Genomic DNA, 230686 nt, shown 5'->3' on the forward strand with positions numbered 1-230686 from the left:
GCGGGGAGCCACGTGCGGCCGGCAGCGCTCGCGGCGGGCAGTCGCCGTCCGGCTGGGGTGTCGGACGCGGTCTCGCGGTCACCCGGGACGGGAGCAGTGTGCGGGCGCAGGAACCGTCGACCGGAGCCGGAGGGGATGGCAGGCCCGATGCGCTACGAAGAGTTCACCGGCCAGGTGCAGGCGCGCGCGGACCTGGGGAGCAGGCAGGCCGCCGAGCAGGCCGTGCGGGCGACGCTCGAGACCGTCGCCGAGCGGGTGCCGGACGGCGTCGCCGACCACCTCGCCGCGCAGCTTCCGCACGAGGCCGCCGAGTCGCTGCGCCGGGTCGTCGCCGTGCACGAGACCGCTCCCCACGAGCGGGCCGAGTGCCGGGTGAGCGGAGAGCGTTTCGACCTGCCGGTCTTCGCCGGCCGCGTGGCATGGCGCGGGGAGACGTCCGAGGACGAGGCACTCCGGCGGGCCAGCGCAGTGCTCGAGGTGCTGGACGCCGCCGTCGCACCGGAGCTGATGATCAAGCTGGCCGACGTGCTGCCGCCGGGCATCCGCGAGGTGCTGCCCTCGGAGCGGGCACGCGGCTGAGCGCGACGCCGGCGAGGACGTACAGCCCAGCGGCCGGGCCCCACAGGGAGCGGGCGACGGCAGAAGAACTCGGAACAGGCCGAACAGCGGAGCGGCAGAACAGGCCGAACAGCAGAAAGGCAGAACAGCAGAACAGCAGAAAGGCAGAACAACAGAAAGGCAGAACAGCAGAACAGGCCGAACAGCGGAAACGGGCAGCACTGCCAGGAACTGCCAAGCGCCGACGAGAAGCGGCAGCACTGGCGTGTCAGGAACTGCCGGCGACTGCCGGAAACCGGTAAGAACGCGCAAGAGCACACGCGAACCAGGAGGGGCCATGACGACCTCGGAACCTGACATCTCCCCCGAGGGGGCGGGCGGCGCCGGCCTGCGTGTCGTCGTCGTGGGTGCGACGGGCAACGTCGGCACGAGCGTGGTGCGCGCCCTCGCGGACGACCCGCAGGTCGGCTCGGTGCTCGGCATCGCGCGCCGCCTTCCGGCGTGGTCGCCGCCGAAGACGGAGTGGGCCTCCGCCGACATCGCGCGCGAGGATGCCCAGGGGGACGGTCAGCGCGACGGACTGGTGCGGCTCTTCCGCGGCGCGGACGCGGTCGTCCACCTCGCGTGGCTGTTCCAGCCCACGCACCGCCCCGCCAGGACGTGGCGCACGAACGTGCTCGGCGGTCTCCGCGTCTTCGACGCGGTCGCGGAGGCCGGGGTGCCCGCGCTGGTGCACGCGTCGTCCGTCGGCGCGTATTCGCCGGGGCCCAAGGACCGTCAGGTGGACGAGAGTTGGCCCACGCACGGCTGGCCGGAGGCCGCCTACTGCCGGGAGAAGGCCTATCTGGAGCGGGCGTTGGACAGCTTCGAGCGCGAGCGTCCAGGCATCCGCGTGGTGCGCATGCGTCCCGGCTTCCTCTTCAAGGAGGAGGCGGCGAGCGAGCAACGACGGCTGTTCGCGGGTCCCTTCCTGCCGCAGCGGCTCGTGCGGCCGGGACTGGTGCCGCTCGTGCCCGACCTGCCCGGCCTGCGCATGCAGACGCTGCACACGGACGACGCGGCCGAAGCCTTCCGTGCCGCCGCCACCGGAACCGCACGGGGTGCGTTCAACCTCGCGGCCGACCCGGTGATCGATGCCGAAGTGCTTGCCGGACTGCTCGGGGCCCGTGTTGTACGGATGCCGCTGCGCCCGGTCCGCACGGCGCTCGCGGCGAGCTGGCACTCCCATCTCCTGCCCGCGTCGCCGCAGCTCTTCGACGCGGTGCTGCGGCTGCCGCTGATGGACTCGGGACGGGCGAGGCGGGAGCTGGGCTGGTCGCCGCGGTGGACGGCCGACGAGGCGGTGGGCGCCTTCCTCACCGGGCTGCGGAACGTCTCCGGCGCGGCCACGCCCACGCTGACGCGGCGGCTGCCGGGCGGCCGGCTCCGGGAGCTTCGTACGGGCGTGGGCGAACGCCCCTAGCCGACGCGGACGCCGACGCCACGCCGCGCCTCACGTCAAGAGACCGAAAGCCCCAGCTCACTCCCCGGCCGGGGTCCCTCCCCGGCCGGCCCTCCGGCGGCGGGTGGCCGCGCCCGTCCGGTCACGTCAGCGCCGGACCGGCGGCGGAAGGGACGCTTCCCGCCGGTGCGTCGTTGAGGTACGCCAGGTGGTTGCGGACGCCGACGACGCCGTCCACACCCCGCGTCAGCCGGTCCACGACCGGCAGCAGCGCCCGGCGCTCGACGATGCCCTGGAGTGTCACCCGGCCATCGGCCACCGTGACCGTGACCTGGGTGGGACCGATGCCGAGCGTGCGGTCGAGCACGTCCCGCGCGATCTCCTGCCGCACGGCGCGGTCCGTACGGACGAAGACCCGCAGGAGGTCGCCCCTGCTGAGGAAGCCGACGAGCCGGTCCGTGGCCTCGTCGACGACGGGCAGTCGCTTGACGCGGCGGCGGTCCATGGTGCGGGCGGCCTGCGAGACCGTCCAGCCGGGGCAGGCTGTGACCGCGGGGCTCGTCATCACGGCGTCCGCGGTGACGGCGCCGTGAGGGTCTCCGAGGCCGCGCGAGGAGTACGGAGCGGACCCGCGGGCCGCCCGTGCGCGGTCGAGGCGTTCGCGCAGGTCCTTGCGCGAGACGACGCCGACCGGGCAGCCGTTGTCGTCGACGACCGGGACGGCGGAGAGGGTGTGCTCGTCCAGCAGCCGGGCCACCTCGTCGGCGGCGGTGCTCCGGTGCACCCCGAACCCCGGGCTCGTCATCAGCTCGCCCACGCTGCGGTACGGCATCTCCCCACCTCCCAAGCCCCGCACCGTTCAGTGTCGGACCGGGGCCGGTGGACGGGGAGGGGCGGAGGAACCGGCGTGTGCCGCCGGTCGTCCCGTCCGCGACGGGCCGCCCGGCCGCGGGGAGCGGCCACTCCGGTGCCGTTCGGCCCCTTCGGAGCTACTGTTTGGACTAGAGAAACGGACAAATCCTACCTATCCGTCCGGAGGGGGTATGAGCGGCACCGTGCATCACGCGGACGGCGACGGCCCCGGCCATCTGCCCCGCATGCAGCTCGACGACCTGCTGGAGGAACTGCAGGTCCGGATCGACGCCGTGCGCGGCACGCGGGACCGCATGCACGGCCTGCTCGACGCCGTGCTCTCCGTGGGCGGAGAACTCGAACTCTCGCAGGTGCTGCGACGCATCACCGAGGCCGCCGTGCTGCTCGTCGACGCCGAGTACGGGGCACTCGGAGTGATCGGGGAGGACGGAAATTTCTCCCAGTTCATACCCGTGGGTGTGACCGAGCAGCAGGCGGAAGCCGTCGGGGCGCTCCCGTCGGGGCGCGGACTGCTGGGCGAACTGATCCGGAACCCGGCACCGCTGCGGCTGCCCCAACTGAGCCGGCATCCCTCGTCGGAGGGCTTTCCCCTGGACCATCCGCCGCTGCGTTCCCTGCTGGCCGTCCCGATCCGGGTGCGGGACGAGGTGTTCGGCAACCTCTACCTGGCCGAGAAGCGGGAGGGCAAGGAGTTCGACAGCGAGGACGAAACCGTGCTGTCGACGCTGGCCGCCTCGGCGGGCGTCGCCGTCGAGAACGCCCGGCTCTACGAGGAGGCGCGCTACCGCCAGCGGTGGATGGAAGCGAACGCCGAGGTCACGCGGGCACTGCTCTCCGGTGTCGAGGAACGGCGCGTGCTCGGTCTGATAGTTGAACTGGCGCGCACGATCCTCTCCGCCGACCTCGGTGTCCTGGCGCTGCCGGAGGGCGGCGACTCCTTCCGGGTCGCGGTCGCGGCGGGCACCGACGCCGAGCACCACCGGGGGTTGCTGCTGCCGCGCGAAGGCTCCTTCGTCGGAGCCGCCGTGAAGGCGGGGGAGGTAACCACGAGCGCCGACGTCGAGCACGATCCGCGCATCACCGCCGGACCGCCGCGCTGGGCGGGTCTCGGGCCCGCCGTCGTGGTGCCCATGATCGCCGACGACGTGCCACGGGGGGTGCTGCTGCTCGCCCGGGCCAAGCCCCGGCAGCCCTTCGCCGAGCCGCAGATCGCACCGCTGAGCGCCTTCGCGGGACAGGCGGCGGTCGTGATGGAGCTCGCCGAGCGCCGCCGCGACGCCGAGCAGATCACGCTCCTCGAGGAACGCGACCGCATCGCCCGCGACCTGCACGACCTGGCGATCCAGCGGCTGTTCGCGACGGGCATGACCCTGCAGAGCGCCACGCGTTTCGTGGACCACCCCAAGGCACGCGAGCGGCTGGTCAGAGCCGTCGACGACCTCGACGCCACCATCAAGATCATCCGCTCGACGATCTTCGGCCTGCGTGCGCACGACAACGACTCGGACGGTGACGGACTGCGCAGCCGCGTCACCCAGGCGGTGCAGGACGTGGCGTCCGCCCTCGGCTTCACACCGGCTCTCCGCATGGGCGGACTGCTCGACACGGACGTGCCCGTACCCGTCGCGGACGAGGCCGTGGCGGTGCTGCGGGAGGCACTGTCGAACGTCGCACGGCACGCCGGGGCGAGCACCGTGGAGGTCGCGGCGGAGACGGAGGGGGAGGCGTTCACGCTGAGCGTCGTCGACGACGGCTGCGGCATACCGGAGGGCGGTCACCACAGCGGGCTGCAGAACCTCTCGGAGCGGGCCGAGCGGCTCGGCGGGGAGCTGCGGCTCGTCACACCCTCCGGCGGCGGTACGGGACTGACCTGGCGTGTCCCCCTGAACGGTGCGGGCACCGGGAACTGAGCCCGCCCTTGCCGGCCGGACGCCGGTCCCTGTGGCTCGGGGCGGGGCGTGCGGCCGGTCTGTTCGGCTTGTCCGCTCTGCTCGTCATGATCGGTCGGACCGTCCTGCTCGCCGTTCCCGTCCCGGTCGGCCCGGCCCGGGACGACGTCCCGGTCGTCCCGATCGTCGCTGCCGTCCCGGTCGCGGGAGCTCAGTGACGGCGGTGCCTCTCCTTCTCCTCCGCCCGCGCCTGCGTCGCCATCACGGCCGCCTGCACACGCCGCTCCACACCGAGCTTCGCCAGAAGCCGCGAGATGTGGTTCTTCACCGTCTTCTCGGACAGGAACAGACGCTTGCCGATCTCCTGGTTGGTCATCCCCTCGCCGATCAGGTCCAGGATGTCCCTCTCCCGGGGCGAGAGATCCGCGAACGCGTCCCCCGCGTGCTCCTCGTCGCGGGTGCCGGGACCGCGCAGACTGCCCATGAGCCGGGCCGTGGTCGCCGGGTCCAGCATGGACTGGCCCGCCGCGACCGTACGTACGGCCGAGACGAGGTCCGAGCCGTTGATCTGCTTGAGTACGTAGCCCGCCGCGCCCGCCATGATCGCGTCCAGCAGGGCGTCGTCGTCGTCGAAGGACGTCAGCATCAGGCACGCCAGCTCGGGCATGCGGGAGCGCAGCTCACGGCAGACGGTCACGCCGTCGCCGTCCGGCAGCCGCACATCGAGCACGGCCACGTGCGGGCGGAGCGCCGGGCCGCGGGCCAGGGCCTGCTCCGCGGTGGCGGCCTCGCCGACGACCTCGATGTCGGCCTCCGCCTCCAGCAGGTCGTGCACGCCTCGCCGTACCACTTCGTGATCGTCGAGCAGCAGGACCCTGATGGGGTTCTGCTCGGAGTACGTCCGCAGTTCGCTCATGTCGCACCCCTTCCCCTGGCGGCCGCCGTTCTTCGCATCGTCGCCCTGCCGGGCATCGGCCGGATAGGGCCGAACGGACCCGTGCCGGCGGAGGAGGGGGCCACTCGTACCGGCCCGGTGGACCTTCCGGCCCCCCTTAGAGAACGCGCGTCGGATCACCTCGCTCCCGTGTGCGCTTTGCCGCCGCGAGGGGAGTCGGCACATGAGGACGAGGAGATGGCTGTGGCGCTGGCGGAGGAATCCGCTCAGGCGCCGCTCGGACCGTGCCGAGGCATGGGCGGGCGTCGCAGCCGGAGTGATCATGGCGGTGAGCGCCCCCCTCACCGGCGCCCTGGCCTCGGACGCGGTCGCCGGCAACCTCGCCGAGCAGCCGGGCCTGTACCGTACGTCGGCCGTGCTCCGCGAGGACGCGCCCTCGACGGACGGCATCGCCACCGTCTCCGACGCCCCGACCGTGCTCACGAAGGTCCAGTGGAAGACCGCGGACGGTGACACCCGCACAGGCCGGGCCCCGGTGGAGACCGGGACGCAGAAGGGCACGCACGTACCGCTGTGGCTGGACCGCAATGGCATGCCGCACCAGCCGCCGCCCGGTCCCGCCGAGGCGGCCGTCCAGGGCGGGGCCGCCGGCGGCGCCGCGGCCGTGGCCACGTGCTTCTTCGTGGGAGGCGGCTGCTGGGTGGTGCGCAGACGCCTGGACGCAGCCCGGGCCAAGGCATGGGAACGCGAGTGGGCCACGGTCGGCCCCAGGTGGAGCCGCCGGGACTGAGGGTCCGGGGCCCACCTCAGCGGCCGGCGGGTGCGACGATCACCCACCGGGTTCTCACTCCACGATGTCGAGCACCTCACGCACCGGGCGGCGCGGCGTTGCCCGCCCGGGTGGTCCGTATCCCAGGCGGATCACCATCTGCACCGGGCCGGCTCCCCACACCGGGTCACGCAGCAGCCAGCGCAGCTCGGAACGCTCCAGAGCCTGCGTGGAGAACGAGGTGGCCAGGCCCTCCCGCGTCGCCGCCAGCACCGTCCGCTCCATGGCCTGTCCCGCGGCCAGCCAGTCGTACGGATGGTCGTGCTCGGTGCACAGCAGCCCCAGCAGCGGCATGTGCTCGAACGAGGCCGTGCCCGGCTCGGCGTCACCGGCCGGGCTCCTGCCCCGGGTGAAGTCGCGCACCGGCGCCCTGCCGTCCCTCTTGCGGGGGCCGAAGGAGGCCTCCGGGATGCCGTCCGGGACCGCGTCCGAGAGCTGCACGCCCGTACGCACCCATCGCTGCTCGTCGGGGTCGCCGGAGTGCTGCGAGTCCAGTTCGGCCTCCTCGATGACGTCGAGGACGAGGGAGAGGTGCCAGCCGGAGAGGAAGGCGAGCTGTGCGCCCTCCGCGCGCGCCTGCGCGACCAGGCGGTTCGTCAGCTCGTCCGGTATCGGGCGCTCGTCGAAGGGCTGACGGCTCGTGCGCCGCTGAGCGATCGCCGGGTAGAGCGCGGCCAGACCGGTGTCGATGGTCCCCGCGGACTCCCGCAGCGACACATGTGCCAGGGTCTGCCAGTCGTCCGGGTCGGGAAGCGACGTCACGACGGGCCGGAACCCCGCGTGCTGTGCCGACACCCGCAGATTGAACAGCGCCGCCCCGCAGCCCAGATGCAATGCCCGCAACTGCGGATCGGCGTGTGGCATGGCCCGGCCCGGGTCCGCGCGCAGGGTGATCGAGTCCCCGCCCCGGCTGTAGCGGAAGCGCCATGGCTGCGCGTTGTGCATGGACGGTGCCATGGAGGCATCGCGGACGAGACTTTCGACCACCTCGGTTCGGGCGAATGAGGTGGGGGTCATGAACACTCCCTCGGTCCGACTGCGGCGGCCGCCTTCGACGGGGCCGTCGTGGGCGGACTCCACGTGCCCGGTCGCTGCCGGAAGGTCACTGCGCGACGCGGCCGCGGTGTCCGTCTACTGGCAAGACTCCCGCCGGCGTCACACTCCGCCGAGGTCCGGAAGGGCCCGATGACGGGCCGAACGTCCCGTTGTCCCGAACGTCCTCGCGTGCGCACGGGCCCCGCACACGGTGCAGCGCCCCGTCCGTGCGCCGGACGGGGCGCTGCACCAGGGGCCCCTGCGCCGAGGGGCCCGCGCCGGGGCAAGCCCCCGGCCGTTGCGCGGAACGCGGGCGGCCGGGCCCGCGCCCGGCCGCCCGCGTCAGTGACCGTGATCAGTAGCCGAGGCCGTGCCCGAACTCGTAGAGAGTCCCGCCGCCCTCGCCGAGCGCGGGGATGCTCACCGGGAGCCTGCCCGCCGGGTCGATGTCGCCGTACAGGGCCTGCACGAGGGACGTCAGCGACGGCTTCGTGTACGAGAACGTGGCCAGGTAGGCGGGCACGTCCGGGAAGCGGCGGATGTCGTAGGGGTTGCGCACCGCGACCGCGATCACCGGCTTGCCCGTCTTCACCAGGGCCTTGACCAGGTCCGCCTGCGCGACGCCCTTGTCCGCGGCGGACGCCGCGGCGTTGGTGAGGACGACGGTCACGTCGTGCTGCCCTGCCGCGGTGACGGCCTCCTCGATCTTCGCCGCTCCGGGGGCCGCGCCGGTCGCCAGCGCGGTGGCCGCCTGACCGGAGCGCTTGCCGACCGTGCCGGCGACGGTCCCGACCTGGCTCGCGTCCCAGCCGGTGACGAGGACGGTGCGCTTGGCGGCCGAGAGGGGCAACGTGCCGCCTTCGTTGCGTACCAGCGTGATCGTGCGACCCGTGATGCGGGTGCAGTCCGCGGTGTGGCGGCGGTTGCCGACGACGCCGACGGCGCGCTTCTCGTCGACGTACGGACGCGGGAAGAGGCCGTTGCGCAGCTTGTGTTCCAGGATGCGCAGCACGGACGCGTCGAGCCGGGTCTCCGTGACGTCACCGCTCTCGACGGCCTTGAGGACGGCGGCGTGAGCGACGTCGGTCTTCGGCGCGAGCACGAGCTGGTCGCAGCCGGCCTTCAGCGCCCGCACGGGAGCGACGTCCGGCGGGAAGTCCTCGGTGGCTCCGCCCATGTCGAGGGCGTCGGTCACGATGAGGCCGGTGAAGCCGAGCTCCTCGCGGAGCAGCCCCGTCACGATGGGCTTCGACATGGTCGCCGGAACGCCGCTGGAGTCCAGGGCGGGGACGACGATGTGGGCCGTCATGATCGTGTCGACGCCGCGTGCGATGGCGGCGCGGAAGGGCGGCAGGTCGATGTCCTCCAGCTGCCGGCGCGTGTGGTTGATGACGGGCAGGCCGGTGTGGCTGTCGGTGTCGGTGTCGCCGTGGCCGGGGAAGTGCTTGGCCGCGCTGGCCACTTCGCCGCGGTGGTAGCCGCGTACGGACTCGGCGACCAGCTGCGAGCACAGCGAGGGGTCGGAGCCGAAGGAGCGGACGCCGATGATCGGGTTCTCCGGGTTGATGTTGACGTCGGCGACGGGCGCGTAGTTCTGGTTGATACCCATCGCGGCCAGCTCGGTCCCGATGATCTCGGAGGAGCGGCGGACGTCGCCCGGTGAACGGCCCGCCGCCAGCGCCATGTTGCCCGGCAGCTGGGTGGCCGGCTCCAGCATGCGGTAGACGACGCTGCCGCCTTCCTGGTCGATGGAGACCAGCAGCGGGACGCGTGCGCCGGTGCGCAGGGACGCGCGCTGCAGGCCGTTGGAGAGGCCGGCGATCTGGCGCGGGTCCTTGAGGTTGTCCGGTCCGCGACGCGCGTCGAAGTAGATGACGCCGCCCGGACGGTACTTGGCGATGACCTCCGCCGGCGTCGAAACCCCGTACAGATCCTTGTTCTTGGCGTGCTCGGTGTCCGCCGACTTCCCGTAGACCTCGACGACGAAGAGCTGTCCGATCTTCTCCTTCAGCGACATGCGCTTGAGCAGGGCGCGCGCCGTGCGCCTGGTGCGTTCCTCGTCCGGGGTGGCTGCCAGTGCCGTACCGCCGGGAAGGGCGAGGGCCGCCGCGATGCCGGCTGCTCCGGCTCCGGCGAGGATCTGTCTACGGGAGGTGGACTGCGGTGGCGGCGTCTGGTGCATATGGGTGCTCCTCACACGGGCCATGGAGCCGGGCATACGGGAGCGCACATAGTTGCAGCAGGGCGTTTGGAGGGCCAGACGCCGCGCTGAAGTTCATCGGTCCAGTCCACTGGCGGCGGGGCCCGCCGGAGTGCTGGTGGGTTCCGTGGGGTTGTTGTTGCCGTGGGGGCGGGGTGCCGGTATCCGGAATCCCGAGGGCAGGCACTGGCAGCGTGCCCGGCCCGCAGGTGTGCGGGCCGGGCACGCTGCCGGACTGCCGGACTGCCGGACTGCCGGACTGCCAGGTCTGCCGAGTTGATGGTCTGCCAGGTCTCCCCTGCCTACCGGACTGACACGACGTCAGGCCGCAGGCCGGCAGGCTGTCAGGCCGCCAGACCGGCCTTGACCCCGCGGGCGATCCGGACCACGCGCTCGGCCTGGACCCGCGCAGCTGTGCGTGCGGTCTCGTCGACCGGGTTGGCGCCCTGGGCGTCGGTGTGCGACGTGCCGTAGGGGTTGCCGTCGGCGAACTTCGACGGGTCGGTGTACCCCGGGGCGGCGATGAGCCCTCCGAAGTGGTGGATGGTGGTGTACAGGGCGAGCAGCGTCGATTCCTGACCGCCGTGCAGGGAGGCGGAAGAAGTGAATCCGCTGTAGACCTTGTCGGCCAGCTTGCCCTCGGCCCAGAGGCCGCCGAGCTGGTCGAGAACCTGCTTGAGCTGCGATGAGACGTTCCCGAAGCGGGTCGGCGTGCCGAAGAGCACGGCGTCCGCCCACTCCACGTCCTCGGGGGAGGCCTCGGGGATGTCGGCGGTCGCGCGCTGGTTCTCCGCCCAGGCGGGGTTGGAGTCGATCGCGGACTGGGGGGCCAACTCGGGTGCGCGGCGCAGACGTACCTCTGCGCCCGCCTTCTCCGCGGTCTCGCTGATCTCCTTGGCGAGGGCGGCGATGGTTCCGGTGGAGGAGTAGTAGATGACGGCGACCTTGAGCTGGGCGGAGCCGGCGTCGGCCGTTGTCGGGGTGCTCATGGAACTCCTGTCCAAGTGACGTGCGGTTTCTGTGCGTTGGGTGCCACGGGCACGCCTCCGCACACGCCCTCCGGCAGGGAGGTCGTTGAAGCGGCAACTACCCCTTCTTCCGGTTGTCATTCACCGTGACGCGAGGGATCGGAGGTCGCGCGAGGAGCGCAGGCGTGACAGGCGGACGTGAGAGGCGAGGGGCGAGCATGAATCCGGCGCCGCGGCCGGGGTCAGCCCGTCCGGGCCCGGACCGTGGAGTCGGGGGCGGGGCTGAGCCGGACGGGGCTGCGGGAGTGGTGAACGGGAATCACGTCCGGCGCACGAGCCGGACCGGAGGAGTCCGGAGAACGGCCGGAAGGCCCCGTAGCCGGTCGGTGGCCCCGAGTGAGATTGGCCGGATGCGGTCCCGCTGGGCCAGGTCCGGGATGCGCGTCGGCGGTTCCCGACTTCGCTCGCTGTCCGGGCGGGGGCGACTTTTCCGTAAGACGGGGCGTTCCGGTGCAACTATCCGCCTCGTCGAGTCGTCTCTACGGGGAGAGCGCTCGTCGCCCCGCTCCTCAGCAGGCGTGACGAACAGTGCCGAAGACGTCGGAGGGCTCGCGCGCACACCGCGAATACCGCGCAGCGCCTTCAGGTCCTTCCGCCGGTACCCGCTCCGACCAGCACCGCAAGGTGCTCGTCGGCCCGTCGCGGCCCGAACGTGGCCGCACAGGGTACTGCATGATCAGGAAAACGACGCGCTGGTTGGGAATTAAGTCCGGTTTCCGCTCGTTGTTTCCTACGGATGGGGGCACTCGGGGGGTGTCCGACCCAAGCCACCGACCAGATTGACAGAGTCCACTCGCAAGGGAGCACGCATGGCAACCCGTGCCGTCGCCCGTCGTCAGGCCACCGCTACCGGTGCCACTGACGCGGCAAGCAGTGTTCGCGCCGCAGGCAGCGAAGTCGCGGACCGCGACCTGGTCGGCATGTATCTCGACGAGATCGCGCGTACACCGCTGCTCGACGCGGCAAAGGAAGTCGAGCTGTCGCTCGCCATCGAAGCCGGGGTCTACGCCCGGCGAATACTGAACAAGGACGAGGAGCCGCTGAGCACCGACTCCGCCAGCGCGACAGCCGCCCGCGAGGAGCTGGAAGCGATCGTCGCCGAGGGCGAGCGCGCGAAGGACGTCTTCATCCGCTCCAACCTCCGTCTCGTGGTGGCCGTGGCCCGGCGGTATCCGCGCAGCGGGCTGCCCCTGCTGGACCTGATCCAGGAGGGCAACGCGGGCCTGGTCCGCGCGGTCGAGAAGTTCGACTACCGCAAGGGCTTCAAGTTCTCCACGTACGCGACGTGGTGGATCAGGCAGGCCATCACGCGCTCCATCGCCGACCAGTCCCGGACGATCCGGCTTCCCGTTCACCTCGTGGAGGAGCTGGGCCGCATCCGGCGCGTCCAGCGGGAGTTCAACCGTGAGCACGGGCGTGAGCCGGAGCCCGAGGAAGTAGCCGCGGAGCTGAGTTCCACGCCGGAGCGCGTCATCGACGTCCTGGACTGGGCACGCGACCCGGTCAGCCTGAACATGTCCGTGGACGAAGAGGGTGAGACGCAGTTCGGCGACCTGCTGGAGGACACCTCCGCCGCCTCGCCCGAGCAGTCGGTGATGACGCTGCTGCGCCGGGAGGAGCTGGACGGGCTCATCGGCCGCCTCGACTCGCGTACCGCCTCCATCATCAAGGCGCGCTACGGCATGGTCGACGGCCGGGAGCGCACGCTCACAGAGGTCGGCAAGCAGCACGGCCTGACGCGTGAGCGCATCCGGCAGATCGAGAAGCACGCCCTGCTGGAGCTGAAGAAGCTCGCCTCGGACACCGGGTTCGACGCGGCCGCCTGACGGCCCAGGCGTGGCCGAAACCGGTCGGCCGGCCCGTGGCGTGACCGCGCAGACGGACCGCGGAAAAACCGCACAGCGAGCGGCGGCAACCATTCGCCGCCCCCAGGGCGAGTCCCGGTGCCTTCCCCCGAGCGCCGGGACTCTTCCCTGCCCCGGGCGTGGGCGGGCTGTGCGCCCCGCCTGCCGCGGCCCGGAGACCGGCTGTCCCGCGACGGCACCCTTCAGCACCCGCCGTGACCGGCGGGCCCGACGGTGACCTCAGCACCCTCCGTGAGCGGCGGGCCTCTTGCGGTCAGCCCTGGCGGCCGGCTCCGTAAAGGTCCCGGTAGGACGGGAAGACGCCTCCCGGCCCGTCCACTCCCTCCGCCGCGAGCACGGCCCTGACCACGGCCCTCGTCAGCACATCCGCCGCGGCGCCGAGAAGTTCGTTCAACTCGCCGTCCGCCAGGGACCGTTCGCAGGTCGCCAGGGTGAACACCGTGTCGCCGTCGTGCATGAGGTGCAGAGGCCGCACCGCGCGCGCCAGTCCGTCGTGGGAGTTGCCGGCCATCTTCTGGGCCTGTGCGCGGGTGAGCGTGGCATCGGTCGCGACCACCGCCAGCGTCGTGTTGAGCGGGGGCCGCAGCGTGCCCGCGGAACGCCTGCTCGTCTCGTCGCGGACCTCTGCGAGGCGCCTTTGAGCCTCCGCGTGTGTGCTGCCGTCCGGCACGTGGGGCAGCCCATCCCACATCTCTCCGTAGAGGACGCCCGTGGCCGGGTCCACCGCCGAACCGACCGCGTTGACCGCCGTGACGGCACCGACGGTCGCCCCCGAGGGAAGCACCGCGCTCGCCGTACCGATGCCGCCCTTGAGGCCGCCGACCACCGCTCCCGTGCCGGCACCGGCATTGCCCTGCGCAACCGGCGACCCCGGCTCCGCCGCTGCCGCGGCCTCCACCGCCTCGCGGCCCAGCGCCGCGTCCGGGCGGCCCCGCCAATGGCCGCCACGGCCGAGATCGAAGAGGACGGCCGCAGGGACGACGGGCACGACCTGCGCCGGGTCGGGTCCCACACGCACGCCCCGGCCCTCCTCCTCCAGCCAGCTCATCACCCCCGAGACCGAGTCGAGCCCGAAGGCGCTGCCACCGGTCAGCACCACCGCGTGAATGCGCTCCACCACGTTCCGGGGGTCCAGCGCGTCCGTCTCCCGGGTGCCCGGGGCGCCGCCACGGGAGTCGACACCGGCCACGGCGCCGCCCTCCGGGGCCAGCACGACGGTCGTGCCGGTCAGCCAGCCGGGCCCGTCCGCGGCCGTCCGCTGTGCATGGCCGACCCGCACACCCGGCACGTCCGTCAGAGCGTCCTGAGTAGTCATGCGGCATGGATACCAGGCAGGCCGGGACGCCGTACGCTTCATGCATGACAACCGGTTCGCAACAGCCCGCCGACCCGGCTGCCCGGCTCCAGTTCGAGGACCCGCTCAGCCTGCCCTCGGCGGACGACACCGACAGCGGCTGGGGCGAAGGCCAGGCGGGCGGACGCGGTGGGGGCAGCGGAGCCCGCGGCGGACAGCCGGGGGACGCTGCCGCGGACCTCGCCCGCTTCCTGGAGGAGAAGCCGCCGCACCACCTGTGAGGCCCGTCTACTGCTTCTCCGTGCTCACCGGCCCGTCCCGGCCTTCGCGCTGCCGGCCGAGCGATCCCTCCGGATCCGCACGCTGCGCGGCGAGCAGATCGCGGATCTCCGTCAGCAGATCGACCTCGTTCACCTCCGGAGGCGGCTCCGGGGTGGTCTTCCTCGCCGCCAGCCGCTCCTTGTACCTGGTCATCGGCAGGATCATGAGGAAGTAGACGACGGCCGCGGTGATCAGGAAGGTCAGCGAGGCGCTGAGGACCGGGCCCCAGTTGATCGGTACGCCCTGCGTCACCTCGCCCGTCGCCTCGTTGATCTTGCATGGGTCCTTCAGGCAGGACCTGTACTTCTCCAGGTCCTTCGTCCCTATCGCTCCCACAAGCGGGTTGATCAGGCCCTTGACGACGGAATCGACGATCTTGCTGAAGGCCGTGCCGACGACGACGGCGACGGCCAGCTCGACCACGTTGCCGCGCATCAGGAATTCCTTGAATCCCGCCAGCAGGCCCTTCTTCTCGCTCTCCACAGCTGTCACGTTCTTCGACCCGTCTCCTGTCGGCTCCTGTGCGGTACGGACAGCGGCGCACGGGGCGGGACGATCGCAGGCTCAGCACAGCGTCACCGCCAGCCTGCCGGCGGCCCCCGCGCCCGCGAGCGCGGTGGCCGTCCCGCGCGGCACTCTGAGCACGACAAGTGCTCCGTCGTCCGCTGCGCCGACCGGGTCAGTCTCCACCGGCCTGGGAACCCGATCCACCCGCACCCCCCTGGCCACGACCCGTGCCCTCCCGGCCCCGTCCGGTCCGGCGATCACATCGACCCGGTCTCCCCGGCGGAGCAGCCGCACCGATGCGGCGTCCGCGATGCGCACCGGAGCGGAGACCGCGGGCCCCGGGCTCCGTCCACCCGGGGAATGCCCGTGCGACGGTGACTCGGCCGCGGCCGGACCGGGCCGGGCCTCCCGTCCCGCTCCGGCAGGGGCGGAACCGGAATGTTCGCCCCGGGGGATCCAGGCTGCGAACGCCGCCGCCGCGACGGCGAGCCCGGCTGCCGTCACGCGTGGTCTCCCGCGCACGAGCCGGCGCATGCGGTGCCCGCCGTGGAAGGCGGGACGCACAGGTGTCAGATCAGGCACCGCACGCGGGCCCGGAACGTGGCGGGAGCCGTGGCGGCCGGGCAGCCGCGCGTCGCGGCCCTCACCACAGCCGCCCACGCCGCCACCGTGGAACGGGTGTTGGGAATCCCGGGGCATCACGATCACCGCCTGCACTCGGAGCGTCGGAGAATCCGTCCTGCGCTGCCAGAGTGCACTCTTCGCTCTGTCTCAGGAGAAAACCGCTGAGTTCTGTGGATAACCAGTCAGTTGTGGACAGTTCGGCTGCGCGCAGGGATTTCGGTACGGGCCTTGGGCGAACGAGAGCCGGTCCAATCCGTGTTGCGCACCGCCGAGGACCGCCGAGGACCGCCGCGGACCGCTGCGAACCGCGAACCGTCACGAACCACCGTGAACCAGCCGCCTCCGGCCACTGCGGCGCCCAGCCGGCAGCCCGGCGCCACGCTTCAGGCCCGCGCCACGCTCCAGCCCCGGGTCACGCTCCAGCCCGGCGCCACGCTCCAGTCCCGGGCCCCTACTCCTGCGGAGCGCCCGGGAGTTCGATGCCGGGGTCCAGCCCGCCGAGGGCCTGCGGGCAGTGGCACTCGCGCTTCTTGGGCAGCTTCCCGACCGCGTCGAAGAGCACCTCCCGCAGCCGTCCGACGTTCTCTCCGAACACGCGCAGCACTTCCTCGTGCGAGACCCCTTCACCGGTCTCCGCCCCCGCGTCCAGGTCCGTCACGAGGTTCAACGAGGAGTAGCAGAGCCGCAGTTCGCGGGCGAGCACGGCCTCCGGGTGGCCGGTCATGCCGACGACGGACCAGCCCTGCGCGGCGTGCCACCGGGACTCGGCGCGGGTGGAGAAGCGGGGCCCCTCGACCACGCACAGTGTGCCGCCGTCCACCGGTACCCAGCCCTGCTCCCGCGCGGCGGCCAGCGAGGCCTGCCGCCCGGCTTCGCAGTACGGGTCGGCGAAGGCCAGGTGCACGACGTTGGGCACGGACCCGTCGGGCAGCGGTTCTCCGTCGAAGTACGTCTGCGCACGGGACTTGGTGCGGTCCACGAGCTGGTCGGGGACGACCAGCGTTCCGGGTCCGTACTCGGGGCGCAGGCCGCCCACCGCGCACGGGCCCAGCACCTGCCGCGCCCCCACGGAGGCCAGTGCCCATATGTTGGCGCGGTAGTTGATGCGGTGCGGAGGCAGATGGTGTTTGCGGCCGTGCCGCGGCAGGAAGGCGACGCGACGGCCGGCCAGCTCACCGATGAACAGCGAGTCGCTCGGTTCGCCGTACGGGGTGTCGACCGTGACTTCGGTCACGTCGTCGAGGAAGGAGTAGAAGCCCGAACCGCCGATGACGCCGATCTCTGCCTGTTCGCTCATGCGGCCACCCTAAGGGGAGCATGCGCACGCGCGCCGGTGGGCCGTGAAGCCCGCCGCTACAGTTCCGGGGCGGACTTCCGCGCGGGGATGCGGCCGGGAAACCCGGCCGCATCCCGGCCGGTGCGGCCGTGGCCTCAGGCCGCCGAACTGCCCGCCTTGCTCGTGCTCTTGGAGCCACTGCCGTTCGACGAGCCCGACGAGCCCGACGAGCCCGACGAGCCCGACGAGGAGCCGGCCTTCGCCGAGTCCGAGGAGCCCGATCCGGAGCCGGAATCCGAGGACGAGGACGAGGACGAGGAGTCGCCGTTGCTCTTGGACGACGACTCGGAGGAGCCGGGCGACGACTTACCCGAGTTCCCCGAACTGCGGCTGTCGTTCCGGTAGAAGCCCGACCCCTTGAAGACGATGCCGACGGCCGAGAACACCTTCTTCAGGCGGCCCTCACAGCTGGGGCACTCGGTCAGCGAGTCATCGGTGAACTTCTGCACCACCTCGAGGCCCTCGCCGCACTCGGTGCACTGGTACTGGTACGTCGGCACGTTCTCCTCCTGGCACTCTTACTCGGTGAGTGCTAACGACGCTCCATATTGCAGTATTCCCGCGCGTCAGTCCACCGGGACAGGTGGACGGTGACCGAGCCCACCTCCGGACGAGCGATCTCCCGGGCGTATCGCCAGCCGACGGCGGAAGACGACCAGTGCGGCCAGCGCCAGCCCAGTACCCGCGAGCGGGGCGAGGAAGCCCGCTCCCGCACCGGCCGCGTCCGTCAGCTGGCCCGCCGCCATCGAGCCGGACGCCTGCCCCAGCGCCACCGCGCCGGTCAGCCAGGTGAACGCCTCCGTACGGAAGGCCGCCGGGACCAGCAGCTCCACCAGCGTGAAGCCCGCGATCATGGAGGGTGCGACCCACAGCCCCAGCACCAGCCCGAGCCCGCCCAGCAGCGGCAGCCACGGCGACAGTTGGGCCGTCACGGCAAGCGCGAGGGCCGCGAGCACGAGCACCGGATAGGCGGTCAGCAGCCGCACATCGGCGCTGCGCCTCCACTGCACCGTTCCGACCGCGAGAGCGGCCGACATGTTGCCCGCGGCGAAGATCCCGTACAGCACGCCGTTGAGCTCCGGTGACCCCGCGGACTCCGTGAACGCCGCGACCGAGACCTGCATGCCGCCGAAGACGGTGCCTATGCCCAGCAGCGCGGTGATGAGAACTCGCACGCCCCGGACGCCGAGCGCCGACCGGGCGCCGACCTCGCCGCCCGCGGACGCGGCATTCATGGAGGCGCCGTCCGTGGAGCGACCGTCACGGCGCGGGACCTCCGTGCGGACTCCCGAGCGGACCTTCGAGCGGACTCCCGAGCGGACCTTCGTGCGGACCTTCGTGCGGACCTCGGGCTGAGTGCCGCGCTGCGCCGCGAAGAGCAGGCCGCTGCCCAGCATCAGCGCGACCTCCGCGGCGAGGCCGGCCGCCGGGTGAACCCCTGTGCACAGCGCCGTCGCGAGCAGCGGGCCGACGACGAAGCTGAATTCGTCCGTGACCGATTCGAAGGCCGCCGCGGTGCTCAGGAGCGACGGCGCGCCGGGCCCGTCCGTGCCGGTGTCACCGTCCGCCCGGCTGCCGCTGCCCTCGCCGCCCGTGCCGTCCGTGTCTCCCTTGCCGCCCTGGTCGTTCCGGTGGCCGTTCCCGTCCTCCGTGTCCTCGCCACCGCCCAGGGACGCCGACCAGCGTGCCCGCACCATCGGGCTGATCTGCGGAATGGTGGCGCCCGCCGGTACGGCGGCGGCGAAGAGCGTCCACACCGGCGCGTCGTGCAGCGCCAGCACGATCAGCGCCGAGACCGACAACGCGTGCAGCAGTACGAGCGGCACCAGCACGGCACCCTGCCCGAACCGGTCGGTGAGCTTGCCCCCCTGCGGCGCGAGCAGCGCCATCGAGACCCCTGAGACGGCGATGACGATGCCCGCCGCACCGTAGGAGCCGGTGGTGTGCTCGACGAGCAGCACAGTGCCGACGCCGAGCATCGCGATGGGCTGCCGGGCCAGGAAGCCGGGTATCAGGAAGCGCCATGCGCCGGGTGTGCGCAGCAGTGCGCCGTACCCGGTCCGGCGGGCGCCGGTCGCTGTGGCCGGGGTTGCCACGGCCGAGCCTCTCTGCCGCCTGGTAGCGCGCTGTCGCGCCGAAGGCTGTCCTCTCGCGCGGTGCCGTCCGGCCGCGCCAGCCCTGCGTCAGGCAGGAACGGTGAATTCTCTTGCCTTCAGCAGGATAACGGCCTTGTCGGTACCGGGAAGCCCGTGAACCAGCCCCGTGAACCAGCCCCGTGCCCCGCCCCGTGCGCGCCCGTATTCAGCCCCCGGCCAAGCCACTCGGCGTGAACCCGACCCGCGCCCGGCGAGCGGGCCCCGTGCCCGTTCAGTCCCGCGCGGACCCATGGAGCCAGCCCGCGAGCTTGCCGCCGCGGCCGACGTCCAGCAGCCGCTTCTCCGCCGCGTCCCGCACCGGGTCGGTCGCCACGACGAGCAGTTCGTCGCCGTGGCGCAGCATCGTCGTCGGCAGCGGTACGAAGCTCTTGCCGTCCCGTACGACCAGGGTGACCGCGGCGCCCGGCGGCAGGCGCAGCTCGCCCACCTCGACGCCGTGCATCTTCGAGTACGCGGGGATGGCCACCGACAACAGGTGGCCCCGCAGCCGTTCCAGCGGCGCGGACTCGATGTCGATGTCCATCGGTTCATCGCCGTCGCTGAGGTTCAGTTTGCGTGCCACCCAGGGCAGTGTCGGCCCCTGCACCGCCGTGAAGATGATCACGAGCATGAACACGATGTTGAAGATGCGTTCGCTGCCCGGGACGTCGGCGACGAGCGGGATCGTCGCGAGCACGATCGGCACCGCTCCGCGCAGCCCCGCCCACGAGAGCAGCGCCTGGTCGCGCCAGCGCTGGTCGAAGGGGAGCATGCTGCAGATCACCGACAACGGCCGCGCCACGACGGTCAGTACGAGCCCGACGCCGATGGCCGGCCAGATGTCGTCGATCAGGTCGTGCGGTGTGACCAACAGGCCCAGCAGTACGAAGAGCCCGATCTGCGCGATCCACGCCAGCCCGTCGGCGAAGCCCCTCACCGCGGGCCGGTGGGGCAGCTTCGCGTTTCCCAGGATCAGCGCCGTGACGTAGACGGCGAGGAACCCGGAGCCGTGCAGCATCGCGCCGCTCGCGTACGACAGCACGCACAGCGCCATCACGGCGATCGGGTAGAGGCCGGAGGCGGGCAGCGCGACCCTGCCGAGGCCCAGTGCGCCCAGCCTGCCCACCACGAGCCCGATGACCAGTCCGATGGCCAGCTCCAGCAGGATCTCGCCGACGAGCACATACCAGTTGCCGGGCGAGTAGTGCACCGAGAAGGAGACGACGAGGATGACGACAGGTGCGTCGTTGAAGCCGGACTCCGCCTCCAGCACGCCCGCCAGCCGTTTGGGAAGCGGCACCTTGCGCAGCACGGAGAAGACGGCCGCCGCGTCGGTCGAGGAGACGACGGCGCCCACGAGCAGCGCCGTCTGCCAGGTGAGCCCGATGAGGTAGTGGGCGGCGGAGGCCGTGACCAGCACGCTGACGGCCACGCCGACCGTCGAGAGGACACCGGCGGCCGGCACCGACGGGCGGATCTCGCGCCACTTGGTGCTCAGTCCGCCCTCGGTGAGGATCACCACCAGGGCCGCGTAGCCGAGTGTGCGGGTCAGTTCGGCGTTCTCGAACTGCACGCCCAGGCCGTCCTGCCCGAGCGCGATGCCGATTCCGAGATAGACCAGCAGGCTGGGCAGCCCGCTGCGCGATGAGAGTCTTACCGCGGCGACCGCGAACAGCAGGACGAGGGTGCTGAGGAGAAGCAGTTGGTTGAGGCGGTCGACACTCAGGGGCGGATCCTCTCTCTCGCTCGAACCGCGAATCTCTCGCTCGAACCGCGAAGTCCCGTCCAAGTTCGCGAGTTCGTTCGCGTGGCTAACAATTTACCATCGCTTGAATCTTGCGGACGGCCGGGTGGTGACTCCCTGTGTAGCCCTGCTCCGGCTCCGCCTATGGTTGGTCCGGTGTGGGCTCCGCGGGTTCCGCTCCGGTCCTCACAACCCAAGGTCCACCCTGCCCTCGAAGGACAGCGATGCCTGCCAAGAAGACCTCGCGACGCGCCCGTGTGATCGTGATCGCCGTCGTGCTGCTGCTCGTGGCCGGTGTCGGCGGCGGGACCTTCTGGACGATCAGCACCGTCCGCGACTCCTTTCCCCAGACCAGCGGCTCGCTGAAGCTGAAGGGCCTGGAGGATCCGGTGACCGTCCAGCGCGACCGCCAGGGCATTCCGCAGGTGTACGCGGACAGTTCGAGCGACCTGTTCACCGCGCAGGGATACGTCCAGGCACAGGACCGCTTCTGGGAGATGGACGTACGGCGGCACATGACGTCCGGGCGGCTGTCGGAGATGTTCGGTCCGGGCCAGGTGAAGACGGACGCGTTCCTGCGCACGCTCGGCTGGCGCAAGGTCGCCGAACGCGAGTACGCGGGGCTCTCGAAGGAGACCAGGGCCAACCTCAAGTCCTACACCGCGGGCGTCAACGCCTACCTCAAGGACCACAAGGGGTCCTCCGCCTCACTCGAGTACGCCGCCCTCGACATGGAGCACAGCTACACAGCGGAGAAGTGGGACCCGGTCGACTCCGTGGCCTGGCTCAAGGCGATGGCCTGGGACCTGCGCGCCAACATGTCCTCCGAGATCGACCGCGCGCTGATGGCCGGACGCCTCTCCAGCGAGCAGATCGCCGAGCTGTACCCGGACTACCCGGCCGAGCGGAACAAGCCGGTCACCGAGGGTGCGATAGACCCCGGCAGCAAGGAGTTCGACCCCAAGGGCGGGGCCGCGCTCTCACCGGACGACGTCGCCGGCGCCCAGCAGGCCGTGCGCAGCGCGGGCTCGCAGCTCAGCTCCCTCGCCACGCGCCTCGACAAGATCCCCGCACTGCTCGGCCCCAGCAACAGCGGAATCGGCTCCAACTCCTGGGTGGTCTCCGGGAAGCACACGACGACCGGCAAGCCGCTCCTGGCCAACGACCCGCATCTGTCGCCGCAGTTGCCGTCCATCTGGTACCAGATGGGGCTGCACTGCAGGAACGTCTCCAAGTCCTGCCCGTACGACGTCTCCGGGTTCACCTTCGCGGGGCTGCCGGGCGTCGTCATCGGCCACAACCAGGACATCTCCTGGGGCATGACGAACCTCGGCGCGGACGTGACCGACCTGTACCTGGAGAAGTTCAAGGACGGCGGGTACCTGTACGACGGCAGGCGCCGCGAGTACAGGACCCGCAAGGAGACCATCAAGGTCGCCGGCGGTTCGAACCGGGAGATAACGGTCCGCGAGACCAACAACGGCCCTGTCCTCTCCGACCGGGACAGCGAGCTGCGCAAGGTGGGCGAGACGTCCCCCGTGGACAACGCGGCACCCGACCGCGGCGACGGCTACGGGATCTCGCTGCGGTGGACTGCGCTGAGCCCCACGAAGACCATGGACGCCGTCTTCAAGCTCAACAAGGCTTCGGACTTCAAGGAGTTCCGCGCGGCGGCACGCGACTTCGCGGTGCCCTCGCAGAACCTGATCTACGCCGACACCGAGGGCAACATCGGCTACCAGGCACCGGGGCGCATCCCGGTGCGCGGCGCGGGCGACGGACGCTACCCGGCGCCCGGCTGGGACCCGCGCTACCGGTGGAAGGGCTACGTACCGCAGAAGGCGCTGCCCTGGGAGTACAACCCCAGCCGTGGATACATAGTCACCGCCAACCAGGCCGTCGTCGACGAGAAGAAGTACCCCTACCTGCTGACCAAGGACTGGGGCTACGGCACACGCAGTCAGCGCATCAACGACCTGATCAGCTCGAAGATCGCCGATGGCGGCAAGATCTCCATGGGCGACATGCAGACCATGCAGATGGACAACAGCAGCGAGATCGCGAAGCTGCTCGTGCCCTACCTGCTGAAGATCAACATCGAGGACAAGTACGTGCGCGAGGCCCAGCGGCTCCTCGAAGGCTGGGACTACACCCAGGACCGCGACTCGGCGCCCGCCGCGTACTTCAACGCCGTCTGGCGCAACATGCTGCTGCTCGCCTTCGGCAACAAACTCCCCAAGGAGCTGAGGGTCAAGGGCGACTGCCTCAACGTGCGCCCCTCCGACGAGTCCGGCCCCGTCGACGACCTCCAGGGCAACACCCGCCTGGTGCGCGAGTGCGGCGTGCGGGACACCGCCTCGGCACAACCGGACGGCGGGGACCGCTGGTACGAGGTCGTGCGCAAGCTCATCAAGGACGAGGACAGCGAGTGGTGGAAGACGCCCGGCACCGACCGCCGCCGGGGCGACGCCAACCGCGACGAACTCCTCGCCCACGCCATGAAGAACGCCCGCTGGGAGCTGACGTCCAAACTCGGCAAGGACATAGACACCTGGAGCTGGGGCCGTCTGCACCACCTGATGCTGAAGAACCAGACCATAGGGACCGACGGTCCGGGCTTCATGCAGTTCCTGCTCAACCGCGGCCCGTGGGACCTCGGCGGCGGCAAGGACGCGGTCAACGCGACGGGCTGGAACGCCGCGGGCGGCTACGACGTGATCTGGGCGCCGTCGATGCGGATGGTCGTCAACCTCGACAACTTCGACAAGTCGCGCTGGATCAACCTCACCGGCGCCTCGGGGCACGCCTACAACCCGCACTACGTGGACCAGATGGACAAGTGGTCCGAAGGGAAGCTGCTGCCCTGGGCGTTCAGCCAGCGGGCGGTGGAGAAGGGCACCGAGGAGAAGATGGCGCTGACGCCGTAGAGGGGCCCGGCCGCACCGGTTCACGGCCCGCACCTGCCCGGCCCGCACCGGTTCACGGCCGGTACCGGCGCGGCGGGCCGGCGCGGCGGGCGGGGGCCCTCGGCAGCCGTCTCGGCCCGGCTCCCCGGCCCGGCAGCGCTCAGGCGTGGTGCGGCGGCGGCGCCTGGAAGCGGTGGACGGCCGAAGGCGTCACCGCCGCCGCCACGGGCAGGTCGTGCGGCTCCGCCGGTACGGCGCCGACGAGTTCGGCGTCGTACAGCAGCACCGCCAGCGCCGGCCGCGCACCGGCGGCCCCGATCCTCGCCAGCACCCGGTCGTACGATCCGCCGCCGCGGCCCAGCCGGAGGCCCTGCCCGTCGACGGCCAGTCCGGGAAGCAGCACCGCGTCCGCTTCCGTGACCGCCTCGGGTCCGAGGCGCGGTCCTTCCGGTTCCAGCAGGCCTCGCCGGGCCTTCACGAGCCGGCCTGCACCCTCGTACACGCCCCAGTCCAGGTCGTTGTCCGGCAGCAGTACCGGAAGCAGCACCCGAACCCCCCGCGCGCGCAGCGCCTCCAGCAGCGGCCCCGTGCCGGGTTCCCGCCCTATCGAGACGTAGGCCGCGACAGTGCGTGCCTCGGCCAGTTCCGGGAGCTCCAGCGCGCGTTCGGCGAGGACGGTGGCCGTCGCCTCCGCGTCCCGCGCAGTCAACCGGGCCCTCACCGCAAGGATGCTCTCCCGCAACGCGTGCTTACTAGCGTCGATTTCGCCCACTGGCGCCTCGGATCCCTTCCGTCTCGCGCGTTGTTGCTCATAGCGCTACATATCCGCGCGAAGCGTTGTCATCTGCACAAAGCCACCGGTTATCGTGCGGGACATGACTACTTCCCGAGCACAGATCAGCAAGGCTGTCATCCCGGCAGCGGGTCTGGGCACCCGCTTCCTGCCCGCCACCAAGGCAACTCCGAAGGAGATGCTTCCGGTCGTCGACAAGCCGGCGATCCAGTATGTGGTCGAGGAAGCGGTCACGGCCGGGCTGCCGGATGTTCTGATGGTCACAGGCCGCAACAAGCGCCCTCTCGAGGACCACTTCGACCGCAACTACGAACTCGAGCAGGTCCTGCGCGACAAGGGCGACGACACCAAGCTGAGCAGGGTCGAGGAGTCGAGCGACCTCGCCACCATGCACTACGTCCGCCAGGGCGACCCGCGGGGCCTGGGCCACGCCGTGCTGTGCGCCGCCCCCCACGTGGGCGACCAGGCCTTCGCCGTGCTCCTGGGCGACGACCTCATCGACCCGCGCGACCCGCTGCTGACCCGCATGATCCAGGTCCGGGAGGAGCACGGCGGCAGCGTCATCGCGCTCATGGAGGTCCCACCGGAGAGCATCCACCTCTACGGCTGCGCCGCCGCCGCACCCACAAGGGAGACGGACGTCGTGCAGGTCTCCGACCTCGTGGAGAAGCCCGCGGCCGCGCAGGCCCCGTCCAATCTCGCGATCATCGGACGCTACGTCCTCGACCCGGCGGTCTTCGAGGTGCTGCGCAAGACCGAGCCGGGCCGCGGCGGCGAGATCCAGCTCACCGACGCCCTCCAGACGCTCGCCGCCGACCCCTCCCTGGGCGGCCCGGTGCACGGCGTCGTCTTCCGCGGCCGCCGCTACGACACCGGTGACCGTGGCGACTATCTGCGGGCCATTGTCAGACTGGCATGCGAACGTGAGGACCTGGGCCCGGACTTCCGGGACTGGCTGCGCGGCTTCGTCACCGAGGAGATGTGAGGCTTGAGCGAGACCTGGTCGGTCGAGGAGCACCTGGACGACATCCTCAGCAGCGTCCGCCCCCTTGAGCCCATCGAGCTGCAACTGCTCGACGCGCAGGGGTGCGTGCTCGTCGAGGACGTCACGGTGCCCGTCTCCCTGCCCCCCTTCGACAACAGCTCGATGGACGGATACGCGGTGCGCACGGCCGACGTCCGGGGCGCCACGGAGGAGTTCCCCGCGGTGCTCACCGTCATAGGGGATGTGGCGGCCGGCGAGGGTGATCTGCCAGTGGTCGAGCGCGGCCAGGCGGCCCGCATCATGACGGGCGCGGCGCTTCCCCCGGGAGCCGAGGCGGTCGTCCCCGTGGAGTGGACGGACGGCGGCCTGGGCGGCGGCCCCGTGGAGACGATGAGCGCGCGCAGCCTCGACCCGCGTGGAGCGGCCGGCGAGGTCCGCGTCCACCGTCCCGTCGAGGACGGGCAGCACGTGCGCCCGCGCGGCAGCGACGTGCGGGCCGGGGCGGTGGCTCTCAGCGCGGGCACGCTTCTCGGCCCGCCCCAGGTGGGCCTGCTCGCGGCGATCGGCCGGGGCACGGTCACAGTGCGCCCGCGTCCGCGGGTGGTCGTCGTCTCCACAGGCAGTGAACTCGTGCAGCCCGGCGAGCAGTTGGGCTCGGGCCAGATCTACGACTCCAACAGTTTCGTGCTGACCGCCGCCGCCCGCGACGCCGGCGCGATCGCCTACCGGGTGGGCGCCGTCGCAGACGACGCGGACACCCTGCGCGCCACGATCGAGGACCAGTTGATCCGCGCGGACCTCGTCGTCACCAGCGGCGGTGTGAGCGTGGGCGCGTACGACGTGGTCAAGGAGGTGCTCTCGAGGATCGACGGCGGCAGCGGCGACGTCGAGTTCCGCCGGCTCGCGATGCAGCCCGGCAAGCCGCAGGGCTTCGGCCTGATCGGCCCGGACCGCACCCCCGTCCTCGCCCTTCCGGGCAACCCGGTGAGTTCGTACGTCTCCTTCGAGCTCTTCGTCCGGCCCGCCGTACGGGCGTTGATGGGCCGCGCGTCCGTGCGGCGCGAGACGGCCAGGGCCCGGCTGGAGTCCGAGGAGGCCCTGACGTCGCCCGACGGCAAGCGCCAGTTCCTGCGCGGTGGTTACCTTCCGCCGCAGGCGGGGGAGGCCATCGGGACGGTCCGTCCGGTCGGCGGCGCGGGTTCCCATCTGATCGGTGCTCTGGCACAGGCGAATTCCTTGATCGACGTCCCTGAGAAGACGACACGCGTCACCCCGGGGGAGGAAGTGACCGTCGTCCCGCTCGACCAGTAGCGACGAGGCGGAGCCTCCCCGCCGCAGGCCCGGTACCGTATCCGGACACAGGGACGGTTCCGGGAGCACGATGAGCAGCGCAGAACAGCAGCACCTCACCCACATCGACGAGGGCGGGGCGGCACGCATGGTCGACGTCTCCGCGAAGGACGTCACCGCGCGCACGGCCCGCGCGGCCGGGCGTGTGCTGGTCTCTCCCCGCGTGGTGGAGCTGCTGCGCGGCGAGGACGGTCAGGGCCTGCCGAAGGGAGACGCGCTGGCCACGGCCCGTATCGCGGGCATCATGGGCGCCAAGCGGACGCCCGACCTCATTCCGCTGTGCCATCCGCTCGCGGTCTCCGGCGTGAAGGTGGATCTGTCGGTCACCGACGAGGCCGTCGAGATCACCGCGCAGGTGAGGACGACGGACCGCACGGGCGTCGAGATGGAGGCGCTGACGGCCGTGACGGTCGCGGCCCTGACTGTGGTCGACATGGTGAAAGCCGTGGACAAGGCGGCGGTCATATCCGACATTCGCGTCGAGGAGAAAAGCGGCGGCCGCTCCGGTAACTGGACGCGCGCCGGGGCGAGTTCGTCCCGCGTCCGGCGAGGGGGCAATGGCCGGCCCGGCGAGTCCAGCGAAGAGGAGTCCGACGTATGAGTCCAGCCCTGCATCCCTACCGAGCCCTTGCGGTGACGGCGTCGAACCGCGCGGCCGAAGGCGTCTACGAGGACACCGGCGGTCCGTTGATCGTCGAGGCCCTGTCGGCCATGGGTTTCGAAGTGGACGGGCCCAGCGTCGTGCACGACGGCGAACCCGTCGCGGAAGTGCTCGGCGCTGCGGTCGCGGCCCGCTACGACGTCATCGTCACGACCGGCGGCACCGGCGTCTCACCCACCGACTGCACCCCCGAGATGACGCGCCGCGTCCTCGACTACGAGATCCCGGGCATCGCGGAGGCGATCCGCGCCCGGGGCGCGGAGAAGGTCCCCACGGCCGTCCTGTCCCGCGGCGTCGCGGGCGTCGCGAACAGCACTCTGATCGTCAACCTTCCGGGTTCGTCGGGCGGCGTACGCGACGGACTCGTGGTGCTGGAACGGTTGTTGAGGCATGCCGTCGACCAGATCCACGGCGGTGACCATTCCAGAGGGGACCTCAACTGAACGCTTCCTGGCCGATCGTGCTGACGGACGGTAAGACCACCCTCCGTCCCATAAAGCTGCGCGATCAGCGTGCCTGGCGCGAGGTGAACCAGCGCAACCGTGAATGGCTGCGACCCTGGGAAGCCACCATTCCGCCGGCACCGTCCGGGCTCACGCCGCCGAGCCGCCCCTCGTACCGGCAGATGGTCCGTCATCTGCGCGCCGAGGCGCAGGCGGGCCGGATGCTGCCGTTCGTGGTGGAGCATCAAGGGCGTCTCGCGGGCCAGTTGACAGTCGCGGGGATCACCTGGGGGTCGATGTGCTCCGGCCATATCGGCTACTGGGTGGACCGCGCGGTCGCGGGCCGCGGGGTGATGCCGACGGCCGTCGCGCTCGCCACGGACCACTGTTTCCGCACCGTCGGACTGCACCGCGTCGAGATCTGCATCCGGCCGGAGAACACGGCGAGCCGGCGCGTGGTGGAGAAACTCGGCTTCCGCGAGGAGGGGTTGAGGCCGCGTTATCTGCATATCGACGGTGCCTGGCGCGACCATCTCGTATTCGCCCTGACCGTCGAAGAAGTACCGGAAGGACTCCTCGCACGCTGGCATCGGACAGCTCCGGGCACCTCCAGAAAATAAAATAGACGTTCGATATTGAGGATGTTCCCACTGAACAACCGGTACGCGCACAGGAATTGAACACGCGAAGTTCCGTGCCCAACGCCGGTGAAAAACATGGAGAGATCAGCCGGATCATGCGACACACCGCCGCATTTGGCAGATGGGTGCGGCTCAACCCCTCTACCGTGTGAGGGTGAACAGCAGTGGCCTCATCTACGCAGTCATCGTCGGGGCCTGGGCTGCCTACTTGGTGCCGATGTGGCTCCGCAGGCAGGACGAGCTGAACGAATCCCGCCCGACGGAACGCTTCAGCACCGCCATCCGCCTGCTGTCCGGCAAGGCGGCGATGGAAAGGCGCTACGCGAAGGAGAACGAGCGCCGCGACGGTGAAGTCCCCGGGGAACACGGGGATCTCCCGGCCCCCGACAACTGCACCCCCGAAGGCGCGCACGGCGTGCACGGCGCGGACGATCCGGCCGACGTCGACGAATCGGTCGACGTACGTGCCTACGCCGACCCCAAGACCATGGTGGGCGAAGGCGGTACGGGGGTTCCCACCGAAGCGTTCGCCGCCTCCGGCTCCCCGGACGGTGCGAACTCCGGCAGCCGGCACGGTAACAGCAGCAACACCCCGGAGCGGGACGGCGCCGAACGCGGGAAGGCCGAACGCGACAAGGCGGAGCGTGACAAGGCCAGGAGCAAGCGCGCCAAGGTGCTCGCCCGGCGTCGCCGCACCACGATGGTTCTCTTCCTCGCCTTCACCGCGGGCACGATCGTCGCCGCCGTCGGCGGGCTCGCCTTCCTGTGGGCACCGGGGGTGCCGGGGCTGCTGCTGAGCGCCTACATCGTTCATCTGCGCGTCCAGGAACGCCGCCGCTTCGCCGCCGTCATGGACAAGCGCCGCGCCGAGGCCGCGGGGCAGGGCGGGCGAGCACAGCAGTCCGGGGACGACGCGAGCGCCCCGACGGCCGCGCACACCCAGGCTCACCCCCGCCCCTCCGGGAAGGCAGCGGCGGCCGAGTCCGGCGCGGCGGCGCACGCGGAAGAGCCCGCCGCGGTCGACCGGCGCGCGCTCGTCGAGCAGACGGACCACGCGGAGTGGGTCGACCAGCAGCGCGACGACGGCCGCGAGCCCACCGAGGGCTGGGAGCCGGTGCCGGTTCCGCTTCCGACGTACGTCAGCGCGCCGGTCGCCCCGCGCAGCGCCCGCGGCGTCGACCTGGAGGCCCCCGGCACCTGGAGCTCCGCGCGCTCCAGCGCTGCCGGTGAGCCCTCGGCCGCCGCCTCCGGCACCGGCCAGGAGCAGGACGAGGAGCACGGCAGCGGGTCGCGGCGCGGACGCGAGCGGCGCCAGACGCCGCTCTTCGACCAGTACGAGGAAGAGCACCGCCCGCGCGCAGCCAACGAGTGACGCCCGGTGACCGGCCCCGGCGCCCCCGCCGGGACGGGGACCGGGCGCTCGGCCCGGTGACGGTGCCGGGAAGCGGCCGGGAAGCGCGGTGACCAGGGCCGGAACCGATTAACGCCCGGCGCGGCGAGGATGCTAAGGTTTCACCCGTCGCAAGGGCCTGTGGCGCAGTCCGGTAGCGCATCTCGTTCGCAACGAGAGGGTCAGGGGTTCAAATCCCCTCAGGTCCACCGCAACTCAAGCCCCCGTCGGAGAGATTCCGCGGGGGCTTTGGCGTGCCGTACAGCAGCGAAGCACAGCAACTACGGTGACCGCCTCTGACCGCTGACCCGTCTGCCGAGGTACTTCCCGGGGCTTCTCCAGGGTACGCATCTGCCTGAGCTCCGATCGATCTGCAGCGACCGCCCTCGAATGAGAGCGGCTACGCCGGAGCCTGGGGTGCTGAGCGCGCCGGCCGGCCGCTGAGATTGATCGGCTCGACTGTCAGCCAGGCAATTGCCCTACACGCCTCCGCCAAAATGGCTGGCCCTCCCGTCGCACCTCTGTCACCTGGCCGACTCAACCTAGAGTGACGTAGTCCTCGATGAACTTCTCCCTGTGTGAGCTCCTGTGCCGATGAGAAGAACGCGCGACGGCGGTCTGGTCCTGTTCCTGCTGCCGTACATCGCCATCGGGCTCGCCGCGGCCGCGGATCTGGCCGCCGGGCCGGCTCTCGGGCTGCTCCCGCTGGTCGCGCTCGGCCCGGCGTTCGCCAGCTTGAAGGGCGGGCTGCGCCACGTAGTGAGCGTCGGGCTGCTGTCGTTGGTCCTCTCCGTACTGCTCAGCCTGTACGACGGCCTGTTCGGGACGGAGCGCGGCGTGACTGCGCTGGTCGCAGTGCTGGGAACCAGCATCGCGAGTCTGGTGGCCACGCACTTGCGGCGGCGTCAGCAACAGAAGTTGGTCCGGGCCCGCGCAGTCGCCAAGGTCGCGCATCGGATCCTGTTGCGCGAGGTGCCCGAGACGCTGGACGGCCTTCAGATTGCCGTTTCCTACAGCTCGGCGACCCGGGATGCCCCGGTCGGAGGGGATTTCTACGAAGCGGTCCGGTGTCTTGGCGGCGTGCGAGTGGTCGTGGGTGACGTTCAAGGCAAGGGGCTGAATGCGGTCGAGCGGGCTTTGGTGGTGCTCGGCGCCTACCGGGTGGCCGCCTGCGACGAAGCCACGTTGCCCGACGTGGGCAGGTGCCTGGAACGTGCTGCGGGACGGCAGTTCTCGGAGGACGCCTTCGCGACGGTGGTCCTCGCCGAAGTGAGCAGCGACGGGACGGTGATTCTCGTCAACTACGGCCATCCGCCGCCGCTGATCTTGCGGGGCGACGGTACCTGCTGCTTGGCGGAACCCGCCGAACCGGCCCTGCCGCTCGGCCTCGGCGACCTCGGAGGGGACCATCCCACGCCGTACCGTGCCGTACTCGATCCCGGTGACCAGATGCTGCTCTACACCGACGGGACGACAGAAGCACGCAACGCCGCCGGGCAGTTCTACCCGCTCGCGGAGCGCGCCTCACTGCTGAGGGCAACCGACGCCTGGGCCGCCCTCGAAGCCCTGCGCAGCGACGTCGTCGCACACACCGGCGGCCCTCTCACCGACGACGCCGCCATGCTCCTGCTGCGTCGCTGACAAGCGCCACAAGGGCAGGCGGCGGCCCGTTGTGGCAGCCAGTGGGTACCAGCCCATCTGCCATGCGTGGCCGCGACTTCCCGAGCGAACCCGCATACGAAAACGCCCGGTGATCTCGCAGGGTTGCTGTACGGCAAGGAGGACAGCAACCACTCTGACCGCTGCTGGACGTTGACGACCTCAAGCAGCCGGCCGACCGCCCGGGGAGACCTCAGCTCATCTCGGGGGCGACGGTCCGCCTCGGTCTCGCCGATGCGCCGGTGGGCGTGTGCGGACGGGGCGCGGCCCTCCGCTGCCGGAAGCCCTGGTGCGCGCCTTCTTCTTGAGGCAGGTCGTCGCTGCCGGCAGGCGCACCCCGCGCACCTGGGGTTCTCAGCAGAATCACAGGAAATCCAAAGGAAGCTCTCAGGAAAGGTGCGCAGTCTGAGTGCATGAACGACACGGATGCTTCTCGGCCCCGGCCCTCGCGCGTCCTCGTGGTCGACGACGAGGACGCGCTGAGCGACCTGCTGTCGATGGCGCTGCGCTACGAAGGGTGGGAGACGCGAGCTGAGGGTGACGGCGCCTCGGCGTTGCGTACCGCACGTGAGTGGCGGCCGGACGCGGTCGTGCTGGACGTGATGCTGCCGGACATGGACGGGCTGGCTGTGCTGGGCGGACTGCGGCGGGAGTTGCCCGAGGTCCCGGTGCTGTTCCTGACGGCCAAGGATGCGGTGGAGGACCGTATCGCGGGCCTGACCGCCGGTGGTGACGACTACGTCACCAAGCCGTTCTCCCTCGAAGAGCTCGTGGCGCGCCTGCGCGGGCTGTTGCGCAGGTCGGGTGTGCTGACCTTGCGACCTGACTCGGTGCTCGTCGTGGGTGACCTCACGCTCGATGAGGAGAGTCACGAGGTCGCGCGGGGCGGCAGCGAGATCGAGCTGACCGCCACGGAATTCGAGCTGTTGCGCTTTCTGATGCGGAATCCGCGCAGGGTCCTGAGCAAGACGCAGATACTGGACCGGGTGTGGAGTTACGACTTCGGGGGCCGGGCCAACGTCGTCGAGCTCTACATCTCGTATCTGCGCCGGAAGGTCGACGCCGGACGTGCACCGATGATCCACACACGCCGGGGTGCCGGATATCTGATCAAGGCGGCGTCCGACAAGTCGTCGCCGGGCACGGCTCCGGTCGGTTCCGCTGATCGATCCGGCCACGTGCCCTGCGCGTCCGCGCGGACAGCCGGCGACTCGACCGGGGAAGGCGAGCGGTGAGGCTGCGGCAGGGGCCGAGGTTGTTTCGCCGGCGCTGGTCGCTGCGTACTCAGCTCGTCGTCTCGGCGGTCGCACTGATCGCTGTCGTCTGCGCCGTGATCGGCACCGTCACCGCGATAGCGGTGAATTCCTCACTGGAGTCGCGTCTCGACGACGAATTGCGCACCTCGGTGCAGCGTTCGTACGGGCCTCCCGGCGCTCCCGAACCGCGCCCGGACGATCTGCGCTTTGTCGCCATACCGGGACAGCCGATCGGCACCGTCGGGGCTCGGACCGACGGCAGCGGCGAGCTGACCGGGGCAGCCCGCAGCACGGACTCGGACCGCGGACCCGGCATGGACCTGTCCGACCGGATGACCGGGCTGACGACCGCCCAGACCGAGGCGCTCGGCGGAGTGCCGCCGGACGGCCGTCCTCACACGGTGTCGCTACCGGGACTGGGCGACTACCGCGTCCAGTCCGGCGCGCTTCCAGGAGACGCGGACGGTCTCCTGGTCGGGTTGCCGATGAGCGGTGTGCAGTCCACCCTCAAGACCCTCGTTGTGGTGGAGGTCTGCGTCTCGGCCGCCGGTCTGGTCGCCGCGGGTATCGCGGGGACGGCGATGGTACGGATCGCGCTGCGGCCCCTGCGCCGCGTCGCCGCGACCGCGACGAAGGTCACGCAACTGCCCCTGCACAGCGGCGATGTGGTGCTTCCGCACCGCGTCTCGGAGCGTGACACGGATCAGCGCACCGAGGTCGGTCAGGTCGGCGCCGCCCTGAACAGGATGCTGGGCCACGTCGGCGCCGCGCTGGAGGCCCGGCAGGAGAGCGAGACGCGGGTACGGCAGTTCGTGGCGGACGCCAGCCATGAGCTGCGCACTCCGCTGGCTTCGATCCGCGGTTACGCGGAACTGAGCCGGCGGGTCTCCCGTGGCCCCGATCACGTGGAGAAGGGCACCGGGCCGCCCGCGGACAGCGCGCCGGACCGGGGCACCGCGTGGCACCCGGACGCCTTGCACGCCTTGGACCGGATCGAGGCGGAGGCGGCCCGGATGACAGGGCTCGTGGAGGATCTTCTGCTGCTGGCCAGGCTGGATGCCGGACGGCCGCTGGAGCGCGGAGAGGTGAGTCTTTCGTCGCTCGTCGTGGACGCGGTGAGCGACGCCCGTGCGGCCGGCCCGGGCCATGCGTGGCGACTCGAGCTGCCTGCCGAGCCTGTCGAAGTGCGGGGGGACGGCACGCGGTTGCAGCAGGTGCTGGTGAACCTGCTGGCGAACGCCCGTACGCACACGCCGCCAGGCTCCACCGTCACGGCACGCCTGCGGCCTCAGCCCGACGCCGGCGAAGTCGTCATCGAGGTCGAGGACGACGGCCCCGGCATTCCGGCGGAGGTACTGCCGCACATCTTCGAGCGGTTCGCCCGCGGGGACGCCACGCGGTCGCGCTCCCACGGCAGCACCGGGCTGGGCCTCGCCATCGTGGAAGCCGTGGTCGCCGCGCACCACGGAGGGGTGACTGTTCGCAGCGTGCCGGGCCGTACGGTCTTCGCGGTTCGGCTCCCGGGTGCGGCCCGCACGGCCGGCACGGTGCACCTGGGCCGGAGTGAACCGGCGGAACGGGCGAATCAGGCGTCGCAGAGCGATTCACAGGTCACGCACAGCCTCAGCAGAGGCTCCTGACAGAGCAGTTGACGACGGTTCGGGGTATGCGAACAGACACCCCGCCGACGGACCCGCCAACGGAGTCCCTGCCCGCTCGCCGTCCGCTGCCGCTGCCCGTGCGGACCGCGACGGCTCCGGGCGCTCAGCCCGTGCTCGACATCGTCGTGCCCGTGTACAACGAGGAGAACACGCTTGAGGCCTCCGTACATCGCCTGCACAGCTACCTGACCGGGCACCTTCCGTACGCATTCCGCGTCACCATCGCGGACAACGCCAGTACGGACGGAACGCCGCGGATCGCCGCCCGGCTGGCCGCCGAACTGAGCGATGTCGAGTTCGTACGTCTGGAGAAAAAGGGGCGCGGTCGTGCACTGCACGCCGTGTGGAGCCACTCCGACGCCCCCGTACGGGCCTACCTGGATGTGGACCTCTCCACCGACCTCAACGCCCTGCTGCCCCTGGTGGCGCCTCTTGTCTCCGGGCACTCCGACATCGCCATCGGGACGCGACTGGCGAGAGGTTCACGGGTCGTACGGGGCCCGAAGAGGGAACTGATCTCCCGTGCGTACAACTTGATCCTTCGCGGCTCGCTCTCCACCGGCTTCTCCGACGCGCAATGCGGATTCAAGGCGATCCGGGGGGAGGTGGCCGAGCGGCTGCTGCCGCTGGTGGAGGACACCGGTTGGTTCTTCGACACGGAGCTGCTGGTGCTCGCTGAGCGTGCCGGTCTGCGCATTCACGAGGTGCCGGTGGACTGGGTGGACGACCCCGACAGCCGGGTCGATCTCGTACGGACGGCGCTGGCCGACCTGCGCGGCGTCTGGCGGGTGGGGCGCGCGCTGGCGACGGGCGCTCTGCCCCTCGCTCGATTGCGCCGACCCTTCGGTGACGACCCGCGCGACCGCCAGGTGGAAGGAGTGCCGAACGGGCTGGCGCGCCAGCTGGCGGGCTTCTGCGTGATCGGCGCACTCAGCACGCTCGCCTACCTGGTTCTCTACTCACTGCTGCGGCAGGGAGTGGGCCCGCAGTACGCCAACGTGCTGGCGCTGCTGATCACTGCGATAGGCAACACGGCTGCCAACCGCCGTCACACGTTCCGTGTCCGCGGGCGTGCGCGCCTTGTGCGGCACCAGGCGCAGGGCCTGCTCGTCTTCGCCATCGGGCTGGCGCTGACGAGCGGATCGCTCGGCGCGCTCGAAATCGCCGACCCACACCCTTCGCACAGCACCGAACTGGCCGTGCTCGTCGTCGCCAACCTGGCCGCGACACTCCTGCGCTTCCTGCTCTTCCGTACCTGGGTCTTCGCGGGAGAGAGCGACGACGCGGTTCCGAACGCGGAAGCTCAACCGCGACACATCAGCGTCCCGCCGGGTCACGAGGGAGCAGCCGGGAGCCGCTGCCGGGATGACTCCCAGGACGACACCGCCTCCACCGAACGGACCTCCGCATGACCGCACTTGCCCGCTCAAAGCCATTCACCCTCCTCACTCGGCGAGCATCGCCCGGCATTCACCCTGATCGTCCCCGCTGGGAACGGCCGTCCTACTGGGCGCTGCTGGTTCTGACGGCGGTCGTCCTCCTGTACGGGCTGGGCGCTTCGGGGTATGCCAACTCCTTCTACTCCGCGGCTGCGCAGGCAGGGAGCGAGAGCTGGAAGGCATTCCTCTTCGGCTCCCTCGACTCGGGCAACGTGATCACAGTCGACAAGCCGCCCGCGGCCCTTTGGCCGATGGCGCTGTCCGTCCGGCTGTTCGGGCTGGGCAGTTGGCAGATTCTGGTGCCGCAGGCGCTGATGGGTGTCGCCACCGTCGCCGTGCTGTATGCGTCCGTACGGCGCTGGTTCGGGCCTGCTGCGGGACTGCTCGCAGGCGGGCTGATGGCAGTGACGCCGGTGGCAGCGCTGATGTTCCGCTTCAACAATCCGGACGCCCTGCTGTGCCTGCTGTGCGTGTGCGCGGTGTACTGCCTGCTGCGCGCCGTCGAGGACAGCCGGAGCAGGTGGTTGCTGCTGTGCGGCGTCTGCCTCGGATTCGCCTTTCTTGTCAAGACACTTCAGGCCTGGCTGATCGTGCCACCGCTGGCGCTTGTCTATCTCGTCTGCGCACAGCCGTCGCTGCCGCGCCGTATCGGCCGGTTGCTGCTGGCCGGACTGGCGATGGTGGCGAGTGCCGGCTGGTGGGTCGCGCTCGCCGAGCTGTGGCCGGCCGGTTCGCGGCCGTACATCGGCGGCTCGCAGAACAACAGCTTTCTTGAACTGACGCTCGGCTACAACGGATTGGGCCGCATCACGGGGAACGAACCCGGCAGCGTCGGTCCGGGGGCCGGCCGTGGCGGAGGCTTCGGCGGTCGGGGTGGTCCGGGTGGTGGTGCCGGTGGCGGGCCGTTCGGAGAGAGCGGCATCGGCCGGATGTTCAACCAGGCGATCGGCGGCCAGATCTCCTGGCTGCTGCCTGCCGCTCTGCTCCTGCTCGTCGCGGGTCTGGTGCTCACGCGCAGGGCCGCTCGTACGGACGCACAGCGCGCGGCACTGCTGGCGTGGGGCGGCTCGCTGCTGATCACCGTCGCTGTCTTCAGCCTGATGTCGGGGATCTTCCACGAGTACTACACCGTCGCGCTCGCGCCCTACATCGCCGCGGTCGTCGCCATCGGGGCGGTGCTGCTGTGGCGGCGGCGTACACACCGTGCCGCGTCGGCTGCGCTTGCGGGTGTCGTGGCGGTGACGGCGGTGTGGTCGTACGTACTGCTGGGGCGGGCAGTGGACTGGCTGCCGTGGCTCAAGTGGGTCGTTCTCGCCGTGGGGTTGACGGCGGCCGCAGGAATTCTGGTGACGGTGGTACTGCCCCGCAAGGTGGCTGCCGGGATGGCTGCGGTGGGTCTCGCTGCCTCGGTGGCGGGGCCGGTGGCATACACGCTGAGCACAGTGCACACCCCGCACACCGGTGCGATCGTGACGGCAGGCCCCGCAGTGGCACGCTTCGGCCAGGGTGGGCCAGGCGGTGCGGCAGGCTTCGGCGGTGCCGCCCGCCCTGAGATTCCTGCGGGTGCCGATGGAACTCAAGGGCGCCCGGACGGCCAGGGCCAACAGGCAGGGGAACCGGGGCAGTTCCCGCCAGGTCTTCCCGGCGGGCAGGGACAGGGGCAGGACGGTATGCCCGGCAATGGCCAACCCGGTCGGGGCTCCGACGGCGAACGCGCGGGCCGAATGTCCCCCGGCGGACCCATGGGCGGCCTCCTCAACGGCCAACAGGTCAGCAAGAAGGTCAAGGCGAAGCTCACCGAGAACGCCGACGACTACACCTGGACAGCGGCCACCATCGGCGCGATGAACGGCGCAAGCTACCAACTCGCCACGGAACGGCCGGTGATGTCCATCGGCGGCTTCAACGGCAGCGATCCCGCTCCCACTTTGGCCAAGTTCAAGGAGTACGTACGCGACGGCAAGATCCACTACTTCATCGGCGGCGACGGACCAGGGGGAGGGGACCGAAGGGGAGGCACGGCCGGCATCACGGACTGGGTGGAGAAGCACTGCACCAAGGTGAAGATCGGCGAGACCACCCTTTACGACCTGACGAAGAAGAAGCAGTAGCGACGAACCGCCACAGGGCGACGCTCGGAACCTCCAGCACGTCCCATCGCCACTGAGGTGGCAGCCCCCCAGTTGCAGGGGCTGCCACCTCCCGCCCCGCGAACAGGCCGGAGCGCTCCGGAGACCGGCCCGCAGGCTTCAGTCCAGGCAGAACTCGTTGCCCTCGGGGTCGGCCATCACGATGAAGCCGGCGCTCAGCGGGGGAGCGGGCTCGTCGCGGCGCAGCCGCGTCGCCCCGAGTGCGACGAGTCGGTCGCACTCGGCTTCGAGCGCCGCCATCCTCTCCTCCCCCTCCAGACCGGGAGCCGCGCGGACGTCGAGGTGGAGGCGGTTCTTGGCGACCTTGTCCTCCGGTACCTGCTGGAAGAACAGCCGTGGGCCGTGCCCGTCCGGGTCCTCGACGGCGGATCTCGTGTTGCCCTGCTCCTCGGGGACGCCCATCCGCGCGAGGAAGTCGTCCCACGCGGCCAGCACGTCGGCGTCCTCGGGCAGGTCGGTTCCGGGCGGGGCGGGATGGACGTAGCCCAGCGCGTCGCGCCAGAAGGTCGAGAGTGCCCGCGGGTCGTGGGCGTCGAAGGTGACTTGGACTTGACGGCTCATCGGGTCACTCCGTCCGAAGTGGGTTCGTGTGCAGGTAGAGGTCGCGCAGGAGGCATACCTCGGAAAGGTGGTGGATCAGCTCACGGTGGATGTGCAGCACCAGATCGGCCATGGTCAGTTCGGGGTAGGGCTCCTTCGCGCCGACCGGCGTCCGGAGCCCGGACTCGCCGAGCGCCCGCACCCCGGCCAGCCAGACATCGAGCTGGGTCCTGAGCTGGTCCAGCGCCGTGGCCGCGCTGCCGGCGTACTCCCAGGTCTCGTACGAGGCGGCGGGCGCCCCGAAGTGCGAGGCGTTGCGTGCGGCGAGCACGCCGACGACGACGTGACCGAGCCGCCAGGCGATCGTGGTGAACGGCGTCGGGACCGGTTCGGGGTATGCGTAGTCGATGGTGAATTCCCCGGCACCGGCGGTCACGGGCGCCTTCGAGGTGCCGCGCAGCCGCACGCTCCAGGCGTCCGGCACCGGCGACCAGAAGTACTCGTCGTCGGAGAGGCCTTCGAGCCGCGCCCGGAGCTGATGGTTCCAGTGGAACTGCCACTGCTCGCGCAGGGTCCGGTTCCAGCCTGATTCGTCTGCGTTCATGGCGGCACCCTGACATCACTTGCGGACAGGTACTGTCCGCCTTCACGGTCCGCCTCCCCGGTCCCGTTCAGGCACCGTCGCCGATTCATGACCGCGGGCCAGGGGACGTGAGGCGCTCGGGTGCTCCCGGACCGGCCACCCGCCCCCGGGGACCGGCGCGGTGTCAGCGCACGAGGCTGGGGCGTTTGCCGTCGAACGTCCAGCCGGGGATGAGGTATTGCATGGCGGCGGCGTCGTCGCGCGAGCCCAGTGCCTTTTCCTGGTGGAGCTCGTGGGCGGCGAGGAGCCGGTCCATGTCGATTCCGACCCCGAGACCCGCAGCGCCGGGCACGGCGATCTCGCCGTCGGCGATGCGGGGCGGGTCGGTGGTCAGCCGCTCCAGTCCTTCCTGCCAGATCCAGTGCGTGTCCAGCGCGTTGTACTCGCCGGGGGCCGCCGCTCCGCAGTGGGTCACCATGGCGAGGGAGATGTCGAAGTGGTTGTTGGAGTGGCATCCCCAGGTGAGGCCCATCGCGTTGCACAGCTGAGCCACCCGTACCGACCCCTGCATGGTCCAGAAGTGGGGGTCGGCGAGGGGGATGGAGACCGACTGGAGGGCCAGGGCGTGGGTCAGCTGCCGCCAGTCCGTCGCGATCATGTTGGTCGCCGTGGGCAGCCCGGTGGCGCGTCGGAATTCGGCCAGGATCTCCCGCCCCGAGTAGCCGTCCTCCGCTCCGCAGGGGTCCTCGGCGTAGGTGAGGGTGCCCACCAGCGGCCGGCACAGCTCGGTGGCCTCGCGCAGCGACCACGCGCCGTTGGGGTCGAGCGTGATGCGGGCTTCGGGGAAGCGCTCCTTGAGCGCGCGGACTGCTCCGATCTCCTCGGGGCCTTCCAGTACGCCGCCCTTGAGCTTGAAGTCGCGGAAGCCGTACAGGTCGTGGGCGGCCTCGGCCTGACGCACGATCGCGGCGGGCGTGAGGGCCTCCTCGTGCCGGATGCGGTACCAGTCCACCGGCGATTCGGGTTCGCGGACGTACTCCAGATCGGTGCGGCCCGGGTCGCCGACGTAGAAGAGGTAGCCCAGGACGCGCACGGAGGCCCGCTGCTGCCCGTCGCCGAGGAGAGCGGCGACGGGGACGTCGAGGTGCTGTCCGAGGAGGTCCAGCAGGGCCGACTCGACGGCGGTGACGGCGTGGACGGTCGTACGCAGGTCGAAGGTCTGCCTGCCCCGCCCTCCCGCGTCGCGTCCCGCGAACCGGTCGCCGATCTCCCGCAGCACCCGCTTGTAGTCGCCGGTCCTGGCCCCGACGACGAGGGGCCGGGCGTCCCGCAGGGTCTGCGTGATCTTCTCGCCGCCCGGCACCTCACCGAGTCCCGTGCGTCCTTCGGAGTCCTCGAGGACCACCACGTTGCGGGTGAAGTACGGGCCGTGCGCGCCGGAGAGGTTCAGCTCCATGCAGTCCCGGCCGGCGACCGGGTAGACGGAGAAGCCGGTGACGGTCGGCTGCTTCATGGCGGTGAACCTCCAGGTGTGCGGCGGCAGTTGGCTGCGGTGGGGGCGTGGGCGTCGTCGGGGCGGGGTCGGGGGCGTCCGCCGATCATCCGGGGTCCTTCCGTCCGCGCGCCGTCCGTGCTGTTCGCGCGGCGTGGTGGCGTCAGAGGTGGAGGCCGCCGACGGCCCACTCGAGTGCCAGGACTCCGCCGAGACCGAGGACGGCGAGGACGGTCGTGTAGGTGGTGCGGGCCTTGATGGCGTCGATGACCGAGAGGTTGAAGTACTCCTTGAACATCCAGAATCCGGGGTCGTTGACGTGCGAGAACGCGATCGAACCGCAGGAGACGGCCAGCACCATCAGCTCGGGCTGGATTCCGCTGCCGGAGAGCAGCGGCAGCACGACACCCGACGCCGTGACGACGGCGACGGTCGCCGACCCCAGTGCGATACGGAGGATGACGGCGATGAGCCACGCGAGAATGATCGGCGAGATGGGCCACCCATGGGTGAGGTCCTTGATGTAGTCGGAGATGCCGCCGTCGACGAGGACCTGCTTGAAGGCGCCGCCGGCACCGATCACGAGCAGGATCATCGCCATCGCCCTGGCCGCCGAGGAGCAGGAGGCGCTCACGTCCGAAAGGCTGCGTCCGATCCGGGGCCCGAAGGCCCATATCGCCAGAACCAGCGTGAGCAGGAGCGCGATCGGGGCTGATCCGATGAACAGGACGAAGTGCAGCAGCGGCCCCGAACCGGAGACGGCCATGTCCGTGACGGCGGAGCCCGCGATCAGCACGACGGGGAAGAGGGCAACGGACAGGGACCAGCCCAGGCCGGGCATCTCCTCCTCCTCGAAGACGCGTTCGCTGACGAGGCCTTCGGGGATGGAGGGGTTCATCGCCTTGATGAACGGGAGGCGGGGCCACACCAGGGCGATGAGCGCACCGGCGGGCACGGCGATGAACAGCCCGTAGAACAGCGTCAGACCGACGGACGCGTGGAACGTCGCGGCCACGGCGACGGGGCCCGGGTGGGGCGGGAGGAAGCTGTGCATGGTGGAGAGCGCGATCGACATCGGAAGCCCGACCCACAGCAGGTTCTTCCCCGTGACCCGCACGATCGTGAACGCGATGGGCACGATGATGACGAAGGCGACCTCGTAGAACATCGTGACGCCGATGAGCATGGCCGTCACCACCATGGCCACCTGCACCCAGCGGGGGCCGAATGCTCCGAGGAGCTTGTCGGCTATTCGCTGTGCGGCGCCGGAGTCCCCCATGACGCGGCCGACCATGGCGCCCAGGCCGATGGTGAGCATCGTGTCACCGATCTGGTCGCCGATGCCGCCGGCGAGGACCTCCGGGATCTTCGCCGTCGGAATTCCCTGGACGAGCGCGACGCCCACCGCCACCAGCAGGAGTGCGGCGAAGCCGTTCAGGCGCAGCTTGGTCATGAGGAAGAGCAGGGTCAGAACGCTGATCCCGACTACGAGGAGAGGCATGTCGGTTCCCCTTTGAACTGTCTGTCCCGGTCCGTGGGCCGCGCCGGGGAGCGGGTTGGGTGCGGGGCGTCAGGTGGTGCGGGAAGGCGGTCATGGCAGCGGCGGTGCCGGCCGGGCGGCACCGCGCATCGTTCAGAATGCTGAACTCCTCTGCTCCGCGGGCGGGGAGCCGGTGCCCGGTCCGGTGGCCGGCCGGGTCGTCGGACACGTGCGCTGCGGCGCCGGATCGGAGCTGCCGCCGTCAGGGAAGCGGAAGCTCGTGACGGGGGAGGGGCACGTCTCCTTTGATGTGGCCGCGGAGGCGTCCGGCGCCCCCCCCACTTCCGCGTTGATCTGAGCCATGAACCCTCGCTCCGTACATGGACGGCGTTTATATATGAGAATGAAGGCTAAGATCGTGAACTTGCGTGGGTCAATGGGCGCGGGGCCTCGGATTCCGTGGTGTGCGCGGGAGGCGGGAGGAGGTCCGAGGCGGTCCGGCAGCAGGCCCGCACCCTCCAATGCGCCGCCGTCGTCCGGCGGTTGAGGCACAGGTGGAGCACGTCGCGCGGCGGACCTCGCCGGGTGGACGCGCGGTGAGGGCGGTCGACGGCAAGGGGTGCGATGGCCGGGCCGGAATGCGCTGGACGGCGCTGCGAGTCAAGGCGGTCGTGGCGGTTCTGCGCCGTCGCGGCCGTCGGACAGCCCTGGTCCTGACGTCACAACTGCCCGTTCCGCGACATCACTTGATGCCGGAGTCAGGGCCCCGGGGCCGGTCGGTCAGGCCGTGCCCACGAGGGTGTGCCGAGCGTGCGGTCGCGGTTCCTGCGCGATCACGAGTGGCCGACGCAGGCGGTAACGGGACGGCGGTGAAACGGAGTTCGGGGTTGTCGGTGTCCAGGGGCTGTCCGCTGGACAGGCCCTCTAGGAGCGGCCGTGGCCGCCGTGGGACCTGCCGCGTTCGATGGTGCCGCCGTACTTCGCCTGGATCGGTGCCAGCTTCGACGGTTTCACCGTCACCACGAGCCAGCGGGAGCCGACGAGGTAGGTGCCGCCGTAGTCCTTCGAGTAGTCCAGCCAGCCGCGCTTGGCGCGGTTGTCCTTGAACGTGACGAAGGTGTAAGTGGTCTTGCCGGACTTGCAGACGCCCAGGCGGTAGTCCTCGACCTTCTTCTGGATGTCGGCCTTGCACTTGAGCGCCGACGCGAGCTTCTCCACCGTCGGAGGCTTGGAGGACTTCGATACCGCGGCGGTGCCCGAGTCCCCGCTGCACCCGCCGAGCAGCGCGACGGCCGAGGCCGCCGCGAGTGCCGGGAGGGCGAGCCTGCCCAGCCGCCTCGGCCGGGCTCCCAGTGGCGCCCCCTCGTCGCGCCGCTGGGTGCTGCCGGCCTCGGCTGGTGACAACTGGTCTCTCATCAGCGCTCCCTGGGACTGAGAAGGCCCCACGACTCTAGATCGCGTCCGCGGCGCGCGGCCGTATTTGTCACCGGTGTGAAGGGTTACCGGCGCTGCTCGGGAGCAGTGCGTTCGGTATGCCGGCCAGAGGGGTGTTTGGGGGTTTTTGTTCGTCGGCTGCACCATGGAGTCAGCGGGACCGTAACTGCGACCGCCGGAGGTAGAGCACTGTGCCGAAGTTCATGGACGTCACGCGCGGGATGACCGGCATCACGGCGGAGCAGCTCGACAAGGCCCACCGGGCGGATCTGGCCGCCGAGCATTCCGAGGGCGTGCACTTCGAGCATGTCTGGGCCGACCCGGGGAGCGGGACCGTCTTCTGCCTGTCGGAGGCGCCTTCCGAGGATGCGGTGCGGCGCGTGCACGAACTGGCCGGGCACCCCGTGGACGAGATTCATCCGGTGCCGCTCAGGGTGTGAGTGAAGGGGGTGGTCCACGTTGACGGAGGTCAGGAGCCCGGGCGGGACGGGCCGGCCGGCGGCTGGTCGGGTGCAGTGCCCTGACAGAGGTGACAGGAAACTGACAGAGAACTGACAGGAGGCAGTGTCATGACGTTCGTTCAGCTCATCGAGTACGAGACGGACAAGCCGGAGGAACTCGACAAGATCTTCGATCAGTGGATGAAGGACACCGAGGGCAAGCGGACCGTGACGCACGAGCTGCACGGTCAGGACCGTGACAAGCCCGCCCACTTCGTCGACATCGTCGAATTCCCCTCGTACGAGGCGGCGATGGAGAACAGCAAGCTCCCCGGGACGCAGAAGAACGCGGAACGGGTTCGCGCGCTGTGCACGTCGGAGCCCCGCTTCGTGAATCTGGAGGTCAAGCGCGAGGACATAAAGCAGAAGTGACCTGAGAGTTGCAAGCGGCTGCCCGCTACAGGACGTGGCGGGCGGCAGCCGCGTCGGACCGGTGCTCGAACGCCGCCGCGCGGGGCTGGTGGCTGAGCAGTGCTTCGGTGAGGCCGTGCTCGTTCGGGTAGTCCATGGGGACGATTCCCAGCCCCTGCCAGGCCGCGTTCTCGGGCGAGCCCAGCAGATCCCGGACGCGCGGGTTGAGGCGGTCGGCGTTGGAGCGGGGCGGGAGGAGGGCCGCCGTGCTGACGTAGTTGACGTAGAGCTTGCCCGGGCGGCTGGCCGCCTTGCGGAACTGCTCCTCGACCAGCGGGTACTTGGCGCCGGGCTCCTCCATGTACGCGTCCTGGATGTCGAAGAGCCGCTCGTCCCCGTAGCGCACGCCGGGCAGCCCCTCGGAGTCGCCGAGCAGGACGACGCCGCCTCGCGCGGTGCCCAAGTCGGGCAGTTCCGGGCCGAGTCGGAACAGTGAGCGCCAGCCCCGGTTGTCCAGATAGTCGTCGAAGACGAGCCGGAACCGCTCGGCGCTCTCCTCCGAGTACTCCTGTTTCACGCGCATCAGGACCGTCTCGGACGGGTGGGAGGCGAGGAAGTCGCGGCAACTGCCCAGCACGTCATCGAAGTTGAGCTGCTGGTAGGAGGGCCCGTGGTGAATCGTGAACGAGCCTTCGAAGAGGCGGCAGCGGATGTCGAGGAAGCGGATGCCGGACGAGAGCTGTTCCGCGAGGGGCGTGTTCTGGCACTCGGTCCACGGACCGCCGTGGCGGGCACCGGAGTTGTGGGTGCCGGGGATGGTCAGCTCACGCAGGAGAGCGCCGTCGGGGAGCTGTGACATCCACGCGTCCGGTCCGGCGCGTCCGCCGGTCCCGGTGGCTGCCGCGTGCGCCTCGCCCGCCGTCGTCGCACCGGCCAGTGCGGTGAGGGTGAGTGCCGATGTGCCCCGCAGAAACGTACGGCGGTTCATGGTCATGACAATGATGGAAGCACCGGACACCGGCTTTGCACAGGGCGCGATCACGCCTTCGTGCCGCCCCGCTGTCCCGGGCTACCCGCCGAGTCTCGCGGCGCACGCCCGGCGCAGCTGCTCCGCGAGCGCCGCCGACTCCTCGGAGGACATGGACAGCACGCCGTTCTCCGTCATCAGTGCGTGGAACTGCTGGTCCCGGTACGGCACTCCCTCCGGCAGCCCCGCGACGTGCCAGTGCAGATGCGCGTTGCCCTGTCGGCTGCCGAGCGACAGCAGATACGTCCGCTCCGGCGCGAGCACGTCCTCCACGCCCAGGGCCACGCCGCGCAGCACACGCATCAGGCGCAGATACGCGGGCTCGTCCAGATCGCGTACGACGTGCTCGACGTGCCGCTTCGGCGCGACGAGGACCTTGCCGGGCAGCGTCGGCCAGCGGTCGAGGAACGCGATGTGCTCCTCGTCCTCGTAGACCGTCGCGTGGGCGAACTCCGGGTCACCGGCCACGAATGCGCAAACGAAGCAGGGCCCGGAGCGGGTGCGGACCTCGTACGCGTCGAGGTCCATGGGGTGCCGGTCCGTGCTCATGGGGTCGCTCCGTTTCCTTCCGCCTCGGTGATTCTCGCGCCGATCGAGGTGTCCAGTTCGTCCATCGTGCGATGGAACGCCTCCTCGAGCGGGACGCCGTAGCGGTGGGTGAGGATCAGCACGGACCAGAGGCAGTCGGCGAGCTCATGCTCCAACGCGGCCCGCTCGCCGGGGACTTCGCGCGCGCCCTCCTCGGCCATGACGAGTTTCGCGAGGTCGCCGACATCGCCGGTGAAGCCCAGCATGAACTCCTCGCGGCTCCAGACGCGGCCGCGCTCCAGGGAGTTGAGCCGGTCGTAGAGGTCGTGGATGCGAAGCGCCCTGCGGCTCAGCTCAGTCAGATCCGCACCCGGGCCCGGCCTTGCACGTCCCACGCGGCAGGGGCGGATCACGGATTCGCTCGCCACCGGCGTGAAGCCCGCCGCGAGGAAGGCGCGGAGCGACCGGGCGTTGCCGGGGGAGACGGCGGCGAAAACGGGCTCGCCGGCGGGCACGAGGCAGAGGGCGTCCCGGACCAGGGAGTGGCCGAGACCGCGGCCCGCGTTTCCTGCCGGGTCGTGGAGTTCGACGCTCATCTCGCGGCGTCCCGCCAGGCCCTCGGCGAGGGTGACCAGTCCCCGCTCGTCGCCGAACGTCCTTACATCCGCGCGCAGTTCACGGGCGTGCAGGACGCGTGGGTGGTCCTCCATGCCGATGCGTTCAGGCAGCCGGGGGGTGCCGCCGGTGCCGCGGGCGGCCAGCGTGGCGTCGACGCAGCCGATCGTGCCGCCCGGCCCGGCGAGGGCGCGCAGGACGTCAGGGGAGAGGGAACCTCCGAAACCGTCGGGCCTCATGGCCTCCACCTCTTCCGCCGGGAGGGATGTGGCGATGACGGCGTGCCCGGTGAAGGCGACGGAGCACTCCAGGCCGCGTGGGAGGGGGCCGAGCACGGTCACGCCGCCGTCGGCGGGCGGGAAGCGTCCTCCGGCTGCCGCGAGGAAGAGGCCGAACAGGGGGTGCGGGTCAGCCGGGTCGGCCGGGTCAGCCGTCATGGGGGCCACCGCCCGGCGGGGCGCACACCGGCCGTGCCGTCCGCGCGGCGGCGGCAACGACCGCGGGCCCGCCACGTCGGCTGCGCCGTCCGTAACCGTCGGGCCGTCCACGCCGCAGCGTCCGCCCCGACGTGCGCCTCACGGTTTGCGCCCCACGCCGCATACGGCGTCCACCGGCCCGGCCGCTCCGGCCGCTCCGGCCGCCCCGGCCGCCCGCGCGGCCCCCGCCGCCTCGTGCGCGTCGGCCGCGTCGGGGCGCCACTCGGACGTGCTGACGATGCCGGGCTCCACCGGTTCCAGGCCGTCGAAGAAGCTCGCGATGTGGTCCGCGCTGCGCAGGTGGTATGAGCTCGCGGAGTTCTCGTTGTAGGCGGCGATGGCGTCGTTGAGAACCTCGTTGGTGTCCGTCCCGTCGCTGAGGGCGAGATGGCTCCCGGGCGGAAGCGGGTCCATGAGCCGCGCCACGAGGGAGGCGGGATCGTCGGAGTCGGGGATCTGCCCCATGGTGCCCAGCAGCGTGAGGGCGACCGGTTCGCCGAAGTCCAGCGTCCTGCTTGCCGCTTCGAGAATCGCGGCGGGGTCGCGGACATCGGCGTCGACGTAGTCGCAGGCGCCCTCCTTGGTGCTGGTGAGGAGTGCCTGCGCGTGGACCAGTACGAGCGGGTCGTTGTCGACGTAGACGATCCTGCTCCCGGGCGCGATGCGCTGTGCGACCTCGTGCGTATTGTCCGCGGTCGGCAATCCCGTGCCCACGTCGAGGAATTGACGTATTCCGGCCTCGGCCGCCAGGTGGTGCACGGCGCGCACGAGGAAGCGGCGCTGGAGGCGGGCGATGCGCGCTATCCCGGGGAACAGCTTGAGGATCATGTCTCCCACGTCGCGGTCCGGGCGGTAGTTGTCGCGTCCGCCCAGCAGGTAGTTCCACACGCGCGCCGAGTGCGCGGTGTCGGCCTGGATCTTCTCTGCCAGCCGGGGGTCCTCGGGAGACTGCATGGAGTCAGCCTCACACGGACGAGTGAGGAGCTGAACCGTGTTCCGCCGCTTTCCGAGCGGCTCACCGGGGCCCCGGCTCCGGGCGGGGACGTGAACCGGCTCCTCTCCCGGCCCTGTGGGCAAGGCAGTTCGACGGGCCTTCGCGGACGGCCCGATTGGCGCCCCGGGCGCACCGCGGGCCAGTCTGACCCCATGAGCATCGCGTTCCTCTTCCCCGGCCGGGGTTCGCAGCGTCCCGGCATGCTGCACCGGCTGCCCGACACCGAGGCGTCCGCGACCGTACTGGCCGAGGCGGACTGGGCGTTGAGGAAGCTCGCCTCCCGCACCGGCGGTGCGGGAGGCGCCGGTTCCGGGCCCGGCCGTGAGTACGCGGACGGCATCGTCGAGCTGGACTCCCGGGAGGCGCTGGAGCGTTCACCGGTCGCCTGCCACCTGGCGCTGCTGATCGCCGGTGTCGCGGGGGCGCGTGCGCTGACGGAGGACGAGGAGGTGCGTCCCGTCTGCGTCGCCGGGCACGGCATCGGCGGATACGCGGCGGCCGTGCTCGCGGACGTGCTCACCTTCGAGGAGGCCCTGCGGGCCGTCCGGCTGCGCGGCGAGCTGCTGCACGCCGCCGAGAGCACGAACGAGCCGGAGAGCGATGTCGCGATCCGGCTCGCGCAGCATCTGGCGACGGTCAAACGGCGTCCGCAGTCGGTTCCTTACATGGGCGGAGTGCAGGGCCGGTCCCTGCTCGGCGACACGAACGCCGTCTTCGACGACCTGGCCTGGTCGGTCGCGCGGCCCGTGCGCTGGAGGGACGTGACGTCGGCGCTGGCCGCGAAGAACGTCGCCTGCTGCGTCGAGTTGCCGCCGGGCCGGGTGCTCACGGCACAGTTGGCGGCCGAACTGCCGGGCATGCGGGCGGTGTCGGTGGAGGAGCACGGCATCGCGGCGGCAGCGGAGCTGGCACGGTCGGCCGCCGGCGGGGCGCCGCCCGCCCCGCCTCCCGGGCAGGGCGGCGGACCGGACGGACCGGACGGACCGGACGGACCGGGTGGGCCTGCTGGTCGGCATCCGGGCATGCCCGCCGGGCCCACCGGGCCCGCCGCGCCCGGCGGACCGCATCCCGGCCGGAGCGGTTCGGCGTAGCCCGTCGGAGCGGCTCGGTTCAGCCGGTCAAAGTGCCTTGGCGTAGCAGCGGCTCGCCGGCTCGAAGCGGTAGAGGCCGAACTTCTCCGTGAGTTCGTAGCCCGAGGACGAGTACAGACCGATCGCCTCGGGCTGCTTCGTTCCCGTCTCCAGCACCATGCGGGTGCGCCCCGCGGCACGCGCGTCGTCCTCCAGGGCGGCCAGAACCAGCCGGGCGAGGCCGCGCCCGCGCGCCTCGGGCACCACGTACATCCTCTTGATCTCCGCGTCGCCGTCCGCGTATCCCTCGTCGTTGCGGTTCTGCGTGCGCCATCCCCCGGTCGCGACGGGGCGTCCGTCGTCCTCGTACGCGATCAGGTAGATCCCCTTCGGGGGCTCGAACATGGCGGGGTCGAGCGGCGTGATGTCGCCTTCGTCGCCGTAGCGCTCGGCGTACTCCAGCTGCACGGCGTCGTTGAGTTTCATCGCGTCGGGGTGGTCGTAGGGCACACGATCGAGGCGCATGCACGCATCGTAGGGTGACCGGAATGCCGAAGGTGACGACGATCAACGTGAACGGGCTGCGAGCCGCGGCCCGGAAGGGCTACCGCGAGTGGCTGGCGGCCACCGACGCGGACGTCGTGTGCCTCCAGGAGGTGCGCGCCGAGCCGCACCAGCTGCCGGACGACGTGCGTGCGCCCGAGGGCTGGCACACGGTGTACGCGCCCGCAGCGGCCAAGGGACGGGCGGGAGTGGCGGTGCTCACGCGGCGTGAACCGGACCAGGTGCGGATCGGTTTCGGCGCGGAGGAGTTCGAGGACTCCGGCCGTTACGCGGAGGTGGACCTGCCCGGCATGACGGTGGCCAGCCTCTATCTGCCGTCGGGTGACGTCGGCACCGAGCGGCAGGCGCAGAAGGAACGCTTCATGTCCGCCTTCCTTCCGTACCTGCGCGACCTGCGCGAACGCGCCGCGGGGGACGGGCGTGAGGTGCTGGTGTGCGGCGACTGGAACATCGCGCACCAGGAGGCGGACCTGAAGAACTGGCGCGGCAACCGCCGCAACTCCGGCTTCCTGCCGGAGGAGCGGGAATGGCTCTCGCGGGTCTTCGACCCGTCGGACGGCGGTTACGAGGACGTCGTACGGGCGCTGCACCCGGACGTCGCGGGCCCGTACTCGTGGTGGTCATACCGGGGGCGGGCCTTCGACAACGACTCGGGGTGGCGCATCGACTACGTGGTCGCGACGCCGGGACTTGCGGGCCGCGCCGTCAAGGCGGTCGTGGAGCGGGCCGCCAGTCATGAGGAGCGCTGGAGCGATCACGCCCCGGTGAGCGTGGACTTCGTCGCGTAGCGGCCCTGCCGCCCTGTTGCCCCGCCGACCTGCCGCCCTGCCAGGCGCCCGTCGCCCTCCCGCAGGCGGTTGAACTCCCCGCCCCTCTCGTAGTACTCGGTGATCTCTTCGGCGAGCACCGGGGCGTTGGCGTCCGAGGTGCGGTCGGAGTGAGTCATGGCCGGACCCTGGCCGAGAGCAGGGGGACCGGCAACCGGTTTTCCCGCCGGGCCGCGGAGTCAGCCGGCAGCGGTGCCCTCGTCCGAGGGCTTTCCCGTGGCGCCGTCGGCCCGCGCCTCGTTCCCCCGGGCCATCCACTGATCGATCTCCGCCCGCACGCGGCGGTCCATGGCCAGCCCGAGCTCCGCCTCGACGACCTGCTTCGCGAGCGGACGCAGCTGGGTCAGCAAGTCGTTGAGGGACTCGGCGTCGAGGCCGCCGGGGGCCGCGGCCTGTTCCTTCGGCAGCAGGTGGGTGCGGAAGAGTTCCGTGAAGACCTCCGCGACCGCCTCCGCGTGCGTCCGCAGCTCGCGGCCCGCCGCGAGCACCGCGGCGAGCGGGATGCCCTTCTTCACCAGCTCCGAGGAGGCATCCAGCAGACGGCGGCTGACGTGGACGAACTCGTCGCCGTCGACGGCTATGTAGCCGATGTCGAGGGAGGCGGCGAGGTTCTCGACGTTGACCTCTCCCTGGTAGTGGTCGGCCAGCTCCTCGGGCGTGAGCCGGATCGGGGTCTCCTCCGCGAACAGGGCGGTGATCATTGAGGATTCGAGCCCGAGCAGCTCGGCGGTGCCGTGCGAGTCGCGTCCGCTCTCGAAGGCCCCCAGCAGATCGGCGATGCCGCCCAGGGTGTGACCGCGGGCGAGAAGTCCGGAGATGGTCCGAAGCCGGGCCAGATGGTGCTCGTCGTACCAGGCGATGCGGCCGTCGCGGCGGGGCGGCGGCAGCAGCTTGCGCTCGCGGTAGAAGCGCAGGGTGCGGGTGGTGATGCCGGCGAGCTCGGCCAGCTCCGCCGCACGGAACTCCCGCGCGTCGGTCGTCCGGGCCCCGGTGTCCGTGTGCGCGTCGGTCGTCCGGGCCCCGGTGTCCGTGTGCGCGTCGGTCGTCCGGGCCCCGGTGTCCGCACCCGCGTCGGTCGTCCCGGCCCCCGAGTCCGCGTCCGCCGCGGCGTCGCCGGGCGGTACTTGTGCGGCCACGCCGTCCGCATGTCTCCGGTCCCCGTCGCCGTCCTGGTTCCGCACGGCGTGACCGGCGCCGCCCGGGACGGCCCGGTCCGTGTCGGGCGCTCGATCGCTGTCGTCGGTCATCGTGGCAGCTTAACCAGCGGGATCGCCGGTATGTACCGGTCCCTTCCAGGACTCCGCCCGCGACCCGCGTCGCCCGGCGCTCGGTGCAACCTGCGGTAACTTCCCTTGCGCGACCCCTACCCATCGGTATCCGTCTGGCTTACGCTCCCAACCGTGCCAGTGATTACTGGCACGTTGTAGGCGGCGAATCAGTCAGACCCTCGGGAGGCGGCGGCATGGCGGCCGAGCGCGAACACGAGCACGTAAGGGTGGCGGTGATCGGATCCGGATTCGGCGGCCTGGGGGCCGCCGTACGGCTGCGCCGCGCCGGAGTCACCGACTTCGTCGTCCTCGAACGCCGGGAGGCGGTCGGAGGCACCTGGCACGACAACACCTATCCGGGATGCGCGTGCGACGTGCCCTCCCACCTGTACTCCTTCTCGTTCGCGCCCCACCCGGAGTGGCCGCGGACCTTCTCGGGCCAGGAGCACATCCGCGCGTACCTGGAGAACGTGGCCGACACCTTCGGGCTGCGGCAGCACATCCGGTTCAACTCCGAGGTCGAGCTGATGAGCTGGGACCCGGAGGAGCTCCACTGGAGCATCACCACCGGGCAGGGAACCCGGCTGACCGCGGACTTCGTGGTCAGCGCCACCGGCCCGCTCTCCGAGGCCAGGATCCCGGACATCCCCGGCCTGGAGAGCTTCGGAGGCAAGGTCTTCCACACCTCGCAGTGGGACCACGACTACGACCTGCGCGGCAAGCGCGTCGCCGTCATCGGCACGGGCGCCTCCGCGATCCAGGTCGTGCCCGCTATCCAGCCCGAGGTCGAACGGCTCACCCTCTTCCAGCGCACCCCGGCGTGGGTGATGCCCAGGGCCGACCGGGAGATCACCGCCCTGGAGCGCAAGCTGCACGCCAAGGTGCCGGCCACGCACTTCCTGCGGCGTCAAATCCTCTGGGGAATACGCGAGTTGCAGGTCTCGGCCTTCGCCAAGCACCCGAGGATGCTCGGCCTCATCGAGGGGCTCGCCACCCGTCACATGAAGCGCGCGATCAAGGACCCGGACATGCGGCGCAAGCTCACGCCGGAGTACCGCATCGGGTGCAAGCGCATCCTCCTGTCCAACAGCTACTATCCGGCGCTCGCCCGGCCCAACACCGAACTGGTCGCCTCCGGTCTGAAGGAGGTGCGCGGGAACACCCTCGTCGCCGCGGACGGCACCGAGGCCGAAGTGGACGCGATCATCTTCGGCACCGGATTCCACGTGACGGACATGCCGATCGCGCACCGCGTCAAGGGCGCCGACGGCACGACGCTCGCCGAGTCCTGGTCGGAGGGCATGGAGGCGCTGCGCGGTTGCTCCGCCGGCGGCTTCCCCAACCTGCTGACGGTCATCGGGCCCAACACGGGCCTCGGCAACAGCTCGATGATCCTCATCATCGAGTCGCAGCTGAACTACATGGTCGACTACGTCAAGAAGCTGGAGACCCTGGGCGGGGAGTCCGGGAAGGTCGCCTTCGACGCCCGGCCCGAGGCCGTGAACGCGTGGAACAGGCACGTCCAGGACCGCATGCGGCGCAGCGTGTGGAACACCGGCTGCGACAGCTGGTACCTCGACGCCAACGGCCGCAACACGACCGTGTGGCCGGGCACGACCTCCGAGTTCAACAAGGTGACGAGCGAAGTCCGGCTGGAGGAGTACGTGGTGCACCGCCGGCCCTCGCAGAACTCCTCAACCGGCGCTCGCGCCACCGCCACCGCCACCGGCGCGACCGTGCCCGGCTCGGCCGGCCGCGGCGCGAAGACGGCGGCCTTCCACGCGGCGGAGGAGGGCTGATGGCGCGCCTGACCTCGACGCTGGGCAGGACGCCCGGCCCCTACGACCCGCCGCCCGCCGCACGGGAGTTGACGGCCACGTCCGCCGACGGCGCCCGGCTGCACGTCGAGATCCACGGGGAGGAGACGGACCCGGCCGTGGTGCTGATCCACGGCTGGACCTGCTCCACCCGCTTCTGGGGCGCCGTCATGCGGGAGTTGACGCAGACCGGCCACCGGGTGATCGCGTACGACCAGCGCGGCCACGGCCGTACGCCGGGCACGGACCCGCACGCCTACAGCCCCGCCACGCTCGCGGACGACCTGTGCGCCGTGCTGGACGCGGCGCTGAAGCCGGGCGAACGGGCCGTGCTGGGCGGTCACTCCATGGGGGCCATGACCCTCATAGCCGCCGCGGGCCGCCCGGTCCTCGAGCAGCGGGCCGCCGCCCTGATGCTGTGCAACACGGGTGCGCACCGGCTGGTCGCGTCCGCGCGGGTCATACCTCTGCGTTCGGAGCGTGCCCGTGGGCGTGCGCAACGGTTCCTGCTGCACTCCGGGCTGCCGCTCGGTCCCGTGTCGCCGCTGACGAAGAGGGCGATGAAGTACGGGACGATGGGCCCCGAGGCGACACCCGAACAGGTCGCCGTGGTGGCCCGCATCGTGCACGCGTGCCGGCCGCGCGAGCGCGGCGCCTGGGGCCGCGTGCTCTCGACGCTCGACATCGCGGCGAAGGCCCGCGAGCTCGGCATTCCGACGGCCGTGATCAGCGGCGCCGCCGACCGGCTGACACCGCCCGCGCTGGCCCGCGAGATCGCCGACGCTCTCCCGCAGTGCACCGGTCTGCACGAGCTGCCGCGCCGCGGGCACATGACGCCGATCGAGACGCCGTCGGTCGTGAGCGGGGTGCTGCGTGAACTCGTACGCGACCACCTCACCGACACCGCCCCGGAGTCGGCCGGAATCCCTGCGCAGCAGGGAACCGGCAAGCAGGGGGCGGCCGACAAGCCCAAGACCGGGACAAAGAAGACCGAGCCCGAGACCGAGACCGAGCCCGAGACCGAGCCCGAGACCGAGCCCGGGACCAAGACCGAGACCAAGCCCAAGGCCGGGACCAAGGCCGGGACCAAGGCCAAGACCGAGTCGCAGCAGCCGAAGTCGAGGACCGAGAAGAAGAAGGAGGAGACGCCGTGAGCCGTCGTCGGAGCCTGGAGGGGCAGGTCGCGGTCGTCACCGGAGCCGCCCGCGGCGTAGGGGAGCTGCTGGCGCGGAAGCTTTCCGCGCGCGGTGCGAAGGTCGCGTTGATCGGCCTGGAGCCTGACGAGTTGAAGCGGGTCAGCGAGTCCCTGCGCACGGACTCCGCGCACTGGCACGGCGACGTCACCGACCATGACGCGATGACCCGGATCGCCGGTGAGGTCAATGACCGGTTCGGCAAGGTCGACCTGGTGGTCGCCAACGCGGGCGTCGCGAGCGGCGGCCCGTTCGTCGACTCCGATCCGGTCTCGTGGCGCCGCGTCATCGAGGTCAACCTCATCGGCGGCGCCGTGACGGGGCGGGCGTTCCTGCCCCAACTCATCGCCTCACGCGGTTACTTCCTCCAGATAGCCTCGCTCGCCGCGATCACGCCCGCTCCGATGATGAGCGCGTACTGCTCCTCGAAGTCGGGCGTGGAGGCCTTCGCGCACTGCCTGGGCGCGGAGGTCGGCCACAAGGGAGTACGGGTGGGTGTCGGCTATCTGTCCTGGACGGACACCGACATGGTGCGCGGCGCCGACGAGGACGAGGTCATGCGCGACCTGCGGAAGCGGCTCCCGTGGCCGGCGAACCGCACGTACCCGCTGGGTCCTGCCGTCGACCGCATCGTGGCCGGCATCGAACGCCGGTCCCGCCATGTGTACGGGCAGTGGTGGCTGCGGGGGATGCAGGGCATACGCGGCTATCTGCCGTCCGTCATCGGAACGGTGGGGCAGCGGGAGATGCGCCGCATCGAACCGCGGCTCGCCGAAGCGGGAACCCGCACCGGGCTCGTGGGCGCGGGTGGAGCGGCGGACGAGGGGGAGCGCGCCGTCAGGCAGTGATCTGCCCGCCGTGAAGTCGTGGCGCGCCGACGGGGCTTGGGCGCCACGGAGACGTGAGGCCGCCTTGGACGTGACGCGCCCCGGAACGTTGCGCGCCACGGGGCGGCGACTCGCCATGGAGACGTGACGCGAGCACGGCGCGGCACGCGGGGAGGGCGCACCGACCCTGCCGGGGGTGCGCCCTCCCTGAGCCCCCGCGCCGTCCGACGGCCGGCCCCTGGGCTGCCGTTGAGATCGAGGGCCCTGCTGAGGCGCGGTCGGAGCGGGTACGGCACGGGTGCGGCGCGTGGCGCTGTGGGGGGAGTGGGTGCGTCGTCGGTCCGACGGCCCGGCCGCCGCCGCCAGGGTGCGTCGAGGGCTGTCCCGGTCCGTCTCCCTGGCCCTCTGCCGGGGCCTTCTGCCGGTCCGTCTCCCGGGCTCTCTCCCGGTCCCTCTTGGTTCGTCTCGGCCGGTCTCCCGGGTCCTCCGCCGGTCCGTCTACCGGCCGGTCTCCCGGGTCCTGCGCCGGTCCGTTTACCGGTTCTTCGTGGGCGTCACCGCAGGGGGGTCACACCGTGCGGCTCCCGTGGACGGAGGCGGCGAACGGTGAGGCACAACCGTCGGCGCGATGGTTCGAGCGGGTACCGGAGCAGCTTCGCGGTGCGGCAACTCGTAGGCGGCGGCTGTCTGTTGAGGAACAAGGTTCCTGAGCCGCACCGCCCGGAGCTCACGGGCGCATACGGCAGGTCGAGCGCGAGGTCGGAAGACCTCGGACCTCCGGTCAGACGCCGCGCAGCAGTGCGGCCAGGCCCGACTCCACGTCCGTCTCGCCGTGTTCCTGACCCGCGGCGACGACGTCGTACGAGCGCAGGAGGAAGTAGCGCAGATCCGCGCTGTCGAACTCCACGACGGCGACGCCCTCGTGGGAGAGCAGTTCGATCACCGTGCTGGTGCCGTTCCGCGGCCACACGTGCACGTCGCCCTCGCCGGCGGGCTCGTGGAGCCCGGCGTCGAGCAGTTCGCGTCCGAAGGCCCAGGCGACTTCCCCGCCGTCGAGGGACGCGTCGGCGGGGAAGACGATGCGGACCGCGAGCGGGTCGGTGGTGTCGTAGCGGAGTGCTGCTCTGAGGTCCCTGCTCGTGTGCGGATCGGCGATGAGACGGGCCTGCACGGCGTGGTCGAAGACTGCGGACATCCTCTGCTCCTATGTCGTCGGGGCGGCCCCGGCCGTCCCTCCCGTGTAGCCCTATCCCCATGAGAGACGCACGAGATGGGCGGGAGTCACCGGAAAAAGCGGGTGAGGTGTGCCACAGGCTGCCCGCAACCGGTCTTCTGTGAACACCGATGCACCCCCAGGTATTTCGAGCAATGGACCCGCTCTTGCAATCTATTTGCAGGAAGGCCCTATCATCGAAGGGACGTGTACTGGCCGCGGGAGCGGGCCGACCTAGAAGCGGAGTGGCGTCATGCATGTGCCGGACGGATTCATCAACGCCCCCGTGTCCGTCGCCGCGGGTGCGGTCGCGGCGGGCGCGGTCGCGGTCTCGCTTCGCGGCGCGCGGCGCGAACTGGGCGCGGTGGCAGGCCGTTCCGCGGGCGACGCGGCAGGAGACCCGGCCGGGAACGCGGCGGTGGCCGGTGACCGCACCGCGCCGCTGGCGGGCCTCGTCGCGGCGTTCATCTTCGCCGTGCAGATGCTCAACTTCCCCGTGGCGGCAGGCACCAGCGGCCATCTGCTGGGCGGAGCGCTGGCGGCGATACTCGTCGGCCCGTACACCGGGGTGCTCTGCGTCTCCGTCGTTCTTCTCATGCAGGGCGTGCTGTTCGCGGACGGCGGTCTGACCGCGCTCGGTGTGAACATCGTGGTCATGGGCGTCGTGACGGTCCTCGTCGCCTACGGAATCTTCCGGGTGCTGCTGCGGCTGCTGCCGCGCGGCCGGGGAGCCGTCACGGTCGCCTCGTTCGTGGCGGCGCTGTTCTCGGTGCCCGCGGCGGCGATCGCCTTCACGGGGATCTACGCCGCCGGAGGCACCGCGGACGTCGCGCTAGGCAAGGTCTTCGCGGCCATGACGGGTGTGCATGTGCTGATCGGTATCGGCGAGGCGGCGATCACCGCCGCCACGGTCGGCGCCGTCGTCGCGGTGCGGCCCGATCTGGTCCACGGGGCACGGGACTTCGCCTCGCGGCCGCTGGAGCTGCGTACGGCTGCGGTGGCGGTTCCGGGTGGCGGCACGGTGCCACCGCGTGCCCGTCCCGGCGCCGACTCCGACGCCGGCTCGGCGGGCGGCTCCTCTGCCGACTCCCCCGCCGGCACCACGACTTCACCCGGGCCCGAGCCCGGGGCCGGTCCCGAGGCCGAGCCCGTCCCCGCTCACACAGTCCCCGCCCGCCCGGCCCGCACCAACCGCGGCCTGTGGATCGGAGGCCTGGCGGCGACCGCGATCTGCGCGGGAGTCGTCAGCTTCTACGCGTCTGCCAGCCCCGACGGCCTGGAGAAGGTCGCCGCCGACAACGGCATCGACAAGCAGGCCGAGGACCATGCGGCGAAGGACTCTCCGCTCGCCGACTACGGCGTCGAGAGCATCGCCGACGCCCGCCTCTCCGGCGGACTCGCGGGCGTCATCGGCGCGGGTGCGACCCTCGCCGTGGGCAGCAGCGTCTTCGTCGCCGTGCGCCGCCGTCGTGGGGGGCGGCCGGAGCAGCCGGGGCAGCCGGAGGAGGCCGTCGGCGCCGCGACTTCGCAGGGCGGGAGCTCCGGCCGGAGCGGAAACGAGACGAACTGACATGGGTGCGGGCCACGCCCACAAGCTCTATCTGCACGGGCGGTCGCCGGTGCACGCGCTGCCGCCCCACTGCAAGCTCGCCGCGGTCTTCTGCTTCGTGCTCGTGGTCGTCTCGACCCCGCGCGAAGCGATGTGGGCGTTCGTGCTGTACGCGGTGCTGCTCGCCGCGGTGGCCCGCGCCGGGCATGTGCCGTACGGGCATCTGCTGAAGCGGATGGTCATCGAAGTGCCGTTCGTGGCCTTCGCGGTGCTGATGCCCTTCGTCGCGCGGGGCCCGTACGTCGACGTGCTGGGCGTGCAGTTGTCGTCCTCCGGGCTGTGGGGCGCCTGGAACGTCCTCGCCAAGGGCACGCTCGGTGTCGCCGCCTCGGTGCTGCTCGCCTCGACGACGGAGCTGCGCGAACTCCTGCTGGGGCTCCAGCGGTTGAGGCTGCCGCCGCTGCTCGTGCAGATCGCGTCCTTCATGATCCGCTACGGCGACGTCGTCACGGACGAGATGCGCCGGATGCGGATCGCGCGCCTGTCCCGCGGCTTCCGTGCGCGCGGCGTGCGGCAGTGGGGCGTCCTGGCCAAGTCGGCGGGTGCGCTGTTCATCCGCTCCTTCGAGCGCGGCGAGCGCGTCCATCTCGCCATGGTCAGCCGTGGTTACACCGGCACGATGCCCGTCATCGACGAGGTGAACGCCACGCGCGCGCAGTGGACGGGCGCCGCGGCCCTCCCGCTCGCGGCGCTGGCGGTCTGCCTGATGGGATGGGCGCTGTGACCGGCGACAGCAAGAGCGAGAGCACGCACGACGTCGATGGCGGACGTCCCGGACGCCCCGCGGGGGGCGCCGGCGACGCCGCGGGCCGTGCTGCGGCGGGAGCGGTGCCGCCGCCTTCCCTGGACGTGGCGGGGGTCGCCTACGCCTACCCCGACGGCCACCAGGCCCTGTTCGGCGTCGACCTCACCGTCCCGCGCGGCGAGCGGGTCGCGCTGCTCGGCCCGAACGGGGCGGGCAAGACGACTCTGGTGCTGCACCTCAACGGCATCCTCACCGCCGGCGCCGGTTCCGTGACGGTCGCGGGGCTGCCCGTGGCGCCGGGGAACCTCCCGGAGATCCGGCGGCGGGTCGGCATCGTCTTCCAGGACCCCGACGACCAGCTCTTCATGCCGACGGTGCGGGAGGACGTCGCTTTCGGCCCGGCCACCGCCGGGCTGCGCGGCGCGGAGCTCGCCTCGCGCGTGCACGACGCCCTCGCCCAGGTCGGGATGGAGGCGCACGCCGACCGTCCCCCGCACCACCTCTCCTTCGGGCAGCGCCGCCGCGTCGCGGTGGCCACCGTGCTCGCCATGCAGCCGGAGATCCTGGTACTGGACGAGCCGTCCTCGAACCTCGACCCGGCCTCGCGCCGCGAACTGGCGGACATCCTCCAGCAGCTGGACGTGACGGTGCTGATGGTCACGCACGACCTGCCGTACGCGCTCCAGCTCTGCCCGCGTTCGGTGGTGCTGAGCGACGGCGTGATCGTCGCGGACGGCGCGACGCAGGAACTCCTGTGTGACGAAGGGCTGTTGGCCGCGCACCGCCTGGAACTGCCGTTCGGCTTCGACCCCGGCTCGGTGAAAGTCCCACAGCGATAGCACCATGGACGGTGCACGGACGCACGGACAACGGCTCGAGTGGGACGGACAGTGGCGTGAAGGCTCAAGACGCTGAGAACGCGGTGGACGTCCACGGCACCGTGGCGGAGGGCTACGAGCCCCTGAGGGACGCGTTCGCCGCCAACTTCGCCGACCGCGGCGAGACCGGAGCGGCCCTGACCGTGCACCGGAACGGGCTCGTCGTCGCCGACCTGTGGGGAGGGCGCAAGAACGCCGGGCCCGGGCAGGAGGACGATGCCCTGTGGCAGGAGGAGACCGCCGCAGTCATCCGCTCCGCTTCGAAGGGCCCGGCCGCCGCGGTGCTCCATATGCTCCACCAGCGGGGCCAGTTGGACTTGGACGCGCCTGTCGCCACGTACTGGCCGGAGTTCAAGTCGAACGGCAAGGAACGTCTGCTGGTGCGGCACGTGCTCGCGCACCGTGCCGGTCTGCCCACGCTCGACTCCCCGCTCACGCCCGGGCAGGCCGTCGACGGCGTGAGCGGCCCGTCCGCGCTCGCCGCGCAGGCACCGCTGTGGGAGCCGGGCACAGACCACGGCTACCACCCGCACACCTACGGCTGGCTCATCGGCGAGCTCGTGCAGCGGGCGACGGGACGCACCCTGGGGCGCTGGTTCGCGGAGGAGGTCGCGGGACCGCTCGGGCTGCGCATGTGGTTCGGACTGCCCGCGACCGCGGAAGTCCCGCACGGAGGCGTGGACTTGGCACTTCTGGCCGAGGTGCCCACCCCGGAGCAGCGAGCCGCCACGGGACTTCGCACACGTCCGAAGGCGTCGGTGACCCGGGCCTACGGCGACCCGGACTCGCTGACGAGGCGGGCGTTCGACGCGGTCGCCCCGCGCCCCGACGAAGGCGATCCGGCGTGGCTCGCGGCCGGGCTCCCCGGTTCCGGCGGCGTCGCCACGGCCCGTTCCCTCTCGCGCTTCTACGCGGCGCTGATCGGCCCGGTCGAGGCGCGGTCCGGGTCCGGGACGCACGGGGCGGCGGGCCGGGGCGTGGGCGGCCGGCCCTACGGGCGGGGCACGGGCATCGCGGGCGGCCGGCTGTTCACGCCGGCGACCCTGACTCAGGCGCGCTCCCAGGAGTCGAGCGGGCCGGACCGCGTGCTGGTGGTCAACTCCCGTTTCGGGCTGGGCTTCATGCTCCACGGACCGGGGGCGCCGATGCTCGCGCACGGCTCCTTCGGCCACCCGGGCCGCGGCGGCTCCCTGGCCTTCGCCGACCCCGAGTCCGGCACCGCCTTCGCGTACGTGACCGCCGCCATGCAGCGGTCGGTCACCTCGGACCCGCGTGCCCACGCCCTCGTGGCGGCGCTGCGCGCCTGCCTCTGACGGCCGGTGGTGGCGATGCTGGCGGGTCAGCCCGCGCCGCCGTCGAGGAGGCGGCTGTAGCGGAGGCGCAGGGCGCGTCCGGTGCCGGCCGCCAGGGTGCCCCTCCTGTTCCCGTTCCCGACTCCTGCCGCTTCCACTGCAGTCCCCCGTTACGCGCCCGGCTGCCCGCTCGACTGCCCGCTCGGCTGCCCGCTGGCCTGCTCCGCGGGGCAGGCCAGGTCCTGGGCCGGGCGCTTCCCGGTGGTCAGGTACGTGGTCACCGCGTCGTTCGCGCAGGTGTTGGCGGCGTTCGGGTAGAGGCCGTGGCCGCCCTGGTCGGCGGTGACCATCGTGGCCCGCTTGCCGAACGCCTCCCGCAGCTTCTTCGCGCCGGCCAGCGGCGTGCCCGGGTCGCGCTCGTTCTGCACCATGAGGACGTTCGACGGGCCCCGGTCACCGATCTGCACCTGCGGTTCGGTGCGCTCGTCCGGCCAGAAGGCGCACGGTCCGATGTTGGCGGTGGCCCCGCCCACCAGCGGGTACCTCTCGCGGTCCACCGCGGTGTTGCGCCGGTAGACGCCGATCGCGCTCGGCCAGCGGCTGTCGTTGCAGGTCACGTAGTAACGGGAGGACGTGGCGTTCTCCGACTCCTGTGCCGGCGGGCTCGGCGCCAGCGGCCGGCCCGTGTCCAGGGCCTGCCAGGTCTTCGCCACCAGGGGCATGTTGGAGTCGAGGTACAGCTTGCTGAACGTCTCCGTGCGGAAGCGCGCCCCGTCGTATCCCTGAGCCGGCTTCTTCTCCAGCCGCTCCGCCAACTCGTAGAACTTCTCCTTCACTTGCTCCTGCGTGCCGCCCAGTCCGTACTCCGGGTGCGCGGCGGCGTACTTCGCGAAGTCCGGGAACCGGTCCTCCATGCCTCGGCCGAACAGCCGCGTGGCGCTGAGGTCGTACCCCTTCGGGCCGAGGTTGCTGTCCAGCACGATCCGGTCGCTCTTCCCCGGGAAGAGAGTCGTGAAGACCGAACCGAGGGAGGTGCCGTAGGAGCCGCCGAAGTACGAGATCTTCGACTCGTCGAGGGCGGCCCTGATCCGGTCCATGTCGCGGGCGGTGTTCGCGGTGCTGACGTGCGGCAGCATCCACGACGTCTTCGAGTCGGCGCACTGCCGGGCGATGTCCCGCGCGTGGACCGCCTCCTTCGTGACATCGGCCGCGGTCCGCGCGTACACCGGCCGGTGCTCCAGCTGCTCGGGCGTGAGGTCGCAGGTCACCGGCGTACTGCGGCCGACGCCGCGCGGGTCGAAGCCGATCAGGTCGTACGAGTCCTGCACGTCCTGCGGCAGCCCCGAGACGGCGAGCGCGGCTGGGTAGCCGAGGCCCGCCAGTCCCGGGCCGCCCGGGTTCACCAGCAGCGCGCCGCGGCGCTTCGAGGGGTTCTCGCTCGTCAGCCGGGAGACGGCGATGTCGATCTTGCGGCCGTCCGGGTCCTGGTAGTCCAGGGGGACTTCGAGTGTCGCGCACTCCAGCCGGGAGGCGGGGTCCTTGCCGGACTTCTCCGGCGTCTTCGACTCCCCGGTGTCCCCGGACTTGTGCTCCGTGTCCTTGCACGAGCCCCACCGCAGGGTGCCGGCCGTCGCCCCGGCGGTGTCCGAGACCGTCGCCAGGGACACCCCCGCGAGGGCGGTCGCCGCCACAGCGGAGGCGGCGATGCCGAGGGACATGCCGAGGGACAGGGTCTTCTTCCGGCGCATGTGATGTCTCCTCAGGTGTCAGGTGTCAGGTGTCAGGTGTCAGGTGTCAGGTGTCTGTCGGACGTCAGCCGGAGGCCGGCTGTCAGATGCCACGCGCCAGGTACGTGGTGGCCACGGGATCAGGCGCTCGGTGCGCCCCGCCCGGTGCCGGGCTGGAGCCGGAGGTGGGCCCGGCCGCCGTACGCGATGCCGAGGACCGCGACCAGCCCGAGCAGGACCGTCCGCCCGGCGAGGCCACCGGGCACCTGGTCGAGGAGCCCCCACCACTGCTCGGACTCCCGGTCCAGCACCCCGTGGATCGCCGTGGGGGCTGCCAGGGCTGCGAGCACCATCCCGAGGGTCTCCAGCGCCAGGTAGCCGCCTCTGCCCATCACTTGCTCCGTTCCGTGTCCGGCCGTTTCGGCACGTGAACGAGTCTGTTCAGCGGGCGTCGCGGACACATCGGACCGGCGTCCCGAACCGTCCTCGACCGCGGTCGAGGGGGTGGTACGACCGAGGTCGGGGGTGAGACAGACCCCGGTCCGACGCGCGGGCCCATACGCCTCGCGAGAATGACGGCCATGAACACGGAGGAGATGCCCCGGCTCGGCGGGTGGCAGCAGACCTGGCGGCTGGGGGCAGCCGCGGCGGCGGGCGTCCCGGTGTGGCTCTCCGCCGGAGTGCTGCTGCCGGACGGGCAGGCGGCTCAGACGGGCTCCTGGTTCGCCACCGGCGATCCGCTGGTGGCGCTCGGCTGCCTGATGCTGCTGCTGTGGCGGCGGCGGTTCCCGCTCGCCGTCGCCATGACGGTCGCGATCGCCTCGACCGTGTCGACGCTGGCCACCGGCGCGGCGCTCCTGGCGCTGACCTCGATCTCCACGCGCCGCCGCCCGGTGGAGATCGCCGAGATCGTCCTGGCGTACGTGGTCGCGTCCTCGCTCGCCCTCGGGCTCTATCCCGTCGAGGACGGCGACGGTGCGACCTGGCTGGAGCGGGCGGTCGTCCCCGCGCTGACCGCGGGCATCGCGGTCGCCCTCGGTACGGCGGTCGGGGCGCGGCGCGTGGAGGTACGGTCGCTGCGCGAGCGCGCGGAGAGCGCGGAGCGGGAACAGACGGCGCGGGCGGAGCAGGCGCGCGCCCTGGAACGGAACCGGATCGCGCGGGAGATGCACGACGTGCTGGCGCACCGTATCTCCCTGGTCGCCATGCAGGCCGGGGTCCTCGGCCACCGCTCCGACCTCACGCCCGAGGAGAGCAGCACGCTGCTCCGCGGCATCGCCGACGGCTCCCAGCAGGCACTGGAGGAACTGCGCGACGTCCTCGGGGTGCTCCGGGCCGACCCGGACCGCCCGGAACCGCCGCAGCCCTCCCTCGGCCTCGTTCCCGAACTGGTCGACGACGCCCGTACGTCGGGGCTGGACGCGACGTTCACCAGCACGGTGGCGGGAACGCCGTCCGACGCCCTCGGGCGGACCTGCTACCGGGTCGTCCAGGAGGGCCTGACCAACGCGGCCAAGCACGCCCCGGGCGCGGGCGTGAGCGTCACCCTGGAGGGAGCGGCCGGCGGCGAGCTGCGTGTCACCGTCCGCAACTCCCGTGCCGACGCCCGTACGGTCCGGCCGCTGTCCTCCGGTTTCGGCTTGCCCGGCCTCGGCGAACGCGTCACCCTCGCCGGCGGGACGCTCGACCACGGCCCCGCACCCGACGGCGAATACGTCCTCACCGCGCGGCTACCCTGGCCGCACCAGCCCCGGGAGAGATGAAAGACGTGGACAGCGAGCGAGAGCCGGTGCGGGTCGTCATCGTCGACGACGACCAGCTGGTACGGATGGCGCTGCGCCTGATCATCGACGGCGAACCGGATCTGGCGGTCGTCGCGGAGGCGACGGACGGGAACGCCGCGATCGGCGCCGTGGACGAACACCGGCCGGACGTCGTCCTGATGGACGTGCGGATGCCCGGCCGCGACGGCCTCAGCGCGACCCGGGAGCTGCTCGGCCGGCCCGCTCCGCCGCGCGTGCTCATGCTCACCACCTTCGACTCCGACGACCTGGTGCTCGGCGCGCTGCGCTCCGGGGCCCTCGGCTTCGTGCTCAAGGACACCCCGCCCGCGCGGATCGTCGACGCCGTACGGACGGTCGCCGGCGGCAACCCCGTACTCTCCCCCGAGGCCACCGCGCACGTGATCGCCGCAGCCACCGGGCCGCGGTCCTCCGGATCCGCCACCCGCGCCGCGTCCCGCGAAGCGGCGCGGAAGCGCCTGGCCGCACTGACCGAACGCGAACTCGACACCGCCCGCGCCATCGCGGACGGCCTGGGCAACCCGGAGATCGCCGGGCGCCTGCACATCAGCGTCGCCACCGTGAAGGCACACACCAGCAGCCTGTTCGCCAAGCTGGCGGTCGAGAACAGGGTTCAGATCGCCCTGGTGGTGCGCGACGCGGCGGAATGACCTCCGCCCCCGGCCCCCCGGTCCACCGGTCCGTTCAGCGACGACGGGCGTGGCGAACGGCCTCCTCGCTGATCCTCCGGTGGAGGAACACGACGGCGGCGACCGCCTGCTCCGCCCCGCAGACGCCGACGGCGGCCGACGCCGGCAGGCTCCCGACGGCCGGTCCCACGCCGCCCCGCATCGAACACATCGACATCCCCGGCAGATGATCCTTGCGGATTGCCGTGTGCGGCTCGACCTTTGACTGCGAGTTACCCATCAGGGCGCCCAGCGGCAGAAGCACACCCCACAGTCCCACCGCAAGCCCCGACTGACGTCAGAGCAAACCGACATCGCACCGTCGGTCAGAACGCGACACCCGCATTCATCGCGAAACGACTCCCCAACCGACGCTCACAGCCAACCGGGGGCCTGAGGACCTTTCAAGGCAGTGCGCGGCCCCTCACGCGCAGCCCTGTACGACGACCGCCGGACGTCACGCCGGACGTCAGCCGAACGGCACGCGTCCGGCGGTCGGTTGAAAGCCGCACGCGGTCAGGCCGCTCCGGCCGCTCCGGACGGACCGGGCAGGACCGCGGGTGGCGTTCAGCCCAGCAGCTGCGCCCAGACGGCGCTGCCGCGCGTGACCGGGGAGACCGCAACGCCCCAGCACTCGGCCAGCGATTCGACGATGTACAGCCCGCGCCCCGACTCCTTCTCGGCCGTCGGCGCGGCCGGCTGCGGTGCGCGGCTGCTGGTGTCGTCGTCGTGCACCTCCACGCGCACCCCGTCGTAGGGGGAGTAGGACGTGGCGCACACGATCCACACGCTGTCGGTGTGCGTGACCGCGTTGGTGATCAACTCCGAGAGCACCAGGGCGGCTTGCTCGCGTAAATCGGGGGAGGCGCCTCGGCGGGTGAGCCAGCGGTCCATCGCGTGCCGGGCCCGGGGGACGCTGACGTCCTCGGCCGGGAGCCGGAGCGCGTGTGAATCCGTACCGGGGCCGGACGGGGGGCGCGGTGGGCGGCGGTCGTGCGTGGGGGGCACGCTCATGGGGAGCACGGGCTCACTATGAGCGCTGCGGTCTTCAACTCGCAAGCTTCCTTCTGATAATTTCAGAGTGAAGGCGCAATGAGGTAGCTCGAGTTGGCGCATTTTGATGCGTCTCCCGATCGGTTGCGGCCGTACTGTACGGTCCTGCTCAGCGCCGGCCGGCCCGCCGCGCGACCTCGGGAGGTGAGGGCGTGACCGATGCACTGCCGAGCGGATCGAGTGCTCCGACGGTGCTGCGCATCATCCTCGGGAAGCGGCTCAAGGAGCTGCGCGAGAGCCAGGGGGTCAAGCTCGACGCCGCCGCCAGGGCGCTGGGCGTGAACCATCTGACGATCAGGCGCATGGAGAACGCGCAGGTCGGTCTCAAAGTCCCGTACGTCAAGGAGCTGTTGAGGCTCTACGGCGTGGCCGGCGCCGAGATCGACGAGTTCACCGCCATGGCCGAGCGGGCCAACGCTCCCGGCTGGTGGTACCCGTTCCGCGACGCCCTGCCCGACTGGTTCCGCGGCTACGTGAGCCTGGAGACGGACGCTGAGGTCATCCGGGTCTACGAACCCCACTACGTGACGGGACTGTTGCAGACACGGGAGTACGCCCGAGCCGTCATCAGCGCCGGATTCCCCAACGAGGCCGCGGAGTCGCTGGAGCACCGCGTCGAACTGCGCCTGAGACGCCAGGAGTTGCTGGAGCGGGACGACGCGCCGACGTTGTGGGTCGTACTGGAGGAGGCGGCTCTGCGCCGCGAGGTCGGCGGTCCGGAGATCATGAGGGGACAGCTGGACCGGCTGGTCGAGGCGGCCGGGATGCCGAACATCACGCTGCGGATCGTGCCGCTCGCCGCGGGCCCGCACCCGGGGACCGGCGGTCACGTGACGTACTTCCGTTTCGGAGAACGGGAGTTGCAGGACATCGTCTACACCGAGGTCGGGCTGACCAGCGCGGTCTATCTGGACCAGCGGCCCGACGTGGTCACGCATCTGGAGGCGCTCACCCGCGTCTCGCTGCTGGCCGTGGAGCATGTGCCGGACCCCCGTACGTATCTGGCCAATCTGCGTAAGGAGTTCGACAAATGACCCTTGAGAACAGCTGAACACTCTCGACCGCACCGACCGCACCGACCGCACCGACCGCACCGACCGCACCGACCGCACCGACCGCACTCGCCGACGGCCTCATGGCCGCGGCGTTCGGCCTCACCACGCACCAGCGCGCACCGACCGGCACCACCGCAGCACCACGCACCACCCCCAGCACCGTCCCCACAGTTGGACCGACCACCGCCGGGCCGGCCGACGGGGGAAGCACTTCGCCGTGTGCCTTCCTCCCGGCCCCGTACGGCAGAAATGGGATGACCGATGACCACGTCCGGCAAGCCGGAGATCGACACCAGCCGGCCCCACTCGGCCCGGATGTACGACTACTACCTGGGCGGCAAGGACTGGTATCCCGTCGACGAGCAGGCGGCCGAGAAGGTCCTCCAGGCCTGCCCGCAGATCCGTCTCACCGCGGAGACCAACCGCTCGTTCATGCACCGGGCGACGCGGACCCTCGCCGCCGAGTACGGCGTCCGCCAGTTCGTCGACATCGGCACGGGCATTCCGACATCCCCGAACCTCCACCAGATAGCCCAGGAGGTGGCGCCCGAGTCCTGCGTCGTCTACGCGGACCACGACGCCACCGTGCTGGAGTACGCGCACGTGCTGATGCGCAGCACCCCCGAGGGCCGCACCGCCTACATCAACGCCGACGTACGCGACGACGACATCCTGGGCTCGCCGCGGTTGCGCGAGGTCATCGATCTGGACAAGCCGGTCGCTCTGTCCCTCGTCGCGCTGCTCCACTTCGTCCCCGACGACCGCAAGCCGTACGAGATCGTCCGCGGACTGCTCGACCAGCTCGCCTCCGGCAGCTTCCTGGTGCTCAGTCACGTCACCGCCGACTTCGACGCCGCGGCCTGGCAGGGCGTGAAGAAGGTCTACGACGCGGGCGGCACGACCGTGGCGCTGCGCGACCAGCAGGAGGTGGAGCGCTTCTTCGACGGACTGGAGATGATCGACCCCGGAGTGACGGTCGCACACGAGTGGCGTCCCGGGGGTTCCTCCGAAGTCGCCGGTGAGGACCCCGAGTTGCTCCGCAGCGCCGCTCTCTACGCGGGGGTCGGGAGGAAGCCGTGAGTGCCACTCTCGGAGAGCCGTCGGGGCGCGGCGGCGCCCCGAGGCCGACCGAGCACCAGCTGGCGATGGCGCGCGTGCGTGCCCGCACGACGGGGGAGTCCCTCTCGCACGTGCTGTCCGTCTTCATGGGCGCCGGCCGGCACGGGAAGGAGCCCGGCGCACCGTCGACGGGCCCCGAGGCTCCGCTGGCCGACGGTGGCACGTGCCCGTCCGGGACGGGCCACGAGGAGGAGGACGCCGCCCGACTCGCCCCGGTGATCCCGCTGTTGCGGGCTCGCGGCTCCCGCGGCGACGCTGCCTCCGGTGACCGGTCGGACGACTGACACCGACACGGGCGCTTCGTCGACGCCGGGCCGGACCGCACCCGGCCCCGCCGGGTTCAGCCGGCCGGGTCAGCCGGCCGGGGTCGCGGACGGTTCCGCTCCGCCGGTAGGCGGCATCGCCTGTTCGGCCCAGATGACCTTGCCGTCCTTGGTGTAGCGGGTGCCCCAGCGTTCGGTCAGCTGGGCGACGAGGAAGAGGCCGCGTCCGCCTTCGTCGGTGGTGGCCGCGTAGCGCAGGTGCGGTGAGGTGCTGCTGTGGTCGGAGACCTCGCAGATGAGCGCGCGGTTGCGGAGCAGCCGCACCTTGATCGGTCCGATGCCGTGCCGCATGGCGTTCGTGGTCAGTTCACTGACGATCAGCTCAGTGGTTTCCACCAGCTCCTCCAGCCCCCACTCCGCGAGCCGCCCGGGAACGGCGGCACGCAGTCGGGCGACCTCCGCGGGATCGTCCCCGAGGTCCCATTCGGCGACCTGCCCGCCCTCCACCACCCGCGTACGGGCGACGAGCAGCGCGATGTCGTCCCTCTGGGGTTCCGGCAGCATGGCGTCGAGGACCGCGTCGCAGGTTTCCTCGGGTGACAGGGGCGCGTGCGCCAGGCTCTCGCGGAGCAGCTGGAGCCCGGTGTCGATGTCCTCGCCGCGGCGCTCGACGAGGCCGTCGGTGTAGAGGACGAGCCGGCTGCCCTCGGGGAGCTGCAACTCGGTGCTCTCGAAGGGCAGTCCGCCGATGCCGAGGGGCAGACCGGCGGGCACCTCGGGGAACTCGACGCTCCCGTCGGGATACGCCAGCGCCGGGGAGGGGTGGCCGGCCCTGGCGACGACGCAGTTCCGGGAGACGGGATCGTAGATCGCGTACAGGCAGGTGGCGCCGGTGATGGCGGTCTCATCGCCCGCGTCAACGGCGTCCTGGTCGATGCGGGTGACCAACTCGTCGAGGTGGCTGAGGATTTCGTCGGGCGGCAGGTCGAGGGAGGAGAAGTTGTGGACGGCCGTGCGCAGGCGTCCCATCGTGGCAGCGGCATGCAGTCCGTGCCCGACGACGTCGCCCATGATCAGTGCGACGCGGATTCCCGGCAGCGGGATGACGTCGAACCAGTCGCCGCCGACCCCCTCCTGCGCGGGCAGATAGCGCGAGGCCACCTCGACGGCGTCCGGCTCGGGCAGGGCGCGCGGCAGCAGGCTCCGCTGCAGCGCCACCGCCATGCTGTGCTCGCGGGTGTAGCGGCGCGCGTTGTCGAGGGAGACGGCGGCACGGGCGGCCAGTTCGGCGGCGAGGGTGAGGTCGTCGTCCTCGAACGGCTCGGGCTTCTCGGAGCGCCAGAAGTTGACGACGCCCAGCAGCACGCCGCGGGCGGCCAGCGGCGCCGCGATCAGCGAGTGGATGCCGTAGTCGACGACTTGGGCGGCCCGCTCGGGATCCACCGCCTGCCATCCCGGGGCCTCGGCCAGGGAAGGCACCAGGACTGCCCGCCCGCTCGCGAAGCTGCGTGCCTGCGGCGAGGACGGCACGAAAGTGATCAGGTCCCCGACGGAGAAGAGGGGAGCGTCGTCGTGGATGCCGCTGCGGGCCGTGCGCCGCATCCGGATGCTGGAGTCGCGGGCGGTGATGCCGGCGCCGTTCACTCCCGGTTCTTCGCCGCGCAGCACGGGCTCGGCCAGGTCGACGGTGATGTAGTCGGCGAGACGCGGTACCGCGACCTGCGCGAGCTCCTCGGCCGTATGAATCACATCGAGGGTCGTGCCGACGCGGCCGGTCGCGTCGTAGAGCAATCTCAGCCGCCGCCGGACCAGCTCGACCCTCTGTGACGCCTCGCCGATCATCTCGATGACCTCGGCGCGGCCGACCTGCTCCTCCCGCGTCACCGTGTCGAGGGCGAGCCGCGCGGACGCGGCGCCGACGGAGCCGGCGAGCTGGGATTCCGCGTGATGGACCAGGTCGGGGGCCGCTTCGGCCGACGGTGAGTCGGGCATGTCTCCCGAGTAGGAGCGCAACACCCGCTCGGCACCGTCCTTCCCGAGGAAGCGCTCCAGCAGGGTCCGCAGTTCGCCGACGGTGGTACGGGCGTGCCAGCGCCGCTCCCCGGCGGGCTCCGCGAGGATGTCCACGAACTGCACCGCCTGGGCCCTTTCCCCGGCGCTCGGACGGTCGGCGAGTGAGACCAGGACGTAGAGGCCGAGGTTCAGCAGTGCACTCCAGAACATCGCGTGGCTGATCGGCTCCAGCCCCGTCAGCCCCAGCAGGTGCTGCGGCCGGAGCCACCCGATGCCGAACGGCCCCTCACGCAGGAACGAGTCGGGCAGCAGCCCGGCAGCGGCGAAGTTCGGCAGAAGCAGGGTGTACGCCCACACGGCGAACCCCGCGACGAGGCCGGTCAGCGCGCCCCGCCGGGTGCCGCCCTTCCAGAACAGGCCGCCCAGGACGGCGGGCGCGAACTGTGCCACCGCCGCGAACGACACCGTGCCGATCGCCCCCAGCGTCGGCCCTTCGCCGGCGAGCCGGAAGTACGCGTATCCGAGCAGCAGGAGCAGCACGATGGTCGCCCGTCGGATGCCCAGCATCAGCCCCGCGAGGTCGTCCCGCTGCACCAGGCGGGACCTTGCGTGCAGCAGCAGCGGCATCACCAGTGAGTTCGACACCATGGTGCTGAGTGCGATCGACTCGACGATGATCATGCTGGTGCCCGCGCTGATGCCGCCGATGAAGATCAGCAGTGCGAGTACCTGGGGGCCTTCGGCCATCGGCAGGGTCAGCATGTAGGTGTCGGCGTCGACGGACTTTCCGAACGTCAGCAGCCCGCCGGCCGCGATCGGAAGCACGAAGAAGGTGAACGCGAGCAGATACAGCGGGAAGAGCCACATCGCCCGTTTGAGGTGCCGCTCGTCGACGTTCTCGACGACGATCATCTGCCACTGCCTGGGCAGCAGCACGATCGCGAACACGGCCAGCAGGTTCAGCCAGATCCAGGTGCCGTAACTCGTCTGCTTCCCCAGCGAGAAGAGCTGCGAGAAGTCGGCGTCCGCTGCCCGGGAGAACAGGTCACCGAATCCCCCGAACAACCAGAACACCACGAAGATCCCGGCCAGGAGGAACATCATGAGCTTGACGGCCGATTCGAACGCGATCGCGGCGACCACGCCCTCGTGGCGCTCGGTGGTGTCCAGGTGGCGGGTGCCGAAGAGGATGGTGAACGCGGCGAGCAGCAGCGCCACGTAGAACGCCGAGTCCTGGAACGGTGAAATCTGGCCCAGCTCCGCGGTGGAGGTGATCTCAGGGTGCCGCCGGAGGATCTCGAAGGCGTTGGAGACCGCCTTGAGCTGGAGCGAGATGTAGGGGACGATCCCGATCACGGCGATGACCGTCACCAGGCCGCCCAGCGCGGCGCTCTTGCCGTAGCGGGCGGAGACGAAGTCGGCAAGCGAGGTGATGCGGTGCCGGCGGCTGATCCGGATGATTCTGCGCAGCACGAGCCAGCCCAGCGCGAACAGGAGCGTCGGGCCCAGATAGACCGACAGGAAGCCGATTCCGTCCTCGGCGGCCGTGCCGACGTTGCCGTAGAAGGCCCATGCGGTCTCGTACACCGCGAGGGACAGCGCGTAGACAGTCGCGCTCTTGATCACGCTCCGGCCGGTGTCCGCCCGCCGGTCCGCCCAGAAGGCCACACCGAAGAGCAGCCCGAGGTACACCAACGAAACCGTGACGATGACCCAGGTCTGAAGCAGCACGGCGCTACCTCGATCTGCCGCAGATGATCGCGACCAGAGCGATCACAACCGCCCAGGCGACGTAGATGTACACCCAGATCACCGGGACGCCGAAGATCCGGTCGCCGCGGTCGAACTGCGCCAGCAGCGGCGGAACGAACAGCACGACCCCCAGCGCTGCCACGGCCACGAGGCGCCCGTTGAGCTGCTCGTCGTCTCGCGGCTCCGTCACGGGTTGCCTCCGCTTCCTCGCTGTCACGCCTGGCGACCGCCCAGGTGTGTCCGGTGCCGTACCAGCTCCCGCCACGGGCGGCACCCCGACCAGTTCAACACGTGGTAGTCGTCCATGCACTCTGCGCAACTTCTTCCGCAGCACCTTCCGTCCGCTCGGGTGCGGCCTCTGCGCGGGCGGGGGCGGGCTTCCGCGACAGCGGGCCCGATCGTGCTGAGAAGGCGAAGGGTCGGTCCCGTCACCCGAGCTCGCCCCTGTGGCACCGGTCGGTACTACGGCCGCAGAACATGATCGCGGCTGATCGGGACGCCGCATCCACGCCGTCGACGAGCTCCCCTGCTACTGCTGCGGCTCCGCGCCGGGCGTCCTCAGCCGTGGGTCCGCAGTGTGAGGAGCTCCGGGGCGAGGACGGCGATCGTGCGGCGGTCGAACTCGATCAGGCCGTCCCGGCGGAGCCGGGAGAGTGCACGGTTGACCGTCACCCTGGTGACGCCCAGCAGGTCGGCCAGGACCTGCTGCGTACCCGGCAATGCGATGTTTCCCCCGGCGTCCGCTGCGGCCTCGTTCAGCAGCCAGGCCGCCAGCCGGGCCTCCGCGGGCATCGTCGCCGTGGCGGTGAGCTTTTCCTGGTGACTTCGGGCCTGGCCGGCGAGAACGCGCAGGACGTGCCTGCGCACGGAAGGCACATCGTCGATCGCGGTCAGGAAGCGGTCGCGCGGCAGGGTCCGTATCGAACACGGGGTGAGGGCGGTGAAGGTGGCGGTGTGTCCGTGACCGTCGATCACGGCGACCTTGTCGAGCGCGCAAGGACCGGCCCACTCGCCGAAGCGGACGACGCGGCCCGAGCGCGTGGTGGCGGTTGCAGCCACCCGGCCACCCAGCAGCAGCACAAGATGCGACGCCGGGTCACCTGCATTGCGCAGCGCATGTCCGGCCGGGCACGCGTGTGCGAGCGAGTCCGCCCAGAGGGTGCGCAACCGGTGGTCCGGCAACCCGGCCAGCAGCGGAATCCCGCTCAGTGAGCGCCACCGCGCTTCGGTATCAGCTGATACAGACCCCGGCATCCTCAGAACCTACCTTCGGGCGCATGCTGATCGTCGAACTCGCATTCACCGCCACCCCGGAACGCCTCGCGGTACGTCCCGCACATCGTGCACTCCTCCAGCGCCTGTATGAAGAGGGCCGTCTCGTCGCCGCGGGTCCGTGGGCGGACGACGCAGGTGCGCTGCTCGTCTTCGACACGGAACGCGCGGAGCTGGACCGGCTGCTCGAAACCGATCCCTACTACCGCACACCCGGAGTCGAAGTGCTCGGCGTCCGCGAGTGGGCGCCGGTGGTCGGCCGGGAACGGATGACTCGCGACCAGGCCTGAGCGGGCGGCTTGTCCGCGTGAACCGGCCCCGCCTGGTACGGGGCGCCTGCGTACCAGTACGACTCCGTGGACGCGCTCGTTCACTGTCTGTGACCATTGTGGAGCTGCAACAGGTCAGGGCGGGCGGTACCGGAGGGGGCCGGAAATGGCACAGAGCGCGGGCAGGTCTTGGGCGAGCGAGCCGGACACGTCGGACAGCCTCAAGTCCTTCGGCGCGATCGTGAAGGTCTTCCGGGAACGGGCGGGGCTCACTCAGGACGCGCTGGCCACGCTGGTGCGGTACTCGCACCCGATGATCTCCTCGATCGAGCAGGGCCGCCGTCTGCCGCCGCCCGACTTCGTCGAGAAGGCGGAGGAGGCGCTGGACGCGTTCGGGGTGCTGCGCGCGGCGGCTCAACACGTGGGCCGGCAGCCGGGGTTGGCGACGTGGTTCCGGGAATGGGCGCGGCTGGAGAAGGAGGCCGTCAACCTGTGCACGTACGAGTGCCGCCTGGTGCCGGGGCTGCTCCAGACCGAGACGTATGCTCGCGCCGTCTTCGACAACAGCCTGCCGCCGCTCACCGATTCCCAGCTCGAATCGCAGGTCGCCGCGCGGGCGGAGCGGCAGCGGCTGCTGGCCGAGCATCCCGGGACGCCGTTCAGCTTCATCGTCGAGGAGTCCGTCCTGATGCGGCGGCTGGGCGGCAGGGAGATCACCCGCGAACAGCTCCAACATCTCCTGGAGTGCGGCCGGTTGCGGAACGTGGAGATCCAGGTGGTGCCCGCCGACCGGGAAGAACACGCCTGCCTGTCCGGTCCCATGCGACTGCTGGAGACTCCCGAACACCGCTGGCTGGGCTACAGCGAGGGGCAGAAGAACGGCCGGCTGATCTGCGACGCGAAAGAGGTCAGCGTGCTCCAGATGCGGTATGCCAAGATGCGCTCACAGGCTCTCTCCCACACCGAGTCGGCGAGCCTGCTTCAGCGGATGCGAGGAGCGCCATGAGCACCGGACTGACCTGGTTCAAGTCGAGCTACAGCAGCCCTGACGGCGACGACTGCGTCGAAGTCGCCCTCTCCTGGAGCAAGTCCAGCTACAGCAGCCCCCAGGGTGACGACTGCGTCGAGGTCGCCGCCTGCCCCGGCACCGTCCACGTACGGGACTCCAAGGACACGGAGGGCCCGCAGCTCGCCCTCGCCCCCGGCGCCTGGACGGCCTTCGTCTCCTACGCCGCTTCCCACGCCGCACACGCGTAACTCCCGCTCACCATGCGGCGGTTCGAGGGGTACGCGGCGCTGGTCACCGGCGCGGGCCAGGGGATCGGCGCCGCCGTCTCCCGGCGCCTCGCCGCCGAGGGCGCCCGGGTGACGGTGACCGATCTGGACGGTGAGCGGGCCGCCCGTACCGCCGAAGAGGTCCGCGAACACGGGGGAGAGGCCGGGAGCACGGCCTGCGACGTGGGCGACCGGCAGGCGGTGGAGGCCGCGGTCGCGCAGGTCGTGGCGGACTTCGGCCGCCTGGACGTCCTCGTCAACAACGCCTACTCCTGCACCCCGGACGCGGAGCTGCTGGAGGACGAGCCCGACGAGGTCTGGGAACGCGACCTGGGCATCACCCTCACCGGCGCGTTCCGCTGCGCCCGCGCCGCGATGCCGCACCTGGCTGCGGCCGGAGGACGCGGCGCCATCGTCAACGTCGGTTCCGTGAACGGCATTCAGGACTTCGGTAACCACGCCTACAGCGCCGCCAAGGCCGGCCTCGCGGGTCTGACCCGCACCCTCGCGGGCAGCGGCGCGGCGCGTGGCGTACGAGTCAACCTCGTCGCCCCCGGCACGGTGCACACCGGTGCCTGGGCCGGACGGGAAGCCGCCCTGGACCGCGCCGCGACGCTCTACCCGCTGGGCCGGGTCGGCCGCCCCGAGGACATCGCCGCCGCCGTCGCCTTCCTGGCGTCGGCCGACGCCGAGTGGATCACCGGCGTCACCCTCCCCGTGGACGGCGGCCTCACGGCGGTCAACACCGGCTTCCGGGACGCGATGAGCGTGCCGGACGGGCCGCCACGACCGTCCTAGACCGTCTCCCACGTTGGGAGGCTCGTCGGTCTCGGTACGGGGTGCGTGGAGTCGGGTTGTTCCGGAGTCTGCCGCCGGCCTGATGGCCCGGCCTCACTTCAGGTGTCGGGCGAAGAACCGGGCCCCGTCCTCCAGCTCGAACCACGGTGTGCCGGTGTGCCCGCCCAGATTGGCGTGCAGCGTCTTCTCCTTGGTGCCGAAGGCGTCGAACAGGTCCAGGGCCCGCTGCCGGGGTTCCCTTCGTCGTCCCACTGCAGCAGGAACAGCAGCGGAACGACGACCTGCCGGGCCTCCTCGCGCTGGGCGCGGGGCACGTAACCCCCGGCGAAGAAGCAGGCGGCCGCGATGCGCGGCTCGACCACCGCCAGCCGGATACCGATCGGCGGTCCACCCCGAGTACCCGACCGGGCCGCCGGTCTCGGGCAGTGAAAGGAGGGCGTCCAGGGTGGTCCGCCATTCCGGGACCGCCTTTTCCACCAGAGGGCCGACGGAGGACTCGAAGATCTCATCGACCGGCTCGCCGGACTGCATCGCCCGGCGGATGTCAGCGCGGGCCTGCTCGTCGGCGGCGGAACGGGGCCGGCCACCGCACCCGGGCGCGTCGATGCCGGCCACCGCGCTCCGCACAGGAGTCGGCCGGAGAGGGCCCATCCGCTTGACCGTTCGCCGCGCGACGGCAGCACAAGCAGGTGGTTCCCGGCGACCGCACGGGTGGCCGGTCGCCTGCTTCGGCTTGGTCGGATCGCCCCACGGAAACACCGTGGCTGCGCATAGCCATCGGAACCCCCGACCGCTGCCGACCGCATGAGAAAGGAATTCCTCTTGCGACTTCCCCGTCCTCCAAAACGCATCCTCTTCACGGTTCTCCGCCGCCCGCATCGGCGAGCAACCCGCCCGGGAGTGCCGTTGCTGGTCGGCGTCCTGGCCATGGCGTCGGTCTTCGGCGCACTGACGCCGACTGCCGCGTCGGCCGCCGCCGAAAAGCCGGGCCCGGTGGTCACCGTCGACCAGGGCAGACTCCAAGGTGTCGAACGCCGTGGCGTGCACCAGTTCCTGGGCATTCCCTACGCGGCCCCTCCGGTGGGACCGCTGCGGTGGAAGCCCCCGAGAGCCGCCCGCGGCTGGCAGGGGACCAAACAGGCAACCGAGGTGGGTCCGGCGTGCCCCCAGCCCGCGGGCGGATTTCCCTCCAGCCCCACCCGGAAGGCCGAGGACTGCCTCTCCCTGAACGTCTACAGACCTGCCGTCCGCAGCTCGAAACCCCTGCCGGTGATGGTGTGGGTGCACGGTGGCAGCTACGTCTACGGGGCCGGCGGAGCGTATGACCCCAGCCGCATGACGGCCAAGGGTGTCGTCGTGGTCACGGTGAACTATCGGCTGGGCGCCCTCGGTTACCTCGGCTTGCCTTCCCTGGCGGCCGAGTCGACCGATCACGCTTCGGGCGACTACGGGTTGATGGACCAGCAGGCAGCGCTGCGCTGGGTGCGGAAGAACGCGGCCGCCTTCGGCGGCGACCGCGGCAACGTCACCCTCTTCGGCGAGTCCGCCGGCGGCGGCAGCGTCTGTCAGCACATGGTCTCGCCCCCCGCCGCGGGACTGTTCCAGAGGGTCATTCCGCAGAGCGGCTGCGACAGCCAGGTGCCGGACCAGCACCAGGCCGACCGCACCGGCACCACGTTCGCCACCCGGCTCGGCTGCACGGACGCCGCTACGGCCGCCGACTGCCTGCGGGAGAAACCGGTGCGGGACATCGTCCGGAAAGCAGGGGACCTCCCCTGGTCGCCCGTGGTCGGAAGGACCGTCCTTCCCCGGCAGGTACGTGACGCCTTCGCAGCAGACAGGTACCACCACGTGCCGGCCCTCATCGGAACGACCCGGGACGAGGGCAACTACTTCGCTGCCGACGACCACCCGGGATCGCTCCCGGCCGCGCAGTATCCGAAGGCCGTCACCGAGCACTTCGGGCCGGAGGCAGCCGCGAGGATCGCCGACGAATACCCGGCGTCCGCCTATTCGTCACCCTTGCGTGCCCTGGGCGCGGCGATGACGGACGGCCTCTTCGCCTGCGTCACCCACGAGGCCGCAGGAATGCTGGCCTCCGCCTCCCCGACGTACGCCTACGAGTTCGCCGACCCGGCGCCGGGCGGCTACGATCCGTCGATCCCGGGCGCCGGTCACGGATCTGAGCTCCCTTACCTCTTCGACTTCGAAGAGACGAAGGGGCGGCCTTTCACCCCCGCTCAGCGCGCCCTCGCCGACACCATGGTCGGGTACTGGACCCGCTTCGCGAAGACCGGGAAGCCGAACGGCCACGGCGCTCCCTCCTGGCCGGCGTTCACCTCGCGCAAGCCCTCGGTGCTCTCGCTGGCACCGAAACGCATCGCGCCGAAGACCGACTTCGCAGCCCGCCACCGGTGCAGCTTCTGGATGCCGTTGATCAGCACCGGAATGATCGACTGGAAGCTCTGACCTCCGGTCCTTCCGTCGGCGGCCGCCGGCCCAGCGCCCCGGTGTCGAAGTCGTCCTTCCGCGACCGAGTCCGTTCTTCGCGGAAGGCGCCGCGTCACCGGGGCAGCTTTGGCCGTCCGGGCCGCGGGATCGGTGGCGCCGGCGACGCATCTCCGGGTCGGGTCACCAGGACCCGACCGGCGTCGCGCCCGGCGCGGGTGCGGTGGTGACGCGGGCGGCACGGCACTGCCCGGACTCCTCCAGCGCGGCGGCGATCTCCGAGGCCGACGCCGCGTCCTCGGCGAGGAACGCGCACGTCGGACCCGAGCCGGAGACCAGCGCGGCCAGGGCGCCCGCCGCGGTGCCGGTCTTGAGGGTGTCGGCCAGCGACGGGCGCAGCGAAAGCGCCGCCGCCTGAAGGTCGTTGGAGACGGACGCGGCAAGCTCCGCGGCGTCACCCGTGCGGAGCGCGTCGAGCAGCCGCTCCGAAGGCCGCGGCTCCGGAACGGAGTCGATGCCCGCGCCGGTGCCGGAGGTCTCGCGCAGCCTGTCGCACTCCCGGTAGACGGCGGGTGTCGAGAGGCCCCCGTCGGCGAGGGCGAAGACCCAGTGGAAGGTGCCGCCGGTCTCCAGGGGCGTCAGCAGCTCGCCCCGTCCCTGACCGAGCGCGGCGCCGCCGACGAGCGCGAACGGCACGTCGGACCCCAACTCGGCGCACAGCGCGAGCAGTTCGTCCCGCGGCGTCCTCGCACCCCACAGCGCGTCGCACGCCAGCAGCGCGCCCGCGGCGTCGGCGCTGCCGCCCGCCATGCCGCCCGCGACGGGGATGTCCTTCGCGATGTGCAGACCCACCTGCGGCTCGCGCCCGTGCCGTTCGGCGAGAAGCCGGGCGGCACGGGCCGCCAGGTTGCTGTCGTCGAGCGGCACCTGCAGCGCGTCCGCGCCCGAGACCGTCACCCGCAGGTCGTCGGCGGGGCTCGCGGTGACCTCGTCGTACAGGCCGACCGCGAGGAAGACGTTGGCCAGCCCGTGGAAGCCGTCCGGGCGCAGACCGCCCACCGCCAGCTGGACGTTGACCTTCGCGGGGACCCGCACCGTCAACCCGTCGGCAGCGCCCTCCGGGCCGGTGCCGTGTTCGTCTCTCAAGCGGCGTTCTCCTTGTGCTTCGTGCCCTGCTCCGCGATCGCGGCGAACTCCTCGACCGTCAGCTGCTCCCCGCGCGCACGCGGCGAGACACCCGCCCCGGTCAGCGCCTCCTCGGCCGCCGCGGCCGAACCCGCCCACCGCGCGAGCGCCGACCGCAGCGTCTTGCGGCGCTGTGCGAACGCCGCGTCCACCACGGCGAACACCTCCTCGCGGGTGGCGCTGGTGCGCGGCGGATCACGCCGTACGAGCGAGACCAGACCCGAGTCCACGTTCGGCGCGGGCCAGAAGACGTTCCGGCCGATGGCGCCCGCCCGCTTCACCTCGCAGTACCAGGCGGCCTTCACCGACGGCACGCCGTACACCCGCGAACCGGGCGTCGCCGCAAGCCTGTCGGCGACCTCCGACTGGACCATGACCAGGCAGCGCCGCAGCGTCGGGAAGGACGCCAGCATGTTCAGCAGCACCGGAACGGCCACGTTGTAGGGGAGGTTGGCGACCAGCGCGGTCGGCGGCGGCCCCGGCAGCCTCGTCACGTCCATCGCGTCCGCGTGCACGAGCGTGAAGTTCGCCGCGCGGTGCGGCAGTCGGGCCTCGACCGTGGCCGGCAGGCCCGCCGCGAGCGCGTCGTCCACCTCGACGGCGACGACGCGGTCCGCGCTCTGCAGGAGCGCGAGGGTCAGCGAGCCCAGGCCGGGCCCGACTTCGAGCACCACGTCGTCGGGGTGGATGTCCGCGGTGCGCACGATCCTGCGCACCGTGTTCGCGTCGATGACGAAGTTCTGGCCGCGCTGCTTCGTGGGGCGCACACCCAGCGCGCCCGCCAGCTCCCGGATGTCCGCGGCGCCCATGAGGGGGCCCGGGCCGTGCTCCTGCTCGCGCGCGGCGTCGGGCTCGTGGACGTGGTCGTGGTCGGGCCCCTGACCGGGGTCGTGATCAGGGTGATGATCAGGGTCGTGGGCTGCGGTCACCGCGACAGTTTACGGCCGCAGTACGGCCACGGACTCGCCCCCTGCGAGACGTACAGCTTCTTCGCGCGGTAGGTCTGCTCCTGCTCCGGGGCGTGCTGCGGACGGCCGCGGCCTCCCAGGGCGTGCCAGGTGGGGGTGTCGAACTGGTAGAGGCCTCCGTGGTGCCCGGAGGCGTCCACCGCGCCCGGCCGTCCGCCCGACTCGCACTGCGCCAGCGCCGCCCAGTTGAGGTGGTCCGCGCCCGGCACGGACTGCGGCAGCGGGAGGGTGCCGACGTGGATGATCTGCTTGCGCGGATGCCGCAGTACCTCGACGGCGACGCGGCGCGGCTTCTTCCGCACACCGTTGACGGTGCGCAGCCGGTAGGTGACGCGGCGGAGGCCCGGTCTGCCCGCGCGTGCCACGACCTCTGTGCCCTGCGGCAGTTGAGGGTCCGCCTGCCGCACGGTCTTGAAGGGGATCCGCTCCTCCTTGACCTTCTCGCTGCCGATGATCCTCATCACGGTGATGGTCTGCCCGTCGCGCGGGAGGCTGTCCAACGGCGCGGACGTGGTGTCGAGACCGTCCAGTTCGATGCCGGCCTCCGTGAGCGCTTCGAGGACCGTGCCGGCGTTCGTGCGCACGGACTTCTCGTGGCCGTCGGCGAGGAAGGTGACGGTGCGCTCCGTGAACACCTCCAGCCGCAGGCCGCTTCTGGGGATCTCGGCGCTCGGCGCGAGCGACAGAGCCGCACCCCGGGTGCGTACGCCCATGCGCCGCAGCGCGTCGTCGACCGTGCGGGAGGTGGTCCACACGCGGTGGCGCGTGCCGTCGAGAGTGAGATCCAGGGGGCGGCCGTGGCTGAACGCGACCTCGTCCCCGTCGGCCAGCGTCCGGTCCGGGGACGGGCCCACGCTGTCGTGCTCGCCCAGCTCCACGCCTTCGTCGGCGAGGAGTTCACCGACGTCGTCGGCGAAGGTGTGCAGCGTGCGGGGCGTGCCGTCGACGCTCAGCCGCACCTCCTTGTCGTGTGCGACGAAGGCCGAGGTGCCGCCCGCCAGGAACGCCACGACGAGCGCCTGCGGCACCAACCGGCGCAGAGTCTCCGGCCGTTGGGCGGCCTTGCGCTCCCGAGCCGCGCGGCGCAGGGCGGCGCGCCCGCCCTCGGGCCGCGCGGCGGCGGCCTGTTCGTAGGACGGCCGGTAGGTGTCGGGCGGGTAGGTGTCGGGCGAGTAGGTGTCTCGGGGGCGGGTGGCGTGCTTGTGGGTGCCGGACTGGTTGGTGTCGTCGGGAACGCGGCCCTGACGTGACGGCGCCGCGGCCGGCGCGGCGTGCCGGCCGGTCGTTGCCGGGGCGGGCGGTGAGGCGTGCCGTGCGGCGGGTGCCTGGACGGGTGCCTGGACGGGTGCCGGTCCGGGCTGACCGTCCGGCTTCCGGGGCGCCGGACGGGGGACGCGCGGCGGGTACGGGGAGTGCTGCGGGGGCTGCGCGTACGGGGCGCGCTGCACGGGTTGCGCGTACGGGGACTGCTGCGGGTACTGCGCAGCCGGGCTGTGCGGCTGCGCGTGCGCCCGGTGCCGTCCGGCAGGCGGGGCGGGGGCGTACACCGGCGGCACGTACGCGGTGGGGAGACCCGGGCGGACCATGAGGCCCCGGTATTCCTCGTACCTCTGCTCCGGCACACGCGGCGACGGTTTCGCCTGCTCCCCGCGCGCACTTCGCCCCCCACGGCGCTCCGCGCGATGACTTCCCTGCGTCTGGCTCAACAAGCGCTCCAAAGTCCGGCGGGATGTCGCGCGGACTGTAACCGGAGAACCGATCACTCTCCAAAGTCGATTGACTACAAAGAGTGGTTGGGAACGGTGTCGAGGCTTCGCCGGAGGCCGCTTCTCAATAGCCGAAGGCGCGCGCGGTGTTGGCGGCCACGTGCTTTGCCAGCGAGTCTTCCGGCATCCCCTTCGTCTCGGCCATCGCGCGCAGCGTGACCGGAACGAGGTACGGCGCGTTCGGCCTTCCGCGGTACGGGGCCGGTGTGAGGAAGGGCGCGTCGGTCTCGACGAGAACCAGCTCGGGGGGCGCGGCGGCGAGCGCGTCACGCAGCGGCTGTGCGTTCTTGAACGTGACGTTCCCCGCGAACGACATGAACCAGCCCCGTGAGGCGCAGTGCCGGGCCATGTCCGCGTCGCCGGAGAAGCAGTGGAAGACGGTGCGTTCGGGCGCGCCCTCCTCGTCGAGGATGCGCAGCACGTCGGCGTGGGCGTCCCTGTCGTGGATGACCAGCGCGCGCTCCTGCCGCTTGGCGATGGCGATGTGCTCGCGGAACGAGAACTGCTGCGAGGAGATGCCCTCCTCGCCCGTGCGGAAATAGTCCAGCCCGGTCTCCCCGACGGCGAGCACCTGCGGCAGCGCCGCCAGCTTCTCGATCTCCGCGAGGGACGAGTCCAGTTCGCCGCGCTCGGCGGCGCGCGGCGCCTCGTTGGGGTGCAGGGCGACGGTCGCGTGCACCGCGGCGTGAGCCGCGGCGGTCTCCGCCGCCCAGCGCGAGCGCTCCAGATCGCACCCGACCTGGACGAGCGTGGTGACCCCGACCGATGCCGCGGCGGCCACCGCCTCCTCCACGGAGGGCTCCTGCATGTCGAGATGCGTGTGCGAATCGGCCACCGGCACGCGGAGCGGTTCGGGCAGCGGCGGCGCCGGCTGCGGCTTCTGCTGCTGCGTGGAAGTCGGCATGGCGCGATCCTAGGTCGTACGGCGCGGGCCACGGCGGGCGGCGGGTGCGAGGGCCGGCTCGCGCCCGGCGGTCACCGGCTGCCGGTCTGCCCGGCCGTTCGGCGCCCGGCGGCCGGCGTTGCGGCCGCTGGGCGGGCGGTCACCCGCGCCCGGCCGCCCGGCCGCCCAGCCGCGCGGTCACGCGGTCACGCACGCCCCGCCCGCGCCGTCACGCGCGCTCCGCGTTCTTCGCCGCCACCACCGCGTCGAAGACCTCCCGCTTGGGCACGCTCACCTGCCGCGCCACCGCCGCGATCGCCTCCTTCCGGCGCTCCCCGGCCTCCTCGCGCACCGCGACCCTGCGGGCCAGCTCCGCAGCGTCCAGCTCCTCGCCGGCGCCCTCGGCCGCACCGCCGACCACGACGGTGATCTCGCCCCGTACGCCTTCGGACGCCCAGTCGGCCAGCTCGTCCAACGGGCCGCGCCTGACCTCCTCGTACGTCTTGGTCAGCTCACGGCACACCGCGGCGGGCCGCTCGCCGCCGAAGGTCTCCGCCATGGCCCGCAGCGTCTCCTCCAGCCGTCGCGGCGACTCGAAGTACACGAGGGTGCGGCGCTCGTCCGCGGCCTCGCGCAGCCGGGTCCGTCTCTCGCCCGCCTTGCGCGGCAGGAAACCCTCGAAGCAGAACCTGTCGACGGGAAGCCCGGAGACCGCCAGCGCCGTCAGCACTGCGGACGGCCCCGGCACCGCCGTGACGCCCACGCCCCGTTCCACCGCGGCCGCCACCAGCCGGTAGCCGGGGTCGGACACGGACGGCATGCCCGCGTCTGTCACCAGCAGCACCCGCGAACCCGCCTCCAGCGCCTCGGCCAACTCGGCCGTGCGGGCGGCCTCGTTGCCCTCGAAGTACGACACGACCCGTCCCCGGGGATGGACGTCCAGCGCCTGCGTGAGGCGCCGCAGCCGCCGGGTGTCCTCGGCGGCGACGACGTCGGCCGCCTCGAGTTCGCGTGCGAGGCGCGGCGGTGCGTCCGCGACGTCCCCGATGGGTGTTCCGGCCAGTACGAGCGTCCCTGTCACGGCCCCATCCTCGCAGGGGCGACGGAAGCAGCGGCATCCCCGGCCCGGCTCCCTGCGGCCCCGCGGCCTCCGTCGCCTCCGCTGCCCCCGCGGCCTTCGAGGCCTTCGCGGAACGCTCCCGGCACAGTGGTGCACAGCGGTACACACCGGCGCCACGGGGCCCTTGGCGGTTGCGCGGAGTTCCCGTGGCGGCACTCACGCACGTACCGGTTCCCTACGATGGGCCGGTGACCACCAGCGAGACCGCCGCGGAGAGCCGGCCCGCGCAGACCCAGGACGCTCAGCCCACGTGGCAGGCCCGCCTGCGCCGCTTCGGCTACTCCGGACGTCCCCGGGTCGGCACCCGCGAGCGCCTGGTGCAGCCGTTCCCGAAGCCGGACCTGCGCTTCGGCGCCGCCTTCGGACTCTCGCCGCTCGCCGCCGCCCGCCTCGCGCGCTGGTCCGCCTGGGGTGCGCCCCTCCTGGTCGCGCTCGTCGCCGGGGTGCTCCGCTTCTGGCAGCTGGGCTCGCCGCACGCCGTGATATTCGACGAGACGTACTACGCGAAGGACGCCTGGTCCCTCCTCCAGTACGGCTACGAGGGCAGCTGGCCGGACAAGGCCAACGACCGGATCCTCGCCCCGGACCAGAAGATCCCGCTCTCGCCCGAGGGCGCCTATGTCGTGCACCCGCCCGCCGGGAAGTGGATCATCGCGCTCGGCGAGGCGATGTTCCAGCTGAACCCCTTCGGGTGGCGTTTCATGACGGCGGTGCTCGGCACGCTGTCGGTGCTGATGCTGTGCCGCATCGGCAGGCGCCTGTTCCGTTCCACCGCGCTGGGCTGCCTCGCCGGGGCGCTGATGGCCGTGGACGGGCTGCACTTCGTCATGAGCCGTACGGCGCTGCTCGACCTGGTGCTGATGTTCTGGGTGCTGGCCGCGTTCGGCTGCCTGCTGCTGGACCGGGACAGAACCCGGGCGAAGCTCGCGGACGCCCTGCCGTCGGCGGCGTCCGCGGACGTGCCCGTGGGAGCCCGGCCCGGAAACGGCCACGCGGGCTCCACGCCGGCGGCGCCGCACCCCGAAAGCCCCGACGTGCGCCCCGACCCGGAGACCGGTGCGCGGCTGCGCTTCGGCCCGCGTCCCTGGCGGCTGGCGGCCGGGCTCTGCCTCGGTCTCGCTTTCGCCACCAAGTGGAACGGGCTGTACATCCTCGCGGCCTTCGGCCTGCTCACCGTCCTGTGGGACATGGGCGCCCGCCGCACGGCAGGAGCCCCGCGGCCCTTCTTCGCGGTGCTCCGCCGCGACGCGCTCCCGGCGTTCGCCTCCACGGTCGCCGTCGCGTTCGTCACCTACGTCGCGTCCTGGGCGGGCTGGTTCGCCACCTCCGGCGGCTACTTCCGCGACTGGGCGGAGAAGGACGGCGCCGGCGGCCCGTGGGGGTGGCTGCCCGGGCCGCTGCGCAGCCTGTGGCACTACGAGGCGGAGGTCTACGACTTCCACGTCGGCCTGACCTCCGGTCACACGTACGAGTCGAATCCGTGGAGCTGGCTGATCCTCGGCCGTCCCGTCTCGTACTTCTACGAGTCGCCGAAGGCGGGCCGCGACGGCTGCACCGCTCAGGGCGAGGGCTGCGCCCGCGAAGTGCTCGCGCTGGGCACACCGTTGCTGTGGTGGGCGGCCTGTTTCGCGGTGCTGTACGCGGTCTACCGCTGGCTGCTGCGGCGCGACTGGCGCGCGGGCGCCGTGCTGTGCGGCATCGCCGCGGGCTACCTGCCGTGGTTCATGTACCAGGAGCGGACGATCTTCCTCTTCTACGCGGTCGTCTTCGTGCCGTTCCTCTGCCTCGCGCTGTCCATGATGATCGGCGCGCTGGCGGGCCCGCCGGGCGTGAGCGAGCGCAGACGCACCGGCGGCATCGTCGCCTCGGGCGTGCTCGTCCTGCTCATCGTGTGGAACTTCGTGTACTTCTGGCCGATCTACACGGGGCAGACGATCCCGATGGACGCCTGGCGCGACCGGATGTGGTTCGAGACCTGGATCTGACGGACGCTCGGGCGGCGGCGCGGCAGCGGGCCATCGAGGCTGAGCCCTGACGGGGGTACGGCGCGTGGAGACGGGCCCCGTGCCTCTCCCGAGGCCAGGTCGGTAGAGGTTACGGGGCCCGTCTCCGGTGATCGCTGACTACTGATCAGTGATCAGCGGTGGCCGTCCGGTGGCTCAGTTGCAGCCGGGTCCGGTGAGGGGGTTGCTGCAGGCGTTGCGGCCGGGTCCGCCGTCGTTGGTGTTGGTGCCGGCGCCTCCGTCGAGGGCGTCGTTGCCACCTTCGCCGAACAGCATGTCGTTGCCGTTTCCGCCGGTGAGGACGTCCCTGCCGTCTCCGCCCTCGATCCGGTCGTCGCCGCTTCCGCCGTTGAGGGCGTCGTTGCCGGCGGCGCCGCAGATGAGGTCGTTGCCGCCGCGGCCGTCGACGACGTCGTTGCCGGCGAGGGCGAAGATCACGTCATTGCCCGGGGTGCCATTGAGGATGTCGGGGCCGTTGGTGCCGGTGATGGTGGGCGTCGCGGTCGCGCAGGCCGTCGTCCCTCCGGACTCGTAGGTGATCTTCACCTGGGCCGAACCGGTAGCAGGTCCGGAGGTACCGCCCGACGGCACGAGGTTCGACCCGCCACCGCCACCACCGGGGCCCTGGGTGCTGACGCCGATCCCGTCGCAGCCGCCTCCTCCGCCGCCGCCGAACCAGCCACCGCCCCCGCCGCCGGCCCCGATCAGGCCCCCGCCGTCGCCGCCGGCTCCGCCTGTGCCCGGGGTTCCGGCTGTGCCGCCGGCGGCGCATGCGGCTCCGGCCGTGCCGCCGGCTGCCTGGGTTCCGCCGCCCCCGCCCTGACCGCTCAGCGATCTGGAGCCGCCGGCATCCCCGGTGTTTCCGGCGTCTCCGCCGGTGGCCTCGGGGTTGGTGAAGAGGGCGCTGAAGCCGGCGCCGCCTCCTCCGCCGCCGCCCGCGACGATGAGGCGGGGGTCGGTGGCCGGGATGCCGGTCAGGACGCAGCCGACGCTGGCCGAACTGCAGGTGCTGACGTCGCTGGAACCGCCGCCGTCTCCACCGCCGCCGCTCGGCAACGGGCCGCCGCCGTCGCCGCCACCCGTGTCGACGTTGACGTAGAGGGTCGAGCCGGCCGTCGCGGGAACGGTGCTCGTGACGGTGGCGGCCTCCCCGCCCTGCCCGCCGAAGGGCCCGTCCTCGCCGTCGGAGCCGGTGGCGCTGATGGTCAGTTGGGTGACGCCGGCCGGGACGGTGAAGGGCTGGTTGGCGCCGGGGCCGAAGGTGACGCTCGTCGGCGCCGCCGCCGAGGCGGGCGTGGCCGCGGGCAGCACCAGCAGCGCCGCAGGCAGGACTGTGGTGGCGATCAGGGTGGCAGTTCGCCGGACTGGGCGCCGCAGCCGCACATCGGCGGCACTGTGATCACGTGGTGGGAGTACTGCTTGGCGCAGGTTCGGTCTCATGATCGGGGGCCTCCTCGGTCAGAGGGCGTGGCCGCGGGACAGGCCACGGACGTGGGTTGCTCCGGCCCCTGTTGGGGGCCGCGCCCGTTGATCAACCCACACCCTCCTGTGCGGCCCCCCATAGGCACACCGCCATAGGCACCGGTGTCCGCCGGACAGCAGTTACCGGTCCGTGAACTGCGACGTGAGGCAGGTCATCCGGCCGCACGCCTGTCCTCACCCATCCCGGCCCGCAACCGCTCCGTACGGCGGCTCGCGGAGGAGAACCCCGGACGGGGCGTGGTTCGGGACCTGAATCGAGGGGTCGCGAGACCGGGCCCTCGGCCGGGCCGGAGGATGACCCCTCGAAGAAACCCGCGTGAATCCTGGGTGAAGCCAAGTGAAGGTAAGTTGAGGCGGATTGGACACGACGGAGGCCCCCGTAAGGTTCCGCTACGGCTCCCGCCCCTCGATCCGGTGATTATTCGAAACCGCATCCCGTCCATATGCTCCCGAACAGGGATACCGGGGGCACGTGATGTTGCGCGCGTGCTCTAGGGTGCCTCGGACAGGTCCTCGGCCGCATGGCTGAGGCGGGGTGGAGGGGCAGATTCTCAGATGCGTGACACTCAGAAGATGGCGCTGATCGGAGGCGCCGCGGCAGTCGTCGTCGCCGCGACCGGCTTCGGCGTCTACGCACTCGTCGGAGGTGACGGCAAGGAAGGCGGCGGAAGTGTCGCCTCGTCCGATGGCGGCAACGAGGACAAGGTCGAGAAGGGCCCGCCGAGCGCCGCCGAGGTCCGTACGACCGCGAAGCGCTTCCTCACCGCCTGGTCCTCCGGCGACGCGAAGACCGCGGCCGGGCTCACCGACGACAAGGCGGAGGCGGCCCAGGCCCTGAAGGGCTTCCAGGAAGGCGCCCGCGTCGGCAAGGTCAAGGTGTCGCCGGGTTCCGCTTCCGGCGCGAAGGTGCCGTTCGACGTGACGGCGCAGATCTCCTACCTGCAGCAGAGCTCCACGTGGTCCTACGCCTCCTCGCTGGAGGTCGTGCGGGACAAGAAGTCCGGCGACCCGGTCGTCGCGTGGAAGCCGTCGGTGCTGAACCCCAAGCTGAAGCAGGGCCAGTCCATAAAGACCGGCAAGGCGGGCACCCCGCCGATCAAGGCCGTCGACCGCAACGGCGCCGCCCTCACCAAGCAGGAGCACCCCATGCTGGGGAGCATCCTCGACGACCTGCGCAGGCGGTACGGCGACAAGACCGACGGCAAGCCCGGCGTCGAGACCCGCATCGTCGACGCCAAGGGCAAGGACACGGGTACCACCCTGCGCGTCCTCTCCAAGGGCACACCCGGCACGCTGAAGACGACCCTCGACAAGGACATGCAGGTCGCCGCCGAGCAGTCCGTGAAGGGCAAGCCGAAGGCGGCCGCCGTGGCGGTCCAGCCGAGCACCGGTGAGGTGCGCGCCGTCGCCAACTCCCCTGCGGACAGCTACAACAACGCGATCCGCGGCTCCCTGGCGCCCGGCTCCACCATGAAGGTGATCACCTCGGCGATGCTGCTCGACAAGGGGCTCGCGTCCCCCGGCAAGCAGCACCCGTGTCCCAAGTACATGGAGTACGGCGGCTGGAAGTTCCAGAACGACGACAAGTTCGAGATCAAGAACGGGACTTTCGCCGAGAGCTTCGCCCGCTCCTGCAACACCGCCTTCATCAGCCAGGCCAAGGAAATCGAGGACGGCGACCTGAGCAAGGAGGCCCGCGACGTCTTCGGCATCGGCCAGAACTGGCAGGTGGGCACCGGCACTTTCGACGGCAGCGTGCCCGTCCAGTCGGACGCGCAGATGGCCGCGTCGCTGATCGGTCAGGGCGGAGTGCGCATGAACCCGCTCAACATGGCGTCCGTCGCGGCGACGGTGCAGAGCGGCACGTTCAAGCAGCCGGTGATCGTCTCCCCGAGCCTGGACGACCGCACGATCGCGAAGGCCGGGCGCAGCATGAAGCCGCAGGTTCACAACGACCTCAAGGGCCTGATGAAGCTGACGGCCAGCAGCGGCACCGCCGCTGAGCCGATGGCTGGGCTCGGCGGTGACGTCGGCGCCAAGACGGGCTCGGCGGAGGTCGACGGGCAGAAGAAGCCGAACGCCTGGTTCACCGCGTACAACGGCGACATGGCGGCGGCCGCCGTGGTTCCCGCGTCCGGACACGGAAACGAGAACGCCGGCCCGGTCGTACGCAAGATCCTGGACGCCGCGGCGGGCTGATCCCGCTCGGGCGGCGCGGACAGCGCACAGGCACAGGCACAGGCACAGGCACATACGCGGCAACGGCGAGCGGTGCTCTCCTGGTTTCCCAGGGGGCACCGCTCGGTGTGTGTGCGGGCCGTCCGTGCGTGGACGCATGCGTTGCGGGGAGCGCGGGGGAGTGGGCGCGGGGAGGTGCGCGGGCCGGATTCGCGCCGAGGCCGGAACCAGCAGGGTGCGGGAAAACCGTGTCGCGTCCGACGTGCCCCGACGGGTAGCGTCCGTCCCATGAGCAAGGCGCCAACCGCCCACCCCCGCTTCTCCGAGGCCCTGTCCGCGCTCGGCCTGGACGACGTCGAGATCCGTGCCTTCCCGGACGCCACCCGCACCGCGGCGCAGGCGGCCGAGGCGGTCGGATGCGAGCTGAGCCAGATCGTCAAGTCGCTGGTCTTCGAGGTCGACGGCGAACCCGTCCTCGTCCTGATGGACGGCGCGTCACGCGTCGATGTCGCCCTCGTACGGGCGGAGTTGGACGCCCGGACGGTGAGCCGCGCCGGAGCGGACCTCGTGCGGAGGGCGACCGGATACGCGATCGGCGGCGTGCCGCCCTTCGGCCACGTCAGCACGATGCGGGTGCTCGCCGACCGGGGCCTGCTCGCGCACGGCACCGTCTGGGCCGCAGCGGGCACCCCGCACACCGTCTTCGCGCTCGCCCCCGGGGAGTTGATCGCGCACGCCCGCGGCTCGGTCGTGGACGTACGCGAGCAGACCGCCGGCGTTCCGTGACGCCCCTCGTCGTCGGGGCGGTGCTGGCCGCCGCGGTCACGCACGCCTCCTGGAACGCGCTCGCGCACAACATCAAGGACCAGCTCCTCGCGTTCACCCTCGTCGGCTTCGGCGGCGCTCTGTGCGGGCTCGTCCTCGCGTTCTTCGCGCCGGTGCCGGCGAAGGAGGCATGGCCCGCTCTGGGCTTCTCCGCGGCGCTGCACGTCGTCTACCAGCTGCTGCTGATGCGCTCGTTCCGGCTCGGCGACTTCGGCCAGATGTACCCGATCGCGAGGGGCACGGCACCGCTCGTCGTCACGCTCCTCGCCGCCGTCTTCCTCCAGGAGCTGCCGGACGCCTGGCAGTTGACGGGTGTGGCCGTCGCTTCGGCCGGGCTGCTCGCCGTCGCGCTGTGGGGGATACGGGGAAGGAGCGGCCGGGCGGGGGCCGCCGGCCGTGAGGCCTCCGCCCCGCGGGAGTCCCCCGAGCCCCGGGCCTGCTCCGGGTCCCCCGAGCCCCCGGCCTGCTCCGGGCCGTCCGAGCCCCGGGCCTGCTCCGGGCCGTCCGAGCCCCGGGCCTGCTCCGGGTCCCCCGAGCCCCCGGCCCGCTCCGGGCCGTCCGCGCCCACCGCCTCCTCGCGGCTGCCCGCGCTGTTCGCCGCCGTCGCGACCGGCCTGGCCATCGCCTCGTACACCGTCGTCGACGGGGCGGGGGTGCGCGCCTCCGGCTCCGCGCTCGGATACGTGGCCTGGCTGATGATGCTCCAGAGCCTCGTCATCCCCGCGTACGCCGCGGCCAGCCGCCGGGGCGTGCTCCTCGCCCAGCTGCGGCCCCTCGCGCTGCGCGGCATCACGGCCGGCGTGCTGTCGCTGTCGGCCTACGGCCTCGTGCTGTGGGCCCAGACCCGCGCACCCCTCGCGCCGGTCGCCGCCTTGCGCGAGTCCTCGATCATCGCGGGTGCCGCCATAGGCGCGTTGTTCTTCAAGGAGCGCTTCGGCGCTCCGCGCGTGGCCGCATCCGCGCTGATGGTGGGCGGCATCGCCCTGATGCTGCACGGGGGTTGAGGCCGGGGGTTGAGGCCGGGAGAGCGTTCCTCTGCCCGCCCGCGGCTCACTCGGCGGCGTCGTCCCAGTCGTCCTTGAAGCGGCCGGAGTGGCTGCTCATCAGCGCGACGAGCGCGGCGAGGACCGCCGGATCCCACCCGTCGGAGAGGACGTTCAAGCCGTCGTGCCTCCAGTCGAGGACGCGTTGCCCGTCCCGCCTGAAGCGCGTACGGACCGGCGTCCGGGGCACGTCGGGGGAGCCGAACGCGATGAAGACCCAGAAGGGGAAGAAGAGCCACCACACGCCGTACCAGAACACCCTGCCCTTGACGCCGACGGCCGCCCGCTGTCCGGCCTGCTGAACGCTCCACCGGGCTCTGATCCGCCGCTGCGTGAACGGCTTTCGCCGCGTGACGAGGGCCAGTTGCCCACCCGCGGCGCCGTAGACCTCGTACGTCGCCACACGTCCGACTCCCGGCTGGGTCACGACCCGTGCGAGGTGCTGCCCACGGTGCGGGTCGGCCCACAGGTCGAAGGCGCGATCGCCGTCGCGCCGGGCCATGCGGTACTCCTCGGCGCCGCCGGGCGGGAGCCTGCGCTCGGCATACGCGACGGTCCACGCCTTGCCCTCCGCGAGGGCACCGGGTGACTCACTGCCCCTGCGTATCTCCCGGAAGACCCGCCCGTCGGCGGGCGGCTCCCACTTCGCCTTGTGGTCCGAGCCGCCCGCGGATGGATCGAACAGCCACAGCCTGTCCATGCTTCCCCGTCCCCGTGATCTCGCGTGCACGTACGTGCGCCCGGTGCGTCACGGCGGGCGCCCGGCGGACCCTACCCCCGCGGGGATCAGGCGGCCACAGGCACGTGCGTACCCTGGAGGGCTGATGCCGGGCCGACCGTCCGGAGCCAGGGTGGGGCCCCACGCCGAATGCCGGGTGGGTTCCCCCATGCCGAAGGCCAGGTGGGGTCCCCCATGCCGAAGGCCGGGGGAGAGACAGGAGTGAGATGGCCGTAAACCTCGTCAATCTGGAAGCCGTGGGCAAGGTCTACGGCACCCGGGCGCTGCTCGACGGCGTCTCGCTCGGTGTGAGCGAGGGCGACCGCATCGGCGTCGTGGGGAGGAACGGGGACGGCAAGACCACGCTGATCCGGCTGCTGTCGAAGCTGGAGCCCGCCGACGACGGACGCGTGACGCACTCGGGCGGCCTGCGTCTGGGCGTGCTGTCCCAGCACGACTCGCTCGACCCGGCCGCGACCGTACGGCACGAGGTCGTCGGAGACATGGCCGACCACGAGTGGGCCGGAAACGCCCGGATCCGCGACGTGCTGACCGGGCTGTTCGGCGGTCTGGGTCTGCCCGGCTTCCCGCAGGGCCTCGACACCGTCATCGGACCGCTCTCCGGAGGCGAGCGGCGCCGCATCGCACTCGCCCAACTGCTCATCGCCGAGCAGGACTTGATCGTCCTGGACGAGCCCACCAACCACCTGGACGTCGAAGGCATCGCGTGGCTCGCCCGCCATCTGCGCGCGCGCCGCTCCGCGCTGGTGTGCGTGACGCACGACCGCTGGTTCCTCGACCAGGTCTGCACCCGGATGTGGGACGTGCAGCGCGGCTCGGTGCACGAGTACGAAGGGGGCTACTCCGACTACGTCTTCGCCCGCGCCGAGCGCGAACGCATCGCGGCGCAGGAGGAGACCAAGCGCAAGAACCTGATGCGCAAGGAACTCGCCTGGCTGCGCCGCGGTGCACCCGCCCGCACCAGCAAGCCCCGCTTCCGTGTCGAGGCCGCCAACGCGCTCATCTCCGACGAACCGCCGCCGCGGAACGAGGCGGAGCTGATGCGGTTCGCCAACTCCCGCCTGGGCAAGACCGTCTTCGACCTGGAGGACGTCACCGTGCAGGCCGGGCCCAAGGTGCTGCTCAAGCACCAGACGTGGCAGCTGGGGCCCGGCGACCGGATCGGCCTCGTCGGCGTCAACGGCTCCGGCAAGACGTCGCTGCTGAAGGCGCTCGCGGCGGCCGCGCGCAGCGGTGGCGAGCAGCAGTCGGAGCTGGTGACGGGCGGCCGCGTCAAGGTGGGCAGGACGGTGAAGCTGGCGTATCTCTCGCAGGAGGTCGCCGAGTTGGACCCCGCGCTCCGCGTGCTGGAGGCCGTCGAGCAGGTCCGCTCGCGCGTGGACCTCGGCAAGGGCCGGGAGATGACGGCGTCGCAGCTGTGCGAGCGCTTCGGCTTCGTCAAGGAGAAGCAGTGGACGCCGGTCGCCGACCTCTCCGGTGGTGAGCGCCGCCGGCTTCAGATCCTGCGTCTGCTGATGGACGAGCCCAATGTGCTCTTCCTGGACGAGCCGACCAACGACCTGGACATCGAGACCCTTTCGCAGCTGGAGGACCTGCTGGACGGCTGGCCGGGCTCGCTGGTGGTCATCTCCCACGACAGGTTCTTCATCGAGCGCACGACGGACCAGGTGTACGCGCTGCTGGGGGACGGCGCCCTGCGGATGCTGCCGCGCGGCATCGACGAGTACCTCGAACGGCGCGCACGGCAGAGCGAGGCGGCGCAGCCGAACGTGAACACGCCTGCGCGCTCCGGCGCTTCGGGCCGGTCCTCCCAGTCCTCCCACTCCTCGGCCAAGTCGTCGCCGTCGGCGGCGGCTTCGTCCCGGCCCGCGCCCTCGTCCGCGTCGTCGGCGGGCGCACAGGCGCGCAAGCCGGCGGCGGTTGCGCGCGCGGGGCAGAAGGAGATGCAGCGCATCGAGCGTCAGCTGGAGCGCGTCGAGAAGAAGCAGTCCGAGCTGCACCAGGCGCTCGCCGAGCACGCGACGGACTTCGAGCGCGTCGCCGGGCTCGACGCCGAACTGCGTGAACTGGACTCGCAGCGCGAGGAGTTGGAGTCGCGCTGGCTGGAGCTGGCCGAGGACGGCTGACGCGGGCGGGCGCCGGACGGGCGCGGGCAGGCCCTCCGGCGCGGCGGCGCTCAGGCACGGGCAGGCGCTCAGGCACGGCCGGCCCTCACACGCGGGCCGGCCCTCACACGCGGCGGCCGCGCGGGGGCACGGCCGCCGTCCCGGCGCCGTGCGGCCGGGACGCGTTCCGGGAGCGACCTGGGGTCGCGTCCGGACGAGCAGCCGGGGCGTGCCACGGAGAGCAAGCCGGTGGCGGCCGCCCCGTTCCGCATACCGGGAAGTACTCCGGGTTCGCTAACGGCCGCGCAACGTAAGCGTTTCGGGGCCGTCTCTTCCGCTGCCTCGGGGTGGGAACCGGACCGCCGGTTCGCAGTGTCCGGTGATAGAAAGACATCCGCGCACAAGCCAGCCGAAGGCGGACCTGATGTCCGAATCGCTCCGCCCTACGGGGGTTTGAGGGGTGGACGTCCGGTCTGATCGTCCAACGAGGGAATCGCTCATGTCGCAGCCGCCTCCGCCCCCCGGTCAGCCCCCCAGAGGGGACTCACCCGACCCCGAGAAGTCCGAAGAGTCCCCCGGTCTGGAGAAGAAGGACTCCGGAGCCGGGCAGTCGTCCCCGTCCCAGGGTGAGACGCCTCAGCAGCCCGCTCAGCCTCCGTCGGGCGGATTCGGCGCACCGCCGCAGCCACCGGCAGGCGGCTACGGCTATCCGCAGCAGCCGCCCGGAGGCGGGGGCGGCTACGGCTACCCACAGCAGCCGCCGCAGGGCGCGGGTTACGGCTACCCGCAACAGCCGCCGCAGGGCGCCGGTTACGGCTACCCCCAGCAGCCGGGTCAGCCCTACGGCCAGGGCCCGGGCACGTACCCGACGGCGGCGCCTTACGGACCCGGCGGCCCCGGAACCCCGGGGGGCGGCGGCAACGGCAAGGTCATCGCCATCGTCGCGGCCGCCGTCGCGGTGGTCGTCGCGGTCGTCACCGTCGGCATCTTGCTGGTGAACAAGGACGACGGCACGGAGGCCGGGGGCGAGAAGAAGACCGGCACGAACGACGGCGGCGGCAAGCCGGCATCCACCGAGGGCAGGGAGCTGTTCAAGATCCCCTCGCCGAAGCTCACGGAGGAGGACACCGCGAGCGTCACCGGTGCCTGGGCCACCGACAAGATCTTCGCCAAGAGCACCCTCGGCGGCATCATCGGCATGGACGCGGCCAGCGGGAAGCAGGCCTGGAAGATCTCCCTCGACGGCCAGATCTGCGCCGCGTCCCGGCAGTCGACGGACGACGGGAAGGCGGCGGTGGTCGTCGCCGAGACCAAGTCCTCGCGCGCCAAGTGCAATCAGCTGGCCGTCGTCGACCTGGACGAGGGCAAGAAGGTCTGGCAGGAGACGATGCCCAACAGCGAGCGCGCCACTTCGCTGGGCATGAGTATGTCCATCGGCAAGGACGTCGTCGCGGCCAAGTGGATCGGCGGCTCGGTGGCGTACAAGATGTCGGGCGGCGCCCCGCTGTGGAAGACCGAGGGGATCGGCGGCACCGGCGGCTGCGACCACGAAGGCTTCGCGGGTGGCGAAGAGCTGATGGCGGTCGTGCAGTGCGGCAGCTACGGCGACCCGGACCTGAAGGTGCAGAAGCTCGACCCGAAGACGGGCGAGGCGAAGTGGGAGTTCGACGTTCCCAAGGGCGTGCAGACGGCCCGGATCGTCTCCGCCGACCCCGTCGTCATCGCGGTCGGAGCCGGCTCCAGCTCGGCAACCGACGTCATGACGGTCGGCGACGACGAGAAGCTCAAGGCCAAGATCTCCCTGGGCGACAACAAGTACGAGCCGGGGTGCAGCACAGGCGTCGAGTCGTGCACGTCCGTCGTCGTGGACCAGGACTACGTCTATCTCCCGTCGGCGAGGCACCAGGGCGACACGGCCTCCACCAACGAGATCATCGCCTTCGACATCGACACCGGCAGCCCCAAGTGGAAGTCGGACGCCGGTGAGAGGCGCACCATCATCCCCGTCAGCATTCAGGACGGCAAGCTGATCGCGTACAAGAAGCCGACCTACGGCGCGGGCGGACAGGTCGTCGCGGTGGACCCGGGCGCGCAGGGCAAGCAGGAGCTCTACATGCGCAACCCCGACGACAGCGCCGAGGACGAGAACAACATCGCCGGCATCACCATGCGGGAACCGCCCATCTACAAGAACGGGCGTTTCTTCATCCACCAGACCCTCATCTCGAAGCGGAGCAGCAGCAGTTACGGCAAGTACCTGGGAATCGGCTTCGGAGCCGAATGACCCTGACGACCCCGGCGAAGGCAGCTCTCAGGCCGAAGGCCGGGAAGGACTGATCACAGTTCGTCCGCCGTTCCTCCCACTTCTCCCCCCGAAGCGGCCCGGAACGGCGGACGAACGTGTAGCTTCCGGGAGCACAGGAGGGGCAGTTCCCTTGCGCCCCCGGGCCACCCGGGCCCGAGGGGGCCCTGAGGGGCGCCCGCAGGGTGCGGCGTGGGGGGTTGTTGCGCATGAGCGTCCGGCTCATGGTGGTTGACGATCACAGACTGCTCGCCGAGGCACTCGCCTCGGCGCTGAAACTGCGCGGCCACCGGGTGCTGGCGGCCGCCGCTCCCAGCGCGGGTGCGGCGGACCTCGTGCTGAGCCGGGCACCAGACGTCTGTCTTCTGGGTACGGCCGCTCCCGCGGAGCCAGGCGTCTACGACCCGGTGGTGCGGATCAAGCGCGAGAAGCCGCAGATCGCGGTCGTGGTGCTGGGCCCGGTTCCCAGCCCGCGCGGGGTGGCTTGCGCCTTCGCGGCCGGCGCGTCCGGCTACGTACGCCACGACGAGCGCATCGAAGGCGTCGAGCGCGCCATGATGAAGGCGCGGGCGGGGGACGCAGCGGTCTCGCCGCAACTGCTCCAGGAGTCCTTCGCGGACCTGCTCAACCCGGCACCGGAACCCGACGACGAGGGTGCCCGGCTCCTCCAGCTCCTCACGCGCCGCGAGGTGGAGGTGCTGATGCGGGTGGCCGAGGGGGAGGACACCCGGCTGATCGCCACAGGTATGCGGATAGCGCCGAGCACCGCACGTACGCACGTGCAGCGGGTGCTGATGAAGCTGGGCGTCGGGTCCCGCCTGGAGGCGGCGGCGCTGGCGGCCCGCACGGGGCTGCTGGAGAGGGCGTACGAGCCGGCCTCCGGCGAGGAGTGACCGGCCCGCTCCCTGACTGCGGCCGAGCGAACCGCACCCGCTCCGGGCGAACGGCGCCCGTACCTGAGTGAGCCGCGCCCGTACCTGATCGGAGGGTTTTCGTACCGGACGGCGCCCGTGACCGGGCGAACCGCGCCCGCACACCGGGGAGTTCCGCGGGTGTCGCGGCGTCGGGGCGTCGCGGCGGCGCGTGCTGAGTCCTCGATCCTCGATGCCGCATATGTACCGTATGCGCCTGCACGCGAACGACCGTTGCCGTTCAGCTCTGTTGGTCTCTGATTTCTTGTGTGTGATTATGTTGGCGATGAGGGTGGCCGGACGGTGAGGAGCGGACCCTTGAAGAAGACCTCGAACCGGCTCGCCGACGGCCGGGAGATCATCTACTACGACCTGCGTGACGACGCGGTGCGCGACGCCGTGGACCGGCGTCCGCTCGGAGCGACGTCGACGGCTTCCGAGATCCGCTACGACCCGCTGCTCGCGGAGTGGACCGCCGTCACCGCACACCGGCAGGAACGCACGTACCATCCGCCCGTCGACGCCTGCCCGCTGTGCCCCAGCCGCGACGGCCGGCTCAGCGAGATCCCCGAACCCGCCTACGACGTCGCCGTGTTCGAGAACCGGTTCCCCTCCTTCACCGGAGGCCCCGGCCCGGAAACCGCCGCGGGGCCGCACGGCCTGGCAGCGCAGCGGCCCGGCGCCGGGCGCTGCGAGGTCGTCTGCTTCACCCCCGACCACCACGCCTCGTTCGCGTCCCTCACCGACGAACAGGCACGGCTGGTGCTGGAGGTGTGGACGGACCGCACCGCCGAGCTCTCCCAGCGTCCCGGTGTCGAGCAGGTCTTCTGCTTCGAGAACCGGGGCGAGGAGATCGGCGTGACGCTCCAGCATCCGCACGGCCAGATCTACGCCTACCCCTTCACCACGCCCCGCACCGAGCGCATGCTCCGCTCCCTCGCCCGGCACGCCGGCAGCACCGGGGGACGCAACCTCTTCGACGACGTGGTCGCCGCCGAACTGGCCGACGCCCGGCGCGTGGTGTGCGAGAGCGAGCACTGGGTCGCCTTCGTGCCGCACGCCGCCCACTGGCCGTACGAGGTGCACCTGTACCCGCGGGAGCGGGTGCCGGACCTGCTCGCGCTGAGCGAGGAGGCGAGGGCCGACTTCCCGGCCCTGTATCTGGAGGTGTTGCGGCGCTTCGACCGCCTCTTCGGCCCGGACGAGCCGCCCACCCCCTACATAGCCGCCTGGCACCAGGCGCCGTTCACGCTGCCCGCGAGGGGGCGGCCGCAGGGCGGTGGGGCAGACGGTGCGGAGGCGTCCGTGGCCCGCGAGGACTTCGCCCTCCACCTTGAGCTTTTCACCATCCGACGGACTTCCGGCAAACTTAAGTTCCTCGCCGGTTCCGAATCCGGGATGAACGTGTTCATCAACGATGTGCCGCCCGAGAGCGCGGCCGAGCGACTGCGAGAGGTAGCCAGTGACCGCCAGCCCACGGGGAGCGACCCCCGCACAGCACACCGGTAAGTACCTGGTCACAGGCGGAGCCGGATACGTCGGAAGCGTCGTCGCCGCGCACCTGCTGGAGGCCGGGCACTCCGTCACCGTGCTAGACGACCTCTCCACCGGTTTCCGCGAGGCCGTCCCGGAGGGCGCCGAGTTCGTCGAGGGGCGCGTGCAGCAAGCCGGCCGTGTGCTCGACGCCACGTACGACGGTGTGCTGCACTTCGCGGCCCACTCGCAGGTCGGCGAGTCCGTGCAGGACCCCGGCAAGTACTGGCGGAACAACGTCGGCGGCAGCATCGAACTGCTGGAGACCATGCGCGAGGCGGGCGTGCGCCGTCTCGTCTTCTCCTCGACGGCGGCCACCTACGGCGAACCGCTGCGGACGCCGATCCACGAGGACGCGTTCGAGGCGCCGACGAATCCCTACGGCGCCTCGAAGCTGGCCGTCGACCACATGATCAGCGGTGAATGCCGTGCTCACGGCCTGGCCGCCGTGTCGCTGCGCTACTTCAACGTCGCGGGCGCGTACGGGCGTTACGGCGAGCGCCACGACCCCGAGTCGCACCTCATCCCGATCGTGCTCCAGGTGGCCCAGGGCCGCCGTGAAGCCGTCTCCGTGTTCGGCGAGGACTACCCGACGCCCGACGGAACCTGCGTCCGCGACTACATCCACGTCGCCGACCTCGCCGAGGCGCACCTCCTCGCCATGACCGCGATGACCGCAGGCGGCGAGGAGTCCGGGCCCGGGAACGTCCCCGCCGGCACGCATCTGATCTGCAACCTGGGCAACGGCAACGGATTCTCCGTGCGCGAGGTCATCGAGACCGTCCGCAAGGTCACCGGTCACCCCCTGCCCGAGAAGGCCGCGCCGCGCCGTGAGGGCGACCCGGCGGTGCTCGTGGCGTCCGCAGGGCGGGCCGTGAACACCCTCGGCTGGCACCCCTCACGCACGGACCTCGCCGACATCGTGCGGGACGCCTGGGACTTCACCCAGCGGCACACCGGGCAGGACGGCCATGAGGGGCGGGCAGGCACTCCATGACGGCAGGCTTCCGCGAGGTGTACGGGGCGACGCCCCAAGGCGTGTGGGCGGCGCCCGGCCGGGTCAACCTGATCGGCGAACACACCGACTACAACGACGGCCTGGTCATGCCGCTCGCCCTCCCGCACACCTGCCGCGTGGAGGCCTCCCGCCGCGACGACGGCGTCCTCCGGCTCCACTCGGCCGACGCGCCCGGCGGGGTCACCGAGCTGCATGTGGACGGCCTCGCCCCGCAGGGCCCCACGGGCGGCGACCGAGGCGGCTGGGCCGCCTACCCGGCGGGAGTGGTGTGGGCGCTGCGCGCCGCCGGGCACCGGGTCGGCGGCGCGGACCTGCACGTCGAGAGCAGCGTGCCCACCGGGGCCGGGCTGTCCTCCTCCGCCGCCCTCGAGGTCGCCACGGCCCTGGCCCTGAGCGACCTGTACGGAGTGGAACTTCCGGCGCCCCGGCTGGCCGAGCTGTGCCGGCACGCGGAGAACGACTTCGTCGGCGTCCCGTGCGGCGTGATGGACCAGATGGCGTCCGCCTGCTGCACGTCCGGGCACGCGATGTACCTGGACACCCGTGACCTGACCAGGCGGCAGGTCCCCTTCGACCTCGCCGCGCGGGGGCTGCGGCTGCTGGTGGTCGACACCCGCGTCAAGCACGCGCTGGGCGACGGCGCCTACGCCGAGCGCCGGGCCGGCTGCGAGGCGGGCGCCGCGGCGCTGGGCGTGGGAAGTCTGCGCGAGGTCCCGTACGGGGAGCTGCCGGCCGCGCTCGAACGCATCGAGGACGAGTCGCTGCGCCCGCTGGTGCGGCACGTCGTCACCGAGAACGAGCGCGTCGAGCGCACCCTCCGCCTCCTCGACGCCGGTGAGACGCACGCCGTCGGGCCCGTACTGACCGACGGACACGCCTCGCTGCGCGACGACTTCGCAGTCTCCTGCGCCGAACTCGACCTGGTCGTCGACGCGTCGAACGCGAACGGCGCACTCGGCGCCCGCATGACCGGCGGAGGCTTCGGCGGTTCGGCGATCGTGCTCGTACGGGCCGGGGACGCGGATGCCGTCGCCAAAGCCGTCGGTGAGGCCTTCGCGGAGGCAGGCCACCGAGAGCCGCGGGTCTTCGAGGCGGTGCCGGGCCCCGGCGCGCGGCGGATCACAGACGTCTGACGACGAGATGATCCGGGGCACCGCCCCGGCGGTAGCAGGTGGATGCCGAGTTCGTCGAGGGCCCGGCGCTCGGCGTCGGCGACGATCCGCGAACCCGGGCCCGAGCCCGAGCCCGAGCCCGGACCGCGCAACTGCTCGTCCACTCACGGCAGTTGAATGTGCAGCCAGTGAGCTGACGCCCTGCCGCCGAGGCCGCCCGCGAGACGTTCGCCCAAACGCGCAGACCTCGACGGGCACTTCGGAATCCGCAGGTGTTCCGCGCGGTCCGCGCATCACCGGCGATCCGCGGGCGTTGGTTCCGCGGCGGCGTTCGTGAACCTTACGGCGTCTTCGCTCGTCGGCGTGTGTCCCGATACGGAACATGCCTGTCAGTTCACGCCATGCGCAACCAGTTTCGCCAATCGGTTTCCGTTGTCATCGCCCGGCCTTACCCTGAGTCGTACGCATCGCACCGGTGGGGGCCGGTGTCAGTCAGGGGGCGGGCGGCCGGGCAGGCCACGCCGGGCAGGGATGCCGGGTTGGCAGGCAAGGGCGCGGCGGTGCCCTCTCCACGCCTGCGGTGTGGGAGGGGGCCCAGCGGGGCGAGGAGATTCCCCCAGCACACCCATCTCTTGCCTTCGCCACGGGGTGACGGAACCCGCACTGCCAGGGGGCGACATGCAACGTATACGGGTGCTGGTGGTCGACGACCACCGGATCTTCGCAGAGTCCCTGGCCGCTGCGCTCGCGGCCGAGCAGGACGTGGAGGTCGCCGCCGCCGGCAGCGTCCGGGCCGCGATGCGCTGCCTCGAACGGGGCGCCGCCGACGGACGGCGCTTCGACGTGATGCTGGTCGACGCGGACCTGTCGGCACCGGCCGGCACCGCGGTCGCGGGTACGGGCCCCGGGGCGGGCGGTGCGGCTGCTCAAGGGCAGGCTCACGGTGCGGCGGCCGTCACGCCGGCTCAGCATGCGGCGGCCGTCACGCCGGCTCACCATGCGGCGGCCGCCGCAGCGAACGGCGCCGACCGCTCCCCGCCCGCCGTCGTCCCGCGTGACGGCACCCCCAACGGGTCCGCCGTGAAGGACAGTTCGGGCCCGGGCGGCGGTGCCCGTCCCTCCGCCGGCGCGGCGTCGACCTCCGAGGCGGGGCCCGGCGGCATACCGCTCGTCGGCCGCGTGCGCAGCGAACACCCCGAGGTGCGCACCGTCGTGCTCGCCGAACGGGACGACCCCGGGCAGGCGGCCGCCGCGCTTCAGGCCGGTGCCGGCGGCTGGGTCGCCAAGGACTGTTCGCTCTCCCGGCTGCTCCAGGTCATCCGCGGAGTGCTGAAGGACGAGACGCATCTGCCGCCCGCGCTTCTGACGGGCGTGCTCAAGGAGTTGACGGCTTCGCGCAAGCACCGCACCGAGAGCGAGCGCCTCGTGGAGTCGCTGACGCCGAGGGAGCGCGAGGTGCTGCGCTGCATGGTCGCCGGGCTCGGCCGCAAGGCCGTCGCGGAGCGGCTGTATCTCTCGCCTCACACCGTCCGTACGCACATGCAGAACGTCCTCGGGAAGCTCGGTGTCCACTCGACGCTCGCCGCGGTCGCGCTGGCCCGCAGGGCGGGAGTCGGCCCGGTCGAGGTGGAGTCGAGCGCCGCCCGCTGAGCCCGCCGGGGGTGCGGGCGCCGAGGCTGCCGGCGCGTCCGGGCGGCCCGCCCGCCGCGCACGGATCAGAGCGAGGTCTTGTACACGCTCCACCCGCCGTCCACGACGAGGCTCGTGCCCGTCACGTACGAGGCGTCGTCGGAGAGCAGGAAGGCGATGACGGCGGCCACTTCTTCAGGGTGCCCGTAGCGGCCGGCGACGGTCTGCGCGGCCGTCCGCAGGGCGTCCTCCTCGCTCGTGCCCTCCCACGCGCCGGTCACGATCGGGCCCGGCAGCACGCTGTTGACGCGAATCTCCGGCCCGTAGTCGACGGCCAGTTGCCGCCCGAGCCCCGTCAGCCCCGCCTTCGCGGCCGCGTACGCCGGCCGCTCCCGCAGACCCACGAGTGCCTGCACGGACGAGGTCAGTACGACGGCTCCGCGCCGTGCGCGCAGGTCATCGAGGCAGGCGCGTAATCCGAGGAAGGCACCGGTGAGGTTGACGCCCAACTGCCACTGCCAGTCGGAGAGGGAGAGCTCACCGGCCGGGCCCGGCAGCATCAGCCCGGCGTTGCTGACCAGTCCGTCGACGGGGCCGAAGCCCTCGTGCGCCGTGCGCAGCGCCCGGGCCCAGGCGGGTTCGTCGGTGACGTCTCCGAGTACGAACGCGGCGCGTGCCCCGGAGGCGGTGATCTCGCGTGCCGTGCGGTGGCCGTCGTCCTCGTCGCGGTCGAGGATGACCACCGCGGCGCCCTCGTCGGCCAGCCTGTGAGCCGTCGCGGCTCCGATGCCCGCGCCACCGCCGGTGATCAGGACGGTGCGTCCCGCGAATCGATCCGAATGACGTCCGCCCATGCACGGATGCTACGGGCTGCGCGGCGCGCGACGCAGCGGGGGAACCCGCCACCCGGCGAGGCATCGGCATCAACCGCCTTGCGAGTGCGGGGAGTTCGCCGTGAAGTGACGCGCGGTCAGCCGGGAATGTTGTCGAAGGGGGCCGTCAACCTGCGCAGCAGCGAACCGAGTTCGGCCCGCTGCGCGGAGGACAGCTCGGCGAGGATGGCGCGCTCCTGGTCGAGGAGGCCCGCCAGCGCGCTGTCGGTGCGGTCGCGTCCGTCCACGGTGAGCCGCACCAGGACGCCCCGCCGGTCACTGGGGTCGGGCAGGCGCTCCACGAGGCCCTTCTTGGCGAGCCGGTCGATGCGGTTCGTCATCGTCCCCGAGGTCACGAGGGTCTGGGTGAGCAGCTGACCGGGCGAGAGCTGGTACGGCGTGCCCGCTCGCCGCAGGGCGGTCAGGACGTCGAACTCCCAGGGCTCCAGGTTGTGTTCGGAGAAGGCGATCCTGCGCGCACGGTCGAGGTGCCGTGCGAGTCTGCTGACCCGGCTCAGGACCTCCAACGGTTCCACGTCGAGGTCCGGGCGCTCTCGGCGCCAGGCTGCCACCAGTCGGTCGACCTCGTCCTCCATGCGATCAGTGTAGTAGTTGTGTCGACATGAAGTCTCTTGACATCGAGATACTTCGGATGGAGGCTGCCCCCATGACGTCACCTGTGTGGGATCCGCATCAGTACACACGGCACTCCGGGCACCGCAACCGGCCGATCACCGACCTGCTCACCCGCGTGCCCGCACTGCCGCACGACGAGGCCCCCCGCATCGCCGACCTGGGCTGCGGGCCCGGCGGCCCGTCCGCGATGCTCGCCGACCGCTGGCCCCGCGCGCACATCACCGGCTACGACGACTCCCCGGCGATGCTGCGCGAAGCCCGCGCCCACGCCGGGAGGACGGCCGCCGGCGGAAGCCTCGAATTCTCCCGGGCCGACCTCACCACATGGCGTCCCGCACGCGACGAACGCTTCGACCTCATCTTCTCCAACGCGGCGCTGCAATGGGTTCTTGCCGGTTCCGGGAAGAACAGGGTGCTCCCCGTCAGGGAGGAGGGGCGAAGCCTCCCGGAACGGGACGGATCCGGGGACGCCCCCGGCGACAACGGCCAGGACGGCGCCCTCACCGACGCCGGCTTCTTCAGGACCTGGATCGACGCCCTGCCGCCCGGCGGTGTGTTCGCCTTCCAGGTCCCCGGCAACTTCGACGCCCCCAGCCACACCCTGCTGCTGGAACTGCGCAACTCGGCGCGCTGGAGGGCCCGTCTGGGCGCCGAGGCCCGCGGCGGCTCCGTCCGCGCCCCCGCGGAATACCTTGCCGAACTTGAACCGCTGGGCTGCGACGTCGACGCGTGGGAGACCACGTACGCGCAGCTCCTGCACGGTGAAGATCCCGTCCTGGACTGGGTCAAGGGCACGGCGCTGCGTCCCGTCCTCACGCTGCTCGCCGACGACCCCGACGCGCAGTCGGCGTTCCTCGCCGAGTACGCGGAGCTGCTGCGCGAGGCCTATCCGCCGCTGGGCGGGGACCCCGCGCGCGGGACCGCCTTCCCGTTCCGGCGCATCTTCGTCGTCGCGGTGAAGCGATGACGGGCCCCGAAGCGGAACGTCCCGGCGCCTCGCGGGCAGCAGCGGTGATCGACTCCCTGGACCATGTTCAGCTCGCCGCACCACCGGGCTCGGAGGACGCGCTGCGTGCGTACTACGCGGGCGTGCTCGGGATGACGGAGATCCCCAAGCCCCCGGTGCTCGCCGCGCGGGGCGGCTGCTGGTTCTCGGCCGGCTCCGTCGTACTGCACCTCGGCATCGAGGAGGATTTCCGCCCAGCACGGAAGGCCCATCCCGGCATCCGCGTGCGCGGCCTCGCCGCCCGCCTCGCCGACGCCGGAGCGCCCGTCGTCCGGGACGACGACCTCCCCGGCCACCGCCGTTTCTACTCGGAGGACCCGGTCGGCAACAGGCTGGAGTTCCTGGAGCCGACGTTCACGGCCTGATGTCCAGGGTGCGCAGACCCGGATAGTGCTCGGGCCGGGTTGTCACCACCGTCCCCCCTTCGGGCGAGACGGGGGAGAGCGGGCCGGGGGTGGCGGCGTGCACGACGTGGGACTCCGACCACGCCTCAGGAGGTGACTTGCTCATGGTCAGGGCTGCCGGCAGATCCAGCTCCAGGAATGCCACGCCGGGCAGAGCGGCGAAGTGCTCGGCGATGCCCTTCCGGTCCCATTCGGCCTGCACCAGCGCGCACAGCGGCACGTACAACGACCACTCGGGCTTGAGGTTGGCGTGATGAATCAGGGTCGACGCCAGTTGGTTGCCGGAGCCGGCTGCGAGCAGTGCGGACGCGTCGAAGACGAATCGCTCCCGGTTCACCGAAGAGACTCGATGCGTCGTTCGAGTTCGGCGAGAGAGGCTCGCTCTTCTTCTTCGCTCGCCCTGTACCCCGACAGTTCGTAAAGGATCTGCCGTGCTTCGGCGGCCTTGGCGGCCATCTCCTGCTCGGTCGGAGTGGATCGGGCGTACTCGCCGACTATGGCGCCGATGGAGGATCCGCGGTCCTTCGCGAGTTCGGCAAGCCGGTCGCGCACCTCGGAGGGCACGCGGATCATCGAGTCAGCCATGGCGCAAGTATACGTGTCCGTATACACGTTGCTGCGGCTTCCTGGAACCGGCATCGTGCGGCTCCTTCCGACATCGGAGAGGTGACCGGCCATGTCCACGCTCCACCCGCCGTTCGAACCGTACGGACAAGGGATGCTCGACGTCGGCGACGGTCAGCGCATCCACTGGGAGGTGTCCGGAAACCCGGACGGCAAACCCGCCCTCGTCGTCCACGGAGGCCCCGGGTCGGGCTGCGGCACCGTCGCCCAGCGCCGCTTCGACCCGGACCGGTACCGCGTGGTCGCCTTCGACCAGCGTGGATGCGGACGCAGCACCCCGCACGCCTCGGACCCGTCCACGGACATGAGCCACAACACCACCGCCCACCTGATCGCCGACATGGAGCTGCTGCGCGAACACCTCGGCATCGAGCGGTGGTTGCTCTTCGGCGGCTCCTGGGGATCCACGCTGATCCTCGCGTACGCTCAGCGGCACCCGGACCGCGTCTCCGAGATCGTCATTCCCGCCGTCACCACCACCCGCCGCTCAGAGATCGACTGGCTCTACCGCGGGGCCGGCCGGTTCTTCCCGGAGGAGTGGCACCGCTTCCGCGAGCACGTGCCGGAAGCCGACCCCGAAGCGGACCTGCCGGGCGTCCTCGCGGCGTACGCGCGCCGCATGGAGCATCCCGACCCCGCGGTCCGCGCGGAGGCCGCAGACGAATGGTGCCGCTGGGAGGACACGGTGCTCTCCACGGAGACCCAGGACGGCGCCCCCAGAACGTACGGTGACCGGCCGCCCGAGGCCCGGCACGCGCTCGTCCGCATCGCAGCGCACTACTTCTCGCACGGCGCCTGGCTGGCGGAGGGAGCGCTCATACGCGACGCGGGTCGCCTCGCCGGCATCCCCGGCGTGCTCATCCACGGCCGCTTCGACCTGGGCGGCCCCCTCGGCACCGCGTGGGAACTGACACGCGCCTGGCCGGGCTCCCGCCTCGTCGTCGTCGAGGACGCCGGTCATCTGGGCAGCGACGCGATGAGCGGCGAGATCCGCAGCGCCCTCGACGAGTTCGCCCCGAACTGACCTGACCTCGTCGCCGCGACGGTCGGGGACCGCTCGACGACGAGCGGACTCATCCGCTCTGCTTGCGGCTGCGCCCTTCGGTTCCGCCCTCATCGGGTACATGGTCCCCCTCGGCGAGGCCGGCGAGGATCTCCTCCATGCGTTCGGCGATGTCCGTGCGGCCGCTGTCGCCCGACCCGGCAGACCGGAAACTGCGACGGATCCGGCTGTGCCCCCCTTCGTTCGGCAAGTGCGCCGCGATCGCTCCGGGCGTCCCGTCGGAGGCCGTGAGGTCACAACGACTGGCTTCCTGCCGAATCCCGGCGCCGAGGACGTCCCCGGGCTTGCCGGTGTGTCGCTTCATGCGGTCAGTATCCAACCGTGCCGCGAGCCGGGCAGCGGGTCCTGCCGGCCTTCAGCTGCGCCTGTGACCTATCAGACGCGGCTTCGCCTCCAGCCCGTCCAGGCCGTGCCAGGCCAGATTCACCAGGTGCGCGGCGACCTCGGCCTTCTTCGGCCTGCGGACGTTCAGCCACCACTGCCCCGTCAGCGCGACCATCCCGACCAGCGCCTGCGCGTACAGCGGCGAGAGCTTCGGATCGAAGCCGCGGGACTTGAACTCGCGGCCGAGGATGTCCTCGACCTGAGTGGCGATGTCGCTGATCAGCGACGCGAAATTGCCCGTCGACTGTGCGACGGGCGAATCGCGGACGAGGATGCGGAAACCGTCCGTGTAGACGTCGATGTAGTCGAGCAGCGCGAACGCCGCCTGCTCCAGCAGCTCCCTCGGGTGCCCCCCTGTGAGGGCACCCGTCACCATGTCCAGGAGCTGCCGCATCTCGCGGTCGATGACGACGGCGTAGAGACCTTCCTTGCCGCCGAAATGCTCGTACACCACGGGCTTGGAGACGCCCGCCTTCGCGGCGATCTCCTCCACGGACGTGCCCTCGAAGCCACGTTCGGCGAAGAGGGCACGTCCGATGTCGAGGAGCTGTTCGCGGCGCTCCTTGCCGCTCATCCTGCGACGGGCGGCGCGCTTCTCCTTCTTGGCTGCCCTGTTCGCCTTTGCGGGACTGGCGGAGCTGTCATCGGTCGGCACGGGCCCCATCATGCCGCTTGACGGGACGGCTCCTTGCGGCGGGAGTCGATACGGGACTGCGCCGGCCAGCGCACGTCGTACGCCCAACCCGCCAGCTCCAGCCAGCGGATGATGCGGGCACTCGAGTCGAGCTGGCCCTTCTCCACACCGTGCCTGGCGCTCGTCGGGTCCGCGTGGTGCAGGTTGTGCCACGACTCACCGCAGGAGAGGATCGCCAGCCACCACACGTTGCCGGACTTGTCGCGGGACTTGAAGGGCCGCTTGCCGACCGCGTGGCAGATGGAGTTGATGGACCACGTGACGTGGTGCAGCAGCGCCACACGCACTAGCGAGCCCCAGAAGAACGCCGTCAGCGCACCCTGCCAGGACATCGTCACCAGGCCGCCGATCGCGGCCGGGATCAGCAGCGACACCGTCGTCCACAGCACGAACTGCCGGGAGATGGCGCGGATCGCCGGGTCCTTGACCAGATCGGGTGCGTACTTCTGCTGTGACGTCTGCTCCTCGTCGAACATCCAGCCGACGTGCGCCCACCACAGGCCCTTCATCAGGGCGGGAACCGTCTCGCCGTAACGCCACGGCGAATGCGGGTCGCCCTCGGCGTCGGAGAACTTGTGGTGCTTGCGGTGATCGGCGACCCACCGCACCACCGGGCCCTCCACGGCCAGGGAACCCAGGACCGCGAGCGCGATGCGCAGCGGCCGCTTCGCCTTGAACGAGCCGTGCGTGAAGTAACGGTGGAAGCCGATGGTGATGCCGTGGCAGCCGATGAAGTACATGGCCGTCATCAGCCCCAGATCCAGCCAGCTCACCCCCCAGCCCCACGTCAGCGGCACCGCTGCGAGCAGCGCCAGGAATGGGACCACGATGAAGGCCAGCAGGGCGACCTGCTCCGCCGAGCGGCGCTTCTCGCCGCCCAGCGTCGCGGTGGCGACGGGGGAGTCCGGGGCGTCGGAGGCGGGCTTCTTCTGGGCGTCGGGGGCGCTGTCGAGAACGTCCGGGGGGCTTGTCGTCATAGATGTCCCTTGTCAGAGCGGTAAGGGGCTTCTGCGTTGTGCACTTCTGCGTCTTGTGCCCACGCAAGTCCTACGGAACCGTAACCTACGGCGTCGTAAGTATGGCAGCCCTCACAGGCGTAGCAAGTGGTGGCATGGGGGAGACGAGAGCTTGCTCACCCATCGGACGGCACCAGGGGCGGAAGACCGCCCCGCATATCCTGGGGAGCGTCGGACAGCGCGGTCCGTGACCTGCCCGAAGCAAATGCTGCAAGGAGCCTCACCTGTGAGCAGTGCCGAAGTGAGCCGTGCCGAGACCCTCCGCCGGGAGGGCGGAAACGGGTCGGCGGCCGGCAACGGGACCGACGCCGCCGAAACCGAGGCGAACAGCGCCCTTCGCGCCGACATCCGCCGCCTCGGAGACCTTCTGGGCGAGACCCTCGTGCGCCAGGAGGGAGCGGAACTGCTCGACCTCGTCGAACGCGTACGGGCGTTGACGCGCAGCGACGGAGAGGCCGCCGCCGCCCTCCTCGGCAGGACCGACCTGGAGACCGCCACCAAGCTCGTACGGGCCTTCTCCACGTACTTCCACCTGGCCAACGTCACCGAGCAGGTCCACCGCGGCCGGGAACTGCGCGCCCGCCGCGCCACCGAAGGCGGCAACCTCTCCCGCACCGCCGACATGCTCAAGGACGCCGACCCCGCCCACCTCGCGCAGACCGTGCGCAACCTCGGCGTCCGGCCCGTCTTCACCGCGCACCCCACCGAGGCCGCGCGCCGCTCCGTCCTCACCAAGCTCCGCAAGATCGCCGAACTGCTGGAACACCCCGACCACGACGGCAGCGGCCGCACCGACCGGCGCCTCGCCGAGAACGTCGACCTCGTCTGGCAGACGGACGAGCTGCGCGTCGCCCGCCCCGAACCGGCCGACGAGGCCCGCAACGCCGTCTACTACCTGGACGAACTGCACCGCGGCGCCGTCGGGGACGTACTGGAGGACCTCGCCGACGAACTCCAGCGGGCCGGAGCCCCACTGCCCGCCGGCACCCGCCCGCTGACCTTCGGCACCTGGATCGGCGGGGACCGCGACGGCAACCCCAACGTCACCCCCGACGTGACGTGGGAAGTGCTGCTCCTCCAGCACGAACACGGCATCACCGACGCCCTCGAACACATCGACGACCTCCGTGGCGCCCTGTCCAACTCCATCCGCAACAGCGGCGCCACCGAGGAACTCCTCGACTCCCTCAGCCGCGACCTGGACCGGCTGCCCGAGATCAGCCCCCGCTACAAGCGCCTCAACGCCGAGGAGCCCTACCGCCTCAAGGCCACCTGCATCCGGCAGAAGCTCCTCAACACCCGCGACCGGCTCGCCTCCGGCGCACCCCACGCCGCCGGGCGCGACTACCTCGGCACCACCGGGCTCGTCGACGACCTGGTGCTGCTGCAGACGTCCCTGCGCGCACACCGCGGCGAACTCATCGCCGACGGCCGCCTGGACCGGGTGCTGCGCACCATCGCCGCGTTCGGCCTGCAGCTGGCCACCATGGACGTACGGGAGCACGCCGACGCCCACCACCACGCCCTCGGTCAGCTCTTCGACCGGCTCGGTGAGGAGTCCTGGCGCTACATCGACATGCCCCGCGACTACCGGCAGCGGCTCCTGGCCAAGGAGCTGCGCTCCCGCCGTCCCCTCTCGCCCTCGCCGGCGCCCCTGGACGCGGCGGGCGAGAAGACCCTCGGCGTCTTCACCACCGTTCGCAAGGCGATGGAGACCTTCGGGCCCGAAGTCATCGAGTCCTACATCATCTCCATGTGCCAGGGAGCCGACGACGTCTTCGCCGCCGCCGTGCTCGCACGCGAGGCCGGACTGATCGACCTGCACGCCGGCTGGGCCCACATCGGCATCGTCCCGCTGCTGGAGACCACCGACGAGCTGAAGATCGCCGACGAACTCCTCGACGCGATGCTCTCCGACCCCTCCTACCGCAAGCTCGTCTCGCTCCGCGGCGACCTCCAGGAGGTCATGCTCGGCTACTCCGACTCCTCCAAGTTCGGCGGCATCACCACCTCGCAGTGGGAGATCCACCGCGCACAGCGGAGGCTCCGCGACGTAGCGCACCGGCACGGCGTGCGGCTGCGGCTCTTCCACGGCCGCGGCGGAACCGTCGGCCGCGGCGGCGGCCCCACCCACGACGCGATCCTCGCCCAGCCCTGGGGCACCCTCGATGGCGAGATCAAGGTCACCGAGCAGGGCGAAGTCATCTCCGACAAGTACCTCGTGCCGTCCCTGGCGAGGGAGAACCTCGAACTGACCGTCGCCGCGACCCTCCAGGCGTCCGCGCTGCACACCGCGCCCCGCCAGTCCGACGAGGCCCTCGCCCGCTGGGACGCCGCCATGGACACCGTCTCCGACGCCGCGCACGGCGCCTACCGGAAGCTGGTCGACGACCCGGACCTGCCCGCCTACTTCTTCGCCTCCACGCCCGTCGACCAGCTCGCCGAACTGCACCTCGGTTCACGGCCCTCGCGGCGCCCCGACAGCGGCGCCGGCCTCGACGGACTGCGGGCCATTCCCTGGGTGTTCGGCTGGACCCAGTCCCGGCAGATCGTGCCCGGATGGTTCGGAGTCGGCACAGGACTGAAGGCGGCACGCGAGGCCGGACTCGACGGTGTGCTCCAAGAGGCACAGGAGCACTGGCACTTCTTCCAGAACTTCCTCGCCAACGTCGAGATGACCCTCGCCAAGACCGACCTGCGCATCGCGCAGCACTACGTCGACACCCTCGTACCCGACGAGCTCAAGCACGTCTTCGAGACCATCCGCGCCGAACACGACCTGACCGTGCGGGAAGTTCTGCGCATCACCGGGGAACGCGAACTGCTCGACGCGAGCCCCGTCCTGAAGCAGACGTTCGCCATCCGCGACGCCTACCTCGACCCGCTCTCCTACCTTCAGGTCACGCTGCTGCACCGGCAGCGCGCCGCCGCGGAGCGCGGCGAAGAGCCCGACCAGATGCTCAGCCGCGCACTGCTGCTGACCGTCAACGGCGTAGCCGCCGGGCTGCGCAACACCGGCTGACGGCGGCACCGCCGCCGGCGGCGGACACGCGACGCGAACGGCGCCGCCGCGACGGGGAATTCACCCGACGCGGCGGCGCCGCACGGCCGCAATGCCCAGACGTGAAACGTGAGAGGCCGCAAAGCCCAGACGCGAAATGTGAGGATGGGACGGGAGCGCGCCGCCGGCGGGCGAAGCCGGAGCTGCCCCGGATTCTGCTGCTCCCGGCGTCCTGGTGCGCGCCCCGTGAGGCGCGTCAGAACGTCAGCAACGCCCAGGACGCGCTCATCAGCCCGACGCCGAGCACCCCCAGCACCAGCGCCGTCCGCTTCATCCGCATGCCCAGCACGAAGACGACCCCCGCCAGCACCAGCGAACCCCCGAACGGCACCGCACCGTAGAGGACACCCGAAGGCCCCGTACGCACGGCCTCGTCGGTACCGGGGCGCAACGCCACCTGGAGCCGCTCACCGACCTTGCCCGACGCGGTCTTGTCGACCGTCACCTTCCGCACCTGTGAACTGCCCTCGGCGGTGGGGACGAACGTTCCGGCACACTTCTCCTCGGTGCACTTCGCGATCCGCACCGTGCCCTTCACGTCGCCCGTCAGCGCGGGCCCCGCCGTCTGCCACGACGTCCAGCCTCCGGCGACGAGCAGCAGCAACGACCCCAGAATCAGGACGATGTTGCGCGTCAGCAGCAGCATCCCGAACATGCTCTCCCCGGCGCGGCGAGTGCGGCTGCGTTTGACGCGGACGGTTCCCGTCGCTGAGGTCGTCGAGGAGGACATGGCCGAGATCCTTGGGCAAACCGCCCGGAGGGTCAACCTCCGCATCCCGCTTGGGCGGTAAAAGGCGGATGCGTCCGGCTTCTCCCCGGCCCCCGGGCCGGTTACGGCCACGACCGGGAAGCCGATACCAACTCTCGTGCTCCGCCTACGAGTTGTAGGTGCTCTGCGCCCGCTCCAGACCGTCCAGCACCAGCGACTCCACCGCGTCCGCGGCCCGGTCCGTGAAGTAGTCCAGCTCCTTGCGCTCCGGAGCGGAGAAATCCCTCAGCACATAGTCCGCGACGGGCATCCGCCCCGGCGGCCGGCCGACACCGAACCGCACACGGAAATAACCCGGCCCCAGCGACTTCGTCAGCGACTTCAGCCCGTTGTGGCCGTTGTCGCCGCCGCCCTTCTTCAGCCGGAGCATCCCGAAGTCGATGTCCAGCTCGTCGTGGACCACCACGATCCGCTCCACCGGCACCTTGTAGAAGTCCCGCAGCGCGGTGACCGGACCACCCGAGAGATTCATGTACGACATCGGCTGAGCGACCACCACACGGCAGCCCGACGCCGACCCCGGAGCCCCGAACCGGCCCTCCAGCACCCGCGCACGCGACTTGTGCGCCTTGAACTTCCCCCCGATACGGGACGCCAGCAGATCCGTGACCGCGAACCCGATGTTGTGCCGGTTGCCGGCATACCCCGGACCCGGATTGCCCAGGCCCACCACCAGCCACGGCCCCGACGGGCCCCCCGAACCACCGGCGGCACCGGAACCACCGGCGCCGCCCGCACCACCCGTACCGGCAACAGTCGTCATGAGAGCGGTCCTTCAAGAGTCGAGGATCGAGGAAGGGCGAATCGGCGATCGAGGAACGGCGAAGGGTGAATCGGCGATCGAGGAACGGCGAAGGGTGAATCGGCGACCTGCGGGCGCCGGAGACCGGCGGCGGAACGACCGCCGCCGCGCTCCACCCGGCCGTGCAGCCAGGGAACGCGGCGGCAGTCGGAAAGAGACCCGGAAGACCGGATCACTCAGGGGCGACCTCGCTCGGGGCCTCCACCTGGCCCTCGGTCTCCTCCTCGGCAGCCGGCTCCTCGGCCTGAGCCGCCAGGACCTGGATGACGACGTCGTCCTCCTCGACGGCCAGCGACGTGCCCTTCGGCAGCTTGATCTGACCGGCAGTGACCGAGTCGCCCGCGTCCAGACCCTCGACGGACACGGTGACCGACTCCGGAATGTGCGTGGCCTCCGCCTCGACCGGCAGCGCGTTCAGCACGTGCTCCAGCAGGTTCTGCCCGGGAGCCAGCTCACCCTCGACGTGGATCGGGATGTCGACGTTGACCTTCTCGCCGCGGCGCACGATCAGCAGGTCCGCGTGGACCAGGAAGCCACGGATCGCCTCACGCTGCACGGCCTTCGGGATCACAAGCTGCTTCTTGCCCTCGACGTCCAGGTGGATGAGGACGTTCGGCGTCTTCAGCGCCATCATCATGTCGTAGCTGGGCAGCGCCACGTGGACCGGGTCCTCACCGTGGCCGTAGATCACCGCGGGAATCTTCTCCTCGCGGCGCAGACGACGAGCAGCGCCCTTGCCGAATTCGGAACGGATGCTCGCGGAAAGTTTGACGTCAGCCATGCTGCGCTCCTCGCACTCGAAACGGATACCGCGTCTGTGGTGTCACTCGGTCCGTCCACGACAGACCGGCCACGCCGCAGAGCCGGCCACGGAAGAGACCACCGTGGAAACCCTGGCGAAGAGCGCGCGTCGATAACGGATGAGCCGGACCGTGCGACCAGCGCACGAACACGGCCTCCCTCGCCGAGCGACGTCAGGAGTCTACGCGGCGAGGAAGGCCGTGCGGAAATCGATCACGATCACAGGTCCGGGCGCCCGCGGACGACGGGACGACTCCGAGTACGCCGGGAGCGGAGCAGGTGCGGACCGGGAGACCCCGGAGCGGCGAACCGGGGGGCCGGAGCGGCGGGTCCGAGCGCACGACGCCCGGACCCGCCCCCTCACGCCTGCTCGTCGAAAAGGCTGGTCACCGAGCCGTCCTCGAAGACCTCACGCACCGCACGAGCGATCGTCGGCGCCATCGAAAGCACCGTGATCTTGTCCAGATCCTGCTCACCCGGCGTCGGCAGCGTATTCGTGAAGACGAACTCACTGACCTTCGAATTCTTCAGCCGGTCCGCCGCGGGACCCGACAGCACACCGTGCGTCGCCGTGACGATGACATCCTCCGCACCGTTCGCGAACAGCGCGTCCGCCGCGGCGCAGATCGTGCCACCCGTGTCGATCATGTCGTCCACCAGGACACACACCCGGCCCTCGACGTCACCGACCACCTCGTGCACCGTCACCTGATTCGCGACCTCCGGGTCACGGCGCTTGTGCACGATCGCCAGCGGCGCACCCAACCGGTCCGCCCACCGGTCCGCCACCCGCACACGCCCCGCGTCCGGGGAGACGACCGTCAGCTTGCTCCGGTCCACCTGCCCGCCCACATAGTCGGCGAGCACCGGCAACGCGAAAAGGTGATCCACCGGACCGTCGAAGAAACCCTGAATCTGATCCGTGTGCAGATCCACCGTGAGAATCCGGTCCGCACCCGCGGTCTGCAGCAGATCCGCCATCAACCGCGCCGAAATGGGCTCCCGCCCACGGTGCTTCTTGTCCTGACGCGCATAGCCGTAGAACGGCACAATCACCGTGATACTGCGCGCCGAAGCACGCTTCAAAGCATCGATCATGATCAGCTGCTCCATGATCGACTTGTTGATCGGGGCCGTGTGGCTCTGCATCAGAAAGCAGTCGGCGCCACGCGCGGACTCCCGGAAGCGGACATAGATCTCGCCGTTCGCGAAGTCGAAAGTCTTGGTCGGGACCACGCCGATACCCAGCTGATCCGCGACCTCCTCCGCAAGCTCGGGGTGGGCGCGGCCGGAGAAGAGCATCAACTTCTTCTCGCCGGTCGTTTTGATCCCGGTCACTGCACCGTCTCCTTGAGTTCCGCGGGGCGTGCGTGCGTCCTAACCGTACGCCCCGGCCCACGGCCCCGCGTACCCGACAGGAGCCGTCCGCGCTCGTCAGCCACCCTTCGGGCCCTCGCCGCCCTGCGCGCCCGCCGCACCATCCGAGCCCTCGGCATCACTCCGCGCGGCACTCTCCGCCGCCCGGGCCGCCGCACTCCCGGGCCTCTTACGCGCCACCCACCCCGCGATATTGCGCTGTTGGCCACGCGCCACAGCGAGCGAACCCGGAGGCACATCCTTCGTGATCACCGAACCCGCCGCCGTATAAGCACCGTCCCCGACAGTGACAGGCGCCACAAACATGTTGTCCGCACCCGTCTTGCAGTGCGAACCGATCTCCGTGCGGTGCTTGTTCTCACCGTCGTAATTCACGAACACCGTCGCCGCCCCGATGTTGCTGTGCTCGCCCACCGAAGCGTCACCGACATACGAAAGATGCGGCACCTTCGAACCCTCGCCGATCTCCGCGTTCTTGAGCTCGACGAAACTCCCCACCTTCGCCTTCACACCCAGGCTCGAACCCGGACGCAAATACGCGAACGGCCCCACCTTCACGCCGTCGCCGATCCGGGCACCTTGCGCCACCGTGTTGCTCACCGACGCACCCGCACCCACCGACGTGTCCGCCAACTGGGAATTCGGCCCCACCTCGCAACCCGCCGCCAAGTGCGTCGAACCCGTCAACTGCGTGCCCGGCAGCACCATCACGTCCTGCTCGTACGACACCGACACATCCACCCACGTCGACGCCGGATCCACCACCGTCACACCCGCAAGCATCGCCCGCTCCAGCAGACGGCCGTTCAGCAGCCGGCGCGCCTCGGAAAGCTGCACACGGTTGTTGATCCCGAGGATCTCCTGGTGATCGCCCGCCACCGACGCACCCACGCGATGCCCCGCACTGCGCAGAATGCCGAGCACATCCGTCAGGTACTCCTCGCCCTGGCTGTTGTCCGTACGCACCTTCCCGAGCGCGTCCGTCAGCAGCTGCGCGTCGAAGGCGAACACACCCGAGTTGATCTCCGTGATGGCCAGCTGCGCGGGCGTCGCGTCCTTGTGCTCGACGATCGCGGTCACGGCGCCGCTGTCAACGTCGCGCACGATGCGGCCGTAGCCCGTCGAGTCCGGCACCTCGGCCGTCAGCACCGTCACGGCGTTGCCGTCGGCGGAGTGGGTGTCGGCCAGCGACTGCAGCGTCTCCCCCGTCAACAGCGGGGTGTCCCCGCAGGTCACGACAACCGTGCCGTCAAGGACGACACCGCTGCGCGACAGCTCCTCGAGAGCCATGCGTACCGCGTGCCCGGTGCCGTTCTGCTCGTGCTGCACCGCCGTACGCACCCCGGCGTCGGTCCCGGCGAGATGCGCGGTCACCTGCTCACGGGCGTGGCCCACCACCACGACGAGGTTCTCGGGGGAGAGGCTGCGTGAGGCGGCGACGACATGGCCGAGAAGGGAGCGGCCGCAGATCTCGTGCAGGACCTTGGGCGTCGCCGACTTCATTCGGGTGCCCTCGCCTGCTGCGAGTACGACGACGGCTGCCGGGCGGTTGGCGCTCACGGGTGTGCCCTTCGGCTACGGGGTCAGGGGGAACACCCGCAGGATACCGGTGGGTTGCGAGGGTGCCCGGATCCGGACACGAGAGCGGGCCCCGACCTCGCAACGGTCGGGGCCCGGTATTCGAACCTTGAGCTCCCCTGCCAGGACTCGAACCTGGAATGGTCGGACCAAAACCGACAGTGTTGCCAATTACACCACAGGGGATAGCGAAGCACTCAAAGCGGACATTAAGTCAGCTCGGCTGCCGCGCCCTCTACTATGCCCGACCACCAGCCTTCGATGCGACGGTACAGATCAGCACCTTGAAGGACACGGACCACAAGGCAGCCCCGGTAGCCGGCTCCCACATTCTTGCGCACCGTCTTCGGGTTGTGCCGCTTGAGGGTGGTCTTGCCGAGGTCGCTGACGTCCCGGCCGGCGAGTTCGGCCCAGTACTGCTCGGCGGCTTCGACATCGGCGGACTCGTGAATCATCACCGAGAAGCGCAGGCGTTCGGGCGCGACCCCGAGTAGCTCCAGCCACGCCAGGTAGACCCTGATCACGCCCGGGTCGCTGTTGACGAACGTGACGGCTTCGCTGAGCCGGTACGGCTTGCTCTTCGTTCCCTCCGCCCAATACAGGCCCACGCCGAGCAAGAACAGGTCCCGCTCGCTCATGGGGCCGATGTCCTGTTTTGCCCTCTCGATCGCCTGCCTGCGGGCCAGGTCCCGCTCCTGCCGGAACGGGCTCCATCTGGCCTCGGCCATTCTTCGTGCGCGCTCGACGGAGCGTCGCGGCGTCGGCAGGTCCCGCACCCACAGCGACACCGAGCTCTTCGAGACTCCCAGCTCGGCCACGATCTCGTCGTACGTCCTGCCCGCTCGTCGCAGTTCCCGTGCGCGGGACTTCAGTTCGGTCTTTGCGTGCGCCATGTCGGAAGTTTCCGCCCGGACCGTGACGGAGTGCGGCGTAATGCGAGACTATTCACCAGTTCGAGTAGGGAACGGGCGTTTCCTTTGCACGTCGGGACGGTGGTTGCTGTTAACCGGAACATGCAGGTCCCGCTACGGAGTCGTCGGTTCCGTCACGAGCCGGAAAACTGGTTGGCGCCCGGTCGTACGCTGGTCCGTATGACCGAGACGGGGGAGAGGCGGACCGTCGGCGGGCCATGGTGGTGGAAGCGCCGGCGGAGCGCCGCGCTGGACATCTCGCTCGGCATGGTGTCCGCCGTGGAGTGCGCGGTCCAGGGTGTCGACTTCGCAGGTGAGGCCGGGTTGCCCGCGGCGTCCGGCGTGGTTCTGGGGCTGGTGGCGGGGGCGACGCTGGTGCTCCGGCGGCGCTGGCCGATCGCCGTGGTGCTGGTGGCCATCGCGCTGACGCCGGCGGAGATGGGTTTTCTGCTCGGCTTCGTCGGGCTCTACAGCCTGGCGGTCGCCGCGGACGTGCCGCGCCGGGTCACGGTGCTGCTCACGGGGATGCAGGCGGCCGCCGTCGTGATCATCACGATCGTGCGGATGCACCAGAGCATCGGCCAGGACCCCGGGTTCGACCCTCCGGCGTGGTTCATCCCGCTGATGTCCGTCCTGGTGGCGATCGGGCTGACGACGCCGCCGGTGCTGACGGGTCTGTACGTGGGCGCTCGTCGCCGTCTCGTGGAGTCGCTGCGGGAGCGCGCGGACGGCCTGGAGCGGGAGTTGGCGCTGCTCGCGGACCGGGCGGAGGAGCGCGCGGAGTGGGCGCGCAGCGAGGAGCGCACGCGCATTGCCCGGGAGATGCACGACGTGGTGGCGCATCGGGTGAGTCTGATGGTGGTGCATGCGGCGGCGTTGCAGGCGGTGGCGCTGAAGGATCCGGAGAAGGCGTCGAAGAACGCGGCGCTGGTGGGCGACATGGGCCGGCAGGCGCTGACGGAGCTGCGGACGATGCTCGGGGTGCTGCGCTCGCCGGAGCGTGCGCGGGAGGCCGGTGCGCGGGATGCGGGTGCCGGCGGCGCGTCGGTGCGGCTGGCCGAGTTCGCGGCGGCTGCCGCGGGGTCGGCGAAGGACGGTTCGGGTGAGCGGGGGCGTGAGGGCGTGCCGCGGCAGGCCTCGGGTGAAGGCGCCGCGGGTGCGGGTCTTTCGGGGGCGGGCGCGGTCGCGGTTGCGGGGGGTGCTTCCGGTGCGGGAGGCGTCGCGGCTGAGGGGCGGTCTGCCGGCGGGGGTCCTTGCCTGTCGGAGCTGGATGCCCTGGTGGGGCAGTCGCGGGAGACGGGGATGTCCGTGGATTTCTCGGTTGACGGTTCGCCGCGTGGTTACGGGGCGGGTGTGGAGCAGACGGCGTTCCGTGTGGTGCAGGAGGCGCTGACGAACGTGCACAAGCATGCGCCGGGTGCTCGTACGAGGGTGCGGGTGGCGCATCGCGAGGGCGAGGTCGCGGTTCAGGTGGAGAACGAGAAGCCGGCGGACGGTGCCGGTGCGGCCGGTGCGGAGTTGCCGAGCGGTGGCAACGGGCTCGTGGGGATGAAGGAGCGGGTGACGGCGCTCGGCGGGGGTTTCGTGTCGGGGCCGACGGATTTGGGGGGTTTCCGGGTGTCGGCCGTGATTCCGGCCGGAAGGCCGCAGGCCGTGGGGCCGGACGGGGCGGCTTCGCGGTAGAGGCCTGCGGATGCCCGCGCTGGAGCTGCCGCGGAGGGGGTCCCCGGTGGGGCTCTCCCTGTGCGGGGGCGTGGCGGCGCGTGGGGTGTTTGCGGTCGGCGTCGGGCGGTGTCCCGGGCCGGGAGGTCAGCGGGGTCCGCGTGGACGGGCGGTGTGAACCGTGCCGGAGATGGTGGGCGACGACGGGTCCGGGCCGGGGCCGGCCGGGGGGCCGGTGCGTGTGCGTGTGGCGGTGGCCGGGCCCGTACCGGGGTCCGCGGCGGTGCCCGTGCCTGTCGCGGCGTCGAGCGGTCTGGTGAGGCGTTCGGGGCGGGTGCCGGTGAGCAGCGCGGCGAGTGCGGTGTCGAAGTCCTTGCCGAGGTACCAGTCGCCGGTGTGGTCGAGGCTGTAGACGCGTGCCTCGGTGTCGATGGCGAGGAGGGCGGCGTCGGCTCCGTCGGTGCCGAGGGGGCAGATCCGGGTGCGCAGGGCGCGGCCGAGGTCGGCGAGGGTGCGGGCGGCGTGGAGGGCGTGCATGGGGTCGATGTGCACGCCGGCCGGGGCGATGTTGCGGCCTGGTCCGGTGGGGGCGATGGGCAGGTTGCCGAATTCGGCCCAGACTTCGACGGCGGCGGGGACGACGGTGTGCCGGTGGCCGCCGGGTGAGATGTGGCCGCGGAGGGCGTCGGCCCATTCCTCGGCCTGGCGGATGTCCCATCGTCCGGGTTTCCAGCCTGCGTTGCGCAGGGCGTCGTCCACTGCGACGGGGAAGCGGGTGGTGGAGGTGCGCTGGTGCGGGGGGCGGTTCACCGGGGTGCCTTTTCGCCGGTGGTTCCGGGGTCGACGGGGCGTACGCCGAAGTGGGTGAGGAGTGCGCTGCATGCCCGGCAAGGGGGTGCGTAGGTGCCGTGCAGAGGGTCGCCGTCCTCGCGGATGTGGCGGGCGGTGAGTTTGGCGTGCTTGAGGGCGCGTTTGGCTTCGCTGTGGGTGAGGGGGCGGGGTTTGGCGTTGCCTGTGCGGCGGTTGCCGCGTTTGGCGGCGCGGGCGTTCTCGGTGGTCGTGAGGTAGCGGGAGAGCAGGACGGTTTCGGGGCAGCGGCCGGTGTGGCGTGCGCGGTGTTCGGTGGTGAGGGTGTCGAGGAAGTCCTGCACGAGGGGGTGGGGTGCGGGGGGCTGGTCGCCTTTGTTGCCTGTGGAGGTGAGGGTGCGGCCGCGTACGGAGAGGGCCGCGGCGACTGCGGGGAGGATGCCGTCGCGGCGTTCGTGGAGCGGGGGTGTGGTGTTGTCGGGTGCGGTGGTCCAGCCGACGCGGGGGTCGTCGGCGGCGTGGCTCGTGGCCGGTGCGGTGGGCGTGGCCGCTCCGGCGGCCGCTCCGGCGCCTGTTGCCGGGGGCGCGGGCGTTGCCGACGTGGGTGGTGTTGCCGGTGTTGCCGGTGTGGACGCCGGGGAATTCAGCGACGCGGTGTTCATGTGGTGGTTCCTCCCCGCACGGACCCTTCTGCCGTTTGTGTCGTGGTGTGTGCTGTGTGCCGGGCCAAGTATGCAGTGTGGGGGGAGAGTCGATCATGCCAGTGGGCATGTCAGGGGGATGTGATGGTTTCCGAAGTGGGGTGAATCAGGGCTGGTTGACCGGGGATAGTGGGGCGGGCATCTGGCGTGCGTCGTTTTTCCGAGGCAGGAGTTCCGTGATGGGCCGCACCTCTCTTCGTTGTCGCAGTGATGGTGACCGACACAGTCGCACGTGTGGTCGCAGGGGGAGTCACGTCGGTGTGCGTGTCCGCCGTGCGCTGGGGGTGGTGGTGGTTGTGCCGGTGCTCGCTGTGACGGCTGTGGCCTGCAGTGGCGGAGGTGACGAGGGTGGCGGTGCGGCGAAGAAGGAGGACAACCAGGGTCGGCAGTCCGGGGGTTCCGGCGGCGGGGGAGCGGAGGAGGGTGACGGGGGTGACGGTGCCGGCAGTGGTGTGCCGCCGCTGGACGAGAAGCAGTTGAACGAGGCGCTGCTCAAGTCCGGTGATGTGAAGGGGTACCGGGCGCAGCGCAACAAGGAGGACGCGCTCGAGGGCCAGGGGTCGATCGAGTCGGAGGATCCCCGGTGTTCCCCGATCACCGATGTGGTGGATGCCGAGCCGGAGCGTGAGCGCAAGGCGTTCGCCAGTGGTGTGCTGATGAAAGGTTCACTCAGTACGGGCGGTGCGGTTCAGCAGGTGCTGCTCTCCTCGTACGGCGACGGCGGTGCCGTGAAGTGGTTCGGGGATCTGAAGAAGGCCCTGAGCGCCTGCGATTCGTTCGCGGGGAAGATCGGTACGGGGGAGAGGACGCAGCTGCGGATCAAGCGGGACGGGTCGGTCGGCGTCGGTGACGATTCGGTCCGTTTCACGATGGAGGACGTGAAGGGGAAGGACTCTCCGACGGTCTTCACCATCGTCCGTACGGGCGGCAACACGGCGTCGTTCATGTCGGTCTCGCTGTCGGACGAGCCGCAGGCGGTGGCCAAGTCGCTGGTGAAGAAGCAGCACGAGAAGCTGACGGAGGCGGCCGGGAACTAGCAGGTTCCCGCGCGCGGGAACCGTCCGGAAGCAGTCCGGAAGCAGTCCGGAAGCAGTCCGGAAGTCAGCAGGGAACCAGTCGGGAAGCGGCCCGGAAACAGGCGGTCCGGCGACCGGGAGCGGCGCCGAGTGACCGGCGCCGCCCGCCCCGCGCACCCGGCGGGCCCGGTCGGTTCCGCCGGGTGCGCGGGGTGATCCCGGTACCGGCGCCGGTGCCCCGCAGTTGGGGTACCGCATAGGCTGTCCCACGTCAGCCAGATGTGCAGCAGGGGGCTTCCGCGATGACGACAGGCCGGTCCGGGGCGGGCGCACCGCCCCACGCTCCTCCTCCTGGCTCCTCCCCCTCGCTTCGCCGGGGGGACCCCCAGGGAATCCCCGTGGGAGGTCCACCAGGGGCCGGGGCCGGGGGGAGTGCCGCGCCGCCGAACCGGGCCTACGCCGGCCAGGTCGTGAACTTTCCCGATCCGGTGCGGGCCGCCCGGCATCCGGCCGGGGTCCGCGTCGATGAGAACGGCCTTCCCGTCTTCTCCCCGTACGCGCGTGCCGCGGCCGAGATCGCGGAGCCTCCGGAGGGTTTCGGCGGTGACGAACTGCGGCTCACGGACTACGTGTCGGCGAACGCCGCGCTGCACGCCGCGGGTCACGAGCTGTGGGCTGACCTGTCTCCGGTGGCGACTCCGCACGGCTGGACGTGGCACCACGTGGCGTACGGCCGCCGCATGGAGCTGGTCCCCGTCGAGGTGAAGGTGCTGCTGCGGCATCACGGTGGGCTGGCGACCGCGAACGTCGACCACGCCAAGAGCGGTACGCGTCCGTTGCAGGACACCAGGCCTGTGCACTTCGAGGTGCCGCATTCGGTCGCGGTGACCGAGGCGCAGGTGCTGGATGCGGAGGAGCGTCTGGGGTACCGGCTGCCGGGCGCCTACCGGGCGTTCCTGAAGGCGGCGGGCGGCTGCGCGCCGCGCGGTGTCGGGCTGGACGCCGAGTTGGGGCTGCTGGTCGACCAGCCGTTCTTCACGGTGCGGGAGGACGCGGCGGTCAATGACCTCGTGTACGTCAACAAGTGTCTGCGCGACCACTTCACGAAGGATTTCCTCGGGGTGGGGTTCGTGCAGGGTGGTCTGATCGCCGTGAAGGTCAAGGGCGAGGCCGTCGGTTCGGTGTGGTTCTGCGCCTTCGACGACGCGCGTGACCAGGACGGGTTCGACGTGCAGACGCGTTCGGAGCGGCTTCTGCGGCCGTGCGGCGCCGACTTCGACGAGTTCCTGCTGCGGCTCGCGGGCAGCCCGCCGGAGTTGGAGACCGTCGCGAACCTGATGGTGGACGGCGGTTTCGCACGTGCGGTCCAGGTGTGAGGACCTCGTTGAGAGTCGGGGGAGTTGGGAAGTGAGCGCGCGATGGTGACCTTCGCACAGGCTCAGGAGCGCGCGGAGCGCTGGGTCAACGGCGACGTGCCCGCCGACCGGCACCGGGAGGTGCGGGTGCGGGAGTTCGACCTGGGCTTCGTGGCGTGGGCGGAGTCCCCCGCCGGGTCCGGCTTCGGGTCCGGGGACGAAGTGACGCGTGCGCGGCTGGTGATTGCGCGGGACAGCGGGGAGACGACGCTGTGGCCGGCGCTGCCGGTGGGTGAGGTCATCCGCCGCTACGAGGAGGAGTACGGCTCTCCCGGCGTGCCCGCGGCCTCTCAGCGCGGTGCGTCGGCCCCGCAGCGTCTGGATCTGGAGGCGACGTCCTTCCTGCTGACGCCGCCGGACTGGCTTCAGCAGGCAGCCGACGAGATGGGCATCCCGGACCGGCGGGGCGCCGGCACGGGGGCGGCGTCCGGAACGGGAGCCGCGGCCGGCACGGGCGGCGCCGCGGCTGCCGCGGGTGCGTCGCCGCCCGCAGGCGTCAGCCCGTGGGACGCGGCGGACACCAGCAGCTCCGGCGGCGGTGCGGCCCAGCTGCCTCCCGCAACGGTCTTCGCCCCGCCCCTCTCCGGCGGAGAGGGGGCCGCGGACGCCAAGACGGAGATGATTCCCGAGGGCGCTCCTCTTCCGAGGACGGCGGTCTCCCCGGCCGTGGACGGCACGGACCGGCAGGGGCACGAACAGAGCCGGCCGCCCGGCTCGGCTCCGGGCCCGGGACAGGGCCCCGCGGTGCCGCCGCGACCGCCCCTTCCGCCCAACACGCCGCCGCCACCCCCCGGTTCGGGCCCCGTCGGCGGCGATGCCGGTTCCGGGGGCGGTGTGCACGATGCGTCGACGATGCTGGTGGGCCCCTCGCTGGGCGGCTCCTCCGGCGTCGGCGCCCCTCCGCCGCCCCCCGGTCCTCCCGGGGCGGTCGGCGCGTCGGGCGGCGCCGACGCCGACACGGGCAGGGCGGCCGCCGACGAGTCCGGTCCCTCGCGGGGGAGCGGCCCGTCCGTACCGCCGCCGCCCGGTGCGCCCGGCACGCCGGGAGCCAGGCCTCCCGGCGCGGGTGGAGACGCACCCGGAGGAGCCGGCGGGGGCTACGTACCGACGCAGATGGTCTCCGCGGACGAGGTGGCTCGCCTGCGGGACGGTGCCGATGCCGCGCCGGGGCAGCCCGGGGGTGCGGGTCCCGGCGGTGGTGACGCCGGTTCCGGGGGAGGTGTGCACCATGCGGCGACGATGCTCGCGGGGCCCGCGCAGGGCGGTCCCGGCACGCCTCCGCCGCCCGGGGTCCCCGGCACGCCTCCGCCTCCCGGTGCTCCCGGCACGCCTCCGCCTCCGCCGGCCGCGCCGGGGCAGCCCGGGGGTGCGGGTCCCGGCGGTGGTGACGCCGGTTCCGGGGGAGGTGTGCACCATGCGGCAACGATGCTCGCGGGGCCCGCGCAGGGCGGCCCCGGCGCCCCTCCGCCGCCCGCGCCTCCGCCCCCGCCGCCGGCCGCTCCCGCGGCTCCCGGAGGTCCGCCGCAGGGTTACGGCTTCCCGCAGCAGGGGCCGCCCGCCGGTCCGCCGCCCGGGGCCCCCGGCATGCCCGGCGCCGCGCCGCCCGCGTACGCCCATCAGCAGCAGCCCTCCGGCGTGCCCACCGTCGGCCCCGGTTACATGGCGGTGCTGCGCTACCGCGCGCCCGACGGCTCGGAGCAGCAGCTGATCAGGCGCTCCGCGCCCGGAACCCCGCATCCGGAGTGGCAGATCCTGCACGAGCTGCGCAACATGAACGTGCCGCCGCAGCAAGTGGTGGAGCTGCACACGGAGTTGGAGTCCTGCGAGCTGCCGGGCGGCTACTGCGCCCGCATGATCCGCGAGACCTGGCCGCAGGTCCGTGTGACGCACACCGCGCCGTACGGACGTGACCACGCCTCACGTCAGCAGGGCATGCGCCATCTGCTGGAGCACCAGGGCGAGTTGCACCAGGTGGCGGACGGCCCGTCGCGTCCCGCGCCGTTCCGCGTGCCGCTGCCGCCGCAGCACCAGATCCCGCCCGTGCCGCCGCTGCCGCCGGACGCCATAGGGCAGGAGCTGTTGCAGGCGTTCGGTCCGCAGGCCGTCTTCCGCTTCGACCAGCACGCCGTCTCCCGGCAGGGTGTTCCGGACATCGTGGGGCAGACGCTGGTGCGGGCCGGCCTGCCGGTGGACGTCGGCCCGTTCTTCTGGGGCCAGGCCCAGCCGGGCCGTCCGGTGCCGACGCTGGCCGAGCTGGCGCAGGAGAGGGGTGTGCAGCCCGGCGCCGACGCGGGTTCGTATCTGGTCGTGGGCAACGACTTCGGCAGGCAGATGTGCGTCCAGTACGGCACCGCGAACATCGTGGCGGTACCGCTGGAAGGCGGCCCCGAAGGGCAGCCCGCGCAGCCGCAGTTCGTCAGTACCGGGCTGCCGGAGTTCGTGCGCGCGCTCGCCCTGCTCGGCCGCATGTGGCCGCTGCGGTACGGGCTGACGCAGGAGCAGGCGGGGCGGTGGACGGTCGACTTCCAGGCACAGCTCGCGGCGCTGGATCCGGCCGCGCTTTCCTCCCCGGAGAACTGGTGGGCGGTGCTGCTGGAACAGATGTGGGACGGGCTCTTCTAGCCCGTCCCGCCGGGTGTGCCGGCGGCCCGGGCTCGAAGAGGGCCCGGGCCGTGCCGCCCGTTCCGAACGGCCCGCTGCGTGTCCCGTCCGCGGCCTGCTCCGTCCTCCGCGGCCCGCTCCGTCCTCCGCGGCCTGTGGCGTCCGCCCAGGGACGGCCCGTCCCCTCGGGCCCGTACACGGCTGATGCTCCACCCCGTGGATCGGATCCGCCGTGGTCCAGGGGCAGTCGGCCGCCGGGGAAATTCAGGCGGCCTCGGCGCACCGTCCCGGTACAGTCGCGCCGTGCCCGAGCTGGAGCGGCTGCGTGCCGGACATGCCCCGGCGGTCCTGGCCTTCGAGCTGGCGAATCGCGCCTACTTCGCTGCCTCGGTCCCCGACCGCGGCGATGAGTTCTACGACCGGTTCGCCGACCGGTACAGCGCTTTGCTGGCTGAGCAGGAGTCCGGTGTCTGCGCCTTCTACGTGCTCGTTGCCGAGGACGGAGCGGTCCTGGGCCGGTTCAACCTGTACGACCTCGAGGACGGTACCGCCGAAGTCGGCTACCGGGTCGCGCAGCACGTCGCCGGCCGCGGTGTGGCGACCGCGACCGTCCTGGAGCTGTGCCGGCTGGCGGCGGCGCGCCATGGGCTGTGCACGCTTCGGGCGGCCACCGCCCACGACAACACCGCTTCGCAGAAGGTGCTGACCAAGGCCGGGTTCGTCCCTGTCGGCCCGGCCGGCCCGGCCGACCTCGGCGGTAAGTCAGGCACCTGGCATCAGCGTGACCTCGTCCCCCGGCGGTAGACCGCGATCTTGTCGGCGGGGCGGCTGGGAGGCGGGTGCGGCCACCGCTGATCATCTGGCTGTGAATACCCCCGGGGTGAGCTGATCCCGCTCACCTGCGACGAGTCCCGGCGACTGGTCACGACATCCGTCGTGCGGTCCGTGCACGGTGCGGCCCGCCGGCTCCGCTGGTCCGCCTGGCGACGCCGACACCAGCCGGGCCTCAGGGCACCAGGAGCGGTGCGCCGGCCGACCGTCGCCGCCGGCACGCCGCCATCCGGAGATGAAGATCACCATCTACGGCTGGGGCACCGACGCATGGCCGGCCGGTGTGGCCAACGCGCCCGTACACCCGCTCCGTTCACTCTTCGCGGCGGCCTCCCGTCCCGCTGCCCGTCACCCGCACGGATGGTCCGCGTCGTCCGTGAGGTGACGGGCGGCGGGATTCGTGCCGTGCGGGCATCGCCGCTGGTGCCGCGCACGATTCCGGCCGCAACGGGCCCGTCTCGTGCCCTCTCCGGGTGACACGGCGCCACGTTCGCGGTGCGCTCGTATGGAGTGTCGCGTTATGACCGCTTCGCTCGGATCGAGAAAGATGTGCGTCCGCCGTTGAGTGTGTTGCTGAGGTAAGGGGCTCGCTATGGGTGCGTCGCCGCATGCGTTCACCGTTGTAAGGGGCCGTGGATACCGGCCCGAGCAGGTCGACAAGGCGGTCGCCGGGCTGATCGGGCAGCGCGAGGAGGACCGGAGACGCATCGCCGGACTCGCCGCGCGGGAGCGCGAACTTGCCGCGGAGGCCGAGCGGTTGAGGGGCCTTGCCGAATCGCTGCCGCCGCAGACGTACGAGTCGCTCGGCGGCCGGGCCCGCCGGCTGCTGTCGATGGCCGAGGCGGAGGCGGCCGATGTGAGGGCGGCGGCGCAGGCGGAAGCGGAACAAACCGCGGAGGAGGCCGAGTCGTACGTTCGCGCGGTCCGCGAGGCCGCGGAGGAAGAGGCGGAGCTGCTGCGGAGGGAAGCGGCCGCCGCCGCGGCCCGCAGCCTCGCGGCGGCGCGCAGTGAGGCGGAAGCCGTGGAGGCGGCCGCGCGCGAGGCTGCGGCGGAGACGCACCGGGCGGCGGAGGAGGTGCTGCGGGAGACAAAGGCGCACTGTGCCGCGACCCTGGCCGGACAGGAGCGGGACCAGGCTGCCGAGTCGGAGGAGGCGGAACGCGAACTCGCGGAGCGGAAGCGGGCCGTCGAGGCGTACGTCGGTGAACTAACCGACCGGGGCGAGCAGTTGATGGAGGCTGTGCGGCGCGAACGCGAGGAGGCGGAGGAGGACGCACGGCGCTGGCAGGAAGAGGCTCAGGCCCGGGGTGCGAAGCTCCACGCGGGTGCGCGGGTGCGCGAGGAGGCCGTCGAGCGGGAGACGGAGCGTGCGCTGTGGGAGCACGCCGAGCGCGCGGCGGAGATGAGGCGGCACATGGCGCGCGTGCGCAGCACGTTGGCGTCGCTGACGGGACGGACGTTCGCACACGGCGGCGAGCAGCAGGAGCGTCCGGAGCAGGAGGCGGGGGACGCGGGGCCCGGCGGGGGCAACGGGCCGGGTGCGGCGTCGGGTGAGGAGTCCGCCCCGTCCGAGGTGGTCACCGTTCCGGGGCAGGTCCGGGGCCGCGGACGCTGAACGTCCGCCGTAGGGTTGCGGGTTGCGGGCGGGCAGCGAGCCGCGGGTGCGGATTGCCGTGACCCCCCCCCGGTCCCTCGCCCCGGACCGCACTCATTCAAGCAGCACGGCACGGGACTCCGAGCCCCGCTCCGAACCGCGAATTCCCGCCCCGCGGAACTCACTTCGGCGGAACTTGCGGTGGCGCGCTCATCGGCGCGCCCTCAGCGGCGCCTCGCCCCGGCGAGCAGCCGCGCCTCTGCGGCCAGGTACTCGGCGCGTGCGCGCTGCCGTGCGCGCCGGCCGCCGGTGAAGGTGACCGCCCAGCCCAGGAAGAAGCCCACGGGGATGCTGATCATGCCGCTGGTGATGAGCGGGAAGACGTCGAAGTCCCTCTCGGGGAAGAGGGACTGGGACGTGCCCGAGACGGTCGTGGAGAAGGCCGTCACCACGATCGCCGTGGCGGTGCCGCCGATGAGCGTCGCCACCAGCCCGGCGCGGGTGAAGCGCCGCCAGAAGAGGCTGTAGACGAGTGCCGGTGCGATGGCGGACCCGGCGATGCTGAAGGACAGGATGATCAGCGCCCGCAGCCCCCTGTCCTGGACGAGTACCGCCAGCGCGATGGCGGGTGCGCCGACGGCGAAGGCGGCGACCCTGGCGACGAGCAGCTCGCGCCGCTGCGGGGGTTCACCGCCGCGGGCCAGCACGTGCGCGTACAGGTCGTGTGCGAGCGAGTTGCCACAGGCGAGGATCATCCCGGCGACGGACGAGAGCAGCGTGAGGAAGACCGCCGTCGAGACGGTGGTGAAGACGAACGTGGAGAGGGCGGCCGAGTCCGCGAGGATCGCGCGGGCCAGCTGGAGGATCGCCGTACTGCCCTCCGGGCCGCCCGCCGCGAGGACTTCGCGGCCGAGGAGTGCCGTGGCCCCGGCGCCGATGACCGCGATGAGCAGCGCGAAGACCGCCATGATCATGACGGCGTACGACATCGCGCGCCGGATCTCGGGTGCGTTCCGGGCGGTGTACATGCGCATCGTCACATGGGGCAGACAGGCGGCGCCGAAGACGACGGTCAGCGAACTGGCGACCAGATCGGCCTTGCCGATGGTGGTGGGTTCGATCAGCAGCCCGGAGCGTGCGTACGCGGATCCGCCTCCGCTGCCGGCGTTGGCGAGGGTGACGAGCCGTGAGGGGTCCCAGCCGACCTTGTCCATGACGAGCAGCGCGAGCATCAGCGAGGCGCCGAAGAGCACCACCAGCTTGATGATGTGGATGAGTGCGGTGCCCTTCATCCCGCCGATCGCCGCGTAGCCGATCATGAGTCCGCCGAGGGCGACGATCGTCGCCGTACGGACGGAGGAGCCCTCGAAGCCCAGCACGAGCGTGACGAGATGGCCGGCGCCGGAGAGCTGGAAGACCATCAGGGGCAGCAGCGAGGCCAGGGTGACGGCACTCGCGGCGAGGCGCACCGGGCGGCTGGAGCCGCGGTGGGTGAGAGCGTCGCCCATGGTGAACCGCCCGGCGTTGCGCAGGGGTTCGGCCAGCAGAACCATCAGAAGCAGCAGCGACAGGGCGGTGCCCAGCGCGAGCAGCAGCCCGTCGAAACCCGCGAGCGCGATGATGCCGATCGTGGACAGGACGGTGGCGGCGGAGATGTAGTCGCCCGCGATGGCGAGGCCGTTGCGCAGCGGGGCCAGGGTGCGGAAACCCGTGTAGAACTCGTCGAGGTCGTCGCGTTCGGCGCTCGTCATGATGCACAGCAGCAGCGTGACGCTGACCAGAGCGGCGAAGATCGCGAAGGAGAGGGACTGCGAACCGGCGTCTACGGAGCCCGGGTTCACCCGCTTTCCTCCTCGCTCTCGCGCCGTTCCTCGTCGGCGATGCGCACTCTGTGCGACATGGGGTCGACGGTGACGCGGGCGAAGAGCTCGTAGGTGAGGACCGTCAGCAGGGTGATGGGGAGCAGCAGCAGTCCGAGGAGGACGCCGAGGTTCACGGCGCCGAACACGGAGTGTGCCATGAGGCCGGGCAGGTATGCGGTCATGGCGAGGTAGACGGTGAAGTAGCCGAGGACGGCCACGGTCATGCTGCGGCGCAGCCACTTGTAGGCGCCGCGCAGCCGGCGAAGTTCGGTGTCGGCGCGGGCCGGGACGGTCGGGGGGTGGGCCGGCGGCGGGCCGTACGAGGGGCGTGGGGGGTGGGCCGGCCGGGGTGGATGTGAGGGTGAGGACGGATACGCTCCGTAGTCGTCGAAGAACCCGCGTTGTTCGCCGCGGCTGAAGGCCATGCACGCCTCCCCTCCCGTACGGGGCCGAAACGCCCGAGGTTGACCGCACGTTACTGGCGAGTGTCGGTTCGTAGGAAGGGTCGTACGGAAATCTGTCACATTTCCAGCATCGTCACTGAAGGTCATGGCTCCGTCGCGGTGCCGCCGGAACACCCCTAGGGGTCGCTCCACCTGTACCCGGCCCTGCGGAATCGTCCTGGAGCAGGACGAGGGCGCCGCTTGCGGTGCCTAGGCTCCGTTCACGGAGTCGGCGGGGCCTGCCCGGCCCGGCCGGTCGGGGAGCCGGCTTCGGCGGCATCCGTCGCCGGGCAGGGTGGGGCAGACCCCCGCTCCGGAAGAGGTACGGGCACCATCGCGGCGCGCGTCCGCGCACCGGGACACTCCAGGAGAACTTCACTGACGTGCGCGGCGGCAGGGGCCGCCGCGCGGTCGCACGACGGCGGGAACCGCCGGGAGCACCGGACGGGGAGAGGAACACACACCATGACAACGGCTGTAGCGGACCCCAGGAGCGGGGGCAGCGGGACGCATGCGGCCGTTGCGGCCTCCGCCCGCGGGCTGGTCAAGGCGTACGGGTCGGGCGAGACGCGGGTCGTCGCGCTCGACCACGTCGACGTGGACATCGCGCGTGGCGCGTTCACCGCGATCATGGGGCCTTCGGGTTCCGGCAAGTCGACTCTGATGCACTGCCTGGCCGGCCTGGACTCGGTCACCGAGGGGCGCATCCGGATCGGCGAGCAGGAGATCACGGGTCTGAAGGACAAGAAGCTGACGAAGCTGCGGCGGGACCGGATCGGCTTCATCTTCCAGGCGTACAACCTGCTTCCGACACTCAACGCCCTGGAGAACATCACCCTTCCCATGGACATCGCGGGCCGCAAGCCCGACAAGGAGTGGCTGGAGACGGTCATCGCGACCGTCGGGCTGGAGGAGCGCCTCAAGCACAGGCCGACCCAGCTCTCCGGCGGACAGCAGCAGCGGGTCGCCGTCGCACGTGCGCTGGCGGCACGCCCCGAGATCATCTTCGGCGACGAGCCGACCGGCAACCTCGACTCCCGTGCGGGCGCCGAGATGCTGGGATTCCTGCGCCGTTCCGTCGACGAGCTGGGGCAGACCATCGTGATGGTCACGCACGACCCGGTGGCCGCCGCGTACGCGGACCGCGTGCTGTATCTCGCCGACGGGCGCATCGTCGACGAGATGTACCGGCCGACCGCCGAGGCCGTGCTGGACAAGATGCTGCGCCTCGCGGAGAGCACCGACCCGGAGGCGGTCGCACAGCCGGGTGCGGCCCCCGCCGCGGGCCCGGCCGGGCACCGCACCCCTGACGGGCCGGCAGCGTCCGGCGACTTCGACGACGTTTTCGAGGTCCGGCCGGACGGCAGTGGACGCCGCGCCGGCTTCGGCTCCTTCGGCGCCAACGGGAGTCGGCCGTGACCGTGTTCAAGGCATCGCTGCGCAACTTCTTCGCGCACAAGGGGCGGATGGCGCTCAGCGCCGTCGCCGTTCTGCTGTCCGTGGCGTTCGTGTGCGGCACGCTCGTCTTCACCGACACCATGAACACCACCTTCGACCGGCTCTTCGCCTCCACCGCGGCCGACGTGACCGTCAGTCCGAAGAAGGCCGGCGAGGGCGGCGGAGGCGGCGGGGGCGGTCAGGGCCCCCGCTCGGCCACGCCGCGCACCCTGCCGGCGTCGGCGCTGGCGAAGGCGCGGGAGGCCGAGGGCGCCGCGTCCGCGGAAGGCGTGGTCTCCAGCGAGCAGGTCACGGTCGTCGACGGCGACGACAAGAACATCGGCTCCACCACCGGCGCGCCCACCATCGCCGCCAACTGGACCTCGGACGACCGCAGGACGATGGAGGTCACCTCGGGGCACGCCCCGCGCGGTGCGTCCGAGGTCATGGTCGACGCGGACACCGCTGAGAAGCGTGGGCTGAAGATCGGCGACGAGCTGCGGACCATCGCCGCCACCGGCGACTTCTCCGCTCGGATCTCCGGCATCGCCACGTTCCAGGTCACCAACCCCGGTGCCGCGATCGTCTACTTCGACACCGGGACCGCCCAGCGGCAACTGCTCGGCGGCACCGGCTCGTACACGGGCATCGCGGTCACCGCCGAACAGGGCGTCACGCATGCCCTGTTGAAGAAGAACGTGACCGCGGAGCTGGGGCGGGCGAGTACAAGTACCAGACCCAGAAGGAGGCCGCGGACTCCGGCCGGGAGGAGGTCGCCTCCTTCCTGGACGTGATGAAGTACGCCCTGCTCGGCTTCGCGGGCATCGCGCTGCTGGTGGGCATCTTCCTCATCGTCAACACCTTCTCGATGCTGGTCGCGCAGCGCACTCGTGAGATCGGCCTGATGAGGGCGATCGGGTCGAGCCGCCGGCAGGTCAACAGGTCCGTGCTGATCGAGGCGTTGCTGCTGGGCGTCGTGGGTTCCGTGCTGGGCGTCGCAGCCGGAGTGGGACTGGCGGTCGGGCTGATGGAACTCATGGGCCTGCTCGGCATGAACCTGAGCACGTCCGAGCTGACCATCGCGTGGACCACGCCCGTAACCGGACTCGTCCTGGGCGTCCTGGTCACACTGCTCGCGGCGTATCTCCCGGCCCGCCGCGCCGGCCGGGTCTCCCCGATGGCGGCGCTGCGGGACGCGGGCACTCCCGCGGACGGCAGGGCGGGGGCGGTGCGTGCGGTCCTCGGCATCCTGCTCACGGGCGGCGGCGGTGCCTGCCTGTACGCCGCGACGCAGGCGGAGAAGGCGGACCAGGGGTCGGTGTACCTCGGAGCGGGCGTCGTTCTCACGCTGGTCGGGTTGGTCGTCTTCGGGCCGGTCCTCGCGGGCGCGCTGGTGCGTGTGCTGTCGGTCGTGACGCTGCGGCCGTTCGGCGGCCGGGTGGGGCGTCTGGCCGAGCGGAACGCGCTGCGCAACCCCCGCCGTACGGGCGCCACCGCCGCGGCTCTGATGATCGGGCTGGCGCTCGTCGCGTCGCTGTCGGTCGTGGGGTCCTCGATGGTCGCGTCGGCGACGAGGGAGCTGGACCGCTCCGTCGGCGCGGACTTCATCGTCCAGTCCGACAACGGCCAGCCGATCACTCCCGCCGTGGAGGAGAAGCTGAAGGCTTCGGAGTCCCTGAAGACGGTGACGTCCTACAAGATGGTCGCCGCCCGCATCACCACTCCGGACGGCAAGTCGGGCAACGAGGAGCTCGTCGCGACGGACCCCTCGTACATGAAGGACCTGCGCCGTGAGGTGCAGTCCGGGGACCTGAGCGCGGCGTACGGCCGCGACTCCATGTCGGTCGGCGCGGCCTACGCGAAGGAACACGGCGTCAGGACGGGCGACAAGCTGAAGGTCGCGTTCGCGGACGGCCGCACGGTGAAGCTCACCGTCGCCGCGGTGACCAATGAGGAGACCGGCGTCGACAGGGGCGCGATGTACACCGGCATCGACACCGCGCGCCGCCATCTCCCCGAGGCCCAGGTGCCGCCCACCGTGATGATGTTCGGGTCGGCGCAGAACGGCGAGGAGGACGCCGCGTACGCGGCGCTGAAGAAGGAGCTGAAGCCCTACCCGCAGTATCAGGTGCGCGACCAGGCCGACTTCAAGGAGACCCTGCAGGACCAGGTGGGGCAGATGCTCAACATGGTCTACGGGCTGCTGGCGCTGGCGATCATCGTGGCGGTTCTGGGAGTGGTGAACACGCTCGCGCTCTCCGTCGTCGAACGGACCCGCGAGATCGGCCTGATGAGGGCCATCGGCCTCGCAAGGCGTCAGCTGCGGCGCATGATCCGCCTGGAGTCGGTCGTCATCGCGCTCTTCGGCGCCATGCTCGGGCTGGGCCTGGGAATGTGCTGGGGCGCGGCCGCGCAGAAGCTGCTGGCGCTGGAGGGGCTGAACGTTCTGGAGATTCCCTGGCCGACGATCGGTGCCGTCTTCGTCGGCTCGGCCCTGGTGGGTCTGGTGGCGGCGCTGGTCCCGGCGTTCCGGGCGGGCCGGATGAACGTACTGAACGCGATCGCGACGGAATGACGCGGACGGCAGGGGCGGGGCCGGCTTCGGTTCCGCGCCGGTTCCGCGCCGGTTCCGCGCCGGTTCCGCGCCGGTTCCGCGCCGGTTCCGCGCCGGTTCCGCGTCTGCTCCGCGCCGGTTCCGCGTCTGCTCCGCCCCGGCTCGTCACCGGCCCTCCGGGCACCGGCTCCTTCCGTTCCCGGCCGGCGCCGGGGGTGTCGTCGTCACCGGTCCCTTCCCGGCACCGTCACCTCGTCACCGGTCGGCACCGGAGCCGTTCTGCCCCGGGGACAGGGGGAGGGGCGCTGCTACGGCGATGGCGCGACGCTGAGCGGCTTGCCCGTGTTTCACGCCTTTCTTTCCATATGACCGCTCAATACTGAGTCGGCCCGGCACTCGCCGGGCCCGAATCGGAAAGAGAGGGACGAATGGCAAAGAACCGGATTCTCGGCGTAGGTGCGCTGACACTGGCCCTTGTGGCCGGAGGCGGCTGGGCCGCGCAGGCCGAGACGGCGCCCGCCCACAAGCCGGCGGGTCACGACAAGATCCACGGCTATGAGGTCGTACGGCTGGCCAACCAGAACGTGCCCAACTTCCAGCGCAGGACCGTGATGTGCCCCAAGGGCAAGAAGGTCCTCGGCGGCGGTGCCGAGGCCCGCGGCAACGAGGCGATCCTGGTCGGCAGCTTCCCCACCGACGACAACAGGGGCTGGATCGGCCTCGGGCGGCAGTCGAACAACTCCACGGTCGGCATCAGCGTCTTCGCGATCTGCGCCTACCCCCGCTGAACGCCGGCCGCTGCTGACCGCCGCTGATCAGGATCGAGCGGCGAGTGCACGCGCTGTGACCGAACGTTTGCGCCGGCACCGGCCGCCCGGCCGGACCCACCAGGTCACCGGGCCGCCGGTGCCTGCTGCTGCGGGGCACCGCGGGCCCCGCGCCCCGGGCCGTGAGCAGGCCGGAGGGATATCGCGGCCACGTCCGTCGGCGGGCCGCCGTAGGCTTGGAATCCCCCGGAACGTCCGCGCCGCGCCGTTGCGGGGCGTTCGCGTTGCCCACCCCCCGACGGGAAGCCACCCCAGATGAGTCTCACCGGACTGCTCGACGCTCTCTCGCGCGACCCCGCGCTGACGGAGGCCGTCGAGGCCGCCGCCGACGGCAACCGGCACCACGTCGACCTCGTCGGCCCCGCCGCTGCCCGGCCCTTCGCGGTGGCCGCGCTCGCCAGGTCGGCCGGCCGTCCGGTGCTGGCCGTGACCGCCACGGGCCGCGAGGCGGAGGACCTGACGCAGTCCCTGCGTTCCCTGCTGCCGCCCGAGACCGTCGTGGAGTACCCGTCGTGGGAGACGCTGCCGCACGAGCGGCTCTCGCCCCGCTCCGACACCGTCGGGCGCCGCCTCGCCGTGCTGCGCCGCCTGGCCCACCCCGACGAAGCGGGCGACGCGGGCACGGGTCCGGTCAGCGTGGTCGTGGCGCCCGTACGGGCGGTGCTCCAGCCGCAGGTCAAGGGCCTGGGGGACCTGGAGCCGGTCGCCCTGCGGCAGGGGCAGAGCTGCGACATGGGCGAGGTCGTGGACGCGCTGGCCGCGGCCGCCTACTCCCGCGTGGAGCTGGTCGAGAAGCGCGGTGAGTTCGCCGTTCGGGGCGGCATCCTCGACGTCTTCCCGCCCACCGAGGAGCATCCGCTGCGCGTGGAGTTCTGGGGCGACGAGGTCGAGGAGATCCGCTACTTCCGCGTCGCCGACCAGCGTTCGCTGGAGGCCGCCGAGCACGGGCTGTGGGCGCCGCCGTGCCGCGAGCTGCTCCTGACGGACGACGTGCGGCAGCGGGCCGCCGCCCTCGCCGAGAAGCACCCCGAGCTCGGCGAGCTGCTGGGGAAGATCACCGAGGGCATCGCCGTCGAGGGCATGGAGTCCCTCGCGCCCGTCCTCGTCGACGACATGGAGCTCCTGCTCGACGTCGTACCCAAGGGGACGATGGCGCTGGTGTGCGACCCGGAGCGGGTGCGCACGCGGGCGGCGGACCTGGTGGCCACCTCGCAGGAGTTCCTCCAGGCGTCCTGGAGCGCCACCGCGATGTCCGACCGCGCGGAGGCTCCCGTGGACCTCGGTGCGGCGTCGCTGTGGGGCATCGCCGACCTGCGCGAGCACGCCCGCGAGCTGGGGATGATGTGGTGGTCCGTCAGCCCCTTCAGCTCCGGAGCGGCCTCCGGGAGCGACCTCCCCGAGGGCCGGGCGGCGGAGGACGACGACGGCGCCGACGTCCTGCGGCTGGGCATGCGTGCCCCCGAGAGCTACCGCGGGGACACCGCACGCGCCCTCGCCGACACCAAGGAGTGGCTGTCGGCGGGCTGGCGGTGCGTGTACGTCACCGAGGCCCACGGCCCCGCGGTCCGCACGGTCGAGGTCCTCAGCGGCGAGGGCGTCGCCGCCCGCCAGGAGGCCGACCTGGGAGAGATCGCCCCCTCCGTGGTGCACGTGGCGCGCGGCAGCCTCGACAACGGCTTCATCGCGCCGGATCTGAAGCTCGCGGTGCTCACCGAGACCGACCTGTCGGGGCAGCGGGCCGCGGGCCGCGAGGCCGCCCGCATGCCGGTGCGGCGCCGAAAGCAGATCGACCCGCTCACGCTCGTCCCCGGCGACTACATCGTCCACGAGCAGCACGGCGTGGGCCGCTACGTCGAGATGGTCCAGCGCACCGTGCAGGGCGCCACACGCGAATATCTGCTGGTGGAGTACGCGCCCGCCAAGCGCGGCCAGCCCGGCGACCGCCTCTTCGTGCCCACGGACCAGCTGGAGCAGGTCACCAAGTACGTCGGGGGCGAGCAGCCCTCGCTGCACCGTCTCGGCGGTGCCGACTGGACGAAGACGAAGGCCCGGGCGAAGAAGGCCGTCAAGGAGATCGCGGCCGACCTGATCAGGCTGTACTCGGCACGCATGGCGGCCCCCGGCCACAGCTTCGGAGCGGACTCGCCCTGGCAGCGCGAACTGGAGGACGCCTTTCCGTACGCCGAGACGCCGGACCAGCTGACCACCATCGGAGAGGTCAAGGAGGACATGGAGAAGTCCGTCCCGATGGACCGGCTCATCTGCGGCGACGTCGGCTACGGCAAGACGGAGATCGCGGTGCGGGCGGCGTTCAAGGCCGTGCAGGACGGCAAGCAGGTCGCGGTGCTCGTGCCCACGACGCTCCTGGTCCAGCAGCACTTCTCCACTTTCACCGAGCGCTACGGGCAGTTCCCCGTCAACGTGCGGGCGCTGTCCCGCTTCCAGACGGAGTCGGAGGCGCGGGCGGTCGTCGACGGCCTGCGGGAGGGCACGGTCGACGTCGTCATCGGCACGCACCGCCTCTTCTCCTCGGACACCAAGTTCAAGGACCTGGGCCTGCTCATCGTCGACGAGGAGCAGCGCTTCGGCGTCGAGCACAAGGAGCAGCTGAAGAAGCTGCGGGCGAACGTCGACGTGCTGAGCATGTCCGCCACCCCCATCCCGCGCACCCTGGAGATGGCCGTGACCGGCATCCGCGAGATGTCGACGATCACGACTCCGCCCGAGGAACGGCATCCGGTGCTGACGTTCGTCGGCCCGTACGAGGAGAAGCAGATCGGCGCCGCCATCCGCCGTGAACTGCTGCGCGAGGGCCAGGTCTTCTACATCCACAACCGTGTGGAGTCCATCGAGCGTGCCGCGGCGAGGCTCCGCCAGATCGTGCCCGAGGCGCGGATCGCCACCGCACACGGGCAGATGTCGGAGCAGACGCTGGAGCAGGTCGTCGTGGACTTCTGGGAGAAGAAGTTCGATGTGCTGGTGGCCACGACCATCGTCGAGAACGGCATCGACATCTCCAACGCCAACACCCTCGTCGTCGAGCGCGGCGACAACTTCGGCCTCTCACAGCTCCATCAGCTGCGCGGCCGCGTCGGCCGCGGACGTGAGAGGGGCTACGCCTACTTCCTGTACCCGCCCGAGAAGCCGCTGACGGAGACGGCGCACGAGCGCCTCGCCACGATCGCCCAGCACACCGAGATGGGCGCTGGCATGTACGTCGCGATGAAGGACCTGGAGATCCGCGGAGCCGGCAACCTCCTCGGCGGCGAGCAGTCCGGCCACATCGCGGGCGTCGGCTTCGACCTGTACGTCCGCATGGTGGGCGAGGCCGTCGCCGACTACCGCAACGCGCTGGAGCAGGGCGGCGAGGTGGAGGAGGCGCCGCTGGAGGTCAAGATCGAGCTGCCGGTCGACGCCCATGTGCCGCACGACTACGCACCTGGCGAGCGGCTGCGCCTTCAGGCGTACCGGGCCATCGCCTCCGCCAACTCCGAGGAGGACATCGCCGCCGTGCGGGAGGAACTGGCCGACCGCTACGGACCGTTGCCGGAGCCGGTGGAGAACCTGCTGCTGGTGGCGGGGCTGCGCATGCTGGCGCGCTCCTGCGGCGTCACCGACATCACGCTTCAGGGCAACAACGTGCGCTTCACGCCCGTCGAGTTGCGCGAGTCGCAGGAGCTGCGCCTCAAGCGGGTCTACCCGGGGTCGGTCATCAAGAAGGCGACGCGTCAGGTACTGGTGCCGCGGCCCAAGCCGGGCGGCATCGGCGGCAAGCCCCAGGTGGGGCGCGAACTGCTGGCGTGGGTGGGGGAGTTCCTCACCACTGTTCCGGGGGCGTGACTCGGGGGCGCCGGACCGTCCGTCCGCGCGTCAGGGGTGTTCGAAGCCGACCTCGGGGTTGGCCGCTGAGGGACCGTTCAGCAGCGGCTGCGGGATGCCGCGCAACTGCCGGTCGAAGAAGGCGCCGACGTAGTCGCGGGCCTGCCCGAGCCCTCCGGCAGCCCCCTGACCCGATGTAGGGGCAGCCGGGGGCGACCGGGGCGTTTGACCCGGGGCGCTTGCCGGGAGTGCGCGCGGCGCTCGCCAGGAGTAAGTCGTCGCCACGAGTGGGAACATGAGAGCGAACGGGCGGCCGGCCGGCTCCCCGTGCCAATGAGCCGCCCTCCGACGGGAGTTCCGCCGTGCCAGGTCGCCCGCCCGCCCGCGCCGTTCCCGCCGTCGGGCTCTCCCTCCTCGTGTGCCTGCTGGGCGCCGCGTGCCAGGGTGCCGTCGGCGGCGGCGCGGACCCGGGGAAGTCCGCCGGCCCCACGGCACGTGGTTCGTCCACGCCCACCGACGGCGGACCCGGCCCCTCGGACGGCTCCGGTTCCGGCTCCCACGCCGTCAGCCCGTTCGCCAATCCGGACGGCAGCAAGCGGGGCCTCGCACCGGTCACTTCGGACGCCGAACGCAAACGCGCACGCGCCCTGATCGACACCCTCCACACCAAGGGCCGCGGCCCCAGGACCGGTTACGAGCGCGAGGCGTTCGGCTACGCATGGAAGGACACCGTCGACGGCGTCCCGCTGGGGCGCAACGGCTGTGACACCCGGAACGACGTCCTGGCCAGGGACGGGCTGAAGCTGGTGCGCGAGCAGGGCTCGGACTGCGTCGTCGTCTCCATGACCCTGCACGACCCGTACACCGGCAGGACCGTCGAGTGGCGCAAGGAGCGCGCCATGGAGGTCCAGATCGACCACGTCATGCCCCTCTCCTACGACTGGCAGATGGGAGCCGCCCGCTGGAGCGAGGACGAACGGGAGCGCATAGCCAACGATCCGCTCAATCTCCTCCCGGTGGACGGCTCGTCCAACAGCGCCAAAGGCGACTCGGGACCGGCGTCCTGGCTGCCTCCCGACAAGCGCATCCGCTGCGCCTACTCGGTGCGCTTCGCCCAGGTCGCCATCGAGTACGAGCTGCCCGTCACCGCGCCGGACAAGCGGACGATGCTGAGGCAGTGCGGGGGTTGAGGAGGCCGGCGGCGCCGGCCGCGGCACGTCTCGTCGCCCGAATCGTTGTCCGGATGAAAGCCGAAGCGGTGGTCTCCACCACTTCCACTACTTAACATCGATCAACGCCGAGGTCGTGCACCACCGTCGCACGCCCCTAGCCGCCGTCCGGGAGACTCGATGCACAGCAGCACTGAAGGAAGCCGTCGCCGCAGGTCCGCGCTCACCGTCTCCGGTGCCGCCGCGCTGCTCGTCGCAGCGCCGCTGCTCACCGGGTGCGGCGACGACGCGCACCCCGGTGCCGCTGCCGTGGCGGGCGGTGAACGCATCAGCATGGCGCAGCTCCAGGCGAAGGTGGAGGCGGTACGGAACGCGCAGCGCGCGGCCCCCCAGGGCGCGGAGATGATCAAGGGCAGTGGCCAGCTGACGCGGGCGGCGCTCGACGGCCTGATCCGCGAGCGCATCGTCGAACGCGCCGCGAAGGACGCCGGGGTGTCCGTGACGCGCCGCGAAGTGGGCGAGTACCAGGCCCAGTTGCGGAAGCAGGCCGGCGGGGAGAAGAGGCTGAAGGACGCGCTGCTCCAGCAGCAGGCCGTCGCTCCCTCGCAGATCGACGGCTGGATGCGCATCCAGGTCTCCGTGGACAAGATCGCGAAGGCCGGCGGCATCGATCCGCGTACGCCGCAGGGCAACGAGGCGCTGCGGAAGAAGTTCTCCGAGACCTCCGAGAAGCTCCACATCAGCGTCAACCCCCGCTACGGGAAGTGGGACGTGCAGGCCGCCACGCTCGGCAACCAGACGGAGCCGTGGCTTCGGGACCTGACCGGCAGGCAGCAGGACCGGCAGCAGCAACAGCAGCAGCCGCAGATGTGACGAACCGCCCCGGCGCCGGGGCGGTTCGGGCGGGGCGGCGGCCGGGAGCGGTGCTCTCCGGCCGCTGCGTTACGTTCGACGCGTGAACGCCTCCGCATCCGCCGGTCCCCCTGCCGGCCGCATCGTCCTCCTCACCACCAGCCACCGGGTGGCACCCGGACTGCTGTCCTGGCCCGCCTGGGAGGCGCTGCGCACCGCCGACCGGGTCCTGTGCCAGGACCCGGGCCACCCGCAGCTGCCGTACGTGCGCGAGGCCGGGATCCACGTCGCCACCGGGGCCCTGCCCAGCGCCCGCGAACTGGTCGAGTCGTCCGCGGAGGGCCGCACGGCCGTCGTGATCGCCGCCGCCGAGGGCGAGCCGCAGCTGACGGACGGACTGGCGGCGCTGGCCGGTTCGGGACGCGCGACGATGCCCGAGCTGGAGCTGCTGCCCGGTTCGTACGACCTGCCCGGCGCCCGGCTCCTGGACCTCGTCCAGGTCATGGACAGCATCCGCGCGGCCTGCCCGTGGAGCGGGGCCCGGACTCACGAGGGACTGGTCAAGTACGGCATCGAGGAGATGTACGAGCTCGTCGAAGCCATCGAGGAGGGCGACCGCGGTGCCCTGTGCGAGGAGCTGGGGGACGTGCTGCTCCAGGTCGTCTTCCACGCGCGCATCGCGCAGGAGGACCCGGAGGAGCCCTTCTCCATCGACGACGTGGCCGCCGGCATCGTGGAGAAGCTGATCCACCGCCACCCCCACGTGTTCGGGGAGGAGCAGGCCAGGACGGCGGAGGACGTCCGGGAGCACTGGCTCCGCACGAAGGCTGCCGAGAAGCGCCGGGACTCGGTCACGGAGGGGATTCCTCTGGGACAGCCCGCGCTGGCGCTGGCCGCGAAGCTGGCGCAGCGGGTGCGGCTCGGGGGGCTGGAAGTGCCCGCCGTCACGGCTCCCGGGGCCGGCGGCATCGGCTACGAGCTGCTGGCGCTGGCCGTCCGCGCCGAGGCGGAGGGGGTCGATCCGGAGACGGCGCTGCGGGTTGCGGCCCGTACCTACCGTGACGAGATCCGCGCGGCGGAGGGCCTGGACGCGGAGGACGCGAGTCTGGACGGGCACGACGCGAGCCTGGATGCGGGGGACGCGAGCCTGGGCGGGCACGACGCGAGCCTGGACGCGGGGGACGCGAGCCTGGGCGGGCACGACTCGGGCCGGGACGCGGGGGACGCGAGCACCGGCACCGAGTGACGAGTGAGAAGCCGGCCCGGGGTGAATGGGACCAGTGCCGAGTGAGACACCTGGCACCGGGCGAGAAGGCGGGCACAGAGTGAGAGCGGCATCACGTTCCGCGCGCAGGTCCGGTGCTCGCGGGACGTGCGCCGAGCTCGGGGGGACGCACCGGCATAGCGGCCGTGGCAGGGGTACTCGCCCTCCATGTACGCAGTGCTGCACGCCGCAAACCAGCCGCTATCGGTCCTCGCCGCCGAGCACGACCTGCTCGTGGGCATCGCCCCGCTCGCCCTGGGGCTCCTGATCGTCGTCGGCCTGATCGCCGCCGTCGCCTACGGCATCCGCATCCGGGCCCGGGGCGACCAGCGCCCCTCCAGCCCGGGGGAGCAGGGCCCCGAGGAACCCCTGGAGTACGAGACGAGGCACCGGGTTCCCGACGAGGTGCCGCACGACGGCGAGCGGCGCATGCCCTACGACCTGAAGGACTACGACTCCGACAGCCACCCCGGCGAGCACGAGAGGCCGCCGCAGAAGTGGGACCCGGGCAGCAGCGGCTCGTTCGGCAGCGGCGGCCCCGGGCACACCTGACGGACAGGCCCAGCCCGCCCGGTACCACGGCGGAACCGCGGCCGCCCGGCACCACGGCGGAACCGCCCCCGCCCGGCAGGCCGACGGACAGGCAGCCCGAGAGCCCCGGCCCCGGCCCCGCGGTCCGCGGATTCCGAACCGGACCCGGGGCCGGGGTCTTCCCATGCCCCGCACCGCGAGCCGGACAGCACCCGTTAGCGTCGACGCGTGCAAGACGAGACCAACTCCCACGCTCCGCCCGTGCCCCCGCTCTTCGACTGGGAGTTCGCCGCCGACCCGTACCCGGCCTACGCGTGGCTGCGCGAACACGCGCCCGTACGCAGGACCGAACTGCCCAGCGGCGTCGAGGCATGGCTGGTCACCCGCTACGCCGACGCCCGGCAGGCACTGGCCGACCAGCGGCTGAGCAAGAACCCCGTGCACCATCACGAACGTTCCGCGCACGGCAAGGGCAAGGTCGGCATTCCCGGCGAACGCAGCGCCAACCTGATGACGCACCTGCTCAACATCGATCCGCCGGACCACACCCGGCTGCGGCGCCTGGTGTCGAAGGCGTTCACGCCCGCCCGCGTCTCCGAGTTCGAGCCGCGCGTAAGGGAGTTGACGGACCGGCTCATCGACGGTTTCGCGGCACGCGGCGAGGCGGACCTCATCCACGAGTTCGCCTTCCCCCTGCCCATCTACGCCATCTGCGACATGCTCGGCGTACCGGCGGAGGACCAGGACGACTTCCGCGACTGGGCGGGGATGATGCTGCGCCACCACAAGCCCGGCGAGCCGGGCCCTCCGCGCGGCGGCGTGGGCCGCGCCGTGAAGAAGATGCGCAACTACCTCGCCGAACTCATCCACCGCAAAAGGGAGAAGCCGGGCGACGACCTCATCTCGGGGCTCATCCGCGCCAGCGACCACGGTGAACATCTCACCGAGAACGAGGCCGCCGCGATGGCCTTCATCCTGCTCTTCGCCGGCTTCGAGACGACGGTCAACCTCATCGGCAACGGCACGTACGCGCTGCTCGGCCACCCCCGGCAGCGCTCCCTGCTGTGCGACGCCGTGGCCGCCGGCGACGACCGGCTGCTGACCACGGCGGTGGAGGAACTGCTGCGCTACGACGGCCCCGTGGAGATGGCGACCTGGCGCTTCGCGACCGAGGCGCTCGAGATCGGAGGCGTGCGGATCGCCGAGGGAGAGCCGGTACTCGTCGTACTCGCGGCAGCCGACCGCGACCCGGCGAAGTTCGCCGATCCGGACGTCCTGGACCTGGAACGTCGCGACAACCAGCACTTGGGGTACGGGCACGGCATTCACTACTGCCTCGGAGCGCCGCTGGCGCGGCTGGAGGGCCGTCTCGCCCTGAGTGCGCTGCTGCGGCGGCTGCCGGATGTGAGGCTCGCCGTTCCGCCGTCCGCCCTGCGGTGGCGCGGTGGCCTCATCATGCGCGGACTGCGCACCCTCCCCGTCGAGTTCACGCCCGAGCCGGGCGACGGGTGACGATGTGCGACAGGCGTGACGGGACATCACGGGTGTGACTTTCACGTGATGTACGCGACACCACCTTGTGATGATGAACGCCCGGCAGCTACCTTCGGGCCGCGGCCGCGCGACCCGCCACTGAGCGAATCGGCATTGCGCGGCCCGCGGCAAGCAAAGGCGCACCACGCCCCGAACCACCCCCGCACCACGCCGGCTTCACCACCCGCCAGGTCCGTGCCCCACGAGAGGTCACCCCGTATGCCGCCCTTGTTGTCCGGGAACGGACGCCACCGCCGCCCGCGTCAGGCCCCCAACTTCGTGGTCGCGGCAGGGGTGACGGGAGCCGGCCTCGCCCTGCCCCTTCTCGGCGCGACAGCGGCGAGCGCGGCGGACAACTCCACCTGGGACGCCGTCGCCGAGTGCGAGAGCGGCGGCCTGTGGAGTGCCGACGAGGACAACGGCTACTACGGCGGGCTCCAGTTGGATCAGGAGACCTGGGAGGAGCACGGCGGCACCGAGTACGCCGAGCGGCCCGACCTGGCGAGCCGTGACCAGCAGATCACCGTGGCGGAGAGCGTCCTCGACGAGGAGGGCACGGACTCCTTCGGCGACTGCGCGCAGAGCGCCGGGCTGTCCCAGGATTCGCCGGACTCGCCCGACGTCGACCCGGACGGTTCCGGCGATGTCGTGGACGGGCCCGTCGCCGAACGCCCGTATCCCACCGTCCCGTCGACGGAGGAGCCGGAGGACGGGAGCGCCGCACCGGACCCGGACGCCTCCGCCGGACCGTCCGAACCCTCCGGCTCCGCCGGCCCGTCGGAGTCCGGTGACCCGTCCGAAGAGTCCTCCGGTTCGTCCGGCCCGTCCGGTTCCGGGGGCGACTCCTCGTACGAGCCGGGCGGTTCCGCCGGTTCGGGGGTGGGTGGCGACGCGGACGAGCGCCCCTCCCGTGACGGGACCGACGGCCGCGACGGAGCCGACAGCGGCGATGCCGGCGAGGGTGACACGGGCGGCCAGGACGGCAGGGACACCGAATACCGCGTCTCCCAGGGCGATTCGCTCTACACCATCGCGGACGAGCAGGACGTGGACGGCGGTTGGCGCGAGCTGTACGAACGCAACCGCGACGTCGTCGGCTCCGACCCCGGCCTCATCCTGCCCGGCCAGGAGTTGCGTCTCTGACGGCGTCCGCTGCGCCGGCTGCACCGAGTGCGCCGCGCTGAGGAGTCCCGCCTCCCACCGTGGCGGTTCCGGTCTGTTCTCCGGGCGGACGGTCCCGCAGGGCCGCCCGCCCGCCTTTTCTTCCCCTGCCAAACAAATTACGGGGAGGGCCGGAGCACCCCTGAGCAGGGCTCCCTCGCTCCCTGTCACCGGCTGTTCCCCAGCCCGACACGACGGGCCGACTTGGGCACCACCCCATGCCCGTTAGGCTCTGGGCAGTAAGCCAGACACTTCACGAAGGAGATCCTCGTGCCGTCCATCGACGTCGTCGTAGCCCGCGAGATCCTCGACTCGCGAGGCAACCCCACGGTCGAGGTAGAGGTCGGCCTCGACGACGGCAGCACCGGTCGTGCTGCCGTTCCGTCGGGCGCCTCGACCGGAGCCTTCGAGGCACTGGAGCTGCGCGACGGTGACACGGGCCGCTACGGCGGCAAGGGCGTGGAGAAGGCCGTGCTCGCGGTCATCGAGCAGATCGGCCCGGAGCTGGTGGGCTACGACGCGACCGAGCAGCGCCTCATCGACCAGGCGATGTTCGACCTGGACGCCACGGCGGACAAGTCCTCGCTCGGCGCCAACGCCATCCTCGGTGTCTCGCTCGCCGTCGCGCACGCCGCCTCCGAGGCGTCCGACCTGCCGCTCTTCCGCTACCTCGGCGGTCCGAACGCGCACATGCTGCCCGTGCCGATGATGAACATCCTCAACGGCGGCTCCCACGCCGACTCCAACGTGGACATCCAGGAGTTCATGATCGCGCCCATCGGCGCGGAGTCCTTCTCCGAGGCGCTGCGCTGGGGTGCCGAGACGTACCACGCGCTCAAGGGCGTGCTGAAGGAGCGGGGCCTGGCCACCGGCCTGGGCGACGAGGGCGGCTTCGCCCCCAACCTGGGCTCCAACCGCGAGGCGCTCGACCTGATCGTCGAGGCCGTGCAGAAGGCCGGCTACACCATCGGCCAGGACATCGCGCTCGCGCTCGACGTCGCCGCGTCCGAGTTCTACAAGGACGGTGTCTACTCCTTCGAGGGCAAGGACCGCACCGCCGCCGAGATGACGGACTACTACGCGGAACTCGTGGACGCCTACCCGCTCGTCTCCATCGAGGACCCGCTGTACGAGGACGACTGGGCCGGCTGGCAGACCATCACCGAGAAGCTCGGCACCAAGGTGCAGCTCGTCGGCGACGACCTGTTCGTCACCAACCCCGAGCGGCTCTCCCGCGGCATCGAGGACGGCGCCGCGAACGCCCTGCTGGTGAAGGTCAACCAGATCGGTTCGCTCACCGAGACCCTGGACGCGGTGGAGCTCGCCCAGCGCAACGGCTTCAAGTGCATGATGTCCCACCGCTCCGGCGAGACCGAGGACGTCACCATCGCCGACCTGGCAGTGGCCACCAACTGCGGCCAGATCAAGACGGGGGCGCCCGCCCGCTCCGAGCGTGTCGCCAAGTACAACCAGCTGCTGCGCATCGAGGAGATCCTCGACGACGCGGCCGTGTACGCCGGGCGCAGCGCCTTCCCCCGCTACAAGGGCTGACCGCAGCTCCGCGGCCGGCAGTGCCCAAGTCGCGGTGCCCGACCGGCCGTCGCTGCGCCCGTCCCCGCCGCCGTTCCCGTACGGTGGCGGGGGCCGCCCGGCCGCCGGGAGCAGCACGCGCACAGACGGTGTGCGGGCGTGAGCCGGGGCGCGGCGGCGCACGGACAGCTGAGAAGGGGACAGGGGAGGAACGTGCCCGCGGATCGCTTCTCCACCGCGACCAGACTCAGGGCGCTCGGCACCCGGGCCGCCGAGCGCGTCTACCGCGCCCGCGGCCGGAGCGTGCGTGCTCCGCGCCGCAGCCGCCTCACGGGCAGAGCCGCGGTGCTCGCCCTGGTGGTCTGCTCGCTGGTCGTCGCCCTGGCCTACCCCATGCGCCAGTACGTCTCGCAGCGCACCGAGATCGCCGAGCAGCAGCGCCAGGCGGAGCACGCCCGCAAGCAGGTCAAGCGCCTGCGCGAGGAGCGTGCGCGCTGGCGGGACCCTGCGTACGTCGAGCAACAGGCCCGCAAGCACCTGCACTTCGTCCGCCCCGGCGAGACGGGTTTCACCTTGCCGGACGGGACCGGCGCCGCGCACAGGCCCTCCGACCGCGGCTCCGACCGCGCCTGGTACCAGAACCTCTGGGACGGCGTGGACAAGGCCGACAGGGCGCAGCGGGGCGGGCGGGCCGGGCAGAACGCCGGGGGAAGCGGCCTGTCCGGCGAGGGCAGCTGAGCCCCGCCGAGCCCCGCTGAACTTCCTTCCGCGCGCGGGCCGTTCGGCGCCTCCGGCGTGAACGCCGCCTCGAAGACCATCCGTAACGTCACCCGAGAGAGTCCCGCACCGATGGAAGAACCTCCGCCGCAGACCGAGCCCACGCCGCCCACGGATGCCGATGTGGCGGCGTTCAAGGCGCAGTTGGGCCGTCCGCCCCGCGGCCTGCGCGCGATCGCGCACCGCTGTCCGTGCGGCCTGCCCGACGTCGTGGAGACGGCACCGCGGCTGGAGGACGGTACGCCCTTCCCCACCACGTACTACCTGACGTGCCCGCGGGCCGCCTCCGCCATCGGCACGCTGGAGGCCGAGGGCGTCATGCGCGAGATGACGGCACGCCTGGCAGAGGACGAGGAACTGGCCGCGGCCTACCGCGCGGCCCACGAGGACTACCTCGCCCGTCGTGACGCCATCGACGTGCTGCCCGGCTTCCCCAGCGCCGGCGGCATGCCGGACCGCGTGAAGTGCCTGCACGTGCTCGTCGCCCACTCCCTCGTCGCCGGCCCGGGAGTCAACCCCCTCGGCGACGAGGCGCTGGCGATGCTGCCGGAGTGGTGGGCCAAGGGCCCCTGCGTTTTCGTCCCCGGTGACGGGGAGCACGACGTGAACGAGGGCACGGACGACAACCCGCACGAGGACGCAGAGCGGCAGGACGACGCCGCGCGCGGCTGACCGTCCGGCAAGCACCGGCTCGGACGCGGACCTCCCGGTGCGGATCCGCCCGGTGGTGGCCGTCCAGGTGCGGTTCCCGGCGGCGGTCCCGGCGGGCGCCCGCCCGTACGCGCATACGCTGGGGGCGACCCGTCGTGTGAGGAGCTGAGGAGAGCGCATGCCCCGTGTCGCCGCTGTGGACTGCGGTACCAACTCGATCCGGCTGCTGGTCGCGGACACCGACTCCGCGCAGGGTGAACTGAAGGACCTCGAAAGGCGGATGGAGATCGTCCGCCTCGGTCAGGGTGTCGACCGCACGGGACGTCTCGCGCCGGAGGCGCTGGAGCGCACGTTCGCCGCCTGCCGCGACTACGCGCGGGCCATCGAGCAGCACGGCGCCCGGCACGTGCGTTTCGTCGCCACCTCCGCGTCCCGCGATGCGGAGAACCGGGACGAGTTCGTGCGGGGCGTCGTGGACATCCTCGGGGCGCAGCCGGAGGTGATCACCGGCGACGAGGAGGCACAGCTCTCCTTCACCGGCGCCACCAGGGAACTGACCGGGCGCCCGGACCTGGACAAGCCGTATCTCGTCGTGGACATCGGCGGAGGCTCCACGGAGTTCGTCGTCGGCGACGACTCGGTGCGGGCCGCCAGGTCCGTCGACGTCGGCTGTGTGCGGCTCACCGAGCGCCACGGCATCTCCGGCCCCGTCACTGCCGGCCTGCGCGCGGCGATGCGGGCCGACGTGTCGGCGGCCCTGGACGAGGTGGAGCGGAGCGTGCCGCTGGCGCAGGCCCGCACCCTCGTCGGCCTCGCGGGCACCGTCACGACCGTCGCGGGTATCGCGCTGGGTCTGGACGCCTACGATTCCGCCGCCATCCACCACTCCCGCATCCCGCGCGAGCAGATCGCGGAGATCGTGGAACGCCTGCTGACCTCGACGCACGAGGAGCGGGCGGCGATCCCGGTCATGCATCCCGGGCGCGTGGACGTGATCGCGGCCGGCGCCCTCATACTGCTTGTGATCATGGAACGTACGGGGGCGGCGGAGGTCGTCGTCAGCGAACACGACATCCTCGACGGCATTGCGTGGAGCGTCAGTTGAGGCCCGGCGGCCCTCACTTGAGCGACGCCGGACTCCTTTGAAAGGGTGTCCCGGGACCTCTCGGAAGTCCTCCGGGAGAAGTCTCGTGAAATAATTCACGTGGAAAACCGCCTCGTCGGACGCACATCACACCCGTAGGGGCCCGGTAAAGAGCTCCGGGGCGGGCGGGCGGCTGTGAACGCCGTATTCCAGCCACGTGAAGGGTGGGGTGCCGCTTCGGGGCCGTTCTCGTGGCGCGGACGATAAGCGCAGCTCACGGCGGGGATGACCGCTTCACGGTCCCAGCCGGAGGATCAGGCGTCGCAGAGGCTCCGGCACGAGGCCGCGGAGTGTAGCAGGGGGTGCGGCCATGCTTGTGAAGCCCCTCACGAGGTCACCCCCCGGGGCGGGTGGATACTCGATGGCATGAGCACCACGGAGCGTCCTCGAATCCTCGTAGTGGGTGGCGGGTACGTCGGCTTGTACGCCGCACGGCGCATCCTGAAGAAGATGCGCTACGCCGAGGCGACGGTGACCGTCGTCGACCCGCGTTCGTACATGACGTACCAGCCGTTCCTCCCGGAAGCCGCTGCCGGCAGCATCTCACCGCGCCACGTCGTGGTTCCGCTGCGGCGTGTGCTGCCCAAGGCCGAGGTCCTCACCGGCCGTGTGACGACGATCGACCAGGAGAGCAAGGTCGCCACGATCGCGCCGCTCGTCGGAGAGGCGTACGACCTGCCCTTCGACTACCTGGTCATCGCCATGGGCGCGGTCTCACGGACCTTCCCGATCCCCGGACTCGCCGAGAACGGCATCGGCATGAAGGGCGTCGAGGAGGCCATCGGGCTGCGCAACCACGTGCTGGAGCAGCTGGACAAGGCCGACTCGACCAACGACGAGGACGTTCGGCGCCGCGCGCTGACCTTCGTCTTCGTCGGCGGGGGCTTCGCGGGCGCCGAGACCGTCGGCGAGGTCGAGGACATGGCGCGCGACGCGGCGAAGTACTACCCGAACGTCCGGCGCGAGGACATGCGCTTCATCCTCGTCGACGTCGCCCCCGGCATCCTGCCGGAGGTCGGTCCGAAGCTGGGCGAGTGGGGACTCGAGCACCTCAAGAGCCGCGGTGTCGAGTGCTACTTGGGCACCTCGATGAAGTCCTGCGTCGGCGGTCACGTCGAGCTCAGCAACGGCCTCGAGGTCGACTCCAGCACCATCGTGTGGACGGCGGGCGTCAAGCCCAACCCGGCGCTGGCCCGCTTCGGACTGCCGCTGGGCCCCAAGGGGCACGTGGACGTCGACGCGACCATGCAGGTCCGCGGCTCCGGCCACATCTGGGCCGCCGGGGACAACGCCCAGGTTCCGGACCTGGCCGCGGGCAAGGACGGTGCCTACTGCCCGCCGAACGCGCAGCACGCTCTGCGGCAGGCGAAGGTGCTGGGCGACAACATCATCTCGGCGCTTCGCGGCTTCCCGCAGCGCGCCTACAAGCACGGCAACAAGGGAGCTGTCGCCGGACTCGGGCTGCACAAGGGCGTCGCGATGATCGTCGTCGGCAAGACCCGGATCAAACTCAAGGGGCGCCTCGCCTGGTACATGCACCGCACGTACCACGGCCTCGCCGTTCCCACCTGGAACCGCAAGATCCGCGTCTTCGCGGACTGGACGCTCGCGATGTTCCTCAAGCGTGAGGTCGTCTCCCTCGGCGCGATGGAACACCCCCGCGAGGAGTTCTACGAGGCCGCCTCGCCCGTGACCGCCGCCGCGGCGGAGGAGGCCGCGGCCGAGCGCAAGACCCGGGTCAAGGAGAGCCGTGCCGTGAACCACCGGGAAGAGGCCAAGGCTTCCTGAGCCTGCCCGTGAGGTGATCCGCGAAGGACACCGAAGACCTCCGCGAAGGGGGCGTCCGCCATCCGTGGGGCGGGCGCCCCCTTCGCGGTTCCCGCACGGACCTCGCACTCTTTCCGCGAGGTGACGCGGCGACAAACCGGTGTGTGAGTCGGCATGGTTCGCACGACAATCGTGTTGCATATACGGGGTTCCACCCCTTCCGTATGGAGGTGTGTGCAATGACCGATGTCGCGTCACGACTCAGCGCCCTCATCGAACGGCTCCTCGGCGCGCCTCTCCCCGTCCGCATCCGCGCCTGGGACGGCAGTGAGGCCGGACCGGCCGGCGCTCCCGTTCTCCGCGTACGCCACCGGCGCGCGCTGCGCCGCGTCCTGTGGCGGCCGGGCGAACTGGGCCTGGCCCGCGCCTGGGTGGCCGGGGAGCTCGACACCGACGGGGACGGTGAGCTGTACGGGCTGCTCGACCGGCTGGCGGGCCTGATGTGGGAGAAGAACGAGAGCGAGCGGGAGCCCTCGCCGAGCCGGCTGCGCGCCGCTCTCGACCGCGTACGCGACCCGGGTGTACGCGCCGCCGTCCGTGAACTGCTCGTGCTCGGAGGCACGTTGCCGCCGCCGTCACCGCCCGCGGAGGAGCGGCGCAGGCGGTTGGGTGTCCGGCACACCCGCAGCCGCGACCGCCGGGCCATCAGCCACCACTACGACGTGGGCAACGACTTCTACCGGCTCGTCCTCGGCCCGAGCATGGTCTACTCGTGCGCCTACTGGAAGCCCGCGGCGGCGGGGCAGACCTTCACGCTCGAGGACGCCCAGCGCGCCAAACTCGACCTGGTCTGCCGCAAGCTGGCGCTGCGTGAGGGGCAGCGGCTGCTGGACGTCGGATGCGGATGGGGCTCGCTGGTGCTGCACGCGGCGCGCGAGTACGGGGTGCGTGCCGTCGGCATCACGCTCTCGCAGGAGCAGGCCACGTACGCCCGCAAGCGCGTGGCGGAGGAGGGGCTGACGGACCGTGTGGAGGTCCGCGTGCAGGACTACCGCGAGGTGCGCGACGGACCGTACGACGCGATCTCCTCGATCGGTATGGCGGAACACGTCGGCCGGGAGCGCTACCGCGAATACGCCGGCGACCTGTACGAGCTGCTGCGGGCGGGCGGGCGCCTGCTCAACCACCAGATCGGGCGCCGCCCCGTGAGCGACGAATCCGCCTACGAGGTCGACGAGTTCATCGACGCGTACGTCTTCCCGGACGGAGAGCTCGCTCCCGTCGGGCAGACGGCCTCCGTGCTGGAGGAGGCGGGGTTCGAGGTGCGCGACCTCGAATCGCTGCGCGAGCACTACGCGCTGACGCTGCGCGCCTGGGTCGCCAACCTGGAGGCGGCCTTCAGCGAGGCCGCACGTCTCAGCTCGTACGGACGTGCGCGGGTGTGGCGGCTGTACATGGCCGCTTCGGCGCTCGCCTTCGAGCACAACCGGATCGGCATCAACCAGATCCTCGCGGTCCGCACCCCGCCCGGCGGCGCGTCGGGGCTGCCGCTGCGCACCAGGGAGTGGCGCGCGGTGTGACGGTCGTGAGGCGTGACCGGAGGGGGTGCACCGCCACCGGTGTACCCCCTCCGGTCACTCGGCGGTCTCGTCGCCGAGCACGAGCACCTGGATCGCGAGCACCGCGGCGCCGCGTGCCCAGTCGTGGAAGTCGGAGACCTTCGTCTCCAGGTTCACCGGGTCGGCGTGCGGATTCGTGTGCGCTTGGATGGCGTCGAAGACCGCGTCCCCGGCCACGTCCATCAGCCCCACACCCTCGCCCGCGAGCAGGATCTTCTCCGGCAGGGCGAAGTTCGCGATGTGCGAGATGAGGATGCCCAGTGCGCGGGCGGCCTCGCCGATGACGCGCGAGGCCGCCGGGTCCTTCTCGCGGGCGTGCCGCAGGATCTCCTCGTAGCCGAGGGAGTGGCCGGTGGCGGCGCGGACCTGGTGCTCGATGCTCTGGACGGTGAGCAGCGAGGCGGCGCTGCCGCGTTCACCTTCGGGGGTCAGCGGGCCGGACGGGTCGAGGATCCAGCGCTCCGCCGTGCCGTGGTAGTCGTCGGAGGGGCGGACGGCCTCCCCGTTGATGACGAGCGTGTAGCCGATGCCCGCGCCGATGGTCAGGACGGCGAAGCGGTCGAAGCCGCGCCCGGCGCCGAACCATGTCTCCGCCTCGACCAGCGCCGCGACGTCGTTCTCCACCACCACCGGCAGTCCGGTCCGCTCCTCGAGAAGGCCGGCGAAAGCCACCTCGTGCCAGCCCAGGTACGGGGAGTCGACGGCCACGGACCGTCCACGGACCGGGCCTGCGAGGCCGACGCCGATGCCCGCGAGATGCGGGAACTCCTCGGCGAAGGACCGCACGATCGAGTGAGCGACATCGGCGACGGCATCGGGCTCGGAGGAGCCCAGCTTGCGGTCCTCCCGTCGGACCACGGTGCTCTTCAGAGTGGTGACCACCCCGTAGACCATGTCGCCGGTGATCTTCAGACCCACGAAGTGCCAGGGCTCGGTGACGATGTCCAGCGGACGCCCCGGGCGGCCCTGCCCCGCTGTGGTCGCCGGCGTGAGCCCCTCCAGCAGCAGGCCGGAGTCGATCAGCGGCTTCGCGAGACGCGTGAGGCTGCCGCCGGACATGCCCAGCTGCCGGGCGATCTCACTGCGGGAGGTCGGGCCGTTCTTGAGCACCTCGATGGCGACCGCGCGCTCCGTGGGAGTCAGCGGCCTCCAGCTCGGGGCCGACCCACCCGAACTGCCCGGACTCTTCGAACCGTTCAATCACAGCCTCCGCGACGGTACTTGGACGTGGGGAATCTCAGCCTATGCGAGCCCCGGTTAAGTTCCGTGCAGAACTATACGTGCTCGATTTCGGCACGGAATCTTCCGTGTGAGACGCCTTGACACTCACAATAACTTCCACGTAGAAGTAAATCCATCGAGATGAACCCCTGAGGCGGTGCGGACGAGGAGGTCTGCCGGTGGCCGTGATCAAACCGACGACTGCGAGCCCGGCCCCGGGACGTGCTCCCGGAGAAGCCCGTACGGCTCTCCTCTTCGTCGCCCCGGCGATGATCGGGTACCTGGCCTTCCTGGTGTGGCCGACGCTGCGCGGCGTCTATCTGAGCTTCACCAGCTTCGACCTGCTCTCCCCGGAGAAGTGGGTGGGCCTCGACAACTACCGGCGCCTCGTCAACGACCCGGTCTTCTGGGACTCGCTGGGGGTGACCCTGCACTACGTCGTGGTCAACATCGGCGTGCAGACCGTCGTCGCGCTCCTGATAGCCGTGCTGATGCACAGGCTCACCAGCTCGACGGTTCTCCGGGGGGTCGTCCTGGCTCCCTACCTGGTCTCGAACGTCGTCGCCGGCATCGTGTGGCTGTGGATCCTGGACACGCAGCTCGGAGTCGGCAACGAGATCATCGAATGGCTCGGCTTCGAGCGGATCGCCTTCTTCGGCGACGCCTCATGGGCCATACCGACGATCGCTCTCGTCAACGTGTGGCGGCACGTGGGCTACACGGCGCTGTTGATCTTCGCCGGACTGCAGTCCATACCGCCGACGGTCTATGAGGCGGGCCGCGTCGACGGCGCGAGCGAGTGGCGCATGTTCCGCTCCATCACCCTTCCGCTGCTGCGGCCGATCCTGTCGCTCGTCCTGATCATCACGGTCATCGGCTCGTTCCAGGTGTTCGACACCGTCTCGGTCACCACCGACGGCAAGCCCGCCAACGCCACCAACGTGCTGCAGCTGTACGTGTACGACCTGGCGTTCGACCGCCTGCAGTTCGGCTACGCCTCGGCGATATCTGTGGCCCTGATGCTCGTACTGACCGCCATCACCGTCTTCCAGTACCGGCTGATGCGCGCCGGCCGCTCGGACCTCGGCTGAGAAGGGAAGGTCCGAAGTGACGGCAACGATGACGCATGCGGGGACCGGCAGCGAACCGGAGACCCGCGGGGAGCCGGCCGGCCCGAAGCGAGAGCGGCGTCCGCTCTCGTGGGGGCGTGTGCTGGCCTGGGCGGCGATGGCCGGGGTCACCCTGATCACGCTGTTCCCGTTCTACTGGATGCTGAGGACGGCCCTGTCCACGAACACGGCCCTGGCGCAGGCGCCTGCCTCGCCGCTCCCCGTCGACTTCAGTCCTGGCGGCTTCCTCAGGGTCTTCGGGCTGCAGAGCACCGAGGAGGCGCTCGCCGAGGGAGGGTCAGGCGGCTCGCTCGACTTCTGGCGCTACCTGGCGAACTCGGTCGTGGTCGCCACGCTCGTCACCTTCTTCCAGGTGTTCTTCGCCGCGATGGCCGCGTACGCCTTCGCCCGGCTGCGCTGGCGCGGGCGGGACGCGGTGTTCGGCTTCGTGCTGGGCGGCCTGATGATCCCCGCCGTCTTCACGCTGCTGCCGAACTTCGTACTGATCAAGCAAACCGGCCTGGTGGACAGCCTGTTCGGCATCGCGACGCCGATGGTGTTCATGACGATGCCGTTCGCCGTCTTCTTCCTGCGTCAGTTCTTCCTCGGCATATCCCGCGAGGTGGAGGAGGCCGCGCTCATCGACGGGGCCGGGCGGGTCCGCGTCTTCTTCCGGCTGATCCTGCCGATGTCCACGGCTCCCGTCGCGACACTGAGCATCCTCACCTACATCACTGCCTGGAACGAGTACTTCTGGCCGCTGATGGTCTCCTACAGCGGCAGTTCGCGGGTGCTGACCGTCGCGCTCAGCGTCTTCCGTTCGCAGACCCCGCAGACGGGCACCGACTGGGCCGGCCTGATGGCGGCGACCTTCGTCGCCGCGCTGCCCATGGTGCTGATCTTCGCCTTGCTGGCGAAACGCATCGTGAACTCCATCGGCTTCAGCGGCATCAAGTGAAGGAGAGTGGGATGAGCACCGCATCACGCGGCGACCGGCGCCGCATGTCCGCCCGCGCCCGCGCGGCCCCCTTCGTGGCGCTGGCGCTGGCCCTCCCCGTCGCCGGCTGTGCACCGCAGGCAGCCTCCTCCGCAGGGGACGGGCACACGGTCTCGTACTGGATGTGGGACGCCGCGCAGAAGCCCGCGTACGAGGCGTGCGCGAAGGCGTTCCACAAGAAGAACCCAGGTCTGAGCGTCGACATCACCCAGATCGGGTGGGACTCGTACTGGACGAAGCTCACGTCGAGCTTCATCGCCGGCACCCAGCCGGACGTCTTCACCAACCACGTCGCGAAGTACCCGCAGTACGAGGGGCTCGGCGCGCTCAGCCCGCTGGACGAGCTGGGCCCGACCCGCGGCATCGAGGACTCGGACTTCGAACCGGGCCTCGGGAAACCGTGGATCGGCCGGGACGGCCACCGTTACGGCGCCCCGAAGGACTGGGACACGGTCGGCGTCTTCTACAACAAGAAGATCACCAGGGCGGCCGGCGTCAGCGACGCCGAACTGCGCGACCTGGCCTGGAATCCGCGCGACGGCGGCAGCTTCGAGAAGACCCTCGCCCGGCTGACGGTCGACGCGAACGGCAAGCGCGGGGACGAGCCCGGTTTCGACAAGGACAACGTCGTGCGCTACGGACTGGCCACCAACGACGCCGGGGGAGACAACAGCGGCCAGACACAGTGGAGTTCCTTCGCGGCCTCGGCCGGCTGGCATTACATGGACAAGAACCCGTGGGGCGAGCACTACAACTACGACCAGAAGACCTTGCAGAAGACCCTCGGCTGGTACTTCGGCCTCGCCGAGAAGGGCTACATGGCGCCCCTGGAGGACTACTCGGACACCAACCACCCCGAGACCCAGCTCGGTTCGGGCAAGGCGGCCCTCGCCATGCACGGCTCCTGGATGCTCAGCACGTTCGCCGGTCTCAAGGGCGTCGACCTGGGCATAGCGCCGACGCCGAAGGGCCCGACGGGCAAGCGTGCCTCGATGCTCGGCGGTCTCGCCGACTCCATACCGAAGGGAGCGAAGAACAAGCGGGGCGCGGCGAAGTGGGTCGCCTTCCTGGCCTCGGACGAGTGCCAGAAGCTGGTGGGCAAGGACGCGACGGTCTTCCCCGCCACTCCCGGGGGAACGAAGAGGGCCATAGCCGCCCACCGCGAGAACGGGCTTGACGTCTCGCCCTTCACCCGCCACATCGAGGAAGGGACGACCTTCTCCTTCCCGGTCAGCGATCACGCCGCCGACATCAACGCGATGCTGATCCCCGCCATGCAGGAGATCTACGCGGGCGACTCCCCGGCCGGCTCCCTCACGGAGACGAACAAACAGATCAACTTCCTTTTTGAGCAAGACAATTGAGTCAGCAGAACAATTGAGTACCGAGTAATCACGGCACGCACAGGAAAGGCTTTCGCTCGTGCCCTTCTCCATCGGAATCGTCGGCGCCGGCCAGTTCGCCGGATCGTTCGCCAAGCTCTTCCGCCTGCACCCCGGCGTCGGCGCGATACATGTCACGGACCTCCTGCCCGAGCGCGCCGAACGGCTCGTCGCCGCGGAAGGGCTGGCGGGAACCGCGGCCTCGTTCGACGACATGCTCGAATCCGACGTCGACGCTGTCGCCCTCTTCACCCAGCGCTGGACCCACGGTCCGCTGGCGGTGCGGGCGTTGCGCGCGGGCAAGCACGTCTACTCCGCCGTGCCCATGGCGGTGTCGGAGGAGGAGACGGCAGCCATCATCGAGGCCGTCAAGGAGACCGGCCTGACGTACATGATGGGCGAGACCAGCCACTACAACCCGGCAACCGTCTACGCGCGCGAGAAGATCGCCGACGGCGGCTTCGGGCGGCTGTTCTACGCCGAGGGAGACTACGTCCACGACATGGACCTCGGCTTCTACGACGCCTACCGCTACAGCGGGGGCGAGCGGTGGAAGGAGACGGCCAGCTACCCGCCGCTGCTCTACCCCACGCACAGCATCGGCGGCGTGCTGGGCGCCTGGCAGACGTACGCGACGAGCGTCAGCGCGGTCGGTGTCCGGGACGAGCGGGGCGACGGCGTCTTCGACCGGGAGATCAGCCAGTTCGGCAACGACTTCTCCAACGCGACGGCGCTCTTCGAGGTCGCAGGCGGGGGATCGTTCCGCACGAACGAGTTCCGCCGCGTCGGGTACCCCTCACACATCCGGGAGTCCCGCTTCCGCTTCTTCGGCACCGAGGGCAGCTTCGAGCAGCTGGCGACCGTGAGTTTCTGGCAGGACAAGACCGGCGTGCGGGACGTCTCGGAGCATCTTCAGGCCGTCCCGACCCTCTCCGCGGACGACCCGTCGCTCGCCGACGTCTCGCCCGCGCTGCGTGACGCCTTCATCTCCGGTACGGCTCCGGTGCACGACCGCGCCCGGCTGCCCGCGGAGTTCGCCCACGCGCCCAACGGCCACGAGGGAAGCCACCACTTCCTCGTCGACGACTTCGTCAACGCCGTGAACGACAGCACGCTGCCCTCGGTCAACGCCTGGGTCGCGGCCCGCTACACGCTGCCCGGCGTCGTCGCGCACGACTCGGCGCTGCGGGACGGCGAGCGGCTCCCCGTCCCCGACTTCGGTGACGCGCCCGGCTGAGCAGCCGCACAGGAGCCGCTGCGCAACACCGCGGCCCGGTCCCCCGGGGGTGAGGGGACCGGGCCGCGGTTGTGCCCGTGCCAGGCCGTCGCCGTGCCCGCGGCGGACCCGTGGGCACGGCAACGGCAGCGGGACTACTCGGTCTTGATCGCGGTAAGCATGTTGAGCTTGGCGGCCCGCCGCGCCGGCCACAGCGCGGCCAGCATGCCCACGACCGCTGCCAGCCCGAGGAAGATCCCGATCCGTTCCCACGGCAGCACCAGTGAGTACGTCGACAGCGACAGTCCGACGACCTTGCCCGCGGCCCACCCGAAGAACACGCCGAGTCCGATGCCGAGCACCCCGCCGAAGAGCGAGATGACGAGCGACTCCAGCCGCACCATCCGCTTGATGCCCCTCCGGTCCAGGCCGATGGCGCGCAGCATCCCGATCTCCTGCGAGCGTTCGAAGACGGACATCGCCAGGGTGTTGACCACACCCAGTACGGCCACGACCACCGCCATGGCGAGCAGCCCGTAGAGCATGTTGAGCATCAGCGTGAAGATCTTGGCGATGGACTCCGTGACGTCCTTCTCGTCCTGGACGAGCACCGCCGGATTGTTGCCCAGGGCCTTCTCCAGAGACGCCTTGACCGAACTACTCGCGCCGTCCTTCGTCTTCACCATCACCTGCATGCTCGATGGCTGCTTGAGGTGCGGGTCGAGTGTTCCGGTGTCGAGCATGATGCCCCGCACCATCTCGTTGCCCTCGTAGACCCCCGAGACGGTCATCCGGGTCTTCTTCCCGTCCTCGAAGGTGACGGGGAAGGTGGAACCGGTCTTCCAGTTCTTCTTCTTGGCGGTGTCCTTGTCCACCACGGCCTTGTTGCCGGACAGACCGTCCCAGCCGCCGGAGACGAACGGCAGGTCGGTGAGGTCGCTGATCGTCCCGCCGTCGACGCCCGTCAGGTACTCGGTGGAACTGCCCACCCGGGCGGGGGAGTTGCGCATCGGGCTCACCGACTCGACCTGGTCCTCGCGGGCCAGATTCCGCTCGACGTCCGGTGAGAGCGGCGTCTGGTTGGCCATGCTGACGGTGTAGTCCGCCCTGAGAGAGTCGGTCGCCATCTTCTCGACGGCCTGCTGCACACTCCCGGCGACCACGGTCAGACCGGTGATCAGGGTGAGCCCGATCATCAGCGCGGACGCCGTCGCGGCGGTCCGGCGCGGATTGCGCACCGAGTTCTGCCGGGCCAGCTTCCCCGAGACGCCGAAGATCCGCATGAACGGCGCGGCCGCGGCGATCAGCGGCCGCGACAGCAGCGGCGTCAGGACGAAGACGCCGATGAGGAGGGTGGCGGCGCCCGCCGAAAGCGGAATCTTGGCCGTGTCCCGGTCGTCCATCCCGGCCCCGTACAGCACCAGTGCCGTGCCCGCGCCGGCCAGAAGCGCGCCGATCGTGTTGCGGATGACCAGCGAACGTGTCGTCGCCGCCGCGTGCACGCTGCTCATCGCCGCCACCGGCGGGATCTTCGCGGCCTTGCGGGCGGGAAGCCAGGCGGCGAGCACCGTCACCACGATGCCCGTGGCGAGCGAGGCCCCGATGGCCGTTCCGTCCACGACGAGCGGCCCGTCCGGCACGGTCGCGCCGAACCTGCCCATGAGCGAACGCAGGGCCGCCCCGATGCCGACGCCTGCCCCCAGCCCCGCCACCGCGGCGACGGAGCCCACGACCAGAGCCTCGATGAGCACCGAGCGCGTCACCTGACGGCGGCCGGCGCCCACTGCGCGCAGCAAGGCGAGCTCCTTGGTGCGCTGTGCGACGAGCATGGTGAAGGTGTTGGCGATGATGAAGATGCCGACGAACAGCGAGATGCCGGCGAAGACCAGCATCGCCGTCTGCATGCCGCTCATGCCCTCCTTGATCCTCTCGGACTGGTCGGCGGCGAGCTTCTTGCCGGTGACCGCGTCCGCGCCCTTGGGAAGGATCTTCTCCGCCTGGGACTTCAGCTGGGCCTGCGACGTGCCGTCCGCGGCCTTCAGCGTGATCTGGTCGTACTGTCCCGGCAGGGCGTAGAGCCGCTGCGCGGTGGGGGTGTCGAAGAGTACGAGCGTGCCGCCCGCGGCCACATTTCCGTCGTCGGTGGTGAAGATGCCGACCACGCGCTGCTTGAGGACCGGGCCGTTGACCGACATGCGGGCGGTGTCGCCGACCTCGAAGCCGACGCGCTTCGCCGTCGCGGAGTCGATGGCCACCTCGTCGGAGTTCTGCGGTGCCCGGCCGTTCTTCATCGGGTAACGGGCGTCCTCGCCCTTGCCGTTGCGGCCGGAGTCGTAGTTGCCGCCGGTGGTCTGCCAGCCCTCGCCGACGAGTTTGCCGTGCTTGTCGGCGAGCGCGGTGAAGCCGGTGACGGAGCCGCTGGCGCTCTCGGCGCCGGGCAGCCCGCGCGCCTTGTCGAGAGTGGCCTGGGTCAGCCGCTTCTGGTCACCCGGCGGCCGGCCGGGCGGTCCGGGATCGCCGCCCGCCGCCGGTTCGATGGCGAGGTCGACGTTGCTGTAGCCCTTCTCCGAACTCTTCTGGTACGCGTCGGAGATGGTCGAGGTGAAGACCAGGGTGCCGGAGACGAATGCCACGCCGAGCATCACGGCGAGCACGGTCATCAGCAGCCGGGCCTTGTGCGCGAAGACGTTGCGCAAGGCTGTACGGAGCATCGGTGAGTCCTGGGTTCGGGGTTCCGGGGTCGTGGGGTTCCGGGAACGCGGGGTTCTGGGGACCGCGGAGTCCGGCGGCCCGGCTGTCCTGGGCCGGCTCCGGCGCCGGGTCCTGCTGTTGATCGCCTCGGCGGGAGTGGCGCGGTCGTGGGTCCCGCGGGGTGCCCGCCCGGGCGCGGCTCAGTTCGTACGCACCCTGGCGTCGAGGTTCTTCATGCGCTCGAGCACCGACTCGGCGGTCGGCCCGAACATGTCGTCGACGATGCGACCGTCCGCGAGGAAGACGACGCGGTCCGCGTAGGAGGCGGCCACCGGGTCGTGGGTGACCATGACGATCGTCTGGCCCAACTCCCGTACGGAGTTGCGCAGGAAGCCGAGCACCTCCGCTCCGGCGCGGGAGTCGAGGTTGCCCGTCGGCTCGTCGCCGAAGATGATCTCCGGCCTGCTCGCGAGCGCGCGGGCCACGGCGACGCGCTGCTGCTGACCGCCGGAGAGCTGGCTGGGGCGGTGCTTGAGCCGTCCGGAGAGCCCCACCGTCTCGATGACGCGGTCCAGCCAGGCCTGTTCCGTCCTGCGGCCCGCGATGTCGAGGGGGAGCGTGATGTTCTCCAGGGCGTTGAGCGTCGGAAGCAGGTTGTACGCCTGGAAGATGAAGCCGATGCGGTCGCGGCGCAGCTTCGTCAGTTTCTTGTCCTTGAGCTTGGTCAGTTCGGTGTCACCGATGACGGCGCTGCCGCTGGAGACCGAGTCGAGGCCGGCCATGCAGTGCATCAGGGTCGACTTGCCGGACCCCGACGGCCCCATGATCGCGGTGAATTCGGCCTTGCGGAATTCGACGGAGACCCGGTCGAGCGCGACCACCTTGGTCTCGCCCTGCCCGTAGACCTTCGAGAGGTCCGTGGCGCGCGCTGCGGCGATGCCGGCGGGCGCTGCGGCGGCCGGTACGCGGGAGGAGTAGGTGGTTGTCACGGGAGTGCGCTCCTGTCGGACGGTGTACGGATCTCGGGACCACACCATGTTGTCCTCCTGTGCGCCCCCGGCGGATCACCCCCCATGCCGGTATCGGGGCACGCCTTGCGAGGTACCTCCCGGTCGCGCGGTCATCCCTGGGTATGACGGCGTCCCCGAGACGGCGGGCGGGCATCTCACATGGGGGCGGGCGGGAGGCGCGAGGCGGTCGGCGGAAGGCGGATTCCGGTGTCCGGACGGCGACTTTCCGTCATTTCCCCGCGCCAGGGACGTGATCCGGACGCGCTCCGAAGTGGGAGACGCGGTACTGACGCCTCGTCAGTTGCCCATAAAATAAGACAACATCGGGCTGACGCCCCGCAGTTGGGGGTCTGACGCTGGATAGGCTCTTCCTGCACCCTGGGGTATAGGAGCCCGCGCGCTGAGTAACCGATCGCGGGTCCGGAGCCGGTGCCCGGATGGTGGAATGTAGACACGACGAGCTTAAACCTCGTTGGCCCTGAGGGCCGTGCCGGTTCAAGTCCGGCTCCGGGCACCACCCATTGCGCATCAGCCGTACCGGTCCGGCACCTCTTGCATGAGCCGGGTCCATGGCCGCGGCCACCCCGCCCGTCCAACTCGTCGAAGGCTCAGGGCAGTGCCTGCTCCGTCCAGATGGTCTTGCCCGACGTCGTGTACCGGGTGCCCCAGCGCTGCACCATCTGCGCCACGATGAACAGACCGCGCCCGCCCTCGTCGTCGGTCGCGCTGTGCCGCAGGTTGGGCGAGGTGTGTCCCTTGTCGGAGACCTCGCAGTGCAGGCTGCGGTCCCGGATGAGGCGCAGGTACACCGGGCCGATCGCGTGCCGGATGGCGTTGGTGACGAGTTCGCTGACGACGAGTTCGGTGGTGAACGCCAGCTCGTCCAGGCCCCATTGGTCCAGCTGGTCCATGACCACGGCCCGTGCGTGGGAGACCGCGCTGGGCTCGGCGTCCAGCTCCCAGCCGATGACCTGGTCCGCGCCCAACTCGTGCGTACGGGCGAGCAGGAGTGCGGCGTCGTCGGTGGCCGGACCGTCGGGCTGGAGCTCGTTCAGGGTCCGGTCGCACAGCTCCTCGAGTGTGGCCCGGCGGTCGCTCAGGACGCCTTCGAGCTTCGCGACGCCGGTGTCGATGTCGCGGTCGCGGTCCTGGACGAGGCCCCCGGTGAAGAGAGCGAGGAGGCTGCCCTCCGGCAGTTCGGTCTCCATCGACTCGAAGGGCAGCCCGCCGACGCCCAGCGGAGGGCCGGGCGGGATGTCGAGCAGGGTGAAGTTGCCCTCCGGATCGACGCTGGCGGCGGGAGGATGGCCCGCCCGGGCGGCGGTGCACACACGGGAGACCGGGTCGTACACGACGTAGAGGCAAGCGACGCCGAGCCCCTCGTCCGTGCCGGGGACGGCGTCCGGCTCCTGGTCCTCGGCGCCCTGAAGCACGAGGTCGTCCAGCCGGGAGAGCAGCTCGTCGGGAGCGAGATCCAGCCGCGCCAGAGCCCGGAGCGTGGTGCGCAGACGCCCCATGGTGGCGGCGGCGTTCACGCCGTGGCCGACCACGTCGCCCACGACCATTCCCACCCGCGTCCCGGACAGAGCGATCACGTCGAACCAGTCGCCGCCGACGCCCAGTCCCACGTCGGACGGCAGATAGCGGTGCGCCACGTCGACGGCCGACAGCTCGGGCAGCCTCCTGGGCAGGAGGTTGCGCTGAAGCGTCAGCGCGGAGGCGCGCTCACGTGTGTAGCGGCGGGCGTTGTCGACGGACAGAGCGGTCCGGGTCGCCAGCTCGTTGGCGAGGGCGAGCTCGTCGTTGTCGAAGTGCGCCGGGTTCCCGCTGCGCATGAAGGTGACCAGGCCCATCGTGGTGCCCCTGGCGCGCAACGGCACGGCGAGCGTGGAGTGGACGCCGCTCTCGCCCTCGGGTGTTTCCGCCCCGCGTTCGCTGTGGACCGTGACGGCCTTTCGGGACGCGAGCGAGATCAGCTGCGGCGAACCGGGCTCGTAGCCGACGGGGAAGGGCCCCGTGGAGGGCGCGTCCTCGCTCACGGCGCCCGCGTACGGGCTGCCCACGCGCTCCACCACTCTGATCATGGACGGTGCATCTCCGTACGGCCGGGGCTCCTCGCCCTCCAGCACCCCCTCCGCCAGGTCCACGGTGACGTTGTCGGCGAAGGCGGGGATGGCCACCTCGGCGATCTCCCGGGCGGTGGTGATCATGTCGAGGGTGGTGCCGATGCGCACCCCGGCGCGCACCGTCAGCGCGAGCCGCTGCTGGGCACGGTAGCGCTCGGTGATGTCGAGCGCGTCCTCGCAGACGCCGAGCACGTGCCCGTCGGGGTCCTTGAGCTGGTAGTACGCGCACGACCAGACGTGGTCGTGCTCCGGGTCGACGGGCGGCCGGGCCTCATAGAGCAGACCGAAGACCGGCTTGCCGGTGTCGATCACGTTCTGCATGACGTCTTCCAGCGAGCTCGGATAACCCTCGGAGATCACCTCGCCGCCGTCGTACAGCTCGTCGACGCGCTTGCCTGCGAACTCGCTGAACCTGCGGTCTATCTCGCTCTGGTACTTCGCGTTTATCCACGTCAGGCGCAGATCGGTGTCGTAGATGCCCAGGCCGATGGGTGACTGCGTGGCGAGCCCGCGGAGCATGGCCTGGTGCGCCTCCCAGCCCCGCAGCGGTTCCAGCGCCGCCGCGACCATGATCTGCGGGGAGTCGTCCTTCCCGGCGAGTGAGCAGACCGTCGTCGCCACGTCGATGCTGTGGCCGTCCCGGTGACGGGCGATGCCGGCCTCGCTGCGGCATGCGGGCCCGGCGGACCGGTCGAGGAGCTCGATGAACGGCTGTTCCTGGGATGTTCTCCCCACTATCAGCGTCTCGAGCGGCCGGCCCAGGATCTCGAGCGGTTCATATCCGAAGAGGGCCTTTGCGGCCGCGCTCCACCCGGTGATCACGTTCTCGTGGTCGAGCAGTACGGTGGCGCCGCTCGCCACGTCGAGTGGCCCACGGAAGTCGGTGGTCTCCGCCTCGCTCCACGCATTCATGGCACCAGTCCAGCCGGATACGTTTCTTACAGGGTCGATCCATACGGGAGCAGATACAACCGCAGCAGGCAGAGCGGGCAGAGCGGACCCCTGGGGGAAAGCTGAACATAGGTGCCCCGCCGCCGCACGGGGCGGGAGTCCGGGAACGGCTTGAATTCACGGGCGCACGCGGTTGCCGGAGGGGCGCACGGGCGCATGGCTGGGCTCGGGTGTTCTGTCAGGCGGGTCACGGAGCGTGGAAGGCTGTGCCGCTTCCGTGTGCGGAGCGTCGCGGCGCCTACTGCGGGCCGCGCGGGTCGCGTCGCTGACGGCGCGGGGGCTGGCGCCGTCCGGGCCTGGGCGGAGCGGGGCGTTCGGACCGGGGCGTGGAACAGGTCGGACACCAGTAGCCGACCCCCTGCGTGAAGGTCCAGCCCTGCTCCTCGATGTAGGGGGCAGCGCGGGCGCTGCTGTGCAGGATGTGCCCGAAGAGGTCGTCCTCGATCGGCGGCGGAGGCTCGTCGATCACGAGGTCGAAGACGGCGCGGGACGGACAGCCGACATCGTCACAGGCCAGGTAGAAGCGGACCGGCCCTGGTGCTTCCCCCTCGGTCATCAGACTCATGTCTCAACGCTATTCAGCGCAGGGCGGGCGCGGTGGGGCTGTTGCGGAAGCGAGGCCGGAGGCTCCGCCCTTGGTGGTCATTCCGGCCACCGCCACCCGCACGACGGCGGTGTCATTGCCCGCGATCCGTGTTCGGCCCCGCTCGTACCGTCCGCGCGCGGGCGGACCGTGAGCGTGCCGGGGCCTTTGGTCCGCTCCGTGGGCAATCACCTGTGTCGCGGCCTCGCAGCCTCCGGGGCCGGGACATTTGGGAGATGCTGAGAGTCATCAGACGGATACGCCGGATCCGGACGGCCCGCAGTGCGCCGCGGGGCCCGCTCAAGCGCCGTGGAGTGGCATGTCGATCATGGTCTACGTGTACGGCCTGGTCGGGGCCTGCTTTCTGGGTCTCGGGTTCGTACTCCAGCAGGAGGCCGCGGCCCGCGCCCCGCTGGCCGACATCCTCTCCTTCCGGCTGCTTCTGGACCTGATGAAGGTGCCGCGCTGGCTTTGCGGCATCGGCTTCATGGTGATCGGCCAGCTCCTCAGCGCCGCCGCACTGGCACAAGGGGACGTCTCCCGGGTCGCGCCTCTGCTGGCCACCAATCTTCTCTTCGCGATGGCGCTGGCACGGCGGATCAGCGGCCAGCGGCTCGGCGGCAGCGGCTGGGCGGGAGTGGTGCTGCTCAGCGGAGGCGTGGCCGTATTCGTGGCCGCGGGGTCCCCGCAGGGCAACGACGACGCCCAGATCGGTGCTTTCCGGCGCTGGTTGGTGCTGGGGTCGGTGGTGGCGGTGGCCCTGGTGATGGTCGTGATCGCCCGTAATCTGCGTCTTGTCGAGGAGCCTCCCCTCCTGGCCGGCGCGGCGGGAGTGCTCTACGGAGTTCAGGACGCCCTGACCCGGGAGGCGAGCACGGTGTTCAGCGAATCCGGCCTCGTCGGACTGGTCACGAGCTGGCAGCCGTACGCCATCGTCACGTCGGCCGTCGTCGGACTGGTGCTGGTGCAGAGCGCCTTCGAGGCCGGGGCACTGCGACAGTCCCTGCCCGCGCTGACCGCCGCGGAGCCGCTCTCCGGGATCGCCTGCAGCATCGGGTTCCTCGGCGACACGGTCCGTTTGACGCCGCTGGCGGTCACCGCGGAAGTCCTCGGGCTGGGTGCCGCCGTCGGAGGGGTTTTCATCCTGGGCCGGCATCCCGCGATGCCCACCGGAGGGTCCGGCCCGGCCGGCCCCTCGGACGAGAAGCCCGCCTTCGACGACAGCGGCCGCCCGCGGTAGCGGCCTTCGCACCGGACACGTCCGCCGGGCCGGGCCCATGTCCGCCGGGCCGGGCCCGCGTCCGCCGAGGCGAGTCCGTGTCCGTGTCCGCCGAGGTCCTGCGTACTCCGTACCGATCCTGCGTCAGCCGCAACGGGCCCGCGCTCCCGCCGCACCCGCCGTGCCGCCCCCTACCGGGGGCCGCGGGTGATCTCGCTCCGTGCACCGAGGCTGCTGGCTCTCCGCGCCCCCCGGACGTGGCTCGCGGGGCTGCTGCTGTTCGCCGGCGCCCCGCACATCAGGCGCCGCATGAGCGGAGCCGACGTACGGGACGCCGGGCGCGCAGAGCCGGGCGCGGACGCCGGCGCTACTTCTTCAGCAGCACCCGCATCTCCTTGATCTCAGCCGTCTGTGAGCGCCGGATGTCGCGGGCCATGGCCTTCGCCGGCTTGTACGAACCGTCGGACTCCTCCGTGCGGGCCATGTCGACGGCTCCCTCGTGATGTGCCGTCATCATCCGCAGGAACTCCCGGTCGAACTTCTCACCGGACAGCTTCTTCAGTTTCTCCATGTCCTCGGGCGTCATCATCCCGGCCATGGAGTGGCCCGAGTGACCCTGGCCCGACGCGGGGACCTTCTCGCCCCACGACTTCAGCCATCCGGACATCTTCTCGATCTCGGGCTCCTGGGCCTTGCTGATCCGCTCGGAGAGCGACTTCACCTTTGCCGACTCCGCGCGGGACGAGGCCAGTTCGGACATCTCCACGGCCTGGCGGTGGTGGGGGATCATGCCCTGCGCGAAGGAGACGTCGGCCGCGGCCGCGTTCTTCGCGGGCTTCTTCCCGCTGTCGTGGCCCGAGCCGTGGCCGTCGCCGGCCGACTTGTCGTCGCTGCTGCCGCAGGCCGCGAGAGCCAGCGCGAGCGCGGCGGAGGCGGCGGCGGTCGCCGCGCGGCCGAGGGTGGAACGCTGTGTGGTCATGGTTGTACTGCTCCTGCGTGTCGAAGAGTTACTTGTTCCAGGTGCGCCTGATGCGGCGCCGGCCCCGGGAGGCCGCGCCGTGAGGCGCCCCTATATGCGCAGGAGTTGAAGCCGGTGCAGTGAGGGCGGGTCCCGCTCGGTGCCGGTGTCCGGCCGGCACCGTCCGCCGGGGGCCGTCTCGGGCCCCGGGCCCGTGGCCGTGGTCGAGGCGGGGCCGTCCATGCTGGGGGAGCCGCTGGTGCCGGTCGCCGAACATGCCGCGTCGGCGTGGGCGACGTGCCCGTCCGTGCCGTCGCACTCGCACTGGTCCGCGTGCTGACCACCGGGCCGGTGGCGCGAGCCGTCATCGTGGACGCCGGCGTCGTGACCGCCTGCCGCAGCGGCCTCCGGTGCGGCAGGCGCCTCCGGTGCGGAGTGCGCCGCCCGGTGCGGGTGAGCTTCGTCCGGGGGTACCGCGCCGAGGCCGTGCATCGTGAGCAGCCCGCACAGGACCGCCGTGATCAGCAACGGCAGCGCCCAGGCACGCCCCTGGAGGGCGGAGGCGGGAGCCGGCGGGCGGTTGCTGATCACGGATGCATCGTACGGTGACGGCTCCGGGCGCATGCCGAGTTGTGTCCGACGGCAGAAGTTCCGGCGGGTGCCGCCTTGCCGGCCGGGGCGGACCGAGCCGGGGGCAGCCGGCCCCGGCGGAAGCGCCCCGGAGCCCTGCCGAGCCCTTCAAGCCCGTCGAGCCCGTCGAGCCCGTCATGGTGTGCGCGCGCTGAACCGGCGGCGACGGGCGACGGGCGATGGGGGAGGGGCCGCACGGCGCCGCAACCGGGCGCGCGGACTGGCCTCCGTGCCGAGCCCGCCGGCCCGGCGTACCGCGTCCAGCACCGCGCTTCCCGGACGCACTTCCGGGTCCGGACGGTCGGGCACGATGACGGTGTCCGCCTCGCCGCCGCGCTCGGGTCCGCCACCCCGGAGAGCGCCAACATCCTGAGCTGCATGGGACTTCGCGGGTCGCGGGGCACACCGTGAACTCGTACCAGGGCGTTCGCAGGTCAGGGCGGCGCAGCCCGAACAGCTCGGTGGCCACGCCCGGCCCGAACGGGTTGGAGCCCTCACGCAGCCGGGTGCTGTGTCCGGCCCCGCGGTCCGGACGGGACTTCGCGGAACGCCCCGGCACTCCCGCGTCCGGCCCATCAGCGTGACGATGGCCTCATGAGAGACGAACCGATCGATCTGCACACCGCCCTCGCCGCCTTCGACCAGCTGTGGAGCCCGCGCATCGTCACCCGGGTCAACGACTACGACGTCCGGATCGCCAAGGTGGCGGGGGAGCACCTGTGGCACGCCCACGAGGACACCGACGAGTTCTTCCTCGTGCTCGACGGAGAGCTGAGCATCGCGCTGCGCGACGGTGACGGCGCAGCCGGTACCGGTGCGCGGACGGTGGTGCTCGGCAAGGGGGCCGTCTTCGTCGTCCCGCGCGGTGTCGAGCACAAGCCGTCCTCGGCCGACGGCGCCTCGGTGCTCCTCTTCGAACCCGCCGGCACCTCGTCCGTCGGCGACAGGCACGAGCCCGTCCCCGGACACGTCGACGCCACCACCGGGCACGTCCTCGACTGACGGGGTGCCCACCCCGATCGCCCCGTCGCTGTACGCACTGGCGCACGGAGGCGTCGACGCGGCACCCGCGGGGTGCGCCGGCACCCCTCCGCCGCCACGCCTTCGCCGGCGAGTACGAGTTGCAGTGCACCTGCACCCGAACTGCCCTCCACCGGCGCTGTGTTCGTTGTCCGTCGTCAGGCGGGCCCGCGTGTGCGGCGTACCCGGTACGGGCACCTCGCCGGCAAGGCGGTGGCAGGGGTGAGGCCGCGGGGGCGCAAGGGACTGGCTCATCGCCGCGCCGGGTGTGCGGCGGCGTCCGCACCAAGGGCTCGGGGAGCGGCTCTTGGCGCCCTGCGCCGCCTCCGGCCGGGGCTCATCGGCGGTTGCGCGGCCCGGACGGCCGTGGACCCCGCACCGGTGACACTCCTCACCGTCCCGGGCGCGCACGTGCTTCCGCGACAGCCGTACAGCCGCGCGGGACCCACCGGGCCCCGGACCGGGGGCCTTTCAGCCTTTCGGGGCAACGCCCCGGGTCCCGGAGCGGCGCGTTTGGGAGGCCCGGAGAGCCGGTACAAGAACGGAACCAAGCCGGAACCACGCCCCACTTTTCTTCGTTCTTGACACTGGAGTAGCGTGCTGTTTTTGCTAACGCATTACTCTGAAGGCTAGTGCCGTGCCGTACGGCCATGGAGGAGTGAGATGAGGAGCAGCAACCCGGTCTTCTCGCGACGGGGGTTCAGCCGCTCAGGCGGCTATGCCGGTTTCGACGCCGGCCAGCAGCCGCAGGCCGGGAACCCGTACGCGACGAACAACCCCTACGCGAACAACCCTTACGCCCAGCAGCAGACGCAGGCAGTCGGTCAGCCCCACGGGGCTCCGCCCGCCGCCCCGCCGCAGACCGGCGTCATGACGATGGACGACGTCGTCGCCCGCACCGGTATGACGGTGGGCCTCGTCGTCGTCATGGCCGCAGTGGCCTGGATCACCGATCTGGCCCTGCCGCTCGCCATCGGTGCCGGCCTCGTCGCGATGGTGCTGGCCCTCGTCCAGTCCTTCAAGCGCAAGGCCGTGCCCGCGCTGATCCTGGCGTACGCGGCGCTGGAAGGTCTCTTCCTCGGCGCGATCAGCAACTTCGTCGACAGCTACATCGCGAACGGCGCGGCGATGCAGGCCGTGCTGGGGACCATGGCGGTCTTCACCGCGGTGCTGGTGATGTACAAGACCCGGATCATCCGGGTCAACAGGCGCTTCTACCGCTTCGCGATGGCCGCCGCCATCGGCTTCGTGATGCTGATGATGGTGAACCTGCTGTTCGCGGTCTTCGGCGGCGGTGACGGTCTCGGCTTCCGCAGCGGCGCGATGGGCGTCCTGTTCGGAGTCGTCGGCATCCTGATCGGCGCTCTGTTCCTGGCGCTCGACTTCAAGCAGGTCGAGGACGGCATCTCCTACGGCGCTCCCCGCGAGGAGTCCTGGCTGGCCGCCTTCGGCCTGACGCTGACCCTCGTGTGGATCTACCTGGAGTTCCTGCGACTGATCGCGATCCTTCAGGGCAACGACTGACGGACGCGGCGAAGGGGCCCGGAGGCGGTGACGCCTCGCGGGCCCCTTCGTATGTGTGGATTCGTATGTACGAAGCCGCAGGTGCGGATCCGGATGGGCTCCGGAAGAGATCCGGTGGGTTCTGGAAAGCCGGTTACAGGTGGCGTGCTGCGCGCCGCAGGTCGTACTCGTGAATGATCGCTTTCGCGTGGCCGTAAGCGAGGTTGTGCTCGCCGCGCAGCCAGCTCACCTTCTCCTCGAAGCGGAAGAGGGAAGGGCCTTCATCGACGGTCCGCAGCCATTCGGATACTTCACGGCCGGTGCAGTGAGGGATGCGGGTGAGCATGTTCCGGTGGGTCTCTTCGGAGAAGATCTGGGACATCGGCGCCTCCGGACGCTGCCTTATGGAGTCCTTCCCGCCAAGGTGCCTGAGTGTGAGGACGATGGCAACAGTCCCGCGGGGGCGCATACGCTTGCGAGGTGCTCGATACAGCCCCTTTGATCTCCGCGGTCCAGCCGGCCGCGGACCGTCTCAGAACGCTTCCGGAGAGCGCTCTGCGCAGGGGCGCGGCGGCCGAAGGACTGGCCCTGGCACGCGAGTTGGCGGTCAGGGCGCAGCGTCTGGAGTTCCCGGGCCGGCCCCCGTCGGAGCTCCCCGACGTGGGGGTTTTCGCTGTCGGCGACCAGCTGTTGGTGGCGGCACACGATCTGGCGGAAATTGTTTGCGAAGTTGACGCCGATCATGAACTGGCCGACGCCGTCGGCCTTGTTCAGCTCGCCACGGTGCGTATCGCCGCGGCTGCTACCGGGAAGCGATGACGCGGTCCGCGAGGAGATAGGCGGTGCGGCCTTCCCCGTAGGCGAAGGTGAGGGCGTACGCGCCGGAGACGGTGGAGCCCCCCATCAGCACCGGGACGTCACCTTCCCGCAGCGCCGCGCACAGGGCCTCGGCCGTCTCGCGGTGGCCGGGGGAGAGGCACACCGTGGTGCCGTCCTGGAAGAGGTAGACGTCCAGCGTGCCCAGCGGGCCCTGCCGCACGTCCGAGAGCGGCGTACGGGCGTCCGCCAGCTCCGCCAGCCGCCCCACGGTGCGCTCGTGACCGGCGGTGTTCCCGGAGCGCAGGGGCGTCTGTGCGGGGACGGCGGGTTCGCCGCGGAGCGTGAAGTCCGGCTCCGAAGGGTGACGCCGGCGGGCGGCGGCCACATCGGGGGTCTCCTGCCCGTGGTCCGCGCCGTGCTGCTCAAGGGATTCCACCGGTTCGAGACCGTTCTCGCCCGCGCCGCGCTCCATCTGCCGGGGTACGAAGATTCCCGGCTCGGGCATGGTGTGGTCGCGCATTCCGCGCAGGCTCTCCAGCACCTCGTCGTCGAAGGGGCCCCTGAGCAGCGCGTCCAGGACGGGAGCGATCTCGTACTCCGTGCCGCGTCCGGCCAGCGTCGTGTCCTCGTCCTCGCCGTGCGTGCCCGAGTCCTGCGCCGCCCACAGGGCGCGGGCCTCCGCAAGCTCACGTTCGCGTTCCTCCGCGATCGCCTCGACGACGATGCTGCGGATCTCCTCGGCGGAACGCGCGCGCGGAACCCTGGCCCCGTGGACACCCTGCTGGCACTCCTCGAGGCGCCGGCGCAGGTCGCGCGCCGAGTGCAGGGCGGCGCCCCCGACCGCGGCGGCCGTGACCGCGGTCGCGAGCAGCAGCAGAGATATCGGGCTCACTGACGTTCTCCTGGTTCCGTTGGTCCCCCCGGACGTTGTATCGGGACTCCCCGGCTTCCCTCCCTGGGGTCCACCCCCTGGGGGCACCGTCCGGAAGGCCGGAGGAGAAGCCAGGGGCGAGTCGACCGTAGTACCAAACGTCGTGAATAGGACAGAGGTGAACTGCAACCTCCGGCGCCTCGCCCGTCGTGAGCAGGAGAAACGCTCAGCGCCAGGGGGATAAATCACATCCCAGGGCCGTCAGCTGAGGCGTTCCAGCACCATCGCCATGCCCTGACCGCCGCCCACGCACATGGTCTCCAGACCGAACTGCTTGTCGTGCCAGCGCAGCGAGTTGAGCAGCGTCGCGGTGATGCGGGCGCCGGTCATGCCGAAGGGGTGGCCGACGGCGATCGCGCCTCCGTTGACGTTGAGCTTGTCCAGGTCGATGCCGAGGTCCTGGTAGGACGGGATGACCTGGGCGGCGAACGCCTCGTTGATCTCGACGAGATCGATGTCGCCGATCGTCATTCCCGCACGGGCCAGGGCCTGCTTGCTGGCCTCGACCGGGCCGTAACCCATGATCTCGGGGGAGAGGCCGGAGACGCCGGTGGACACGATGCGTGCCAGCGGCGTAAGGCCCAGCTCGCGCGCCTTGGTGTCGGACATGACGATTAGCGCGGCCGCACCGTCGTTGAGCGGGCAGCAGTTGCCGGCGGTGACCAGTCCGTCGGGACGAAAGACGGGCTTGAGGCCCTCGACGCCCTCGAGGGTCACACCGGCGCGCGGTCCGTCGTCCTTGGCGACCGTGCCGTCCGGCGTGGTCACCGGTGTGATCTCCCGCTCCCAGAAGCCCTCGGCGATGGCCTTCTCCGCCAGGTTCTGCGAGCGGACGCCGAACTCGTCCATCTCCCTGCGGGTGACGCCCTTCTGGCGGGCCAGGTTCTCCGCGGTCTGCCCCATGGCGATGTAGACGTCCGGCACCTGTCCGCTCTCGCGCGGGTCCTCCCAGCTCGATCCGCCCTTCTCGGCGCGCTCGGCGGTACGGGCCTCGGCGTCGGCGAAGAGCGGGTTGTGCGTGCCGGGCATCCCGTCCGAACTCCCGTTGACGGAACGGGAGACGGCCTCGACGCCCGCCGAGACGAACACATCGCCCTCGCCCGCCTTGATGGCGTGCATCGCCATGCGGGTCGTCTGCAGCGACGAGGAGCAGTAGCGGGTGATGGTGCAGCCCGGCAGGTGGTCCATGCCCATCTGCACGGCGACGACGCGGCCCAGGTTGTGTCCCTGCTCGCCGCCGGGCAGGCCGCAACCGAGCATCAGGTCGTCGATCTGGGAGGGATCCAGCTCCGGTACCTGGTCGAGCGCGGCCTTCACGATCTGCGCGGTCAGGTCGTCGGGCCGTACGTCCTTCAGCGACCCCTTGAAGGCGCGTCCGATGGGCGAGCGGGCGGCAGAGACGATCACTGCTTCGGGCATCACGGCTCCAGAGGGTCGTCGGCAGAGCGGTTTACCTGCGGGAAGCTACCTCCCCGTAGCGCCGGGGTCACGGGCTGCACGGTGTGATGCCGGACTCTTTTCTAAGCGCTTGCTTTTTGTTGCCCCGTTGCGGCGGGCGAGCCCCCACCCGGCAGGCGCCCCGGGGTACTTGCGCCACGCAGGAGGGGGACCGGCCGGGCCGCCCGGGGTTGTCAGACACCCCTAGAGCGCCTCCTCGTGCGCCGCCTCGACCTCTTCCGCCGGAGGCAGCCGGCGCCGCCGGCGGTGCTTGAGGAGGGCCCACGGGCCGCGGACCGCCGTGACCTCCGTGCCGCCCTCGGCGACGGCCTCGGCCGCCGCTCGCGCCACCGGCAGGATGCTCTCCCGCCGCGTCGCGTCGGGCCCTTCGTCCTCCGTCGGCCACAGGCCCAGCGAGGCGCACAGGGTCGGCAGGATCGCCATCGCGGCGGTGGCGTAACCCTCCGCCGAGGGGTGGTAGTTGTCCGGGCCGAACAGTTCGCGGGGATGCGCCGCGAACTCCGGGCCGAGCAGGTCGCCGAGCGAGACCGTACGGGCGCCCTCCTCGACGACGGCGATGGTCTGTGCCGCGGCGAGCTGGCGGCTCAGGCGCCGAGCGACCCACCGCAGGGGCTGGCCGACGGGCTCCACGGAACCCAGGTCCGGGCACGTGCCGACGACCACCTCGCACCCGGCGGTACGCAGCCGCGCCACCGCGTCCGACAGGAGCCGCACCGCTCGGGAGGGCGGCATCCGGTGCGTGACGTCGTTGGCGCCGATCATGATGACGCAGACGTCGGGCGCGTGGTCGAGGTCCTGCTCGCTCAACAGCAGTGTGACCTGGCGCTCCAGGTCGTCGGACTGGGCGCCGGGCAGGGCCACGTTGCGCAGTTCCACGGGGCGTTCGGCGACGGCCGCGAGCGCGGAGGCCAGCAGCGCTCCCGGGGTCTGGCGGGGGAGGTGCACTCCCTGGCCGGCCGCCGTGGAGTCGCCGAGGAAGCCCAGCCGTACGGCACGCCCCGGGTGCTGTCCCGCGAGGGCGGCGCCGTAGACGCCGTCGGCCTTGGGCGGGTCGTCGTCCGAGACGCCGATCTTCCGCTTGGCGAGCTGGGCCTCGGCGAACAGCAGTCCGACGGCGGCACCTCCGAGCAGGCTGAGGCCGCCACTGCCGTACGCGGCCGCGGTCGCGATCCGTCGTGCCACTCTTGCGCTCGCCGCCTTCGACATCGGCATCTCTCTGGTCCGCCTCCCGCTGCTGGTGCTGGTGCTGGTGCTGGTGGTCCCGGTGCTGGTGTGCTGTGCGTTCCGTGTGCGCCGTACTGCGCCGTACTGTGCGGCCAGGGGTGTACGTGAGACCGCGGCCGCGCCCGATCCATTCCCGCTACCGCCGGCCTGTGCCCCGCCGGATGGTGCTGAGGTGCATGAAGAGGCACCGTGGTTGGGTAGTCGGTGTGAGCGCTCAGTGCGCGTCCTGTGACGTGCGGGTTGAGCGCTCCTAACACTGTGTTGCCCCGTGGGGACCGCTCTGCAACCTTCGCAACGGGCCTCCGGTGTGCGCGTGTTGCGCAATATCGTGACGGTAAGGGCACGCAACGACGCTGCCCACGGACGCGCGGAGACCACGTTGCAGTATCACGAGTCCATGATCGACCTTGTCGGCAACACCCCGCTGATCAAGCTGAACAGTGTCACGGAGGGTATCCGGGCCACGGTTCTCGCGAAGGTCGAATATTTCAACCCCGGCGGTTCCGTGAAGGACCGGATCGCGCTGCGGATGATCGAGGCGGCTGAGCAGTCCGGCGAACTCCGTCCGGGCGGCACCATCGTCGAGCCCACCTCCGGCAACACCGGTGTCGGGCTCGCCATCGTCGCCCAGCAGAAGGGCTACCGCTGTCTGTTCGTCTGCCCCGACAAGGTGTCGACGGACAAGATCAATGTGCTGCGGGCGTACGGCGCCGAGGTGGTCGTCTGCCCGACGGCGGTCGACCCCGACCACCCCGACTCCTACTACAACGTCTCGGACCGTCTCGTGCGCGAGACCCCGGACGCCTGGAAGCCCGACCAGTACAGCAACCCGAACAACCCGCGATCGCACTACGAGTCGACCGGTCCCGAGCTGTGGCAGCAGACGGACGGGCGGATCACGCACTTCGTCACGGGCGTCGGCACCGGCGGCACCATCTCCGGAACGGGCCGTTATCTCAAGGACGTCAGCGAGGGCCGGGTCCGGGTCGTCGGTGCGGACCCCGAGGGTTCCGTCTACAGCGGCGGTTCGGGCCGTCCTTACCTGGTGGAGGGCGTCGGCGAGGACTTCTGGCCGGACGCGTACGACCGTGACGTGGCGGACGAGATCGTCGCCGTTTCCGACAAGGACTCCTTCCAGATGACGCGCCGTCTGGCCAGGGAGGAAGGCCTGCTGGTGGGCGGCTCGTGCGGCATGGCCGTGGTGGGCGCCCTGGAGGTGGCGAAGAAGCTCGGGCCGGACGACGTGGTCGTGGTGCTGCTGCCGGACGGCGGCCGGGGCTACCTCAGCAAGATCTTCAACGACGAGTGGATGAACGACTACGGGTTCCTGGAGGAGGGCGAGGGCACCGACGTACGCGTCGGTGACGTGCTGCGCCACAAGGAGGGCCCGATCCCCTCGCTCGTGCACATGCACCCCGAGGAGACGGTCGGCGAGGCCATCGAGGTGCTGCGCGAGTACGGCGTCTCGCAGATGCCGGTGGTCAAGCCGGGAGCCGGGCACCCGGATGTGATGGCGGCCGAGGTCGTCGGTTCCGTCGTCGAACGGGAGCTGCTGGACGCGCTGTTGGCGCAGCGCGCCTCCCTCGGCGACCGTCTGGAGAAGCACATGAGCGAGCCCCTGCCGCACGTCGGCTCCGGCGAGTCGGTGGGGGACCTGATGCCGGTCCTCGAAGGCGCCGACGCAGCAGTGGTGTTGGCGGAGGGCAAGCCGGTCGGCGTGGTCAGCAGGCAGGACCTGCTCGCCTATCTGGCGAGCGGTGCCAAGAAGTGACGCGGACGGGGCCGTGAACACCCGGAACTCCCCGCGGCCGCCCGGGCGTCGGGGCGTCCGGGCGGTGGCGGCGCCGGGCGGTCGCGAAGTGGCGAGAGAGTGTCACGGCCCCGAAACGTTCGGTTGACACACGCTCGGCACAGTGGTCTGTGTCGGCGTCGAAGAACTCCGGAGCGGCTCCCGGATCTGTGGACGCCGGGACGCGACCGGTCCTGACCGGCGCGCATCCCCGCGGGGGGCTGCCGTTCGTCCCGCCCCGGTGCTCGCACCTGGGTGCGGCGGCCTCCCGCTGCGGGGCCTGCTTCGTCGCCACAGCCCGCGGCGGGCGTTCCGTTCAGGGCCAGGGCCGGGGCCGGGGCCAGGGCCGGGGCCAGGATCAGGATCAGGGCCGGGGCCGGGGCCGGGGCCAGGGCCAGGATCAGGGCCAGGGTCCGGCTGCGGCCGGGGCCCGGCTGCCGATTCCGTACGGGGCGGCAGTGGCGGCGGCCCTGGTTTCCGGTGCAGTCCTGTTCCGGCCGCTCAGTCCCAGTCACTCTCCTGCCGGCGCTCCTCCTTGGTCCGCCGGAAGCCGAACCGGCTCCAGTTCCCCTGCACCGCGTTGACGCCGACGATTCCGGCCCAGCACACCAGCAGGCCCGAGAGCCCCGTGTTGACGGCGGCGATGGCCGAGAGCGGTACGGCGAGCACCAGCGAGGCGACCCCCAGGAGCCGTGCACCCATGCCCTCCGGATACGACGGCGAACCGCCGCCCGTCTGCGCCCGTGCACCCCCGCGGGCCGCGACCATCTGCTGCTCCGCCATCCGGCGGCGCATCCGCTTGTCCACGACCGTCTCCAGCCGGTGGTCGAGCTTCTCCAGGAAGGAGGTGATGAGTTCGTCCTCGTACTCCTTGCCGAGTTCCCTGCGGGTCTGAAGAGTCGCGTCGAGTTCGCGCGTGAGCTCGGGGTCGCGGGCGTCCATGCGCGGCACGCTACGCGCGCGGGCCGCCCGGGGCAGTGGGGCCAGCCCCCGTATCCGCGGGCGGTCTGCCCCCACCTCCGCCGGTGCCGGCGGCGGCATATCCGGGATGCCGGCCGGTCCGAGGACCGCGCGGCCCCAGGGAGGCTGTCCTGCCGAGAGGGCGAGTGCCGTACCGGCGTGCATGATCGCGCCGATGTGGGTGGCGCGCGCCCGCTGCGGGGGCACGGCCTGAACCCGGAAGCCGCTGACGCCCGGTGACCAGCGACATGAAGCACCCGTAGGTGTTCAGGCGCGGCGGCTGCGGCCTCGAAGCTGATCATCCGGATCCCGCTTGCCCGACTGCATATGGTCATGCACAGTCGTTCTGTAGTGAATAGACATCGGGAGCCGAGGTGCGGGACTCCGGTGAGCGCGAACAGCGGGAGGACGGGATGAGCAGCGCGAGCGCGCGGCTGCTGAAGCTCTTCGAGGGGCACAGGCTCACGCCGACCCAGCGCCGGATCGCACACTGCATGGTCCGGCAGGCCGGTGACGCACCCTTCCTCTCCAGCGTCGAACTCGCCGAGCTGGCAGGGGTGAGCCAGCCGTCCGTCACCCGCTTCGCCGTGGCTCTCGGCTTCGACGGCTACCCCGCGCTCCGCCGGCACCTGCGCGAATCGGCGCCCGAGACGACGGGGGCGGGAGCGGCGGCAGGCGCCCGGGACGCCGAGCCCGACCCGTACAACGCCTACCAGCAGGCCGTGCACGCCGAGATCGACAACCTGCGTCACCTCGCGGCGCTGCTCGCCGACCCCTCTCCCGTGGAGCGCGCGGGCCGGCTGCTCGCCGCGAGCCCCACGCTGCCGGTGCTCGGCCTGCGTGCCGCCTCGGCCCAGGCGCGCGGCTTCGCCTACTTCGCCTCCAAGGTCCACCCCGACGTGCGGCTGCTGGACGAGGGCGGAAGCATGCTGTCCGACCGCATCGACGGGTGCGTACGGGCCGGGGCGGACGTGCTGCTGTGCTTCGCGCTCCCGCGCCACCCGAAGGAGGTCGCCGAGGCGCTCGATCACGCACGCGGCACGGGACTGCGGATCGTCACCGTTGCCGACAGCGCCTTCGCGCCCGTCGCACACCCCGAGGACCTGCTGCTTCCCGCCGCGGTCGGCACAGGTCTCGTCTTCGACACCGCGTGCGCACCCATGCTGCTCGGGAGGGTGCTGCTGGAGGCGATGTGCGACGGGCTGCCGGACGCCCAGTCCAGGCTGGAGGACTTCGACGCGAGGGCCGCGGAGCGCGGACTGTTCCTGGAATGAACGCCGCCCGTTCCCGAAGCGGGGGAGACGCGGGAGCAGGACGAGGCGGCTGACGGACGCTAGGCCGGTTCCGTGCGGCCCTCCGCGCCGCCCGTTTGTTCGCCCCGCCGCGTCCGGTACGGGTCGCGGCCGAGGAACGCCACGAGCCGGTCGCTCGGATCGGCCTCCGCCGGGACGGTGACCGGCGCGGCGAAGAGCGGATGGCGCGCCTCGGGTCCTGGCACCAACTGACGTGCCGTACGGATCAGTTCGGTCGCCAGCGCCGCCGGAACGGGACGCGGCAGCCCCGTGGCCTGAGCGATGTCCCATCCGTGCACGGCGATCTCGAGCGCTCCCGTACGGGCGAGGGCTGTCGCCGTCAGCGGCAGGTCGTCGATGGCCACGAGCCGCCGGGCCGGGGTTCCCGAGCCGGCCCAGGCGCCCATCAGCCGCGACGCCGCGGCCCGGAAGGCCGCAGCCGGGTCGCGCGGGCGGCGCCTGTCGCTGTCCTCAAGGCCTCCGGCCGCTGCGGGGGGATCCAGGCCGATGTATCCGTCCTCGATCCCCTCGCACAGGGCGGCGAGCGAGTCGTTGGCGTGCCACAGTAGCGCCCGCAGGTCCCAACGGCCGCACGGTGTCGCACGGTTGAGCGCCGGTGCCGTCACCGGCCGTACGGCGCACAGTGCGTATCCGAGCGCCCGCTCCAGCAATGCAGTGCCGGCGTCCGGTGTGCCGTCATCCATCGCCCGACCGCCTGCCCTCTCAGTGTCCGCCCGCCGGCCGGTGGGCCCGGCCGTCCCCTGTACGGACCGGCACGAAGGCGCGAACTCATCGGCGCCGCGCGGCGATTCCGAGAGCCGCCCTGTTCACGGCCCACAGCGCGATGCCGAGCGCGACGAGGACCGCCGCGCGCACGTACACGTCCGCGGCACGGTCGGCGAGCGGGCTGGCCAGTAGGACCGCGGAGGCCGCGCCCAGGACGGGCAGCACCGTCGGCGCCCGGAAGTGGCGGTGCTCCACCCGCTCCTTGCGCAGCACCAGGACAGCGATGTTGACGACCGCGAAGACGCACAGCAGCAGGAACGACGTGGTGTCGCCGAGCCCTTCGATCTCGCCCGTGGAGACGAGAACCACTGCGAGCAGGGTGACGAAGACGATGCCCGTGACCGGAGTGCGCCGGCCGGGCAGCACCCGCCCCATGACGGCGGGAAGGATGCCCTCGTTGGCCATGCCGTAGCACAGACGCGAGGCCATCATGATGTTGATCAGCGCGGAGTTGCTGACGGCGAAGAGGGCGATGACGGCGAAGAGTTCCGGCGGGAAGCTCACTCCGCCCGCCTTCACCACCTCCAGCAGCGGACCGCTGGACTTCTCCAGTACCCGGAAGTCGACCAGCAGCGACGAGATGAGCGCCACCAGCACGTAGATGGTGCCGGTGACGGCGACACCGATGAACAGGGCCCGCGGGAAGGTACGGCCGGGCTCGACGGTCTCCTCCGCCATGTTGACCGAGTCCTCGAAGCCGACGAACGCGAAGAATCCCAGGGCGGTCGCGCCCATCACGCCCGTCAGCACCGCGTACCCGGTGTCGCCCGTCGTGTGGATCTCCCCGAGCCGGCCGGGGTCGCCCATGCCCGCGAGGACGGCGTACACGCCGATCCCGAGGACGATCGTCAGCCCGCTGAGTTCGACCACTGTGAGCACGACGTTGGTCTTCACCGACTCCGAGACGCCGCGCAGGGTGAGCGCCGCCAGCGCGAGGACGAAGAGGATCGCGACGAGCGTGGAGGGGGCTTCCACCAGTTCCGTCAGATAGTCGCCCGCGAACGCGAGGGCCGCGGCGCTCGCCGACGACAGGCCCGAGCACACGACCATGAACGCGACGATGAAGGTCAGGAAGGGCATCTTGAACGCCCGCTGGGTGTACAGCGCCGCACCGGCGGCCCGCGGGTACTTGCCGACGAGTTCCGCGTAGGAGGCCGCCGTCAGCAGCGCCACCGCGAACCCGATCACGAACGGCAGCCACAGGGCCCCGCCGACCTTGCCCGCCACCTTCCCCGTGGTGGCGTAGATCCCCGTGCCGAGGATGTCGCCGATGACGAAGAAGACCAGCAACTTGGGTCCGATGGCCCGGACGAGAGGTGTCCCGTCGGAGGGCGTGCTCTGGGCGGGGACTTCTGCTTCAGGGGCTTCGCGAGACTCCGGCATGAGCTGAAGGTTCCCACGGCCCGTGCTCGCCAAAGCTCCCGTCGGCTGGGCACGTTCATGCGGTCCTCCCGACCGCGCAGTCGCACCGTCCCGGCAGCTCCGTCCTTCCGGACAGCGGAACACATGGTTGAGGAATGGACCACTCCGGAGCAGGGTGAGTCCCCCGACCTGGAGAAGGGACACCCCATGACGTCAGAGCCGACGAAGCCCACCACCACTGGGGGCACCACCCGGACGCAGTCCGGGGGGCGGACCACCGGTGCGCGTACGCTTCCGCCCTTCCGCGCCGACCACGTGGGGAGCCTGCTGCGCCCGGCGGCACTCAAGCGCGCCCGCGAGGACCACGCCGCGGGGCGCATCGACGCGGCCGGGCTGAAGGCGGCCGAGGACGAGGCCGTACGCGACGTCGTCGCACTTCAGCGCGAGGCCGGACTGCGGGGCGCCACGGACGGAGAGTTCCGGCGGCAGTCCTGGCACATGGACTTCATCTACTCGCTCGGCGGGATCAACAAGGTCGAGGACGAGAACCTCCGGGTGCAGTTCCACAACGCGGACGGCGACATCGAGTTCGCACCGCCCTCCGCCCATGTGGACAGCAAGCTGCACCTGGAGTCGACGATCTTCGCCGACGCCTTCGCGTTCCTGCGGGACACCGTCTCCGAGGGCGTGACTCCGAAGCTGACCATCCCTTCGCCGAGCATGGTCCACTACCGGGGCGGACGCGCCTCGATCGACGACACCGTCTACCCGGACATGGAGTCCTTCTGGACGGACCTGACCGACGCCTACGCCGCCCAGGTGCGCGGCGTCCACGAGTTGGGCTGCCGCTACCTCCAGCTCGACGACACCAGCCTCGCGTACCTCAACGACCCGGAGCAGCGCCGTCACGTCGCGGAGATCGGCGGGGACCCCGAGCACCAGCACGAGACATACATCGCCAACATCAACCGGGCCCTCGCGGACCGCCCCGGCGACCTGCGCGTCACGACGCACATGTGCCGGGGCAACTTCGCCTCGTCCTGGGTGGCCACGGGCGGCTACGACTTCGTCGCCGAGGCGCTCTTCGGCGGTCTCGAAGTCGACGGCTTCTTCCTGGAGTTCGACGACGAACGCTCCGGCGGCTTCGAGCCGCTGCGCTTCGTGCCGAAGGGCAAGCAGGTCGTGCTCGGCCTCGTCACCAGCAAGCGGCCGGAACTGGAGAGCAAGGACATGCTGAAGCGCCGCATCGAGGAGGCGTCCCGCTACGTCGACATCGATCAGCTCAGCCTGTCCCCGCAGTGCGGCTTCTCCTCGACGCTGGAGGGCAACAACCTCACGATCGACGACCAGAAGGCCAAGCTCGCCCTGATCGTGGAGACCGCCGAGGAGGTCTGGGGCGGAGCGTGAGCCTGAAGGGCGGTGATCCTCCGGCGAGTTGCCGGGTCGGCCGGGGCGCGCGGGCGCCCGGCCGACCCGGTCGCACGGGCGGCCGGGGCTCTCACCGGCACCCCCGCGGTTCACCCGGCACCGGCCAACAGGGGCCGCCGCCCGCCCCGTTCAGCATTCGGCCCGTGCCCTCGCGTGCTGCTCCGCCGGCTTCCCCCTGGTCACGATCCTGAGGGTGCCGGCGGTGAGGAGCCTGGCCTGGACGGAGCCGCAGGCGCAGCGCGTCCAGACGAGGACTCCCTCACCTGTGGGGTGCTGCGAGAGATCCCGGACGGGCTGGTCGTCGGGCCATCCGCAGTACGGGCAGTGGGACACGCGTGAACCTCCTCGCTCGCCTTGGCCACCGATGGAGACCGGAGGCCCTTCACCAACCAGGCTGCCGCGACGGATCATGCAGGTCCAGGTTCGATTTCTTCACTGAACCGTGTAGAACGGTTACATGATTGATCTGCGTCGTCTCACAGTGCTCCGCGCGATCGAGCAGTACGGCACGGTGACGGCCGCCGCCGGGGCGGTGCATCTGACGCCCTCCGCCGTCTCGCAGCAAGTACGCCAGCTCGGACGGGAGTTGGGCGTACCGCTGCTCGAACCCCAGGGACGGCGGGTGAGGTTGACGGAGGCGGCACACGCCCTTCTGCGCCACGCCGACTCCATCGAGGAGCTGTGGCAGCGCACCGAGGCCGAGCTGCACGCCACCGCGCTCGGCGAGCCGAGCGGAGTCCTGCGGGTGGCCGGTTTCCCCACGGCGGTCTCGGCGCTGCTCGCGCCCCTGGCCGTGCGGATGCAGCAGGAGTGGCCCGGGGTGACGGTCGGGGTCAGGGAGGCCGAACCCCTCGACTGCTTCGACCTGTTGTTCTCCGGCGAGACCGACCTGGCGGTCGTCGAGGCGATGCCGGACAACCCTTCGCTCAACGACAGGCGCTTCGACCAGCGGCCCCTGCTGGAGGACCCGCTCGACCTGCTCACGGCCACCGGTCACGAGCTGGCTGGGGAGCCGGGAACCGCCCTGGAGGACCTCTCCGCCGAGTCCTGGATCCTGGACATGCCCGGAAGTGGCTGCTCGGTACGCCAGTTGGTCCTCGCGGCCTGCCGCAGCGCGGGCTTCGCGCCGTCGGTCACGCACGAGGCGCGCGACTACAGCGCCGTGGCGACGCTCGTCGCGCACGGACTGGGCGTCTCCCTCGTGCCGCACCTGGCGCTGCTGCCTCCCCATCTGGACGTCGTACGCACCCCGTTGACGGGCCGCTACGTGCCCGCCAGGCGCTTTCTGAGCGTCGTCCGGCGCGGCAGCGACGGCCACCCCTCCATCGCCGCGGCCCTGGAGCTCCTGGGCGAACTCTCCGCGAAGCGGGGCCGGACGGATTGAGCACCGCCCGAACGCCCCTGCGGTGCAAAGGTGTTCGGGGGCAGCCGTGCCCGGACGGGCTCCCGCGCCCGGGCTCACCCGTCCCGCAGCGCGTCCCTCTGCGCCCCGCCGGACTCCGTGACGATCTCGGCGAGCGACTGCGGCTCGCGCACGGTCAGGAACCGCACCTCGCCCCCGGTGCCCTCGCCACCGGCCGCGCCGGGGGTCTCCGTCACCGTGAAGCCGTAAACGCCCGGCCTCGGCAGCGAGTTGTAGCCGAACGGATTGGAGAAGTAATAAGCACCGGTGTCCAGGAGCGCCGCGTAGTCGCCCTCCTCCAGGCGTGGCAGCGGCCGCTCCCGGGCCACCAGGTCACCCGCGAAGCAGCACGGGCCGGCGATGTCCTGCGTGACGGTCCCGCCGTCGGCGCCCTCGTCGCCGGCGGCGCCCTTCGGTTCGCCCGCCGCGTCGTATGCGGCGACCCGCAGCGGCCACGCGTCCGGCGTGAAGACCGTGCGCACCGCGATCTGTGCGCCCGCATGGGTGACGGCGATGGGCCTCCCGCCGGCCGACTTCGCGTACTCCACGCGCGTCAGAACCGTCCCCGCCTTCGCCAGCAGGGAGCGGCCGAACTCGGTGACGATGCCGTACCGCCCGTCGAAGAGCCCCGGCACCGTCGCCGCGAGTAGCCGGGCGTACTCCTCGAACGTCGGTGTGATCTCGTCGCTGCCGAAGTTGACGGGCAGACCGCCTCCCAGGTCGAGGGTGTCGACCTGGTGCCTGCCGACGGCGGCGTTGATCTCCTCGGCGAGTTCGTACGTGGCCCGCGCACCCTCCGCCATCAGCTCCAGCGGCATCCCCTGCGACCCGACGTGGGAGTGCAGCCGGGTCAGCCACGGACGCTCCCGGTATGCCCGTACGACCCATTCGCGGGCCCCCGGGTCCTCCAGTGCGACGCCGAACTTCGAGGTGGCCGTGGCGGTGCTCATCGCGCCGATGGAGCCCCCGCCGAGCTGCGGGTTGACGCGCAGGCCCACCGCCGAGGGCGAAGGAACGTCCGGGTCGATCAGCTCGTCGAGGCGGGCGAGCTCCCCCGGATTGTCCGCGTTGAGGGCGATGCCGAGGGTGAGGGCCTCACGCAGCTCGCTGACGGTCTTCGCGGGGGAGTCCAGGACCGTCCGCCCCGCCGGTACGCCCGCCGCCCGCGACAGGGCCAGTTCGCCGGGGCTGGCGACCTCGCAGCCGATGCCCTCGTCGGCGAGGAGTCGCAGGACGGGCACGAGCGAGGCCGCCTTCACGGCGAAGGTGTGCAGAACCTCCTGGCCGGGCGCGGAGACGTTCTCGAAGGCCGTCCGCAGCGCGTGCGCCGCCTCGCGTATCGCCCGGACGTCGAGAAGGGCGGCGACGGGGTGCCGGTCCTCCGTGACGAGGCCCTGCTCGACGGCGGCGCGTACGGCGAGGTCGCGGCGGGCGGCGACCTCCGTCCCGTCGGCGACCGCCACTCCGCCGGGGGTGGGCGCGCGGCCCGCCGGTGGTGAGGAGGCCCGGGAGCCGGGGGAGGACGGGGAGTCCGAGGGGGCCGATCCGGCCGCCGGGGCCGTGGTGGCAGGGCTGCTGCTGGAGTCGTGCATACGACAAGCCAAGCACGTCCGCAGCGCACAGGGGTACGGCCGCCCGCGATGTTGACTAGGTCTATTCACTCCGTACAGTGTGTGAATAAATGATGTCGGGGGAGTCGGGACAGCAGACGGCAGGGAGGCACGGGAGATGTCAGGACCGCGACCCGTACGGGCGCCGCGCGGCAGCGAACTGAGTGCCAGGGGATGGCCGCAGGAGGCCGCCCTGCGCATGCTCCAGAACAACCTCGACCCCGAGGTGGCCGAGCACCCCGACAAGCTCGTCGTCTACGGCGGCACCGGCAAGGCGGCCCGCGACTGGGACTCCTTCGACGCCATGGTCCGCACCCTGCGCACCCTCGGCGACGACGAGACGATGCTCGTGCAGTCCGGCCGCCCCGTCGGCGTGATGCGCACCCACGAATGGGCGCCGCGCGTGCTGCTCGCCAACTCCAACCTCGTCGGTGACTGGGCCAATTGGGAGGAGTTCCGGCGGCTGGACGCCCTCGGCCTCACCATGTACGGGCAGATGACGGCCGGTTCGTGGATCTACATCGGCACGCAGGGGATCCTCCAGGGCACGTACGAGACGTTCGCGGCCGTCGCCGCCAAGAGGTTCGGCGGCACCCTCGCCGGCACGATCACTCTGACCGCCGGCCTCGGTGGGATGGGCGGCGCCCAGCCGCTCGCCGTGACGATGAACGACGGCGTCGTGATCTGCGTCGAGTGCGACGCCTCCCGCATCGAGCGCCGCATCGGCCACGGCTATCTGGACGTACGGGCCCATTCCCTCGACCACGCACTGGAGTTGGCGACGAAGGCCCGCGACGAGCGCCGCCCGCTGTCCATCGGTGTCCTCGGCAACGCCGCCGAAGCGGTGCCCCGACTGCTGCGCCGCGGCGCCCCGATCGACATCGTCACCGACCAGACCAGCGCGCACGACCCGCTCTCGTACCTCCCCGCCGGCGTCGACGTCGACGACATGGCCCAGTACGCGGCGGACAAGCCCGCCGACTTCACGCAGCGCGCACGCGAGTCGATGGCCCGGCACGTGGAGGCGATGGTCGGCTTCATGGACGCGGGAGCCGAGGTCTTCGACTACGGCAACTCCATCCGGGGCGAGGCGCAACTCCACGGCTACGGGCGGGCGTTCGACTTCCCGGGCTTCGTACCGGCCTACATCCGCCCGCTGTTCTGCGAGGGCAGGGGCCCCTTCCGCTGGGCGGCGCTGTCGGGCGACCCGAAGGACATCGCGGCGACGGACCGCGCGCTGCTCGAGCTCTTCCCCGAGAACGAATCGCTCGCCCGCTGGATCAGGCTCGCCGGTGAGCGCGTGCGCTACCAGGGCCTGCCGGCCCGCATCTGCTGGCTCGGGTACGGCGAACGGGACCGTGCCGGGGAGCGATTCAACGACATGGTCGCGAGCGGTGAACTCTCGGCTCCGCTGGTGCTCGGCCGCGACCACCTGGACTGCGGCTCGGTGGCCTCCCCGTACCGGGAGACCGAGGCGATGCGCGACGGCTCGGACGCGATCGCCGACTGGCCCCTGCTGAACGCCATGGTCAACGCCTCCTCCGGAGCGACCTGGGTCTCGATCCACCACGGCGGGGGCGTCGGCATGGGCCGCTCCCTGCACGCCGGGCAGGTCACGGTCGCCGACGGGACGCCGACGGCCGGCGAGAAGCTGCGCCGTGTCCTGACGAACGACCCGGGCATGGGCGTGGTGCGTCACGTCGACGCCGGGTACGAGCGCGCGGAGGAGATCGCCGCCGAGCGGGGCGTACGGGTGCCCATGCGGGAGGGCCGGGAAGGAGGGGCGGGCGCGTGAACGCACGGGACGCAGGCGACGCGCGGGACGCGGAGGGCGCTGCGGGCCCGCCGGGTGGTCCGGCCGCTTCGGGTGCCGAAGGGAGCCCGGCACGGGGGCCGGTCGCCGGCAGGCCGGTGCCGGACGTCGGGAACCGCCGCAGCCCCGCGCCGGACCCGCCCACGTTCCATGAGATGTGGCGCGAACTGGCCGCCATCGGCAGGCACAACGCGGGCGGCGGATACCGCCGTTACGCGTGGACGGGAGCGGACACGGACTGCCGCGCCTGGTTCCGCGCACAGGCCGAGTCCCGCGGCCTGGCCTACGAGTCGGACCGCAACGGCAACCAGTGGGCCTGGCACGGCGTGAGAAGCGCGGAGGACATCGCTCCCCGGAACGCCGTCGTCACCGGCTCCCACCTCGACTCGGTCCCCGACGGTGGCGCCTTCGACGGGCCGCTCGGCGTCGTCTCCGCGTTCGCCGCGCTCGACGAACTCCGGGCGAAGGGCGTCCACTTCAGGATGCCCCTGGGAATCGTCAACTTCACCGACGAGGAGGGTGCGCGGTTCGGCCTTGCCTGCGTCGGCTCCCGGCTCAGCTCCGGAGGGCTGACCCGGGCGCAGGCGCAGGAGCTGCGCGACGCCGAGGGCGTCTCCCTGCCGCAGGCCATGGAGCGGGCCGGACACGACCCGGACGGCATCGGCCCCGACCCCGACCGCCTCTCCCGCATCGGCGCGTTCGTCGAACTCCACATCGAGCAGGGGCGCGCGCTCGCGGACCCCGGAGTCCTCGCGGCCGCGGGCCCGCGAGGCAGGGCCGGCGCCGCGGACCGGATCGCCCGTCACGCGGTGGGCGTCGCATCGGCGATCTGGCCGCACGGCCGCTGGCGGTTCGACTTCCGCGGCGAGGCCAATCACGCCGGCACCACCCGGCTCGAGGACCGCCGCGACCCGATGCTCACGTACGCCGGAACGGTGCTCGCCGCCCGGGAGGAGGCGGAGCGCGCCGGTGCGCTGGCCACCTTCGGCAAGGTCGCCGTCGAGCCGAACGGCGTCAACGCCATCCCCTCCGTCGTGCGGGGCTGGCTCGACTCCCGGGCCGCGGACGAGGAGACCCTCGCCGCCGTCGTCGCCGGCATCGAAGGCCGGGCGACCCTGCGCGGGCGGGCCGACGGCGTGGAAGTGAGCGTCACACGTGAATCCCGCACGAGGACCGTGGAGTTCGCCCACGACCTGCGCGACCGGATCGCGCGGAGGCTGGGCGGGGCGCCGCTGCTGCCCACCGGAGCGGGACACGACGCGGGCATCCTGTCCGCCTCCGTCCCGACCGCGATGCTCTACGTTCGCAATCCCACCGGTGTCTCGCACTCGCCCGCCGAATCCGCCGATGAGGACGACTGCGTGGCAGGAGTACGAGCGCTCGCCGACGTGCTGGAAGGGCTGGCCTGCTGATGACACCGACCCCGACCTCTTCCTCGTCTCCGTCGCGCCCGTCCTCCCAGTCGCCCCCGTCCCCCGAGTCGCCCTCGCACTCCCGCGAAGGCCCGGGTGCGGCCTCCCCCGGACCGGAGCACGTCTACTGGTGCACCCACGCGTGGCTCAACGGCATGCTGGAGCTCGACGTCGTGATCGAGACCGGGCGGGACGGCCGGATCACCGCCGTACGCACCGGAGCCGGCGAACCGCCCCCCGGCGCCGTGGAGTTGCGCGGCCTCACCCTGCCGGGCCTGGCCAACGCCCATTCGCACGCCTTCCACCGCGCGCTGCGCGGCACCGTGCAGGTCGGATCGGGCACCTTCTGGACGTGGCGCGACGTGATGTACCAGGTCGCCGGCCGGCTCACTCCGGACTCGGCCTACGCCCTCGGCCGCGCCGTCTACGCGGAGATGGCGCTGGCCGGCATCACATGCGTCGGCGAGTTCCACTACCTTCACCACGCGCCCGGCGGCGAGCCCTACGACGACCCCAACGCCATGGGCCACGCCCTCATCTCGGCGGCACGGGACGCCGGCATCCGCATCACACTCCTCGACACGGCCTACCTGGCCTCCGGCTTCGGACGCCGGGGCCACGGCGAGCCTCCCGGCCGGCAGCAGCTGCGCTTCTCCGACGGTACCGCCGAGGCGTGGGCCGAGCGGGCGGCGCAACTGCGTGTCCCCGAGGGCGGGCACGCGCGGACCGGAGCGGCCATCCACTCCGTACGGGCCGTCCCCGCAAGGGAGTTGGGCCCGATCGTGGAGTGGGCGGAGGAGCGCTCGGCGCCCCTGCACGTCCACCTCTCGGAGCAGACGGCCGAGAACGACGCCTGCCAGGAGGCACACGGCTGCACGCCCACGCGGCTGCTCGCCGACCACGGGGTGCTCGGACGCCGTACCACGGCCGTCCACGCCACCCATCTCACCGACGACGACATCAAGCTCCTCGGCGACGCCTCCGTCGGGGTGTGCATGTGCCCGACCACCGAACGGGACCTCGCCGACGGCATCGGCCCCGCGCCCCGGCTGGAAGGCGCCGGCGCCACGCTGTCCCTGGGCAGCGACAGCCACGCCGTCATCGACCTGCTGGAGGAGGCGCGTGCGCTGGAACTCGACGAGCGTCTGCGCACCCGCACCCGCGGACACTGGACGGCCGCACACCTTCTGCGCGCCGCCACGGAGGACGGTCACGCCGCGCTGGGCTGGCCCGAGTCGGGCCGCCTGGAGGCGGGAATGCTCGCCGACTTCACGACGGTGTCGCTGGACTCGGTCCGGACGGCCGGGCCTCCCGTCCGCATGGCGGTGGAGACGGCGGTCTTCTCCGCGTCGGCCGCCGATGTCCGTCACACGGTCGTGGGCGGCGACCACGTGGTGCGGGACGGCCGGCACGCGTACGTCCCGGACGTCCCGGCGGCCCTGACCGAGACGATCGGCGGTCTCCACTGACCGAGGCGCCGCCGTCCGGCCGTCCAGCCGGGCCCCGTCCCACGGGCGGCGGGCCTGAAGCACCGGACGCACCGCAAGCACCAGGAACGACCCGCGGGAGCACGGCCCGGCGACCGGGGCCGGCCGATCCGGCCGGAGCCGCCCGGGCCCTGGCGGGGAAGCGTCGAGGCAACCGTCGAAGAGTCGAAGAAGGGCCGAGGAAGCCACACATGACCAGCACCGTCGTCACGAACATCCGCACCCTGGTGACCAACGACCCCGCCTGCGGCGAGGGCGGAACCCTCGGCCTCGTCCACGACGCGGCTGTCGTCCTCGACGGCGACCGCGTGGCATGGGTGGGTCCCGCGGCGGAGGCGCCCGCCGCCGATTCCGCGTACGACGCCGAGGGCCGGGCAGCCCTCCCCGGTTTCGTCGACTCCCACTCGCACCTGCTCTTCGGCGGCGACCGCACGGCCGAGTTCAACGCCCGCATGTCGGGGCGGCCTTACACCGCCGGCGGCATCCGCACGACGGTCGCGGCGACACGCGCGGCGACCGACGACGAACTCGCGCGCAACCTGGCCCGCTTCCTCGCGGAGGCCCGCCGTCAGGGCACCACCACGATGGAGACCAAGTCCGGCTACGGGCTCACTCCCGAGCAGGAGTCGCGCGCCCTGCGGGTGGCCGCCGCGCACACCGACGAAGTCACGTACATGGGCGCCCACATCGTCGCCCCCGAGTACGCCGACGACCCCGCCGCCTACGTGGATCTCGTCACCGGTCCCATGCTCGACGCCTGCGCGCCGTACGCCCGTTGGGTCGACGTCTTCTGTGAGAAGGGTGCCTTCGACGGCGACCAGGCGCGGGCCGTCCTCGCGGCGGGGCAGGCCAAGGGACTCGTCCCCCGCATCCACGCCAACCAGCTCTCGCACGGCCCCGGAGTCCAGCTCGCCGTCGAGCTCGGTGCCGCCTCCGCCGACCACTGCACGCACCTGACCGACGCCGACGTGGACGCGCTCGCCCAGGCCGGCGGCACGGTCGCCACGCTCCTCCCCGGGTGCGAGTTCTCGACGAGGGCGGTCTACCCGGACGCCCGCCGCCTGCTGGACGCGGGAGCCACCGTCGCCCTCTCCACGGACTGCAACCCGGGCTCGTCGTTCACCTCGTCCATGCCGTTCTGCGTGGCCGTCGCCGTACGGGAGATGGGGATGACGCCGGACGAGGCCGTCTGGTCCGCCACGGCGGGCGGCGCACGCGCGCTGCGCCGCGACGACATCGGCCGGATCAGCCCCGGTGCACGCGGCGACCTCGTCCTGCTGGACGCCCCCTCGCACGTCCACCTCGCCTACCGCCCCGGCGTTCCCCTCGCCTCCCGGGTCTGGCACCACGGGCGGCCGGTCCTGCCCTGACCGCGACGTCGCGGCAACCCCGCGCCGCACGACGAAGCGGGCCGCCCCGGTGTCTCCACCGGGGCGGCCCGCCCGCGTCTTCCGGGTGGCCCGCGCGCGGGGCGCGGACGTCACTCGTCGACCATCAAGCCCTTGCGCAGTCTGTTCAGCGTGCGCGACAGCAGACGGGAGACGTGCATCTGGGAGATGCCGAGTTCGTCGCCGATCTCGCTCTGGGTCATGTTGGCGACGAAACGCAGCGAGAGGATCGTGCGGTCGCGCGAGGGGAGTTCGGCGATCAGCGGCTTGAGCGACTCGACGTACTCGATGCCCTCGAGCCCGTTGTCCTCGTAGCCGATGCGGTCGGCCAGGGCGCCCTCGGTGTCGTCCTCCTCCGGCTGCGCGTCCAGGGAGCTGGCGGTGTAGGCGTTGCTCGCCGCCATGCCCTCGACGACCTCCTCGACGGAGATGTCGAGCCGCTCGGCGAGCTCCTCCATCGTCGGGGCGCGATCGAGGTTCTGGGCGAGCTCGTCGCCGGCCTTGGCCAGGTCCAGGCGCAGCTCCTGCAGGCGGCGCGGCACGCGCACGGACCAGGAGGTGTCACGGAAGAAGCGCTTGATCTCGCCGACGATGGTCGGCATGGCGAATGTCGGGAACTCGACACCGCGCTCCATGTCGAACCGGTCGATCGCCTTGATCAGGCCGATCGTGCCGACCTGGACGATGTCCTCCATCGGCTCGCTGCGCGAGCGGAAGCGGGAGGCGGCGAACTTGACCAGGGCCAGGTTGAGTTCGACGAGCGTGTTGCGCACGTACGAGAACTCGTGCGTGCCCTCGTCCAGCTTCTCGAGGCGCTTGAAGAGGGTCTTCGACATGGCCCGGGCGTCGACAGGGCCCACCTCGTCGTACGGTGGGATCTCCGGGAGCTGGAGCTGGTCGAAGATCTCCTCGACCGCTTCCGGGCTCGTGGGTTCCGGCATCTGGACGGGGGCGAACTGCTCTCCGCCGAGTTGTGCCGGGAGGTCCGGGGCGGTGGCGGTGTCCGGTATCCCTGGATCGAGCCTGGGCGACATGGCGATGTCCTCCATCATTCTCGGCATATGGCAGCCGATGCCGTGACGTGCACTACGAAGGTGCGGCGCCTCCAAAGCCGACGTGTTTCTGTATTCCTATACGGTTACCCGCTCACGTACGTGTATGGCAAGTGCCGGATGTCCGAATTTGCCCCAATGTGTGGGTTGTTCGGCTACCGGTACTGCCGGTGAGGGCGTAAGGTTCGAGTCTGTTGACGGGGGCAGAAGATACGGCGCTTTGGCGATCAAGAGGGGTGTGCATGGACCGCGGGATGCCCGGAGCTACGAGCCGGGGTCGGCTGACCGTCGACGTACGGCAGCAGGCGGGCAGTGCCGTCGTGACCCCCGAGGGGGAGCTCGATCACCACACCGCGGACCTGTTCAGCGAGGCGCTGGAGCAGGCGATCGCGGGCGGTGGCAGCCGCCTGGTGGTGGACTGCGCCGGACTGGCGTTCTGCGATTCCACCGGACTGAACGTCCTTCTCGGAGCCCGGCTGAAGGCCGAGGCCGCCGGAGGGGGCGTCCACCTGGCGGCAATGCAGCCGGTCGTCGCCCGGGTCTTCGAGATCACGGGCGCGGGTGCTGTCTTCACCATCCACGACGACCTCGACTCGGCACTGGCCAATGTCGCCGAGGCGTGATGCACGTTCCGGCAGCTGTGTACAGCCCGCGACGCGGAAGTTACATGGGTCACATCACTCGGTCCGCCTCAGTGGGTGTTCCCACGGCTTCGTAGGGCAGGAGACCTCCTGAGCCAGTCAGACACTCGTGATGTTGCTCGCCTGCCCGTGGCGCGGCGATGAGAGGCACTATCGGTGATCGGTGAGGTGAACCACTGATGAGCACCACCCGGCCGTCTCCGGCGGGCGACTGCGGACCGGAGCCCGAGGGCCCCGCGACGGCAGCCGCGTCCGGGGCCGGGAGCACCGGGGCCGGAGCCGTCAGCGGACTCTCCGCGGCCTCGTCAGGGGTATCGGGGACGTCCGGGCCGACGAGGGTTTCGGGTGCGGCAGGTCCCGTCGGCGCAGCCGGGGAGCCGGAGCAGACCGGCGCCCAGGGCAGGACGGCGAGGGCCGCCCAGCTTGGCGAGTCCGTGCAGGGAGATGCGGGGAAGGGTCGTCCGATGCGCCAGGTGCGCAGGCTGCGCCTGGTCGGCGTCAGCGGTGCCGTTCCCCGTGCCCGTGACTTCGTCCGCCAGGCGCTTCAGGACTGGGGCTGGCTTCCCGCCGCCACCGGTGACCAGCGGGCCGCCGCCGAGGACGTGCTGCTCGTCGTATCCGAACTGGTGACGAACGCGTGCCTGCACGCGGACGGGCCCGAGGAACTGCGCGTCGGCAGCGGCGCGGAGGTGCTGCGGCTGGAGATCGTCGACCAGGGAAGCGGGGCGCCGGCACCGCGCACACCGCACCGGGCCGGCCGTCCGGGCGGGCACGGCATGTTCATCGTCCAGCGGCTCTGCCTGGACTGGGGCGTGGTCCGCAACCCTGAGGGCATGGGCAAGACCGTCTGGGCGGAGCTGGCCGCTCCGAACTGAAGCTGCCCGCGCGGCCGGTGCTCCGCCGCGCGAACCGGCGCGTCACAGGACTTCCGCGTACGTGCCGTCTCGGTCGTTCCGGGTACGTACCGCCTCCTTCGCCGGCCCGGCGTGACCGGCCGGCCGGGGTCCCGGCGAGCGGTGACCGGAACCGGCCGGACTCAGCCGTCCAGGGCGCCGATCGTCGCGACCGACGGCCCGCGGCGCCCACGCAGTTCGCGGGAGACCGCCTCCGCGTCGCCCAGCACGCGCACCGCGTTCCGCCACGTCAGCTTCGCCAGGTCCTCCTGGGACCAGCCACGCCGCAGGAGTTCGGCGACGAGGTTCGGGTAGCAGGAGACGTCCTCGAGCTGTGCCGGGAGCAGCGTCGTGCCGTCGTAGTCGCCGCCGATGCCGAGGTGGTCGATGCCGGCCACCTCGCGCATGTGGTCCAGATGGTCCGCGACGGTGGAGGCGTCCGCGAATGGACGCGGATGCTCCTGCTCGAAGGCGCGGCGCACGCGCGCCGCCTCCTCGCCGTTCTCCAGAGGGTGCAGACCGTGGGCCTGCATGTGCTCCTCGGCGGCCCGTGCCCAGTCGACGGCCTCCGGCAGGACGAACTTCGTCACGAACGTCGCCATCGCCACACCGCCGTTGCCCGGCAGCGACGCGAGCACGTCGTCGGGGATGTTGCGCGGATGGCCGCACACCGCGCGTGCCGAGGAGTGCGAGAAGATCACGGGCGCCTCGCTCACCCGCAGCGCGTCCCGCATCGTCGAGGCGGCGACGTGCGAGAGGTCGACGAGCATCCCCAGGCGGTTCATCTCGCGCACGACTTCCTCGCCGAAGCGCGTCAGGCCGTCGTGGCGGGGCTCGTCCGTCGCCGAATCCGCCCAGTCGATGGTGTCGTTGTGCGTGAGCGTCATGTATCGCACGCCCAGTTCGTACAGCGCGCGCAGCGTGGCGAGGGAGTTGGCGATGGAGTGGCCGCCCTCGGCGCCCATCAGCGAGGCGATGCGGCCCTCGGCACGGGCCGCCTCCATGTCCTCCGCGGTACTGGCGAGCCGCAGGTCCTCCGGGTGGCGGGCCGCCAACTGCCGTACCACGTCGATCTGTTCGAGGCAGGCGCTGACCGCCTTGTCACCGGCGAAGTCGGACCGTACGTACACCGACCAGAACTGGGCCCCGACGCCTCCCGCACGCAGCCGCGGGATGTCGGTGTGCAGCCGGGAGGACTGGTCCCGCGCGATGTCGCACTTGTCGAGGTCGTACGACACGTGCTCGCGCAGCGCCCACGGCAGGTCGTTGTGCCCGTCGACGACGGGGTGTTCGGCGAGCAGTTCGCGTGCACGTGCCAGCAGGGCCGGGTCCGCCGTGTCCGCCGTCGTCGCCATCAGTTGCCTCCGAAGCCGAAGCCGGTCCTGCTCGCGGCGACCTTGCCGCGCAGCCGGCGGCCCTTCTCCGTGGCTTCCTCGTTCAGCTCGTCCTGGAACCGCCGCATCCTCTCCTGCAGTTCGGGGTCGTGCGCCGCGAGGATGCGCACGGCCAGCAGACCGGCGTTGCGCGCGCCGCCCACCGAGACCGTCGCCACGGGCACACCCGCCGGCATCTGCACGATGGAGAGCAGCGAGTCCATGCCGTCGAGGTACTTCAGCGGCACCGGCACGCCGATCACCGGCAGCGGCGTCACCGAGGCGAGCATGCCGGGGAGATGGGCCGCGCCGCCCGCGCCCGCGATGATCGCGCGGAGCCCGCGCGCGGCGGCCTCCTCGCCGTACGTCACCATCTCGCGCGGCATGCGATGCGCGGAGACGACGTCGGCCTCGTAGGGCACCTCGAACTCGTCGAGCGCCCTGGCGGCCTCCTCCATCACGGGCCAGTCGGAGTCGGAGCCCATGACGAGGCCGACGAGCGGGGTTCCATTCGTCATTCGTTGATCGTTCCTCGCAGGTATCCGGCGGCGTGTGCGGCGCGTTCGCGCACGTCGTCCAAGTCGTCGCCGTAGGTGTTGACGTGGCCGACCTTGCGGCCGGGCTTCACGTCCTTGCCGTACATGTGGATCTTCAATTGCGGGTCGCGGGCCATGCAGTGGCGGTACGCCGGGTACATGTCCGGGTAGTCGCCGCCGAGCACGTTCGCCATCACGGTCCAGCGTGCGCGGGGGCGCGGGTCGCCGAGGGGCAGGTCGAGCACGGCGCGCAAGTGGTTGGCGAACTGCGAGGTGACCGCGCCGTCCTGGGTCCAGTGACCCGAGTTGTGCGGGCGCATCGCCAGTTCGTTCACGAGCACACGCCCGTCGCGCGTCTCGAACAGCTCGACCGCCAGGTGCCCGACGACATCCAGCTCCTGCGCGATCCTCAGCGCCAGTTCCTGCGCCGTGACCGCCTCGTCGGCGGGAAGACCGGGCGCGGGCGCGATCACCGTGTCGCAGACGCCGCCGACCTGGATGGACTCGACGACCGGGTACGCCACGGCCTGCCCGTGCGGCGAGCGCACCACGCAGGCCGCCAGCTCGCGCGCGAAGTCGACCTTCTCCTCGGCCAGTACGGGCACTCCGGCCCTGAAGGGGACGGCGGCCTCGCCGGTCGTGCGCACGACCCAGACGCCCTTGCCGTCGTAGCCGCCGCGCACCGTCTTCAGCACGACGGGGACGGGGAAGCCGGCGCCCTCGGTCGTACCGGCCCCGTCGGGCCCGGCCGCGCCGTCGGCCAGGGCGATCTCGGCGGCGAAGGCGGCGACGTCGGCCGGGTCCTGCACGATGCGGTGCCGCGGGCAGGGCACGCCGAGCGCGTCCAGGCGTGCCCGCATGACGCCCTTGTCCTGGGCGTGCTCCAGCGCGCCGGGGCCGGGCCGCACGGGGATGCCGTCCGCCTCCAGCGCACGCAGATGGTCCGTCGGCACGTGCTCGTGGTCGAAGGTGATCACGTCGCAGCCGCGCGCGAAGTCGCGCAGCGTGCCGAGGTCGCGGTGGTCGCCGACCACGACGTCGCGCACGGCTTGCGCGGCGGAGTCCTGCGGGGTGTCCGCGAGGAGCCTGAATCTGATGCCGAGGGGGATGCCCGCCTCATGGGTCATGCGGGCGAGCTGGCCGCCACCGACCATGCCGACTACGGGGAACGTCACAGCTTCAGCGTATCCGCACCGCATCCGCGGTCGAAGCGGCGGTGGTGGCCGCCGCCGCGAGTGCTCGCACGAGCCGCGGTCCGTGCCGCCGGAGAGGCGGCCGGACGACGCGCCGCCCGCCGCCCCCGGCGGCACGGACCGCGCTCGACCGCGCTGCGGGAGCAGATGGCCGCTGGTTAGCATGTGGCGCGGGGGACGGACGACGTCGACCGAAACGGGGCAACGGCACTATGGGTGACTGGAGCGCGGCGCGCGCACTGAGACGACTGCGCACCAGGCTGGAACGCCTCGCCCGTGAAGCCGCAAAGTTCGGCACTGTGGGGGCCGTCGGTTTCCTGGTCAACGTGGCCGTCTTCAACCTGTGCATCCACACGTTGCAGTTGGCGCCCATCCGTTCCGGTGTGATCTCCCAGGTCGTCGCGATCGGCACCAACTACCTGGGCAACCGCTACTGGACGTACCGGCACACCGACAAGCGCCGCATCCGGCGCGAGACCGTCCTTTTCTTCTTCTTCAGCGGGATCGCGCTCGTCATCGAGAACGCCGTGCTCGCCGTGTCCCACTACGGGCTGGGATACACCTCGCCGCTCGCGGACAACATCGCGAAGAACGTCATCGGCCTCGGCATCGGGACCGTCTTCCGCTTCTGGACGTACCGCACATGGGTGTTCCGCCAGAGTTCAGGCCGCATTCTCGCCGGTTCCCTACCCCCCGACGGTCTCGCGGCTGAGGAAGAGCGCGAAAACCGGCGGGTGATGCTGAAGTAGCTCCAGCCGTCCGCCGTCCGCCTCCGCCAGGTCACGGGCGACGGCGAGACCGAGACCGGTGGAGTTGTGGCCGCTGACGGTCCGTTCGAAGACGCGCGAGCCCAGCTCGGAGTCCACGCCGGGACCTTCGTCCGTCACCTCGACCACGACCTGGTTGCCGGTGACGCGGGTGCGCAGCGCGACCCGGCCCGCCCCGTGCATCAGGGAGTTCTCGATCAGCGTCGCCAGCACTCCCGCGACCGCGCCGGGCGTGCCCACCACTCGCAGTCCGGGTTTCCCGGAACGCACGATCGCGCGGCCGGCGCTCCGGTATGCGGGCTTCCACTCCTCCACCTGCTGCTTGAGAACCTCGTCGAGGTCGAAGCCGACCGCCGAAGCCGAGCGCGGGTCACGGGAGTTGGTGAGCAGCCGCTGCACGACGTCCGTGAGCCGCTCGACCTGGGCCAGCGCGATCGTCGCCTCCTCCTTGACGAGGGCCCGGTCGTCGGGGTCGTCGGTGTCGGCGGTGGCGATGATCTCTTCCAGCCGCATCGACAGCGCGGTGAGGGGCGTACGCAGCTGATGTGAGGCGTCCGCGGCGAGGCGGCGCTCGGCGGTCAGCATCCGGCCGATGCGGTCCGCGCTTCCGTCCAGCACGTCGGCGACGCGGTCGAGTTCGGGCACACCGTAGCGCCGGTGCCGGGGCCGGGGGTCGCCGGAGCCGAGCCGTTCGGCGGTCTCGGCCAGATCGGTGAGCGGTGCCACGACGCGGTGAGCCTGCCGTACGGCGAGGATGGCGGCCGCCGCGACCGCGAGCAGCGCGACCGCGAGGATGATCAACAGCGTGCGTCCCAGCTCGTCCTGCACCGTGCCGTAGCTCTGCTGCACCGTGATGCGCTCTCCGTGCGCGCCCTTCTGCGAGGCCTCGATGACCCTGCCCTCGGGACGCTTCCCCAGCGTGATGGCCTTCTTGCCGGGCACTTCGATGCGCACGTGACGGTTGTGCGGCACGGCGTTGTTCATGGTCGCCGGGGAGACCCTCTCCCCGGCGACTATGCGGCTCTCGACGACGGACACCAGTTGCACCGCCTCCGACTTCACGCTGTCGCGGGCGCTGTTCTCGATGGAGCGGGATTCGACGAGGATCAGCGAGATGCCGAAGACGGCGACGACGACGAGCACGACGGCGAGTGTGGAGAGGATCAGCCTGCGCCGCACGTGACGCCCTCCGTCATGGGGCCGCCGCGGGAGCGCCGGTCACGGTCACCGGGGAGGAGCGGTGCGGAGGACGGCGGGGCCGGCACGCGTGTCTCTCAGCTCTTCTCGAACCGGAACCCGACGCCCCGCACAGTGGCGATGTAGCGCGGGTTGGCGGCGTCGTCGCCGAGCTTCTTGCGGAGCCAGGAGATGTGCATGTCGAGGGTCTTGGTGGACGACCACCAAGTGGTGTCCCAGACCTCGCGCATGAGCTGGTCACGGGTGACGACCCGCCCGGCGTCCCGCACCAGCACCCGCAGCAGGTCGAACTCCTTGGCCGTCAGCTGGAGTTCCTCGTCGCCCATCCACACGCGGTGCGAGTCGACGTCGATGCGCACCCCGTGGGTGGCGGGCGGAACGGCGGGCTCCGCGGCGGCGCCCCGGCGCAGCAGGGCGCGTACGCGTGCGAGCAGCTCGGCGAGGCGGAAGGGCTTGGTGACGTAGTCGTCGGCACCCGCGTCCAGGCCGACAACGGTGTCGACCTCGTCCGCGCGAGCGGTGAGGACGAGCACGGGGAAGGTGTGCCCCTGGTTGCGCAGCCGGCGGCAGACCTCCAGTCCGTCCATGCCGGGCAGTCCGAGGTCGAGCACGACCAGGTCGATGCCGTCCTTGAGGCCTGCGTCGAGGGCCCCGGGGCCGTCCTCGCGCACCTCGACCTCGTATCCCTCACGGCGCAGCGCGCGGGCCAGCGGCTCCGAGATGGCGGCGTCGTCCTCGGCGAGCAGTACACGGGTCATGGGCTGATGGTAGTCCTCGTCGCCGAGCGTAAGGCCGGTCCCTGCCAACCAGTGCGGATCGTCGGAGATATCAACTCGTTACCTTCGAATTGACTGGGAATTTACTCCTTGCGCCTGTGATCCTGCTCCCAATCCCTTCCGTTACCGGTACCCCCGTGACGTATGGTGAGCTGGCTTCCGGCGTGATCACCAGGGGCGGGGGCCCCGGCGGAGCCAGTGCGGTGGTGATCCTGTGGCGCCGGCCGACCGCGTCCGTGAACCGGTGGCCGGACGGTCCGGCGGTGGACTTCCGCCAAGGGGGCGGGCGAGCACCAGCACGAACCTGCCCCCGGAATGCCGGGCCTTCAGGAGCTCCTTCCGCGAGGCGCGCCGTCGTGTCCCGGCCCGGACCGCGGCGGAAGCGGAACCAGCAACCACATGTCCCCAGCGCCGGGCCCTGCCGTGTGAGAAGCACGCGGGGCTCCCCGGGACCGGCGGCACCCCGCCGGCGTCCGGGGCACCGGCCCCCTTCTCACACAGCGAGGAACCCCCCACATGGCCTCCACTGCGTCCAAGGACGCGCCGCAGCACCCGCCTGCGGCCGACGGCAAGACCTTCTTCGGTCACCCCCGCGGTCTCGCCACCCTCTTCATGACCGAGATGTGGGAGCGCTTCAGCTTCTACGGAATGCGCGCCCTGCTCGTCCTCTACCTGACGGCCGCGGTCGCGGAGGGCGGCATGGGCATGGCCTCCGCCACGGCCGTTGCTCTCTACTCCGTCTACAACGCGACGGTCTACCTGATGGCGATGCCGGGCGGCTGGCTCGGCGACCGCGTATGGGGCCCGCGCAAGACGGTCTCGATATCCGCGTTCGTGATCATGATCGGTCACGCGCTGCTGGCGACCGGCGTCAACGCGCTCTTCTTCGCCGGCCTGGCCTTCATCGGTGTCGGGTCCGGTCTGCTGAAGGCCAACATCTCCACGATGGTCGGTCACCTGTACGCGGGCCCCAACGACCCGCGCAGGGACGGCGGATTCACCGTCTTCTACATGGGGATCAACATCGGTGCCTTCGCCGCGCCGCTGCTGATCGGCTGGGCCGGGCAGAAGGTCAGCTGGCACCTGGGCTTCGGCCTGGCCGCCGTGGGCATGGCCCTGGGCCTGATCCAGTTCCTGATCGGCACGAGGCACCTCGCGCCGGAGTCGAGCGTCGTCCCGCAGCCGCTGGACGTGCGCGACCGCAACAAGGCCATCCGCAACACCCTGGTCGCCGCCGCCGTGACGGCCGTCTTCTACACGGCCATCGTGCTCGCCGACATGTTCACCATCGACTGGGTGCTGTGGCCGCTGAGCATCGCCGGCCTCGTGCTGCCGACGTACTACTTCGTACGGATGCGGCGTGACAGCGAGGTCACCGAGGACGAGCGCAAGAAGCTCAGCGGCTACATCTGGTTCTTCGTGGCGGCCGCGATCTTCTGGATGATCTTCGACCAGTCCGGTTCCACGCTGAACCTCTTCGCCGAGAAGAGCACCTCGACCGACCTGTTCGGCATCGAGTTCCCCACGAGCTGGTTCCAGTCGGTCAACCCGCTGTGGGTGATGATCCTCGCGCCCGTCCTGGCCGCTCTCTGGGTCAAGCTCGGCAGCCGCAACCCGGCGACCACGACGAAGTTCTCCTTCGGCCTGATCGGCATCGGCGTCTCCTTCGGCGTGATGATGCTCGCCATCGCCTCGGCGTCCGGCGGCGACAAGGTCACCCCGCTGTGGCTGATCACCGTCTACCTGATCCAGACCGTCGCGGAGCTGTGCCTCTCGCCGGTCGGCCTGTCGGTGACGACGAAGCTCGCGCCCGCGAAGTACGCGAGCCAGCTCATGGGTGTGTGGTTCCTCGCGGTCACGGCAGGCGACTGCGTCTTCGCGATCGTCCAGCTGGTGCTCGGCGACGCCGCCAGCGGCAAGACGGGCTTCGCGGTCCAGGGCTTCATCGCAGCGCTCGCGGGAATCGTCTTCCTCGCCGCCCGCAAGAAGATCAACCCGCTCCTCGGCTCCGTGAAGTAACACGGCGCCCGGCACGGTGGCCCCGGTTCCGCACCCGCGGAGCCGGGGCTCTGTACGTGTGCATGATCCCCGGTCACGGAGAGTGCTGTTGCGGCCCGGGCAGCGGGACCCGACGCTGGTCAAGTGCACAGACCCGGGTTCGTACTCCTCACATGTCTGGCGCTCGTTCTCTGCACGTCACCAGTGGTGCGAGGCGGCGAGGAGCGCGGCACCGCGCAGACGGCGCCGGAGCGCCGCACCTACTCCTACGGCCCGCTCAAGAGGCAGCGGCTGACCGCATACAGTGACGCCGATCCGGCGCGGCCGGGCCCACGGCGTACCGGCCTCGTCATCGTGCACGGAGGCTTCTGGTACCAGGACCGGTCGGCCGGGTGGAGCCGCTGGGGCCGGCGGATCGCCGCCGGCGGGCCGGCGGTCTTCAATCTCGACTACCGCCGCAACACCGACGCCCCCTGGCCCGCCCAGCGTTCGGACGTGCTGCGCGCGGTGAGCTGGATCAAGCAGCGTGCCGGGGATTTCGGCGTGGACCCGAACCGGATCGTGCTCCTCGGCTCCTCCGCGGGCGGACAGGTCGCCACCAGCGCCGGCGCGCACGGGCAGGGGCGGCGGAACCTCGCGGGCGTGGTCGCGCTCTCCCCCGTGGTCGACCCGTACCGCTCCTGGCGGGCCGCCGGAGCTCCCGACGGGGACAGCGGCGGCATGGCGGTGCTGCGCGCCAACGCGGCCCGGCTGGCGGGCTGTGAGCCGCAGCGGCGGCAGGGGAGCGCGCACGGGGACGAGGCGTGCCGCCGCGTCTGGCGGGACATGTCGGCCGTCCGTCACGCCTCCGGCGCCGACGACCCGCCGATGCTGCTGATCCACTCCAGGCGGGACTTCGTGCCCGTCGCTCACTCCGAGGCGCTGCGCGACGCGGAGCTGCGCCGGGGCATGGCACCCGGCGACGTCACCGTCGTGACCGTGCCGGGAGCGGAGCACGGCGGGGGCCTGCTGGGCAGGCCGGGCCTCGAGCGGATGATGCTGAACTGGGTTGCGGCACGTACGCAGTCGGCCGCCCCGACGCCGCCCGCTTCACCGGACGCCGGCACGCACGGCTGAGGGCACCGCCCGCGCGGACCGGCGGAGGACCACCGGACACCGTGCGGGGGCGCCCTCGCAGACGTGTCACATGACGTCGCTCATGTCACCGACGTAGGCCGCGCTACGGCAGGTTGCGGGCCATCACGATGCGCTGCACCTGGTTGGTGCCCTCGTAGATCTGCGTGATCTTCGCGTCGCGCATCATCCGCTCGACGGGGTAGTCACGGGTGTAGCCGTAGCCGCCGAGGAGCTGGACCGCGTCCGTCGTGATCTCCATGGCGGCGTCCGAGGCGTAGCACTTGGCTGCCGCACCGTAGAAGGTCAGGTCCTCGTCGGCGCCGCCGAGGGCGATGCGCTCCGACTTGGCGGCGGCCGCGTACGTCAGCTGACGGGCCGCCTCCAGCTTCATCGCCATGTCGGCGAGCATGAACTGCACGCCCTGGAAGTCGCCGATCGGCTTGCCGAACTGCTTGCGCTCCGCGACGTACCCCTTGGCGTAGTCGAGGGCACCCTGGGCGATGCCGAGCGCCTGTGCGGCGATGGTGATGCGGGTGTGGTCCAGGGTCAGCATGGCGGTGGCGAAGCCGGTGCCCTCCGCGCCGAGCATGCGGTCGGCGGGGATGCGGACGTTGTCGAGGTAGACCTCGCGGGTCGGGGAGCCCTTGATGCCGAGCTTCTTCTCCGGGGCGCCGAAGGAGACCCCCTCGTCGTCCTTCTCGACGACGAAGGCGGAGATGCCCTTGGTGCGCTTGTCCGGGTCGGTCACGGCCATGACGGTGTAGTAGTCGGAGACACCGGCGTTGGTGATCCAGCGCTTGACGCCGTTGAGGACGTAGTGGTCGCCGTCCCGCACGGCCTTGGTCTTCATGCCGCCCGCGTCGGAACCGGCGTCCGGCTCGCTCAGGCAGTAGGAGAACATCGCCTCGCCGGCGGCGAGCGGCGTGAGGTAGCGCTTCTTCAGCTCCTCGGAGCCGGAGAGAATCACGGGCAGCGATCCGAGCTTGTTGACAGCGGGGATCAGCGAGGACGACGCGCAGACACGGGCGACCTCCTCGATGACGATGACGGTCGCGAGGGCGTCGGCGCCGGCGCCGCCGTAGGCCTCGGGCACGTGCACCGCGTGCAGGTCGTTGGCCTCGAGCGCGTCCCGGGCCTCCTGCGGGAAGCGGCCCTCCTCGTCCACCTCGGTGGCGAAGGGCGCGATCTTCGCCTCGGAGAGGGCGCGCACCGAGTCCCTGAGCATGTCGTGCTCTTCGGACGGCCGGTAGAGACCGAAGTCAGCGGCTGCGCTTTTTCCCGATGGCGCCAAGGTGTCTCACTCCTCATCAGCTGTGCTGCTCCGGTACGGCGACCGGGTCGGCGAGGGCATCTGCTAATTACCGTTAAGTAACCCAATTCTAGGGCCCCCTGCCCGGCCCGGGATACGTGAGGTACGCGACAGGCGGCCCCCGATATGCTGCGCGGGCAGCGTTCCGGGAGCGTGCGGAGCAGATCTTCCGGAGCGTCCCAGGCGTCGTCCTACAGGAGCAACCCAACCATGGCGAACAAGGCCCCGCTCAGGATCACAGTGATCGGCACCGGCTACCTCGGCGCCACCCACGCCGCCGCCATGGCCGAACTCGGCTTCGAGGTGCTGGGTCTGGACATCTCGGCGGAGAAGATCGCGCTGCTGGAGCGCGGCGAGACGCCGATGTACGAGCCGGGCCTGGAGGAGCTGCTGCGCAGGCACGTGGCAGGGCACGAGGGTTCGAGCGGCAGGCTCCGCTTCACCACCTCCTACGAGGAGGTGGGCGACTTCGGCGACGTCCACTTCGTCTGCGTCAACACCCCGCAGAAACACGGCGAATACGCCTGCGACATGAGTTACGTCGACAGCGCGCTCGAAGCGCTGGCTCCCCATCTGCGCCGCCCGGCCCTCGTCGTCGGCAAGTCGACGGTGCCCGTCGGCAGCGCGGCGCGGCTCGCCGTCCGGCTCGCGGAGCTGGCGCCCGTGGGCGAGGAGGCGGAGCTGGCCTGGAACCCGGAGTTCCTGCGCGAGGGTTTCGCCGTGCAGGACACGCTGCACCCCGACCGCATCGTCGTCGGCGTGCGCAGCGAGCGCGCGGAGCAGCAGCTGCGCGAGGTGTACGCGAAGCCGCTCGCCGAGGGTTCGCCCTTCGTCGTCACCGACTTCCCGACGTCCGAGCTGGTGAAGACGTCGGCCAACTCGTTCCTCGCGACGAAGATCTCCTTCATCAACGCCATGGCCGAGGTGTGCGAGGCGGCCGACGGCGACGTGGCGAAGCTCGCCGAAGCGATCGGCTACGACGACCGCATCGGCAAGAAGTTCCTGCGTTCCGGCATCGGCTTCGGCGGCGGCTGCCTGCCCAAGGACATCCGCGCGTTCATGGCGCGGGCCGGCGAGCTGGGTGCCTCCGAGGCGCTCACGTTCCTGCGCGAGGTCGACTCGATCAACATGCGGCGCCGTGCCCACATGGTGGAGCTGACCAGGCAGGCACTGGGCGGAACGCTGCTGGGCACGCGCGTTGGCGTCCTGGGCGCCACTTTCAAGCCGGACTCCGACGACGTACGCGACTCGCCCGCGCTGAACGTCGCGGGGCAGCTGCACCTTCAGGGCGCGCAGGTGACGGTCTACGACCCCAAGGGCATGGAGAACGCCCGTGCGATCTTCCCGACCCTGGGGTACGCCCCGAGCGCCGTCGAGGCGGTCCGTGGCGCGGACGTCGTACTGCATCTGACGGAGTGGCGTGAGTTCCAGCAGCTGGATCCCGCGGCGCTGGGCGAGGCCGTCGCGGTGCGGCGCATGCTGGACGGCCGCAACACCCTCGATCCGGCGCTGTGGCGCAAGGAGAACTGGACGTTCCGCGCGCTGGGCCGCCCCACGGCGTGAACCCACGGCTGGAACCCACGGCGTGAACCCGACCGCCTGAACCCGACCGCCTGACCCCGCCGCCCTCGGCGTGGGGTCCGAGGGGAGCGCCTGACCGCTGCCCGGGCCGGCGGCCCGGCGCGGGCTCAGCGCTGTTTCGCCCTGTAGGTGCGCATCTTGGCGCGGCTGCCGCACACGGCCATCGAGCACCAGCGGCCGCGGCCCGCCGGGCTGCGGTCGTAGAACACCCACAGGCAGTCGTGCGCGGGGCACGCCTTGAGCCGCTGCCATGTGCCGTCCGACTCCGCCGTGGCGATTCCCACGGCGATGCGTGCGGTCAGCAGCGGCAGCCCGGTCAGCCCGTCGGCGGGGTGCAGAGCGGCGCGTCCGGTGCCGTCCACGGTGACGACGAGCGGCGCGTCCGCCAGGAGCCGGCCGAGCGTCGCGGACTCCGCGGAAGGCATGTCCGTGCCCGTGTGTGCGAGGCACGCGGCTCGCAGGGCCTCCCGCAGTTCGCACACCTCGGCGAGCTGCCGGCCGCGGGTCCCGGCGCCGGAGCCGTTCCCGCCGAGTCCCTCGATCCCGTGGCGCCGTGCGAACTCGTCGATGCCACCCGGCGCTGCGAGCGAGTCCTCGCCCGTCTCCACGTCAAGTGTGTTCGTCAGCTCCTGCACCAGAACGAGTGCTTCCGGAGGCGATCGGTCCGTCACCCTTGCCACGTTACCGATGAAGGGCCAGTATCTGGTAACCGACTGCGTTACCGGTTAACCACATCAAGGGGTAACAATGGCCATCGCCACCATGCATAGCATCGTTCTGGACTGTCCCGACCCTCAGCGTCTCGCCGAGTTCTACGCGCAGGTGCTCGACTGGAAGGTCGACCCGGAGGGCACGAAGTCGTGGGTGGACGTGACCGGCCCGAACGGGTACCGGCTCTCGTTCCAGGAGTCGCCCGGATTCATCCCGCCCCAGTGGCCCAGCCTCGAGCACGCCCAGCAGCTGCACCTGGATCTGGACGTGCCGAGGGAACGCCTGGACCAGGCGGAGAAAGAGGTGATCGAACTGGGTGCCCGGCTGATCCAGGGCGACGACGGAGGCAAGCGTGGCTTCCGCGTCTATCTGGACCCTGCCGGGCACCCGTTCTGTCTGTGCGCCTGCGACTGAGGCCCGGGGCCCGCGAAGGAGGCCCCGGGTCCCGGCGGCGGGGTCACCGGTCGGAGGTGACGGTGACCTTCTCGTCGTTCTTCAGCTGCTGGATGAGCTGCTGAACCTTCGGCTTGTCCCACTGCAGCGAACCGCCCGGCGCGGACCCGGCGATGGGCATGTTCATCCGCTTGCCCTCACCGCTGTTGACGTCCTTCATCGCGAAGAACATCGAGCCCAGGTTCCACAGGCTCATCTCCTTGTCCACGACGAGGGTGTCCAGGCCGGCACCCAGGGTCGGGTAGAGCCTGAAGGGGTTCAGGACCGTCGACGGGGTCGCGGTCTGATTCGCCAGGGCGGCGAGGAACTTCTGCTGGTTCTTCGTGCGGCCCAGGTCGCTGTCCCCGGTGCCCGCGTGACGGTTGCGCACGAAGGAGAGGGCCTGCTTGCCGTCGAGGGTCTGCTTGCCCTTCCTGAAATCCGCGCCCGAGTCCTTGTCCTTGATGTCCTGCGGGATGTTCATCTCCACTCCGCCGACCGCGTCCACGATCTGCGCGAAGCCGCCGAAGCCGATCTCGGCGTAGTGGTCGATCTTCAGGCCCGTGTTGTGCTCGACGGTACGGACGAGGAGCGGGGCGCCGTCCTGCGAGTATGCGGCGTTGAGCTTGGTCTGCTGGGTGTTGTTGAACTGCTTGCCGGACTCCGAGCCCTTGAAAGGCGGGATCTCGACAAAGGAGTCACGCGGCAGCGAGATCAGCGTCGGACCGCCGGAGCCGACGTGCAGGATCATCATCGAGTCGGTCCGCTTGCCCGCTGCCGAACCCGTGCGCAGTTCCTTCCTCTGCTGCGCGGACAGGCCCTCGCGGCTGTCGGACCCCACGATCAGGTAGTTCGTGCCCTCGCCGGCCGTCGGCCGGTCCTGGACGATGCTCAGGTCGACCTCGCGGCGGAGCTTGGAGTCCGCCCAGAAGTAGGTGCCGATCGACCACGCCAGCAGGATGACGACCAGGGATATCACCACGGTCTTGAAGCGCGGCCCGCGCCGCCGCGGCGGCGCGTCATCGTACGGGTAGGCGTCGTACCCGTCGTAGCCGCCGCGGTTGCCGCCGCCGTAGACCTGCCCGCTGCTGTAACCCGAGTCGTAACCGGCACCCGGGCCGTCATAGCCCGGGTGTCCGCCGTAGCCCGCGTCATAGCCGCCTCTCGACTGCGGCGGCACGCCTCTGTGGGCTCGCGGGGCGCCGTACCTGTCGTGTGAGTCGTTCCATCCACCGGGCCAGTCATTCATGGAGGGCAGTCTGCCTTGACCCGGCCGGAGGAACACAGCCCGGAGGCGAGATCGGACAGATGCTGTAGCCGTTCTGATGCAAAGCCACTGTTCGTCCGCTATTGGGGCACCAGCTGGTCACAGCGGGTGCACGCTCTAGTGTGGGGTGCATGACCGACCAGGCTCCCGCTGCGGAGAGCGGCCCGCAGGGCAAGCCCACCCACGCCTCCCGTACGACGCTTTCGCACATCATGTCGGGCAACGAGACGAACCTCCTCGGCACGGTGCACGGCGGCGTGATCATGAAACTGGTGGACGACGCGGCGGGAGCCGTCGCGGGACGGCACTCCGGCGGCCCCGCCGTCACGGCCTCCATGGACGAGATGGTCTTCCTGGAGCCGGTGCGCGTCGGCGACCTCGTCCACGTCAAGGCGCAGGTGAACTGGACGGGGCGCTCCTCCATGGAGATCGGCGTCCGGGTCCTTGCCGAACGCTGGAACGAGGCCGTCCCGGCCACCCACGTCGGCTCGGCGTACCTGGTCTTCGCCGCCGTCGACGAGAACGGCAGGCCCCGCCCCGTCCCTCCGGTGCTGCCGGAGACGGAGCAGGACAAGCGGCGCCATCAGGAGGCGCAGATCCGCCGCACGCACCGGCTTGCCAGCCGCCGGGCCATCAGGGACCTGCGCGCACGGAAGCAGCGCGAGCGCGAGCAGTCCGGGGCCTGACCCGCGCCACGGCCTCTGCACGCGTCCGGTCCGGGCGGGGCGCCCGTCAGGCGCAGGAGGCGCGCTCGCCTCCGGTGAGGGCGCCGTCGTTCCGCGCGCCCGTGCTGGGCGCCGGCCCCTGTGACGAGTGCGGGCTGAGGTGCACCTTGCGCACGCTGTGGTGCTTCTTGCCCACGGTGACCCGCATGACGGGCCCGCGGCCGGCCTCCTCCACCAGCTCGGCGCCCGGCAGGGCCTTCGCGAGCGCGCGGGCCGAGCGGTCCCAGCGCGGGTCGTACGCGATGGTCGTACGTGAGACGTTCCGGCGGTCCGCGGAGCCCGGATCGCCCGTCGTGGCGAAGCCGGTGCCACGCAGCTCCTTGTCGACGCTGCGCGCCAGGTCCTCGTTCCGTGTGCCGTTCTCGACGTGCACCTGGATGTTGGCCGGGGGGATGCTGACGGCCGCTCCCGGTGTGGCGTCCCCGGAGCCCGCCTTGCCACCACGGGAGCCGCCCGCGCGTTCGGTGTCCTCGGGCTTCTCTTTCGTCAGCGGCCTGTCGTCCCGCAGCGCGGCGAAGAGCTTGCGGGCCTTCGGCTCGTCCCACTTCACGGTGGAGCCCAGCTTCGGGACCTTGTGGTCGGCGTTCTCCACGGGGACGGAGACGAACTCCGAGGAGCCGGAATCGAACCGCCGCAGTGCCCGCCCGAGTTCGAGCATCTGCTCGCTGCCGAGCCCGCTGTCCGCGCGGACGGAGTCGAGGACCGTGGACGCGACCTTTCTCAGCTTCACGGGGTTCATCAGGACGCCGCTGTCCGTGGCCTTCTCGATGACGGCCGCGAGGAAGTGCTGCTGGCGTTCCATCCTGCCCAGGTCCGAGCCGTCGCCCAGGTGCCGCGCCCGTACGTACTGCAGGGCGCGGCCGCCGTCGAGTCTGGTGGTGCCGGCGGGCAGGTCGAGGCCGGAGTAGCTGTCGTGCAGCGGCTTCTCCGTGCAGACGGGCACGCCGCCCAGCACGTCGACCGTGCGCATGAAGCTGGTGAAGTCGACCTCCATGTAGTGGTCGATGTGGATGCCGGTCATGGCCTCGACGGTATTGACGGTCAGGTGCGCGCCGCCGTGCGCATAGGCCGAGTTGAGCTTCGCGGGCGTGGCCGCGTGCCGCTTGCCGGTGCCTGCGTCGGTGTGTGCGGGAAGCTTCGTGTACGAGTCGCGGGGGAGGCTGACGACGCTGGCCCTGTCGTGGTCGGCCGAGATGTGGACGAGCATCAGGGTGTCCGTGCAGTCGCACGCGGAGCCGCCCAGCCGGTACTTCTGCCGCTGTTCGTCGGAGAGCTTGTCGCGCCGGTCGGTGCCCACGACGAGGAAGTTGACGCCACCGGTGTCGCGTGGCCGGTCGGTGAGCCCCTGGAAGGGGTCGACCCGGTTCACGTCCGCGTTGAGCTCGTTCACCATGAGATGGCCCACGCCGCTCGCCCCCAGCACGAGCACGGAGAGAGCCGTTGTCAGGCGTACCCCCCACCGGGACTTACGGCCGTTTTTGTGTGCTTCCGCGCGCATCGCCATACTGTAGGGCGATACGACCGGCGGCACTTCAGCACACGCCGTCGCACGAGCCGCGGGGCACCCGGCTGGCGTGCGGGGGCCTGCACGGAGCGCGGTAACGTGAGCGCGTGACTGATAGGACTTCCACGGGATCGGAGCTGCCCGCGGTCTCGGTGATCATGCCGGTCCTCAACGAGGAACGGCACCTGCGCAGCTCCGTCAAACACATCCTCCAGCAGGAGTACGACGGAGAGCTGGAGGTCGTCATCGCCCTCGGGCCCTCCGAGGACCGCACGGACGAGATCGCGGCGGAGCTCGTCGCCGAGGACTCCCGCGTCCACACGGTTCCCAACCCGAGCGGCCGCACGCCCGCGGCGCTGAACGCCGCCATCAAGGCGTCCCGGCATCCGGTGGTGGTACGCGTGGACGGGCACGGGATGCTCTCGCCCGGATACATCGCCACGGCGGTGCGGCTGATGTCGGAGACCGGCGCGGCCAACGTCGGCGGGATCATGCACGCCGAGGGGGAGACCGACTGGGAACGCGCCGTCGCCGCCGCGATGACATCGAAGATCGGCGTGGGCAACGCGGCCTTCCACACGGGAGGGCAGGCCGGCGAGGCCGAGACCGTCTACCTCGGAGTGTTCCGGCGTGAGGTGCTGGAGCAACAGGGCGGCTACAACGAGGAGTTCATACGTGCCCAGGACTGGGAGCTGAACTTCCGGATCCGCGAGTCGGGCGGTCTCGTCTGGTTCTCGCCGGAGCTGAAGGTCGAGTACCGTCCGCGGCCGAGTGTCCGCGCCCTGGCCAAGCAGTACCGGAACTACGGGCGTTGGCGCCATGTCGTCGCGCGCTACCACCCCGGCTCGATCAATCTGCGCTATCTCGCGCCGCCCGCGGCCGTCTGCGCGATCGCCGTGGGAACCGGGGCCGGCCTGGCGGGGCTGCCGCTGGGCTTCGTGGTCCCGGGCGGCTACCTGGCGGCGGTCGTCCTCGGGTCGCTGCCCGCGGGCAAGGGGCTGCCGCTGAGGAGCCGTGCGTGGATTCCCGTCGCGCTGGCCACCATGCACATGTCCTGGGGCTGGGGCTTCCTGACGAGCCCGCGGAAGCTCGCGCGCAAGGTGATCGCCTCCCGCAGGGAGCCCGTGCCGGCGACGCACTGACGCCACGACGCACTGACGCCACGACGCACTGACGCCACGATGCCTGACGCCACGACGCACTGACGCCACGATGCCTGACGCCTGACGCCTGACGCCTGACGCCACGACGCACTGACGGCAGGACGGCATAGGAGACATGACGGCATGTGAGAGGGGCAGCCGCTTCGGCGGCTGCCCCTCTTCGTGCTCCCGTTGTGCGGCGGGCACATGTTCCCGTCGTGCGGCGGGTGCTCACGGCGCGGGCGCAGGGTCACGCACCGGTCGCCGGGTCACCACACGTTCGCCGGGTTGACCTCCATGCATGCCTTGTCGTCGTCACCGCGCAGGGCGTCGGCGCTGTCGGGCGCCTTGTTCTCCTGCTTCTTCCCGGAGGCGCCGGCGTCCTTCGGGTAGGCGGTGCCCTCGCGCCAGTCACTGCCGATCACCAGCGTCACGCCCTCCACCCCGCTGGAGTGCTTGACCGAGCTCTCCGGCAGTCCGATGGCCTTCGCGACGGCGAGAGCGTTGCCGCGCTCGCCCTCGCGCGGGTAGCTGATCGTGGTGTCGGCCTGGGACTTGGGCGTCTGATCGGCCGTGGCCTGGGCGAAGCCCTTGCGTCCGAGCTGTTCGGAGATGACTCCCGCCCGCCCGCTCACCGGCGGCTGGAGGGCGCTTCCGGTGCCGTTCATCACCCGTACGGAGATCTCCGACTCGGGCACCGTGGGCTCGCTCGGCTGCGGCTTCTTGGCTTTGGCCTTCTTCTTGTCCTTGCCGTCCAGGGCGATGTCGTTGCGGATGAGCGCGAAGGTGTTGTCGGCGTCTTCCTTCTTCGGCACGACGTAGCCGCCGGGGGCGTACTGCCAGGGCATCGTCGCCATCGTGATGCGCTTGGTGGGTACGCGCTTGAGATCGTTGCCCAGGTCGTACAGCTTCTTCACGCTGCCGAGGCCTTCGTCGACCGTGAGTGCCTCGGTGGCCGCCTCGGCCAGGTCGCGCATCTTGCCGGGGTCGGACAACTTCGTCCCCGCCTTGAGCTGGCGGACCATCGAGTTCATGTACATGTGCTGGGCGCGGGCCCTGCCTATGTCGCTGCCGTCACCGAAGCCGTGGCGGGTACGCAGCCAGTGCAGCGCCTGCTCGCCCTTCACGACCGAGTTGCCCTTCTTCAGCCGGAGCTTGGACTGCGGGTCGTAGACGTTGTTGTTCACGCAGACGGGGACGCCGCCCACGGCGTCCGCCATGGAGACCACACCGGCGAAGTCGATCATCATGAAGTGATCGATCGGGATGCCGGTCAGCTCCTCCCAGGTGGCGACGGTGCAGCCCGGACCACCGTGCTGGAGGCTGGTGTTGATCTTGTCTGTCGTCTTCGGGTAGACCTTCTGGCTCTTGGGGTCCGTGCACTTCGGGATCGTCGCCTTGGTGTCACGGGGGATGGAGACGACCGAGATGTTGCTGCGGTCGGCGGAGACGTGCAGCAGCATCTGGACGTCGGCCAGCGGCGGACGCTCACGGTCACCGCGTGCGCCGCCGAGCTCGACGTTCTTCTTGGAGCTCCTGGAGTCGGACCCCAGGAGCAGGATGTTCATGGGGGTCTGGCCGGCGGCGTTCGGGTCGCTCTTGTCCAGCTTGCTGTCGCCGAGGTTGAGAACGTCCCTGCCGAGGTTGCCGTTCAGATGCTCCAGGTAGAAGTAGCCCGCACCCGCGGTGGCGAGTATGAGCAGCGACAGGCAGACGGTGAACCACTTCAGGACACGTCTCTTCTTACGGGGACGAGGGCTCTGTCCGCCCTCGTCCCCGCTGCCGTAGTCGTCCGGAGTCATACCGCCGCCGCCTGTCTGTGTGTACCGCTGTCGCTGTCGCGGCACGCGGCCTGCCGCGTACTGCGAATCCCACAGGCGGTCGCGCACAGGCGGACCGCCCTGCATCCCCCGGTCACCTCTCGTGCCGTGCTGCCGCACGGGACCTCCCCGTTTCCGTCCCCGCGCGGTGGGTTCGCCCCCGCGGGCACCGGGCCGGGCACCTGCAGGGGACGCACGTCACTTCGCGCAGACCTTCTTGTCGTTCGCCTTGACGTTCTGGACGCCGTCCGGGGCCTTCTCAGGCGCCGAGACCGGCTCTCCCGCCGCGGTGAAGTCCTTGGCCAGCGTGAGCTGCATGGATTCGCCGACGCTCGAGCTCTGCTTCAGAGCCGACTTCGGCAGACCCATCATCTCGGCGAGGGTGGCCGCCTGGCCGGCCTGGCTCGAGGAGAACTCCAGCCGGGTCTTGGACAGTTGGGACGAGGCGTTGCCGGCGTTGGTCGAGAGCCCCACGCCCTTCTGGTTCTGCAGCCAGTCCACGGTCTCCTGGGCCGCGCCCACCGGGCCTCCGCCGTTGCGCACCTCCACGCGCACCTGAGAGGCCGGTACCTTCTTCGCCTTGGACGGATCCTTCCCGCCGGAGCCCTTCTTCGTCTTGGTGAGCGACTTGTCAGCCTGCACCATCTTGAAGAGAGGACGTGCCTTCGCTTCGTCCAGTACGACGGTTGCCGGGTCGTCGGGGTTGTCCACGACGGGGACGGTGGCGAAGGTGATGTTCTTGACGTTCACCCGCTGAAGGTCCTTGGCCAGGTCGGTCAGCTTCCCGACGGTGCCGATGCCGGTGTCGACGGTCAGCGCCTTCGTCATGGCGTTGGCCAGGCTGAACAGCTTCGACGGGTCGGTCAGGGTGTCCCCGGACTTCATCTTGCGGATCATCGAGCTGAGGAACTGCTGCTGCAGCTTGATCCGGTCCAGGTCGCTTCCGAAACCGATCGACTTCCGGGTGCGTACGAAGGCCAGGGCCTGCTCACCCTTGACCGTGTGCCTGCCGGCCGTGAGGTTCAGGTGGGACTTCGGGTCGTTGATGGGCTTCGCGGTGCACACCTCGACACCGCCGACCGCGCTGGAGAGCTCCTTGACGGCGTTGAAGTCGGCCATCATGAAGTGGTTGATCTTCAAGCCGGTCATCTTCTCGACCGTGCGCCACGTGCAGCCCGGGTCCCGTCCGGACTGGCCGAGGCTGGTGTTGAACCGGACCTGCTGCTGGCCCGGAATGGACTTCGTCGAGCCGTCCGGCTGCTTGGTGGGGCAGTCGGGGATGTCCGTGATCATGTCGCGCGGAATGGACAGCGCGGTGGCGTTGGTGCGGTCCTTCGAGACGTGGAAGAGGAATGTCGTGTCGGCGTGACCGACGCTCGCGGCGTCGCCGTAACCGCCGTTCCCCTTGCCCTTACGGGAGTCGGTGCCGAGGACGAGTATGTTCACCGGCCCGTCGGTGACCGCGGCGTTGCTCTTGCCGACGTCGACCTTGCTGATGTTGCCGTTGAAGTGGTCGTACAGGAAATAGCCCGCGGTGCCCCCGGCGACCAGTATGAATCCGAGGGTCCCGGCGCTCCAGCGCAGGACCTTCTGTTTCCTCGACAGACCCGGCCTGCGCTTGCGGCGGCCGTGCCCGAGGGGCGGTGGCGGCTGCGCGCGGTCTCCGCGGCGGCGCTGCGAGGGGAGCCGGGGCTCGGCCTCCTCGGCGGCGGAGGTTCTCCTCGGGCGCGACGCGTCGACACGGCTGCCGACCGACGAACTCCGGGAGTCGCCGGCGACTGGATTCAGTCGCAGCTTGTAGCTGCCGGTGCTCGGGTCGAACACCCACTGATCCGCGGGATCCACGTCACCCGCGGGGCCACGGCCTTGCGCGTTCACGATTGCGTAAGTCCTCCATTTGCCGCCTGGTGCCGCCCGGTGAGGGCGGACCGGAGCGGCCACACTATCCGGCAGTTTCGGCGCCGAGCGACGGCGGTGACAAATTCGACGAGCTTAGAAGTGGTCAATTCGCCCCATTCCCAGCGCCGTGGACCGTGGAGATGTCATGTACGGCAGACGTCGCGCGCCGCTGTCGTTCCGCGGTAGACGGGCGCCGCCTTCTCCGGCCCGTCGCCGTCCGGAGCGGGACTCTCCCGCCCCTTGCCCACCGAGGATCTGACGGCGTCCCCCGCTCGGTGGTTCCTGCCCACCGGAGCAGGGCTTTCGGGGGCCTTGGCGTCCTCCCGTGCCTTTCCGCCGCCCTCCCCGGAGCCCCCTCCGACCCGCACCGCACGGTCTTTGCGCAGCTGCGCGAAGAGGTGGCCGGCGTCCGGCTGGACCAGTTCGTCGCGATTCCTGTCGAGCTTGTACGCCTGCCGCGGGACGGTCAGGAACCGCACCCGATCCTCCGGGATGTTCCGCACGCCGTGCGCCAGTTCGTACAGCTCACTGAGGGAATCGAGTCCCTTGTCGGCGGTGAGTGCCGATGTCGCCGACTGAAGTACGGGATAGAGCTTCGCCGGATTCAGCAGCACACCATTGCTGCGGACTTTCTTCACGAGAGATCCGAGGAACTGCTGCTGCCGGCTCATGCGCTCGGTGTCGCTGCCGTTTCCGATGCCGTGCCGCGCGCGTACGTAGCCGAGGGCGTCCTCGCCGCCCAGGGTCTGGCGTCCCGCGGGGAGTTCGAGCTTGGCCTCGCGGTCCCGCACCTTGCCGGGGAGGCAGACCTCGACGCCGCCCACCCGGTCCACCAGGGACTTGAATCCGGTGAAGTCGAGCACGAGATGGTGCGCCACGCGAAGGCCCGTGAGCGATTCGACGGTGCGGATCGTGCAGGCGGCGCCGCCGGTCTCGAAGGCTGTGTTGAACTGCGCGAAACGTGCCTTCGTACGGCTGCCGTCCCTGCCTGTGCACGCGGGGATGCGCACCATCAGATCGCGGGGCAGCGAGACTCCGGTCGCACTGCGCCTGTCCGCCGCGATGTGCAGAAGGATCGCGGTGTCGGACCGCTGCCCGCCCTGGTCGCGTCCGTATCTGCTGTTGCCGCCGCGTCGGCTGTCGGAGCCGAGGAGCAGGATGTTCTCGGCCTTGCCGGGGGAGGGGGCGGGCCGCTGCGCCTCGTACTGCTTGAGCTCCCGCTCGGTGCCGAGATCCGTGCGGATGTTTCCGTCGAGCTTGTTGTAGAGGGTCCAGCCGAGGCCCGCCGCGGTGAGCACGAGCACCGAGGCGCCCACCGCGGCGGTGCGCAGCCAGAGTCGACGCTTGCCGGCAGGTGGCTCGACGGGCTCGGCGGCGGCCGGGAGTTGTGCGGTCGCGGTGCGTGGGGTGCCGTTCTCGGTTGCTCTGTCGTCGGGCCCGGAGTCGGTCACGTCTGCGTCATCCCTCGTGGTCTCGGCGGCGCGTGCGGGACGCGTACAGGCGTGAGGGCGCCGGTCAGGAAGGCAGACGCCCGAAACCCGTACAAGGTTGTACGCATGGCTGATCGCTACTGATCGCTACTGAATAGTGACGATCATCGCTGACCGCACCGGGCCGAGCCAGGAGGAGGAGGCGGGTCGGAGACCCCGCTCAGTCGATGGTGTGGGTGACGCGCTCGTCCTCACCGCGTTTGCGCAGGGCAGCGGCGTCCAGGCGACCGGAGTTGCGGACCAGTACGACCGAACCGCCGACGGCCAGCGGGGCCAGCAGCCCGGTGCTGATCCCCTCCCAGCTGTCGTACGGACGCAGGGAGAGCACCCGCGAGCCGGGCTTCAGGCCCAGCGACTCCGCGTCCGCAAGGGCGCGCGTGACGGCTTCTCCTCCCGTGAGGGCGGTCTGCTCGCCGGGCGGAACGATGAAGGGGTCGTCCGGAGCGATGGGCGTGTACGGCATGAACTGGTCGCCCTGGCCCGGTACTTCGGCCGCGTAGTCCAGGAACCCCTCCGGCGGCTTCGGGAAGCGCGCCCCGAGCGGAAGCAGGCTCAGCGCGATCCGCTCGCCGCCGCAGCCGCGTGCGGCTTCCAGGGAGTCGGGGCCGCTCACGACGATCGAGGCCGCCGCCGGGTCGCCGTGCATGTCGGCGACGACTCCTGCGGAGGAGCAGGCGAGCAGCCAGACCGCTGTGAGCCAGTGCGAGGGAAGCAGCAGCGTCAGCCGGTCGCCCGGCTCGGTGGCGAGTTCGTCCTGGAGCAGGTTCGCGGTCTTCGACGTCCAGTTGGCGAAGGTGGCGACGGACAGCTCGACGCGTTCGCCGGTGGCATCGTCGTAGAAGGTCACAAGCGGACGCCCGGGGTCCTGCTCGAGTGCGGAACGGAGCAGGTCGGCGGGGGTGCGTGCGGGAGTGCTCACCCGGCAAGCGTACGCGGGCGGTCCGCCGCCGCTTCGCGGGCGGGGTGGTGCTGACGCCTCGCGGCCGGGGCGGGTTGAGCCCTTCCCGGTCCCCCCGGCGTGCTGACGGAGTGTGACCGGAGGTATCGGACGGAGCATCAGCCGCACCAATTTGTCCCGGATGGACAGATAACTGTGCCTATGTGCACGATCGCGTCATGCGAGCACTACTGGTCACCTCGATCGGTGTCGCGTGTGCAGGAGCTCTGCTGTTGCCGCTCGCGCCCACCGAGTCCGCCGAATCCATGCTGAACGGCAAGCGCTCCACCTCGGTCGAGGACGGCGCACCTCCACTCGCTGCCCGTGGGCCGGGCGGCGTCCGCGCGGATGCCGCGGAAGGCGACGGCTCGATCCCCGGCAGCACCCGGTCGCTCACGCTCCGGGCTCCCGGCGGCGGCACCCGCGCCGGTGACAAGCTGCTCTCCGCGTGGGAGGACGACCCGTCGGGCGGGAGACGCGTGACGTCCCGGAAGGTGAAGCCGTTCTCGCTGGTGGGCATGGTCTGGGACGACCCCGGTGCAGCGCCGCCGGGACGGCTCCAGGTGCAGACGCGTTCTTCCGCGACCAAGCGGTGGACCCCTTGGCGGACGTTGAACGCGCACGCCGACGGCAGCCCCTCGCCGGGGGAGCGGGCCCGCAAGGGCAAGAAGGCGCTCGGCGCCTCCGCTCCGCTGTGGGTCGGGGACTCCACGGCGGTACGCGTACGGATCGTGCCGGGCGCGAAGGGGGCGAAGGGCGCGAAGGGCGGGGACCCCGAGGACAGGGCGGGAGCCGGCGGGGCGGGCGAGGCGACGCTGCCCAAGGGCGCGCGTCTGGAGCTCGTCGACCCGGGGAAGGCCGCCGGCTCCGGAGCCCGCGCCGGCGACCGGGCGCGCGAGGAGGATCCCGCGAAGCGTCCCGGCGGGGTTCTGCCGGCGCTCAACAGGGGCGACACACGAGCCATCTACGGCGAGGACGCTGCGGACGCGACCCCTTCGAAGAAGGACAGGGCGGAGGACAGCCGCATCGGACCGCGGCCGCAGATCATCACCCGTAAGGGGTGGGGAGCGGACGAGAGCCTTCGCGAGCCGCAGTTCGGCTACGGCAGGACCACGAAGGCCGCCTTCGTCCACCACTCGGCCGAGACGAACAACTACGACTGTGCGGACGTGCCGGCGATCATCCGCAGCATCTACCGCTACCACGTCAAGAGCAGCGGCTGGCGCGACCTCGGATACAACTTCCTCGTCGACAAGTGCGGCAAGATCTACGAGGGCCGGGCGGGCGGGGCGGCGAAGCCCGTGACGGGCGCTCACACGCTGGGCTTCAACACCGGCACCACGGGGATCGCCGTCCTCGGCACCTACACCAAGGCCGAACCGTCGAAGGCCGCGAAGGACGCGCTGTCGAAACTGACGGCGTGGAAGCTCGGCGTCCACGGCGTCGACGCGAGCGGCAAGGTGACACTGACGTCCGAGGGCGGCACCAAGCACGAGAAGGGCAGCAAGGTGACGCTCAACGCCGTCTCGGGGCACCGGGACGGGTTCAGCACCGAATGTCCCGGCGAGAAGCTCTACCGCGAACTTCCCGCCATCCGGACCGAAGCGGGACGGCTCCAGGGCCGTCGCTGACATGGCCGGCCGGCACTGACACCCCACTGGCAGTGCCGGCTGCCGGCCGGGAGTCCGGCTGACACCGCCGGGAGTCCGGCTCCGCGCGGTCCCCGGTTTCCGCCGCGGCGTGCGGCACGCCCGGTGCCTGCGACGCGGGGCGGGCAGCGTCGACATCGGGCACCGCGGCCCCGCGACGCTGCATAAACTGACCGCCGACCACCCGGCTCAGGCCTCCTCCGTCAGTCAGGAAGCGAAGAAAATCCGGTGACAGAAGCGATCCTCCTGGTCGGGGGCAGGGGCACCCGGCTGCGCCCGCTGACCGTGCACACGCCGAAGCCGATGGTGCCGGCGGCGGGCGTCCCCTTCCTGGCTCACCAGTTGGCGAGGGCGCGAGCGGCCGGCGTGGATCACGTGGTGATGGCGACGTCCTATCTGGCGGAGGTCTTCGAGCCGTACTTCGGTGACGGCTCACAGCTCGGGCTGCACCTGGAATACGTCACGGAGGAGGAGCCGCTCGGCACGGGCGGAGCCATCCGCAACGTCGCGTCACGGCTGCGCTCGGCACCCTCCGACCCGGTGCTCATCTTCAACGGCGACATCCTCACCGGCCTCGACATCGGCGAACTCGTGGCCACACACACCCGTACCGGTGCCGACGTCTCCCTCCACCTCACCCGGGTCGACGATCCGCGTGCCTACGGGCTGGTACCCACGGACGACGACGGCCGCGTCACCGCGTTCCTGGAGAAGCCGCAGACGCCCGAGGAGATCGTCACCGATCAGATCAACGCGGGCGCGTACGTCTTCGACCGCTCGGTCATCGACACCATCCCCAAGGGGCGGCCCGTCTCCGTCGAGCGCGAGACCTTCCCCGGGCTGCTCGCCGACAGCGCCCACCTCCAGGGCATGGTCGACTCCACGTACTGGCTCGACCTGGGCACCCCGCAGGCGTTCGTACGGGGCTCCGCCGATCTCGTGCTCGGCAGGGCCCCCTCTCCGGCGGTCCCGGGGCGCTGCGGCGACCGGCTCGTACTGGAGACGGCACGGGTCGCCCCCGACGCCAAACTGACGGGCGGGACGGTCATCGGAGCGGGGGCCACGGTCGGCGCCGGCGCCCGCGTGGAGGGCACGACCGTGCTCGACGGCGCCGTCATCGAACCCGGGGCGCTCGTGCGGGACTCCCTGATCGGCGCCGGCGCCCGCATCGGCTCCGCGGCCGTGCTCGACGGCGCCGTCGTCGGCGACGGTGCCGTGATCGGCGAGCGGAACGAACTGCGGGACGGTATCCGCGTGTGGTGCGATGCGCGCATTCCGGCGGGGGCGGTGCGCTTCTCGTCCGACCAGTGACCGCTGCGCGGCCCCGGCCGTGCGTCCGGTTCCTTGCGGCTGATGCCGAGTTGCGCCCCGCCCCGGGTGCGCAGCCCGCCTCGCGCATACCCTGTCGGGCGTGTCTGCCACCCGTACCTGGACCGCGCCCCCGCTGTACGACCTGCGGAGCAATCTGCGCGTGCTGCGGCGCGGACCGTACGACCCCTGCTACCGCACCGAGGGCGACGCGGTCTGGCGGGCGACCCGCACACCGGCGGGCCCGGCGACCCTGCGCATCACGGCCGACGCGGCGACGGCGTCCGTACGGGCCGAGGCCTGGGGACCCGGCGGCGAGTGGAGTCTGGAGCGGTTGCCCGCGCTGCTGGGCGCGGAGGACGACCCGTCGGTCTTCGTCCCGCACCACCGCTTGACGAGGGAGGCACACCGGCGCCACCCAGGGCTCCGGCTGCCGCGCACCGGACTCGTCATGGAGGCCCTCATCCCGTCGGTGCTGGAGCAGAAGGTGACCACCCATGAGGCGTACCGTGCGTGGCGGCTGCTGGTGCGCCGGTACGGAGAGCCCGCTCCAGGTCCGCAGGAGAACCTCTTCGTCATGCCGGACGCGCGCACATGGTGCCGCATCCCCTCCTGGGAGTGGCACCGCGCCGGAGTGGACAACAAGCGCTCCGCCACGGTCATACGTGCCGCCCAGCGCGCGCCGCGTCTGGAGGAGGCGGCGTCGATGGAACTGGCCGCCGCGATGCGGCGGCTCCAGCTCATCCCCGGCATCGGCCCCTGGACCGCGGCCGAGACCCTCCAGCGCAGCAACGGCGACCCCGACGCACTGACCGTCGGGGACCTTCATCTGCCGGGCATCATCGGCTACTCCCTCACCGGCGCCCGCGACACCGACGACGCCGGGATGCTCGCACTGCTCGCCCCGTACGAGGGCCAGAGGCACCGCGCGGCACGCCTCATCCTCCTGGCGGGACGGGCGCCGGCACGGCGTCAACCGCGTTTCCCCGTGGGGGACATCGCCCGCCTGTGAGACCGCCCGCACGCACGCGAGACCGGCCGCCGCCTGCGGTAGGGGCGCGTCCCGGCCCGGTTCAGCCCCGGCGACGGGTTCAGCGCACCTCGACGAAGTCGCCGCCGTCCCGTGGCGGCCGCTGCCGCGGCGGTGCTGCCGCGCGTCCGACGGCCACGGCGCCCATCGGGTCCCAGTCGCCGGGGAGTCCGAGCACGTCACGAACCACTTCCCGGCAGAACATCGTCGAGGAGACCCACGCCGAGCCCAGCTGCTCACCGGCCAGTGCCACCAGGAAGTTCTGGATGCCGGCGCCGCACGCGACGACGAACATCTCCCGCTCCGCGGCGGACCGCCGCTCGTCCGGGTAGTCGTGCGAACCGTCCGCCACAAGGCAGGGCACCACGAGATACGGCGCGTTCCGCAGCACGTCGCCGCGGCGGATCCGCTTGGCGATGCTCTCCTCGCTCTTGCCGTCCGCACGCAGGTCGGCCATCCACTGCTCGCGCATCGCGTCGAGCAGCCGCAGCCGGGACTCCGGTGACTCCAGCAGCACGAAGCGCCACGGCGTCGTGTGGTGCGGGGCCGGGGCCGTGACGGCCGCGTCGACGGCTCGGCGCACCGCGCCGCCGTCCACCGGCTCGGACGTGAACTCGCGGACGGTCCGCCGCAGCGCGAGCGCTTCCCGTACGGCCTCCGAGGTGCCCAGCCGGAACATGTCGTGCGCGGCGTCCCGCACCAGTGCCCGTGCCGAGGTGGCCGCCTCCGTGCCGGAGGAGTCCGCGGGGCGCGGGGTGTCCCGCCGCTCCAGCACATGCTGCGGCAGCCCGCGCACCACGGCGACGGGCAGGCCGTCCGCCTTGCCCTTGACGAGTTCGCCGGCCGCCGCCAGTTCGTCACCGACCGCGGTGACGGTGACGCCGAGCGGATTGCCGAAGGTGTCGAGGCCGCCCCGCAGATCCTCCAGGACGCGAACGCCCGAGGCGCCGATGGCCACATCCGTCTGGCCCTCGCGCCACGGCCGTCCGAACGTGTCGGTGACGACCACGCCGACGTCGACGCCCAGTGCGTCCCGCAGTCCGTCGCGGATCCGCAGGGCCGACGCGTCCGGGTCCTCGGGCAGCAACAGCACTGTTCCCTTGGGGGTGTTGGAGGCGTCCACGCCGGCCGCCGCCATCACGAAGCCGTGCCTGCTCTCCACGATCCGCGCGGGACCGCGGCGCGCGACGACGCGCACCGTTTCCGCATCGATGGCGGCCTCGCGGTCGTCGGCCCGCACGACGCGCCCCTCGGCCTTGCTCACGATCTTCGACGTGACGACGAGTACGTCGCCGTCCGCCAGGCCCGTGGCGCCGGGCCCGCCCGCCGTGCCGTCCTCGCCGGCCGTTCCGGGCTGGTCCTCCGCCCCTGTCACGTCTGTCACGGCGGCCACGATGAGCTTCACCAGGTCGTCGCCGGGGCGCACTTCGGGGATGCCGGGCACGGCCCACACCCGGTACGCGGGTGCCCGCCGGCCGTCGTCCGGCCCGGACCCGCCGCTGTCCGCGGTGCCTGTCGTCATGCCCCCACCTCTGCAGCCAGCGCGAGCGCTTCACGCGCCATCGCGGCCGTCGCCTCCGTGTCGGTCATCATCAACGGGACGGCACGGCAGCGGATTCCGGCGTCCTCGACGGCCTGCGTCGATCCGGCGTCCACGGTGTCGACGAGCCAGCCGTCGAGCAGGCCGCTGCCGTAGTGCTGCGCGACCGCGGCGGCGGTGGATTCCACGCCGACCGCGGCGAGCACCTTGTCGGCCATGCCGTGCACGGGCGCGTCCCCGACGATCGGCGACAGCCCGACAACGGGCACGCCGGCCTCGGCGATGGCCTCCCTGATACCGGGTACGGCGAGGATCGTGCCCACGCTGACAACGGGGTTGGAGGGCGGGAAGAGGATGACGTCCGCCTGCGTGACGGCGTCGAGCACGCCGGGGCCGGGCTTGGCGCTCTCGGCGCCCACGGGAACCACCGCGTGCGCGTCGACAGAGGCGCGCAGCCGCACCCAGTACTCCTGGAAGTGGATGGCCTTGCGGCTCTCGCCTCCGGCGGTGGCCTGTGCCGGTGCCTCCTCCAAGTCCGCGGTGTCGATGAGCACATGGGTCTCGACGCGGTCGTCCGTCATCGGCAGCAGCGTCACGCCGGGCTGCCAACGGGCGCACAGCGCCTCGGTGACGGCGCTGAGCGGATACCCGGCGCTCATCATCTGCGTACGGACGATGTGGGTCGCGAAGTCGCGGTCGCCGAGCCCGAACCAGCCGGGGCCCACGCCGTAGGCCGCCAGTTCGTCCTTCACCGCGAAGTTCTCGTCGGCACGGCCCCAGCCCTGCTCCTCGTTGATGCCGCCGCCGAGCGTGTACATCACCGTGTCGAGGTCGGGACAGACCTTCAGACCGAACAGATGGATGTCGTCGCCGGTGTTGCCGATGACGGTGATGTCCGCGTCGGGCGCCGCGGACTTCAGTCCGCGCAGAAAGCGGGCACCACCGATGCCCCCGGCCAGAACCACGATCCGCTCCATGCGGACCAGTGTGTCAGCAGACAGCGGTCGAACAGCAGGGCGGTCGCCGCTCCCGGGTGTGGGCGGCGCGGACGTTCAGCCGGCGGGCGGGGCCACCGGTGCCGCCGCGCACGCCGCGACGCCGGCAACTTCCGTACCGGGGTGGGGAGGTCGCATCGGCATCTCGGTCAGCCCCGGGAAATAGATGTGCAGACTGACGACGGGAAGCAGGCCGTCGTTGACGACTTCGTGCACATATCCGGGCGCGAACACGCGCAGGCCGCCAGGGCGGAGTGTTCGGCCCGTCCCGTCCGCGTGTTCGGTCAGTTCGCCCTCGAGGACGGTGAACACGCCGGAGGACGGCCCGTGGTCGTGGCGCCCGCTGCCCTGTCCGGGCAGCCAGCTCAGCAGCCACACCTCGTAGCCCGGGCCGGTGCGGAGCCGGTGGTACCAGCGGGTGGCCGGGTCGTACCGCACCAGCGGCTCCCACTGGGAGCGGTCGGCGGCGATCGCACGTGCCACTCCGGCGAAGCCCGCGACGGTCGCGGGGTGGGCAGGGGCGGACGGCATGAGGTGGGGGAGGGCGAGCGGGTCGCCCGCGATCTCGATGTCGCTGTTCACGTCGGTGATGTCTTTCGCGCTGAAGGGACGCCCGGAGCATGGCCGGGCGGGAGCCGGGACGACCGGGGAACGGGCCGGAGAGACCGGCCGGGTGCGGCCGGACACGGGAGCGTCGGGGTGGGTGCCGAAAGGGGAGAGACGCCTCTCAACAGCAGCGACAGCGACAGCGACAGTGACCCGTGGCGACGCGAGCAGCGCGAAGGGGCCGCGCGGCGGCGGCCGTGAAGAGCCTGGGAGTCACTGGCATGCGGTCAAGGAGACCGAGAGGCCCGGGGCGCTGTCAACTCGGATGTCGCCTCGGCGGTGACTGATTCATCACATCCGGTCTCGGTGTTCGCCCAAAGGTTTGTGCCATCCGAATCAGGACACTTGGCGCAACACCCGCGCGCTTGAACGTCGTTGTACATCCGTGACCGGGTCGTGATCACGGCTGGCCGGCCTGACGGTGGTCGATGCGCCCGGCGGTGGCCGCCGGTCCCGGCCCGAGGGGTCGTGGACGGTGATCACCGGGGTCGTATGGGAGGGTTCGAGGTGATATGAACACTTTCCGGTCCCCCTTGGTTCCGCAGAGTGAATAACGGACCCAATAGCAGATCTCGGCTTGACTGCCGCAGATCGGCACACTTGTAATTTCACACGTGTCGTTCAGTCGCGATCGATAACGACGCCATCACGGGGACGCAAAGACGGACGAGGGGCGCACATGACCGAGCTGTTCCAGGAAGTGCTGGTCGAAGAGGTTGACGAGGAGCTCGGCTGGCAGGAACGCGCGTTGTGCGCCCAGACCGATCCCGAGTCGTTCTTCCCGGAGAAGGGCGGCTCCACCAGGGAGGCGAAGAAGGTCTGCCTCGCCTGCGAGGTCCGTTCCGAGTGCCTCGAGTACGCCCTCGCCAACGACGAGCGCTTCGGAATCTGGGGCGGTCTGTCCGAGCGTGAACGGCGGCGCCTGAAGAAGGCCGCCGTCTGATCAACTGCAGGGCGCCGATTGCCCGTACAGCCACGGACTTCTTTCACGGACGAGAAGTACGCGTGGATGTACGACAGCTTGCAGGACCCGATGGGCGGCGCGGACCGAGCCGTTAGTGTGTGGCTCGTCCTTGGCGCGCCGCTCCCCGCTGGGCGGAGCGCCTGTGAGTCAGTCGCAGCGTCTTTCGGGGGGTCACCACCCCCGTACCCCGGGAGGGGCCCGCACCCCGATGTCCGTGCACAGCCATACGGCGGCCCAGTACGAGGCGGCCACACCCGAGTTTCCGCGGCACGTCGTCACCGCCGTGATCGTCTCCCACGACGGCGCGAGGTGGCTGCCCGAAGCGCTCTCCGGTCTGCTCTCCCAGGAGCGGCCGGTCCAGGACGCCATCGCGGCCGACACCGGCAGCGCCGACGAATCGGCGCAACTGCTCACGGAGACTCTCGGCCCGGACCGCGTACTGCACATGGCCCGCCGCACCGGATTCGGCGCCGCGGTCGACGAGGCCGCCAGGACGGCCTGGGTGCCCACCCCCGACGACCTTCCGTATCTGAAGCGCCCCAGCGGCTGGGACCCGGTCACGCGCACATGGCGCGACGACGCCTACGACATGCCGGAGTTGCCGTACGGCGAACCCGTCCACTGGCTGTGGCTGCTGCACGACGACTGCGCTCCCGAACCGGACGCGCTGTCAAGGCTGTTGAGGGTCGTCGAAGCCGACCCGAAGGCCACCGTCGTCGGCCCCAAGCTGCGCAGCTGGTACGACCGCAGGCAGCTGCTGGAAGCCGGGGTGTCGATCGCGAACAGCGGACGCCGCTGGACCGGCGTCGAACGACGCGAGCAGGACCAGGGGCAGCACGACATGGTGCGGCCGGTCCTCTCGGTCTCCAGCGCCGGAATGCTCATCCGCCGCGACGTCTTCGACGAACTCGGCGGCTTCGACCGGCGGTTGCCGCTCATGCGCGACGACGTCGACCTGTGCTGGCGGGCTCATTCCGCCGGGCACAGCGTGCTGATCGTCCCGGACGCGGTGGTGCGGCACGCCGAGGCGGCATCGCGTGAGCGGCGTCCCGTCGACTGCGTGGGCCGCGGAACGCGCGGCGGCGCCAGCCCGCACCGCGTGGACAAGGCCGGAGCCGTCTACACGCTCCTCGCCAACGTGCCCGGCTCGAAGCTCGTCTGGGTGATGCTGCGGCTCGTGCTCGGGACGCTGCTGCGCACCCTCGCCTATCTCGTCGGGAAGGTGCCCCGGCAGGCCGTCGACGAAGTGCGCGGCCTGACCGGGACGCTGCTGCGACCGGGGCGGCTCATGGGCGCGCGCCGCAGGCGCGGCAAGCCGGCCGTCCCCTACAGCGAACTGCGGCACC

General features: G+C 71.2%; 194 protein-coding genes, 3 tRNA genes and 5 pseudogenes (1 of these 202 only partly in view). 109 read left to right on the forward strand and 93 right to left on the reverse strand.

Features of this window, described 5'->3' with window-relative positions; all coding sequences use genetic code 11:
* The first annotated feature begins 135 nt into the window (after window positions 1-135).
* Together EV375_RS23075 and EV375_RS23080 are read left to right on the forward strand one after the other, a co-directional pair.
* A complete protein-coding gene (locus tag EV375_RS23075; RefSeq protein ID WP_486588657.1) occupies window positions 136-579 on the forward strand; it encodes a DUF2267 domain-containing protein in 444 nt (147 codons plus the stop codon).
* Between the two features lie 316 nt (window positions 580-895).
* A complete protein-coding gene (locus EV375_RS23080) occupies window positions 896-2020 on the forward strand; it encodes an NAD-dependent epimerase/dehydratase family protein (RefSeq protein WP_130301322.1) in 1125 nt (374 codons plus the stop codon).
* A gap of 121 nt (window positions 2021-2141) precedes the next feature.
* On the opposite strand, the gene EV375_RS23085 is transcribed toward EV375_RS23080, so the two are convergent.
* Complete coding sequence (locus EV375_RS23085; RefSeq protein ID WP_130301323.1) at window positions 2142-2831, reverse strand: CBS domain-containing protein; 690 nt, start codon at window positions 2829-2831, stop codon at window positions 2142-2144.
* Window positions 2832-3042: 211 nt separating this feature from the next.
* Between EV375_RS23085 and EV375_RS23090 the strand changes: the two genes are divergently transcribed.
* Window positions 3043-4782, forward strand: a complete 1740-nt coding sequence (locus tag EV375_RS23090; RefSeq protein ID WP_130301324.1) for a sensor histidine kinase — start codon at window positions 3043-3045, stop codon at window positions 4780-4782.
* A gap of 190 nt (window positions 4783-4972) precedes the next feature.
* Here EV375_RS23090 and EV375_RS23095 read toward each other — a convergent pair whose 3' ends face one another.
* Window positions 4973-5677, reverse strand: coding sequence for a response regulator transcription factor (locus EV375_RS23095; protein ID WP_130301325.1), 705 nt, complete (start codon window positions 5675-5677; stop codon window positions 4973-4975).
* A gap of 202 nt (window positions 5678-5879) precedes the next feature.
* Here EV375_RS23095 and EV375_RS23100 point away from each other — a divergent pair, with 202 nt between their 5' ends.
* Window positions 5880-6446 (forward strand): Rv1733c family protein, encoded by a 567-nt coding sequence (locus EV375_RS23100; protein ID WP_130301326.1) that lies wholly within the window; start codon window positions 5880-5882, stop codon window positions 6444-6446.
* Between the two features lie 54 nt (window positions 6447-6500).
* Here the strand turns inward: EV375_RS23100 and EV375_RS23105 are convergent, their stop codons facing one another.
* The 3 genes from EV375_RS23105 to wrbA form a co-directional block, all read right to left on the reverse strand.
* The gene (locus EV375_RS23105) at window positions 6501-7502 is read right to left on the reverse strand and encodes an Acg family FMN-binding oxidoreductase (RefSeq protein ID WP_130301327.1); all 1002 of its coding nucleotides are present in this window, start codon (window positions 7500-7502) and stop codon (window positions 6501-6503) included.
* A gap of 373 nt (window positions 7503-7875) precedes the next feature.
* The gene (locus EV375_RS23110; RefSeq protein WP_130301328.1) at window positions 7876-9702 is read right to left on the reverse strand and encodes a glycoside hydrolase family 3 protein; all 1827 of its coding nucleotides are present in this window, start codon (window positions 9700-9702) and stop codon (window positions 7876-7878) included.
* Window positions 9703-10064: 362 nt separating this feature from the next.
* Window positions 10065-10709 (reverse strand): NAD(P)H:quinone oxidoreductase, encoded by a 645-nt coding sequence (wrbA, locus tag EV375_RS23115; protein WP_130301329.1) that lies wholly within the window; start codon window positions 10707-10709, stop codon window positions 10065-10067.
* 848 nt (window positions 10710-11557) lie between these two features.
* Between wrbA and EV375_RS23120 the strand changes: the two genes are divergently transcribed.
* Complete coding sequence (locus EV375_RS23120; protein ID WP_130301330.1) at window positions 11558-12574, forward strand: sigma-70 family RNA polymerase sigma factor; 1017 nt, start codon at window positions 11558-11560, stop codon at window positions 12572-12574.
* 292 nt (window positions 12575-12866) lie between these two features.
* On the opposite strand, the gene EV375_RS23125 is transcribed toward EV375_RS23120, so the two are convergent.
* Window positions 12867-13928 (reverse strand): P1 family peptidase, encoded by a 1062-nt coding sequence (locus EV375_RS23125; RefSeq protein WP_130301331.1) that lies wholly within the window; start codon window positions 13926-13928, stop codon window positions 12867-12869.
* A 44-nt stretch (window positions 13929-13972) separates the two neighbouring features.
* Here EV375_RS23125 and EV375_RS23130 point away from each other — a divergent pair, with 44 nt between their 5' ends.
* The gene (locus EV375_RS23130; protein WP_130301332.1) at window positions 13973-14188 is read left to right on the forward strand and encodes a hypothetical protein; all 216 of its coding nucleotides are present in this window, start codon (window positions 13973-13975) and stop codon (window positions 14186-14188) included.
* A gap of 7 nt (window positions 14189-14195) precedes the next feature.
* Here the strand turns inward: EV375_RS23130 and mscL are convergent, their stop codons facing one another.
* The 6 genes from mscL to EV375_RS23170 form a co-directional block, all read right to left on the reverse strand.
* The gene (gene mscL, locus EV375_RS23135) at window positions 14196-14711 is read right to left on the reverse strand and encodes a large conductance mechanosensitive channel protein MscL (protein WP_130302064.1); all 516 of its coding nucleotides are present in this window, start codon (window positions 14709-14711) and stop codon (window positions 14196-14198) included.
* Between the two features lie 81 nt (window positions 14712-14792).
* The gene (locus EV375_RS23140) at window positions 14793-15239 is read right to left on the reverse strand and encodes a hypothetical protein (protein WP_486588658.1); all 447 of its coding nucleotides are present in this window, start codon (window positions 15237-15239) and stop codon (window positions 14793-14795) included.
* Window positions 15240-15810: 571 nt separating this feature from the next.
* Complete coding sequence (locus EV375_RS23145) at window positions 15811-16656, reverse strand: S-methyl-5'-thioadenosine phosphorylase (RefSeq protein ID WP_130301333.1); 846 nt, start codon at window positions 16654-16656, stop codon at window positions 15811-15813.
* 134 nt (window positions 16657-16790) lie between these two features.
* The gene (locus EV375_RS23150) at window positions 16791-17195 is read right to left on the reverse strand and encodes an FmdB family zinc ribbon protein (protein WP_130301334.1); all 405 of its coding nucleotides are present in this window, start codon (window positions 17193-17195) and stop codon (window positions 16791-16793) included.
* Window positions 17196-17261: 66 nt separating this feature from the next.
* Window positions 17262-18791, reverse strand: a complete 1530-nt coding sequence (locus tag EV375_RS29885; RefSeq protein WP_486588659.1) for an MFS transporter — start codon at window positions 18789-18791, stop codon at window positions 17262-17264.
* 271 nt (window positions 18792-19062) lie between these two features.
* Window positions 19063-20619: a potassium/proton antiporter gene (locus EV375_RS23170; protein WP_486588660.1), complete on the reverse strand. Its 1557-nt coding sequence runs from the start codon at window positions 20617-20619 to the stop codon at window positions 19063-19065.
* Window positions 20620-20798: 179 nt separating this feature from the next.
* Between EV375_RS23170 and EV375_RS23175 the strand changes: the two genes are divergently transcribed.
* Entirely contained in the window at window positions 20799-23501 is a 2703-nt protein-coding gene (locus EV375_RS23175; protein WP_130301335.1) for a penicillin acylase family protein, read from the forward strand.
* 139 nt (window positions 23502-23640) lie between these two features.
* Here the strand turns inward: EV375_RS23175 and EV375_RS23180 are convergent, their stop codons facing one another.
* Window positions 23641-24252 carry a 5-formyltetrahydrofolate cyclo-ligase gene (locus tag EV375_RS23180; protein ID WP_130301336.1) on the reverse strand — a complete coding sequence of 204 codons (612 nt, stop codon included), beginning with the start codon at window positions 24250-24252 and terminating at the stop codon, window positions 23641-23643.
* Window positions 24253-24355: 103 nt separating this feature from the next.
* On the opposite strand from EV375_RS23180, the gene galU reads away from it, so the two are divergent.
* The 12 genes from galU (at window position 24356) to EV375_RS23240 (ending at window position 37869) form a co-directional block, all read left to right on the forward strand.
* A complete protein-coding gene (galU, locus tag EV375_RS23185) occupies window positions 24356-25258 on the forward strand; it encodes a UTP--glucose-1-phosphate uridylyltransferase GalU (protein ID WP_130301337.1) in 903 nt (300 codons plus the stop codon).
* 3 nt (window positions 25259-25261) lie between these two features.
* Window positions 25262-26569 carry a molybdotransferase-like divisome protein Glp gene (gene glp, locus EV375_RS23190; protein ID WP_130301338.1) on the forward strand — a complete coding sequence of 436 codons (1308 nt, stop codon included), beginning with the start codon at window positions 25262-25264 and terminating at the stop codon, window positions 26567-26569.
* Between the two features lie 70 nt (window positions 26570-26639).
* Window positions 26640-27209, forward strand: a complete 570-nt coding sequence (moaC, locus tag EV375_RS23195) for a cyclic pyranopterin monophosphate synthase MoaC (RefSeq protein WP_130301339.1) — start codon at window positions 26640-26642, stop codon at window positions 27207-27209.
* A complete protein-coding gene (locus EV375_RS23200) occupies window positions 27206-27712 on the forward strand; it encodes a MogA/MoaB family molybdenum cofactor biosynthesis protein (RefSeq protein WP_130301340.1) in 507 nt (168 codons plus the stop codon). The genes moaC and EV375_RS23200 overlap by 4 nt, the downstream gene beginning before the upstream one ends.
* A gap of 14 nt (window positions 27713-27726) precedes the next feature.
* Complete coding sequence (locus EV375_RS23205) at window positions 27727-28332, forward strand: GNAT family N-acetyltransferase (protein WP_055484226.1); 606 nt, start codon at window positions 27727-27729, stop codon at window positions 28330-28332.
* A gap of 175 nt (window positions 28333-28507) precedes the next feature.
* Window positions 28508-29725 (forward strand): divisome protein SepX/GlpR, encoded by a 1218-nt coding sequence (gene sepX, locus EV375_RS23210; RefSeq protein WP_486588661.1) that lies wholly within the window; start codon window positions 28508-28510, stop codon window positions 29723-29725.
* Between the two features lie 153 nt (window positions 29726-29878).
* Window positions 29879-29952: transfer RNA gene (locus EV375_RS23215), tRNA-Ala, on the forward strand.
* A 385-nt stretch (window positions 29953-30337) separates the two neighbouring features.
* Window positions 30338-31384 (forward strand): PP2C family protein-serine/threonine phosphatase, encoded by a 1047-nt coding sequence (locus EV375_RS23220; RefSeq protein WP_130301342.1) that lies wholly within the window; start codon window positions 30338-30340, stop codon window positions 31382-31384.
* A gap of 431 nt (window positions 31385-31815) precedes the next feature.
* Window positions 31816-32637, forward strand: a complete 822-nt coding sequence (locus tag EV375_RS23225) for a response regulator transcription factor (RefSeq protein WP_130301343.1) — start codon at window positions 31816-31818, stop codon at window positions 32635-32637.
* 20 nt (window positions 32638-32657) lie between these two features.
* On the forward strand, window positions 32658-34298 hold the full coding sequence (locus tag EV375_RS23230; RefSeq protein WP_130301344.1) for a sensor histidine kinase: 1641 nt from the start codon (window positions 32658-32660) through the stop codon (window positions 34296-34298).
* A 26-nt stretch (window positions 34299-34324) separates the two neighbouring features.
* Complete coding sequence (locus tag EV375_RS23235; RefSeq protein WP_130301345.1) at window positions 34325-35731, forward strand: bifunctional glycosyltransferase family 2/GtrA family protein; 1407 nt, start codon at window positions 34325-34327, stop codon at window positions 35729-35731.
* Window positions 35728-37869, forward strand: coding sequence for a glycosyltransferase family 39 protein (locus tag EV375_RS23240; protein ID WP_130301346.1), 2142 nt, complete (start codon window positions 35728-35730; stop codon window positions 37867-37869). The genes EV375_RS23235 and EV375_RS23240 overlap by 4 nt, the downstream gene beginning before the upstream one ends.
* Before the next feature lie 138 nt (window positions 37870-38007).
* Here EV375_RS23240 and EV375_RS23245 read toward each other — a convergent pair whose 3' ends face one another.
* From EV375_RS23245 to EV375_RS23265, 5 genes and pseudogenes are all read right to left on the reverse strand, one after another.
* Complete coding sequence (locus EV375_RS23245; RefSeq protein ID WP_130301347.1) at window positions 38008-38469, reverse strand: VOC family protein; 462 nt, start codon at window positions 38467-38469, stop codon at window positions 38008-38010.
* 4 nt (window positions 38470-38473) lie between these two features.
* On the reverse strand, window positions 38474-39052 hold the full coding sequence (locus tag EV375_RS23250; protein ID WP_130301348.1) for a DinB family protein: 579 nt from the start codon (window positions 39050-39052) through the stop codon (window positions 38474-38476).
* A gap of 163 nt (window positions 39053-39215) precedes the next feature.
* On the reverse strand, window positions 39216-40544 hold the full coding sequence (locus EV375_RS23255; protein WP_130301349.1) for an enolase C-terminal domain-like protein: 1329 nt from the start codon (window positions 40542-40544) through the stop codon (window positions 39216-39218).
* A 142-nt stretch (window positions 40545-40686) separates the two neighbouring features.
* Window positions 40687-42039: pseudogene (locus EV375_RS23260) on the reverse strand (gluconate:H+ symporter); the annotation flags it as partial.
* Window positions 42040-42927: 888 nt separating this feature from the next.
* Window positions 42928-43419 carry a hypothetical protein gene (locus tag EV375_RS23265; RefSeq protein ID WP_130301351.1) on the reverse strand — a complete coding sequence of 164 codons (492 nt, stop codon included), beginning with the start codon at window positions 43417-43419 and terminating at the stop codon, window positions 42928-42930.
* Between the two features lie 209 nt (window positions 43420-43628).
* On the opposite strand from EV375_RS23265, the gene EV375_RS23270 reads away from it, so the two are divergent.
* Both EV375_RS23270 and EV375_RS23275 read left to right on the forward strand, forming a co-directional pair.
* Window positions 43629-43877, forward strand: coding sequence for an SCO4226 family nickel-binding protein (locus EV375_RS23270; protein ID WP_130301352.1), 249 nt, complete (start codon window positions 43629-43631; stop codon window positions 43875-43877).
* Between the two features lie 129 nt (window positions 43878-44006).
* The gene (locus EV375_RS23275) at window positions 44007-44309 is read left to right on the forward strand and encodes a hypothetical protein (protein ID WP_130301353.1); all 303 of its coding nucleotides are present in this window, start codon (window positions 44007-44009) and stop codon (window positions 44307-44309) included.
* 25 nt (window positions 44310-44334) lie between these two features.
* Here the strand turns inward: EV375_RS23275 and EV375_RS23280 are convergent, their stop codons facing one another.
* The 4 genes from EV375_RS23280 to EV375_RS23300 form a co-directional block, all read right to left on the reverse strand.
* Window positions 44335-45276 carry a phosphatidylinositol-specific phospholipase C gene (locus EV375_RS23280; RefSeq protein ID WP_130302067.1) on the reverse strand — a complete coding sequence of 314 codons (942 nt, stop codon included), beginning with the start codon at window positions 45274-45276 and terminating at the stop codon, window positions 44335-44337.
* 81 nt (window positions 45277-45357) lie between these two features.
* Window positions 45358-45864: an HIT family protein gene (locus EV375_RS23285; RefSeq protein WP_486588662.1), complete on the reverse strand. Its 507-nt coding sequence runs from the start codon at window positions 45862-45864 to the stop codon at window positions 45358-45360.
* Window positions 45861-46895: a nucleoside triphosphate pyrophosphohydrolase family protein gene (locus tag EV375_RS29890; protein ID WP_486588663.1), complete on the reverse strand. Its 1035-nt coding sequence runs from the start codon at window positions 46893-46895 to the stop codon at window positions 45861-45863. Before EV375_RS29890 ends, EV375_RS23285 begins: the two co-directional genes overlap by 4 nt.
* Before the next feature lie 138 nt (window positions 46896-47033).
* Window positions 47034-47888 carry an SAM-dependent methyltransferase gene (locus EV375_RS23300; protein WP_130301354.1) on the reverse strand — a complete coding sequence of 285 codons (855 nt, stop codon included), beginning with the start codon at window positions 47886-47888 and terminating at the stop codon, window positions 47034-47036.
* 192 nt (window positions 47889-48080) lie between these two features.
* Here EV375_RS23300 and EV375_RS23305 point away from each other — a divergent pair, with 192 nt between their 5' ends.
* Window positions 48081-49019: an ACP S-malonyltransferase gene (locus tag EV375_RS23305; RefSeq protein WP_207228240.1), complete on the forward strand. Its 939-nt coding sequence runs from the start codon at window positions 48081-48083 to the stop codon at window positions 49017-49019.
* 27 nt (window positions 49020-49046) lie between these two features.
* Here EV375_RS23305 and EV375_RS23310 read toward each other — a convergent pair whose 3' ends face one another.
* Complete coding sequence (locus EV375_RS23310) at window positions 49047-49523, reverse strand: GNAT family N-acetyltransferase (protein ID WP_130301355.1); 477 nt, start codon at window positions 49521-49523, stop codon at window positions 49047-49049.
* A 23-nt stretch (window positions 49524-49546) separates the two neighbouring features.
* On the opposite strand from EV375_RS23310, the gene xth reads away from it, so the two are divergent.
* Window positions 49547-50350 (forward strand): exodeoxyribonuclease III, encoded by an 804-nt coding sequence (gene xth, locus EV375_RS23315; protein ID WP_130301356.1) that lies wholly within the window; start codon window positions 49547-49549, stop codon window positions 50348-50350.
* On the opposite strand, the gene EV375_RS23320 is transcribed toward xth, so the two are convergent.
* Both EV375_RS23320 and EV375_RS23325 read right to left on the reverse strand, forming a co-directional pair.
* On the reverse strand, window positions 50317-50508 hold the full coding sequence (locus EV375_RS23320) for a hypothetical protein (protein WP_130301357.1): 192 nt from the start codon (window positions 50506-50508) through the stop codon (window positions 50317-50319). The genes xth and EV375_RS23320 overlap by 34 nt on opposite strands.
* Window positions 50509-50568: 60 nt before the next feature.
* Window positions 50569-51336 carry a MerR family transcriptional regulator gene (locus EV375_RS23325; RefSeq protein ID WP_486588775.1) on the reverse strand — a complete coding sequence of 256 codons (768 nt, stop codon included), beginning with the start codon at window positions 51334-51336 and terminating at the stop codon, window positions 50569-50571.
* Between the two features lie 515 nt (window positions 51337-51851).
* Here EV375_RS23325 and EV375_RS23330 point away from each other — a divergent pair.
* From EV375_RS23330 to EV375_RS23340, 3 genes are read left to right on the forward strand one after another with little or no spacing between them, the layout of a single operon-like run.
* A complete protein-coding gene (locus EV375_RS23330) occupies window positions 51852-53456 on the forward strand; it encodes a flavin-containing monooxygenase (protein ID WP_130301359.1) in 1605 nt (534 codons plus the stop codon).
* Complete coding sequence (locus EV375_RS23335) at window positions 53456-54628, forward strand: alpha/beta fold hydrolase (protein WP_130301360.1); 1173 nt, start codon at window positions 53456-53458, stop codon at window positions 54626-54628. Before EV375_RS23330 ends, EV375_RS23335 begins: the two co-directional genes overlap by 1 nt.
* Window positions 54625-55515, forward strand: a complete 891-nt coding sequence (locus EV375_RS23340; protein ID WP_130301361.1) for an SDR family oxidoreductase — start codon at window positions 54625-54627, stop codon at window positions 55513-55515. The genes EV375_RS23335 and EV375_RS23340 overlap by 4 nt, the downstream gene beginning before the upstream one ends.
* Before the next feature lie 760 nt (window positions 55516-56275).
* Here the strand turns inward: EV375_RS23340 and EV375_RS23345 are convergent.
* Window positions 56276-56689, reverse strand: a complete 414-nt coding sequence (locus EV375_RS23345) for an SsgA family sporulation/cell division regulator (protein ID WP_130301362.1) — start codon at window positions 56687-56689, stop codon at window positions 56276-56278.
* A 271-nt stretch (window positions 56690-56960) separates the two neighbouring features.
* Between EV375_RS23345 and EV375_RS23350 the strand changes: the two genes are divergently transcribed.
* Genes EV375_RS23350 through EV375_RS23365 form a run of 4 tightly spaced genes read left to right on the forward strand, consistent with a single transcriptional unit; the run spans window position 56961 to window position 61252 of the window.
* Window positions 56961-58277 (forward strand): energy-coupling factor ABC transporter permease, encoded by a 1317-nt coding sequence (locus EV375_RS23350; protein ID WP_130301363.1) that lies wholly within the window; start codon window positions 56961-56963, stop codon window positions 58275-58277.
* Window position 58278: 1 nt separating this feature from the next.
* A complete protein-coding gene (gene cbiQ / locus EV375_RS23355; protein ID WP_130301364.1) occupies window positions 58279-59040 on the forward strand; it encodes a cobalt ECF transporter T component CbiQ in 762 nt (253 codons plus the stop codon).
* Window positions 59028-59900 carry an ABC transporter ATP-binding protein gene (locus EV375_RS23360; RefSeq protein WP_130301365.1) on the forward strand — a complete coding sequence of 291 codons (873 nt, stop codon included), beginning with the start codon at window positions 59028-59030 and terminating at the stop codon, window positions 59898-59900. The genes cbiQ and EV375_RS23360 overlap by 13 nt, the downstream gene beginning before the upstream one ends.
* A 56-nt stretch (window positions 59901-59956) precedes the next feature.
* Window positions 59957-61252 (forward strand): serine hydrolase domain-containing protein, encoded by a 1296-nt coding sequence (locus EV375_RS23365; protein WP_486588664.1) that lies wholly within the window; start codon window positions 59957-59959, stop codon window positions 61250-61252.
* Window positions 61253-61401: 149 nt separating this feature from the next.
* Here the strand turns inward: EV375_RS23365 and EV375_RS23370 are convergent, their stop codons facing one another.
* Together EV375_RS23370 and EV375_RS23375 are read right to left on the reverse strand one after the other, a co-directional pair.
* A complete protein-coding gene (locus tag EV375_RS23370; protein WP_486588665.1) occupies window positions 61402-62979 on the reverse strand; it encodes an alpha/beta hydrolase in 1578 nt (525 codons plus the stop codon).
* A gap of 119 nt (window positions 62980-63098) precedes the next feature.
* Window positions 63099-63350: a hypothetical protein gene (locus tag EV375_RS23375; protein ID WP_130301366.1), complete on the reverse strand. Its 252-nt coding sequence runs from the start codon at window positions 63348-63350 to the stop codon at window positions 63099-63101.
* A gap of 189 nt (window positions 63351-63539) precedes the next feature.
* On the opposite strand from EV375_RS23375, the gene EV375_RS23380 reads away from it, so the two are divergent.
* Both EV375_RS23380 and EV375_RS23385 read left to right on the forward strand, forming a co-directional pair.
* The gene (locus EV375_RS23380; protein ID WP_130301367.1) at window positions 63540-64721 is read left to right on the forward strand and encodes a histidine kinase; all 1182 of its coding nucleotides are present in this window, start codon (window positions 63540-63542) and stop codon (window positions 64719-64721) included.
* Window positions 64718-65410 (forward strand): response regulator transcription factor, encoded by a 693-nt coding sequence (locus EV375_RS23385; RefSeq protein ID WP_486588666.1) that lies wholly within the window; start codon window positions 64718-64720, stop codon window positions 65408-65410. Before EV375_RS23380 ends, EV375_RS23385 begins: the two co-directional genes overlap by 4 nt.
* A 34-nt stretch (window positions 65411-65444) precedes the next feature.
* Here the strand turns inward: EV375_RS23385 and EV375_RS23390 are convergent, their stop codons facing one another.
* Window positions 65445-65693 (reverse strand): hypothetical protein, encoded by a 249-nt coding sequence (locus EV375_RS23390; RefSeq protein WP_130301369.1) that lies wholly within the window; start codon window positions 65691-65693, stop codon window positions 65445-65447.
* A 302-nt stretch (window positions 65694-65995) separates the two neighbouring features.
* Window positions 65996-66442: an ATP-binding protein gene (locus tag EV375_RS23395; RefSeq protein WP_486588776.1), complete on the reverse strand. Its 447-nt coding sequence runs from the start codon at window positions 66440-66442 to the stop codon at window positions 65996-65998.
* Window positions 66443-66633: 191 nt separating this feature from the next.
* Between EV375_RS23395 and EV375_RS23400 the strand changes: the two genes are divergently transcribed.
* The 3 genes from EV375_RS23400 to EV375_RS23410 all read left to right on the forward strand — a co-directional run bounded on the left by EV375_RS23400 (window position 66634) and on the right by EV375_RS23410 (window position 68939).
* The gene (locus EV375_RS23400) at window positions 66634-67515 is read left to right on the forward strand and encodes a Scr1 family TA system antitoxin-like transcriptional regulator (RefSeq protein ID WP_130301371.1); all 882 of its coding nucleotides are present in this window, start codon (window positions 66634-66636) and stop codon (window positions 67513-67515) included.
* A 282-nt stretch (window positions 67516-67797) separates the two neighbouring features.
* Window positions 67798-68616 carry an SAM-dependent methyltransferase gene (locus EV375_RS23405; protein ID WP_130301372.1) on the forward strand — a complete coding sequence of 273 codons (819 nt, stop codon included), beginning with the start codon at window positions 67798-67800 and terminating at the stop codon, window positions 68614-68616.
* Window positions 68613-68939 (forward strand): hypothetical protein, encoded by a 327-nt coding sequence (locus EV375_RS23410; protein ID WP_130301373.1) that lies wholly within the window; start codon window positions 68613-68615, stop codon window positions 68937-68939. The genes EV375_RS23405 and EV375_RS23410 overlap by 4 nt, the downstream gene beginning before the upstream one ends.
* A 69-nt stretch (window positions 68940-69008) precedes the next feature.
* On the opposite strand, the pseudogene EV375_RS23415 reads toward EV375_RS23410, so the two are convergent.
* The 3 genes and pseudogenes from EV375_RS23415 to EV375_RS23425 all read right to left on the reverse strand — a co-directional run.
* Window positions 69009-70739: pseudogene (locus EV375_RS23415) on the reverse strand (ATP-binding SpoIIE family protein phosphatase); the annotation flags it as partial.
* Between the two features lie 1927 nt (window positions 70740-72666).
* Window positions 72667-72873: a hypothetical protein gene (locus EV375_RS23420; RefSeq protein ID WP_130301374.1), complete on the reverse strand. Its 207-nt coding sequence runs from the start codon at window positions 72871-72873 to the stop codon at window positions 72667-72669.
* 368 nt (window positions 72874-73241) lie between these two features.
* Window positions 73242-73937 (reverse strand): Crp/Fnr family transcriptional regulator, encoded by a 696-nt coding sequence (locus EV375_RS23425; protein ID WP_130301375.1) that lies wholly within the window; start codon window positions 73935-73937, stop codon window positions 73242-73244.
* A gap of 23 nt (window positions 73938-73960) precedes the next feature.
* On the opposite strand from EV375_RS23425, the gene EV375_RS23430 reads away from it, so the two are divergent.
* The 4 genes from EV375_RS23430 (at window position 73961) to EV375_RS23445 (ending at window position 76297) form a co-directional block, all read left to right on the forward strand.
* Window positions 73961-74245 carry a YciI family protein gene (locus EV375_RS23430; protein WP_130301376.1) on the forward strand — a complete coding sequence of 95 codons (285 nt, stop codon included), beginning with the start codon at window positions 73961-73963 and terminating at the stop codon, window positions 74243-74245.
* 145 nt (window positions 74246-74390) lie between these two features.
* The gene (locus tag EV375_RS23435) at window positions 74391-75230 is read left to right on the forward strand and encodes a Scr1 family TA system antitoxin-like transcriptional regulator (protein ID WP_130301377.1); all 840 of its coding nucleotides are present in this window, start codon (window positions 74391-74393) and stop codon (window positions 75228-75230) included.
* The gene (locus tag EV375_RS23440) at window positions 75227-75481 is read left to right on the forward strand and encodes a DUF397 domain-containing protein (protein ID WP_130301378.1); all 255 of its coding nucleotides are present in this window, start codon (window positions 75227-75229) and stop codon (window positions 75479-75481) included. Before EV375_RS23435 ends, EV375_RS23440 begins: the two co-directional genes overlap by 4 nt.
* A 12-nt stretch (window positions 75482-75493) precedes the next feature.
* The gene (locus EV375_RS23445) at window positions 75494-76297 is read left to right on the forward strand and encodes an SDR family oxidoreductase (protein WP_130301379.1); all 804 of its coding nucleotides are present in this window, start codon (window positions 75494-75496) and stop codon (window positions 76295-76297) included.
* 93 nt (window positions 76298-76390) lie between these two features.
* On the opposite strand, the pseudogene EV375_RS23450 reads toward EV375_RS23445, so the two are convergent.
* A pseudogene (locus EV375_RS23450) lies at window positions 76391-77056 on the reverse strand (dienelactone hydrolase family protein).
* 147 nt (window positions 77057-77203) lie between these two features.
* On the opposite strand from EV375_RS23450, the gene EV375_RS23455 reads away from it, so the two are divergent.
* The gene (locus tag EV375_RS23455; RefSeq protein WP_165434809.1) at window positions 77204-78766 is read left to right on the forward strand and encodes a carboxylesterase/lipase family protein; all 1563 of its coding nucleotides are present in this window, start codon (window positions 77204-77206) and stop codon (window positions 78764-78766) included.
* 162 nt (window positions 78767-78928) lie between these two features.
* Here EV375_RS23455 and EV375_RS23460 read toward each other — a convergent pair whose 3' ends face one another.
* The 5 genes from EV375_RS23460 to rsmI form a co-directional block, all read right to left on the reverse strand.
* Window positions 78929-79891 (reverse strand): 4-(cytidine 5'-diphospho)-2-C-methyl-D-erythritol kinase, encoded by a 963-nt coding sequence (locus tag EV375_RS23460; protein ID WP_486588667.1) that lies wholly within the window; start codon window positions 79889-79891, stop codon window positions 78929-78931.
* A complete protein-coding gene (rsmA, locus tag EV375_RS23465; RefSeq protein WP_130302074.1) occupies window positions 79888-80739 on the reverse strand; it encodes a 16S rRNA (adenine(1518)-N(6)/adenine(1519)-N(6))-dimethyltransferase RsmA in 852 nt (283 codons plus the stop codon). The genes EV375_RS23460 and rsmA overlap by 4 nt, the downstream gene beginning before the upstream one ends.
* A 116-nt stretch (window positions 80740-80855) precedes the next feature.
* Window positions 80856-82520 carry a resuscitation-promoting factor gene (locus EV375_RS23470; protein WP_486588668.1) on the reverse strand — a complete coding sequence of 555 codons (1665 nt, stop codon included), beginning with the start codon at window positions 82518-82520 and terminating at the stop codon, window positions 80856-80858.
* A gap of 208 nt (window positions 82521-82728) precedes the next feature.
* Window positions 82729-83568, reverse strand: a complete 840-nt coding sequence (locus tag EV375_RS23475; protein ID WP_130301381.1) for a TatD family hydrolase — start codon at window positions 83566-83568, stop codon at window positions 82729-82731.
* Window positions 83569-83776: 208 nt separating this feature from the next.
* On the reverse strand, window positions 83777-84628 hold the full coding sequence (gene rsmI / locus EV375_RS23480; protein WP_130301382.1) for a 16S rRNA (cytidine(1402)-2'-O)-methyltransferase: 852 nt from the start codon (window positions 84626-84628) through the stop codon (window positions 83777-83779).
* A gap of 227 nt (window positions 84629-84855) precedes the next feature.
* On the opposite strand from rsmI, the gene EV375_RS23485 reads away from it, so the two are divergent.
* Window positions 84856-86652 carry a phospholipid carrier-dependent glycosyltransferase gene (locus EV375_RS23485; RefSeq protein ID WP_130301383.1) on the forward strand — a complete coding sequence of 599 codons (1797 nt, stop codon included), beginning with the start codon at window positions 84856-84858 and terminating at the stop codon, window positions 86650-86652.
* A 174-nt stretch (window positions 86653-86826) separates the two neighbouring features.
* Here the strand turns inward: EV375_RS23485 and EV375_RS29255 are convergent, their stop codons facing one another.
* A complete protein-coding gene (locus tag EV375_RS29255; protein ID WP_165434810.1) occupies window positions 86827-88110 on the reverse strand; it encodes a calcium-binding protein in 1284 nt (427 codons plus the stop codon).
* A 597-nt stretch (window positions 88111-88707) separates the two neighbouring features.
* Here EV375_RS29255 and EV375_RS23505 point away from each other — a divergent pair.
* The 3 genes from EV375_RS23505 to EV375_RS23515 all read left to right on the forward strand — a co-directional run bounded on the left by EV375_RS23505 (window position 88708) and on the right by EV375_RS23515 (window position 92159).
* The gene (locus tag EV375_RS23505; protein ID WP_207228242.1) at window positions 88708-90351 is read left to right on the forward strand and encodes a penicillin-binding transpeptidase domain-containing protein; all 1644 of its coding nucleotides are present in this window, start codon (window positions 88708-88710) and stop codon (window positions 90349-90351) included.
* A 267-nt stretch (window positions 90352-90618) separates the two neighbouring features.
* Window positions 90619-91116, forward strand: a complete 498-nt coding sequence (locus tag EV375_RS23510; RefSeq protein ID WP_130301387.1) for a YbaK/EbsC family protein — start codon at window positions 90619-90621, stop codon at window positions 91114-91116.
* Window positions 91113-92159 carry an EamA family transporter gene (locus EV375_RS23515; protein ID WP_130301388.1) on the forward strand — a complete coding sequence of 349 codons (1047 nt, stop codon included), beginning with the start codon at window positions 91113-91115 and terminating at the stop codon, window positions 92157-92159. The genes EV375_RS23510 and EV375_RS23515 overlap by 4 nt, the downstream gene beginning before the upstream one ends.
* Window positions 92160-92205: 46 nt before the next feature.
* Here the strand turns inward: EV375_RS23515 and EV375_RS23520 are convergent, their stop codons facing one another.
* Window positions 92206-92898, reverse strand: a complete 693-nt coding sequence (locus EV375_RS23520; protein WP_130301389.1) for a hypothetical protein — start codon at window positions 92896-92898, stop codon at window positions 92206-92208.
* 245 nt (window positions 92899-93143) lie between these two features.
* On the opposite strand from EV375_RS23520, the gene EV375_RS23525 reads away from it, so the two are divergent.
* The 7 genes from EV375_RS23525 (at window position 93144) to EV375_RS23555 (ending at window position 103568) form a co-directional block, all read left to right on the forward strand.
* Entirely contained in the window at window positions 93144-95063 is a 1920-nt protein-coding gene (locus EV375_RS23525; protein WP_130301390.1) for an ABC-F family ATP-binding cassette domain-containing protein, read from the forward strand.
* 478 nt (window positions 95064-95541) lie between these two features.
* Window positions 95542-97326: an outer membrane protein assembly factor BamB family protein gene (locus EV375_RS23530; RefSeq protein ID WP_130301391.1), complete on the forward strand. Its 1785-nt coding sequence runs from the start codon at window positions 95542-95544 to the stop codon at window positions 97324-97326.
* 227 nt (window positions 97327-97553) lie between these two features.
* Window positions 97554-98237, forward strand: coding sequence for a response regulator transcription factor (locus tag EV375_RS23535; protein ID WP_130301392.1), 684 nt, complete (start codon window positions 97554-97556; stop codon window positions 98235-98237).
* Between the two features lie 336 nt (window positions 98238-98573).
* Window positions 98574-99764 (forward strand): galactose-1-phosphate uridylyltransferase, encoded by a 1191-nt coding sequence (gene galT / locus EV375_RS23540; protein WP_130301393.1) that lies wholly within the window; start codon window positions 98574-98576, stop codon window positions 99762-99764.
* Window positions 99718-100785: a UDP-glucose 4-epimerase GalE gene (galE, locus tag EV375_RS23545; RefSeq protein ID WP_130301394.1), complete on the forward strand. Its 1068-nt coding sequence runs from the start codon at window positions 99718-99720 to the stop codon at window positions 100783-100785. The genes galT and galE overlap by 47 nt, the downstream gene beginning before the upstream one ends.
* Window positions 100782-101939 (forward strand): galactokinase, encoded by a 1158-nt coding sequence (galK, locus tag EV375_RS23550; protein WP_130301395.1) that lies wholly within the window; start codon window positions 100782-100784, stop codon window positions 101937-101939. Before galE ends, galK begins: the two co-directional genes overlap by 4 nt.
* A 657-nt stretch (window positions 101940-102596) precedes the next feature.
* Window positions 102597-103568: a response regulator transcription factor gene (locus EV375_RS23555; protein WP_165434811.1), complete on the forward strand. Its 972-nt coding sequence runs from the start codon at window positions 102597-102599 to the stop codon at window positions 103566-103568.
* Window positions 103569-103633: 65 nt separating this feature from the next.
* Here the strand turns inward: EV375_RS23555 and EV375_RS23560 are convergent, their stop codons facing one another.
* Both EV375_RS23560 and EV375_RS23565 read right to left on the reverse strand, forming a co-directional pair.
* A complete protein-coding gene (locus EV375_RS23560; RefSeq protein WP_130301397.1) occupies window positions 103634-104401 on the reverse strand; it encodes an SDR family oxidoreductase in 768 nt (255 codons plus the stop codon).
* A gap of 116 nt (window positions 104402-104517) precedes the next feature.
* Window positions 104518-105015: a MarR family winged helix-turn-helix transcriptional regulator gene (locus tag EV375_RS23565; RefSeq protein ID WP_055484297.1), complete on the reverse strand. Its 498-nt coding sequence runs from the start codon at window positions 105013-105015 to the stop codon at window positions 104518-104520.
* 71 nt (window positions 105016-105086) lie between these two features.
* Between EV375_RS23565 and EV375_RS29895 the strand changes: the two genes are divergently transcribed.
* Both EV375_RS29895 and EV375_RS23580 read left to right on the forward strand, forming a co-directional pair.
* Entirely contained in the window at window positions 105087-106022 is a 936-nt protein-coding gene (locus EV375_RS29895) for a class I SAM-dependent methyltransferase (protein WP_486588669.1), read from the forward strand.
* A gap of 44 nt (window positions 106023-106066) precedes the next feature.
* The gene (locus EV375_RS23580) at window positions 106067-106426 is read left to right on the forward strand and encodes a VOC family protein (protein WP_130302077.1); all 360 of its coding nucleotides are present in this window, start codon (window positions 106067-106069) and stop codon (window positions 106424-106426) included.
* Here EV375_RS23580 and EV375_RS23585 read toward each other — a convergent pair.
* Together EV375_RS23585 and EV375_RS23590 are read right to left on the reverse strand one after the other, a co-directional pair.
* Window positions 106416-106802, reverse strand: a complete 387-nt coding sequence (locus tag EV375_RS23585) for a PIN domain-containing protein (RefSeq protein WP_130301398.1) — start codon at window positions 106800-106802, stop codon at window positions 106416-106418. The genes EV375_RS23580 and EV375_RS23585 overlap by 11 nt on opposite strands.
* Window positions 106799-107050, reverse strand: a complete 252-nt coding sequence (locus EV375_RS23590; RefSeq protein WP_130301399.1) for a hypothetical protein — start codon at window positions 107048-107050, stop codon at window positions 106799-106801. Before EV375_RS23590 ends, EV375_RS23585 begins: the two co-directional genes overlap by 4 nt.
* Window positions 107051-107141: 91 nt before the next feature.
* On the opposite strand from EV375_RS23590, the gene pip reads away from it, so the two are divergent.
* The gene (pip, locus tag EV375_RS23595) at window positions 107142-108113 is read left to right on the forward strand and encodes a prolyl aminopeptidase (protein WP_130301400.1); all 972 of its coding nucleotides are present in this window, start codon (window positions 107142-107144) and stop codon (window positions 108111-108113) included.
* A gap of 49 nt (window positions 108114-108162) precedes the next feature.
* Here the strand turns inward: pip and EV375_RS23600 are convergent, their stop codons facing one another.
* From EV375_RS23600 to EV375_RS23610, 3 genes are read right to left on the reverse strand one after another with little or no spacing between them, the layout of a single operon-like run.
* Window positions 108163-108456 carry a hypothetical protein gene (locus EV375_RS23600; RefSeq protein ID WP_130301401.1) on the reverse strand — a complete coding sequence of 98 codons (294 nt, stop codon included), beginning with the start codon at window positions 108454-108456 and terminating at the stop codon, window positions 108163-108165.
* 51 nt (window positions 108457-108507) lie between these two features.
* Window positions 108508-109200, reverse strand: a complete 693-nt coding sequence (locus EV375_RS23605; RefSeq protein WP_486588777.1) for a TetR family transcriptional regulator — start codon at window positions 109198-109200, stop codon at window positions 108508-108510.
* A complete protein-coding gene (locus tag EV375_RS23610) occupies window positions 109200-110207 on the reverse strand; it encodes a fatty acid desaturase (RefSeq protein ID WP_130301402.1) in 1008 nt (335 codons plus the stop codon). Before EV375_RS23610 ends, EV375_RS23605 begins: the two co-directional genes overlap by 1 nt.
* Window positions 110208-110472: 265 nt before the next feature.
* Here EV375_RS23610 and ppc point away from each other — a divergent pair, with 265 nt between their 5' ends.
* Window positions 110473-113268 (forward strand): phosphoenolpyruvate carboxylase family protein, encoded by a 2796-nt coding sequence (gene ppc / locus EV375_RS23615; RefSeq protein WP_486588670.1) that lies wholly within the window; start codon window positions 110473-110475, stop codon window positions 113266-113268.
* A gap of 235 nt (window positions 113269-113503) precedes the next feature.
* On the opposite strand, the gene EV375_RS23620 is transcribed toward ppc, so the two are convergent.
* The 7 genes from EV375_RS23620 to EV375_RS23650 all read right to left on the reverse strand — a co-directional run bounded on the left by EV375_RS23620 (window position 113504) and on the right by EV375_RS23650 (window position 119527).
* Entirely contained in the window at window positions 113504-114037 is a 534-nt protein-coding gene (locus EV375_RS23620) for a hypothetical protein (RefSeq protein WP_130301404.1), read from the reverse strand.
* A gap of 145 nt (window positions 114038-114182) precedes the next feature.
* On the reverse strand, window positions 114183-114839 hold the full coding sequence (pth, locus tag EV375_RS23625; RefSeq protein ID WP_130301405.1) for an aminoacyl-tRNA hydrolase: 657 nt from the start codon (window positions 114837-114839) through the stop codon (window positions 114183-114185).
* A gap of 211 nt (window positions 114840-115050) precedes the next feature.
* Complete coding sequence (locus EV375_RS23630) at window positions 115051-115659, reverse strand: 50S ribosomal protein L25/general stress protein Ctc (RefSeq protein ID WP_130301406.1); 609 nt, start codon at window positions 115657-115659, stop codon at window positions 115051-115053.
* Window positions 115660-116039: 380 nt separating this feature from the next.
* Entirely contained in the window at window positions 116040-117017 is a 978-nt protein-coding gene (locus EV375_RS23635; protein ID WP_130301407.1) for a ribose-phosphate diphosphokinase, read from the reverse strand.
* Window positions 117018-117113: 96 nt separating this feature from the next.
* Window positions 117114-118616, reverse strand: coding sequence for a bifunctional UDP-N-acetylglucosamine diphosphorylase/glucosamine-1-phosphate N-acetyltransferase GlmU (gene glmU, locus EV375_RS23640; RefSeq protein WP_130301408.1), 1503 nt, complete (start codon window positions 118614-118616; stop codon window positions 117114-117116).
* A gap of 132 nt (window positions 118617-118748) precedes the next feature.
* A tRNA-Gln gene (locus EV375_RS23645) sits at window positions 118749-118820 on the reverse strand.
* A 23-nt stretch (window positions 118821-118843) separates the two neighbouring features.
* Window positions 118844-119527, reverse strand: coding sequence for a glycine--tRNA ligase (locus tag EV375_RS23650; RefSeq protein WP_130301409.1), 684 nt, complete (start codon window positions 119525-119527; stop codon window positions 118844-118846).
* 198 nt (window positions 119528-119725) lie between these two features.
* Between EV375_RS23650 and EV375_RS23655 the strand changes: the two genes are divergently transcribed.
* The gene (locus EV375_RS23655; protein ID WP_130301410.1) at window positions 119726-121228 is read left to right on the forward strand and encodes a histidine kinase; all 1503 of its coding nucleotides are present in this window, start codon (window positions 119726-119728) and stop codon (window positions 121226-121228) included.
* A 294-nt stretch (window positions 121229-121522) separates the two neighbouring features.
* Here the strand turns inward: EV375_RS23655 and EV375_RS23660 are convergent.
* Both EV375_RS23660 and EV375_RS23665 read right to left on the reverse strand, forming a co-directional pair.
* A pseudogene (locus EV375_RS23660) lies at window positions 121523-122089 on the reverse strand (SUKH-3 domain-containing protein); the annotation flags it as partial.
* Window positions 122014-122676: a YwqJ-related putative deaminase gene (locus tag EV375_RS23665; protein WP_130301412.1), complete on the reverse strand. Its 663-nt coding sequence runs from the start codon at window positions 122674-122676 to the stop codon at window positions 122014-122016. The gene EV375_RS23665 and the pseudogene EV375_RS23660, both read right to left, overlap by 76 nt.
* 299 nt (window positions 122677-122975) lie before the next feature.
* Here EV375_RS23665 and EV375_RS23670 point away from each other — a divergent pair, with 299 nt between their 5' ends.
* The 6 genes from EV375_RS23670 (at window position 122976) to EV375_RS23690 (ending at window position 130193) form a co-directional block, all read left to right on the forward strand.
* Window positions 122976-123752, forward strand: a complete 777-nt coding sequence (locus tag EV375_RS23670) for a hypothetical protein (protein ID WP_130301413.1) — start codon at window positions 122976-122978, stop codon at window positions 123750-123752.
* 281 nt (window positions 123753-124033) lie between these two features.
* A complete protein-coding gene (locus EV375_RS23675) occupies window positions 124034-125107 on the forward strand; it encodes an SMI1/KNR4 family protein (protein ID WP_130301414.1) in 1074 nt (357 codons plus the stop codon).
* Between the two features lie 42 nt (window positions 125108-125149).
* Complete coding sequence (locus EV375_RS23680) at window positions 125150-127768, forward strand: SUKH-4 family immunity protein (protein WP_130301415.1); 2619 nt, start codon at window positions 125150-125152, stop codon at window positions 127766-127768.
* A 282-nt stretch (window positions 127769-128050) separates the two neighbouring features.
* On the forward strand, window positions 128051-128551 hold the full coding sequence (locus EV375_RS23685; protein ID WP_130301416.1) for a GNAT family N-acetyltransferase: 501 nt from the start codon (window positions 128051-128053) through the stop codon (window positions 128549-128551).
* 262 nt (window positions 128552-128813) lie between these two features.
* The gene (locus tag EV375_RS29260; RefSeq protein ID WP_165434812.1) at window positions 128814-128963 is read left to right on the forward strand and encodes a hypothetical protein; all 150 of its coding nucleotides are present in this window, start codon (window positions 128814-128816) and stop codon (window positions 128961-128963) included.
* Between the two features lie 207 nt (window positions 128964-129170).
* On the forward strand, window positions 129171-130193 hold the full coding sequence (locus EV375_RS23690; RefSeq protein WP_207228244.1) for a cellulose-binding protein: 1023 nt from the start codon (window positions 129171-129173) through the stop codon (window positions 130191-130193).
* A 203-nt stretch (window positions 130194-130396) separates the two neighbouring features.
* On the opposite strand, the gene EV375_RS23695 is transcribed toward EV375_RS23690, so the two are convergent.
* Both EV375_RS23695 and EV375_RS23700 read right to left on the reverse strand, forming a co-directional pair.
* Window positions 130397-132013: a sodium/solute symporter gene (locus EV375_RS23695; protein ID WP_486588671.1), complete on the reverse strand. Its 1617-nt coding sequence runs from the start codon at window positions 132011-132013 to the stop codon at window positions 130397-130399.
* Complete coding sequence (locus tag EV375_RS23700) at window positions 132010-132459, reverse strand: DUF485 domain-containing protein (protein ID WP_165434813.1); 450 nt, start codon at window positions 132457-132459, stop codon at window positions 132010-132012. Before EV375_RS23700 ends, EV375_RS23695 begins: the two co-directional genes overlap by 4 nt.
* A gap of 483 nt (window positions 132460-132942) precedes the next feature.
* Here EV375_RS23700 and EV375_RS23705 point away from each other — a divergent pair, with 483 nt between their 5' ends.
* From EV375_RS23705 to mfd, 4 genes and pseudogenes are all read left to right on the forward strand, one after another.
* Window positions 132943-133896 carry an ABC transporter ATP-binding protein gene (locus EV375_RS23705; RefSeq protein WP_130301418.1) on the forward strand — a complete coding sequence of 318 codons (954 nt, stop codon included), beginning with the start codon at window positions 132943-132945 and terminating at the stop codon, window positions 133894-133896.
* A pseudogene (locus EV375_RS23710) lies at window positions 133893-136489 on the forward strand (ABC transporter permease). Before EV375_RS23705 ends, EV375_RS23710 begins: the two are co-directional and overlap by 4 nt.
* Window positions 136490-136896: 407 nt before the next feature.
* Window positions 136897-137256 (forward strand): hypothetical protein, encoded by a 360-nt coding sequence (locus tag EV375_RS23715; RefSeq protein WP_130301419.1) that lies wholly within the window; start codon window positions 136897-136899, stop codon window positions 137254-137256.
* Between the two features lie 294 nt (window positions 137257-137550).
* Complete coding sequence (gene mfd / locus EV375_RS23720) at window positions 137551-141135, forward strand: transcription-repair coupling factor (protein ID WP_130301420.1); 3585 nt, start codon at window positions 137551-137553, stop codon at window positions 141133-141135.
* 30 nt (window positions 141136-141165) lie between these two features.
* On the opposite strand, the gene EV375_RS23725 is transcribed toward mfd, so the two are convergent.
* On the reverse strand, window positions 141166-141399 hold the full coding sequence (locus EV375_RS23725; protein WP_130301421.1) for a hypothetical protein: 234 nt from the start codon (window positions 141397-141399) through the stop codon (window positions 141166-141168).
* 77 nt (window positions 141400-141476) lie between these two features.
* On the opposite strand from EV375_RS23725, the gene EV375_RS23730 reads away from it, so the two are divergent.
* The 12 genes from EV375_RS23730 to EV375_RS23785 all read left to right on the forward strand — a co-directional run bounded on the left by EV375_RS23730 (window position 141477) and on the right by EV375_RS23785 (window position 155073).
* A complete protein-coding gene (locus tag EV375_RS23730) occupies window positions 141477-142304 on the forward strand; it encodes an HNH endonuclease family protein (RefSeq protein ID WP_486588672.1) in 828 nt (275 codons plus the stop codon).
* 159 nt (window positions 142305-142463) lie between these two features.
* A complete protein-coding gene (locus EV375_RS23735) occupies window positions 142464-143156 on the forward strand; it encodes a SurA N-terminal domain-containing protein (protein ID WP_130301422.1) in 693 nt (230 codons plus the stop codon).
* 82 nt (window positions 143157-143238) lie between these two features.
* Window positions 143239-144381: a nucleoside triphosphate pyrophosphohydrolase gene (locus tag EV375_RS23740; protein ID WP_130301423.1), complete on the forward strand. Its 1143-nt coding sequence runs from the start codon at window positions 143239-143241 to the stop codon at window positions 144379-144381.
* Between the two features lie 186 nt (window positions 144382-144567).
* The gene (locus EV375_RS23745; protein WP_130301424.1) at window positions 144568-144951 is read left to right on the forward strand and encodes a DUF6479 family protein; all 384 of its coding nucleotides are present in this window, start codon (window positions 144568-144570) and stop codon (window positions 144949-144951) included.
* A gap of 207 nt (window positions 144952-145158) precedes the next feature.
* Window positions 145159-146442: a cytochrome P450 family protein gene (locus EV375_RS23750; protein ID WP_486588673.1), complete on the forward strand. Its 1284-nt coding sequence runs from the start codon at window positions 145159-145161 to the stop codon at window positions 146440-146442.
* Window positions 146443-146694: 252 nt separating this feature from the next.
* Window positions 146695-147606, forward strand: coding sequence for a transglycosylase family protein (locus tag EV375_RS23755; protein ID WP_486588674.1), 912 nt, complete (start codon window positions 146695-146697; stop codon window positions 147604-147606).
* Between the two features lie 288 nt (window positions 147607-147894).
* Window positions 147895-149175 carry a phosphopyruvate hydratase gene (eno, locus tag EV375_RS23760; RefSeq protein ID WP_055484325.1) on the forward strand — a complete coding sequence of 427 codons (1281 nt, stop codon included), beginning with the start codon at window positions 147895-147897 and terminating at the stop codon, window positions 149173-149175.
* Between the two features lie 192 nt (window positions 149176-149367).
* Window positions 149368-149892 carry a septum formation initiator family protein gene (locus EV375_RS23765; RefSeq protein ID WP_130301425.1) on the forward strand — a complete coding sequence of 175 codons (525 nt, stop codon included), beginning with the start codon at window positions 149368-149370 and terminating at the stop codon, window positions 149890-149892.
* A gap of 111 nt (window positions 149893-150003) precedes the next feature.
* Window positions 150004-150603: a DUF501 domain-containing protein gene (locus EV375_RS23770; RefSeq protein WP_130301426.1), complete on the forward strand. Its 600-nt coding sequence runs from the start codon at window positions 150004-150006 to the stop codon at window positions 150601-150603.
* A 157-nt stretch (window positions 150604-150760) separates the two neighbouring features.
* A complete protein-coding gene (locus tag EV375_RS23775) occupies window positions 150761-151687 on the forward strand; it encodes a Ppx/GppA phosphatase family protein (RefSeq protein ID WP_130301427.1) in 927 nt (308 codons plus the stop codon).
* A gap of 405 nt (window positions 151688-152092) precedes the next feature.
* Window positions 152093-153514, forward strand: a complete 1422-nt coding sequence (locus tag EV375_RS23780) for an NAD(P)/FAD-dependent oxidoreductase (protein ID WP_130301428.1) — start codon at window positions 152093-152095, stop codon at window positions 153512-153514.
* A gap of 218 nt (window positions 153515-153732) precedes the next feature.
* On the forward strand, window positions 153733-155073 hold the full coding sequence (locus EV375_RS23785; RefSeq protein WP_130301429.1) for an SAM-dependent methyltransferase: 1341 nt from the start codon (window positions 153733-153735) through the stop codon (window positions 155071-155073).
* Window positions 155074-155127: 54 nt separating this feature from the next.
* Here the strand turns inward: EV375_RS23785 and EV375_RS23790 are convergent, their stop codons facing one another.
* A complete protein-coding gene (locus tag EV375_RS23790; protein WP_130301430.1) occupies window positions 155128-156312 on the reverse strand; it encodes an ROK family transcriptional regulator in 1185 nt (394 codons plus the stop codon).
* Window positions 156313-156518: 206 nt separating this feature from the next.
* On the opposite strand from EV375_RS23790, the gene EV375_RS23795 reads away from it, so the two are divergent.
* Genes EV375_RS23795 through EV375_RS23810 form a run of 4 tightly spaced genes read left to right on the forward strand, consistent with a single transcriptional unit; the run spans window position 156519 to window position 161058 of the window.
* Entirely contained in the window at window positions 156519-157424 is a 906-nt protein-coding gene (locus tag EV375_RS23795; RefSeq protein ID WP_486588778.1) for a carbohydrate ABC transporter permease, read from the forward strand.
* Window positions 157425-157452: 28 nt separating this feature from the next.
* Window positions 157453-158400 (forward strand): carbohydrate ABC transporter permease, encoded by a 948-nt coding sequence (locus EV375_RS23800; protein ID WP_130302083.1) that lies wholly within the window; start codon window positions 157453-157455, stop codon window positions 158398-158400.
* 11 nt (window positions 158401-158411) lie between these two features.
* Window positions 158412-159803 (forward strand): ABC transporter substrate-binding protein, encoded by a 1392-nt coding sequence (locus EV375_RS23805; protein WP_486588675.1) that lies wholly within the window; start codon window positions 158412-158414, stop codon window positions 159801-159803.
* A gap of 58 nt (window positions 159804-159861) precedes the next feature.
* Window positions 159862-161058 carry a Gfo/Idh/MocA family protein gene (locus EV375_RS23810; protein WP_130301431.1) on the forward strand — a complete coding sequence of 399 codons (1197 nt, stop codon included), beginning with the start codon at window positions 159862-159864 and terminating at the stop codon, window positions 161056-161058.
* 134 nt (window positions 161059-161192) lie between these two features.
* On the opposite strand, the gene EV375_RS23815 is transcribed toward EV375_RS23810, so the two are convergent.
* On the reverse strand, window positions 161193-163748 hold the full coding sequence (locus tag EV375_RS23815; protein WP_130301432.1) for an ABC transporter permease: 2556 nt from the start codon (window positions 163746-163748) through the stop codon (window positions 161193-161195).
* A gap of 180 nt (window positions 163749-163928) precedes the next feature.
* Entirely contained in the window at window positions 163929-164717 is a 789-nt protein-coding gene (locus tag EV375_RS23820) for an ABC transporter ATP-binding protein (protein WP_486588676.1), read from the reverse strand.
* 452 nt (window positions 164718-165169) lie between these two features.
* Between EV375_RS23820 and EV375_RS23825 the strand changes: the two genes are divergently transcribed.
* Window positions 165170-165255 (forward strand) — tRNA-Leu (locus EV375_RS23825).
* A 91-nt stretch (window positions 165256-165346) separates the two neighbouring features.
* On the opposite strand, the gene EV375_RS23830 is transcribed toward EV375_RS23825, so the two are convergent.
* Window positions 165347-167776, reverse strand: a complete 2430-nt coding sequence (locus tag EV375_RS23830; RefSeq protein WP_130301434.1) for a SpoIIE family protein phosphatase — start codon at window positions 167774-167776, stop codon at window positions 165347-165349.
* Between the two features lie 277 nt (window positions 167777-168053).
* Window positions 168054-168380, reverse strand: coding sequence for a hypothetical protein (locus tag EV375_RS23835; RefSeq protein WP_130301435.1), 327 nt, complete (start codon window positions 168378-168380; stop codon window positions 168054-168056).
* A gap of 346 nt (window positions 168381-168726) precedes the next feature.
* Between EV375_RS23835 and EV375_RS23840 the strand changes: the two genes are divergently transcribed.
* Window positions 168727-169638: a DMT family transporter gene (locus tag EV375_RS23840; RefSeq protein ID WP_130302085.1), complete on the forward strand. Its 912-nt coding sequence runs from the start codon at window positions 168727-168729 to the stop codon at window positions 169636-169638.
* 346 nt (window positions 169639-169984) lie between these two features.
* On the opposite strand, the gene EV375_RS23845 is transcribed toward EV375_RS23840, so the two are convergent.
* Window positions 169985-170596 (reverse strand): DUF305 domain-containing protein, encoded by a 612-nt coding sequence (locus EV375_RS23845; protein ID WP_130301436.1) that lies wholly within the window; start codon window positions 170594-170596, stop codon window positions 169985-169987.
* Between the two features lie 90 nt (window positions 170597-170686).
* Window positions 170687-171166 carry a DUF6153 family protein gene (locus tag EV375_RS29265; RefSeq protein ID WP_165434814.1) on the reverse strand — a complete coding sequence of 160 codons (480 nt, stop codon included), beginning with the start codon at window positions 171164-171166 and terminating at the stop codon, window positions 170687-170689.
* Between the two features lie 633 nt (window positions 171167-171799).
* Here EV375_RS29265 and EV375_RS23855 point away from each other — a divergent pair.
* Both EV375_RS23855 and EV375_RS23860 read left to right on the forward strand, forming a co-directional pair.
* Window positions 171800-172207 carry a cupin domain-containing protein gene (locus EV375_RS23855; protein ID WP_130301438.1) on the forward strand — a complete coding sequence of 136 codons (408 nt, stop codon included), beginning with the start codon at window positions 171800-171802 and terminating at the stop codon, window positions 172205-172207.
* 681 nt (window positions 172208-172888) lie between these two features.
* On the forward strand, window positions 172889-173749 hold the full coding sequence (locus tag EV375_RS23860; RefSeq protein ID WP_130301439.1) for a Bax inhibitor-1/YccA family protein: 861 nt from the start codon (window positions 172889-172891) through the stop codon (window positions 173747-173749).
* Window positions 173750-173882: 133 nt separating this feature from the next.
* On the opposite strand, the gene EV375_RS23865 is transcribed toward EV375_RS23860, so the two are convergent.
* A complete protein-coding gene (locus EV375_RS23865) occupies window positions 173883-174110 on the reverse strand; it encodes a DUF4287 domain-containing protein (protein WP_055484354.1) in 228 nt (75 codons plus the stop codon).
* A 98-nt stretch (window positions 174111-174208) separates the two neighbouring features.
* Here EV375_RS23865 and EV375_RS23870 point away from each other — a divergent pair, with 98 nt between their 5' ends.
* Window positions 174209-174547 carry a hypothetical protein gene (locus EV375_RS23870; RefSeq protein ID WP_130301440.1) on the forward strand — a complete coding sequence of 113 codons (339 nt, stop codon included), beginning with the start codon at window positions 174209-174211 and terminating at the stop codon, window positions 174545-174547.
* Here the strand turns inward: EV375_RS23870 and EV375_RS23875 are convergent.
* The 3 genes from EV375_RS23875 to EV375_RS23885 all read right to left on the reverse strand — a co-directional run bounded on the left by EV375_RS23875 (window position 174531) and on the right by EV375_RS23885 (window position 178148).
* On the reverse strand, window positions 174531-175439 hold the full coding sequence (locus tag EV375_RS23875; RefSeq protein ID WP_130301441.1) for a hypothetical protein: 909 nt from the start codon (window positions 175437-175439) through the stop codon (window positions 174531-174533). The two genes, EV375_RS23870 and EV375_RS23875, sit on opposite strands and share 17 nt — an antisense overlap.
* 240 nt (window positions 175440-175679) lie before the next feature.
* Window positions 175680-176897, reverse strand: coding sequence for an acetyl-CoA C-acetyltransferase (locus EV375_RS23880; RefSeq protein ID WP_130301442.1), 1218 nt, complete (start codon window positions 176895-176897; stop codon window positions 175680-175682).
* A gap of 222 nt (window positions 176898-177119) precedes the next feature.
* Window positions 177120-178148 (reverse strand): SGNH/GDSL hydrolase family protein, encoded by a 1029-nt coding sequence (locus tag EV375_RS23885; protein ID WP_130301443.1) that lies wholly within the window; start codon window positions 178146-178148, stop codon window positions 177120-177122.
* 391 nt (window positions 178149-178539) lie between these two features.
* On the opposite strand from EV375_RS23885, the gene EV375_RS23890 reads away from it, so the two are divergent.
* The gene (locus tag EV375_RS23890; protein WP_130301444.1) at window positions 178540-179931 is read left to right on the forward strand and encodes a cystathionine beta-synthase; all 1392 of its coding nucleotides are present in this window, start codon (window positions 178540-178542) and stop codon (window positions 179929-179931) included.
* A gap of 519 nt (window positions 179932-180450) precedes the next feature.
* Here EV375_RS23890 and EV375_RS23900 read toward each other — a convergent pair.
* Window positions 180451-180891: a hypothetical protein gene (locus tag EV375_RS23900; protein WP_130301445.1), complete on the reverse strand. Its 441-nt coding sequence runs from the start codon at window positions 180889-180891 to the stop codon at window positions 180451-180453.
* Window positions 180892-181322: 431 nt separating this feature from the next.
* Here EV375_RS23900 and EV375_RS23905 point away from each other — a divergent pair, with 431 nt between their 5' ends.
* Window positions 181323-182183, forward strand: coding sequence for a MurR/RpiR family transcriptional regulator (locus EV375_RS23905; RefSeq protein WP_130301446.1), 861 nt, complete (start codon window positions 181323-181325; stop codon window positions 182181-182183).
* 59 nt (window positions 182184-182242) lie between these two features.
* On the opposite strand, the gene EV375_RS23910 is transcribed toward EV375_RS23905, so the two are convergent.
* Both EV375_RS23910 and EV375_RS23915 read right to left on the reverse strand, forming a co-directional pair.
* Window positions 182243-182905, reverse strand: a complete 663-nt coding sequence (locus EV375_RS23910; RefSeq protein WP_130301447.1) for a TIGR03086 family metal-binding protein — start codon at window positions 182903-182905, stop codon at window positions 182243-182245.
* Between the two features lie 85 nt (window positions 182906-182990).
* Complete coding sequence (locus tag EV375_RS23915; RefSeq protein ID WP_130301448.1) at window positions 182991-184370, reverse strand: APC family permease; 1380 nt, start codon at window positions 184368-184370, stop codon at window positions 182991-182993.
* 123 nt (window positions 184371-184493) lie between these two features.
* Between EV375_RS23915 and EV375_RS23920 the strand changes: the two genes are divergently transcribed.
* Entirely contained in the window at window positions 184494-185756 is a 1263-nt protein-coding gene (locus tag EV375_RS23920) for a uroporphyrinogen decarboxylase/cobalamine-independent methonine synthase family protein (RefSeq protein ID WP_486588677.1), read from the forward strand.
* Between the two features lie 150 nt (window positions 185757-185906).
* Here EV375_RS23920 and EV375_RS23925 read toward each other — a convergent pair whose 3' ends face one another.
* Window positions 185907-186110, reverse strand: coding sequence for a hypothetical protein (locus EV375_RS23925; RefSeq protein ID WP_028437030.1), 204 nt, complete (start codon window positions 186108-186110; stop codon window positions 185907-185909).
* 124 nt (window positions 186111-186234) lie between these two features.
* Between EV375_RS23925 and EV375_RS23930 the strand changes: the two genes are divergently transcribed.
* Complete coding sequence (locus EV375_RS23930; protein WP_130301449.1) at window positions 186235-187161, forward strand: LysR family transcriptional regulator; 927 nt, start codon at window positions 186235-186237, stop codon at window positions 187159-187161.
* Between the two features lie 74 nt (window positions 187162-187235).
* Here EV375_RS23930 and EV375_RS23935 read toward each other — a convergent pair whose 3' ends face one another.
* Window positions 187236-188771: a type III PLP-dependent enzyme domain-containing protein gene (locus EV375_RS23935; protein WP_130301450.1), complete on the reverse strand. Its 1536-nt coding sequence runs from the start codon at window positions 188769-188771 to the stop codon at window positions 187236-187238.
* A 136-nt stretch (window positions 188772-188907) separates the two neighbouring features.
* Between EV375_RS23935 and hutU the strand changes: the two genes are divergently transcribed.
* The 4 genes from hutU (at window position 188908) to hutI (ending at window position 194871) form a co-directional block, all read left to right on the forward strand.
* Window positions 188908-190584 carry a urocanate hydratase gene (gene hutU / locus EV375_RS23940; RefSeq protein WP_130301451.1) on the forward strand — a complete coding sequence of 559 codons (1677 nt, stop codon included), beginning with the start codon at window positions 188908-188910 and terminating at the stop codon, window positions 190582-190584.
* A gap of 173 nt (window positions 190585-190757) precedes the next feature.
* Window positions 190758-192014, forward strand: coding sequence for an allantoate amidohydrolase (locus EV375_RS23945; protein ID WP_130302087.1), 1257 nt, complete (start codon window positions 190758-190760; stop codon window positions 192012-192014).
* Entirely contained in the window at window positions 192014-193483 is a 1470-nt protein-coding gene (locus EV375_RS23950) for a formimidoylglutamate deiminase (RefSeq protein WP_130301452.1), read from the forward strand. The genes EV375_RS23945 and EV375_RS23950 overlap by 1 nt, the downstream gene beginning before the upstream one ends.
* Before the next feature lie 209 nt (window positions 193484-193692).
* Entirely contained in the window at window positions 193693-194871 is a 1179-nt protein-coding gene (gene hutI, locus EV375_RS23955) for an imidazolonepropionase (protein WP_130301453.1), read from the forward strand.
* Between the two features lie 110 nt (window positions 194872-194981).
* On the opposite strand, the gene EV375_RS23960 is transcribed toward hutI, so the two are convergent.
* A complete protein-coding gene (locus tag EV375_RS23960; RefSeq protein WP_130302088.1) occupies window positions 194982-195938 on the reverse strand; it encodes an RNA polymerase sigma factor SigF in 957 nt (318 codons plus the stop codon).
* 245 nt (window positions 195939-196183) lie between these two features.
* Here EV375_RS23960 and EV375_RS23965 point away from each other — a divergent pair, with 245 nt between their 5' ends.
* Entirely contained in the window at window positions 196184-196564 is a 381-nt protein-coding gene (locus EV375_RS23965; RefSeq protein ID WP_130301454.1) for an STAS domain-containing protein, read from the forward strand.
* 197 nt (window positions 196565-196761) lie between these two features.
* Window positions 196762-197457 (forward strand): ATP-binding protein, encoded by a 696-nt coding sequence (locus EV375_RS23970; RefSeq protein WP_130301455.1) that lies wholly within the window; start codon window positions 196762-196764, stop codon window positions 197455-197457.
* A 161-nt stretch (window positions 197458-197618) separates the two neighbouring features.
* Here EV375_RS23970 and EV375_RS23975 read toward each other — a convergent pair whose 3' ends face one another.
* The 3 genes from EV375_RS23975 to EV375_RS23985 are packed head-to-tail and all read right to left on the reverse strand — an operon-like array spanning window position 197619 to window position 200559.
* Complete coding sequence (locus EV375_RS23975) at window positions 197619-198830, reverse strand: dipeptidase (RefSeq protein ID WP_130301456.1); 1212 nt, start codon at window positions 198828-198830, stop codon at window positions 197619-197621.
* The gene (gene purE / locus EV375_RS23980) at window positions 198830-199366 is read right to left on the reverse strand and encodes a 5-(carboxyamino)imidazole ribonucleotide mutase (protein ID WP_130301457.1); all 537 of its coding nucleotides are present in this window, start codon (window positions 199364-199366) and stop codon (window positions 198830-198832) included. The genes EV375_RS23975 and purE overlap by 1 nt, the downstream gene beginning before the upstream one ends.
* A complete protein-coding gene (locus EV375_RS23985; protein ID WP_165434815.1) occupies window positions 199363-200559 on the reverse strand; it encodes a 5-(carboxyamino)imidazole ribonucleotide synthase in 1197 nt (398 codons plus the stop codon). Before EV375_RS23985 ends, purE begins: the two co-directional genes overlap by 4 nt.
* A 230-nt stretch (window positions 200560-200789) precedes the next feature.
* On the opposite strand from EV375_RS23985, the gene EV375_RS23990 reads away from it, so the two are divergent.
* A complete protein-coding gene (locus tag EV375_RS23990) occupies window positions 200790-201326 on the forward strand; it encodes a GtrA family protein (protein WP_130301458.1) in 537 nt (178 codons plus the stop codon).
* Here EV375_RS23990 and EV375_RS23995 read toward each other — a convergent pair.
* Both EV375_RS23995 and EV375_RS24000 read right to left on the reverse strand, forming a co-directional pair.
* Complete coding sequence (locus EV375_RS23995) at window positions 201264-202523, reverse strand: ATP-binding protein (RefSeq protein ID WP_130301459.1); 1260 nt, start codon at window positions 202521-202523, stop codon at window positions 201264-201266. The genes EV375_RS23990 and EV375_RS23995 overlap by 63 nt on opposite strands.
* Window positions 202524-202618: 95 nt before the next feature.
* Entirely contained in the window at window positions 202619-203299 is a 681-nt protein-coding gene (locus EV375_RS24000; protein WP_130301460.1) for a response regulator transcription factor, read from the reverse strand.
* 534 nt (window positions 203300-203833) lie between these two features.
* Here EV375_RS24000 and EV375_RS24005 point away from each other — a divergent pair.
* Together EV375_RS24005 and EV375_RS24010 are read left to right on the forward strand one after the other, a co-directional pair.
* Window positions 203834-205336: an oligopeptide:H+ symporter gene (locus EV375_RS24005; RefSeq protein WP_130301461.1), complete on the forward strand. Its 1503-nt coding sequence runs from the start codon at window positions 203834-203836 to the stop codon at window positions 205334-205336.
* Between the two features lie 123 nt (window positions 205337-205459).
* Complete coding sequence (locus tag EV375_RS24010) at window positions 205460-206431, forward strand: alpha/beta hydrolase (RefSeq protein ID WP_130301462.1); 972 nt, start codon at window positions 205460-205462, stop codon at window positions 206429-206431.
* Window positions 206432-206534: 103 nt separating this feature from the next.
* Here the strand turns inward: EV375_RS24010 and EV375_RS24015 are convergent, their stop codons facing one another.
* Complete coding sequence (locus EV375_RS24015; RefSeq protein WP_302622424.1) at window positions 206535-207722, reverse strand: acyl-CoA dehydrogenase family protein; 1188 nt, start codon at window positions 207720-207722, stop codon at window positions 206535-206537.
* 228 nt (window positions 207723-207950) lie between these two features.
* On the opposite strand from EV375_RS24015, the gene EV375_RS24020 reads away from it, so the two are divergent.
* A complete protein-coding gene (locus EV375_RS24020) occupies window positions 207951-209303 on the forward strand; it encodes a UDP-glucose dehydrogenase family protein (RefSeq protein WP_130301463.1) in 1353 nt (450 codons plus the stop codon).
* 125 nt (window positions 209304-209428) lie between these two features.
* Here EV375_RS24020 and EV375_RS24025 read toward each other — a convergent pair whose 3' ends face one another.
* The gene (locus EV375_RS24025; RefSeq protein ID WP_130301464.1) at window positions 209429-209992 is read right to left on the reverse strand and encodes a CGNR zinc finger domain-containing protein; all 564 of its coding nucleotides are present in this window, start codon (window positions 209990-209992) and stop codon (window positions 209429-209431) included.
* Window positions 209993-210068: 76 nt separating this feature from the next.
* On the opposite strand from EV375_RS24025, the gene EV375_RS24030 reads away from it, so the two are divergent.
* On the forward strand, window positions 210069-210446 hold the full coding sequence (locus EV375_RS24030; RefSeq protein ID WP_130301465.1) for a VOC family protein: 378 nt from the start codon (window positions 210069-210071) through the stop codon (window positions 210444-210446).
* A 43-nt stretch (window positions 210447-210489) separates the two neighbouring features.
* Here the strand turns inward: EV375_RS24030 and EV375_RS24035 are convergent, their stop codons facing one another.
* Window positions 210490-211713, reverse strand: a complete 1224-nt coding sequence (locus tag EV375_RS24035) for an LCP family protein (RefSeq protein ID WP_130301466.1) — start codon at window positions 211711-211713, stop codon at window positions 210490-210492.
* A 149-nt stretch (window positions 211714-211862) separates the two neighbouring features.
* Between EV375_RS24035 and EV375_RS24040 the strand changes: the two genes are divergently transcribed.
* Complete coding sequence (locus EV375_RS24040) at window positions 211863-212417, forward strand: acyl-CoA thioesterase (protein ID WP_130301467.1); 555 nt, start codon at window positions 211863-211865, stop codon at window positions 212415-212417.
* Window positions 212418-212463: 46 nt separating this feature from the next.
* On the opposite strand, the gene EV375_RS24045 is transcribed toward EV375_RS24040, so the two are convergent.
* Window positions 212464-213954: an LCP family protein gene (locus tag EV375_RS24045; RefSeq protein ID WP_486588678.1), complete on the reverse strand. Its 1491-nt coding sequence runs from the start codon at window positions 213952-213954 to the stop codon at window positions 212464-212466.
* Between the two features lie 164 nt (window positions 213955-214118).
* Here EV375_RS24045 and EV375_RS24050 point away from each other — a divergent pair, with 164 nt between their 5' ends.
* Entirely contained in the window at window positions 214119-215102 is a 984-nt protein-coding gene (locus EV375_RS24050; protein WP_130302090.1) for a glycosyltransferase family 2 protein, read from the forward strand.
* Between the two features lie 269 nt (window positions 215103-215371).
* Here the strand turns inward: EV375_RS24050 and EV375_RS24055 are convergent, their stop codons facing one another.
* From EV375_RS24055 to EV375_RS24070, 4 genes are all read right to left on the reverse strand, one after another.
* A complete protein-coding gene (locus tag EV375_RS24055; RefSeq protein WP_130301469.1) occupies window positions 215372-217009 on the reverse strand; it encodes an LCP family protein in 1638 nt (545 codons plus the stop codon).
* Between the two features lie 111 nt (window positions 217010-217120).
* Window positions 217121-218800 carry an LCP family protein gene (locus EV375_RS24060; RefSeq protein WP_130301470.1) on the reverse strand — a complete coding sequence of 560 codons (1680 nt, stop codon included), beginning with the start codon at window positions 218798-218800 and terminating at the stop codon, window positions 217121-217123.
* A gap of 164 nt (window positions 218801-218964) precedes the next feature.
* Window positions 218965-220272, reverse strand: coding sequence for an LCP family protein (locus EV375_RS24065; RefSeq protein WP_130301471.1), 1308 nt, complete (start codon window positions 220270-220272; stop codon window positions 218965-218967).
* 199 nt (window positions 220273-220471) lie between these two features.
* The gene (locus EV375_RS24070; protein WP_130301472.1) at window positions 220472-221230 is read right to left on the reverse strand and encodes a TIGR03089 family protein; all 759 of its coding nucleotides are present in this window, start codon (window positions 221228-221230) and stop codon (window positions 220472-220474) included.
* A 197-nt stretch (window positions 221231-221427) separates the two neighbouring features.
* Between EV375_RS24070 and EV375_RS24075 the strand changes: the two genes are divergently transcribed.
* The 3 genes from EV375_RS24075 to EV375_RS24085 all read left to right on the forward strand — a co-directional run bounded on the left by EV375_RS24075 (window position 221428) and on the right by EV375_RS24085 (window position 225217).
* Entirely contained in the window at window positions 221428-222879 is a 1452-nt protein-coding gene (locus tag EV375_RS24075) for a peptidoglycan recognition protein family protein (RefSeq protein WP_130301473.1), read from the forward strand.
* Window positions 222880-223125: 246 nt separating this feature from the next.
* Window positions 223126-224208, forward strand: coding sequence for a mannose-1-phosphate guanylyltransferase (gene manB, locus EV375_RS24080; protein ID WP_130301474.1), 1083 nt, complete (start codon window positions 223126-223128; stop codon window positions 224206-224208).
* Between the two features lie 100 nt (window positions 224209-224308).
* On the forward strand, window positions 224309-225217 hold the full coding sequence (locus EV375_RS24085) for a DNA glycosylase family protein (protein ID WP_130301475.1): 909 nt from the start codon (window positions 224309-224311) through the stop codon (window positions 225215-225217).
* 79 nt (window positions 225218-225296) lie between these two features.
* Here EV375_RS24085 and EV375_RS24090 read toward each other — a convergent pair whose 3' ends face one another.
* The 3 genes from EV375_RS24090 to EV375_RS24100 all read right to left on the reverse strand — a co-directional run bounded on the left by EV375_RS24090 (window position 225297) and on the right by EV375_RS24100 (window position 228352).
* Window positions 225297-226757, reverse strand: a complete 1461-nt coding sequence (locus EV375_RS24090; protein ID WP_130301476.1) for a coenzyme F420-0:L-glutamate ligase — start codon at window positions 226755-226757, stop codon at window positions 225297-225299.
* Window positions 226754-227752 (reverse strand): 2-phospho-L-lactate transferase, encoded by a 999-nt coding sequence (gene cofD / locus EV375_RS24095; protein ID WP_130301477.1) that lies wholly within the window; start codon window positions 227750-227752, stop codon window positions 226754-226756. The genes EV375_RS24090 and cofD overlap by 4 nt, the downstream gene beginning before the upstream one ends.
* Before the next feature lie 75 nt (window positions 227753-227827).
* Window positions 227828-228352 (reverse strand): cysteine dioxygenase, encoded by a 525-nt coding sequence (locus tag EV375_RS24100; protein WP_130301478.1) that lies wholly within the window; start codon window positions 228350-228352, stop codon window positions 227828-227830.
* Window positions 228353-229055: 703 nt separating this feature from the next.
* On the opposite strand from EV375_RS24100, the gene EV375_RS24105 reads away from it, so the two are divergent.
* Together EV375_RS24105 and EV375_RS24110 are read left to right on the forward strand one after the other, a co-directional pair.
* Window positions 229056-229319: a WhiB family transcriptional regulator gene (locus EV375_RS24105; RefSeq protein WP_028436999.1), complete on the forward strand. Its 264-nt coding sequence runs from the start codon at window positions 229056-229058 to the stop codon at window positions 229317-229319.
* 229 nt (window positions 229320-229548) lie between these two features.
* On the forward strand, window positions 229549-230686 hold the beginning of the coding sequence (locus EV375_RS24110; protein WP_130301479.1) for a glycosyltransferase family 2 protein. 2624 nt of this gene lie beyond the right edge of the window; only the first 1138 of its 3762 coding nucleotides appear in the window; the start codon lies at window positions 229549-229551; its stop codon lies off the right edge, out of view.

This window comes from Streptomyces sp. CNZ301 (genome assembly GCF_004217425.1).

What these genes read in the sequence shown, in the direction of transcription:
- EV375_RS23075 (WP_486588657.1), top strand. Translation starts at nt 136, where the DNA reads ATGGCAGGCCCGATGCGCTACGAAGAGTTCACCGGCCAGGTGCAGGCG.
- EV375_RS23080 (WP_130301322.1), top strand. Translation starts at nt 896, where the DNA reads ATGACGACCTCGGAACCTGACATCTCCCCCGAGGGGGCGGGCGGCGCC.
- EV375_RS23085 (WP_130301323.1), bottom strand. Translation starts at nt 2,831, where the DNA reads ATGCCGTACCGCAGCGTGGGCGAGCTGATGACGAGCCCGGGGTTCGGG.
- EV375_RS23090 (WP_130301324.1), top strand. Translation starts at nt 3,043, where the DNA reads ATGAGCGGCACCGTGCATCACGCGGACGGCGACGGCCCCGGCCATCTG.
- EV375_RS23095 (WP_130301325.1), bottom strand. Translation starts at nt 5,677, where the DNA reads ATGAGCGAACTGCGGACGTACTCCGAGCAGAACCCCATCAGGGTCCTG.
- EV375_RS23100 (WP_130301326.1), top strand. Translation starts at nt 5,880, where the DNA reads ATGAGGACGAGGAGATGGCTGTGGCGCTGGCGGAGGAATCCGCTCAGG.
- EV375_RS23105 (WP_130301327.1), bottom strand. Translation starts at nt 7,502, where the DNA reads ATGACCCCCACCTCATTCGCCCGAACCGAGGTGGTCGAAAGTCTCGTC.
- EV375_RS23110 (WP_130301328.1), bottom strand. Translation starts at nt 9,702, where the DNA reads ATGCACCAGACGCCGCCACCGCAGTCCACCTCCCGTAGACAGATCCTC.
- wrbA (WP_130301329.1), bottom strand. Translation starts at nt 10,709, where the DNA reads ATGAGCACCCCGACAACGGCCGACGCCGGCTCCGCCCAGCTCAAGGTC.
- EV375_RS23120 (WP_130301330.1), top strand. Translation starts at nt 11,558, where the DNA reads ATGGCAACCCGTGCCGTCGCCCGTCGTCAGGCCACCGCTACCGGTGCC.
- EV375_RS23125 (WP_130301331.1), bottom strand. Translation starts at nt 13,928, where the DNA reads ATGACTACTCAGGACGCTCTGACGGACGTGCCGGGTGTGCGGGTCGGC.
- EV375_RS23130 (WP_130301332.1), top strand. Translation starts at nt 13,973, where the DNA reads ATGACAACCGGTTCGCAACAGCCCGCCGACCCGGCTGCCCGGCTCCAG.
- EV375_RS23145 (WP_130301333.1), bottom strand. Translation starts at nt 16,656, where the DNA reads ATGAGCGAACAGGCAGAGATCGGCGTCATCGGCGGTTCGGGCTTCTAC.
- EV375_RS23175 (WP_130301335.1), top strand. Translation starts at nt 20,799, where the DNA reads ATGCCTGCCAAGAAGACCTCGCGACGCGCCCGTGTGATCGTGATCGCC.
- galU (WP_130301337.1), top strand. Translation starts at nt 24,356, where the DNA reads ATGACTACTTCCCGAGCACAGATCAGCAAGGCTGTCATCCCGGCAGCG.
- moaC (WP_130301339.1), top strand. Translation starts at nt 26,640, where the DNA reads ATGAGCAGCGCAGAACAGCAGCACCTCACCCACATCGACGAGGGCGGG.
- EV375_RS23200 (WP_130301340.1), top strand. Translation starts at nt 27,206, where the DNA reads ATGAGTCCAGCCCTGCATCCCTACCGAGCCCTTGCGGTGACGGCGTCG.
- EV375_RS23220 (WP_130301342.1), top strand. Translation starts at nt 30,338, where the DNA reads ATGAGAAGAACGCGCGACGGCGGTCTGGTCCTGTTCCTGCTGCCGTAC.
- EV375_RS23225 (WP_130301343.1), top strand. Translation starts at nt 31,816, where the DNA reads ATGAACGACACGGATGCTTCTCGGCCCCGGCCCTCGCGCGTCCTCGTG.
- EV375_RS23235 (WP_130301345.1), top strand. Translation starts at nt 34,325, where the DNA reads ATGCGAACAGACACCCCGCCGACGGACCCGCCAACGGAGTCCCTGCCC.
- EV375_RS23240 (WP_130301346.1), top strand. Translation starts at nt 35,728, where the DNA reads ATGACCGCACTTGCCCGCTCAAAGCCATTCACCCTCCTCACTCGGCGA.
- EV375_RS23245 (WP_130301347.1), bottom strand. Translation starts at nt 38,469, where the DNA reads ATGAGCCGTCAAGTCCAAGTCACCTTCGACGCCCACGACCCGCGGGCA.
- EV375_RS23250 (WP_130301348.1), bottom strand. Translation starts at nt 39,052, where the DNA reads ATGAACGCAGACGAATCAGGCTGGAACCGGACCCTGCGCGAGCAGTGG.
- EV375_RS23255 (WP_130301349.1), bottom strand. Translation starts at nt 40,544, where the DNA reads ATGAAGCAGCCGACCGTCACCGGCTTCTCCGTCTACCCGGTCGCCGGC.
- EV375_RS23265 (WP_130301351.1), bottom strand. Translation starts at nt 43,419, where the DNA reads ATGAGAGACCAGTTGTCACCAGCCGAGGCCGGCAGCACCCAGCGGCGC.
- EV375_RS23275 (WP_130301353.1), top strand. Translation starts at nt 44,007, where the DNA reads ATGACGTTCGTTCAGCTCATCGAGTACGAGACGGACAAGCCGGAGGAA.
- EV375_RS23280 (WP_130302067.1), bottom strand. Translation starts at nt 45,276, where the DNA reads ATGAACCGCCGTACGTTTCTGCGGGGCACATCGGCACTCACCCTCACC.
- EV375_RS23285 (WP_486588662.1), bottom strand. Translation starts at nt 45,864, where the DNA reads ATGAGCACGGACCGGCACCCCATGGACCTCGACGCGTACGAGGTCCGC.
- EV375_RS29890 (WP_486588663.1), bottom strand. Translation starts at nt 46,895, where the DNA reads ATGACGGCTGACCCGGCCGACCCGGCTGACCCGCACCCCCTGTTCGGC.
- EV375_RS23300 (WP_130301354.1), bottom strand. Translation starts at nt 47,888, where the DNA reads ATGCAGTCTCCCGAGGACCCCCGGCTGGCAGAGAAGATCCAGGCCGAC.
- EV375_RS23305 (WP_207228240.1), top strand. Translation starts at nt 48,081, where the DNA reads ATGAGCATCGCGTTCCTCTTCCCCGGCCGGGGTTCGCAGCGTCCCGGC.
- EV375_RS23310 (WP_130301355.1), bottom strand. Translation starts at nt 49,523, where the DNA reads ATGCGCCTCGATCGTGTGCCCTACGACCACCCCGACGCGATGAAACTC.
- xth (WP_130301356.1), top strand. Translation starts at nt 49,547, where the DNA reads ATGCCGAAGGTGACGACGATCAACGTGAACGGGCTGCGAGCCGCGGCC.
- EV375_RS23320 (WP_130301357.1), bottom strand. Translation starts at nt 50,508, where the DNA reads ATGACTCACTCCGACCGCACCTCGGACGCCAACGCCCCGGTGCTCGCC.
- EV375_RS23330 (WP_130301359.1), top strand. Translation starts at nt 51,852, where the DNA reads ATGGCGGCCGAGCGCGAACACGAGCACGTAAGGGTGGCGGTGATCGGA.
- EV375_RS23335 (WP_130301360.1), top strand. Translation starts at nt 53,456, where the DNA reads ATGGCGCGCCTGACCTCGACGCTGGGCAGGACGCCCGGCCCCTACGAC.
- EV375_RS23345 (WP_130301362.1), bottom strand. Translation starts at nt 56,689, where the DNA reads ATGTCCGCAGTCTTCGACCACGCCGTGCAGGCCCGTCTCATCGCCGAT.
- EV375_RS23350 (WP_130301363.1), top strand. Translation starts at nt 56,961, where the DNA reads ATGCATGTGCCGGACGGATTCATCAACGCCCCCGTGTCCGTCGCCGCG.
- cbiQ (WP_130301364.1), top strand. Translation starts at nt 58,279, where the DNA reads ATGGGTGCGGGCCACGCCCACAAGCTCTATCTGCACGGGCGGTCGCCG.
- EV375_RS23360 (WP_130301365.1), top strand. Translation starts at nt 59,028, where the DNA reads ATGGGCGCTGTGACCGGCGACAGCAAGAGCGAGAGCACGCACGACGTC.
- EV375_RS23370 (WP_486588665.1), bottom strand. Translation starts at nt 62,979, where the DNA reads ATGCGCCGGAAGAAGACCCTGTCCCTCGGCATGTCCCTCGGCATCGCC.
- EV375_RS23375 (WP_130301366.1), bottom strand. Translation starts at nt 63,350, where the DNA reads ATGGGCAGAGGCGGCTACCTGGCGCTGGAGACCCTCGGGATGGTGCTC.
- EV375_RS23380 (WP_130301367.1), top strand. Translation starts at nt 63,540, where the DNA reads ATGAACACGGAGGAGATGCCCCGGCTCGGCGGGTGGCAGCAGACCTGG.
- EV375_RS23385 (WP_486588666.1), top strand. Translation starts at nt 64,718, where the DNA reads ATGAAAGACGTGGACAGCGAGCGAGAGCCGGTGCGGGTCGTCATCGTC.
- EV375_RS23395 (WP_486588776.1), bottom strand. Translation starts at nt 66,442, where the DNA reads ATGAGCGTGCCCCCCACGCACGACCGCCGCCCACCGCGCCCCCCGTCC.
- EV375_RS23405 (WP_130301372.1), top strand. Translation starts at nt 67,798, where the DNA reads ATGACCACGTCCGGCAAGCCGGAGATCGACACCAGCCGGCCCCACTCG.
- EV375_RS23425 (WP_130301375.1), bottom strand. Translation starts at nt 73,937, where the DNA reads ATGCCGGGGTCTGTATCAGCTGATACCGAAGCGCGGTGGCGCTCACTG.
- EV375_RS23430 (WP_130301376.1), top strand. Translation starts at nt 73,961, where the DNA reads ATGCTGATCGTCGAACTCGCATTCACCGCCACCCCGGAACGCCTCGCG.
- EV375_RS23435 (WP_130301377.1), top strand. Translation starts at nt 74,391, where the DNA reads ATGGCACAGAGCGCGGGCAGGTCTTGGGCGAGCGAGCCGGACACGTCG.
- EV375_RS23440 (WP_130301378.1), top strand. Translation starts at nt 75,227, where the DNA reads ATGAGCACCGGACTGACCTGGTTCAAGTCGAGCTACAGCAGCCCTGAC.
- EV375_RS23445 (WP_130301379.1), top strand. Translation starts at nt 75,494, where the DNA reads ATGCGGCGGTTCGAGGGGTACGCGGCGCTGGTCACCGGCGCGGGCCAG.
- rsmA (WP_130302074.1), bottom strand. Translation starts at nt 80,739, where the DNA reads ATGGGCGCCGCGGACATCCGGGAGCTGGCGGGCGCGCTGGGTGTGCGC.
- EV375_RS23475 (WP_130301381.1), bottom strand. Translation starts at nt 83,568, where the DNA reads ATGCCGACTTCCACGCAGCAGCAGAAGCCGCAGCCGGCGCCGCCGCTG.
- EV375_RS29255 (WP_165434810.1), bottom strand. Translation starts at nt 88,110, where the DNA reads ATGAGACCGAACCTGCGCCAAGCAGTACTCCCACCACGTGATCACAGT.
- EV375_RS23505 (WP_207228242.1), top strand. Translation starts at nt 88,708, where the DNA reads ATGCGTGACACTCAGAAGATGGCGCTGATCGGAGGCGCCGCGGCAGTC.
- EV375_RS23510 (WP_130301387.1), top strand. Translation starts at nt 90,619, where the DNA reads ATGAGCAAGGCGCCAACCGCCCACCCCCGCTTCTCCGAGGCCCTGTCC.
- EV375_RS23520 (WP_130301389.1), bottom strand. Translation starts at nt 92,898, where the DNA reads ATGGACAGGCTGTGGCTGTTCGATCCATCCGCGGGCGGCTCGGACCAC.
- EV375_RS23525 (WP_130301390.1), top strand. Translation starts at nt 93,144, where the DNA reads ATGGCCGTAAACCTCGTCAATCTGGAAGCCGTGGGCAAGGTCTACGGC.
- EV375_RS23530 (WP_130301391.1), top strand. Translation starts at nt 95,542, where the DNA reads ATGTCGCAGCCGCCTCCGCCCCCCGGTCAGCCCCCCAGAGGGGACTCA.
- EV375_RS23535 (WP_130301392.1), top strand. Translation starts at nt 97,554, where the DNA reads ATGAGCGTCCGGCTCATGGTGGTTGACGATCACAGACTGCTCGCCGAG.
- galK (WP_130301395.1), top strand. Translation starts at nt 100,782, where the DNA reads ATGACGGCAGGCTTCCGCGAGGTGTACGGGGCGACGCCCCAAGGCGTG.
- EV375_RS23555 (WP_165434811.1), top strand. Translation starts at nt 102,597, where the DNA reads ATGCAACGTATACGGGTGCTGGTGGTCGACGACCACCGGATCTTCGCA.
- EV375_RS23560 (WP_130301397.1), bottom strand. Translation starts at nt 104,401, where the DNA reads ATGGGCGGACGTCATTCGGATCGATTCGCGGGACGCACCGTCCTGATC.
- EV375_RS23565 (WP_055484297.1), bottom strand. Translation starts at nt 105,015, where the DNA reads ATGGAGGACGAGGTCGACCGACTGGTGGCAGCCTGGCGCCGAGAGCGC.
- EV375_RS29895 (WP_486588669.1), top strand. Translation starts at nt 105,087, where the DNA reads ATGACGTCACCTGTGTGGGATCCGCATCAGTACACACGGCACTCCGGG.
- EV375_RS23590 (WP_130301399.1), bottom strand. Translation starts at nt 107,050, where the DNA reads ATGGCTGACTCGATGATCCGCGTGCCCTCCGAGGTGCGCGACCGGCTT.
- pip (WP_130301400.1), top strand. Translation starts at nt 107,142, where the DNA reads ATGTCCACGCTCCACCCGCCGTTCGAACCGTACGGACAAGGGATGCTC.
- EV375_RS23600 (WP_130301401.1), bottom strand. Translation starts at nt 108,456, where the DNA reads ATGAAGCGACACACCGGCAAGCCCGGGGACGTCCTCGGCGCCGGGATT.
- EV375_RS23605 (WP_486588777.1), bottom strand. Translation starts at nt 109,200, where the DNA reads ATGGGGCCCGTGCCGACCGATGACAGCTCCGCCAGTCCCGCAAAGGCG.
- EV375_RS23610 (WP_130301402.1), bottom strand. Translation starts at nt 110,207, where the DNA reads ATGACGACAAGCCCCCCGGACGTTCTCGACAGCGCCCCCGACGCCCAG.
- EV375_RS23620 (WP_130301404.1), bottom strand. Translation starts at nt 114,037, where the DNA reads ATGTCCTCCTCGACGACCTCAGCGACGGGAACCGTCCGCGTCAAACGC.
- pth (WP_130301405.1), bottom strand. Translation starts at nt 114,839, where the DNA reads ATGACGACTGTTGCCGGTACGGGTGGTGCGGGCGGCGCCGGTGGTTCC.
- EV375_RS23630 (WP_130301406.1), bottom strand. Translation starts at nt 115,659, where the DNA reads ATGGCTGACGTCAAACTTTCCGCGAGCATCCGTTCCGAATTCGGCAAG.
- EV375_RS23650 (WP_130301409.1), bottom strand. Translation starts at nt 119,527, where the DNA reads ATGGCGCACGCAAAGACCGAACTGAAGTCCCGCGCACGGGAACTGCGA.
- EV375_RS23655 (WP_130301410.1), top strand. Translation starts at nt 119,726, where the DNA reads ATGACCGAGACGGGGGAGAGGCGGACCGTCGGCGGGCCATGGTGGTGG.
- EV375_RS23665 (WP_130301412.1), bottom strand. Translation starts at nt 122,676, where the DNA reads ATGAACACCGCGTCGCTGAATTCCCCGGCGTCCACACCGGCAACACCG.
- EV375_RS23675 (WP_130301414.1), top strand. Translation starts at nt 124,034, where the DNA reads ATGACGACAGGCCGGTCCGGGGCGGGCGCACCGCCCCACGCTCCTCCT.
- EV375_RS23680 (WP_130301415.1), top strand. Translation starts at nt 125,150, where the DNA reads ATGGTGACCTTCGCACAGGCTCAGGAGCGCGCGGAGCGCTGGGTCAAC.
- EV375_RS29260 (WP_165434812.1), top strand. Translation starts at nt 128,814, where the DNA reads ATGAAGATCACCATCTACGGCTGGGGCACCGACGCATGGCCGGCCGGT.
- EV375_RS23690 (WP_207228244.1), top strand. Translation starts at nt 129,171, where the DNA reads ATGGGTGCGTCGCCGCATGCGTTCACCGTTGTAAGGGGCCGTGGATAC.
- EV375_RS23700 (WP_165434813.1), bottom strand. Translation starts at nt 132,459, where the DNA reads ATGGCCTTCAGCCGCGGCGAACAACGCGGGTTCTTCGACGACTACGGA.
- EV375_RS23705 (WP_130301418.1), top strand. Translation starts at nt 132,943, where the DNA reads ATGACAACGGCTGTAGCGGACCCCAGGAGCGGGGGCAGCGGGACGCAT.
- EV375_RS23715 (WP_130301419.1), top strand. Translation starts at nt 136,897, where the DNA reads ATGGCAAAGAACCGGATTCTCGGCGTAGGTGCGCTGACACTGGCCCTT.
- mfd (WP_130301420.1), top strand. Translation starts at nt 137,551, where the DNA reads ATGAGTCTCACCGGACTGCTCGACGCTCTCTCGCGCGACCCCGCGCTG.
- EV375_RS23735 (WP_130301422.1), top strand. Translation starts at nt 142,464, where the DNA reads ATGCACAGCAGCACTGAAGGAAGCCGTCGCCGCAGGTCCGCGCTCACC.
- EV375_RS23745 (WP_130301424.1), top strand. Translation starts at nt 144,568, where the DNA reads ATGTACGCAGTGCTGCACGCCGCAAACCAGCCGCTATCGGTCCTCGCC.
- EV375_RS23770 (WP_130301426.1), top strand. Translation starts at nt 150,004, where the DNA reads ATGGAAGAACCTCCGCCGCAGACCGAGCCCACGCCGCCCACGGATGCC.
- EV375_RS23775 (WP_130301427.1), top strand. Translation starts at nt 150,761, where the DNA reads ATGCCCCGTGTCGCCGCTGTGGACTGCGGTACCAACTCGATCCGGCTG.
- EV375_RS23780 (WP_130301428.1), top strand. Translation starts at nt 152,093, where the DNA reads ATGAGCACCACGGAGCGTCCTCGAATCCTCGTAGTGGGTGGCGGGTAC.
- EV375_RS23785 (WP_130301429.1), top strand. Translation starts at nt 153,733, where the DNA reads ATGACCGATGTCGCGTCACGACTCAGCGCCCTCATCGAACGGCTCCTC.
- EV375_RS23800 (WP_130302083.1), top strand. Translation starts at nt 157,453, where the DNA reads ATGACGCATGCGGGGACCGGCAGCGAACCGGAGACCCGCGGGGAGCCG.
- EV375_RS23805 (WP_486588675.1), top strand. Translation starts at nt 158,412, where the DNA reads ATGAGCACCGCATCACGCGGCGACCGGCGCCGCATGTCCGCCCGCGCC.
- EV375_RS23815 (WP_130301432.1), bottom strand. Translation starts at nt 163,748, where the DNA reads ATGCTCCGTACAGCCTTGCGCAACGTCTTCGCGCACAAGGCCCGGCTG.
- EV375_RS23830 (WP_130301434.1), bottom strand. Translation starts at nt 167,776, where the DNA reads ATGAATGCGTGGAGCGAGGCGGAGACCACCGACTTCCGTGGGCCACTC.
- EV375_RS23835 (WP_130301435.1), bottom strand. Translation starts at nt 168,380, where the DNA reads ATGAGTCTGATGACCGAGGGGGAAGCACCAGGGCCGGTCCGCTTCTAC.
- EV375_RS23840 (WP_130302085.1), top strand. Translation starts at nt 168,727, where the DNA reads ATGGTCTACGTGTACGGCCTGGTCGGGGCCTGCTTTCTGGGTCTCGGG.
- EV375_RS23845 (WP_130301436.1), bottom strand. Translation starts at nt 170,596, where the DNA reads ATGACCACACAGCGTTCCACCCTCGGCCGCGCGGCGACCGCCGCCGCC.
- EV375_RS23855 (WP_130301438.1), top strand. Translation starts at nt 171,800, where the DNA reads ATGAGAGACGAACCGATCGATCTGCACACCGCCCTCGCCGCCTTCGAC.
- EV375_RS23860 (WP_130301439.1), top strand. Translation starts at nt 172,889, where the DNA reads ATGAGGAGCAGCAACCCGGTCTTCTCGCGACGGGGGTTCAGCCGCTCA.
- EV375_RS23865 (WP_055484354.1), bottom strand. Translation starts at nt 174,110, where the DNA reads ATGTCCCAGATCTTCTCCGAAGAGACCCACCGGAACATGCTCACCCGC.
- EV375_RS23880 (WP_130301442.1), bottom strand. Translation starts at nt 176,897, where the DNA reads ATGCCCGAAGCAGTGATCGTCTCTGCCGCCCGCTCGCCCATCGGACGC.
- EV375_RS23885 (WP_130301443.1), bottom strand. Translation starts at nt 178,148, where the DNA reads ATGCCGATGTCGAAGGCGGCGAGCGCAAGAGTGGCACGACGGATCGCG.
- EV375_RS23900 (WP_130301445.1), bottom strand. Translation starts at nt 180,891, where the DNA reads ATGGACGCCCGCGACCCCGAGCTCACGCGCGAACTCGACGCGACTCTT.
- EV375_RS23905 (WP_130301446.1), top strand. Translation starts at nt 181,323, where the DNA reads ATGAGCAGCGCGAGCGCGCGGCTGCTGAAGCTCTTCGAGGGGCACAGG.
- EV375_RS23910 (WP_130301447.1), bottom strand. Translation starts at nt 182,905, where the DNA reads ATGGATGACGGCACACCGGACGCCGGCACTGCATTGCTGGAGCGGGCG.
- EV375_RS23915 (WP_130301448.1), bottom strand. Translation starts at nt 184,370, where the DNA reads ATGCCGGAGTCTCGCGAAGCCCCTGAAGCAGAAGTCCCCGCCCAGAGC.
- EV375_RS23920 (WP_486588677.1), top strand. Translation starts at nt 184,494, where the DNA reads ATGGTTGAGGAATGGACCACTCCGGAGCAGGGTGAGTCCCCCGACCTG.
- EV375_RS23930 (WP_130301449.1), top strand. Translation starts at nt 186,235, where the DNA reads ATGATTGATCTGCGTCGTCTCACAGTGCTCCGCGCGATCGAGCAGTAC.
- EV375_RS23935 (WP_130301450.1), bottom strand. Translation starts at nt 188,771, where the DNA reads ATGCACGACTCCAGCAGCAGCCCTGCCACCACGGCCCCGGCGGCCGGA.
- hutU (WP_130301451.1), top strand. Translation starts at nt 188,908, where the DNA reads ATGTCAGGACCGCGACCCGTACGGGCGCCGCGCGGCAGCGAACTGAGT.
- EV375_RS23945 (WP_130302087.1), top strand. Translation starts at nt 190,758, where the DNA reads ATGTGGCGCGAACTGGCCGCCATCGGCAGGCACAACGCGGGCGGCGGA.
- EV375_RS23950 (WP_130301452.1), top strand. Translation starts at nt 192,014, where the DNA reads ATGACACCGACCCCGACCTCTTCCTCGTCTCCGTCGCGCCCGTCCTCC.
- hutI (WP_130301453.1), top strand. Translation starts at nt 193,693, where the DNA reads ATGACCAGCACCGTCGTCACGAACATCCGCACCCTGGTGACCAACGAC.
- EV375_RS23960 (WP_130302088.1), bottom strand. Translation starts at nt 195,938, where the DNA reads ATGGAGGACATCGCCATGTCGCCCAGGCTCGATCCAGGGATACCGGAC.
- EV375_RS23965 (WP_130301454.1), top strand. Translation starts at nt 196,184, where the DNA reads ATGGACCGCGGGATGCCCGGAGCTACGAGCCGGGGTCGGCTGACCGTC.
- EV375_RS23970 (WP_130301455.1), top strand. Translation starts at nt 196,762, where the DNA reads ATGAGCACCACCCGGCCGTCTCCGGCGGGCGACTGCGGACCGGAGCCC.
- EV375_RS23975 (WP_130301456.1), bottom strand. Translation starts at nt 198,830, where the DNA reads ATGGCGACGACGGCGGACACGGCGGACCCGGCCCTGCTGGCACGTGCA.
- purE (WP_130301457.1), bottom strand. Translation starts at nt 199,366, where the DNA reads ATGACGAATGGAACCCCGCTCGTCGGCCTCGTCATGGGCTCCGACTCC.
- EV375_RS23990 (WP_130301458.1), top strand. Translation starts at nt 200,790, where the DNA reads ATGGGTGACTGGAGCGCGGCGCGCGCACTGAGACGACTGCGCACCAGG.
- EV375_RS24000 (WP_130301460.1), bottom strand. Translation starts at nt 203,299, where the DNA reads ATGACCCGTGTACTGCTCGCCGAGGACGACGCCGCCATCTCGGAGCCG.
- EV375_RS24005 (WP_130301461.1), top strand. Translation starts at nt 203,834, where the DNA reads ATGGCCTCCACTGCGTCCAAGGACGCGCCGCAGCACCCGCCTGCGGCC.
- EV375_RS24020 (WP_130301463.1), top strand. Translation starts at nt 207,951, where the DNA reads ATGGCGAACAAGGCCCCGCTCAGGATCACAGTGATCGGCACCGGCTAC.
- EV375_RS24030 (WP_130301465.1), top strand. Translation starts at nt 210,069, where the DNA reads ATGGCCATCGCCACCATGCATAGCATCGTTCTGGACTGTCCCGACCCT.
- EV375_RS24035 (WP_130301466.1), bottom strand. Translation starts at nt 211,713, where the DNA reads ATGAATGACTGGCCCGGTGGATGGAACGACTCACACGACAGGTACGGC.
- EV375_RS24040 (WP_130301467.1), top strand. Translation starts at nt 211,863, where the DNA reads ATGACCGACCAGGCTCCCGCTGCGGAGAGCGGCCCGCAGGGCAAGCCC.
- EV375_RS24045 (WP_486588678.1), bottom strand. Translation starts at nt 213,954, where the DNA reads ATGCGCGCGGAAGCACACAAAAACGGCCGTAAGTCCCGGTGGGGGGTA.
- EV375_RS24050 (WP_130302090.1), top strand. Translation starts at nt 214,119, where the DNA reads ATGCCGGTCCTCAACGAGGAACGGCACCTGCGCAGCTCCGTCAAACAC.
- EV375_RS24055 (WP_130301469.1), bottom strand. Translation starts at nt 217,009, where the DNA reads ATGCAGGGCGGTCCGCCTGTGCGCGACCGCCTGTGGGATTCGCAGTAC.
- EV375_RS24075 (WP_130301473.1), top strand. Translation starts at nt 221,428, where the DNA reads ATGCGAGCACTACTGGTCACCTCGATCGGTGTCGCGTGTGCAGGAGCT.
- EV375_RS24090 (WP_130301476.1), bottom strand. Translation starts at nt 226,757, where the DNA reads ATGACGACAGGCACCGCGGACAGCGGCGGGTCCGGGCCGGACGACGGC.
- cofD (WP_130301477.1), bottom strand. Translation starts at nt 227,752, where the DNA reads ATGGAGCGGATCGTGGTTCTGGCCGGGGGCATCGGTGGTGCCCGCTTT.
- EV375_RS24105 (WP_028436999.1), top strand. Translation starts at nt 229,056, where the DNA reads ATGACCGAGCTGTTCCAGGAAGTGCTGGTCGAAGAGGTTGACGAGGAG.